This is a genomic window from Cohnella laeviribosi DSM 21336, assembly GCF_000378425.1.
Classification (GTDB): domain Bacteria; phylum Bacillota; class Bacilli; order Paenibacillales; family Paenibacillaceae; genus Cohnella; species Cohnella laeviribosi.
Window position 1 is genome coordinate 1 of sequence record NZ_KB899813.1, and the last position, 175,145, is coordinate 175,145.

At 57.1% G+C, this 175,145-nt stretch carries 143 protein-coding genes, 1 pseudogene and 3 riboswitches; of the genes and pseudogenes, 126 read left to right on the forward strand and 18 right to left on the reverse strand.

Annotated elements, in window-relative coordinates; genetic code table 11:
• Window positions 1-124: 124 nt before the first annotated feature.
• Window positions 125-2,044, reverse strand: a complete 1,920-nt coding sequence (locus tag F560_RS22600) for a glycoside hydrolase family 30 protein (RefSeq protein ID WP_019004723.1) — start codon at window positions 2,042-2,044, stop codon at window positions 125-127.
• 265 nt (window positions 2,045-2,309) lie between these two features.
• Here F560_RS22600 and F560_RS0105520 point away from each other — a divergent pair, with 265 nt between their 5' ends.
• From F560_RS0105520 to F560_RS0105540, 5 genes are all read left to right on the forward strand, one after another.
• Window positions 2,310-3,317 carry a LacI family DNA-binding transcriptional regulator gene (locus F560_RS0105520; protein WP_019004724.1) on the forward strand — a complete coding sequence of 336 codons (1,008 nt, stop codon included), beginning with the start codon at window positions 2,310-2,312 and terminating at the stop codon, window positions 3,315-3,317.
• A 76-nt stretch (window positions 3,318-3,393) separates the two neighbouring features.
• On the forward strand, window positions 3,394-4,308 hold the full coding sequence (locus F560_RS0105525; RefSeq protein WP_019004725.1) for an ABC transporter permease: 915 nt from the start codon (window positions 3,394-3,396) through the stop codon (window positions 4,306-4,308).
• A 14-nt stretch (window positions 4,309-4,322) separates the two neighbouring features.
• Window positions 4,323-5,210: a carbohydrate ABC transporter permease gene (locus F560_RS0105530; protein WP_019004726.1), complete on the forward strand. Its 888-nt coding sequence runs from the start codon at window positions 4,323-4,325 to the stop codon at window positions 5,208-5,210.
• 50 nt (window positions 5,211-5,260) lie between these two features.
• Complete coding sequence (locus F560_RS0105535; protein ID WP_019004727.1) at window positions 5,261-6,847, forward strand: extracellular solute-binding protein; 1,587 nt, start codon at window positions 5,261-5,263, stop codon at window positions 6,845-6,847.
• 30 nt (window positions 6,848-6,877) lie between these two features.
• A complete protein-coding gene (locus F560_RS0105540) occupies window positions 6,878-8,221 on the forward strand; it encodes a glycoside hydrolase family 30 protein (protein ID WP_019004728.1) in 1,344 nt (447 codons plus the stop codon).
• A gap of 120 nt (window positions 8,222-8,341) precedes the next feature.
• On the opposite strand, the gene F560_RS0105545 is transcribed toward F560_RS0105540, so the two are convergent.
• From F560_RS0105545 to F560_RS0105560, 4 genes are read right to left on the reverse strand one after another with little or no spacing between them, the layout of a single operon-like run.
• On the reverse strand, window positions 8,342-9,172 hold the full coding sequence (locus F560_RS0105545; protein ID WP_019004729.1) for a carbohydrate ABC transporter permease: 831 nt from the start codon (window positions 9,170-9,172) through the stop codon (window positions 8,342-8,344).
• The gene (locus F560_RS0105550) at window positions 9,147-10,118 is read right to left on the reverse strand and encodes a carbohydrate ABC transporter permease (protein WP_019004730.1); all 972 of its coding nucleotides are present in this window, start codon (window positions 10,116-10,118) and stop codon (window positions 9,147-9,149) included. Before F560_RS0105550 ends, F560_RS0105545 begins: the two co-directional genes overlap by 26 nt.
• A gap of 14 nt (window positions 10,119-10,132) precedes the next feature.
• On the reverse strand, window positions 10,133-11,467 hold the full coding sequence (locus F560_RS0105555; protein WP_019004731.1) for an ABC transporter substrate-binding protein: 1,335 nt from the start codon (window positions 11,465-11,467) through the stop codon (window positions 10,133-10,135).
• A 7-nt stretch (window positions 11,468-11,474) separates the two neighbouring features.
• A complete protein-coding gene (locus F560_RS0105560; protein ID WP_019004732.1) occupies window positions 11,475-13,463 on the reverse strand; it encodes a hypothetical protein in 1,989 nt (662 codons plus the stop codon).
• 231 nt (window positions 13,464-13,694) lie between these two features.
• Between F560_RS0105560 and F560_RS0105565 the strand changes: the two genes are divergently transcribed.
• From F560_RS0105565 to F560_RS0105645, 17 genes are all read left to right on the forward strand, one after another.
• On the forward strand, window positions 13,695-14,993 hold the full coding sequence (locus tag F560_RS0105565) for an AGE family epimerase/isomerase (protein ID WP_019004733.1): 1,299 nt from the start codon (window positions 13,695-13,697) through the stop codon (window positions 14,991-14,993).
• A 179-nt stretch (window positions 14,994-15,172) separates the two neighbouring features.
• Complete coding sequence (locus F560_RS22605; RefSeq protein WP_019004734.1) at window positions 15,173-16,696, forward strand: glycoside hydrolase family 3 protein; 1,524 nt, start codon at window positions 15,173-15,175, stop codon at window positions 16,694-16,696.
• Entirely contained in the window at window positions 16,693-17,613 is a 921-nt protein-coding gene (locus F560_RS0105575) for an ABC transporter permease (protein WP_019004735.1), read from the forward strand. Before F560_RS22605 ends, F560_RS0105575 begins: the two co-directional genes overlap by 4 nt.
• Complete coding sequence (locus tag F560_RS0105580; RefSeq protein WP_019004736.1) at window positions 17,613-18,485, forward strand: carbohydrate ABC transporter permease; 873 nt, start codon at window positions 17,613-17,615, stop codon at window positions 18,483-18,485. The genes F560_RS0105575 and F560_RS0105580 overlap by 1 nt, the downstream gene beginning before the upstream one ends.
• Window positions 18,486-18,566: 81 nt before the next feature.
• Window positions 18,567-20,099: an extracellular solute-binding protein gene (locus tag F560_RS0105585; RefSeq protein WP_019004737.1), complete on the forward strand. Its 1,533-nt coding sequence runs from the start codon at window positions 18,567-18,569 to the stop codon at window positions 20,097-20,099.
• A 40-nt stretch (window positions 20,100-20,139) separates the two neighbouring features.
• On the forward strand, window positions 20,140-21,960 hold the full coding sequence (locus F560_RS0105590) for a cache domain-containing sensor histidine kinase (RefSeq protein WP_019004738.1): 1,821 nt from the start codon (window positions 20,140-20,142) through the stop codon (window positions 21,958-21,960).
• On the forward strand, window positions 21,929-23,524 hold the full coding sequence (locus tag F560_RS0105595; RefSeq protein ID WP_156828906.1) for a response regulator: 1,596 nt from the start codon (window positions 21,929-21,931) through the stop codon (window positions 23,522-23,524). Before F560_RS0105590 ends, F560_RS0105595 begins: the two co-directional genes overlap by 32 nt.
• Window positions 23,525-23,539: 15 nt before the next feature.
• Entirely contained in the window at window positions 23,540-25,102 is a 1,563-nt protein-coding gene (locus F560_RS0105600; protein WP_019004740.1) for an FAD-dependent oxidoreductase, read from the forward strand.
• A 68-nt stretch (window positions 25,103-25,170) separates the two neighbouring features.
• The gene (locus F560_RS22610) at window positions 25,171-26,172 is read left to right on the forward strand and encodes a Gfo/Idh/MocA family protein (protein WP_020621269.1); all 1,002 of its coding nucleotides are present in this window, start codon (window positions 25,171-25,173) and stop codon (window positions 26,170-26,172) included.
• The gene (locus tag F560_RS0105610; protein ID WP_019004742.1) at window positions 26,169-27,179 is read left to right on the forward strand and encodes a Gfo/Idh/MocA family protein; all 1,011 of its coding nucleotides are present in this window, start codon (window positions 26,169-26,171) and stop codon (window positions 27,177-27,179) included. Before F560_RS22610 ends, F560_RS0105610 begins: the two co-directional genes overlap by 4 nt.
• A gap of 16 nt (window positions 27,180-27,195) precedes the next feature.
• A complete protein-coding gene (locus F560_RS0105615; protein ID WP_026298116.1) occupies window positions 27,196-27,975 on the forward strand; it encodes a glucosamine-6-phosphate deaminase in 780 nt (259 codons plus the stop codon).
• Complete coding sequence (locus F560_RS0105620) at window positions 27,972-29,126, forward strand: N-acetylglucosamine-6-phosphate deacetylase (protein ID WP_019004744.1); 1,155 nt, start codon at window positions 27,972-27,974, stop codon at window positions 29,124-29,126. The genes F560_RS0105615 and F560_RS0105620 overlap by 4 nt, the downstream gene beginning before the upstream one ends.
• A gap of 64 nt (window positions 29,127-29,190) precedes the next feature.
• Window positions 29,191-31,590: a DUF4855 domain-containing protein gene (locus tag F560_RS0105625; RefSeq protein ID WP_019004745.1), complete on the forward strand. Its 2,400-nt coding sequence runs from the start codon at window positions 29,191-29,193 to the stop codon at window positions 31,588-31,590.
• A gap of 17 nt (window positions 31,591-31,607) precedes the next feature.
• Window positions 31,608-32,309 (forward strand): N-acetylmannosamine-6-phosphate 2-epimerase, encoded by a 702-nt coding sequence (locus tag F560_RS0105630; RefSeq protein ID WP_019004746.1) that lies wholly within the window; start codon window positions 31,608-31,610, stop codon window positions 32,307-32,309.
• A 28-nt stretch (window positions 32,310-32,337) separates the two neighbouring features.
• On the forward strand, window positions 32,338-33,315 hold the full coding sequence (locus F560_RS22615) for an ROK family protein (RefSeq protein ID WP_019004747.1): 978 nt from the start codon (window positions 32,338-32,340) through the stop codon (window positions 33,313-33,315).
• A 187-nt stretch (window positions 33,316-33,502) separates the two neighbouring features.
• Window positions 33,503-33,583: riboswitch (cyclic di-GMP riboswitch) on the forward strand.
• An 82-nt stretch (window positions 33,584-33,665) separates the two neighbouring features.
• Entirely contained in the window at window positions 33,666-33,764 is a 99-nt protein-coding gene (locus tag F560_RS26600) for a putative holin-like toxin (RefSeq protein WP_019004748.1), read from the forward strand.
• A 157-nt stretch (window positions 33,765-33,921) separates the two neighbouring features.
• Window positions 33,922-34,431, forward strand: coding sequence for a type 1 glutamine amidotransferase domain-containing protein (locus F560_RS0105645; protein WP_019004749.1), 510 nt, complete (start codon window positions 33,922-33,924; stop codon window positions 34,429-34,431).
• A 169-nt stretch (window positions 34,432-34,600) separates the two neighbouring features.
• Here F560_RS0105645 and F560_RS0105650 read toward each other — a convergent pair whose 3' ends face one another.
• Window positions 34,601-35,194 carry a YdeI/OmpD-associated family protein gene (locus F560_RS0105650; protein WP_019004750.1) on the reverse strand — a complete coding sequence of 198 codons (594 nt, stop codon included), beginning with the start codon at window positions 35,192-35,194 and terminating at the stop codon, window positions 34,601-34,603.
• Between the two features lie 368 nt (window positions 35,195-35,562).
• On the opposite strand from F560_RS0105650, the gene F560_RS0105655 reads away from it, so the two are divergent.
• Window positions 35,563-35,982, forward strand: a complete 420-nt coding sequence (locus tag F560_RS0105655; RefSeq protein WP_019004751.1) for a hypothetical protein — start codon at window positions 35,563-35,565, stop codon at window positions 35,980-35,982.
• Window positions 35,983-36,159: 177 nt separating this feature from the next.
• On the opposite strand, the gene F560_RS0105660 is transcribed toward F560_RS0105655, so the two are convergent.
• Complete coding sequence (locus tag F560_RS0105660; protein WP_019004752.1) at window positions 36,160-37,020, reverse strand: AraC family transcriptional regulator; 861 nt, start codon at window positions 37,018-37,020, stop codon at window positions 36,160-36,162.
• 272 nt (window positions 37,021-37,292) lie between these two features.
• On the opposite strand from F560_RS0105660, the gene F560_RS0105665 reads away from it, so the two are divergent.
• From F560_RS0105665 to F560_RS0105680, 4 genes are all read left to right on the forward strand, one after another.
• The gene (locus F560_RS0105665; RefSeq protein ID WP_019004753.1) at window positions 37,293-38,570 is read left to right on the forward strand and encodes a right-handed parallel beta-helix repeat-containing protein; all 1,278 of its coding nucleotides are present in this window, start codon (window positions 37,293-37,295) and stop codon (window positions 38,568-38,570) included.
• Between the two features lie 75 nt (window positions 38,571-38,645).
• Window positions 38,646-40,016, forward strand: a complete 1,371-nt coding sequence (locus F560_RS0105670) for a pectate lyase family protein (protein ID WP_245554818.1) — start codon at window positions 38,646-38,648, stop codon at window positions 40,014-40,016.
• A gap of 270 nt (window positions 40,017-40,286) precedes the next feature.
• Complete coding sequence (locus F560_RS0105675; protein ID WP_026298118.1) at window positions 40,287-42,032, forward strand: methyl-accepting chemotaxis protein; 1,746 nt, start codon at window positions 40,287-40,289, stop codon at window positions 42,030-42,032.
• A 230-nt stretch (window positions 42,033-42,262) separates the two neighbouring features.
• A complete protein-coding gene (locus tag F560_RS0105680) occupies window positions 42,263-42,787 on the forward strand; it encodes an ankyrin repeat domain-containing protein (RefSeq protein ID WP_019004756.1) in 525 nt (174 codons plus the stop codon).
• Here the strand turns inward: F560_RS0105680 and F560_RS0105685 are convergent.
• The gene (locus F560_RS0105685) at window positions 42,784-43,800 is read right to left on the reverse strand and encodes a substrate-binding domain-containing protein (RefSeq protein WP_019004757.1); all 1,017 of its coding nucleotides are present in this window, start codon (window positions 43,798-43,800) and stop codon (window positions 42,784-42,786) included. The genes F560_RS0105680 and F560_RS0105685 overlap by 4 nt on opposite strands.
• A 284-nt stretch (window positions 43,801-44,084) precedes the next feature.
• On the opposite strand from F560_RS0105685, the gene F560_RS0105690 reads away from it, so the two are divergent.
• From F560_RS0105690 to F560_RS0105745, 12 genes are all read left to right on the forward strand, one after another.
• Window positions 44,085-45,050 carry an MTP-1 family protein gene (locus F560_RS0105690; RefSeq protein ID WP_019004758.1) on the forward strand — a complete coding sequence of 322 codons (966 nt, stop codon included), beginning with the start codon at window positions 44,085-44,087 and terminating at the stop codon, window positions 45,048-45,050.
• Window positions 45,047-46,102 carry a BtaManbiosPhlase gene (locus tag F560_RS0105695; protein WP_019004759.1) on the forward strand — a complete coding sequence of 352 codons (1,056 nt, stop codon included), beginning with the start codon at window positions 45,047-45,049 and terminating at the stop codon, window positions 46,100-46,102. Before F560_RS0105690 ends, F560_RS0105695 begins: the two co-directional genes overlap by 4 nt.
• Before the next feature lie 174 nt (window positions 46,103-46,276).
• Window positions 46,277-47,167 (forward strand): carbohydrate ABC transporter permease, encoded by an 891-nt coding sequence (locus F560_RS0105700; protein WP_019004760.1) that lies wholly within the window; start codon window positions 46,277-46,279, stop codon window positions 47,165-47,167.
• A gap of 4 nt (window positions 47,168-47,171) precedes the next feature.
• The gene (locus tag F560_RS0105705) at window positions 47,172-48,026 is read left to right on the forward strand and encodes a carbohydrate ABC transporter permease (protein WP_019004761.1); all 855 of its coding nucleotides are present in this window, start codon (window positions 47,172-47,174) and stop codon (window positions 48,024-48,026) included.
• 67 nt (window positions 48,027-48,093) lie between these two features.
• The gene (locus F560_RS22620; protein ID WP_156828908.1) at window positions 48,094-49,365 is read left to right on the forward strand and encodes an ABC transporter substrate-binding protein; all 1,272 of its coding nucleotides are present in this window, start codon (window positions 48,094-48,096) and stop codon (window positions 49,363-49,365) included.
• A 107-nt stretch (window positions 49,366-49,472) separates the two neighbouring features.
• Window positions 49,473-49,790 carry a hypothetical protein gene (locus F560_RS0105715; protein WP_019004763.1) on the forward strand — a complete coding sequence of 106 codons (318 nt, stop codon included), beginning with the start codon at window positions 49,473-49,475 and terminating at the stop codon, window positions 49,788-49,790.
• 7 nt (window positions 49,791-49,797) lie between these two features.
• Window positions 49,798-52,293 carry a sensor histidine kinase gene (locus F560_RS0105720; RefSeq protein WP_019004764.1) on the forward strand — a complete coding sequence of 832 codons (2,496 nt, stop codon included), beginning with the start codon at window positions 49,798-49,800 and terminating at the stop codon, window positions 52,291-52,293.
• Between the two features lies 1 nt (window position 52,294).
• Window positions 52,295-52,942, forward strand: a complete 648-nt coding sequence (locus tag F560_RS0105725) for a response regulator transcription factor (protein WP_019004765.1) — start codon at window positions 52,295-52,297, stop codon at window positions 52,940-52,942.
• 193 nt (window positions 52,943-53,135) lie between these two features.
• Window positions 53,136-53,828, forward strand: coding sequence for an ABC transporter ATP-binding protein (locus F560_RS0105730; protein ID WP_019004766.1), 693 nt, complete (start codon window positions 53,136-53,138; stop codon window positions 53,826-53,828).
• On the forward strand, window positions 53,825-56,314 hold the full coding sequence (locus tag F560_RS0105735; protein ID WP_019004767.1) for an FtsX-like permease family protein: 2,490 nt from the start codon (window positions 53,825-53,827) through the stop codon (window positions 56,312-56,314). The genes F560_RS0105730 and F560_RS0105735 overlap by 4 nt, the downstream gene beginning before the upstream one ends.
• Window positions 56,307-57,113 (forward strand): hypothetical protein, encoded by an 807-nt coding sequence (locus tag F560_RS0105740; RefSeq protein WP_020621270.1) that lies wholly within the window; start codon window positions 56,307-56,309, stop codon window positions 57,111-57,113. The genes F560_RS0105735 and F560_RS0105740 overlap by 8 nt, the downstream gene beginning before the upstream one ends.
• Window positions 57,114-57,219: 106 nt before the next feature.
• The gene (locus F560_RS0105745) at window positions 57,220-58,986 is read left to right on the forward strand and encodes an ABC transporter ATP-binding protein (protein WP_019004769.1); all 1,767 of its coding nucleotides are present in this window, start codon (window positions 57,220-57,222) and stop codon (window positions 58,984-58,986) included.
• Between the two features lie 429 nt (window positions 58,987-59,415).
• Here F560_RS0105745 and F560_RS0105755 read toward each other — a convergent pair whose 3' ends face one another.
• A complete protein-coding gene (locus F560_RS0105755) occupies window positions 59,416-60,339 on the reverse strand; it encodes a tyrosine-type recombinase/integrase (protein WP_019004771.1) in 924 nt (307 codons plus the stop codon).
• Between the two features lie 165 nt (window positions 60,340-60,504).
• On the opposite strand from F560_RS0105755, the gene F560_RS0105760 reads away from it, so the two are divergent.
• The 10 genes from F560_RS0105760 (at window position 60,505) to F560_RS0105805 (ending at window position 71,175) form a co-directional block, all read left to right on the forward strand.
• On the forward strand, window positions 60,505-60,930 hold the full coding sequence (locus tag F560_RS0105760; RefSeq protein WP_019004772.1) for a chemotaxis protein CheW: 426 nt from the start codon (window positions 60,505-60,507) through the stop codon (window positions 60,928-60,930).
• 13 nt (window positions 60,931-60,943) lie between these two features.
• Window positions 60,944-62,953: a chemotaxis protein CheA gene (locus F560_RS0105765; protein WP_019004773.1), complete on the forward strand. Its 2,010-nt coding sequence runs from the start codon at window positions 60,944-60,946 to the stop codon at window positions 62,951-62,953.
• Window positions 62,954-62,991: 38 nt separating this feature from the next.
• Window positions 62,992-63,477: a chemotaxis protein CheW gene (locus F560_RS22625; RefSeq protein WP_019004774.1), complete on the forward strand. Its 486-nt coding sequence runs from the start codon at window positions 62,992-62,994 to the stop codon at window positions 63,475-63,477.
• Window positions 63,474-65,552, forward strand: a complete 2,079-nt coding sequence (locus F560_RS24150; protein ID WP_019004775.1) for a methyl-accepting chemotaxis protein — start codon at window positions 63,474-63,476, stop codon at window positions 65,550-65,552. Before F560_RS22625 ends, F560_RS24150 begins: the two co-directional genes overlap by 4 nt.
• Window positions 65,553-65,607: 55 nt before the next feature.
• A complete protein-coding gene (locus F560_RS0105780) occupies window positions 65,608-66,375 on the forward strand; it encodes a CheR family methyltransferase (RefSeq protein WP_019004776.1) in 768 nt (255 codons plus the stop codon).
• A 58-nt stretch (window positions 66,376-66,433) separates the two neighbouring features.
• Window positions 66,434-67,471: a protein-glutamate methylesterase/protein-glutamine glutaminase gene (locus F560_RS0105785; RefSeq protein ID WP_019004777.1), complete on the forward strand. Its 1,038-nt coding sequence runs from the start codon at window positions 66,434-66,436 to the stop codon at window positions 67,469-67,471.
• Between the two features lie 145 nt (window positions 67,472-67,616).
• Window positions 67,617-68,567: an ABC transporter ATP-binding protein gene (locus tag F560_RS0105790; RefSeq protein WP_019004778.1), complete on the forward strand. Its 951-nt coding sequence runs from the start codon at window positions 67,617-67,619 to the stop codon at window positions 68,565-68,567.
• Entirely contained in the window at window positions 68,564-69,358 is a 795-nt protein-coding gene (locus F560_RS0105795; RefSeq protein WP_019004779.1) for an ABC transporter permease, read from the forward strand. Before F560_RS0105790 ends, F560_RS0105795 begins: the two co-directional genes overlap by 4 nt.
• Window positions 69,359-69,373: 15 nt before the next feature.
• On the forward strand, window positions 69,374-70,048 hold the full coding sequence (locus F560_RS0105800) for a response regulator transcription factor (RefSeq protein WP_019004780.1): 675 nt from the start codon (window positions 69,374-69,376) through the stop codon (window positions 70,046-70,048).
• Window positions 70,045-71,175 (forward strand): sensor histidine kinase, encoded by a 1,131-nt coding sequence (locus F560_RS0105805; protein WP_019004781.1) that lies wholly within the window; start codon window positions 70,045-70,047, stop codon window positions 71,173-71,175. The genes F560_RS0105800 and F560_RS0105805 overlap by 4 nt, the downstream gene beginning before the upstream one ends.
• A gap of 122 nt (window positions 71,176-71,297) precedes the next feature.
• Here the strand turns inward: F560_RS0105805 and F560_RS24925 are convergent, their stop codons facing one another.
• The gene (locus tag F560_RS24925; RefSeq protein ID WP_019004782.1) at window positions 71,298-72,866 is read right to left on the reverse strand and encodes an ATP-binding protein; all 1,569 of its coding nucleotides are present in this window, start codon (window positions 72,864-72,866) and stop codon (window positions 71,298-71,300) included.
• Between the two features lie 345 nt (window positions 72,867-73,211).
• On the opposite strand from F560_RS24925, the gene F560_RS0105815 reads away from it, so the two are divergent.
• The 9 genes from F560_RS0105815 to F560_RS0105855 all read left to right on the forward strand — a co-directional run bounded on the left by F560_RS0105815 (window position 73,212) and on the right by F560_RS0105855 (window position 84,351).
• Window positions 73,212-74,786: an extracellular solute-binding protein gene (locus F560_RS0105815; RefSeq protein WP_019004783.1), complete on the forward strand. Its 1,575-nt coding sequence runs from the start codon at window positions 73,212-73,214 to the stop codon at window positions 74,784-74,786.
• A 102-nt stretch (window positions 74,787-74,888) separates the two neighbouring features.
• Complete coding sequence (locus F560_RS0105820) at window positions 74,889-75,815, forward strand: carbohydrate ABC transporter permease (protein ID WP_019004784.1); 927 nt, start codon at window positions 74,889-74,891, stop codon at window positions 75,813-75,815.
• Window position 75,816: 1 nt separating this feature from the next.
• On the forward strand, window positions 75,817-76,644 hold the full coding sequence (locus F560_RS0105825) for a carbohydrate ABC transporter permease (RefSeq protein ID WP_019004785.1): 828 nt from the start codon (window positions 75,817-75,819) through the stop codon (window positions 76,642-76,644).
• Between the two features lie 19 nt (window positions 76,645-76,663).
• Complete coding sequence (locus F560_RS0105830; protein ID WP_019004786.1) at window positions 76,664-77,755, forward strand: NAD(P)-dependent alcohol dehydrogenase; 1,092 nt, start codon at window positions 76,664-76,666, stop codon at window positions 77,753-77,755.
• 59 nt (window positions 77,756-77,814) lie between these two features.
• Window positions 77,815-78,591, forward strand: coding sequence for an SDR family NAD(P)-dependent oxidoreductase (locus F560_RS0105835; RefSeq protein ID WP_019004787.1), 777 nt, complete (start codon window positions 77,815-77,817; stop codon window positions 78,589-78,591).
• Between the two features lie 66 nt (window positions 78,592-78,657).
• Window positions 78,658-80,679, forward strand: a complete 2,022-nt coding sequence (locus F560_RS0105840; protein WP_019004788.1) for a PTS transporter subunit EIIC — start codon at window positions 78,658-78,660, stop codon at window positions 80,677-80,679.
• Entirely contained in the window at window positions 80,676-81,617 is a 942-nt protein-coding gene (locus tag F560_RS0105845) for a sugar phosphate isomerase/epimerase family protein (protein ID WP_019004789.1), read from the forward strand. Before F560_RS0105840 ends, F560_RS0105845 begins: the two co-directional genes overlap by 4 nt.
• Before the next feature lie 2 nt (window positions 81,618-81,619).
• The gene (gene hxlB / locus F560_RS0105850; RefSeq protein ID WP_019004790.1) at window positions 81,620-82,189 is read left to right on the forward strand and encodes a 6-phospho-3-hexuloisomerase; all 570 of its coding nucleotides are present in this window, start codon (window positions 81,620-81,622) and stop codon (window positions 82,187-82,189) included.
• 50 nt (window positions 82,190-82,239) lie between these two features.
• The gene (locus tag F560_RS0105855; protein WP_019004791.1) at window positions 82,240-84,351 is read left to right on the forward strand and encodes a BglG family transcription antiterminator; all 2,112 of its coding nucleotides are present in this window, start codon (window positions 82,240-82,242) and stop codon (window positions 84,349-84,351) included.
• A gap of 37 nt (window positions 84,352-84,388) precedes the next feature.
• On the opposite strand, the gene fni is transcribed toward F560_RS0105855, so the two are convergent.
• On the reverse strand, window positions 84,389-85,468 hold the full coding sequence (fni, locus tag F560_RS0105860; protein ID WP_019004792.1) for a type 2 isopentenyl-diphosphate Delta-isomerase: 1,080 nt from the start codon (window positions 85,466-85,468) through the stop codon (window positions 84,389-84,391).
• Window positions 85,469-85,823: 355 nt separating this feature from the next.
• Here fni and F560_RS0105865 point away from each other — a divergent pair, with 355 nt between their 5' ends.
• Window positions 85,824-86,534, forward strand: coding sequence for a hypothetical protein (locus tag F560_RS0105865; protein ID WP_019004793.1), 711 nt, complete (start codon window positions 85,824-85,826; stop codon window positions 86,532-86,534).
• A gap of 1,246 nt (window positions 86,535-87,780) precedes the next feature.
• Here F560_RS0105865 and F560_RS0105870 read toward each other — a convergent pair.
• Complete coding sequence (locus tag F560_RS0105870) at window positions 87,781-88,332, reverse strand: MerR family transcriptional regulator (RefSeq protein ID WP_169449891.1); 552 nt, start codon at window positions 88,330-88,332, stop codon at window positions 87,781-87,783.
• A gap of 253 nt (window positions 88,333-88,585) precedes the next feature.
• On the opposite strand from F560_RS0105870, the gene F560_RS0105875 reads away from it, so the two are divergent.
• The 28 genes from F560_RS0105875 (at window position 88,586) to F560_RS0106020 (ending at window position 122,828) form a co-directional block, all read left to right on the forward strand.
• Window positions 88,586-89,560, forward strand: coding sequence for a LacI family DNA-binding transcriptional regulator (locus F560_RS0105875; protein ID WP_019004795.1), 975 nt, complete (start codon window positions 88,586-88,588; stop codon window positions 89,558-89,560).
• Window positions 89,561-89,760: 200 nt separating this feature from the next.
• Window positions 89,761-91,068 carry an ABC transporter substrate-binding protein gene (locus F560_RS0105880; protein ID WP_019004796.1) on the forward strand — a complete coding sequence of 436 codons (1,308 nt, stop codon included), beginning with the start codon at window positions 89,761-89,763 and terminating at the stop codon, window positions 91,066-91,068.
• A 116-nt stretch (window positions 91,069-91,184) separates the two neighbouring features.
• Entirely contained in the window at window positions 91,185-92,066 is an 882-nt protein-coding gene (locus tag F560_RS0105885) for a carbohydrate ABC transporter permease (protein ID WP_019004797.1), read from the forward strand.
• Window positions 92,066-92,893, forward strand: a complete 828-nt coding sequence (locus F560_RS0105890) for a carbohydrate ABC transporter permease (RefSeq protein ID WP_019004798.1) — start codon at window positions 92,066-92,068, stop codon at window positions 92,891-92,893. Before F560_RS0105885 ends, F560_RS0105890 begins: the two co-directional genes overlap by 1 nt.
• A gap of 17 nt (window positions 92,894-92,910) precedes the next feature.
• Window positions 92,911-94,371 carry a glycoside hydrolase family 32 protein gene (locus tag F560_RS0105895; RefSeq protein ID WP_019004799.1) on the forward strand — a complete coding sequence of 487 codons (1,461 nt, stop codon included), beginning with the start codon at window positions 92,911-92,913 and terminating at the stop codon, window positions 94,369-94,371.
• 181 nt (window positions 94,372-94,552) lie between these two features.
• A complete protein-coding gene (locus F560_RS0105900) occupies window positions 94,553-97,591 on the forward strand; it encodes an Ig-like domain-containing protein (RefSeq protein WP_019004800.1) in 3,039 nt (1,012 codons plus the stop codon).
• A 1,071-nt stretch (window positions 97,592-98,662) separates the two neighbouring features.
• Window positions 98,663-98,747: riboswitch (cyclic di-GMP riboswitch) on the forward strand.
• A gap of 223 nt (window positions 98,748-98,970) precedes the next feature.
• Window positions 98,971-100,242 (forward strand): methyl-accepting chemotaxis protein, encoded by a 1,272-nt coding sequence (locus F560_RS0105910; protein ID WP_019004801.1) that lies wholly within the window; start codon window positions 98,971-98,973, stop codon window positions 100,240-100,242.
• A 16-nt stretch (window positions 100,243-100,258) separates the two neighbouring features.
• Window positions 100,259-100,696 carry a GAF domain-containing protein gene (locus F560_RS0105915; protein ID WP_019004802.1) on the forward strand — a complete coding sequence of 146 codons (438 nt, stop codon included), beginning with the start codon at window positions 100,259-100,261 and terminating at the stop codon, window positions 100,694-100,696.
• Between the two features lie 18 nt (window positions 100,697-100,714).
• On the forward strand, window positions 100,715-102,340 hold the full coding sequence (locus tag F560_RS0105920; RefSeq protein WP_019004803.1) for a thiamine pyrophosphate-binding protein: 1,626 nt from the start codon (window positions 100,715-100,717) through the stop codon (window positions 102,338-102,340).
• A gap of 54 nt (window positions 102,341-102,394) precedes the next feature.
• The gene (locus tag F560_RS0105925; RefSeq protein WP_019004804.1) at window positions 102,395-102,736 is read left to right on the forward strand and encodes a hypothetical protein; all 342 of its coding nucleotides are present in this window, start codon (window positions 102,395-102,397) and stop codon (window positions 102,734-102,736) included.
• 54 nt (window positions 102,737-102,790) lie between these two features.
• On the forward strand, window positions 102,791-103,780 hold the full coding sequence (locus F560_RS0105930; protein ID WP_019004805.1) for a ketoacyl-ACP synthase III: 990 nt from the start codon (window positions 102,791-102,793) through the stop codon (window positions 103,778-103,780).
• A 188-nt stretch (window positions 103,781-103,968) separates the two neighbouring features.
• On the forward strand, window positions 103,969-104,466 hold the full coding sequence (locus F560_RS0105935) for a CYTH domain-containing protein (protein WP_019004806.1): 498 nt from the start codon (window positions 103,969-103,971) through the stop codon (window positions 104,464-104,466).
• A gap of 165 nt (window positions 104,467-104,631) precedes the next feature.
• Window positions 104,632-105,618, forward strand: coding sequence for a coiled-coil domain-containing protein (locus tag F560_RS26050; protein ID WP_019004807.1), 987 nt, complete (start codon window positions 104,632-104,634; stop codon window positions 105,616-105,618).
• 623 nt (window positions 105,619-106,241) lie between these two features.
• The gene (locus F560_RS0105950) at window positions 106,242-106,829 is read left to right on the forward strand and encodes a ribonuclease H-like YkuK family protein (RefSeq protein ID WP_019004809.1); all 588 of its coding nucleotides are present in this window, start codon (window positions 106,242-106,244) and stop codon (window positions 106,827-106,829) included.
• Window positions 106,830-107,039: 210 nt separating this feature from the next.
• Window positions 107,040-107,918 (forward strand): cation diffusion facilitator family transporter, encoded by an 879-nt coding sequence (locus tag F560_RS0105955; RefSeq protein ID WP_019004810.1) that lies wholly within the window; start codon window positions 107,040-107,042, stop codon window positions 107,916-107,918.
• Between the two features lie 518 nt (window positions 107,919-108,436).
• Window positions 108,437-109,153 carry a GntR family transcriptional regulator gene (locus F560_RS0105960; protein ID WP_019004811.1) on the forward strand — a complete coding sequence of 239 codons (717 nt, stop codon included), beginning with the start codon at window positions 108,437-108,439 and terminating at the stop codon, window positions 109,151-109,153.
• 205 nt (window positions 109,154-109,358) lie between these two features.
• Window positions 109,359-110,135, forward strand: a complete 777-nt coding sequence (locus tag F560_RS0105965) for an ABC transporter ATP-binding protein (RefSeq protein ID WP_019004812.1) — start codon at window positions 109,359-109,361, stop codon at window positions 110,133-110,135.
• A gap of 263 nt (window positions 110,136-110,398) precedes the next feature.
• Window positions 110,399-111,199 carry an ABC transporter permease gene (locus F560_RS0105970; RefSeq protein WP_019004813.1) on the forward strand — a complete coding sequence of 267 codons (801 nt, stop codon included), beginning with the start codon at window positions 110,399-110,401 and terminating at the stop codon, window positions 111,197-111,199.
• A gap of 110 nt (window positions 111,200-111,309) precedes the next feature.
• Window positions 111,310-112,605, forward strand: coding sequence for an IS110 family RNA-guided transposase (locus F560_RS0105975; RefSeq protein ID WP_019004814.1), 1,296 nt, complete (start codon window positions 111,310-111,312; stop codon window positions 112,603-112,605).
• A gap of 407 nt (window positions 112,606-113,012) precedes the next feature.
• Window positions 113,013-113,894 carry an ABC transporter permease gene (locus tag F560_RS0105980; protein ID WP_019004815.1) on the forward strand — a complete coding sequence of 294 codons (882 nt, stop codon included), beginning with the start codon at window positions 113,013-113,015 and terminating at the stop codon, window positions 113,892-113,894.
• A 40-nt stretch (window positions 113,895-113,934) separates the two neighbouring features.
• Window positions 113,935-115,563 (forward strand): FAD-dependent oxidoreductase, encoded by a 1,629-nt coding sequence (locus tag F560_RS0105985; RefSeq protein ID WP_019004816.1) that lies wholly within the window; start codon window positions 113,935-113,937, stop codon window positions 115,561-115,563.
• On the forward strand, window positions 115,560-115,892 hold the full coding sequence (locus F560_RS0105990) for a 4Fe-4S dicluster domain-containing protein (RefSeq protein ID WP_019004817.1): 333 nt from the start codon (window positions 115,560-115,562) through the stop codon (window positions 115,890-115,892). Before F560_RS0105985 ends, F560_RS0105990 begins: the two co-directional genes overlap by 4 nt.
• A gap of 31 nt (window positions 115,893-115,923) precedes the next feature.
• Window positions 115,924-117,009 carry an ABC transporter substrate-binding protein gene (locus tag F560_RS0105995; RefSeq protein ID WP_019004818.1) on the forward strand — a complete coding sequence of 362 codons (1,086 nt, stop codon included), beginning with the start codon at window positions 115,924-115,926 and terminating at the stop codon, window positions 117,007-117,009.
• A 21-nt stretch (window positions 117,010-117,030) separates the two neighbouring features.
• Window positions 117,031-117,822, forward strand: coding sequence for an alpha/beta hydrolase family protein (locus F560_RS0106000; protein WP_019004819.1), 792 nt, complete (start codon window positions 117,031-117,033; stop codon window positions 117,820-117,822).
• A gap of 110 nt (window positions 117,823-117,932) precedes the next feature.
• On the forward strand, window positions 117,933-118,199 hold the full coding sequence (locus tag F560_RS22640) for a YnfA family protein (RefSeq protein WP_051088300.1): 267 nt from the start codon (window positions 117,933-117,935) through the stop codon (window positions 118,197-118,199).
• A 73-nt stretch (window positions 118,200-118,272) separates the two neighbouring features.
• On the forward strand, window positions 118,273-119,325 hold the full coding sequence (locus F560_RS0106010; protein ID WP_019004821.1) for an autoinducer 2 ABC transporter substrate-binding protein: 1,053 nt from the start codon (window positions 118,273-118,275) through the stop codon (window positions 119,323-119,325).
• Window positions 119,326-119,374: 49 nt separating this feature from the next.
• Window positions 119,375-121,207: a sensor histidine kinase gene (locus tag F560_RS0106015; protein ID WP_245554816.1), complete on the forward strand. Its 1,833-nt coding sequence runs from the start codon at window positions 119,375-119,377 to the stop codon at window positions 121,205-121,207.
• A complete protein-coding gene (locus F560_RS0106020; protein WP_019004823.1) occupies window positions 121,176-122,828 on the forward strand; it encodes a response regulator transcription factor in 1,653 nt (550 codons plus the stop codon). The genes F560_RS0106015 and F560_RS0106020 overlap by 32 nt, the downstream gene beginning before the upstream one ends.
• 267 nt (window positions 122,829-123,095) lie before the next feature.
• On the opposite strand, the gene F560_RS22645 is transcribed toward F560_RS0106020, so the two are convergent.
• A complete protein-coding gene (locus F560_RS22645; RefSeq protein ID WP_019004824.1) occupies window positions 123,096-123,371 on the reverse strand; it encodes an HAD family hydrolase in 276 nt (91 codons plus the stop codon).
• Between the two features lie 627 nt (window positions 123,372-123,998).
• Here F560_RS22645 and F560_RS0106030 point away from each other — a divergent pair.
• The 8 genes from F560_RS0106030 to F560_RS0106065 all read left to right on the forward strand — a co-directional run bounded on the left by F560_RS0106030 (window position 123,999) and on the right by F560_RS0106065 (window position 132,641).
• Complete coding sequence (locus tag F560_RS0106030) at window positions 123,999-125,513, forward strand: sugar ABC transporter ATP-binding protein (protein ID WP_019004825.1); 1,515 nt, start codon at window positions 123,999-124,001, stop codon at window positions 125,511-125,513.
• A 15-nt stretch (window positions 125,514-125,528) separates the two neighbouring features.
• Window positions 125,529-126,578: an ABC transporter permease gene (locus F560_RS0106035; RefSeq protein WP_019004826.1), complete on the forward strand. Its 1,050-nt coding sequence runs from the start codon at window positions 125,529-125,531 to the stop codon at window positions 126,576-126,578.
• 3 nt (window positions 126,579-126,581) lie between these two features.
• Window positions 126,582-127,577: an ABC transporter permease gene (locus F560_RS0106040; protein WP_019004827.1), complete on the forward strand. Its 996-nt coding sequence runs from the start codon at window positions 126,582-126,584 to the stop codon at window positions 127,575-127,577.
• Between the two features lie 80 nt (window positions 127,578-127,657).
• A complete protein-coding gene (rhaS, locus tag F560_RS0106045) occupies window positions 127,658-128,731 on the forward strand; it encodes a rhamnose ABC transporter substrate-binding protein (protein WP_019004828.1) in 1,074 nt (357 codons plus the stop codon).
• A gap of 133 nt (window positions 128,732-128,864) precedes the next feature.
• Window positions 128,865-129,191, forward strand: coding sequence for an L-rhamnose mutarotase (locus tag F560_RS0106050; RefSeq protein ID WP_019004829.1), 327 nt, complete (start codon window positions 128,865-128,867; stop codon window positions 129,189-129,191).
• 114 nt (window positions 129,192-129,305) lie between these two features.
• Entirely contained in the window at window positions 129,306-130,004 is a 699-nt protein-coding gene (locus F560_RS0106055) for a response regulator transcription factor (RefSeq protein ID WP_019004830.1), read from the forward strand.
• On the forward strand, window positions 130,001-131,455 hold the full coding sequence (locus F560_RS0106060; RefSeq protein WP_019004831.1) for a sensor histidine kinase: 1,455 nt from the start codon (window positions 130,001-130,003) through the stop codon (window positions 131,453-131,455). Before F560_RS0106055 ends, F560_RS0106060 begins: the two co-directional genes overlap by 4 nt.
• Before the next feature lie 91 nt (window positions 131,456-131,546).
• Entirely contained in the window at window positions 131,547-132,641 is a 1,095-nt protein-coding gene (locus tag F560_RS0106065) for a hypothetical protein (RefSeq protein WP_019004832.1), read from the forward strand.
• Window positions 132,642-132,841: 200 nt separating this feature from the next.
• Here F560_RS0106065 and F560_RS0106075 read toward each other — a convergent pair whose 3' ends face one another.
• Window positions 132,842-133,132, reverse strand: coding sequence for a hypothetical protein (locus F560_RS0106075; protein WP_019004834.1), 291 nt, complete (start codon window positions 133,130-133,132; stop codon window positions 132,842-132,844).
• 199 nt (window positions 133,133-133,331) lie between these two features.
• On the opposite strand from F560_RS0106075, the gene F560_RS0106080 reads away from it, so the two are divergent.
• From F560_RS0106080 to F560_RS0106190, 21 genes and pseudogenes are all read left to right on the forward strand, one after another.
• Entirely contained in the window at window positions 133,332-134,225 is an 894-nt protein-coding gene (locus tag F560_RS0106080; protein WP_019004835.1) for a DUF72 domain-containing protein, read from the forward strand.
• A 1,437-nt stretch (window positions 134,226-135,662) separates the two neighbouring features.
• Window positions 135,663-137,729 (forward strand): alpha-glucuronidase family glycosyl hydrolase, encoded by a 2,067-nt coding sequence (locus F560_RS0106090; RefSeq protein WP_019004836.1) that lies wholly within the window; start codon window positions 135,663-135,665, stop codon window positions 137,727-137,729.
• A 177-nt stretch (window positions 137,730-137,906) separates the two neighbouring features.
• Window positions 137,907-138,884 carry a carbohydrate ABC transporter permease gene (locus F560_RS0106095; RefSeq protein WP_026298124.1) on the forward strand — a complete coding sequence of 326 codons (978 nt, stop codon included), beginning with the start codon at window positions 137,907-137,909 and terminating at the stop codon, window positions 138,882-138,884.
• Window positions 138,881-139,723, forward strand: a complete 843-nt coding sequence (locus tag F560_RS0106100) for a carbohydrate ABC transporter permease (RefSeq protein WP_019004838.1) — start codon at window positions 138,881-138,883, stop codon at window positions 139,721-139,723. Before F560_RS0106095 ends, F560_RS0106100 begins: the two co-directional genes overlap by 4 nt.
• A 110-nt stretch (window positions 139,724-139,833) precedes the next feature.
• Window positions 139,834-141,585, forward strand: coding sequence for a sensor histidine kinase (locus tag F560_RS0106105; protein ID WP_245554817.1), 1,752 nt, complete (start codon window positions 139,834-139,836; stop codon window positions 141,583-141,585).
• Window positions 141,586-141,721: 136 nt separating this feature from the next.
• Window positions 141,722-143,038 carry an ABC transporter substrate-binding protein gene (locus tag F560_RS0106110; protein ID WP_019004840.1) on the forward strand — a complete coding sequence of 439 codons (1,317 nt, stop codon included), beginning with the start codon at window positions 141,722-141,724 and terminating at the stop codon, window positions 143,036-143,038.
• 110 nt (window positions 143,039-143,148) lie between these two features.
• A complete protein-coding gene (locus F560_RS0106115; protein ID WP_026298125.1) occupies window positions 143,149-144,771 on the forward strand; it encodes a response regulator transcription factor in 1,623 nt (540 codons plus the stop codon).
• 27 nt (window positions 144,772-144,798) lie between these two features.
• A complete protein-coding gene (locus F560_RS0106120) occupies window positions 144,799-145,593 on the forward strand; it encodes a Nif3-like dinuclear metal center hexameric protein (protein WP_026298126.1) in 795 nt (264 codons plus the stop codon).
• A gap of 1,015 nt (window positions 145,594-146,608) precedes the next feature.
• Entirely contained in the window at window positions 146,609-148,015 is a 1,407-nt protein-coding gene (locus F560_RS0106125; RefSeq protein WP_019004843.1) for an NAD-dependent malic enzyme, read from the forward strand.
• A 67-nt stretch (window positions 148,016-148,082) separates the two neighbouring features.
• Window positions 148,083-148,281: riboswitch (cobalamin riboswitch) on the forward strand.
• 233 nt (window positions 148,282-148,514) lie between these two features.
• Entirely contained in the window at window positions 148,515-149,525 is a 1,011-nt protein-coding gene (locus tag F560_RS0106135) for an ABC transporter substrate-binding protein (protein WP_019004845.1), read from the forward strand.
• The gene (locus F560_RS0106140) at window positions 149,522-150,556 is read left to right on the forward strand and encodes a FecCD family ABC transporter permease (protein WP_026298127.1); all 1,035 of its coding nucleotides are present in this window, start codon (window positions 149,522-149,524) and stop codon (window positions 150,554-150,556) included. The genes F560_RS0106135 and F560_RS0106140 overlap by 4 nt, the downstream gene beginning before the upstream one ends.
• 15 nt (window positions 150,557-150,571) lie before the next feature.
• Window positions 150,572-151,420, forward strand: coding sequence for an ABC transporter ATP-binding protein (locus F560_RS0106145; RefSeq protein ID WP_019004847.1), 849 nt, complete (start codon window positions 150,572-150,574; stop codon window positions 151,418-151,420).
• On the forward strand, window positions 151,417-152,475 hold the full coding sequence (cobT, locus tag F560_RS0106150; RefSeq protein WP_019004848.1) for a nicotinate-nucleotide--dimethylbenzimidazole phosphoribosyltransferase: 1,059 nt from the start codon (window positions 151,417-151,419) through the stop codon (window positions 152,473-152,475). Before F560_RS0106145 ends, cobT begins: the two co-directional genes overlap by 4 nt.
• Before the next feature lie 16 nt (window positions 152,476-152,491).
• Window positions 152,492-153,067: a bifunctional adenosylcobinamide kinase/adenosylcobinamide-phosphate guanylyltransferase gene (gene cobU, locus F560_RS0106155; protein WP_019004849.1), complete on the forward strand. Its 576-nt coding sequence runs from the start codon at window positions 152,492-152,494 to the stop codon at window positions 153,065-153,067.
• A complete protein-coding gene (cbiB, locus tag F560_RS0106160) occupies window positions 153,064-154,041 on the forward strand; it encodes an adenosylcobinamide-phosphate synthase CbiB (protein ID WP_019004850.1) in 978 nt (325 codons plus the stop codon). The genes cobU and cbiB overlap by 4 nt, the downstream gene beginning before the upstream one ends.
• Window positions 154,038-154,826: an adenosylcobinamide-GDP ribazoletransferase gene (gene cobS / locus F560_RS0106165; RefSeq protein WP_019004851.1), complete on the forward strand. Its 789-nt coding sequence runs from the start codon at window positions 154,038-154,040 to the stop codon at window positions 154,824-154,826. The genes cbiB and cobS overlap by 4 nt, the downstream gene beginning before the upstream one ends.
• A gap of 857 nt (window positions 154,827-155,683) precedes the next feature.
• Window positions 155,684-156,778, forward strand: coding sequence for a threonine-phosphate decarboxylase CobD (gene cobD, locus F560_RS26500; protein WP_019004852.1), 1,095 nt, complete (start codon window positions 155,684-155,686; stop codon window positions 156,776-156,778).
• On the forward strand, window positions 156,775-158,433 hold the full coding sequence (locus F560_RS26505; protein WP_019004853.1) for a cobyric acid synthase: 1,659 nt from the start codon (window positions 156,775-156,777) through the stop codon (window positions 158,431-158,433). The genes cobD and F560_RS26505 overlap by 4 nt, the downstream gene beginning before the upstream one ends.
• 11 nt (window positions 158,434-158,444) lie before the next feature.
• Window positions 158,445-158,956, forward strand: a pseudogene (locus F560_RS24155) (cob(I)yrinic acid a,c-diamide adenosyltransferase); the annotation flags it as partial.
• 421 nt (window positions 158,957-159,377) lie between these two features.
• A complete protein-coding gene (locus F560_RS0106185; RefSeq protein ID WP_019004855.1) occupies window positions 159,378-159,809 on the forward strand; it encodes an Hsp20/alpha crystallin family protein in 432 nt (143 codons plus the stop codon).
• 316 nt (window positions 159,810-160,125) lie between these two features.
• Complete coding sequence (locus F560_RS0106190) at window positions 160,126-160,980, forward strand: AraC family transcriptional regulator (RefSeq protein WP_019004856.1); 855 nt, start codon at window positions 160,126-160,128, stop codon at window positions 160,978-160,980.
• A gap of 27 nt (window positions 160,981-161,007) precedes the next feature.
• On the opposite strand, the gene F560_RS0106195 is transcribed toward F560_RS0106190, so the two are convergent.
• Together F560_RS0106195 and F560_RS0106200 are read right to left on the reverse strand one after the other, a co-directional pair.
• The gene (locus F560_RS0106195; protein WP_019004857.1) at window positions 161,008-162,585 is read right to left on the reverse strand and encodes a response regulator transcription factor; all 1,578 of its coding nucleotides are present in this window, start codon (window positions 162,583-162,585) and stop codon (window positions 161,008-161,010) included.
• A gap of 13 nt (window positions 162,586-162,598) precedes the next feature.
• Complete coding sequence (locus F560_RS0106200; protein WP_019004858.1) at window positions 162,599-164,389, reverse strand: sensor histidine kinase; 1,791 nt, start codon at window positions 164,387-164,389, stop codon at window positions 162,599-162,601.
• Window positions 164,390-164,615: 226 nt separating this feature from the next.
• Between F560_RS0106200 and F560_RS0106205 the strand changes: the two genes are divergently transcribed.
• The 5 genes from F560_RS0106205 to F560_RS0106225 all read left to right on the forward strand — a co-directional run bounded on the left by F560_RS0106205 (window position 164,616) and on the right by F560_RS0106225 (window position 170,440).
• Window positions 164,616-165,956: an ABC transporter substrate-binding protein gene (locus tag F560_RS0106205; protein ID WP_019004859.1), complete on the forward strand. Its 1,341-nt coding sequence runs from the start codon at window positions 164,616-164,618 to the stop codon at window positions 165,954-165,956.
• A gap of 88 nt (window positions 165,957-166,044) precedes the next feature.
• Window positions 166,045-166,926, forward strand: a complete 882-nt coding sequence (locus tag F560_RS0106210) for a carbohydrate ABC transporter permease (RefSeq protein ID WP_019004860.1) — start codon at window positions 166,045-166,047, stop codon at window positions 166,924-166,926.
• Entirely contained in the window at window positions 166,923-167,759 is an 837-nt protein-coding gene (locus tag F560_RS0106215) for a carbohydrate ABC transporter permease (protein ID WP_019004861.1), read from the forward strand. Before F560_RS0106210 ends, F560_RS0106215 begins: the two co-directional genes overlap by 4 nt.
• 46 nt (window positions 167,760-167,805) lie before the next feature.
• Entirely contained in the window at window positions 167,806-168,873 is a 1,068-nt protein-coding gene (locus F560_RS0106220; protein WP_019004862.1) for an NAD(P)-dependent alcohol dehydrogenase, read from the forward strand.
• 13 nt (window positions 168,874-168,886) lie between these two features.
• Window positions 168,887-170,440, forward strand: a complete 1,554-nt coding sequence (locus F560_RS0106225) for an alpha-L-rhamnosidase-related protein (RefSeq protein WP_019004863.1) — start codon at window positions 168,887-168,889, stop codon at window positions 170,438-170,440.
• A 49-nt stretch (window positions 170,441-170,489) separates the two neighbouring features.
• Here the strand turns inward: F560_RS0106225 and yjcZ are convergent, their stop codons facing one another.
• Window positions 170,490-170,591: a sporulation protein YjcZ gene (gene yjcZ, locus F560_RS24930; protein WP_019004864.1), complete on the reverse strand. Its 102-nt coding sequence runs from the start codon at window positions 170,589-170,591 to the stop codon at window positions 170,490-170,492.
• A gap of 207 nt (window positions 170,592-170,798) precedes the next feature.
• Here yjcZ and F560_RS24935 point away from each other — a divergent pair, with 207 nt between their 5' ends.
• Window positions 170,799-171,365, forward strand: a complete 567-nt coding sequence (locus tag F560_RS24935) for a DUF1904 family protein (protein WP_019004865.1) — start codon at window positions 170,799-170,801, stop codon at window positions 171,363-171,365.
• A gap of 57 nt (window positions 171,366-171,422) precedes the next feature.
• Complete coding sequence (locus tag F560_RS0106240; protein WP_019004866.1) at window positions 171,423-171,707, forward strand: DUF1294 domain-containing protein; 285 nt, start codon at window positions 171,423-171,425, stop codon at window positions 171,705-171,707.
• 18 nt (window positions 171,708-171,725) lie between these two features.
• Here F560_RS0106240 and F560_RS0106245 read toward each other — a convergent pair whose 3' ends face one another.
• Entirely contained in the window at window positions 171,726-172,790 is a 1,065-nt protein-coding gene (locus F560_RS0106245; RefSeq protein WP_019004867.1) for an LCP family protein, read from the reverse strand.
• Between the two features lie 252 nt (window positions 172,791-173,042).
• Here F560_RS0106245 and F560_RS0106250 point away from each other — a divergent pair, with 252 nt between their 5' ends.
• The 3 genes from F560_RS0106250 to F560_RS0106260 all read left to right on the forward strand — a co-directional run.
• The gene (locus F560_RS0106250) at window positions 173,043-173,939 is read left to right on the forward strand and encodes an aldo/keto reductase (protein WP_019004868.1); all 897 of its coding nucleotides are present in this window, start codon (window positions 173,043-173,045) and stop codon (window positions 173,937-173,939) included.
• 452 nt (window positions 173,940-174,391) lie between these two features.
• Window positions 174,392-174,820 (forward strand): hypothetical protein, encoded by a 429-nt coding sequence (locus F560_RS0106255; RefSeq protein ID WP_019004869.1) that lies wholly within the window; start codon window positions 174,392-174,394, stop codon window positions 174,818-174,820.
• Between the two features lie 137 nt (window positions 174,821-174,957).
• Window positions 174,958-175,145, forward strand: a 188-nt coding sequence (locus F560_RS0106260) for a transposase (protein ID WP_019004870.1), incomplete at its 3' end; no start/stop codon positions are given.

A 175,145-nucleotide genomic window follows, 5' to 3' on the forward strand; every position in this document is an offset into this window, starting at 1 on the left:
TGTCCCTTTATAGCCATAAGAAATGCACCCCCTAGAATTTTCATCGGATTAACCAAGGGGTTTTTCCAATGTCTATTCTAAAGGGTGCACTCTATGATCCCCCGGCGGGATTTTCTTAAGGCGGTTATTTTCTCACCAGTTCGAAATCGTCGAATACGGCCCAGTTGCCGGCATTGGCGTTGGAATAGACGCCAATGGTAATCGTGCCCGTCGTCACGTTGATATTGTCGATCGTATACGGGGTCCAAGCGTCGACCGCAGCGGAACCGATATTGCCGTACAGCGTACCGCCGCCGTAATTGCTGGCTTCGAGCCGGAGCGTGTTTTGGCCTCCGCCGGAACGTACCCATACGGTTGCCTTGTAGGTTCCGTTCGGAACCGATACCGCCTGGTACGTCGTTTGCTGATAAGCGCCGGGGGCCCAATGAACAAGCTTATACGAGCCGGAACGGGGATTGTCGCTGTCGACCTTATGCGCGGCAGCCTGACCGTCCGGCGTCCAACTGGACCATGCGCTTAAGCTTCCCGTTTCGAATCCGGGGTTCTGAAGCAGGTTGCCGCCGCCGCTTCCGCTGCCGGACCACGTGAACGTTGCCGCCGCGCCGGCGGGGAGCGTATAGACGAACGCCTGGGAAGCCCAACGGACCTTAAAGGTGATGCTGGATGCGCTGTTGTTCAAGGCGATCAAGACTTTGGAGCCGTCGGGATTTTTGAAAGCCACGTTCTCGATCCCGCCGCTGTACGTGTTGGAATCGATGCGGACAGCGCCGGGCTTGACGAATTTGCTGGCGTGGCCCAGCACGTAATATTCCACGTTCTTCGTCACATTTCCATTGCTGGGATTAATCGTGACGACGCCCCGGCAATCCGTGCATCCGCCGTTGGTCGGACCGTGGTTGGGGTCCAGCGCCAAATTCCATAAGAGCACCGTTTGGGCCCAGTTGCGGGTCGCTCCGATAATCAGGTTGGACAAATTCCATTTCAGATTATCGCCGAAATTCGTGGCCCATTCTCCGCCGCTGCACTCGGTAAAATAAATATTTTTGGAGGGATACGCGTTGTGGACCGTGGTCATGGCCGACGGATTGCCCGCGTAACAGTGCCAGGCGGATCCGTCGATATATTGGCTTGCCGCCGCATCGGCGAAAATGTTGGTTGCGTAATAGGTTTGGTCCCAGTTGTGGTCGTATACGACGATTTTGGCGGGAATGTTGTTGCTGCGGAAGGCCGGGCCGAGGTAATTTTTGATAAAATCCCTCTGCTCCGTGTCCGACATGCTCATGCTCGGATAGCCGGAAGTCGTGTGAAGAGGCTCGTTCTGTACGGTGATGGCGTCGATCGGTACGCCTTCGGCTTTAAAAGCGTTGATGTATTTGACAAAGTAGTTGGCATAAGCGGTATAGTATCTTGAATCGTACCATTTCAAATAACTGCCGTTGAGCGTTTCGGTATCTTTCATCCACGCCGGCGCCGACCATGGAGATCCCAATATCTTGACGCCGCTGTTGACGCTGAGAATCGATTTGAGGGTCGGGATGACATCCGTCTTGTCCGGATTGATGGAGAAATAATTCAGGTCGAAATCGTCGATGTTGTTGGGCGTATCGTTATACGTATAGCTGGACAAGGAGAAGTCCGACGCGCCGATGGTATGGCGGATGTAGCTCAGCCCGATGCCGCCCGCGCCGAACAAGTCGTTTAACAGGGCGCTGCGCTGCGAAGCCGACATCTTCTGATTGATCAGATAAGCCGAGGAACCCGTGACGGCTGCGCCGAAGCCTTTGATTGTCTGGTACGTCGTATTTTCATTCACGTTGACGGTGGTGGCGTAGGTCCCGCTGTCCGCGCCAAAGGATACGTCCGATTGTTTTTGCAGCAGTTTGCTTTGGTCGCCCGTCGTCATCCAGACATTGACGGTTTCGCCGGCCGCGTCGACTTCCGTTAACCTGCCCAATAGAGGGAACAGGAACAGGGCAAGAACGAGTACGGAACAGCCCCAGAAATAAGCGGAGCGTTTGGACTTCGATTTCGCCTTCAAAAGCATCAACAAAACCTCCTTATTAAATGAAATCGATTACACCCAACCAAAAACCAAACTCTAAAGCACCCTAAAGCAAAACATACAGCAAAAAACAGCCAAACCATAACTGAAATCGCTTACAGGCCTGTGATTCATTATATGACGAAACATACAATTTTTGTCAACCCCCATTTTTGAAAGAAATCATTCGGAAATATCAAAGCACCATCTTGTAATCGATTTCAGATTTGATATAATACAATCAACTCCGAAGGAAGAAAGTGAGCCAATGAAGGACAGCAAAATTATCGACGTCGCCAGAAGGGCGAACGTCTCCGTGGCAACGGTATCGAGGGTGCTCAATGCGAGCCATTTGGTCAGTCCGAAAACGAAAGAAAAGGTGCTCAAGGCGATCGAAGAAATGAACTATACGCCGAACGCATTGGCCAAAAACCTCCGTTCGCGAAAAACGATGACCCTGGGTGTTGTGGTTTCGGACATTCTGGTGGCCTACTATGCAGAAATTATCAAGGGGATCGAAAATACGGCCAATTCGCTGCAGTACAAAATCCTTATTTGCGATGCGCAGAACCAGAAGGAAAAAGAACAGGAATACATGTCCTTGCTGATGAACCGTACGGTGGACGGCATGATCCTGGTGACGCCCAAGCTTTCCAACAAGGAAATCGCGGCCTATGCGGACAACGGGTATACGATCGGGCTGATCGGCCGGTTCATCGACCATCCGAACATTCCGTGCGCCTATACGGACAACGTCAAGATGGCGAAGGAGGTCGTGAACCATCTCATCGGGCAGGGCCACGAGAAAATCGCGTTTCTCAGCGGATATGCGGATGCGATCGACAGCTACGAACGGCTTGAAGGATATATGAAAGCGCTTCGCGATGCCGGAATGCCGTTCATCCCGGATTTGATCGAAAACGGCAACTTCAACGAAGAGGGAGGGTACGCCGCTTTTAAACGCCTGAAAGAGAAAAACATCGATTTTACCGCGGTATTCGCGGCTAACGACGAGATGGCGCTTGGCGTATACAAAGCCTGCCGCGAGTTGTCCATCGAGATTCCCCGGCAAATGGCCGTTGTGGGGGTGGATAACAACAGGATCACCAAATACGTGACGCCGAAGATGAGCACGGTGGAGCAGCCCAAATATACGATGGGGGCCCTGCTGGCGGAGAAGCTGATCGATCAAATGAACGACAACGCCTTTAGCGACAAGCGCGCCTTTAAAGTCGATTCCAAGCTGCTGATCCGGGAGTCGTCTCTTTCCTCCTGACAACCCAAATTTTTTTAACGCAAAAAGTAATCGATTACATCGGGATATGTACCCGATGGCCTGGAGGTGCTTTTGGATGCGCCATTTTTGGCTGGAACTGCGCAAAAACAAAGTCCTGTTTCTGATGATCTTGCCGACCTTGCTGTTTTTTGCGGTATTTGCGTACTTTCCGATGGTAGGCGTTTATTATGCATTTACTTCCTACAGCTTTGAAGGCGGATTATTTGGAAGCGAATTCATAGGGTTGAAAAACTTCGAGTTTCTGTTTGAGTCCGGCGTCCTGTGGAACCTGACCAAAAATACGATTCTATACAACCTGGCGTTTATTTTTATCGGCAACATCCTGCAATTGATCTGCGCCATCTTCCTCAGCGAGCTTCCCGGCAAATGGTTCAAAAAGACGACGCAATCCGTTATGTTCCTTCCGTTCTTTGTCTCTTTCGTCCTCGTGGGGGCGTTCGTGTTCAATTTGTTCAGCGTCAACAACGGCGTGGTCAACACGATGCTGGAGCAGCTCGGCCTTCCTCCTTACGACTTCTACCTGCATACGGCCCCATGGAAATACATCATCGTGTTTTTTCAGGTTTGGAAAGGCCTCGGGTATGGAACGGTCATTTATCTAGCGGCCATCATGAGCATCAGCGACGAGTATCATGAAGCGGCCAAAATCGACGGCGCGAACATTTTCCAGCGGGTCCGGTACATCGTTCTCCCGATGCTGGTGCCGACGTTCATTTTGCTGATTCTTCTGGCTCTCGGCGGCATTCTCAAAGGACAGTTCGATCTTTTCTACCAAATCATCGGCAACAACGGCATGCTTTTCGAATCGACGGACATTATCGACACCTATGTCTATCGCTCTCTGGCGGTAAACTTCGATATCGGGATGGGGACCGCGGCCGGCCTTTACCAATCCGTCTTCGGATTCATTCTTGTCGTCACGGTCAATGCGATCATCCGCAAAACCCGCGAAGATTACGCGCTGTTCTAGGAGGAGGAATCGGCTTGAAAATCAAGACGGAAAAATCGACGGTCGCATTCAATGCGATCGGCTACACGATCATTACGCTGCTGACGCTGGCTTGCTTGCTTCCGTTCCTGCTCATCGTATCCGGCTCTTTCACCGCGGAGACGGAAATCATCGCGGAAGGGTTCAAGCTGATCCCGGACCAGATCTCGCTCGACGCCTACAAGGCCGTGTTCAGCAATCCGGCCCAGATTGTCAATGCCTACAAAGTGACGATCGGACTGACGGTCGTCGGAACGCTGGCCGGCTTGTTCCTGACGTCGATGGCGGGGTACGTGCTGTCGCGCAAACATTTCAAATACCGGAACGGTCTCTCGTTCTTTATATACTTCACCACGCTTTTTAGCGGCGGCTTGATTCCCTGGTACATTCTGATCGTCAAGTATTTGGGATGGAAGGACAGCTACCTTGCGCTGCTCATTCCGTCCATGATCGGCGCCTGGAACATCATTCTCATGAAAAATTTCATGAAATCCATTCCGGACTCGATTACGGAGTCCGCGAAGATCGACGGGGCCGGGGATTTCACGATTTATTGGAAGCTCGTCCTGCCCTTGTCGACCCCGGGACTGGCGACCATCGGCTTGTTTTTGGCGCTTTCGTATTGGAACGATTGGTTTCTGGCCAACCTCTTCATCACGTCGGAAAACAAATACCCCTTGCAGTTTTTGCTGTACAGAATTCTGGCCAGCGCAGCCGTGCTGAAGACGAACGTCGCCGGCAATTTGTCTCCGGATTTCAAGCCGCCCGCCGAAACGCTGAAAATGGCGACCGCCGTCGTCGTCACCGGACCGATCGTCTTTCTGTACCCGTTTGTCCAGCGCTATTTTGTCAAAGGTCTGACGATCGGAGCGGTAAAAGGTTAGAACCGGGCAACCGGCTAACATAGCAAACTTACCTTCAAGGAGGAGTCTGCATGTACAACAAACGGACAAAAGTTTCTTACTTTTTGACAGCGCTTTTATTGCTGGCCGTCTTTTTGTCGGCCTGTACCAATAAAGCGAACGAAGGGAGCAACCCGAAGGGCGAAGCGTCCCCCTCTTCGGGAAATGCCGGCGGGCCGTCCGGCAAGCCGGATACGTCCAAAAAAGTGGAGCTGGTCTGGTATTTGCTCGGCGATCCCCATCCGGATACCGAGAAAGTCGTGGCGGAATGGAACAAAATGCTGGAGAAAGAATTGAACACCACGGTCAAATTGAATTTCACCTCCTGGAACGATTGGCAGACGAAATACAATTTGCTGCTGACGTCCGGCGAGAAGATCGACATGATCTTCGCATCCACCTGGGCCGATTACTACAAATTTGCAAGCCAAGGCGCCTTCATGCCGCTCGACGAGCTGCTGCCCGTGTACGCTCCGGAAACCTGGAGCAAAGTTCCGAAGCAGGATTGGGTTGAAGCGACGGTCAAAGGCAAAATCTACGCCGTGCCGGCCACATACCCGGAATATACGCCCGACGGACTCGTGTACCGGGAAGACTGGCGGAAAGAGCTGGGCCTTCCGGAAATCACCGATCTGGATTCGCTCGAAGCGTATCTCGACGGCGTAAAAAAAGCGAAGCCGGACGTAACGCCGATCAACGGCAAGGCGTGGAACGAAGCTTACACGCTTTTCAAAGCCTACCACGGCTACGAGCAGATCGGCGGCGACAGCGGCGTGGTCGTGGCCCGGTCGTACGATACGCCGAGAGATATCATCGCTTATCCGTTTACCGACGAGTTCGAAGCCTGGGTCAAACGAATGAAAACGTGGGCGGACAAAGGGTTCTGGACTTCCGATTCCCTCTCTTCCCAAAAGGAAGCCGGAGACGCCATCCGAACGGGCAACGGGGCCGTTTATTGGCGGAACGCGCCCGGCGCCGGAGGCTTTATCGTCGGGTTGAAGGAAACGAATCCGGAAATCGAGATGGGCTATTTCCCGTTCACCCGATTCCACCATTACGCCATGCCCACGCTTTCCGTGAACAACGCGATGGCGATTCCGAAAAGCGCGGCCAATCCGGAACGGTCGCTCATGGTGCTCGATAAGCTTCGCAACGATCCGAAGCATTACGATTTGATGACCTACGGCATCGAAGGCACGCATTATTCCATCGCCGAAGACGGCAAATCGATCGTTCCGCCTGCAAGCGCGAAGAACAACAAAGACTGGAAAAAGTACGATATCGCAAGCTGGGGCTGGCGGATCGAGAGCAATTCGAGGGAGAAGCAGGCCTCGGGTTGGGAAGGGTTCGACAAGCTGCTGGAAGAGTTCAAATCGATCAGCAAGCCGAACATCTTTGCGCCGGTTCTGCTGGATTACAAGCCGGTCAAATCGCAGCAAGCCGCAGTCAACCAGGTGTTCCAGCAATACGGCCAGCCGCTCATGATGGGGCTTGTTCCGGATGTGGACAAAGCGCTCGAAGTCTTCCGCAAGCAGTTGAAAGCCGCAGGCGTGGACGACATCGTGGAGTACGTCAAAACGGAAGCGAACAAGCATTTCGATGAAAAAGGCATAAACTGATCCGCCGGATCGTGGAGGGAGAGAACAAACATGACCAAACGCAATATCCGCATTTTTCTAACAGCCCGGAATACGGCAGACCGCCTGACGGAGCAGGCGCCGCTGTCGTTCGAACCGGATCTGCGCGGGGTGGAAAATGAGCTGATCAACGTATTTGAAGATGTCGAGTTTCAGACGGTTCAAGGTTTCGGCGGCGCGTTCACGGAAGCCGCGGCGGTCACGCTGCAGAAGATGAGCCCCGAAAAGCAGCGGGAAATCGTAAAGGCTTATTTTTCGCCGGAATCCGGACACGGCTACACGTTCTGCCGCACGCATATCCACAGCTGCGACTTTGCCTTGGGCAATTACACGTATGTGGAACCGGGGGACCGGGAGCTGAAGACGTTCAGCGTGGAACGCGACCGGAGCGCGCTCATTCCCTTCATCCGGGAGGCCATGAGAACGGCCGGCACGCCGCTGACGCTGTTCGCTTCCCCGTGGAGCCCGCCGGATTGGATGAAGTCGAACGGCCAAATGAACGGGGGAGGCAAGCTGCTTCCCGAATATCGGGAAAGCTGGGCCGACTATTTTGTGAAATATATCCGGGCCTATGAGGAAGAAGGCATCGCGATTTGGGGCGTAACGGCGCAGAACGAACCGAACGCCGCGCAAAGTTGGGATTCGTGCTTGTATACGGCGGAAGAAGAACGCGATTTCGTGCGGGATTGCCTCGGACCGGCCTTGGAGCGGGCGGGGCTCGGACACGTCCGGATCATCGTATGGGATCATAATAAGGAACGCATCTATGACCGGGCGAAGACCATCCTGAGCGATCCCGCCGCCAACCGCTATGTTTACGGCGTCGGCTTCCACTGGTATTCCGGCGATCACTTCGAAGGCCTTGCCGCCGTGCAGCGGAAATACCCGGACAAGGCGCTCATTTTTACGGAAGGCTGCGTGGCGTTCCATGAAAAGACGGGTCCTTGGGAAAGCGGCGAACAATACGGGCACGACATTCTCGGCAATTTGAACCACGGCATGTCCGCATGGACCGATTGGAATCTGCTGCTGGACGAACGGGGCGGGCCGAATCATGTGGCCAATTTCTGCAGCGCCCCGATCATGGCCGATACGCAGACGGACACGATCTATTACCAAAGCTCGTTCTATTATATCGGACATTTCAGCCGGTTCATCCGTCCCGGCGCGGTGCGCATCGGATTCAGCCGCTATACCGACCGCCTGGAAACGACGGCCTTCCGCAATCCGGACGGTTCGGTCGCCGTCGTGGTCATGAATCGGACCGACGAGGAGATTCCGTTCGTTCTCCGAACGGAGCACGGCATTGTCGAAACCGCAAGTCCGGCGCATTCCATTCAAACGATGGTTTATTGATCGTTGATCGCCGTACGAGATAGATAGGCTCCCCTTATCGTAGACAGGTCAATCCTAGAACCCGCTACTGTGAGGGGAGCTTTTCATGTCCGCTATAAGCCGGTTGGAGAGATGGAGAAATCATCCTTTGATTCCGGTAACCGTGGTGCCTTCGATGAAATAGCGCTGGAACAAGAAAAAGACGAGCAAGCAGGGAAGCATGAGCAAAATGGAAGCCGCCATGAGGTAATGCCACTGGCTGACGTATTCGCCTTGAAACGAATAAAGCCCCAGCGACAAGGTCCGGACATGGTCGGATTGCAAATAGATGAGCGGACCGAGAAAGTCGTTCCACGTATGCATAAACGTAAAAATCGTGACCGTCGCGAGCGCAGGCCGGATTAACGGAAGCATGACGTACAGCAGAAGGCGCAGCGGCCCGCATCCGTCGATGATGGCGGCTTCGTCCAGCTCCCGCGGAACGGTCATGAAAAATTGCCGAAGCAGAAAAATGTAAAACGCCGTACCGAAAAATGCCGGCACCGTGAGCGGCTTAAACGTATCGATCCACCCGAGCCATTTCATCAAAATATACAGAGGAATCATCGTAATCTGGCCGGGGATCAGCATCGTGGAAATGAGAATCAGAAACCAAAAGTTCCGCCCTTTGAAATCGAATCGGGCAAAGCCGAAAGCGACCAGCGTGCAGGACAGCAAGGTACCGACAATCGTGAGCCCCGTAATCGTCACCGTATTGCCCAGAAGCGTCCAGAACCTCATCATGCGCATGGCGTCGCCAAAGTTTTCCCAATGATAATCGGTCGGAAAGATTTTCGGCGGAATGGTCAGAACGGCGGCCGAGCTTTTGAGCGCTGTCGTCAGCATAAACAAAAAGGGAAGCATGAAGACGGCGGAGCATAGAACGAGCAGCAAGTAGATGACCGTTTTACCGAATATCCGTCTGCGGCGCATGCCCCTCACCTCCTCCCGTGCGGGCAAGCCGCGATCGGCGGCGCTTCGGCCGGCTTGCCGCCAACGCTTCGCCTTCGTAGTACACCCAGCGCCCCGACGTTTGGAACAACACGAGAATCAAGACCAAGATAATGACAAAGAGCACCCAGCCCAGCGCGGAAGCATATCCCATTTTGAAAAATTGAAAAGCGTTTTGATATAAGTATAGGACATAAAAGAGCGTGGCGTTGCCCGGGCCGCCTCCGGTCATCACCAGCGCCTGAGTGAACACCTGGAACGAACCGATCAGTCCCATGATCAGGTTAAAAAACACGGTCGGCGTCAGCAGCGGCACCGTAATGTGCCAGAATCGGCGGAGCGGGCCTGCGCCGTCCAATTCCGCAGCCTCATGCAGCGAGCGTGGCACGCCCTGAAGACCGGCGAGGTAGATGACCATGCTTCCGCCGACGCCCCATAAGCTCATGATGATGATCGACAGCAAGGCGGTTTTCGAATCCGTCAGCCATTGGGGGCCTTTCACTCCGAACCAGGACAGCACGGTGTTCAAAAGTCCGTAATTGCCTTCGAAGATCCAGATCCACAGCATGGACACCGCCACGCCGGACACGACGGAGGGAAGATAGAAGAGGGTGCGGAAAAACCGCATCCCCTTCACGTTTTGATTCAGCAGCAAGGCGAGAAGGATGCTCAGCGCCGTCCCGAGCGGCACGCTGCTGAGGACGTAGATGGCCGTCACCTTGAGGGAGTCGCGGACATTCGGGTCATGCGCAAGCTTATCGAAGTTGCGGAGCCCGACGAACTTCGCCGGTTCGAGGATATTCCAGTCGGTAAAGGCGAGTCCGAACGAATATCCGAGCGGAAATAGGGTGAAGCAGGCCAGCCCGATCAGCCACGGCGAAATGAACAGGTATCCGGTTATGTTTCGTTTTCGGGTCATGGCGCTCATGGGGCCGCCTCCTTTCACTTGCCGGCCAGAATTTCGTTGATTTTCTTATCGACGCTCGCCAGCGCGGGTTCGGCTTCCTGTTCCCCGTTCCAGTACAGTTGGAGCAGCTTCGTCATTTCGGTGTTGATTTGCGTCCAGTCGGCCGAGCTCGGAGCGACGCGGGCATATTGAGTTGCGTCAACGATTTCCTGAAGATGAATGTTCTTATAGGTCGGATGCTCGAAGCCTTTGGTGGCAAGCGGCGTGCCGATCAGCGATTTCAGCGTCGGCAGTCCGGCGAAGCCTCCGTTGAATTTGAGCTTCTGGCCTTCTTCTCCGGCGAGCCACGCCAAGAATTTCACCGCTTCTTCCGCATGCTTGGTCGATTTGGAAACGGCAAAGCCTCCGAGCGCGATAGAGGTGGCCTTCGTCTTGCCTGCAGGCGGAGCGACGACATCCCATTCGAACGCCGTATCGCGCAGGATGGTCGAAGCGACCCAGGCGCCGCCGAAATACATGGCGGCCTTGCCCTGCTGGAACAGCTGATAGCTCGGCGTCGTTTGCATCGAGCTGGCCGTCGGCGCCACTTTGTGCTCGTTCATCAGGCTGCGGATAAAGGTGAAGGCCTCCAGCGCTTCGGGCGAATGGATAACCGACTTCGTGCCGTCGGGGCTGAGGATATCGCCGTTATTTTGCCACACGAACGGTGCCCAGAAGTTCCAGCTCAGATCCTGGGCGTAACCGTACTGAACGATTTGATCCCCGTTTCGAACGGTGAGCGCTTTCGCCTTTTGCAGCAATTCGTCCCACGACATCCCCGCCTTCGGGTATTCGACCTTTGCCTGATCGAACATCTCCTTGTTGTAAAAAAGCACGATCGGAGCCGCGTCGCCGGGAAGCCCGTAGATCTTGTCCTTCCATTTGTATCCGGCCATAACGTTGTCGAGAAAGTCCCCGCTCTTAAAGTACTTGCCGTCGTACGGAGTCAAATCGAGCAGGGCGTTGCGGTCGGCGAACGAAGGCACGTCCTGGTTGCTCATCCAGAACACGTCCGGGGCGTTGCCGCCGGCGATCCGCGTCATGATGGTCGAGGTGAAGTCTTTGGCTATCGCTTGAGGCGTAATTTTGACGTTCGGATGCGTGTTTTCGTATTCCTTGAAAATCGATTTGTACAAATCGTAGGTAGGGCCGTCGCCGCCGTTAAAGCCGAACGTCAATTCAACGGTTTCAGCGGGGGCGGCTTCGCCTTTGGCGCTTGGCGAGCTCGCCGCGCCGGAAGACGCGGGGTTATCCGGCGTTTTGCCGGACGAGCAGGCGCTGGTCAAGGCGATCAATAAAGCGGCGGTGAGCGTAAGCCCGAATTTTTTCATGCGGTGTTCATCCTTTCTTTTGCAAATGTAGGTCTGCGGCATGCAGCGGCAGCAGTTCGTCTTCGAGCAATCCCATCAGCAGTCCGGCGGCGATTTCGGCTACCGACCAGCCGGATTCGATAGCCCAAGGCCCCCAGCCGGAATCGGCCGGCGAGCCGAACACTTCCATCCGTTCCACATCGAGCGCGCGGGCCCAGGCGCCGTCGATTTGCGGGTCGGAGCTGACGATTTGCGCGCCGAGCATAAAGCGGACGGTATCCAGCCACTTGCGCCGGAACCAGCGGTCTCCCGTCACGAAGTAGGCTTGAATCCAGGCCAGGGGGAGCCAATTGTTCGAATAGAGCAGATCCGCGACGGGGTCTCCGTTGCGGGCGAGCAGAGAGCTTTCGCCTTCGCCCGCTTTGTGGCGCATGGCGGCCAGGTATCCGTCGTCCCACTCCACATAGGCGCCGCTTTCGTGGGCAAAAGCCTGCAGGTCGTTTGCCGCCCGATACAGCCATTCGCGGTGTTCCTCCGAGCCCGTGACGGCATACAGCCAGGTGAGGGGCAGAATGAGCCGGCAGAGCTCCTGGGTCTGGCTTTGTTCCCGTTTGGTAACGGGGTATACGGCCATGATGGAAGACAGCCCCTTGACCGCCGTTTCCCGGAACAGCTCCCGTCCCGTCAAACGGTACGCCAGGCACAGCGCCGCATAATAGTAGGCGTTATAATGGGCGCTGGGCAAGTTTCCGGGGGTTGTGCGCAGCCGCTCAAGCTCCTCTTCCGTCAGGAGATTGTTGTCGGTGCGGGAGCGCCGCGTGCCGTCCGTCCCGGTCGTGCGAACCAGGAAGAGAAGAACGTCTTCGCAGTCCTTCAGCCGTTCCGACGTTCCCTCGTACAGGCAGCGAAACAGATGGGGGAGCAACGCGCGGGCCGCATCGTCCTGATAGCAGACGCCCCATGCTTCGTCCGTCCAGCGCATCATGCCGTACAACGGCCCCGGATCCCGGCAAACGTAATGATCCAGGACATAGCCGGTCAAGCGTCTGGAAATGCGGTCGCTGCGGGCATCCCCGCTTACCCGGGAATGGAGCCAGTAAGGAAACGCGAGCTCGCCGATACAGTCGGCCCGCCGGATGCGGCTGATTCTCTGGCGTCCCGTATAGTCGATCTCCGTCCCTAATCCTTCCAGGGCGCCGTCCTTTCCTTCGTTTTGCAGAATGCCGGCCCGTTCCACCCACGCCAGCGCGCGTTCGGCGGCTTTTCGGATCTCGTCCGCGCCGGGTTCCGAGCCGGGCGCCCGCAGTCCTTTGGACAGCGGTTCAACCGCTGCGGCCAAGCGATAGTGCCGGGGATATTCGAAGTCTGGCACTTCCTGCCCGCCGAGCCAGCCGAGAATATAACGGACCAGCTTGCGGACGCGGTCGTGCGGAGCATGGCGGGCGCGGGAGAACGTCGCCAGCCGGAACGCGCATACGAGCAGGCATCCGTTCTGTTCGAACCACAGGGCGCGTTCCCGGTCCTCGTCCTCGGGGCTCCATTCTTCGTCGTGCGCCTGAATCCGGTCGTGCGCCTGTACGTTGACATACGACAGAAGCGGCGCTGTCTTGGAACAGGCAAAAGCGTGAGGCCTCAGCCGTTCGCCGCACTGGTCGTCGATGAGCGCGCCCCGCGGCTCGCCTTCCAGCCATCCTTCGGCCGCTACGGCCAACCGGAGATAACGCGTCGAGGACGGCGGTTCAAAGTATACGTGGCCGATGCTTCCCGTAAATTCCGCAAACACGCGTTTGCCTGCCGCGATCTCGCGCTCGATAAACGTGCGGACCGGCGGCGGAAGAAGCAGCGGCTGCGGTTCGGTGCCCCCCAGAACGGCATACGCGTCCGCAGGATGGTCCGAGAGCAGAAGCGCGTCGTCCGGATGCACGACCGCAAGCTTAGGATCGAGCGTTTTCATGCAGGACAGCAGATCGCTGTCCGACGCAGCAATGACGGCCAATCGCCGCTTGGCAGACGGCAAGTCGATTCCCCCTTATCGTGCAGATAACATGCAGAGCTATCCCCAAGCTACCACCGCGGAAAATTCCGGAGTAGATGAAAAATGTATAAAAATCAGGACGATTGTGACCGCCGCTTGAAAAAGTCACGATTGTCCGCATTGCAGCACAAAATTCGCCTATCCCGTGCGGATTTCGCTTTTTATAATCGGATCCATCGGATGTGAAGCCGAACGAGAAAGGCGGGGGACGAAATGATACGGGAAGCGTCGGAACGAAGGAAGCTGCTGAACGTTTACCGCTCTGTCCTGCGGCAGGACCTGCTCCCCTTCTGGGAGCGGGCCGTCGATCCGGTTCGCGGAGGCGTCTATACCTGCTTCGATAACCGCGGGGAACGCAGGCTGAGCTCGGACAAATATACGTGGTCGCAAGGCCGATTTTTGTGGATATGGTCGCGGATGGCCGACTTGTGCGCACGGAAGCTGGCGGACGGCGATCCGAACCGCTATCTGGAGCAGGCGGCGCGGACGTACCGGTTTTTGCGCCGGCATGCCTGTCTTCCAAACGGCCATTGCGCGTTTCTGCTTGCGGAGAACGGGGAGCCGAAAGAGCCGGTCGCGGGTCTTGGGTACGATACGAGCTTTTATGCGGACTGCTTCGTGATTCTGGGGTACACCGAGTATGGCCGGGTTTCCGGCGACCGCGAAGCGCTTCGACAGGCGGCCCTGCTGTACGAATCGGTGGAAAGGCGCCTGCGCGCAAAGACGGTGCGGAGCGAGCCTTATCCCGTACCGGAAGGCATGGCGTCGCACGGTTACGCGATGATCATGCTCAATGCCGCTCAGGAGCTGGCGGATGCGTGGGCGTCCGTGGACAGGAGACAAGCCGATTGGTTCCGGCAAAGGAGCGCCGCGTATATGGCGGATATTATGAAACGATTTCGCGATTCGCAGGGACGCGTGCGCGAGGTGCTGCCCGACGGAGAGACGGCGGAGCGGCACGAGAGCGACCGGCTGCTTCTGCGCCATATCAATCCCGGGCATACGGTCGAAAGCATGTGGTTCGTGATGCGGGAAGCGGCCAAAACGGGAAACCGCGACTATGTCCGGCAGGCGGCCCTGTCCGTGAAGCGGGCGCTTGAGCTCGGTTGGGACAACGAATACGGCGGTCTGCTCCGGTATGTCGACAAGGATGGCGGCCCTCCCTCGGGACGGCGGACGATCGGGATCGAGGAGGCGGAACGGTTCGAAACCTTGATCGAAACGACGTGGAGCACGAAATTGTGGTGGCCGCATTCGGAATCGCTTTATGCGGCGCTGCTCGGTTACCGGTTGACCGGAGACGAGGAGCTGGCGGACTGGTACGAGCGCCTTCACCGCTATGCGTTCAGCGTCTTTCCGAATGACGACAAGGCCGTCGGCGAGTGGATTCAAATCCGCGAACGCGACGGCAGGCCGTCCGAACAGGTGGTCGCGCTGCCGGTCAAAGACCCGTATCACCTTTTGCGAAACGTCATGCTGATCATCGAGCTGCTTTGCGATTGGGAGCGCTGAAGACGAGGGAGCCGGCTTTCCGGACAAGCGCGAACAGGTCACAAGAGTACCGGAACAAGGCACGGATTTGCCTCACCCTTGCGCCGGGCGGCGTCTTACAATGAACGGGAACCGGCCGGACGAAGCGACAGGTTCTTCGTCATCGCCGGACGTCATGACAACAAGCGGGGGAGGGCATCATGCGGCTTTCGGATCTGAGTTTAGAAGAAAAAGTCGGACAAATGTTTGCGGTAAGCCACCGCGGCACCGAAATGACGGATATTTCGAAAAGGTTGATTGAAACCCGCGGCATCGGCGGCATCTTTCTCGGTACCGATTGTTTGGAGGAACCGCGGCAGGTCCACCGCTTGACGACGGAGCTGCAGCGGGCGGCGCTCGGCACGCGGCTTGGCATTCCGCTGTTCATATCCGCCGACTTCGTGGCCGGAGCCGGCTGCAAGCTGCGGCGGGGCGCCGTCCACTTTCCGAAAAACCGGGCCCTGGCGGTGTCCGGGGACGAAGCGCTGGCCTACGAGTCGGGACGCATCACGGCGGAAGAGTCGTTGGCGATGGGGGTCAATTTCAACTACAGCCCCGTCGTGGATATCAACAACAACCCGGACAATCCGGTGATCGGCACGCATTCGTTCGGGGAGGACAAGGAGCTCGTCTCCCTTCTCGGCTCGGCCGTCATCCGCGGCTACCAGGATCACGGGCTGATCGCGACGGCCAAGCATTTCCCCGGACACGGCGATACGCATGTGGATTCCCACGAGGATTTGCCGGTGCTTCCGTTCGGCAGGCAGCGGCTGGAAGCGTTCGAATTTGCGCCGTTCCGCCGGGCGATCGAGTCCGGCGTCGAGGCCGTCATGGTCGGGCATATCGCGGCGCCGGCCTTGGACCCCAGCGGCATGCCGGCTTCCTTGTCGCCTGCGATCATTACGGGAATCTTGCGTCGGCAGCTCGGCTTCGGCGGTCTCGTCGTCACGGACGGACTGTCGATGAAAGGGGTGACCAACCGCTTTTCCATGGAAGAGGCGTGCGTACGGGCGGTTGCGGCGGGCGCCGACATTCTTCTTGCGACGGTGCCGGACGGCGAGACGGCGCTGTCTTTGATCGACGCGGTTCTGAATGCGGTCCGCGGCGGCGACATCGAGGAGCGGCGGATCGACGAGTCGGCGGAACGCATCCTGGCGGTGAAGCGAAAGTACGGCCTTCTGCCGGAAACGTTCGCGCTGCGTCCGTTCGATCCGGCGGCGACGGGCCGCGAGTCCGACCGGGCGGTAAGCCTTGCGGCCGCCCGAAAGGCCGTCACGCCGGTTCACGGGATGAAGCCGCTGGCGGAAGACGGGCGTCTGCCTGGCGCCGTCACGCTCGTCCGCGATGCCCAGGCGGCGCGCTTTGCGGACCTTTTGCGCAGCAAAGGCGTCCTGGCCGGCGAAACGGTTGTCGACGCCGAGACCGGGCTGCCCGGCGCCATCGCCGGGACGGATGTTTCCGAGACGGTGCTTGTAGCCGCCGGCGGTTCGAAGCCGATGCGCAAGGACGTGCTGCGGGCATGCCGCGAGGCGCTGGCGCAACGACCGAAATCGGCGTGGGTCCATTTCGGCTCGCCATACGATGCGGATGCCCTGCAGGGAGTGCCGATGCTTCTGCTCTACGATACTGCGGCCGATTTGCAGCAGGCGGCGGCGGAATACATCCTGGGCCAGTCCGGAACATGAAGCGAGGGGTGCTTGTGAAAGGCCTTGAAAAAACGTTGCGAGCCGATTGGATGCTCTATTTGTTCCTCGTACCCGGCGTCGCTTATTTCATCATCTTCAAATATTTGCCGATGTACGGCGTTGTGATCGCCTTTCAGGATTACAGCCCGTTTCTCGGCATCAGCGGCAGCGAATTCGTCGGATGGAAGCATTTTGCCCGTTTTTTCACGGACGACGAATTCGCGACGGTGTTCCGCAATACGCTGCTGATCAGCTTGTATAAGCTTGTTTTCGGCTTTCCGGTTCCGATTCTGCTCGCGCTCATGCTGAACGAAGTTCGGATCGGCTGGTTCAAAAAGACGACGCAGACGCTGCTTTACATCCCGCACTTTTTCTCGTGGGTCATCTTCGGGGGCATCGTCATCCAGGTGCTGTCGTCGACCGGCATCGTCAATTCGGTTCTGCAGTTCTTCGGCATGGAGCCCGTGCTGTTCCTTGCGCAAAAGGAATATTTCCGCAGCATTATTGTGATCAGCGATATCGTCAAAGAATCGGGTTGGGCGTCGATCATTTATTTGGCGGCCATCGCGGGCGTCGATCCCGCTTTGTACGAAGCCGCCCGCATGGACGGAGCCAAGAAACGGCACGAAATCTGGCATATTACGCTCCCGTGCATCAGCAGCACGATTATGATCCTGTTGATTCTGCGCCTCGGTTCCATTCTGGAGCTCGGCGTCCAGCAGGTGTTCATGCTTTATAATCCGCTGGTGTACGAAGTCGGCGATATTATCGACACTTACGTGTACCGCGTCGGGTTGACCGAACAGAAATACAGCTTCGCCACCGCGGTCGGCCTGTTTCAATCGGTGGTCGGCCTCATCCTCATCTACTTGGCGAACGGGCTGGCGAAGCGGTTCGGCAAAGGAGGGCTTTGGTAATGCGTTCCGCTGCGCTTTCCGACCGGATCGGCCATGCCGCGAATCTGATTTTGCTTGCCATGATGGGGCTGGTCGCCCTGTTTCCGTTCCTGCACGTGCTTTCGCAGTCGCTTAGCAGCCATACGGCCATCGTGTCCGGACGCGTAACGGTTTACCCCGTCGGGCTGCAGCTGGAGGCTTATCATCAGCTGCTGCAGGACCGCGCGTTCTACCGCTCGTTCGGCGTTGCGATCGTCCGCACCGTGCTCGGCACGGCCATCAACATGACGCTTACCTGCCTGATGGCCTATTCCCTTTCGCGCAAGCATTTGAAAGGGCGGGGGCTGATCATGAATATGGTCATCTTCACCATGATCTTCAACGGCGGCATGATTCCGACCTTTTTGCTGCTCAAGCAGCTCCATTTGCTCGATACCCTCTGGTCGCTGATTCTGCCTTCCGCGGTCAGCGCCTTTAACCTGATCTTGCTGAAGAATTTTTTCCAGAGCATTCCCGAAAGTCTGGTGGAATCGGCTCGAATCGACGGCGCGGGCCACGGCGTCATTTTGTGGCGCCTGTTCATCCCGCTGTCCCTTCCCGCGATGGCGACGCTGACGCTGTTTTATGCGGTGATGCATTGGAATACGTACTTCGACGCGGTGATGTATATCAACAATCCGAAGCTGCTGCCGCTGCAGGTGTATCTTCGGAATGTCATCGTCCTTAACGATTCCAACATGAACGTGACCGATTTTTCGGGCGCGACGCTGATTTCCCGGGAAAGCCTGAAGGCGGCGACGATTATCGCCAGCGTCGTCCCGATGATTGCGGTTTATCCGTTCGTGCAGCATTATTTCGTCAAAGGAGTGATGCTTGGAGCCGTCAAGGAATAAGGTACGCCGCTTAGAGGTTATCGATGGAGAAAGCGAAAGCCGGTCTCGGCATGCGTTCAAAAACAAGGGAGGGTTAACGGTATGAAAAAACGAACATTGATTTCGATCCTGTTGACGGCGGTATTGGCCGTATCCGCGCTGGCCGGATGCTCGTCGAAGGGCGGGGACAAAGCGGAAAACGGAAAAAATGCGTCGCCCTCGTCTGATCAGACGACCGTGAAGGCGTTCATTATGGGAGGCGCGACGTTCCCTGACGGGGAGGATATCAACCACAATCCGTGGATAACGATGCTCCGCGAGGAAACGGGAGTCGACCTGCAGATCCAATACGGACCCGCGGCCGCCGACGAATATATGAACAAGCTGAATCTGATGCTTGCGTCAGGCGATATTCCCGACCTGTTCATCATTCCCAGCGCCAATCAAAGCTGGCTGATGGACAATGCGAAGCTTGGCGCCATCATGCGGCTTGACGGCAAGCTGGATGCGTACGCGAACTTAATGAATGCGGTTTATCCCGAAGCATGGGACGCGGTTACCTACAACGGCGGCATTTACGGCGTGCCCGTGCTGGCCGACGGGAATTCGGCGACGGATAACGTCTATATCCGCAAAGACTGGCTGGATAAGCTGAAGCTGGACGTGCCGAAAACGCTGGACGAGTTCGTAAAGGTAGCCAAAGCGTTTAAAGAGCAGGATCCGGACGGCAACGGAAAGGCCGATACGCTGGGCCTCATCGCTTACGACAACATGCTGGCCTGGTCGAGCCTGTTCGGCGCTTTCGGGGTCATTCCCGGCTACTGGGTGGAAAAGAACGGTACGCTCGTTCCGGCGGACATCCAGCCCGAAATGAAGGACGCCCTTGCCTACATTCATCAGCTCTTTGCCGACAAAGTGCTGGATAACGAATGGCCGATCACGAAGAAGGCGGCTTACGAGGAGAAAGTGGCCAACGGGAAGGCGGGCTTGTACGAGGGCAGCTGGGCGGCCGCGCGCAGCGAAATTCAAACCAGCCGGCAGAACGATCCGAAGGCCGATTGGATCGCCATCGCTCCGCCGGTCGGACCCGGAGGCAAACAGGGCGTCTTCGGCGGGCCCAAGTACAAATCGATTATCGCCATCTCCAGCAAGGCCAAAAACGTCGACGCGATTTTGAAACTGCTCGATTGGCAGGCCGTGCCGGAGAACCGCGACAAATTCGTTTTCGGCTTCGGTCAATACGGCGAAAATTTCATGTATACGAAGAAAAACGGCTCTATCGAGCTCAATTTCGACAACCACAACAAATACGGCTACCGCCAGCAGCTCATGTTTATGCAGCCTAAGGAACTGAACGAACAAAAAATGGAAGCGCTCGGACCGCAGTTCAAGCTGAACGACATGATCAAGCTGTCGATCCAGTACGGCATTCCGAACGCCTTCACCGGGGCGCCGACCCCTTCCATGGTGGAAAACCAGAGCGCTTTGGACAAATTGCGCCAGGAGACGTTCACGAAGATCATCATCGGCGAGCTGCCCGTCAGCGCGTTCGACGATTTCGTCGCGAGCTACAAGGCGAAAGGCGGAGACAAAATCATGAAAGAGGTGGCGGACTGGTACGCAGAGAAGAAATAATAGAATAGCAACAAAATGACAAAGCGAAGCGGTGAGCGGCATGAAGAATGGGGGATCCCGGCTCAAAACAACCACGATCAAGGGACGGTTTGTCCGCATCGTCCTCGGCAACCTGATTCTTTTTGCCGTCGTGACCTTCTCGCTGATGAGCTGGTTCCAATCGGTCCTGGAGAAGAAAATCGGAGATTCGGCGCTGCAATCCGTACGGACGGTGGCGGGGAATATCGACGTTTACCTGAAAAACGTCATCCGTCTCTCCGATTCGATCGTGGCCGATTCGGAACTGCAGAACTTGCTGAAGGAGAACCAGAGCTTCGACGCGACAAGACCGGTATGGACCATGATCGAGGCTTTGAAGCAGCTTAAAGGGTACTCCGTGGCCAACGAGTTTATTTACTCGATCGGCATTTACAGCCCGGACTCCCGGAAAATGCTGACGACCGCGGACGGCATCTATACGCTGCCGGAAGGAGCGCAGCCCGACTGGCTGGACACGGTGCGCCAATACAGGGATTCGCCTTATATCGGAAGCGGTCTGATGTATGCGGTTCCTTCGTTTTCGCAGGAAAACCGGGCGTCGACCTTCAGCGTCGCCAGAAGAATGCGGACCGGGAACAGGGCCGAGCATGTGCTGTTGTTGAACAGCGACAAAAGCGTGCTGGGCAAAATGATCGGCGATGTCGACGGCATTGAAGGCACCGGCATCGTCGTCACCGACGAACGCGGCGGCACGGTATATGCGGCGGGCAACCCCGATGTCGGGGCGGCCGACTTGACCCGCATCCCCTTTAAGGAAGAGGAGGAAGCGGGCAAACTGCGGGGCGTCGAACTGAACGGCAAAACCTTTTTCGTGATTCGCCAGCGGTCGGACGTTTCGGGCTGGACGGTATCCCTCGTCATGCCGAAGTCGGCCGTCTTCAGCGACGTAACGGTCATGAAGCATACCGTTCTGGCTCTGCTCGCCTTGTTGTCGGTATTTTCTCTGCTGCTGTTTGCCTTGCTGTACGTGCAGCTGTCGCAGCCGATCAAGCGGCTGATGAACGGAATGCTGCGGGTGGAAAAAGGGCTTCCCTTCGTTCCGATTCCGATCCGCCGCATGGATGAGCTCGGTTATTTGCAGCAACGTTTTAACCAAATGGTCGCCAACGAGCAGCAGATGCGAAAGCAGATTTATTCGGAGAAGCTGCACAAAAAAGAAATCGAGTTGAAATTTTTGCAGTCGCAGGTCAATCCGCATTTTCTCTACAATACGCTCGATTCGATTTATTGGGTGGCGCTGGGGAGCGGAGTGGACGAAATCGGTTCGCTCGTTCTGGATTTATCGCGATTTTTTCGAATCAGCTTAAGCAGAGGGAAGGACTTCATCACCGTTTCGGAAACGCTTGAGCATCTGCGATGCTATCTTCGCATTCAGCAGTTCCGCCATATGGATAAATTCGAAGTCGTCTGGGACGTCGATCCTTCCCTGCTGGATGTCAAAATCATGAAGCTGATGCTTCAGCCTGTCGTCGAGAATGCGATTGTGCACGGGTTGGAAGCGGTGGCCGGCACCTGCATGCTGCAAGTCGGCATCAAGCGGTCGGGCGAGTTTCTGCAGTGCTTCGTCTCCGATACGGGAGTCGGCATCGAAGCGGACAAACTGCGCGAGCTGTGGGCGGAAATTCGCGAGGAGGGGGAAAGCGGCAACAAGACCTACGGGCTAAAGAACTTGTACCAGCGTCTGCATATCGTGTACGGGGACGACATGCGCTTTTCGATCGAAAGCGAGGCCGGCAGGGGAACCAAAGTGACGATCATGATCCACTTGAACCGATTGGAGAGATCGACAGATGCTTATGAAAGCCATCATCGTGGAGGATGAACCGAGAGTGCGCAAAGGTCTTTCCGAGATGGTCGACTGGAAGGACATCGGCTTCGATCTGGTGGGGACGGCGGCAAACGGAAAGGAAGGGCTGGAGCTGTTCGATCGCACAAGCCCCGATCTGATTATTTGCGACATCCGAATGCCCGTTATGGACGGGTTGGCCATGGCCGAGGCGGTGCTGGAGCGGAAACCGGGCGTACGGATTGTGATCTTAAGCGGATATGACGAGTTCGAATATGCGCAGCGCTGCCTGTACCTTGGGGTCAAATCGTATTTGCTCAAGCCGGTCGGAAAAGCCCAACTGGAGGAGGAGCTCCTTAAGCTGCGCGGTGACTGGCTGAAGGACCTGGAGGAGCACAACGTCGCGGCCGCCTTTATGGATAAGCTCAGAACGCATCTGCCCGTGCTCCGCACGGCGTTTCTGGAGGAATGGCTGAACGGTCAGGATCGGATAGACCGGGTAGCGCTGCAGGAGAACTTCGCGTTTCTGGATATCCCCTTCAATCCGGATTGGAGGACGTCGGTGGCGATGTTCGAGCTGGATGTGGAAGAGGGCAAGTATTCCCCCAACGATATTCGCCTGCTGCAGTTCGGCATGCAGAACATCGCCGAGGAACTGCTTGACGGCAGAGGAATCGTCTATGCGAGAGGAAACGGCCAAACCGTAGCGCTGTATCAGACGGATCGGTCCGCGGATGCGGACCGGTTTATGACGTGGGTCGAGCAAACCAAGCGTGAAATCGCCCGCTACTTGAAGTCGACCGTTACCGTCGGGATCGGATCTGCGGCCGCGGAAGCGGAAGATGTGCCGAAGCAGTTCAAAGCCGCGCTGCATGCGCTGCGTTTGAAATGGACGGTCGGTCCGGGCGTCATTCTGCACGAAGGCTTGGTGCTGCCGCGCTCGGACCGGGGAATCTGCTTGAACGAAGCGGATCGCGAGCTTGTGATTCACTGCGTGGAAACGGGAGACCGGAAGCGGCTGGAGGAGCTGCTGCTGCGCTACTTCCATCCGGATCCGGCGTCCGAGCTGCCGAGACGGAATCTGCGGGAGGTCGCGTTCCAGTTCGCCGGGCTATACGCCTCGCTGGTGCAGCGCTTGGGAAAAACGCTGGACGAAACGCTGTCGGAAGACGAGATGATGCGTTATCGCGAGCCCGAACGGTTTCGCGGCGCGGAGGACATGCGGATTTGGTGGACCGACCGGTTCGTTGCGCTCTGTTCTTATTTTGAAGGCTTCCGCACCGACCAGAAGGCGAAGCTGGTGAAAAGCATCGAAGCGTTCGTGGAGGAACGCATCATGGACAATATCAGCCGCGAAGAAGCGGCGCGCCACGTGCATATCAATGTGTCGTATTTGAGCCGCATTTTTAAAGAGGCGACGGGAGAATCGTTCTCCGATTACGTGCTTCGCAAAAAAATCGAGAAGGCCATTCATCTGTTGAAGGACGACGACGCGATGGTTTACGAGGTGGCCGATCGGCTCGGCTATAAAGACCCAAGCTATTTTGCGAGAATATTCAAAAAATACACCGGAAAAACGCCTTCGGATTTTCAAAAGTAGGGAGGAACGCGGAGCGTGAGAGGGACCGAAGCGAAAGCCGACGTTGTGATCGTCGGCGCAAGCACGGGCGGATGCGCGGCGGCGCTGGCTGCGGCGGAAGCGGGAAAAACCGTGATATTAACGGAAGAGAGCGATTGGATCGGCGGCCAATTGACGAGTCAGGCCGTGCCGCCGGACGAACATCCGTGGATCGAGCAGTACGGCTGCACGCTGTCCTACCGCAAATTCAGGGAAGGCGTCCGCTCTTATTATAAGCGGCATTTCCCGTTGACGGAGTCAGCCGCCTTCAAGCCGCTGTTCAATCCCGGCAACGCCATTGTAAGCCGTATCAGCCACGAGCCCCGCGCCGCGCTGGCTGTACTGGAAGCGATGCTCGCTCCTTACGTGCACAGCGGAACCGTCACCGTCGTCAAGGGAGTCAGGCCTGTGGCCGCCGAAACGGACGGCGACCGGGTGCGGGCCGTTACCTTGGAGCATGTGGACGACGGTACGAGGCTGACCGTAACCGGCGCTTATTTTTTGGACGCGACGGATTGCGGCGACCTGCTTCCGCTGGCCGGCGCGGAATACGTCACCGGCGCCGAATCCGCCGCGGAGACGGGGGAGCCCCATGCGGTCGACGGACCCGCCATGCCGCATGACATGCAGGCTTTCACCTATTGCTTTGCCATGGACTATATAGAAGGCGAAGATCATACGATCGAACGTCCGGAGCAGTACGATTTCTGGCGCGCCTACCGCGCCGACTTCTGGCCGGCGCCTCAGCTCAGCTGGCATTCGCCGAGCCCCCGCACGCATGAGCCCGTGGAATATGTCTTGTTTCCGCACGGCGATACATTTTCATTATGGCGTTATCGCCGGATTCTCGACCGGTCGCATTTCCGGCCCGGCTTATTCGCAAGCGATATTACGGTGGTCAACTGGCCGCAGAACGATTACTGGCTGGGACCGATTATCGATGTGACGCCCGAGGAGCGGAAAGCTCATCTGGAGGCCGCGAAGCAGCTCAGCTTGTCGCTGCTCTATTGGATGCAGACGGAAGCTCCGCGGCCCGACGGAAAGCTCGGGTACCCGGGTTTGCGGCTCAGGAAGGATGTCGTCGGCACCCGGGACGGCCTTGCGAAAATGCCTTACATCCGCGAATCCCGGCGAATCCGCGCCGAATTTACGGTGCTTGAGCAGCATATCAGTCCCGAGATCCGCGGGGAATCCGGAGCGCAAACGTTCGACGACAGCGTCGGGATCGGTTTTTATCATATCGATTTGCATCCGAGCTCGGGGGGACGCAACTACATCGACATTCCGTCTCTGCCGTTTCAAATTCCGCTCGGCTCGCTCATCCCGGTGCGGCTGATCAATTTGCTGCCGGCCTGCAAAAATATCGGCACGACGCATATCACCAACGGCTGCTACAGGCTTCATCCCGTCGAGTGGAACGTCGGGGAGGCTGCGGGGGCGCTGGCGGCGTTCTGTCTGGATGAGGGCGTCATCCCGAAAGAAGTGCGTCTTGACAAGGAACGGCTGGAATCGTTCCAGCGCCGGCTTGTCAACCGCGGCGTCGAGCTGTCGTGGCCGTAAGGCCGTGCGGCGATTCGCCCGCCGGATGGGCGGGCCGTAAATCGCAGAATCGCGAGGAGGTATGTGCGTTGAGAGTATCCATTATCGGGTGCGGAACTATGGGAATCACCTACGCGAAAAACTTGGCCTCGATGGAAGAGGCCGATCTCGCGGGGGTATGCGACATCGATGCGGCGAGGGCGGAAGAGGCGGCGAAAGCCGGCGGAACCCGCGCTTATTCGGATTACAAGGCCATGCTGGAGATGGAAAATCCGGATGTCGTGTGCGTCTGCTTGCCGACGTATCTGCATAAGCGGACCGTCATCGAGCTGGCGCAGCTCGGCAAACACATCATCTGTGAAAAGCCGATCGGCCTGACGCTGGAGGAAGCGGACGCGATGATCGAGGCGTGCCGGGAAAACGGCGTGCGTCTGTTCGTCGGGCATGTCGTTCGCTTTTTCCCGAATTATGCGGATGCGGCCGGGCAAATCGCCCGCGGGGAAACCGGCGGCCCGGGCGTGGCGCATTTGAAACGGTACGGCAGCTATCCGCAGGGCAACGGGCAATGGTATCACGACCGCAACAAAAGCGGCGGCGTCATTATGGATTTGATGATCCACGATATCGATTTCGTCCGTTCCGTATACGGGGAAGCGGACGCCGTATATGCCGCAAAGGCGCAAGCCGGCGGCGAAGATCCGTTCGAATTCGCCATGGTCACCATCCGTTTCCGCAACGGGGCGATCGCCAATCTGACCGCGTATTGGGGGTATCCGGGGCCGTTTACGACGGAGGCGGAATTCGCCGGCAGCCAAGGGGTGCTTCGCCTCGGCAGCGAATCTTCCCGTTCCCTGATCGTGACGAGCAAGGAAAAGGGACCGGAAGGGAAGGCGGCGGTGCAGGTGCCGCAAAGTCCGATGAGGCACGATCCTTATTATCGCGAGCTAAAGCATTTCCTGGATTGCATCCGCGACGGTTCCGAACCGCTCGTTACCGCGGAGGACGCCAGAGCCGCGCTGGAAATCGCGCTTGCCGCGGAACGGTCGTGCCAAACCGGCCAACCTGTGGCCATAGGAGGAAAAAGGGCATGAAAGCCAAACTGAAAGTCGGAATGATCAGCTTTGCGCATATGCATGCGGCTTCCTATTTGCAAGCGCTGCTTGCGCGCAAGGACGTGGATCTCGTCGGCATTGCGGACGAGAACCGGGAGCGCGTCCGGCCTTTCCTGGAGCGCTACGGTCTGGCCTACTACGAAGATGCCGGCAAGCTGCTCGCCGCGGACGTCGATGCGGTCGTCATCTGCTCGGAGAACGTTCGCCACGCGCCGCTTACGGTGCAGGCGGCTCAGGCCGGCAAACATGTGCTGTGCGAAAAGCCGCTCGGCATTTCCGAAGCGCAGATGCGGGAAATGATTGAAGCCTGCCGCGCAAACGGCGTTCAACTGATGACCGCTTTTCCGTGCCGTTATCTGGCCTCCGTGATCGAAGCCAAGGCGGCCGTGGACCGCGGCGACATCGGGCGGATCGTCGCCGTCAAAGGCACTAACCGGGGGACGATGCCCGGAGGCTGGTTTGCCGACCGCAGCTTGTCCGGAGGAGGAGCGGTGCTCGATCATACGGTTCATGTGATGGATCTGATGAACTGGTTTCTGAACAGCGAACCGGAAGAAGTCTTTGCGTATGCGGCGACCTTGTTTCACCGCGAGCCGATTGACGATGCCGGTATGGTTCACGTCAAGTTCCGCAACGGGGTGATCGCGGTGCTCGACCCGAGCTGGTCCCGGCCTGCGGCGTTCCCGACCTGGGGCGATGTCACCATGGAGCTGATCGGCACGAAGGGCACCTTGTTCGTCGACGCGTTCGCCCAAAAGAACGAAATTTACAATAATGAGCGGATGAAGCCGAGCTGGAGCTATTGGGGCGATTCGATGGACGACCGTTTGATCGAGGCGTTCGTCCTGGCGCTGCGCGAAGGCAGGAGCGTCCCCATTACCGGGGAGGACGGCTTCCGCTCCGCCCGGGTGGCGCTGGCCGCTTACGCGTCGGCGCAGCAAGGAAAGCCGGTCAGGCTTGCGCCATGGGACCGGACAGACGGATGAGAAATGGGGAGACGGCATGGAACTCGAACCGGTACTAAAGCGGCGTAAAGACCGCCTGCATATTGAAGTTTACGATAACCGCCGGGCGATGGGGGAGGCGGCGGCCAAGCGGATCGCCGCCCTGATGCGGAAGCTTTTGGCCGAGCAGGACGAAGTGCGGATGGTGTTCGCGGCCGCCCCGTCCCAGAACGAAATGCTGGAAGCCCTGGTCCGGGAGCCGGATGTGGAATGGCCGCGGGTCACCGGCTTTCATATGGATGAATATATCGGCCTGGACGAACACGCTCCCGAGCGGTTTTCCGCCTTTTTGACAAACAAGCTGTTTTCGCGGGTGCCGTTCCGGGAAGTGCATCTCCTTCGCGGACACGCTCCCGACGAAGCGGCCGAAGCGGCCCGCTACGCCGGGCTGCTGAAGCAAGGCCCGATCGATATCGTCTGTCTGGGCGTCGGCGAGAACGGCCACATCGCCTTTAACGACCCTCCCGTTGCCGATTTTCAAGATCCGCTGCTGGTCAAGAAGGTGGAGCTGGATCTCCTTTGCCGGCAGCAGCAAGTCAACGACGGCTGTTTCCCGGATTTGGCTTCGGTGCCGACGCATGCCCTTACGTTAACGGTGCCGGCTTTGACAAGCGGCAAGCACCTGTTCTGCATCGTTCCCGGCAAGCGGAAGCGGGAGGCGGTCCGCCGCATGCTCTCCGGGACCGTGACGACGGCATGTCCCGCCTCCATATTGACGGTTCATCCGTCCTGCACGCTCTTTTGCGATCGGGACGCTTACGGAGGGGAGGAGGGATGAGCGCGGTGGAAGGCCTCGACCTGCTTACGGGCGAGGCGGTCCGATTGCACGTTTCTGACGGCCTTATCGCGGAAAGAGAACCGCTTCCGAAAGGGAAGTCCGAACGGTTGCCTTTCATAGCCCCCGGCCTTGTCGATTTGCAAATCAACGGTGCCGCGGGCGTGGATTTCAACCGGCCGCCGGTCACGGCGGAAGGATTCCGGCATGCCGTTTCGGCGCTTTGGGCTCACGGCGTGACCTCGTTCTGCCCTACGGTCATCACGAACGGAACGGAGCAAATGGAAAGGCTGCTGGAACAGATCCGGCACGCTTCCTCCGCCGACCCGGCGATCCGCGGCTCGGTTGCCGGGTTCCACCTGGAAGGGCCGTTTCTTTCGCCGGAGGACGGGCCGCGCGGGGCGCATCCGAGAGAGCATATCCGGCGGCCGGATATCCGTCTGCTGGAACGGTGGCAGGAGGCTGCGGGCGGCTTGATCCGCATCGTGACGCTTGCGCCGGAGTGGGATGAAGCCCCCGCTTTTATCCGTCACTGCGTCAAGCAAGGGATCATCGTCTCGATCGGCCATACCGCCGCCGATTCGGCCCAAATCCGGGAAGCCGTGCGCGCGGGCGCGAGCTTGTCGACGCATCTGGGCAACGGGGCCCATCCGGTGCTTCCCCGCCATCCCAACTATATTTGGGATCAGCTCGCCGCAGACGAACTGTACGCGGCGATGATTGCCGACGGATTCCATTTGCCCGCCTCGGTGCTGAAAGTGTTTTGCAGGGTCAAGGCCGGCAAGGCCGTCCTGGTCAGCGACGCGGTGTCCTTGGCCGGAATGCCGCCGGGCACGTATAAGGCGCACATCGGCGGCGACGTTGTGCTGACGGAAGAAGGGAAACTGCATTTGGCGGAAACGCCGGAGCTGCTTGCCGGTTCGGCGAAGCTGCTGCTGCACGGCGTCGAGCATCTGGCGCGGCTGGGCATCGCTGCGCTCGCGGAAGCGTGGCGCATGGCTTCGCTGCTTCCCGCATCGCTGCTGAAGCTTCCGGCCGCCTCCGGGCTATCGGCGGGTTCGCCTGCCGATATCGTGGTGCTGCGCCTTGACGGAGACCGGCTTCACGTTTGCCGGACGTATAAGAGCGGGCGTTTGGTCTATGAAAGAGCCTGAATCCGATTCAGAGAGTCGGTAACAGGCCATAATCTGCCATTCCCATTGACAAGGAGGTCTTGTTGTGAAAAGACGGATCGGCTTTTTGGCGGTTCTCCTCCTGCTGCTGGCCGCAAACGGGCAGGCTTCGGCGGCTTATATCCCCCCGGGCGACGCGAGGGCGGACGGAGCGGAAAACATTTTGCTGGTGTACGCAGGCTATTATAATCCCGACAATTATAACGGGCAGGAGGTCGGCGTTTGGGACACGGACAAGTTTCTGCCGTATGTAGGGCATTTGAACGAGCACGGGGACCCGGACGGCTTTTTTTTCGATACCTTTCTGTTTCTGGGACTCCGAACGCCGTTAGGCGGAGATCTCCATCGTTATTATAGTTGGGTAGCGGATTCGCATCCGGGCACGAAAGCGGATTGGCAGTGGATCATGGATCGGATGTTCGAAAAGAATCGGCAGTTTGACGCGCTGGATAAGGCGGTGGAAACCGTCGGCGCCCGGCTCCATGATCCGGACAAGAAGGTGAACGTTTATATGGTGCTTCCGTTCCCGGATTCCCAAAGCACCGCCTTCGGCGACCTCGACGGCGACGGCGCGGCCGACAGCTTGGCCAGCCTGGACAATCGCAATCTGGCCGTGAAGTGGTATGTGGACCAATTTGTCGAGCGTTTTCAAGCGGCGAATTATGCTCACCTCAAGCTAAGCGGCTTCTACTGGATGCAGGAGGATCTGGATACGTCGGTTCCCGGCGAGCTCGACAACGTTCGCTTTACGGTCCAGTACCTGCATCAGCTGGGGCTCAAGCTGGGGTGGATTCCGTGGTCCGGCGCGGGCATGAAAGGCCAGGGCAATTCGGCGGGATTCGATTTTACGATTATTCAACCGAACCATTATATGAATCAAAACACGACGATCGACCGGATCCGGGATACGGCGCAGTTGGCCGACAGCAGCGGAGAAGGGGTGGAGATCGAATTTACCTCGTCGGTCCTGGACGATCCGTGGCACGAGCAGGCGCTGCGGAATTACTTGGCCGGAGGCGTTATGTACGGCTATATGAACGGCTCTCTCAAAGCCTATTATCAAGACGTCTACGGGTTATACGATCTGTATCACAGCGCCAATCCGAAGGGCTGGGACCTTTACGACGACGTTTATCGTTTTGCCAAAGGGCAGTATCAGCCTCCGACGGGGACGTTGACGGGACGGGTCGTCGATCCGTCGGGGCAACCGATTCCGGGGGCGGAAATCAGCGTGGACGGCCGGACAACGGTAAGCGGCGCAGACGGAAGTTACCAATTTGCGGATTTGTATGCGGTCCAGCATACGTTCGCCGTCGGCAAGGAAGGCTACCGCGCGTTAACGGGGCAAGCTCAGATCGCCCCGGGACAGACGACGCTCAAGGATTGGGTGCTTGCTCCCGAGCCGGTTGAGCAGCCGGACGACCCGAAGCTTGAGATCGACGATTTCGAGGGTACGGCGCTGAAGGCGACGGCGGATAACCCGAACAGCGTATCGATCAACCGGGACCCGCAATTTGTTTCAAACGGCGCGCAATCGCTGAAAGCCAATTTTACGACGCAATTTTCAAACTTCCGGGTGTATTTGACGGCGGGTTCCTCTTACCAGCAGACCGATTGGAGCGGCTACGATTCGGTCGCGGCCAGCGTGTACAATCCTTCGGATGTTACGCAGTACGTGGATATGGAATTTTTAGACCAGGCGATGAAATGGTCGAGATCGTACAGCAAAACGTTCGAGCTCGCTCCCCATGCCTGGACTGTGCTATCCGTCCCTATCAAGGACATGGACCAGCCCAATTTCAATATTCACGACGTTCGCCGCATGTCGTTCAACCAAAAGCTGCAGGCTCCCTATCATCTGCCGAACACGCTGTATATCGATAACGTTCATTTGGTGAAGTACAGCCATCTTCAACAAGCGCCGAACTATAAGATCGTGCTGCCGAACAGCCTTATGGACGAAGGTCAAAGCTTCCGTCTGCAGGTGGTGGACGCGAATGACCAAAACCGGCCGGTTCCCGCTGAAAACGTTCATTATTCGGTCAGCGACGCGAACGTGCTGCGCGTGTCCGAAGACGGGACGGTAACCGCGCTTGCGCCGGGAGTTGCGATGGTTCAGGCTCAGGTGCAAGGGATTAACGCGGAGTCCGTGAAGATCGAGGTGTCGAAGTGGACGGCATTCGAGCTGAAGCCGAGGGACTCGCGGCTGCGGACAGGGCAAGTTTCCCAAATCACGGCCGAAGCCAGATTCAGCAACGGATTTACGGTCCCGTTTCCGCCGGAAGGCGTGACGTGGAAGGTAGAGGGCGACGGCATTCAAGTGACGGAGCAAAACGGAGCGAAGCTTTCGTTTCAGGCTGTCGCCAAAGGCGTGGTATGGGTGGAAGCGACCCTGCAATTTAACGGAAAAACGATGACGAGCCGAACGAAGCTGTGCATTCAATAACCGGGAGATGTATGAACATGAGACGCACCTTTCAAAAGCGCGGGCTGATCGTTTCGTGCCAGGCTCTTCCTCATGAGCCGCTGCATGGCGCGGAAATGATGAAGCGAATGGCTGTCGCCGCCCAGCAGGGGGGCGCGGTCGGCATTCGGGCGAACGGCGCGCAGGATATAAGGGCCATCAAAGAGGCCGTCGATATACCGGTCATCGGGATCATCAAGCGGGATATCCCCGGTTCGTCCATTTATATCACGCCCGAACTGCAAGATGTCCGGGCGATTCTGGAAGCGGGCGCGGATATCGTCGCTTTGGATATGACCAACCGCGAGGACCGGTTAAGCAAAGTCAAGGAAATGATCGATTTCATTCATGCCGCCGGAGCCCAGGTCATGGCCGATATTTCCGTATTGGAAGAAGGCTTGGCCGCGGAGCGTCTTGGCTCCGATATCATTTCGACCACTTTATCGGGTTATACCCCGTACAGTCCGCAGCAGGCCGGGCCCGATCTGGAGCTGGTGAAAAAGCTGAGCGAAGCGGTGTCCGTGCCCATTGCGGCCGAAGGGAGAATCCGGAGCGAGCGGGAGGCCGCGCAAGCCATGGAGCTGGGCGCTTCCTACGTGGTGGTTGGCGCGGCGATCACCCGCCCGCAGTGCATTGCGAAACGGTTCGCGGATTATATAGAAGAACGGCTGCATGCTTGCCCGTCGGCGGGAAACGGATGAACTCCGGCATGCTGCAGGAGGGCGGAAGATGACAACGACTTCGACGGAACAAGCCATTGGCGTTGATATTGGAGGCACCAAAATCCGCATCGGCCTTGTGGATCGTTACGGAAACGTAGCAGCCGAGCTTGCCGTGCCGTCGCTCGCCAAGGAACGGCGGGTCGTCGAGCAGGCGATTAACGGAATCCGGAACGTGTTGAAGATGGCCGAAGAACAAGGGAAAGCGCTCCATCTTCTAGGCATCGGCGTGGGAAGCGCCGGGCAAATCGATTTTGCTTCGGGCACGGTTCGTTATGCCAATGATTTGCTGCCGGGTTATACGGGAACACCCATTCGGGAGCTGCTGGAACGCGAGTTTTCATTGCCGGTATACGTGGATAACGATGTAAACGTGCTTGCGTTAGCCGAGAAGCGCTTCGGGTCCGGCAAGCATTCGCGGCACATGGTATGCATCGCTTTGGGAACCGGCGTGGGAGGGGCTCTGCTCTCCGAAGGCCAAATCGTCCGCGGCGCAACCGGAGGGGCAGGCGAAATCGGGCACATGACCGTCGACTTCAGGGGACCGCGGTGCATTTGCGGCAATAGGGGATGCCTGGAGATGTATGCGTCCGGAACCTCCATCGAAAGGAGGATGAACGAGCTTTTGAAGAGAGGGGAAGAAGCCGGCGCCGATGCGCCGGCGGTTCCCGATGCCAGAGCGGTTTTTGCGCGGTGGCGGGCAGGAGATCCGACGGCCGGGCAGGTCATGGACGAGGCGGCCGCTGCATTGGGCGCTGCGATCGCCAGCCTCATTCATATCGTAAATCCCGATACGATCGTCATCGGCGGAGGCGTCGCGGAATCCGGCGAAGATTTCCTCGCCAAAGTTCGGGAGGAAGCGGAGCGCAGAGCGATGCCTTCGATGTATCGCCACGTCCGGATCGAAGCGGCGAGCTCGGGAAACCGGAGCGGAATGCTCGGAGCCGCCCAGTTGGTATTCCAGGCTCCGGTAAGCCATCCGGCATAACCCGAAGCCCGCATTGGGAAACAGGAGTGCTGTTCGAGGCACTCTTGTTTTTTCTTCAAAATAAACGGGAGAATAAGCAATTCGACAAAATCATGAAATCGCTCACGCAGATTGTCCTGCATCTAACACCCTATTTATTTTTATCGCGTTAAGGCGTATAATAGATTTACATAAAATATCAGTCTATCCAAGGAAATGGCAAACCCGTCGAAAGGCGGGGACGCAAAGCTATAGGGGCTAAGGGATCCTATGCCAGCCAGCTGCCGAACAAGGGTGGGCTTTTTTTATCTCTAAATCCACCTTATACGCCACCCGGCTCTCCCCTTTTTGAAAGAAAGGAGGAAAATCAGGTGAAACCGTATGAATTGATTAAGACGCTATTGCAATTCGGAAGTTTCCTGCTGGCATTATTGACCTTTATCGCTTTGCTGGAGTCAAGTCTGCAGTAAGCAGACCGGCGTAGCCCAAAGCCCGTATATGGAAACAGGAGTGTTTGCAGCACTCTTGTTTTTTGCGGGCAAATCGGCCATCGTTTATCGGAATCCCCAAATGGGTAATGTAGAGGAAGGGCGCCCAATCCACATTTTCGCAAGGAGTGAAAAAGGGATGAAGAAAGTCGCTTTCCTGCTGGCCAACGATTTCGAGGATTCGGAAATGCAAAAACCGTACGAGGCCATCCGGGCGGCGGGCCACGAAACGGTCATCATCGGCTTGAAAAAAGGGGAAAAACTGACGGGGAAGAACAAGCAGGCAACGTATACGACCGACGCTTCCATTGACGAAGCGAAAGCCGATCAGTTTGACGCGGTCGTCATTCCGGGCGGTTCGTCGCCGGAAAATCTGCGTCTCAACAAGCAGATCCAGCAGTTCGTCAAAGACATGGACAGTCAAGGCAAACCGATTGCGGCGATTTGCCACGGACCGCAAATTCTGATCAGCGCGGGTCTTGCCAAAGGCAAGACGCTGACGTGCTATCCTCCTTTGCAGGATGACCTGATCAATGCGGGAGCCAATTACGTCGATCAAGAGGTCGTCGTCGACGGCCATTACATTACGTCGCGAACGCCGGCCGACGAACCGGCTTTTATCCGCGAAACGCTGAACAAGCTGAGCTAAATCGACAGCCGGACTTAACGCCAACCGCCCATATTTTCGAAAGCCTCGGATCGCCGGGGCTTTTATTTTTGGCTATGTTAACCTCAATGTTGATTTTCAGCTTAAAGAAAAACCGCTCTCACGGGTGATCGATTTGTTCAGCTAACGTGTCTCGCTAGCATCGAATCTACTAATCATTTAATCCCTTTCCATTGAGAATTCGCTGAATACATTTTTCAACCCTTGACTCTCGAGTTTTGGATTGTTTGGGTTCGGAAAAATAAAGAATGTATGCTCTTTGCCGTCCAGGCGTCAATGCTTCAAAAGCAGTTTTCAAGGCAGGAATTTCATCGAATTTATTTTGTAATTCTTCAGGAATGATGAATTCTGTATTCTTTTTAAAATTCACCTTCAAACCGGCTTTTTCAACTTCAATGGCTTCATGAATATAGGCTTTCAAGATGGTTTCCATTTCAACTATTTCTCGAACATTGGTGAACCGAATCTGGCGCCCCGCCTGTACATTCTCCGTTTGTTGGATTAGAATACCATGGGCATCATGCAACAAGGCACCTTTGAAAAACAGAAGCGCACAGTATTCTTTAAATCCATGTATTAAAACGATGTTTTTTTTCTCAAACGTGTAACAAGGATGCATCCACTTAAATTCTTCGGTCAGCTCACAGTCAAGAACGATATTTCTCAATTTCTCAAATTCTTCCTTCCACTTTTTGGCTTTACTCAAAAATTCATCAACCTTGGGATTCATTCTACTATTTGTCATCAAGGAACACTCCTCTTCAATTTTTCGATCGGCTGACAGTCAAGAATGATCATTCTCAATTTCTTCAATTCTTTCCTTTTTGGCTTTACTTAGTTCAACAGTAAGCCATTCTTCGAAGTGTTACCTTCGTATCCTTGACAGAAAACAGGCATGAAGAGACTAACATATTCTTTTTATTCGACGTTGTGTTTTCGTACTCCTTGCTATCAAGGTAGGGAAACCATGAGTTTAACTTAGCCTTATTTTTAAACGGAAAATGGACGGTCCTTGTTACGTTGAAATCGGTTCTTGCCATAGGTAAAATGTGGGCTTTTATAGTATCATATAAGGTAGAGTTAGAAGATTTTTAGATGAGGGAGGCACTCTCCATGTACAGGAAAACGGTTAAGGTTTTTTTGCTCATGATGTTTGCCTTCTTGGTGGCGGTACAGCCCTTATCTGCGGCAACAAAGACGGTAAAAGTAAAGGTTACGCTCGTTAGCGTAGAGCTGGTTGAAAATCATCATGTCGGCAACGAGTGGCTGACCAAAGGATATGTGAACGGCAAAGAAATCAAGGAAGGGTCGACTGTAACGTTGAATTTGAAACCCACGGATCGTATAAGGTTAAAGGCCTATGCCGAGGAGCAAGATAAAATACCCGAAAGCGGCACGGCAAATGCGACCCTAAAAGTGTCCTCGATTAAATCGACGATCAATAAATCGTTGAAGGTCACCGTTGTTGAAAATCGGGGCCGATATTCCGGGAATACAGCCGAGTGGAAATTTGTATATAAGATTGCAAAATAACATGGACGCAGACGCGGGGTGGAAACAAGAGGGGCGGGGAGCCCCTCTTTTGTATTTATCTCCACCGTTTCTTTCGCCTGGGAACGATTCGCCCTGATTGTCAGATTCATCCGATTCTCCTTTCGGTTTCCGATCTTTGTCCGCTCCGCTTCCCTGTCATCGGCAATAAGCGTCATCTTATATTTTGCTTCGCTTGCGGTATTGAAGGGGAGACAAGCCGATGATTTTCTTGAACGATTTGTTGAAGTGGGTCAGATTCTCGAATCCGCACGATTCCGCGATGGTTTGAACTTTATGATGGGTCTCCCGCAGCTGCTTTTGGGCTTCCCTGATCCGCAGCAGAAGCAGGTATTCGCGAAAGTAAAAGCCGGTGACGCTTTTGAAGACTCGGCTCAGGTGGGAGGGGCTGATGAAAAATTGTTTCGCGACTTGGTCGAGCGTAGGCTTCTCGTGAAAATGGACGGTTAAGTACGAAGCGATTTCGGATATTTTCCGATGCATCGGATTCGGAGAGCGCGACGGCTCCTCGAGCGCTTGCAATTGGAAACGATAGATACAAATCAAGAGTTTGACGAGCAGCGCCCGGACCACCGCGGCATGGCCGGCCTGCTTTTCCTTGCATTCGGCCATAAGCTCCCAAAGCATATTTTCGATGGACGCCTGTTCTTTCAAAGGGAAACGGATCAGGTGCGAATCGCCTTTGAAGGGAAGCAGCGGCAATTCGCCATCCAGATTGGGCGTGATGAAGTCGTGCGTAAAGTTGATCAGAATCCGTTCGAAGCCGTTCGAATCGGCGTTGGAATTGTCCGTGCGGTGCAGGTCGTGGGGATTGATCACGATCAAATCTCCTTTGTTGACCGTATACACGCTGCCGTTGATGAAATACACCCGTTCGCCTTTCAGCAAATAATAGATTTCGTAGAAGGGATGGAAGTGAGCCCGGTTCATGCTGTAGCTGCCGTTTTTGTGCAGATATTGAATGGTGAAGGATCGTTCGAGAATGTGATACTTGGGACTCGTTACGTCCGATCCCGGCATAATTTCGCCCCCTATTCTATCAGATGAAAATCTAAAAATAACAAATAAAGAAAAAAAAGGCGATAATGAGCAAGGGAGTATACAGTTCCGAAAAGGGCGATGTGTTATAGTACAACCGAGGAGGACAGGAATGCGCTTTCATTGTCGTCCGCCTCCAAAATCATAACCTGGCAGGCTGGAGAAAGGACGGTGATCGCACTCCATAAACCGCTGTTACTCTGTATTATATTTCCATTCTGAAAGGCATTCAATGTCAAAAATGGAGGGATTCCATGATGAAGAAGAGTTTGGCTGGCAAAAGGAGCACGATTGCCCTGGCGTCGCTGGCGCTCGGCTTCTCTTTGTTCGCCGGGTCGCTCCCGGCCGCAAGCGCCGCTCCTTCCGTCCTTTACGTCGCTCCCAACGGTTCGGCCGGCAATAGCGGCACCTTGAGCTCGCCGACGACGCTTGAGGCGGCCATTGCCCAGATCGCCCCGGGCGGCACGATTTATATGCGCGGAGGCACGTATGCGTATTCGTCGGCGGTGTCGATTCCGCGCAATAACAGCGGCGCGTCCGGCGCCTTGAAGCAGATCGTGCCTTACGGCTCGGAGAAGCCGGTCCTGGATTTCTCTTCGGAGCCTTACGATGCCGACGACGTCTCCGCCAATGAAAGAGGGCTGGAAGTGCACGGCAGCTACTGGCTTGTCAAAGGCTTGGAGATCAAAGGGGCTGCCGATAACGGCATCTTCATCTCGGGGAACTACAACCGGATCGAGAACCTCGATGTTCATCACAACCGGGACTCCGGCGTCCAGATCAGCCGCTATTCGTCGTCGGCCACGAAGGCGGAATGGCCCAGCTACAATCAGATCGTAAACGTATACTCGCATGACAACTACGATCCGGACAACGGAGAGGATGCCGACGGCTTCGCCATCAAGCTGACGGTCGGGCCGGGCAACGTCGTGGACGGATGCATTGCGGCTTACAATACGGACGACGGCTGGGATTTGTACACCAAGTCGGACACCGGTCCGATCTATCCCGTTACGATCAAGAACAGCGTGGCTCACCATAACGGCCAAACCTCCGACGGCAGCGGCACTTCCGACAGCGACGGCAACGGCTTCAAGCTCGGCGGGAGCGATATTCCGGTGAATCATATCGTCATCAACAACGTCGCCTACCTCAACAAAAAGCATGGCTTTACCTTTAACAGCAACCCCGGAAGCATTACCCTGACGAACAATACGTCCTATGCCAACGGAGAAAGCAACTTCAAGTTCGACGAAGGCGCGCATGTGTTCGCCAACAACCTTTCCTACCAAGGCAATACCAGCGATAAAACGAGCGGCACCGACGTGTCCGGTTCGAACGTATGGTGGAAAAACAAAAAGAGCACCAATGCCCGAGGGCTTGTCGCCAGCGACGAGGACTTTGTGAGCCTTACGCCGGCGTTGACCCGCAATGCGGACGGCTCCCCGAACCTCGGCAACTTCCTTAAGCTGGCCGCAGGCAGCGATTTGAAGGGCGCCGGAACGGACGGCAAGGATATCGGCCACAACTGACAAGGAGGCGAAATCGAATTGAACGGTAGAAAAAAGAAGACAGCCGCCGCGGCTCTGGCGCCGCTCTTGCTGATCGTGTCCTTGCTTGCGGGATCGATCACGGCAAGCGCGGCAGGCTCGCTATCCGACTATAACTTGACGGGTTTCTCTTCCGGCAATACCGGCGGCGGCATCGTGGCCGAGACGGATACGGCTCATTACAAAAAGGTCTACAACGCCGCCGATTTGGCCGCCGCGCTGAAGAAGGGCTCCGGAGTGAAAGTGATTGAAATCATGAACGACTTGAATCTGGGATGGAACGAAATCCCCGCGGAAGCCCAGAAGTCTCCGTTCTCCGAAGCCAATCCGCCGCTCACGCATCCGGTATTGCTCCATACCGGAGTCAGCAAAATCGCGATCGACAGCTTTAACGGCCTGACGATTTTCTCGGCGAACGGCGCGACAATCAAACATGCGGGATGGGTCGTCAAGCGCAGCTCCAATATCATCATCCGGAATCTGAACTTTGACGAGCTGTGGGAATGGGACGAATCGACCAAAGGAGACTACGACAAGAACGACTGGGACTACATCACCGTGGATGCCGCGAGCAGTAAAATATGGATCGACCACTGCACCTTCCATAAGGCGTATGACGGCCTCGTCGACGTCAAAAAAGGAAGCAGCGGCGTGACGATCTCCTGGTCCTTGTTTACGGGCGACGACCGCAGCGCGAACAGCTTCGTAACACAGCAGATCAATGCGATGGAAGCCAATAAGTCCGCCTATCCGATGTACAACTATCTTCGGACGCTGCTGAGCAAGGAGGATATTATCGCCATTGCGGCGGGCCAGAAGAAAGGGCATCTGGTCGGATCGACCGAATTCGCTTCGGACAATGCCGATTTGGAAATCACGCTGCACCACAATTATTACAAGGATATTCAGGACCGGATGCCGCGTCTGCGGGCCGGCAACGCTCACGCCTACAACATTGTCATGGATTCGGCCGGCGCTCATGCGGCAAGCAAGAAGATTACGCCTGCCATGGCCGACGCCATTTCCAAGAAAGGGTATCATTTCGGCGTGACGAGCAACGGAGCCATCTCGACGGAAGACGGCGCCGTCCTGGTCGAAAAATCGCAAATCATCGATGTCGTCTATCCGATTCGAAACAATCAAACCGATCCGAGCGATGCGAGCTATACGGGCAAGATCCGCGCGCTCGACACGATCTATTCCTTGGACGGCGCTTCCTTTCGGGGCGGCAGCGACACGTCCGGCAGCCCGCTCGCACCCGTGCCTGCTCCGGTCAAGGCGTTCTCCTGGAACGGATTCTCGACCTTGCCGTACAGCTATACGCCGGACGATCCGTCTACCTTGATCGCGAGGCTGACCGCTGCCGACGGCGCCGGCGCCGGCAAGCTGACGTGGTCTAAAGACAATTGGTTGAAAACAAGCTATTAAAATGTTCCTTCGGTTGAACGGAAACGGAGTCCGCGCAGATTAGCGGACTCCGTTCCTTAATGTAAGCGAGTAATTTGACATTATATTGGCATTTTTTTATGATATTTAGCGCTCGCCAAAAGTTTCCTGCATGCAAAAGACGAGGTGATCCCTTAGTTAAACCGCGAAAAGCCGATGATCGATCCATTCGAAATGTGGCGTTTTCTACCAAAGCTCATTCATCATGATTGTCAGCATTGATAGGGTGGAGGGATTGAAATGAAAAAAACCATGACGGCTAGAGAAAAAAAGAATCCGGCGCAAAGCGGAAAATATCGAAAAGTTTTAAAGAATGTGAAGATGACTTCCCTGCTCGTACTTATGCTGGTCCTTACGGTGGTCTCCTTCGGATATATCGCCATCTCGGCTTTAAACAACATGACCGCTTTCCGCAGCGACATGAAAGATCTTTACAAGAATAACATGCTGCAGTCTCTGGAACTTAAACACCTGGAAACCGAATTCTATATCGTAAGACTCCAAATGTCGAACCTGCTTCTTTCTGAACAATATAATGAAGATGCGGCAAAAACGGTCGAAACCCACACATCCGCCATCGTTAGCGTCTTAGATACATACCGGAAATATCATATGAGCGCAAACGAGAGGGCTCTATTCGATGAAGTCGACAAAAATTACCGGCTATATCTGGAACAAGCCGATCGATATATAGACAAGCTAAAATCCAAGGTTGCAATCGACCAAGAGGAAAGACAAAAGCTGCCCGGTTACGCTAACGCGGCTCAAGAAAATATCGATAAACTTGTGGCCTTGCAGGCGGAGACGGCCAAAAAAGTGATCGATCAGACGGAAGGCACGTATCGGAAGGCGAAAAGCCGATTTATCGGTTTTGCCTTGGGAGCCGGCATTTTATATATCCTGCTCATGATCGTGCTAACGAGGCTGATGAGAAGATCGATGGCGCAGATCAATCATGTTCTTTCCCGGCTTTCCGAATATGATTTTACAGTCGGCCTGGAGACGGAAGGGAAAAACGAGTTTGTTCAGATGAACAAGTCGTTGGCCGCGGTTATCGGCAATATGAAAAAGGCGCTCGCAGAGGTAAAAGGAAATTCCCATGAGATCACGGCTCAATCGCAGGGCTTGGCGGCCGTCTCGGAGGAAATGTCCGCATCCTATCAGGAACTTGCTACGACCATGCAGCACGTTGCGGAAGGAGCGACAAGCCAGGCTGAGGATCTCTCGCACATTGCGGATGCTTTGTCGCAGCTGACGAGCAGCATCGAACATGTGTACCATGAGCTTCAAAGCGTCAAGGATGAAACGGAAGAGGCCGAGCATAAAGCGCATATCGGAAAAGAAGAGATGGATCGTCTCGTGAAATCCATCGATGAGATCAAGCAGGCCTTTGAGATTGTCGTCGGAAAAGTGGAAATGCTGACCCATTCCGTGAAAGAAATCAGCGGCATCACCGATATCATCTCCGACATAGCGAATCAGACGAATTTGTTGGCGTTGAACGCGGCGATCGAGGCGGCCAGAGCGGGAGAAACGGGCAGAGGCTTTGCGGTTGTAGCGGACGAGGTACGCAAACTTGCGGAACAATCAAGGCGCAATGCCGATCAAATTCTGACCGTAGTCGAATCGATCCATAAGGATACGGACGAAGTCATCCGCACATCGAAGACCGTGGAAGCGTCCGTGATGGAACAGACGAAGTCCGTCGAGAATACGGTAAGATCCTTTGGCGATATCTTGGCGTCTATCGAAAACATCGCTCCTCTGATGAAGAAGACATACAGCGCCATGGATGAAATCGTGAAATCCAAGGATATTGTCATGGAGCGTGTCGAGCAGGTAAGCGCGGTTACGCAGGAGAACTCGGCGACTACGGAAGAAGTGGCCGCGTCCACCGAGCAGCTCACCGCCTCTTCGCAGGAAGTGGCGTCCACAGCGCAAAGTCTGAGCGAAATCGCGGCAGGCATGATGGATACGGTCAACCGGTTTAAATTGTAATCCCCTTTTCCACCCCTTTGCCCTGAGAGTCATTCGGGCAGAGGGGTCATTTTGGTATTGCTCCATCCATTTGTGCGATTCTTCAAACTTTAATTGTTATTACAGGAAGGAATTTCAACAGATTCGCCGAATGAAAATGGAAATAGAGGGGAGAAAATGGCAAGACGATTAAACCTTTGGTCATTCTTGCTGTGCTGCTAAGCTGACTTCGAACCAAGGAGGAGAAAGGAATGGAATCAGCCCGAATCATAGACGATATGTTTCAAGCGGCTCAATCCGGCGATGCTTCACGGCTCAAAGCGATTTTGCAATCGCATCCGCATCTGGCAAATGCGGAAAACGGCGATGGGCTTACCCCTTTGGGATATGCGGCGCATTTTGGAAACCGGGATGCCGTGCAGGTCTTGCTGGAGCATGGCGCAGAGATCAATGCGGTATCTCACTCCAACCTTTCGTATATTCCTTCCAATACGGCATTGCATGCCGCCATTGCGGGGGAGAGGAATATGGAGGTCATCCGGCTGCTGCTGGCGCACCAAGCGAAGACCACGATTTTCGACAGCAATGGCCATACTTGTCTCCATACGGCCGCATTTCACGACGACAATGTCGAGCTGATCCGCTTGTTGATCGAGCATGGAGCCGATGTCCATGCGAAGGCCGAAGGCGGAGAAACGGCATTGGCTCTGGCAATCAAGCAAGGAAACCATAATGTCGCGGAGCTTCTTCGCCAACATGGAGCGCGGCCGGATTAGCGGGACGGGCTCTTCGTCGACTCCCGTTCGATCAATGTGGTAGGGAGAAGAATCTCGACATAGGGCTCCGAACGGTGTTCCATTCTCCACAGCAGCTGTTCGATGGCTTTCTGGCCGAATTTGGCCAAATCCACGGCAATCGTGGTCGTGGTCGGCGTATTGATGCGGGACAGTTGCCCATTGTCGAAGCTGCACACGGAAACGTCCTCGGGGATTTTATATCCCATTTGCTGCAAAGACGAAATGATCAGAAATCCGAGCCCGTCATTGACGCAGAACCAGGCGGTCGGCTGCGAAGCCATGCGCGAAAGCTTGCCGCTTACGTCGGCCGCTTCCTCGATCGCATCCTTCACGATCCACTCCGGATTCACGTCCAGCCCGGCCTCGCTCATCGCCCAAAGGTACCCCTCCAGCCGTTCGTAGTAGCTTGGCGAAAAGGAGATGTTGCCCCAAAAGCCGATCTCGCGATGACCCAGCCCGATCAAGTAAGATACCGCATCGTAACCGCCGAAACGGTTGTTCGTCAGAATGCAGTCGGCATGAATGCGCGGATGGTGGTGATCGATGAGGACAGCCGGAATGCCGGTGGCCAAAACGGTATTGATATAATCCGTGCTAATGTGGGAGAGGATGAGCACGCCGTCGACGGTCTGGTTCTGAAGAAAAGACGGCAGCATGAGCTTGTCCCTAGCTTCCGGATTGATAGACTGAATTTGCAGGGCCATTCCGCGCTTGGTGCATTCCTGCTCGATGGACAAATAAATATCGCCGAAAAAGCTTCGCTGCGAGAAGGCGAAGTCCGAGGCGATCAATCCGATATTGCCGCTTCGATTCGATTGCTTCTTCTTCCGGGATTCGGAGTAGACATACCCGAGGCGTTTCGCCGTTTCGATGACAAGCCGCCTTGTTTCCTCGCTCACCCCGTCTTTCCCCGCCAAAGCCTGCGACACGGAGTTCTTTGATATGTTCAAAGCGTCCGCGATCGTCTGCATCGTAACTTTCCGCTGCTTCATGCCTTTCCGTTCCTTTCCGGTTGGACTGTCGGTTCCGATGGAAAAAAATTACCAGTCACGTTACAAATTATAGCGTATCGAGCGCGAAAAAGAAACTGTTTTCCAAGGCGAATTGAATTTTTTCCAAGTGCATTGACAATTGAAACGCTGTCATTAATAATGGACGTAAAATCCTGAAACAAAGCAATGTAATCTACATTGTAACGTTACAAAAAAAGGTTTGTAAATCTATTTTGTAATTATTTGTTTTGGGCAGACGATGAGCCGCAGAAGGAGAAACTGGAATGGCAAAACTGAATAAGAATGAAGTGAAGACGTGCAAAAGACTGCTGGCCGAATATTTGGACAAGAACGAGGTTGTTACCGATCCGGCGAAGCTGGAGTTTGCGGGAGTGGGGGACCGCGACGTCTACAACATTACCGCTCCGTTCGAAGACGAGGGCGAGCTTGTGATCGCCGGGCGCGTCGAATCCAGGGACAGCGAGCATTCGCACATCATGTTCTTCGTGGAGCGGGACGGCAAGTGGGTGCCGCGGGAAGGATGGCCGGTGCTGACGCTCCAGGACCCGTTCTATACCCGGGTAGCAGGCGAAATCGTGGTCGGCGGCGTGGAGGTGTATCCGCATCCTTCCAAATCCGGCGCGCTTGCCTGGAGAACGGTCATGTACAAAGGGGAGAAGCTTCGCGATCTTTCCCGGTTCTTCACCGGACCGGACGGAATGAAGGATCTTCGCATCATCGAGCTTCCCGACGGCAGCATCGCCATGTTCACGAGGCCGCAGGGAGAGAAGGGCGGACGGGGCAAGATCGGTTTTGCCCGGTTGGCGTCGCTCGCGGATTTGACGATCGAAGCGGTCGAAGCGGCTCCGCTTCTGGAAGGCCAGTTTATCGACGCCGAGTGGGGCGGCGCGAACGAGCCGCATTTGCTCGAAGGCGGACTGGTCGGCGTTCTCGGCCACATCGCTTGCTTCGACGAAGCCGGCGACCGCCATTATTATCCGATGGTGTTTGCGATCGATCCGTATACGGGGGAATTTTCGGATATCGAGCTGATCGCCGTCCGGAACAGGTTCCTGCCCGGCGAAGCCAAGCGGGACGATCTGATCGACGTTGTCTTCAGCGGAGGACTTGTGCGGCGCAAGGACGGAACGGCCGAGCTGTACGCCGGAATCAGCGATGCGGAAGCCCATCGCATTACGATACCGGATCCGTTCCTTAAATATGAGAAAAGCAAGGTGTTGCAAAGGTGAACGTTTATCGCTACGAGGAAAATCCGCTCATTACGCCTTCGGACGTGAAGCCGTATCATGAAGGCTTCAAGGTCATCGGGGCGTTCAACGCGGGCGTTGCCGAGTACAACGGGGAGACGCTTCTTCTTCTAAGAGTTGCCGAGCAGCCGGTCAGCGGCGACCCCGACATCGTGCTGGCTCCGGTGTTCAAGCCGGAGACGGGCTCGCTGGAGCTGGTGGAGCTGAACCGAAACGACGAGCGCTACGATTTCTCGGATCCCCGCGTCGTCCGGGATCGGACGCAGGGCGCAAGCTTTGCCTATTTGACGTCGATCTCCTATATTCGCATTGCCAGAAGCCGGGACGGACGCCGTTTTACCATCGACGACAAGCCGTTCATTTATCCTTCCAACGCGCAGGAGACGTTCGGCATCGAGGACCCGCGCGTCACGCGGATCGGCGACGTCTATTACATCTACTTCTCGGCCGTTTCGCCCGTCGGAATCGGCGAATCGATGATTTCCACCCGCGATTTCGTCACGTACGAGCACCATGGCATGATCTTCTGCCCGGACAACAAGGACGTGCTGATCTTCCCGGAGCGCATCGGCGGGAAATATTATGCCCTTCACCGTCCGACGACGAGGAGCGTCGGCAATCCGGAAATCTGGATCGCCGAAAGCGACAATCTGCTGCAATGGGGAAACCACCGGCACCTGCTCGGACTGCGCGAGGGAATGTGGGACAGCGGCCGAATCGGCGGAGGCGCGGTTCCGATCCGGACGGACAAAGGCTGGCTCGAGCTGTATCACGGCGCCACCAAGGAGCACCGGTACTGCATGGGAGCCGTGCTGCTCGACTTGAACGATCCTTCCAAGGTGATCGCCCGTTCGGCCAGCCCGCTGCTCGAGCCGGATGCGCCCTATGAGAAGAAGGGCTTTTTCGGGGATGTCGTCTTCTCCTGCGGCGCTCTCGTCAAGGGCGACACGGTCAGGATGTATTACGGCGTCGCGGATACGTCGATGGCCTGTGCGGAGCTGAGCTTGAAAGAAATATTGGATTCCTTGATTTAGAATTACAAAACAACATTACAATAAAGTTTTTTATCCAAAAATAACCTTAAAATAAAGTTGACAAAATATAAAAGTAACTTAAAATGATTGGTATAAAGCGGTTACAAACAAGTTTTGGATCGCTGTGCGATGCTCCAGGCGCTTCAAGGAATACATAGACGAGGGGGTGAGAACGTGCGGTTCAAAAAATATGAGGGTTATCTGTTTATTTCCCCTTGGATTATCGGCTTTTTCGTGTTTACGATCGCACCGCTCGTGTTTGCCTTCTACGTCGGCCTGACCGAATGGGATACGTTCAACAAGCCGAAATTCGTCGGCTTGGACAATTACGCGGCTCTCTTTAAGGACGAGGACTTCATCAAAGCCCTGTGGGTCACCGTCAAATTTGCCGCCATCTCGGTGCCGCTTGGAATCGCAACCTCGATGCTGATCGCGATCCTGGTCAACACCAAAGTGAAGGGCGTTTACTTTTTTCGAACTGCGCTGTATTTGCCTGCCGTCGTATCCGGCGTCTCCATCTCGCTGCTGTGGAAATGGATTCTCGACAAAGATTTCGGCCTGATCAACCTGCTGCTGTCCAAACTCGGCATTCCGCCGATCGGATGGCTGACCGATCCGGCCTTTGTCATGCCCTCCTACTTGATGATCGTCATTTGGGGAGCGGGCGGCGGAATGCTGACCTATCTGGCCGGCCTGCAGGACATTCCGAAACACCTGTACGAAGCGGCGGAAATCGACGGCGCGAACGGGTTCCGGAAATTCAGGCACATTACGCTCCCGATGCTGTCGCCGGTCATTTTCTACAATCTGATCATGGGGATCGTCGGCGCGATGCGCAAGTTTGGCGACGCCTACATCATCGGAGGAGCCGGGAACGAAGGCCGGTTTTACATGATTTATTTGTACGAAAACGCGTTCAAGTATTTCAAAATGGGCTATGCAACCGCCATGGCATGGATTCTGTTCGTCATCATTCTCATCCTAACGCTGTTGGCCTTTAAGTCGTCGTCCGCCTGGGTTTATTACGAAAGCGAAGTCAAACCGCGGGCGCGGAAAGGAAGGTGATCCGATGACCTCCTATGCGATGGGAAAAAAACAGAGAAGAATCGCGCGCACCGCGATGCTGTACGTCTTGCTGGGGCTCTTCTCCCTTAGCACCTTGTTTCCGCTGCTGTGGATGATTTCCACCTCGCTGAAGTCCGGGGATCTGATCTTCGAAATTCCTCCCCGTTTTTGGCCGGACGGCTTCCATTGGGAGAACTATTCGCGGGCCGTTACCGAGATCAACTTTTTTGTCCTGTTCAAGAATACGGCGGTCATTACGTTCTTTCACCTGCTATCCGACGTGTTCGTGTCCGCCTTCGTGGCGTACGGCTTCGCACGATTCCACTTTCCGGGGAAAAACATCTGGTTTCTTCTGGTGCTCTCCACCATTATGCTGCCGGGAGAAGTGACGATGATTCCCGTGTTTATCGGGTTCAGCGAGATCGGATGGGTGAATTCCATCCTGCCGCTGGTCGTGCCCGGCTTTTTCGGAGGCGCGCCCGTGTTTATTTTCCTGCTTCGGCAGTTTTTCCTCTCGATTCCGAAGGAGCTGGAAGAGTCCGCGACGATCGACGGAGCGAACAGCTTCACGATTTTCTGGCGGATTTTCCTGCCGCTGTCCGTTCCCGCGTTGATTACGATCGCGATCTTCTCCTTCCAGGGAAGCTGGAACGATCTGCTCGGACCGCTCATCTATTTGAACGATGAAGACAAATTCACGCTGACGCTGGGCTTGTCGATGTTCAAAGGCATCATGAAGGTCGAGTGGGGGCCGCTGATGGCGGGGTCGATTTTGGCGCTGCTGCCGGTTCTGATCGTCTTCTTTCTGGCGCAGAGACATTTCGTCGAAGGCGTCAAGCTGAGCGGAATCAAAGGATAAGGAATGAGACTGATTTCAGCTTCATGGCTGGAATCCATTTCAAAATAACAAAAAGGGGAACTCTGACGTGAAAACAAAAAGAAGTGGAAAAGCTGGATTGCTTCTCTCTTTGGTGCTGGCGTTCATGGTCGTGCTGTCCGCTTGCGGAGGCGGCGGGAACAACGGAAACGGGGCGTCCGGCAGCCCGGATAAGCCCGCGGAATCCTCGCAGCCGGCCGGGAAAGTGAAGCTGAAAGTCGCGACCTGGGCGGGCGCGGACGAACTGAGGGAATTCGAGGCGCTGGTCGCGAAGCTGAATGAGAAAGCGACCGACTATGAGCTCCAAGTGCAAAGCATCCCGGCGGACTATTATCAGAAGCTGCAAACGATGATCGCGGGCAAACAAGCTCCCGACTTCATGTGGCTGTCTCAGGAATACGTCCCGCAATATGCCAGCCTGGGCGCGCTCGCTCCGCTTGACGAGTATCTGTCCGGCATCAGCAGCTTCCATGCGGACGACTACTTCCCTGGCGCGCTTGACGTAGGCAAGTTCAACAACCAAACGTATGCGCTTCCCTGGATTTCCCAGCCTTACATGCTGTACTACAACCAAGACATGTTTGAAAAGGCGGGCGTGGAGCTTCCGACCAACGATTGGACTTGGGACGACTTCATTGCCGCGGGCCAGAAGCTGACGAAAGACGGAGAATGGGGCGCCCTGATCAACAACATTCCGACCGCGATGTACACTTGGTCGTACGGCGGAGACGTGTTCGACAAGGACGGCAACATCGTGCTGAATTCTCCCGAATCGATCCAGGGTCTGGAAATGTACCAGAAGATCGTCAAGTCCGGCATCGCGCCCGATCGCGCGCAAGCCGACTCCATGGGCAACGGCGACATGTTCAAAACCGGTAAAGTCGCCATGTTCATCGGCGGCGCAGGCGACGATTTCGAGAAAACGGTGAAGTTCAAAGTCGGCATGGTCGTTCCTCCGAAAGGCACGAAGCAAGTCACGTTCAGCTGGATCGGCGTTACCGCCATGTCCAGTACGACCAAAAACCCTGCCGTCGCGGCAAAAGCGCTTGTGGACATGACGAACGCAATCCATCAGTGGAAAGTCGTAGCGCCTACGAAATCCGGTTTCGACCTGATCAAGACGAGCCGACCGGAAAAAGAATATGCCGTCGAAACGATCCGCAAAGCGTCCGAAGTGGCTCGCGGCTTCAACAACCAGCCGAAGCAAGCCGAAATCGACGGCACCATCTGGGAGCATTTGACCCAGCCGATCGAAAATGGCGTAGACGTTAAGAAAGCGGTCGACAACACCATCAAAAAGTTCCAGGAAATTATCAAATAAACGAATAAGCCGAATGGTTTACCGTAAAAGCACCTGCCGCCATCGGAGGCTCTGCCGCCGGCAACGGCGGGTGCTTTTCATTTATCGGACCGGAGGAGAGAAGCATCGTGCCGAACCGGTTCGTATTCGACTTTACGAAGCAGGGAGAATACTTGCCGGTAGGCTGGTGGGACCGCACCCGCCATAACCTGGACGAGGATACGTTCGGTCTCATGTCTTATGTCGGCAAGTTCTCGCAAGGACCCGACGGCTCGCAGGAAACGATCAACCTGATGGCGGCCGTGCTGGGCGCAACGCTGCTGCGGGCAGGCCGCATCTTTGCGGTCGCCCGCAATTTTTTTGCGCGATTCTCCCCTTTGCATTCATTTATAATGGTCTTAGCGATTTTTGAACGTTCCCATTATTCTCATAGAAGGAGATCATGACGAACCGATGAACAATGGCGACCTGATCCGAAGCGCCGGGCAATTCCTTCAACACATGCCGGACCCCATCTATATTCTCGATCTCGATCGTCGCATCGTGTGGGTTAACGATGCATTTCAACGTCTTTTTGGCTATACCGCCGACGAACTGAATCAGGAGCCAACCAGGTTCACGTTACCCGGCGGAGAGGATACAGCGGTCTGCCTCTACCGCAAGGACGGCACACCGGTTTACGCGCGTTGTTGCCCCGTCCCTATTCCGAACGAAGACAAGGAAACGGCGGCTTATTCGGTCGTTTTGAAAGAATGCGCGGCGCAATATACAGAGGGTCCCCCGATTAGCAAGAGTGAAGAAAGATACAAAATTGCCGCGGAGAACACCTCGGATACGATTGTGCTGGTCGACAACGAGGCCATTGTTCGCTATGTCTCCCCATCCATCAAAACGATTTCGGGATACAACGTCGAAGACTATGAAGGCATGGATGCCTTCGACGTTATCCATCCGGACGATGCCGACCGCGTACGCTTCTTGCATGCGGAGGTCGTTCGGTCCAAGCTGCCGGTGGATTTGGAGTACCGGATCGTTCACGCTCGAGGCGATACCGTCCACATCGAGGCTCGGGTCATGCCCGTTCTGTACGGCAACGGGGCGGTGCAGTATGTAGTGGCGGTCGCAAGGGATGTCACCGAACGGAAGAAGACCGAGAAGCTGCTGCAAAATATTTTGGATAATGTGAACGCTGCCGTGTGGTCTTCGGACAAGGACTTTGCCCGTTTGACGCTCTGTTCGGAAAGCATCGAAAAAATGTTCGGCGTGCCTAAGCCTGTTGCAGAGGCCAATCCCTACCGCTTGCTGGATCGCGTTCGTCCGGACGACCGGGCCGCTCTGGCGGAGGAGATTGAACATAAGCTGAGGCGGGGGCTGCCGGCGGTCAAGTCGTTTCGGCTGATCGACGATCGCGAGGAAAGCAGATGGGTCCGGCTGATCGCCCAGCCCATTATGGACAATAAGGGCGCTATCGAGCGGATAGACGGCATTTTCTTGGATATAACCGAGAAGAAGCGTTCGGAGTTGGCCTTGGAGGAGAGCGAGCAAAGGTACAAGTCTCTGTTCGAGAACAATCTGGACGGCGTTTTTTCCATCGATCTGAACTTATATTTTGTCAATGCCAACCGGGCTTTCGAGACGATCACCGGCATTGAATTAAGCAAGCTGACCGATCGCTGCTTTATGGGATTGGTGTTTGACGAGGATCATGCGCCGGTTTATGAAGTTCTTTTCCAGGTGATGCAGCACCAGGAGCCCAGGGATATTGAATGCCGCATTCAAAAGGGAAAGCTTGGCGAGAAAATCGTCAACATCACCTTCGTTCCGATTCTTCTTTCCGGGAAGCTGATCGGCGTTCACGGTATCGTGAAAGATATTACCGACCGCAAAAGAGAAGAAAGGGAACTCATCCAAAGGGAAGAGAGGTACAAATTTCTCCAGCAAAGCTTAAACCGCTTCTCGAACGACCTTACGAACGTCATGAAGGTATCGGATTTGGAGCAGCGTTTGATTCGCGAGGTTAAGGAAGTCCTTCAAGTAACAAACGCATCCATCGAGGAAGTGCCGAGGGGACAGGAGCCTGCCGTGACGAGCCCCCAAGTAACGCGGGTCAAGATCGGCGAAAAGCAGCATCCGGTCTATTTGCGGATCAACATGGATCGCGCCATGCTGAAGATCGAGGAAGAATGGCTGGAAACGGCGGTTCATTACGTCACCATCCTCTATGACAATCTTCAATTGATTGAGGATCTCATGAAGCGGCTGGAGGACATGGTGAACCAAAATGAAACGCCGAAATGGATGCTCAGGCTGCTGTTCCAATTATCGGAGAAAGAAAGGTTCTCGCTTTCCAGCGACTTGCACGATTCCGTGCTGCAGGATCTGATCATCTGGTACCGCAAGCTGGAGTCGCTCAGATCGTCGAAGCCTTTTTCCGAGGAAATCCGCAAGGAATTGATCCGGATCGAAGAGGGGCTTCTGGATGCGATTCACCAGATTCGGATTACCTGCAACGAACTGCGCCCTCCTTTTCTTCTGAATATGGGGCTGGTCGAGTCGTTAAAGAGTCTTTTTACGTATACGAGAATGTTTGCCAACTATGAGATCGAATTTGCCGCGGAACCCTTCGACTGTCTCCTGAATGAGGAGGAAATTCTCGGGGTGTACCGCATCGTTCAGGAGCTGCTCAACAATGCGTCGAAACACTCGGCGGCGGCCAAAGTGCGCATGGCTTTGACAAGCGATAACCGCGGCGTCTATTTTTCCTATTCGGACGACGGGGTAGGGATCGATTTGGCATCCTTTGAAAGCTCGTTCCAGCATATGGGCATTACGGGCATTGAAAAGAGAGTGCTCAGTTTGGGCGGGGAAGTCCAGTTTAACTCGTCTCCGGGCCAAGGGTTTCACGTAAACCTCTCCATTCCTAAAAATATGGAACGCAAAGGGGATTGACATGGAAATACTGCTGGTTGACGATCATCGATCGGTCGTAGAAGGAACCAAAATGCTGATTGAATCCGAGCCGGACATGAACGTAACGATTGAGACGGATGTCTTTCTCGTGCCCGACTTGGTGCGTCTGAAGCATTTTGACGTCATGCTTTTTGATTTGTACATGCCGCATATCAACGGCGCCGATTTGTCGCGCAAGGTGCTCGAATATGTGCCGGACGCCGTCATCCTGATTTACTCCGGGTTTGAAATCGCGCCGCATTTTAATTTGCTGATGGAATCGGGCGTATCGGGCTTTATTGCCAAAACCTCCACCCGTGAGCAACTGATCCAAACCATTCGTTTCGCGGCGAGCAGAGCGGCCGTCATTCCGATGCAGCTGCTCAAACAGCTGCGGCGTCAGGAAATTGTCGTGACAGGGGCGACGGAAAACGAAAAGACGACGATCACGAGCGAAGAAGACAAACTGCTCCGCGAACTGGCGAAAGGCAAAAGCAACAAGGAAATATCCAAAACGCTCATGATCAGCCAGCGGTCCCTGGAATACAGCTTAACGGAGCTGTTCCAGAAGTTCCATGTCAGCTCGCGGGTGGAGGTCATACGAAAAGCGAAAGCGCTCGGAATCCTTCCTTCGGAAGAATTATACTGACCCCGTTTGAAAGATCGGCATAGGCCGGTCTTTTTTGTTTTTGCGCGAGGGCCGCAAATTTTTGCGGGAAATCGTTCATCGTTTGCGCGGAGAGGGCCATCGTTTGCGCGTTCGCGGATCTCCCTCTCCCTTATGATGGATTCATACCGAGCGAGTGTACGGTTAACAAAATCCAATTCGGAGGCTTAAAGACATGATTAAAATGGAACGAGTGTCCAAGGTTTTCTCTCTGGAAGCGGGTCACTTCACCGCCTTGAAAGAGAACGATATTCACATCCGAAAAGGCGAATTCGTCGCCATCATGGGACCCAGCGGTTCGGGCAAAAGCACGCTGCTGCAATTGATGGGGGGACTCGATCTTCCGACCTCGGGCAGCATTGTCGTGGACGGGGTCAAGCTCAACAAGCTCAGCGAGAATGAGAGAACGCTGTTCCGCCGCCGGAAAGTAGGCTTTGTGTTTCAAAACTATCAGTTGCTCCCGATGATGACCGTTGCCGAGAATGTCGGTCTGCCGCTGGCGGCGAACAAAGCTCCCAAAGCGGAGATCAAATCAAGAGTGCAGCGTTTGCTGAAGGAAGTGAATCTGGAGGACAAAGAAACGTACTTCCCTTCCCAGTTAAGCGGCGGGCAGCAACAGCGCGTGGCGATTGCGCGAGCTCTTGCGATGAAGCCGGGCCTGATTTTGGCGGATGAGCCGACGGGCAACCTGGACCGGAAAAACGGAGAGAGCGTCCTTAAGCTTCTGTCCCGATTAAACAAGGAGGAGCAAATCACCGTCGTGATGGTGACGCATGACCGGCAGGCTGCCGAAGCGGCAGACCGGATCATCGTGATCCGGGACGGCGAAGTGGTGCAACAAGGGCCGGAAGGAGAGGAAGGGAAATGAATCTCTGGCAAATCGCTTGGCGCAATTTAATGCGCCGGAAACTTCGCACCTTTCTGACGATCCTGTCGATTGTCATCGGGGTGGCCTCCACGTTTGCGGTCATCGCGTCCGTCGATACCGCCAAAACCGTGTTTCCGCTGTATCTGAAGGCGGCTTTCGGCAAAGCGGATTTTCAGGTTTACGGCACCGAGCCTTATTTCTCGGAAGACGTATATCGGGAAGTCGGAAGCTTGAAGCCGATCGAATCGGTCGCCATACTCAAGGAAAATACGAAGCTGCATCTGGAGAAGGAAGGGATCGCGGCCATCCAGAAGCGGGTCGATCTGATCGGCTACAGCCGGCTGGATTCGGCGCTGACCAACTTCAAGCTGATCAAGGGCAGCCTGACCGCGGACGGAACTGTCATTACGGACCGGACAGCCAAAGTCTGGAAAGCCGATGTGGGCGATACGATTTCCTTTGACACGGACGAAGGCATCCGGCACATTCAAATATCCGCGATCGTCCGTTATACGGTCGAACTGATGGGGCCTTCGAGCTGGATGATGGCCAAGTACCATCCCTGGTCGGTCGCCGTCCCCCTGTCCACCGTTCAGGACTGGTTCGATTTGGCGGATCAAATCGAAACCATTCACATCCGGGCGCTCCCCGGAACGGATCTGGACGCGGCCGGCCGGCAGGTAGACGAGATGGTCCAGCGCTTCGGCAATATTTATATGCAGCCGGTCGTGCTTGATTTCGAAACCCAGTTCAAGGAAGCCAATTCCTTCTTTCTCACGCTCTATATCGCCGGCTTGCTGGGCATTGCGCTTAGCGCGCTCATTATCTTCAATTCCCTGTACGTCAGCGTCAAAGAGCGCAAGAATGAGTTTGCCGCGCTCAAGACGATCGGATATACCCCCGAGCAAATGCGGACTTTCGTCCTGTTCGAAGTGATGCTGCTGTCGATCATCGGAACCGCCGTCGGCCTGCTGTTGGGATACGGGATGGGGATCGGGTTAAAGGCGCTGATCTTTTTGATGTTCAGCGTTTATGACGACAGCGGGATGAAGCTGGTCAACGGACTTGTCGTTTCGATTCTTGCCGGTTTGCTGGTGCCGATCGCGGCGGCGTTGTATCCGATCCGCCAGGCGGGCAAAGTCAGCGTCATCGAGTCGCTCAAGGAAAACCGCGCGAATGAAGCGGGGAAGTTGCGGAAATGGCAGCTCCTTGCCGGCCTCTTGTTGATCGCGTCCGGTTTTTTCATCAAGCATTTGCTGCTCGTATTGCCCATCATGATTGGCATCGTTCTGGTTTTTCCGTTCCTGTTCAACCTGTTCATGCTGCTGCTGAAACCCGTTTATCGGCTGATTTTCGGATTTAGCGGCGAATTGGCCGCGCGCAATCTGAAGCGGAATCTTGGCCGCACGTCGATGACCTCCGTCATTCTCTGCTTGGGCATTGCGATGATCGTGCTGGTCAGTTCCCTCAATTCCGCATTTCTGCAAACGTACGAAAAAGTCATTTTTTCCACCTACGGCGGGAATCTGGACATCCATTTTCATCATGTTGAAAAAACGGATGTGGAACGGTTGAAGCAGATCGAAGGCGTAGCCGATGCGCAAACCTATTCGCTGCAGTCCGTCGTTTGGTCGCTCAACGACCAAAAACGCAAACTTTCCGTTTACGGCGTCGGCGCGGACTGGATCGACCGCTTCCCGTTGTTCGCTTCTACAGGCCAGTCGCCGGGCGAATTGATCCGGTCGCTGAAGGACGACGAAATTGTGCTCGACAACATCGCGTTCGGCGTATGGGGCGGCAACATCGGCGAGAGCGTCTGGCTGTCGACGCTGCAAGGGGTGAAAGCGTTCAAGGTTGTGGCGGTTGTCGATACGATGAAAAACAACGGTTACGGCGCGTTCGTCAAAACCGAGACCTTTAAAGAAAGCTTCGGGCTCAAATACGAGCACAACGCGCTCGTGATTAAAGACGAGAGCGTTTCTGCGCTGCAATTGCGGGAGAGGATCTTCGACGCGTTCGGGGAACGGGCGGAAGAGATGTTCGGGCCCGAAGATTGGGTTACGGTCATTGGCGCGGTCTATACCGGTTCGTTCTCGGTCATCAACGCGCTGTTGATTCTGTCGATCGTGATTTCGGGCATCGGCATTGCGAATACGCTGCTCATGACGATTATGGAGCGGATTCGCGAGCTCGGCATGATGCGGGCCGTCGGCGTTACGCGCCGCCAGGTGCTGCGGATGGTGCTGCTTGAGGGCGCAGGCATCGGACTGGCCGCCGCCGTGGCCGGCTGCGCATTGGGCATATGGCTGATCTATCTCACTTCGACGTTTATGGAAATTCATTCGTTGACCTATGCGTTCGAAGTATCCTGGAAAATCGTGCTGCTGACCGGCGGCTTCGGCGTCGCGGTCAGTCTGGTTTCCAGTTTCGCGCCGGCCTCAAAGGCGGCAAAAACCCGGTTAAGCGAGGCGTTACGATATGAGTAAACGAATCTTGTTCCTTCTGCTCCTGACGATGCTGTTGTCGGCTTGCGGTTCCAATTCTTCATGGGAAGACGAGGCCGTATCGGAAGTGAGCGACCGCATTTTGGCGGACGATGTGGAAGCGGTCTGGACGCTTGAGCGCAATCAAGCGTCCGCAGCCGCAGCGGGAACGATGATCCGGCTGGAGATCAAGAAGAAGGACGGCGGACCGATCGACGCCTTCGACATCAATCACGAGAAGCTGCTGCATCTGATCGTGGTCAGCAAGGATTTGTCCTACTTCAATCACATCCATCCCGAATACAAAGGGAACGGCGTATTCGAAATCGTGAACGATTTCCCTGCGGGGGGCGAGTACCGGATGATTGCCGATTTTACGCCGACCGGCGGCGATCCGATGACGAAGATGGCATGGGTTCGGGTCGAGGGCGAGCAGGCGAAGCCGGTCCCCGTCGTCCCGGACGAAACGCTGGAAAAAACCGCAGACGGCAACCGGGTCAAGCTTGCGATCGATCCCCTCGCTTCGAAAAAAGAGCTGACGCTGAAGTTTACGATTGCCGATGAGAAGACCGGCAAACCGGTTACCGATCTAGAGCCTTATTTGGGCGCCATCGGACATGTGGTGATCTTGACGGAGGACGGCGAGCGATATTTGCACGTGCATGCCGATGAAGGGCAGGGTACGGGACCGGAGGCGGTCTTCGAAACGGCGTTTCCGAAGAGCGGGATTTATAAGATCTGGGGACAGTTCCAAAGAGAGAATAAAGTGTTTACGGCATCCTATGTCGTTCGTGTTCCATAAGGGAGGCGGCGGACCGTGATCATCATACGAATGTTATGAAACAGGCATTTTCGATTGACCGGTTTACGGGGAAGTAGTCAGAAATCGAGACGAGGATGGAGGTCCCATGAGACCGTTCTTGCCCTATGCGAGAAAAGAAATGACGCTCTACATTTGGGGATTCGCAGGAAGCCTGTTTCGTTTCCTGATCCCGCTGACGGTTCCGCTAATCCTGAAATATATTTTCGACGACTTGCTTCAGAACGAGGCTTTATCGAGTGCGGACAAATTGGCGAAGTTGCTCGTCATTGCCCTCATCGTGCTGGTTGTGTTCTTCGCCCTACGCGCGCCCATGGAATACGTCAGGCAATATTGTCTGCACAAAGCCAACAACAATGTGATCAAAGCCCTGCGCAAAGATGCATTTGCCAAAGTCCATTCTTTGGATGCGAAGTATTTTGCGGATCACAAGAGCGGAGAAATCGGAACGCGTTTCTTCGACGATATGGAGAAGGCAAGAGGCTACATGACCGCCGTATTCTCGAACATCTGGATGGAGATGATCGTCCTTATCTTTATCGTAGGCGTTCTGTTCACGATGAACCTGAGACTGACCTTGCTCGCGATGCTGATGGTCGGGTTCCAGTTTGTTCTCGCCCATTTTCTCTCGAAAACGTTTAAGAAATCGACCGCCAGCATGATGAATTATCGCTCGGTACTAAGCGGATTTATCTTCGAAAGCATTCAGGGCGCATTCATTTCCAAGCTGTTTGCTTCCGAGAACCGCGACAAGGAGGAACTGGATCGGCATTTGGACCGGTATGAGGGGTTGACGAACAAGCACGCGAAGCTGAACGCCGTCACGTTGGCTTCCGTGAATGTGCTGAGCGATGTGACGCCTTTTATGGTGGTCTTGGCCGGCAGCCTGTTCGTGATCGACGGCAGCTTGACACTCGGCAGTTTAATCGCGTTCTTCGCTTATGTCGACAAAATGAGAAGCCCGGTCGCCGCGCTCGTTCAAGCATTCCCGGCGATAACGGAAGGCAGCGTGGCGCTTAGGCGGATCTTCGATTTCCTTCGAATTCCTGCCGAAATCACCGAACAAGCGAACCCAAGAGAATTAAAAGCCTTTACGAATTCGATTACGTTCGAAAACGTGTCCTTTGCTTACAACAACCGCGATGCGGTCGTCCGAAATTTATCCTTCACCCTCGAAAAAGGCAAGACCTATGCGTTTGTGGGAGAGAGCGGCGGCGGCAAAAGCACCATTCTCCAGCTTTTGATGCGGATGTATGACGCAACGGAGGGCTCGATCCGGATCGACGGCGTGAATATCAAGGATTATTCCTTGTCCAGTCTGCGTGCGCATATGGGGGTTGTCACGCAAGACAACTTCTTGTACAGTTCGTCGATCAAGGATAACATCAAAATAGCCAAGCATGACGCTGCGGATGAAGAAGTGATCGCCGCCGCCCAAAAAGCGTTTGCGCACGGCTTTATCTCCTTGCTGCCGAACGGCTATGACACGGAAATCGGGGAAAGGGGAATCAAGCTCTCGGGCGGGCAGAAACAGCGGGTTGCGCTTGCGCGCGTATTTTTGAAAGATCCGCCGCTGATCCTTTTGGATGAGGCCACAAGCGCGCTCGATAACGAAAGCGAAAAGCTGGTACAGGAATCCATTCAACAGATCGGCAGGGATAAAACGGTCGTGATGATTGCTCACAGGCTTTCCATGGTGGTGCATGCGGACTTGATTTTTGTAGTCAGGAACGGGGAAATCATCGAAAGCGGAAGCCATCAGGAATTGCTGAAATTAAACGGATATTATCAGGAGCTATTTTCACGGCAGCGTGCAGGGGATCTGTCTTTACGGAAGAGACCTCTCGTATCCTGAGTAATCCAAAAAACCGCCAAATATGGCGGTTTTTATTTTGCCGCGATATGAAGCTGCAGCGGAAAAGAGTTGAATGTCCTTTACATAACTGTTATGATATGTCCTTAAATACAATTGTTACAAGATGATTTCGGCGTATGAGAACGATTGATCGTTGGGATAATGGGTAATAGGATAATGGAGGTCGCACAACTGAACTTGTTCGACAACAGGAGGGACGCAGATGAAACAGAGTATTGTGAAGCCAATCGAGAAAAACACACCTATGAATATAACATGCAAAAGATTGGTTTTCAACGATTTTCAATCATATTTCACCTAGAAGTGCCCCGCATCGCTACAAATTTCGTCGAAAATTCGACGAAATTCTTGTTTTGGCGACAATTTCTCCCTCTTGCCGTGCGCGAGCGCCGATCCCCGAAACGCGTTCTAGAGCACTTCCTTCAGGCAGTCTTCAACGAAATCCGGAGCCGCTTTTTTGATCTGTTCTACCGTGTGAATATACTGTTGGGTCGTATTGATGTGCGAATGTCCCAATGTCTGTTGAACCTGTTGAAGAGACGCTCCGTTTAGCAAAGCCAGAGTCGCATTGGTGTGCCGCAACCAGTGAGGCGTGACTTTCTTGGATAAATTGGCCTTTTTCCGGGCGTTTTCGATGATCCGTTCCACCTGACGGGTGCTCAGCGGAAACACTTTGCCGCTGCTCCCCTGTTCCTTGCGGTATAAAAGGAGCTGGTTCCAGAGCATGTCGGGCACTTTCACTTCCCGCGCTTTCCGGCCTTTTCCGTTCATCACGGTCAACCAAATGGAAGTTCCCATGGGATCGGTATGAAAATCGTCCCATTCCATCGAAACCAATTCGGAAACTCTCAATCCAAGCAAAACCAACGTCAGGCCGATCGTATAATCGCGAAGCGTCGATTGGTTTAATTGGTGCAATATTTTCGCGACTTCGTTCCGGGTTAGAAAATGACGGCTGCTGCTGTTCGACACCCTCGGCTTCTTGATGACCGCCGCCGGATTGTGGGGAAAACATTGAATGTTGGGACTGTTTCCCCACTTATAAAGGGAACGAAGAGGGGCCAGCAATACGGAGACCGTCGCCGCGGAATATTGGCGATTCTGTCGTTCATCCCTCTTGAGCAGACTCAGCTTATAAAGCTCGATATCCCTCCAAGTCACGTCTTTAAGTCTTTTTTCCCCGATAAAGCTTTGAAATCGTTCGATCGCATACTTGTAATTTCGCAAGGTGTAACGGGAATGGTGATGGGTGGCCAAAAACATGCTGACAATTTCTTCGTCCGTCAGTTCCTCCTGCGTTTTCTCGATTGGCTTCACAATACTCTGTTTCATCTGCGTCCCTCCTGTTGTCGAACAAGTTCAGTTGTGCGAAATGGCACGCTATGTAGACACGCTTAGTGCAGTACGTTACAAGGCAACGGGAGTCTTGTCAACCGGATCGCCTATCCGCATCGGCTTTTCTTGGTTGAGCGAATTCCTTGGGGGGGGGGGGAGACAGTGGACGTTTCACAGCAGGACCAGTACATCGTGATCGAGTTGGGCACCGAAAAATACGCCCTAAAGATTTCCGAAGTCTATGAAATTATCAAAATGCAAAAAATAACGGCAGTCCCGAACAGCAAAGCTTTTTTGGAGGGCGTTACGAACATTCGGGGGAAAATCGTGCCGATCGTCAGCCTGCGCAAAAGATTTCGGCTGGGCGAGACGTCCGTCGTTCACAAGACGAGAATCGTCGTGGTGAATCATCACGGGGAAATGATCGGCATCGTAGTAGACGGAGTGAATCGAGTGCTCAAATTTTCCGACATTCAGCCCTCGGCCGAAATCGTGTCCGGAGTGGACAGCAGTTATTTTCAAGGAATCGGCCAGTCGGAAGAAGGACTTATCGGCATCTTGAATCTAGAACACGTTCTTGCAGGGTGAGGGAGAGACCCAAATGAATCGCTCGGAAATGATGGGCGTCTTCCTGTCTGAAGCGGAAGAGCTGCTCCAACTGCTGGAGATCGAAATTCTGCATCTGGAACAGCAGGGCGAGTCTCCGCAGATCATCCAAAACATTTTTCGGATTGCGCATACGTTAAAGGGCTCGTCGGCTGCAATGGGTTTCGAGGACATGAAGCTGCTGACGCACGAAATGGAAAATATTTTTGACAAGATTCGAAATCAGCTTCTGCCGGTGACGCAGCAGGTGGTGGATGTCCTTTTTCAATGTCTGGATCACTTGAACGGGATGAAGAAGGAAATCGAACAGGAAGGCGCCACAAGAACCGATATCGATGCCATCGTTCATCGATTGCGGCAATTGGAAACAAGCGCGCAAGAGCAGCCCGAATGGGCGAACAAGCCGCTTGAAGATCAACAACGATTAAAAAAGTGGATATGCAAAATCCGTTTGTCCGAGCATTGCGAGATGAAGCTTCCGCGGGCCCATATCGTGTTCAACCATCTGAAGAAGTGGGGCGCCGTTCTCGCGACGGAACCGGAGTGGGACCGCGCGACCGAAGAAACGAACCTCCGTGAATTTTCCTATATCGTCGAGACGAACGCGGATTCCGATGCCCTCCGGCAGGCGCTCAGCCAGCTTATGGATATCGAGGAGGCCGAAGTGCTGCCTTTTGCCAATGACCGTTTGGATCATGTCCTCGTGCCCTTGACAGATGCGAATCGGGAAGCGGAGCCGGAGAAGCCGATCCCAAGCCAGGACAGAAAGGAAGAGAAGAAGACCGGACAAACGATTCGCGTCGATGTGGAGCAACTGGAGAGCCTGATGAACTTGGTCGGCGAACTGGTCATCGACCAGACCCGAATCGCCCAAATCGGCAATGTGCTGCGCGACCGGTACGCTTCGGATGAAAGGATCGACGATCTGGAGCGGATTTCCAACCATTTCAGCCGCATCATCGGGGAGCTTCAGGAATCCGTGATGAAGACGCGGATGCTTCCCGTCGAGCGCTTGTTCAACCGGTTTCCAAGAATGGTGCGGGATTTGGCCCGGACGCTGAACAAGGATGTCAACCTGCTGCTGGAAGGGAAAGAAACCGAACTGGACCGGACCGTCATTGAGGAAATTAGCGATCCGCTGATTCACCTGATCCGCAACGCCATAGACCACGGGCTGGAAGAAGCGGAGGTTAGAAGGAAACGGGGAAAACCGCTTAAAGGCACGATAAGGATTCGGGCTTCCCATCAAGAAAATCACGTGGTGATGACGGTAGAGGATGACGGGGCGGGCATTGACGCGGAGAAAGTAAAGGAATCCGCCATCCGCAAACAATTGATCGCGGCGAAAGACGCCGAGATGATGTCGGAGCAGGAATGGATTCAGCTTATTTTCCTTCCCGGTTTTTCAACGGCCCAAACGGTAAGCGACATATCGGGGCGCGGCGTCGGGATGGACATTGTCCGAAACCATATCGAAAAGTTGAACGGATTGATCGATGTCGAAACCCGTCTGGGCGAAGGAACGAAGTTCACGATCAAGTTGCCTTTGACTTTAGCCATTTTGCGGGGACTGCTGATCAAGTTCCAGGAAACCACGTATGCTTTGCCCATGAACAGCGTGATCGAAATCGTCCGGATTTCGAAACAGGACATCCACACCGTGAAGGGACAAGCCGTTGTCAAAATCCGAGAAAAAATGATTCCGCTCATCGGTCTTCACGAATTGTTCCGAATGCCGAGCGTCAGAAGAACAACGCAAAATGTATTTATCGTGGTTCTCGGACTGGCGGAAAAGCGGCTCGGTCTGGTGGTCGATGAATTGATCGGCAGCCAGGAAATTGTCGTCAAATCCATCGGTTCCTATATCGGACAGATCGAAGGCGTCTCGGGGGCCACCATTCTGGGTGACGGGAGCGTAGCGCTGATCTTGGACGTCACCGGAATCTTCAAATTGGCAAACAGCCTGAAATCGTTCGACTCCGAAGTCATGGGCGATGCCGGCTAACCCGATCCATTTTGCACGGCGTAAGGGGGAATGAATCGTTGACATCGGACCAGCCGATCAGGCAGTTGGTTACCTTTCGAATCGAAACGGAAGAGCTCGGACTTCCCATTTCGGATGTTTATGAAATTATTTTTGTTCCTCAAGTCACATCGATTGCGAAAGCGCCCAAATCCATCGTCGGCGTGATCAATCTTCGCGGGGAAATCATACCGGTCGTCGATCTGCGGATTCAATTTTGGAAAGAACCGATCAAGTCCAAAAAACAGCGCATCGTGATCACCCGCTCCCAAGGCCGAGTGATCGGGCTGTTGGTCGACGAAGTGAAAGAAGTGCTGCGAATCGAGGAAAACAGCCTGGAGCCGGTTCCCGACACGATCGCGACGGCGCAAACGGCTTATATGAGAGCCATCTGTAAAATGGACCACCGTCTCATTATCTTGCTTGATCTGGACCGCTTGTTAAGCAAGCTGGAAATGGATTTCATCATCAATGAAGTGCAAACGAGGGAGGCAAACATACGATGAGCGCTTTGAAAAAAAACATGCTTCGAAATGCGATGAAGTTTGCAGGAGTTTCCCAATCCATTGAAGCGGCCATCACCGATTCCAAAAGCATGGAACAAAACTTGAAGGATCTTGCCGTCATTACGGAACAGATTTCTCACGGGACCAGAGAGCAGTCGTCGGCCCTTGAATCCGCATCCGGCATTGTTGTGGAGATATCGAAATCCATTGAAGGGGTAAGCCAAAACTCGGATCGTCTGACGGCTTCCGCAAGTGAGATCGCGGAAGCCGTCCAGGAGATGGCCGCTTCCGTTCAGCAGGTTGCCGGCAACAGCCAAAACACGGCAGGCTCCGTGGAGCAGATTTCCGCTTTCATTGAAGAAATGGGACAATCGATCAAAGGCGTAGCCGACAATGCGGCGAGCATGACCGCCTCGGCGGAAGAAGCGTCGAGCGCCATCCAGGAGATGGTGGTTTCCATTCAGCAGGTTGCCGGCAACAGCGAAAGTACGGCAAGTTCCGTGGAGCAAATTTCCGCTTCCATCGAAGAAATGGGGCATTCGATCAAGGGCGTAGCCGACAATGCGGAGAGTCTGACCGCCTCGGCGGAAGAAGCGTCGAGCGCCATCCAAGAGATGGTGGTTTCCATTCAGCAAGTGGCCGGAAATGCCGAAAGCACGGCCAGTTCCGTCGAACAGATCTCCGTGTCCATCGAGCAGATGGGCAAATCGATTCGCGGCATTGCCGTCAATGCGGACCAATTGCAGCAGATCGCCAGCGATACCTCGGCCTCGATTCAGCAAATCGCGGCTTCGATCGAACAGGTGGCCAAAAATACGCAAAATGTGAACTCGCTTACGGACCAGGTTCTGGCGGACGCCAAGGACGGCCAAAAGGCGGTCGGCCAGTCCCTGGCGGGAATGAAAGAAATTGCGGATGTCGTCAAACAGGCATCCGACGTCATGACCAATCTGGGAAAAAGCTCGGAAGAAATCGGAAGCATTATTGAAGTCATCGACGACATTGCCGAGCAAACCAACCTTTTGGCGCTGAACGCCGCGATTGAAGCCGCAAGGGCGGGCGAACACGGCAAAGGGTTCGCCGTCGTGGCCGACGAAGTGAGAAAGCTCGCCGAAAGAAGCGCCAAAGCGACCAAAGAAATCGCCCAATTAATCAAAGGCATTCAAAGCGAAACCACCGATGCGATCAAAGCGATCGAGACCGGAATGGAAAAAGTCGAGCAAGGAAACAAACTGGCCGATGAAACCGGGGTTGCCATCGAGAAAATCGTCACCGGAGTCGAAAACATTACGAGTGAAATCAGGCAGATCACTTCCGCGACCGTTGAACAGGCGAAGGGAAGCGAACAGATCGTCAAAGCCGTCGGCACCTTGTCCAATCAAGCCGAGATGGTGACGCAGGCGACGAAGGAACAGGCGCTTGCCGTCGAGGAAGTCGTGAGGGGCGTCGTGAATGCCCGCGAACAGGTGCGCCAGATTACCGTTGCAACGGTCGAACAAGCGACACAAGGCGAAAATATCGTAAGAGCGGTCGAGAATGTAACGAAGCAAGCCGCTATGGTGACGCAGGCGACTAAGGAACAGGCGCTTGCCGTCGAGGAAGTCGTAAAGGGCGTCGTAAATGCCCGCGAACAGGTGCTTCAGATTACCCTTGCAACCGGTGAACAAGCGAAGCAAGGCGAAAATATCGTAAGAGCGGTCGAAAATGTAACGAAGCAGACCGCCATGGTGGCCCAGGCGACGAAGGAGCAGGCCGCCGGCGTCGAAGAAGTCGTCAAGGGAGTAGCCAATACCCGCGAGCAGGTGCGTCAGATTTCGGCAGCTACGGAGGAGCAGGCCAAACACGGAAAAAATATTGCCAAAGCCATCGAAAATGTGGCCCAACAAGCAGCCGAAGTCACGGAAGCGGCCAAATGGCAAGTGAATGAAGTGGACAAACTCGAAAAGGCGATATTCGATACGGAACGGGTTGTTCGGCAGAACATGCAAGACGTGGAAAGGATGGTTGTGGTTGCACGAGCGTTGGCAGACCGATCCGCGACAATTCAAAGTTCGATTCGAGTATTGCAAGTCTAACATCCTGCCGCCGGCAAGCGCCGGTTCCGATCCGGGCTTAAAAGAATTGGGCCAAATGATTTACGATTACTGCGGACTCCATTACTTGGACAATCTTTCCTCGCTTGCGTCCAAAGTGCTGAAGCGGCTATCCGTGCTGGATATGACATACCGGGAGTACAACGAATTTTTAAAACGCAATCCGCAGGAATGGGATCATCTTGTCGAACTTGTAACCAACAACGAGACCTATTTTTTTCGGGAAGAGAATCAGCTTAACGAATTATGCCATGCGGTTCTTCCCCAGTTTCGGAACCAGCCGTGCATCCGGATCTGGAGCGCCGCTTGCTCCACGGGCGAAGAACCGTACAGCCTGGCGATGACCATTGCGGAATCAGGGGTTGTGCCGTTGGAATCCGTACATATCCTGGCCACCGACATCAATAAAAAAGTTCTGCAAATCGCAAGCCGCGGGTGGTACCACGAACATTCCTTATGCTTCCGCAGGACGCCGAAGGAGATGCTGGACAAGTACTTTTTCCGGCAAGATGAAGGCTTTCAAATCAAGCGTTTCATCAAAGACAGGATCGAATTCCGGAATTTGAATCTGTTGAATAATGAGGATGTGGCGGAGGTCGGAAAAGTCGATATCATTTTTTGCCGAAATGTGCTGATTTATTTCGACGCCGCTGCAACCCGCCGGGTTATCGCGAAATTTTACAATCGTCTGAACGCCGGCGGATTTTTATTTCTGGGACATGCCGAAACGCTAACGGGAATGAACACGCATTTCGAAACCATAAACGCCCGCACGACATTTTATTACCGCAAAGGAGGACGTTGAGCGTTCGCCATTAGACGAAGACGGCTTTCTGAACGTTGCAAGAAGGAGGCAAAGCCAATTGAGCCGGTACGGTGTACTGATCGTCGATGATTCTGCATTCATGAGAAGGGCTGTCAGCCTCTTGTTTGAGAAGGACCCGGATTTTTTTATCGTGGGGATGGCCCGCACCGGCGCGGAGGCCATTGAAAAGATCAAGCGTTTCAAGCCGGATGTCGTGACGATGGATGTAGAAATGCCGGAGATGGACGGAATTGCCGCCTTGGAACACATCATGAAGGATCATCCGGTACCCGTCGTCATGCTGAGCACGGTAACAAGCGAAGGAGCGGAAGCTACCCTAACGGCCTTGCAATTGGGGGCCGTCGATTTCTTTCCCAAAAGCTCCTTGATCAAGGATCCTGCGGAACCGAAAACCATCGGCGATTTCCTAATGAGGGTGAAGTCCGCCGCCCAAGCAAGATTACCCTTAAGGAACAAGGCTGCGTCTGCGAGCGAAACGGCGGAAGCCAAAACGAAATCAAGCCCGGCTTCCGTCGATCTGCTCATTATCGGATGCTCCACAGGCGGCCCTTCCGCCATACAATCCATTCTTCCCCGATTTACGCCGGACTTTCCGGCCGGCATTGTCGTTGTGCAGCATATGCCGCCCGGCTTTACCAAGCCTTTGGCCGACCGTTTCGATACCCTTTGCCAACTGAAAGTGAAAGAAGCGGAAGAGGGCGATATCGTGATGCCGGGGATCATTTATATTGCGCCGGCGGGGTATCAAACGTTATTCCGGAAAACAAGCGACGGAAAGACCAGACTAAACATCGTGGCGGACGAAAGCAAATGGTACAAGCCATCCGTTGATGTGACGATTCATTCCGCATCTTCGATTTACCGCGACCGATTATTGGCCGTTATTCTGACGGGAATGGGGACGGACGGGGTCTTGGGCTGCCAAGAAGTCAAGCGGCATCGCGGACATGTGATCGTCGAAGCCGAAGAATCGTGCATCGTATACGGCATGCCTAAAGCGGTCTATGAGGCGGGATATGCCGATCGGCAAGTCGCTTTGCCCCATATCTATCGGGAGATCCTATCCTACGTATGAAGATCAGCCGGGAACATCCGGCTGATTTTTTTTGTTTTCGCTGCGTCGGCTTCCAGGATTCCCGTTCAAATTCAGTTCATATTTCCCCGTTATTTTAGGTTCCGTGGCTCGAACATACCAAGATAACGGGACGGAGGGCAAACGTATGGATTCGATCATTCGGGTCAATGATTTGGTCAAACGGTACAAAAAATCGGAACGGCCGGCCGTTGACGGCATCAGCTTCGATGTAAAGGAAGGGGAGTTCTTCGCTTTCCTCGGACCCAACGGAGCGGGGAAAACGACAACGATCTCCATCTTGACGACAACGCTGGCGATGACGGGCGGATCGGTCGAGATCGCCGGTTACGATTTGGAGAAGGAGGCCAAGCAGGTCCGCCGCCAGGTGGGCATCATTTTCCAAAACCCGAGCCTGGACCTGGAACTTACGGCCGAAGAGAATATCCGGCTTCATGTCAGCATTTACGGGCTGTACGGCTATCGCCCGTTCTACCGGATGATGCCGGCGGCTTACAAACGAAGAATCGAAGAACTGGCGGAGATCGTCGGCATTCACGACAATCTGTTCAAGCGGGTCAAGACCTTCTCCGGCGGCATGAAGCGCAAGCTCGAAATTATCCGCAGCCTGATGCACAAGCCCAAGATTCTGTTTCTGGACGAACCGACGCAAGGGCTGGACGCTTCGGCGCGGCGCTCACTGTGGGATTATCTGCAAAAGGTTCGAAAGGAAGAGAACATTACCATTTTCCTTACGACGCACTATCTGGACGAAGCGGAGGGCGCGGATCGGGTATGCATGATTCATCGCGGCAAAGTCGCCCTGCTCGGCACGCCGGAAGAGATTAAAACCCGCCTGCTCGGCGAGAAATTCATGCTGCTCGACGCCGAAGACCGTCAAGGGCTGAAAGCGGAACTTTCCGCGCTTCAGGTCCCGTATACGGAAACCGACGAACATCTGAAAGTCATCTACCGGGAACGGACGCCGCAGAGACTGCTGTCCGGGCTGACGGTTCCGCTGAAGAAGCTGGACGTCCATCAGCCGACGCTGGAAGAAGCGTATTTGAACCTGGTGGAAAAAGGGGAGGACGCAAGATGAATTCGGTTGCGGCAAAAGAAATCAATGCGGTATTGGCCATTACGGCCAGAGAAATTACGAAAGCGGTCAAAAGTCCGGTTCTTCTCATCGTGAGCATTATTTTTCCGGTGATCTTTATCGGGCTCATGGGCGGTAGCCTGTCGCAAAACATGGCGGGCAATCTTGGCTTCAACTATTTGCAGTTCGTCATGATCGGCATGATCGTCAACAACATGTTTACGGGCACGGTTGCGGGAATGAGCGCGTTAATCGAAGAGAGGGACAAAAATCTGACGCAGGAGCTGTACGTGTCCCCGATTTCGCGATATTCGATTATACTGGGCAAAATGATCGGCTCCAGCTTTACCAGCCTCGTCGGTCTTCTGGGCATCTTGCTCGTGTCGCTTGCGATGCGGATTCCGCTCGGAGGCATGCATATCGTCTGGCTGTTTCTGACGACCCCGCTCTACTGTCTGGTTGGCGCCTCGCTCGGCATTTTCTTTATCGGCTTCGTTCAGGACAGCAAAGCGGCGGATGTGGGCTCCATGCTGATCGTCATGCCCCAAATGTTTCTGTCGGGCGCGATCATTCCGATCTTCCACTCGACCGGCATTCTCGGGTTTCTGGCCCATCTCATGCCGATGACCTACGCCATCGATCTGGCCCGGGCGGTTTTCTATAAGGGCACTCCGGTCTACAATCAGGTCGTCTTATACAATCCTTGGCTGGATCTGCTGGTCATGGCGGGATTTTTCCTTGTATTCTCTATTATAGGGACCATCATGTTTACGCGGTCGGAACGGAACAGGTAAAGAGGGTGCGTGGGATTGACGCAAATCTTGATCGTCGACGACGATCCGCATATTCGCGAGCTGATGGAGCATCTGCTGAAGCAGGAAGGCTACCAGGTTTGCGCCGCGGAGAACGGCCTGCAGGCGCTCGAAGCGCTGCGCAGCGTCAAAGCGGATCTTGTGATTCTGGATATTATGATGCCGGGCATGGACGGCTGGGAGCTGTGCAAGGAACTTCGCGAGCAATACGATATCCCGCTGCTCATGCTGACGGCCAAAGGCGAGACTGCCCAGAAGGTCAAGGGATTCGAGCTCGGCACGGACGATTATATGGTCAAGCCGTTCGATCCGCCGGAGCTGCTCGCCCGGGTCAAGGCGCTGCTCAAGCGATACCGGATCGCCGCTTCGCAGCAGGTGCACGTGGGGGAGCTTTTTCTGGACCGCAAAACCTATGAATGCCGGGTTGGCCGGGAATCGCTGACGCTGCCGCTCAAAGAGTTCGAACTGCTGTTCATGCTGGCCAGCTATCCGGGCAGGACGCTTCTGCGCGATCAGATCATCGAACAAATCTGGGGCTACGATTACGAGGGGGACGAGCGGACGGTGGACGTGCATATCAAAAGACTGAGGGAACGGTTCCCGGAAGATCGGCATGCCTTCCGCATCCGCACCATTCGCGGATTGGGCTACCGGCTTGAGGTGACGGAATGAGCGAGGAGAGCAAGCGGTCTTTCGGCCGGAACCGAAAGCCGGGCAATCCCAAGCCTGCCGGCGGCAGGCTCCCGGCGGACAGGTTCGCGGCGCTCAGAGTCGTTCTGTCCATACTGCTGGTCCTCATCGTGCTCTTTCTTTGCTGGTGCGTCGCCTTCTGGGCGGCGGAAGCCGTCTATCGCCGATTCGGCTGGCAGCCCGGCCTGCTGGCCCGGCAGCTCATCGTTTCCGTGGCGGGGTTTCTGCTGTTCGGCACCGGGATGTCCATCGTATCGAGATTGGTGCAAAGAAAGCAGATGGATTATTTTCAAATTCTGATCGACGCCTTCAGGCGCATTTCCAGCGGGGATTTTCACATTCGGCTCAATCCGCCCGGAAGAATCGGGCATCCCTTCAACCAGCTTGTCCGGAGCATCAACGAAATGGCCGAAAATTTGAAGAACATGGAAGAAATGCGCCAGGAGTTCATCTCGAACGTATCCCACGAGATTCAGTCGCCGCTGACTTCGATCGGCGGATTCGCCAAAGTGCTGAAAAATGACGCGATCAGCCGGGAGCAGGCGCTCCATTATCTGGACATTATCGAACGGGAGAGCGAGCGGCTGTCCAAACTGAGCGACAACATGCTGCGGCTGGCTTCGCTCGATTCGGACCGCCACCCTTTCCGCCCCGAAGCCTTCCGCCTCGACAAGCAGATCCGATTGCTCATTCTGGCTTGCGAGCCGCAATGGACGGAGAAGGAGCTCGAGTTGAACGCGGACCTTGAGCCGGTCGTCATCGAAGCCGATCAGGATCTGCTCAGCCAGGTTTGGGTCAACCTGCTCCATAACGCGATCAAGTTTACGCCGGCCGGAGGATCGATCGATGTCGGCATTCGCAGGGAGGGCGACGCCGTCGAGGTCACTGTGTCCGATACCGGCATCGGGATTACGGAGGAAGACAAGCTTCATATGTTCGAACGCTTCTACAAAGCGGACAAATCGCGGACGGCGGCCGCCGGCGGCAGCGGGCTGGGGCTTACGATCGCCAGCAAAATCGTCGGCATGCACCGGGGAAGCATCGAGGCGTCGGGCAAGCCGGGAGAAGGCACGGTCATGCGCGTGAAATTGCCGCTTAAGCAAGCGTAGAAGCGGGAACGCGCCGCTTGACGCCGTCACCGCTTTTGGCGAAGGCGCCCGGTTCGGCCCTATGGGAATCAGCCTGTCAGAAGGCTGTCCCATAGGCATTGCGGTCGCAACGGACGGCCGGTTCAGAGAACGGCGGGACGCTGCAATTGCAGGTGATCCGCCAGCGCCTGCTGGAGCGTTCTTTTCGTGATGGCCTTGTTTTCGAAGGACAGGCCCGACCGGATCATCCATTTGACGATCTCCGGCCTCAGCCCCGTAATCACGGTTTGGCATCCCATCATTTTGATCCCGTCGATAATGTTGAACAGCTGGACGATGACCTCGGATTCCATCTCCACCACGCCGGAAAGGTCGATGATCAGCATTTCGATGCGGTTGTTGCCGATTTGCGAGACGACTTTGTCTACGATGGTGTTCGAGCGAAACAGATCGACGTTGCCGATCAAGGGCAGGATGGACGCTGTCGCCGTTAGCGGAATGATCGGGACGGAGAGATTTTCCACCATCTCCCGCTGCGCGCGGATCAGATCGTCCTTGAACTGGGAGTAGCTCGTAAAGAGATGGCTGATAAACAGGTCCATCAGTTCGTTAATGCGTTTTTCCAGGATGTAAAATTGCTCCTTGCTGGTGAGATAGTCGTTCATCTGGTCGTAGTTGTACAGAAAATCCCACAGCACGCGCCGAACGGCCTGAACCCATTCCAGCTTGACGGCCAAAGTCAGGGAGTGCCTTGCCCAGTTGACCCCTTCCGTCCTGGCGAAGGAAATGACTTCATGCTCCCGGCCTTCGACGACATAAAGCACCAGCCTGTGAGCGTTTTCCAACAAATTGATATTGCAAACCTCCAAAATCTCGTCGATCTTCTCCTGCACGTTCACCGCTTCCGTCAGCAGACGTTCTTCGAACGCATTCCGGTTGTGGAGAAAGAAATCGATCAGGTTGTCCGTTGCGGACTTTTCGAGATTCAACCGGTTCACCTCTGTTCTCTTGCTGTTGCTTAAATCTTTCGGAAACGTGATCGTGAAGGTCGTTCCAACCCGTTCTTCGCTCTCCACCTTGATGACCCCGTTGTGCTGGTAAATGACCGAAAAGACGAAGGCCAGTCCCATGCCGGTTCCGTTTTCTTTGGTCGTGAAAAAAGGAGTGCCCAGCATATTCAGCTTCTCCTTCGGAATGCCGCAACCGCTGTCCTGTATGTATATGGTCACTTCGTTCTCCGTAGCCGATTGCCCGATGATAATCGTGCCTTCTTCCGGAATGGCTTCGAAGGCGTTTTTGAGCAGGTTGAACAGCGCTTTCTTTAACTGGTTTCGTTTGCCGACGATGAAGCTGCCCGGGTCCCGGTAGTTTTTGATGACCGCCACCCGGTAGAACTGATCCTGAAACAACTGCATCAGCGATTCCAATTCCACCGTCAGATCGATGGACACAAGCGGCTCGTTTTCCAGATCCGGCTTGGACATCTGAAGCAGATTTTGCAAAACGGCGATCGCATTTTCCAATTCCGACTGGGCGATTTCGATATATTTTTTTTCGTTTCGTTCCTTCAACAATTGCAAAAAGCCTTTGACGGCCGTCAGCGGATTTTTGACCTCATGGGCAATTCCCGCCGCGATCTGGCCGACCGAAGCCAACTGGCTCAGGTGGACATCGCTTTTGATTTCTTGTTGCGCAATTTCGCTTTTGACCATCATACGCTCCTCCGATCCGTTCCGAATTTCCAATCAAACGGCGTAATGACAACGAAACAGCTTGTTTAAAAAATTCAAAACAATTCTAATTATACATGAACTCAAAAAGAAATTTGTGCCAATTATTGTCTATAATATGGATATTTTACCGCTCTAACGGACCTGATTTCCGCCCCGCTATTCGGTTTTGTCGGGAACGCCTTGCGCCAAAATTGTCTTATGTTTAAATAGCGATCCCGATGGAGGCCGACTATAATGGAAACTGCAAATGAAAGAATCTCCGGCCGGAATCCTTCTTTCATTTTTACAAGCGTTTTCATCGATTGCCGAAGAGGGGGATCTGGAGTGAAAAGGAAGTTTTCGCCGTTATCGGCCGTATCGATCGTCATGGTCTGCGTCATGCTCGCGCTCAGCGCTTGCTCCTCGTCTTCGAATTCGCCGGGTCAAGCTTCAGCGCCGTCTGCAAGCGCTGCCACGACACCCGCGGGCGGAACCGCCTCGGGGGCGACGTCCGAAGCGCCGTTCGAAGGATGGGTCGAAGGGCTGCCGAAGATCGAAGCGCCCGCAGGATTTAACTGGCGGCAGTTCGAAGGAACGAAGCTGAACTTCATCTCCGAGAATACGCCGCCATCCTCCGCCCTTGCCGCCAACATTCGTATTTTTGAAGACGCGACGGGCATCGAGGTGAACATCGAGCAGAGCAACCTCGATCTGGTAGCCGAGAAGGTCGGGCTCGACTTCAATGCGAAAAACGCCAACTATCAGATCATCTACGCCGACCCGTACCAGATTTTGACCAAGCATTCCCGCAACCTGGTGGACCTGAACACGTTCAACAACGATCCGTCGCTGCCCCATATTCCCGGCGGAACGGAGGACTTCATCGAAAGCCAGCTTCAGGCCGACGGCTACATGGGCGACACCGAGCATCTCTATACGCTGCCCTACGACAGCCCGACGATGGTTCTGGCCTACCGCAAGGACGTATTCGACAAGTACAAAGATCAATTCATGAAGGAAAAAGGCTACGACTGGACGCCTTCCGCCAACCTGACCTGGGAGCAGTATTATGAAATCGCTTCGTGGATCAACGAAAAAGTCAAAGCCGGCGTCATCACCGAAGTGAAGTACGGTTCCGGCCACGAAGCGAAGCAGCACGACGCGCTGCAATGCGATTTCAGCAACGTGCTGGGGGCATACGGCGCCGATTATTTCGAAGGGGAGAATCTCGGCAGCGTAGGCGCGGCCAAACCGGGCAAATCGCTGCTCACGTCCCCCGAAGCGATCGAAGCGGCCAAAATGTATAAGAAACTGCTGGAAGTCGCGGCTCCGGGCAGCACGACGTGGGACTGGACGGGCGTCGCGGAAGCGTTCGCGGCGGGCGAGCTGGCGATGGCGCCGATCTTCCACGAGAACAACGCCATGTTCGAAGACGAGACGAAATCGAAAGTCGCGGGCAAGGTGGCATGGTCCGTTTTGCCGAAGGGACCGAAGCGCAGCGCCAACCTGTTCGGCGGAACGGGAATCGGCATCAGCAAATACGCGAGCGAAAAGGAACAAAAAGCGGCTTGGCTGTTCCTCGTCTGGGCGACTTCTCCGCAAGCGCAATATATGATTTTGAAATCGAAAGAAGCCGGTTCGACGCCGACCCGCCATTCGGTCTACAACCTGCCCGACGTGCAAAAAGGGATGGAGCCGGGAACGGAAGAGTCGAAAGCGATGCCGAACCTGCTGCCGATGAAGGCGGTTCTGGAAGCGTGGAAGCTGGAGAACGTGTACATGCGTCCGAAAGTTCCGCAATGGCCGCAAGTGGACACGATCATCTACACCGAGCTGTCCAAGATGCTGTTTAACAAGCAATCGCCGGAAGACACGATGAAGACGATCGCCAAGAAGAGCGACGAAATTACGGGAGCTTAAACCGAGAGGTTGACAGGCTTCGGGCACAGGGCTTGCTGCAACAGGATGAAGAAACGGGGAGCGCTGTGCCCGAACGCCCGATGGGGAAAGGAGGCTGCCGATATGCCGCAATGGACGCGAACGATCGACCGGGCAAGCGCTGCGGCTGCGGCTGTTCGTCCGCACAAGCGGGCGAAATGGAACCGTACGGAGTTTTGGATGTTGCTGCCTTCCATGATCGTGCTGGCGCTCATCAGCATTTTTCCGTTTTTCTTTATGATTTACGCCAGCCTGATGGATTACAGTCTGTCCCTGGATGAGCCGGTGTTTGCCGGTTTGGACAATTGGCGCCGGATCTTGACGTCGGAAACCTTTTGGCATTCGTGGGGAAGAACGGCCGTCTTCGGCGTGTCCGGACTTGTGCTTCAACTTGCCGTCGGCGTGCTGGTGGCTTTGCTGATGTACTATATTCCGAAGGGACGCAACCTGATTTTGACGCTGTGGATGCTGCCGCTGTTCGTCGCGCCGGTGGTGGCGGGACTGCTGTGGAAGTATTTGCTGGACCCGACGTACGGACTGTACGACTGGGTGCTCAAGCAATTCGGCTTGAATACGCAAATTCTCGGGGATGTGTCTACGGCCATGCCCGCGATCATCCTCATGGATATATGGGAATGGACGCCGCTGATTACGCTGATCGTGTTGGCCGGACTGCAATCCGTGCCGACGGAGCCGCTGGAAGCCGCCGAAGTCGACGGGGCCAGCGGGTTGCAAAAAATCCGCTATATTTTGCTGCCGATGGTGCGGCGCATGATCGTGGTCAGCCTGCTGATCCGTTCCATGGACATTTTGCGCTATGTCGATACCATTACGATTACGACCGAGGGCGGCCCGGCCGATTCGACGAAGACGATCGGCTACTATCTGATGCAGGTGGCGTTCCGCTTCCAGGACATGGGAACCGCTGCCGCGCTCGGACTGACGATGCTGGTCGTCACCATCATCATGGGCAATTTCTTCGTGAAAATCATGAAGAAAGGAGAGGACTAACGTGGCGCTCAAGCGAAAAACACTGTATACCGCTCTCTACATTCTCATGCTTGCGGCCATGGTTTGGGCCCTCATGCCGATCGTGTGGATGGTGCTGTCATCGGTCAAAACGCAGGTCAACATGTTCTCGATGCCGCCCAAATTTTTCTTTACGCCGACCTTTATTACGTACCGGGAGATGTTCGGGGAAGGCGGCAACTTCGGGGAGTTTCTCAGCAACAGCGTCATCGTGTCGCTGGCGACGACTGTATTGTCCGTCGTGCTGGGGCTGATGGGAGGCTTTGCGCTGGCCCGCGGCAATTTCAAACGCGAGAACAACATCTCGTCGTGGATTATCAGCACCCGGATGGCGCCGATTCCGGCCGTTATTTTGCCGCTGTATCTGATGTTTGCCAAGGCGGGGCTGATCGGCACGACGGTCGGGTTGATTTTCGCCTATACGACGTTCAACTTGCCGTTTGCGCTCTGGATGATGGCGACCTTCTTCAAGGATGTGCCGGTCGATCTGGAGGAAGCCGCCATGATCGACGGCTGCAGCAAATTCGAAGCGTTCCGCCGCATTGCCGTTCCCACCGCGGCGCCCGGCATTGTCGCGACGGCGATTCTGTGCCTGATGTTCTCGTGGAACGACTTCGCGTTTGCGTCGGTGTTCTCCGGACGGGGCACGCAAACGGTTCCCGTGGCGGCCTCGCTGCTCATTTCGCAGCACGGCATCCAATGGGGCCAGGCCATGGCGACGGGGACGATCATCATTATGCCGATGGTCATCTGCGGCTTGGCGGTGCGGAAGTATCTGGTCCGCGGTTTGTCGATGGGAGCGGTCAAATAATTCGCAAGGAGGAATTGGCATGTCCAGCAATACTTATGCGCAAGCGTTGCCCGATTTGCCGGACGTCATCCGGGCGGCCGTGCTGACGCGGCCGATGCAGGTGGAGATTCGGGAGGTTCCGATGCCCAAGCTGCGTCCCGACGAAGTGCTGGTCAAGGTGATGGCGGTCGGCGTTTGCGGCTCCGATGTGCATTATTACGAGCACGGCCGGATCGGGCCTTACGTGGTGAAGAAGCCGCTCATCCTCGGACACGAATGCTCGGGCATCGTCGCCGCCGTCGGTTCGGAAGCGACGCGGTTCAAGCTCGGCGACCGCGTGGCGATCGAACCGGGCGTCACGTGCGGCAAGTGCGACGCCTGCAAGGCGGGACGCTACAACCTGTGCCCGCACGTGCAGTTTTTGGCGACGCCGCCGGTGGACGGCGCATTCGTCCAATATATCGCGATGCGGGAGGACTTCCTGTTCCCGATTCCGGATTCGCTTTCCTTCGAGGAAGCGGCGATGAACGAGCCGTTCTCGGTCGGCATTCACGCGGCGAAGCGGGCCGGTCTGCAGCCCGGTTCCACCGTGGCGATCATGGGCATGGGCCCGGTCGGCCTGATGGCGGTCGTGGCGGCCAAAGCGTTCGGCGCCGCCAACATCATCGTCACCGACCTGGAGCCGATCCGGCTGGAAGCGGCGCTTCGCCTGGGCGCGGCGCATGCGATCAACATCCGAGAGGAAGATCCGCTGGAAGCGATCAAGCGGCTGACCGGCGGCGTCGGCGTGGATTACGCGTTTGAAACGGCGGGCAATCCGAAGGCGCTGCAGACCGCGCTCTTGTCGCTCCGGCGCGGCGGCAAGCTGACCATCGTCGGACTGCCGCAGCAGGACGGCATCGAGCTGAACGTGCCGTTTATCGCGGACAACGAGGTGGATATTTACGGCGTGTTCCGTTACGCCAACACGTATCCGCAGGGCATCGCCTTTCTGTCTTCGGGCATTGCCGACGTGCCCTCGCTGATTACCGACCGCTACCCGCTGGAGCAGGCGGGCGAAGCGCTGGAGAGGGCCAGAACGAACAAGAGCGGCAGCCTGAAAGTGATGGTGTACCCGAACGGGCAGCCCTGATATCGTAAGCGATCCGGCTTTTTCCCGGTCGATCCCTACTGGTGAAGGAGGAATGCAAGATGAACGTAATGGAGCAGTTTCGGCTGGACGGCCGCGTGACCATCGTGACCGGCGCCGGCATGGGGCTTGGCCGGGCGATGGCGCTTGCGCTGGCGCAGGCGGGATCGCATATCGTCATCGCCGACATTCGGGCGGATGAGGCGCAGGAAGCGGCGAACGAAATCCGCTCCTGCGGCGTCGAAGCGATCGTCGTGCAGACGGACGTGACGGACGAAGCGCAGGTCGAGGCGCTGATCCGGCAAGTCGAGGAACAATACGGCCGCCTGGACGTGCTGGTCAACAATGCGGGGATCGTGCACAAGGATCGTGCGGAGGAATTGCCGTACGAAACGTGGAACCGCGTGATGAACGTCAATCTGAACAGCGTGTTTCTGATGTCGAAGGCGGCGGGGAAGGTCATGATCCGGCAAGGCAAAGGCTCGATCATCAACATCTCGTCCATGTCGGGCCTGATCGTCAATACGCCGCAGCCGCAGGCGGCCTACAATGTCTCCAAGGCGGGGGTCATTATGCTGACCAAGAGCCTGGCATCCGAATGGGCGCCGCACGGCGTGCGCGTCAACACGATTGCGCCCGGCTACATGAAGACGAAGCTGACGGAACCGTATTTCGCCGCCGGAGGCGAGATGATCGACAAGTGGCTGGCTATGACCCCGATGGGCCGGCCGGGCGTTCCGCACGAGCTGGGCGGCATTGCGGTCTACCTTGCTTCGGACGCTTCCTCCTTCGCCACGGGCGGCGTGTTCACGATTGACGGGGGCTATACGATTTGGTAGCGCAATGCCTGGCGGGAACGCCAGCAATCCGCAATTTTGCCAACTATTTTGAAGTCGGGTGACACCATGTACAAGCTCGGCCGATTGCTTAGTGCGATTGTCTCCCAGAATATTTCCGTATTGATCGTCGTGGGCATCTTCCGCGCCTTGTTTGGCGTGTACGGATGGTTCCCCGACGATCGTCTTCATCTTCTGGTCTGGCCGCTGCTCAATTGGTTTGTGCCGGTTTTGTTCGCGTATACCGGCGGACAGCTGATCGGCGGCAAACGGGGCGGCGTGGTGGCCGCGACGGTCATCTTCGGCATGTCGCTGGCCAGTTCGGTGACGATGATTTTCGTCGCGCTCGTGCTGGGACCGGCCATCGGCTGGCTGGTGAACCGGATCGACCGGGCGATGGAAAACCGGCTGCCGGCGGGGTTTGAGCTGTTGATGTCCAATTTCGTTCATGCCGCGATCGCCACGGCATTGGCGGCCGTTTCGTTTATTTATGTCGGCCAGAGCCTGTCGAGCCTGATCCGGGACCTCAACGAATGGCTCATTCATGCGGCCAACTCCGGCTGGCTTCCGGTGTCCGCGTTCGTGATCGAAACGGCCAAGGTGATGTTTCTGAACAATGTGGTCAATTACGGCATTATGGGACCGCTCGGCATTTCGCAAATCCACGATTTGAGCAAGTCGATTTTTTTCTTGCTGGAAGCCAATCCCGGACCGGCGATCGGCATGCTGCTGGCGTACTGGCTGAAATCGACCGGCGAGCGGCAAAAAAGCGCCCGGACCGCTTTGACCATCCATGCGTTGGGCGGCATTCAGGAGGTTTATTTCCCGTATGTGCTGATGAGGCCCGTTCTGATTGTTCCGCTCATTGTCGGAAGCATGGCCGGCATCGCCGTCTTTCAATATATGGATGCGGGGCTTGCCGCTATCGCTTCGCCGTCCAGCCTGTTTTTGATTGCCGCGCTTTCGCCGCGGGACGATCTGATTCCGATTATGGTCGGCATTGCGGTTTCGGCGGCGGCTTCGTTTGCGGCGGCGTACATGCTGGTGAATGCGAAATCGGAAATGCCCCACGAGGTGATGGACAACCGTGAAGCCAACGTCATTCAGCGTCTGCAGCACGTTCGGCAGTGGGACGATCTCAAGGCCGCGCCCCGTCCCGTATGGCGTCTCCGGTTAAGGCCGGGCCGGGACCGGCCAAGCCCGATCTCCGGCGGCGATGCGGCGAAAGCGGCGGCTAAAAGCGAGGATCGGCCGCCATCCGGTGAGACCGATGCCGGGAAGCCGCAATCGCCGGCCGTCGTCCAAGCCTCCCGCCCGATCCGCATGATTTGCTTTGCCTGCGATGGGGGGCTGGGCTCGAGCGCGATGGGGGCGGCGATGCTGCGCAAGAAGCTGAAGGCCGAAGGCATGGACGAGACGGTCAAGGTCGTTCACGCCTCGCTGGACCATATCCCGAAGGCGGCCGATCTGGTGATCACGCATCGCTACTTGCTCGGCCGTGCCGTTGCCGCGGCGCCCGGCCGCGAGTATTTGGCGATGGATTCGTTTACGGATTCGTCGTTCCACGAGTCCATTCTCGACCGTCTGCATCAGCAGCAGACGTACGCCGTCCCGGAGGAGCGCGTCTATCTGGTCTGCGAAGCCGTTTCGTTGGCCGATGCGGCAAGACAAGCCGTCGCGCGGCTGGTCCGGCAAGGTCTCGCGTCCGAGGCCGCGCTGGACCGTTCGTCCGCCGGACGAATCCGGACGGAGCGGCTTCAGCAGGGAATCGCGCTGGCGATTGTAAGCGATTGCGGAACGGGAGCCGGAGCGAAGGGAGAAGCCGTTGTGCTGCAATTTCCGGAAGGCGTATCCGGCCCCGAAGGCAGGCTGTATGTGATGGTCGGCATCGCCGGCTCCGATCTGCCTTTCCGCAAATGGTTGGCTTCGAGAACCGAGACGGCGGGGCTGCGCGGCTTGGGCGCCATCCAGGCGCTGCGGACGGCCCGCAGCCCGAAGGAGCTGCTGGATGCGGTCCGAAGCGCCGGCGCCGCTGCCGCCGCCGGTCAGGGCGGACATTTTGCAATTCCCAATATAGGAGGCCCGGAATGAACATTCGACTCGGCATCAGCACCAACTTTGCCATCAAGCGATGGGCCGATCCCGAAGATTGGGTTCGGATGGTCGCGAAAGACCTGGGTCTTGAACAGATACAATTTTCGTTCGACCAGTTCGATCCCCGGAGCCGGCAGGACATTATGGCCGCCTATGCTTACCGGGTGCGCAACGCTTGCGAAAAGTACGGCGCCCGAATTCACTCCACCTTTACGGGACTGTCGATTTATCCGCACAATCTGCTGTATCATCCGTTAGCCGAAGGGCGGGAGGATGCCGTAGACTGGTTCGTCAAGGCGTTCGCCATGACCCGGGAGCTGGGCGCGGACGCGATCGGCGGACCGTACGGCGGAATGGACCTGGCGACGTTTCGGGACCCGGAACGGAGAGAGGAGATTGAGGCGTTGGCCGAGGAAGTGCTGGTGCGCTTGCTTTGGCTGGCGGAGGACTACGGCATCAAGACGTTTTATTGGGAGCAGACGCCGATTTTGCGGGAAGGTCCTGTCGGAATCGATTCGACACGCCGTCATCTGGAGCGCATCAACCGGTTGAGAGGCGGGAAGGGAGCGGAGTTTGCGCTTTGCCTGGACGTCGGTCACGCCATTAGCCCGGACGCCGGAGCGGAAGACCGCGATCCTTACCGCTGGCTGGAGTCGCTTGCTCCACAAGCGCCGATCATTCATTTGCAGCAAACCGACGGGCGGTACGACCGGCATTGGCCCTTCACGGCCGGGAGCAAAAGCCGCGGCATCATCGATGCGGACAAGGTGCTGCGCGCGATCCGAACATCCGGAGCGGCGGACACGCTGCTGCTGATCGAGGTCGGCCATCCGTTCGAGGAGCAGGACGATCGCGTATGGCAGGACGTAGCGGAGAGCGTCGAATACTGGCGCGAGGCGCTGAAGAACATCACATCGAACGAAGGAGCGCGATAAGGTTGGACCGAAAGTTCGATTGGCACGGTACAAGCCGAATCATGCTGGAGGAATTGTCCCGAAGCCTGACGGCGGTCAGGGAGCATGAGCTGGATGCGCTGACAAGCGAAATCGTCGGGGCGAAGCGGATATTTGTCTACGGCCTGGGACGGGAGCGGGCGATGCTGCTTGCTTTTGCCATGCGGCTGATGCATCTTGGGCTGCAGGTTCATATCGTGGGAGACGTCACCACCCCGGCGATCGGACCGGGAGACTTGTGGATCACCAGCTCCGGAACGGGCAGGCTCGCCACGGTGGAAGCGCTGATGGGCATCGTCAAGCCGGCCGGCGCGCGCGTCGTCTTTTTCACCGCTTTTCCCGAAGCGCCATTGCCCCGCCAGGCGGACGTCGTCGTCCGCATTCCGGCGCAGACGATGCGGGAAGGAGCGGAGCACGTCCGTTCCGTGCAGCCGATGGGATCGCTTTTCGAACAGACGCAGCTTCTGCTTTTCGATTTGTGCGTGATCCGCCTTATCGACCTGCTTCAACCGGCGGCCGATGAAATGGAGAAGCGGCATACCAACCTGGAATAAGGTCCGAACTTCTTGATTCCAAGCCAACTTTGGGGACGTGATGCATAAGCGTGGAAAAGAAAACGGGAATCAAACTGAATTCCAGGCAACGGGATATTCTTCGCTTTTTTCTTGAAAGCGACGAGTACAGAACATTGGCTGAGCTGGCAAGGCATCTGAACGTCAGCGTGCGGACGCTGCAGCGCGAATTGAACGAACTGGAGCCGGTGGCGGAGCAATGGGGGGTGCGTTTTCTCAAAAAATCCGGCGTCGGACTGATGCTGGAGGGCGAACCGGAGCGGAAGGACGAGCTTGCGGCGGAGCTGGCCCGGTACCCGGCATACAAAATCTACAGTCCCGAAGAGCGCCAATTGATCATGAAGCAAATGATTTTGTCGTGCAAAGAGCCGACCAAGCTGTATGCGTTCAGCCGCAGGCTGAACGTAACCGAATCGACGGTCAGCTGCGACCTGAACCGGATCGAGCCCTGGCTCGGCAAGTACGGCATTCGCCTTGAGCGCAAGCCCGGCTTGGGCATCTATATCGAAGGGAACGAGAAGCAGATACGCGCGGCGATGGCGGATTTGCTTTACGAAACGGTCACGCACGAGCAGCTGATGGAACTGCTGCACCTGCAGTCCGGCAACAGGAGGGAGAATCTGGAGCTTTCGATCCGCAATCGGCTGCTGAACTTCATCGATCCGCAATGGCTGTTTCAAATCGAGCAGGTGATCCAGGTTTCCCAACGGAAATGGGAATACAACATGGCCGGCAGCGCGTATGTCGGCTTTGTCGTTCATCTGGCGCTGGCGCTGCAGCGGATTCAGAAAAACGAGGAAATCGTCATCGAGCGCGACATTTTGCAGCGGCTGCGCGGGACGCCCGAATTCGAGCTGGCCGCGGAGCTGGCTGCCGACCTTTCCGATAAGCTGAACGTGACCATTCCGGAAAGCGAAATCGGCTATATTACGATGCATCTGCTTGGCGCCCGCTCGATCCATATGTTCCCGGAGAAAAGATCCCACTCCAACGTCGCGGCGTACGTCAGCCGCATGATTGCGATCGTGGAGCGGGAACTGAAGCTGAATCTGGAAAGCGATCTGTCGCTCATTGAAAACTTGACCGCCCATCTCGCTTCCGCCGTTCAGCGGATCGAACTGGGAATGGCGATCCGCAATCCGCTGCTCGAGCACGTCAAACAGGAGTATCCCGACATTTTCGAAGCGACGCGCGCCGCGTCGCGTTATCTTGAACAGCAGCTGGGCGTTCCCGTGCCGGAAGAGGAAATCGGGTACTTGGCCATGCATTTTGGCACCGCGGTATTGCGCAAGCGCGAGAAAGGGATCGAACGCCGGAGAGTGCTTTTGGTCTGCGCAAGCGGAATCGGCGCTTCTCGTCTGCTGTCGACGCAATTGGAGCGGAAATTGCCGCAAATCCACATTATGGACACGATCTCGCTGTTCCATCTGGAAGAATGGCTGCGCACCCATCCGCCGGTCGATTTGATTATCTCCACGCTGTCCGTTCAGGTGGACGATGTCCGCGTCGCCGTCGTCAATCCGTTCCTGTCGGACGAGGACATCGAGCTGATCAAGCGGCAGCTCGATTTGATTCCTTCGCAGGACCATTTGCTCGCGGAGGAGCAGATCGACATCGACGGGACGGTTTCCAAAGTCGAGAACTTCGGCAAAGCGCTCCGCTGCCTGCTGCATGCCGTTTCGGTCACGGAAGAGCCGGCTCCCCGAAACAAGCGCGAGCTGATCGCCCGCGTGATCGAATACGTCAGCGAGCATTACGCGGTGGGCGATGCCGACAAGCTGCTGCGGGATTTGAACCAGCGCGAGGAATACGGGCCGGTCATGGTGGAAAAGGACAAAGTGGCCCTGCTGCATTGCCGCAGCGAAGGCATCGAAGAAATGTGCGTTTGCGTGGTCAGGCTCGGCGCGGACGTGAACTGGGCGACGGGCGGACAGCAGGTGCCGATTCGCACGGTCGTGACCGTGATGGGGCCGCTGCGCGTACCCGAAGAATACTACGAACTGGTCAGCGAAATTACGTTTGCCCTGATCGAAGAGGAATTTATCGCGCTACTGAACGAAGGAACGCCTGAACAGATTAAGGAGGGCATCCGGCTGATTTTCAAAAAAGGCTATTTGAAGCTGGCCGGCGACATTTTGCGGTGACGCGGTTGCAACGAGGTCAACGGGGGAGGGTCCGCCATTACGCTTGAATCCGGATCAAGCGGTCCGTTCCGCGCAGCTCGCCGAGCGAGGCGGAGCCGATGCCGAACATGGCGGCGCGCAGCTCGCGCTCAAGGCGCTCGGCCAGAGCGAGCAGCGCTTCCTCTGAAATGACGGCGGATCGGAGCAGCGACCGGCCGAACCCGGCGAGATGGGCGCCCAATGCCAGGCATTTCGCGGCATCGACGCCGCCCGTCAGGCCGCCGCTGGCGATCAGAACGGCGTCGGGACGGCGTTCCTTGACTTCCCGCAGGCAATCGGCCGTCGGAATGCCCCAATCGGCGAAAGCTTCCGCGGCGGCGCGCCCGACCGGGTCGGAAGACCGGAGCTTCTCCACCTGGCTCCAGGAGGTGCCGCCGGCGCCCGCGACATCGACGAAGGCGACCCCGGCTTCCAGAAGGCGGTCGGCGGTGTCGGCCCCGATTCCCCAGCCGACTTCCTTGACGCCGACCGGGACGGGCATGCGCGCGCAAAGTTCGCGAATCCGTTTCAGCAGCCCCCGGAAGTTCGTATTTCCCTCCGGCTGAAACACCTCCTGCAGGCTGTTCAGATGAAGCACCAGCGCATCCGCCCCGATCCGTTCGACCGCCCGCATGCACGCTTCGGCGCCGAAGCCGTAATTCAATTGAACCGCGCCCAGATTCGCCAGAATGGGAATATCCGGCGCGTATGCGCGGACCTGAAAGCTCCCGATCAGCTCGGGATGTTCGATCGCGGCGCGCATGGAGCCTACCCCCAACGCCCAGCCGCGCTGCTGCGCCATCACCGCCAGATTGCGGTTGATGTCAAGCGCCGCTCCCGAGCCGCCGGTCATCGAGCTGACGAGAAAAGGGACCTTGAGCTTGCGCCCCAGAAAGACCGTGTCCGTGCGGATCTCGGCATAATCGATCTCCGGCAGCGCCTGGTGGCGGAAGCGGTAACGTTCCAGTCCGGTCGTAAGCCGGCTTTCGACCCGCTCGTTCAGGCAAATGTCGAGATGCTGGCTTTTCCTGCGTTCGGTCAGGCGCTTGGCGTCCGCTTCGCTATGGTCTTTGCGCGGCAATTCCTGCATATCGCTCATGGCTGGGCACCTCGCTGTTGCCGGAATGGAAGAAGTCGTGTATCATTTTCGCAGCTTTGTATACCAGCATTTCAACCTGGTTCCCATTCTAAACGTATGCGGATATCGTTCCGCCCGCCGAGCTTGCGGGAGAGCGCGGGGGTCCCGTCCGTCAGTTTTGCCGGAGATCGGGCGTTACGTCCGCCGAGTTTGCCGGAGAGCGAAGTAGCGTCCGCCGCGCTTGTGGAGGTGCGAGCGTTTCGTTCGCCAAGCTTGGCTAAAGTGCGCGCGTTCCACATGCAAAGTAAGACGCAGACCGGGCGGGCGGATAAGCCGTACGCGGACCGGGTTGCGCTATTGCCGAGGGGATGGACTCATGCCGGCCGATGTGATAACCATAAGCGATCTGTGTCGCAACGTTTTGAAATTGAAGGATGCGCGGCTGCCGCCGGAGTATTATTACCGCAGCTTGCCCCTCTGCGCGATCGACGCCGTGTTTTCGATCGGGGTGAAGTACGAAGGCGTGCGCAATGCCGTCAGGCGGTATGCGGAAGCATTCGGACTGGACATTTATAGACCAACCGAGGCTTACCCCGAACGCGGCGACCAGCAGTCCGTCGAAGATTTTCTGCGGAAGGCGGACGCGCTCGGCACCGGGTATTTGGCGGAATCCGTATTCAGGAACAGGCAGCGCACTTCCACGAGGAACGGCATTTTGAAGGCGGAAGCGGTGTATCGTTTTTGCCAGGTTCTCCGGCGGCACGGCGTGAATGTCTTCCAGGACCTGCCGCCGGCGCTGTCGAATTCCGCGTTGGAGGAAGCCATCCGGGAAATTCCCGGCCAACGCAGCGGCATTTCCTTTATTTACTTCTGCATGCTGGCCGGCGAGGAACAAGGGATCAAGCCCGATCGCATGGTGATCCGGTTTCTCGAACAGGCGCTCGGCCGCACCGTCAAAACCGGCGAAGCCCAACAACTGTTGACCGCCGTTTCCGAAACGCTGCGGGCCGGATATCCGCATTTGACGCCGAGACTGTTGGATTATGAGATCTGGAGCTATACGCGAAGCCAAGGGAAGAAAAGGTAATCCGGGCATTGGCATACGAACATTGGCGGTTATCGGAACGCCTCCTGTACTCGCCGCAGACCAGGGAGATGGCGGAGCCGGCAAATCTTTTATTTGCGTGCGCGGGAAAACGAAGAGGGCTCTTCTCACGAAAGCCCTCTTTTTTGTATGGCTGACCCATTCGCATCCCTTATCTGTGTTCCGTTAGTTTGATGGGTTATGCCCGGGATGGCTTCTGAACCGTCTTCGTTGGGCCCCTTCCGGAAACAGACGGGAACTCCGCACGTTGAAGCCGGTTTGCAACGGGAGTTCTGTTCGGAGGGGGCCGCCCCAGGCGCTTGGGTTACGTGCGGCGGTGTACACCTGCCAAAAAGTCCGTCCAGTACGCTACATTGCCACCGTCCGCGGCGCTCAGTCGCCATGTAGTCCGTCCAGTACGCTACATTGCCACCGTCCGCGGCGCTCCGCCGCCATGTAGTCCGTCCAGTACGCTACATTGCCTCCGTCTGCGGCGCTCCTCCGCCATGTAGTCCGTCCAGTACGCTACATCGCCCCCAGCCGCGGTGCTCCTCCGCCATGTAGTCCGTCCAGTACGCTACATTGCCTCCGTCTGCGGTGCTCCTCCGCCATGTAGTCCGTCCAGTACCTCTAATGGCCTGAGCGGCTACATTGGATTTTGTGCAGGATACGAGCTCCTTTTGCCCCTTTCCGGAACGTATGTTGGATTTTCTACAATGAAACGGCCCGAGAGCCTTGCGGATTCGGCTTCTGCGGGCCAAAAGACTGGATCTATCCAACATAGACCGGCTTCCGGCGCGTGAATGGTGAATTGGGTTGGATTTTTCCAATATAGACGCATAGCCGCGGTTGCTCATAGACTGCTGCAACTCATCGGCTATGGTTACTCTTCAGCTACGAATGCTCATCAGCTACGGATGCTCATCAGCTACGGATGCTCATCGGCTACGGTGGCTGTATGGTTACGGTTGCGATAAATGGCCGAAGTTGCGGTATGGCCACAGTTGAGATTATAGCCGGAGTTTCGTTTATAGCCACGGTGACTATAGCAGCCGCGGTTGCGATTCACGAACGAACAGCCGCTGCGTCATCCTGGGCAACTTCGGTCACTGCCGGCTTGCCGTTTTCGATTTTCTTTTCGGGTACAACGCGATGCTTGGGCAAGTGCATCATTAGGGCTCATCACAAGCGCGAAAGAGCGTTTGGAAATCCTTGTTCGTTAATGGTCAGTCGTCATATTATTTCGTATTCAAAACAACCAAAAAACTCTCCGCTTGGGCGCTCGGGCCGGACGCTTCTCATGGGCGCGGGGAGCGGGAGGCGCTTGCCGGGGGACCGGTTCCGCATCCAGGCCGGCAGCGGTCTGCCGCATCGATTCGACCGCAGCGGCGACCTGTCGGATCATCTGGCGCAACTCTTCAAGCTCCAGCCGGTGCTGATAGATTTGGGCGGTCACGACTTCGTCGGCCTTCTGGTCCACTTTCCGTTCCAATTGCTGCAGGCGCAGCAGAAGCGATTCCGGCGAGCCATCGGAGTCGCGGTTCTCGCCGGACCAGAGGCTCTCGCCGGGCGGAACCGGCGCGGGCTCAACGTGCCGGCCGGGCAGTTTGACGCTCTCGATCGGCAAGCCGCTCCGGACATCTTCTTTGATTTTTTCAAGCCACTCCATCTCTTTCTCGGTAAACATATAGTGTCCCAGCCGATCCTTCGGAAACGCATCCGGAAAATGCGAGACCCAGCGCTTGAGCGTCGTTTGGCTTACGCCCAGCCTTTCGGCAGCTTCTCTGGTTCCCAAACTCACGATCATCACTCCTCGACCGGATTTTTTTATACGTATTCGCTATCCATTTTGCTATCCCTGTAAGGGCGACAAAGGTACTTAGCGTTCGGCAAAAGAAGTGTTCCTTCGTTGCGGAGCGGCCAGACTGGCGAACGGCCCCGAAATCCGCCCGAAGCTCCGGGGGTGCGATCGGCTTTAGGGAAAAGTTGATCGGGCGGTTGCTTTTGCACTATCATACGTTATATGAACGATGTCTGGGGAGTTAAGGGAATCTATGGCAACCATAAACGATGTAGCCGAGCGGGCGGGCGTTTCGGTCACGACAGTATCGAGGGTTTTGAACAATCGAGGCTATATTAGCGAGAAAATGAGACAACGGGTTTACCGGGCGATGGAAGAGCTGAACTATCAGCCGAACGAAATCGCCCGGTCTTTGCTGCGCAAGCAGTCCAATCTCATCGGTCTGATCATCCCGAACGTCGCGCATCCGTTTTTCGGCGAATTTGCCAGTTCGGTCGAGTATTACGCTTACCAGAACGGCTGCAAGCTCCTCCTTTGCAATTCGCAGCTCGATCCGGTCAAGGAACGGGATTATATCGAAATGATGCGGCGACACCGGGTGGACGGCATCATTATGGGCAGCCACACGCTGGAAGTCGAAGAATACCGCAACCTGAACTATCCGATAGTGACCTTGGACCGGAAAATCGACGATTTGCCGTATGTTGCCTCAGACAACGAGCGCGGAGGCGAACTGGCCGCGCAGCTTCTGATTAGCAAGGGCTGTCGCAAGATCGCGCATATTTGCGGCAATCTGAAGCTGGAGATGCTGTCCAATCGGCGAACGATCGGATTCGAGCGCGTTGCGCGCCAGCATAACGTTGAGTTTATGACCATACAGACCAACATGGATGTGTTCGATCAACAGGAGTATGACCGCATCATATCCCGACTGATGGCCGAGTTTCCCGATATAGACGGCGTATTTGCCACAAGCGACATTATCGCCGCCTTCGTGATCAAATGGTGCCGCAAGTTCGGAAAACAAGTGCCGGGGCAAATCCGAATCGTCGGTTACGACGATGTAAACGCCGCTACGTGGATCAACCCGGGCATTACAACGATCCGTCAGCCGATTCGGGAGATGGGACGGCTGGCCGTGGAACTGATTCGCAGGCAAATGGACGGAGAAACGATTGAAAAAGAACATCTTCTTCCGGTTGAGCTGGTTGAGCGGGAGACGACATAACGAAAGTGAACGATAAAAGCAAAATGGGGCTCTTTTAAGGTCAAGCCAATGACCGAAGAGCCCCTGTTTCATTTGCGACGCAATTCTTTAACGCCTCCTTTTCGATATGTCAAACCATTGACATGTCAAACGTTTGACATATATAATAAAAGTCGCTGAAAGCGATTTCTTATATTTTCACAAATGGGGGATTGTCATCCATGCAGAAGAAAGCAAGTTTGTTGTGTCTCCTGATGGCCTTTAGTTTGCTTATCGCCGCTTGCGGCAGCGGAAATCGGACCGAATCGACCGATGCATCGTCTTCCGGAAGCGAGCAGACGGTGAAAATAACGCTGCTCAATTCGAAATCCGAAGTGCAGGAGCAGTTGGAGGAAGCGGTCAACGTTTTCCACCATGATCACCCGAATATCGAGATCGAAATTTTGACGACGGGCAACGGCCAGTCGCCTTTCGAGAAGGCTTCCCAGCTTTACGCGGCAGGCAATCCGGCTACCATCTCAATGCTGGACCCGGCCGACGTCGAGCAGTTCAAGGACCGCATTCTCGATCTTTCCGGCGAGAAATGGGTAGCCGATGCGATCGACAACAGCACGACCGTCGTTGACGGCAAGGTGCTCGATTTCCCGTTTGCGGTGGAAGGATTCGGATTCATTTATAACAAGCGAGTGCTAGACGAAGCCGTAGGCGGCAGCTTCGACCCCGCTTCGATCCAAACAAGAGACGGCCTGAAAAATCTGTTTATGCAAATTGAAGCCGCAGGCAAACAAGCATTGCATATATCGCCGCTTGATTGGTCGCTCGGCGCGCATTTTCTGAACTTCCTGTACGCGGACCAGTCGCAAGATTATGCCCAGGTCGAAACCTTTATCGAGAAGTTAAGAACAGGGAACGCGGATGTTGCGGGCAATGCGGTGTTTAACGGACTTATGGATACGTTCGATCTGATGAAAGAGCATAACAGCGACAAAAAGTCGCCGCTGACCGCGACATACGACAAAGGGCCGGAGCTGATCGGCAACGGCGAGGTCGGATTGTGGTTTATGGGCAACTGGGCTTGGCCGAATATTCAGGCGTTCGATCCGGAAGGCGAATACGGCTTCCTCCCGGTACCGATCAGCAACAATGCAAGCGATTACGGCAATACCCAAATCGCAACGGCCGTCACCAAGCGTCTTGTCGTCGACAAAGAGCGAAGCACGCCGGATCAACAGGCAGCCGCGAAGCAATTTCTCGAATGGCTCGTTTATGAGAGCAACGGCCAGGATTTTCTCGTAAACAAGGCAAGCATCATCCCTGCGTTCAAAAACATTGCGCTGGAGCCGCGGGATCCGCTGTCGAAGTCGATTAAGGATTACATGAACCGGGGCAAAACGGTGGTCGGCATGACGTCGCTGCCTTCCGATCACTGGAGCGTGCTGGGGGCCAGCATGCAGAAGTACTTGGCCAATGTGATCGACCGCGCGGGTCTGGCCAAAGAAATCGAAGATTACTGGAAAAACGTGAAGTAAAACGCCATCCAAGCGCCGGCAAAGACAAATCCGAAAGAGCAGTGCGGATCAGCCGCGAAGCGGGTGTTGTCCGTTGCTGCTCTCGTTATATTTAAGAGGAGGAGAGAAATTTTCCAATGATAGCGGAAAAAGGAAAGCTGGCGAGGCTTCGTTCCCGTCTGATTTTTACCGGGCCTACGCTGTTTATTTTTTTCACCGTCATGATCGTCCCGTTTTTTTACGGCATTTACTTGACGTTTACAGACTGGGACGGGATTTCGACCCGCTATTCGTTCGTCCGGTTCGACAACTACGCGACCGTCATGCGGGACGGCGTCTTCTGGAAATCGTTTATTCTCACGTTGAAATACGTTGCCGTTTCGGTTGTTCTGATCAATGTCGTCGCTTTTTTTCTGGCTTACGCGCTGACAAGGAGAAAAAGAAGCAATCTGTACCGGACGGGTTTTTTTCTTCCTAACCTGGTCGGAGGCATTATTCTCGGGCTTATTTGGCAATTCGTTTTCAATTATGTCGTCGTGAACATCGGTCGTGAGCTGGGAATTCCGCTTCTTGCGCATTCGTGGCTCGCCGATCCGGCCCAGGCGATGTGGGCCCTCGTTGCCGTGACGGTCTGGCAATATGCCGGTTACATGATGGTCATCTATATTGCGGGGCTGATGAATGTGCCAAGCGATGTGCTGGAAGCCGCATCAATCGACGGAGCGACCGGGTGGAGACAACTGCGCAGCATTGTGCTGCCGCTGATGATCCCGTCGTTTAGCGTCTGCGTTTTTTTGTCCCTGCAACGAGGATTTTTGGCCTACGATCTGAACCTCTCGTTGACACAAGGCGGACCGTTCAAAAGCACCGAACTCGTTTCGATGGTCATTTACAATAAAGCCTTTTTGTCCCGCGAATACGGCGTCGGACAGGCGGAAGCCTTCGTGCTGTTCCTGATCGTCGCCGCGATTACGCTGCTTCAGGTTTATTTTAGTAAAAAAATGGAGGTGGAAGCGTAATGGCAATGGCCAAAACCGCACTGCAACGGCTTAAAACGGCGGCGCTCATCGTCTTGTTGCTGTTTTTCGTCGCCCCGTTTTTTGTCGTTTTGCTCAACGCCTTCAAGGAGAACAAAGCGATCACCTCCGCGCCTTTTTCGCTGCCTACGGTTTGGAGCCTGACGAACTTTGAAACAGCCTTTACCAAAATGAACTATTTCCACGCTTTTTCGAATTCGCTGACCGTGACCGCAGGAAGCGTGCTGCTCATTGCGCTGCTTGCTTCCATGACCGCCCATTATTTTGTCCGCAACAATTCGCGCATGAACCGAATCCTGTTTTATACGATGGTCGCCGCGATGATCATTCCGTTTCAGGCGATCATGATTCCATTGGTCAAAATCTACGGTTCCCTCGGTATGATGAACAGCAAGGCGGCGCTGATTTATCTTTATATCGGCTTTGGCAGCCCGCTGGCGGTATTCATCTATCACGGATTCGTCAAAAGCATTCCAGCCGAGCTGGAGGAAGCCGCGCTGATCGACGGCTGCACGCGGATACAGACGTTCTTCAGAATCGTTTTTCCGGTTCTGGCGCCGACTACGGTAACGATCGGGATTCTGAACGTATTGTGGATTTGGAACGACTTTCTGCTGCCTTCCCTCGTGCTGATTGAAAGCGTGGAGAGAACGCTGCCGCTTTCGACCTTCTATTTCTACGGCACATATTCGGCCGATTACGGACCGCTGATGGCAGCCTTGCTGCTGACCATCACGCCGGTGATCATCGTGTATCTGTTTGCGCAGAAATTTATCATTCAAGGCGTCATGCAAGGTTCAATAAAATAACGGACAAGGTGGAGACGATGACTTATACGCCAGCCAAAGCGGATCAATTTATTCGGGAAAACAAGCATCTTCTTCGGTCGGAATACCGGCTGAACTATCACCTTATGAGCGAGTTCGGCTGGATGAACGATCCGAACGGATTCATCCAATATAAAGGCGAGTATCATTTGTTTTACCAGCACTACCCTTATCGACCGGAGTGGGGCCCGATGCACTGGGGACACGCGGTCAGCCGGGATTTGATCAAGTGGAATTATCTTCCGGTCGCCCTGGCTCCCGATAAGCCGTTCGATCGCGACGGATGCTTCTCGGGCAGCGCAATCGAGAAGGACGGCACGCTATATCTGATGTACACCGGACATATCGTGACCGGGCCGGACCCCAAAAACGACTACTACCAAATTCAGAATCTCGCGGTGTCCGAGGATGGCGTTCGTTTCCGTAAAGTGGACGACAATCCCGTAATCGGCTTGTCGCATATTCCGCCGGGAGCAAGCCGGAAAGATTTTCGCGATCCGAAAGTGTTTCGGCGGGACGGCCGGTATTATGCCGTTCTCGGATCGAACGACGGTCAGGGCAACGGCCAAATTCTGCTGTACCGCTCCGAGGATCTGATCCGATGGGCATTCGTGTGCGTCATGGCCAAAAGCGATGGAAACATGGGCGACAATTGGGAATGTCCTGATTTCTTCGAACTGGACGGTCTTGATGTGCTGATGTTTTCTCCGCAGCGGATGCCTCCGCAGGGACGCGATTATCGGAATTTGCATTCCACGGTCTACATGTGGGGACGATGGAATGCGGTTGACGAGACGTTCCAGGCCGAAGGGTACGCACCTATGGATCAGGGCTTTGATTTCTATGCGCCGCAGACCACGCTGGACGATCAGGGGCGCCGCATCGTCGTTGCCTGGATGGACACCTGGGAAACGGAGATCCCGACCCAGAACGGCCATTACTGGGCTGGGGCGTTAACTCTGCCTCGCGAGATGGTGCGGAAAGAGGGCAAAGTGCTGTTCAAACCGGTGCAGGAAATCGAGCGCTACCGCGGGGAGCTCTTTCAAATTCGCGACTTAATCCTCGACGGGGAGACGGAGCTTGCCGCCGGAGGAGACAGCTACGAGCTGGAGGCGGTGTTCGAGGCGAGGGATGCCGAACGCTTCGGACTCAAGCTGCGGGTCGGCGAAAACGAACAGACCGTGCTGTCCTATTCGACCGGCGACGGGGTGTTCTGCCTTGACCGGAATCTCTCGGGAATCGGGCCGAAGGGCGTCCGGGAAACGGAAGTTCCGCTATGCGACGGGAAGCTGCTTCTGCGGGCCTTCGTCGATCGGTCTTCGGTGGAAGTGTTCCTGCAGGACGGTGAAAAAGTGATGACCGCGCGCATTTATCCGGGGGAACGGTCGCTCGGAATAAGAGCGTTCGCCGAAGGCCGTTGCTCGTTGGCGAGTTTGAAAAAATGGGATCTTCGAATCTAGTCGGTCTCCGGTTTTCGTCTATCGCTCTGTATAGTACGGTTTAACCTGCATAAGATGGCTTTCGCTTCATGAAAGTCATCTTTTTTAACATTTATTTTACAAAAACCTATCACTTCGTTGGTTAATCAATGATAGAATAGGGATGAAATGGAAAATCTATCAAAGGATGAGGAGGAAGATGATGAACACGTTTGGGAGATGGATAGACCGCTGGTTAAAAGTCGCGATCGCGCTGACCATCTTGTTGCCGGCATACGTTGGATTTACCGGCGATCTTCAATCGGCGCAGGCGGAAGGCCCCGAAGATCCGGCTCCTTACATCGAGGCGCGGGTCGTCAACGAAAATGCGGGCAAAAAGGTGCTGTTCGACAATACGCACGCGCAGACGGCCGGAGCGGCCGACTGGGTGATCGACGGCGGGTTTTCGGATTTTGCGAATGCGCTGGCGGACAACGGCTATTATGTGAAGGAACTGCGTAAATCTACTTCTCTGACATATGACGATTTGAAAGATTACGACGTGTTTGTCGTGGCGGAACCGAACATTCCGTTCAAGCAAAGCGAGCAGGCTGCGATGCTGCAGTACGTCGAGGCGGGCGGCAGCATCTTCTTCATCGGCGACCATTACAACGCGGACCGCAACAAGAACCGGTGGGACGGTTCGGAAGCGATCAACGGCTACCGGCGCGGAGCCTGGAACGATCCGGCGAAGGGCATGAGTGCGGAAGAGGCGGCATCGGGAGCGATGCAGGGCGTCGTCAGCTCCGACTGGCTTGCGGACCACTTCGGCGTACGCTTCCGGTACAACGCGCTGGGCGATATAACGGCGAACGGCATCGTCGAGCCGAGCCAGGCGTTCGGCATTACCGAGGGCGTATCCGCGGTGGCGATGCATGCCGGTTCGACCCTGGCGATCATCGATCCGGCCAAAGCCAAAGGCATCGTCTATTTGCCCGAGACCGACGAAGCCTGGCCGAACGCCGTCGACCAGGGCGTGTACAACGGCGGAGGCGAGGACGAGGGACCGTATGTGGCGATATCCAAAGTCGGCGCCGGCAAGGCGGCGTTTATCGGCGATTCGTCGCCGGTCGAAGATGCCACGCCGAAGTATTTGCGCGAAGAGACGGGCGCGACCAAGACGACATACGACGGATTCAAAGAGCAGGACGACGGGAAGCTGCTCGTCAATTTGATCGATTGGCTGGCCGAACAGGAAAACTATACCCGTCTCGATCAGGTGCCGGGGCTTGCGCTTGACGAACCGACGGGGCTGCTTGCGTTCGAGGAGCCGGAGCTGTCGACCGAGCCGCAGCCCGAACCGTGGTCGGCGCCGGCGGCCGGCTACAAATGGTGGGACCGGACGACGTTCAAGCCGGGGTCCTATGGCGGCCCTGCGGTCGGTGCCCAGCCGACGTACGGCTTTGTGCACCAGGCGCAGCTGCCGAACGCGGAGGAGTTCCAAATCCGCGTTGTATTCGGTAACCTGCCGCCGAATACGACGGTTTCCGGCTTCAGCACGGGCATTTACCTGACGGGCGGAACCCAGGTGGCGCAGTTCCGGAATGCGGACGGAAGCTGGCCGGCCGCCTACGGCTACAGTGCGGCGTACAGCGTGACGTCCGACAGCAGCGGTTTTGCATACAAGGATTTGACCGTCCGCATCAAACCGGGCACAAGCGGCTCGGCCAACCTCCGCTTAAGACAGAACGGCACCAACCTGCTGACGCAAACCGTTCAAATCGCGAACGTCCCCGCCGAGCCGCTGCCGGAACCGGAGAGCCCGGAGCCCGAGCTCGTTTCCATTGCAGAGGCCCGGGTCAAGCCGGAAGGAACGGAAGTGACGGTCGAAGGCGTCATTACGACGGAACCCGGGGCGTTCGGCGGACAAGCCTTTTACCTCCAGGACGGTACGGCCGGCATTTACGTGTTTCAAAGCCAACCCGGTTTTCATCCGGGCGACAAGGTGAAAATTACGGCCTCGCTTGCTCTTTACAACACGGAGCTTGAACTGGCCAACCCGTCCGCCATCGAGAAAACGGGCACCGCGCCGCTGCCGGACGCCGTGCCGGTCGAGGCCGTCAGCGACGCGAATCAGGGGCGACTGGTCGAATTGCCAAACGCGACGATTCAAAACATCGTCAGCGCAAGCCCGTCCGGCTCCTTCGAATTCGATGCGGTCGCAGGTTCCGTGGCGAATCATGTCCGCGTGGACGTGCGGACGGGGCTAAGCCTGAGCGCGTTTCCTTATAAAGAAGGCGACGTTGTGACGGTGAAGGGCGTGTCCGCCATTTACCGGGGGATCTATCAGCTCAAGCCGAGAGGGCTGAGCGATTTCACTTTGATTCCGCCCGGCCCTTCGCTCGATCAAGTCTCGCTGACCGCCGACTCTACCTTGCTCCGGGTCGGTGAAACGACTTCCTCCGTAATCGAGGGAGTGCTTAGCGACGGTTCGCCGGCCGATTTGAGACATTCGGCGGTTGCCTATGAGAGCGATGGCGGCGCGGTGACGGTCGATGCGCAAGGACGGATTACGGCTATGCAGGAGGGGGACGCCCGGGTCACCGCCGTCGTCACGCTGAACGGCCGTTCGGTCGCCTCCAATGCCGTTGCGATTACGGTAGCCGCTCCGCTCGCGAGCGGTACGCCCGGCAAACCGGCGCTGTCCGACGACAACGGAGACGACACGGGCCTGAAGGACGGCGATTACACGATTGCGATGAACATGTGGTGGGGCAACAACGCCACCGTCTACCAATTGTACGAGAACGGCGCGTTGGTCGACGAACAAAGGCTGACGGACGCCTCTCCCGCCGCACAAACCGTCAGGACGCGGATATCCGGCAAGCCGAACGGCACGTACACGTACACTTGCGAGCTGATCAACGCGTTCGGAAAAACGCCCTGCGGACCGCATGTCGTGACCGTAACGGACGCCGCGCCCGGCAAGCCCGTTTTGTCGCAGGACAACTGGGACGGCGACGGCGCTTATAACGTGCAGATGAATCTGTGGTGGGGAACGAACGGCTCCGAGTACCGGCTGTACGAGAACGGGCGGCTGGTGGATGTCAAGCCGCTGAGCGCGGCGACGCCAGGCGCGCAAAGCGCCGTAACCCCGCTGGCGGGCCGCGCGCCCGGGTCGTACGAATACCGGGGGGAACTGATCAACGCCGCCGGCGCAACGTCGAGCGAGACCATTACCGTTACGGTAACGAAGCTTTGAACCAACGCTCGCGGCAGTCCTGACCGCCCCCGCATGGGCGGCCAGGACGCCCGAGTGATCTGTACGTCTGACGGTTCTGGACACCGACTGCTCCGAACACCCGATTGTTCCGGATGCCCGACGGTTCCGCCGACTGGTCTCGGTAGGTTTATTGGCCTCATCACTCGATTGGCCTTATCACTCGATTGGCCTTATCACTCGACTGGTCTCCGTCTATTGGTTTCAGACGTCCCGATTGGTCTCGAATGCCCGATCTGCTTCTACCGGCCGGTTTTCCCCGGCCAACCGCAAGCGCTGCTTCGCGCCTTTTTTTGCGCTTGATGGCCCTTGAATGAGAGCGAGAAGTGCATCCGGTGCGTTTCGGTGCGTCCGAAGGAATTGTAAGCGATGCCGGACAACCGGCAAACGCGATGCATGCGGAGCCTTGTGCGGGCCTGACGGCTAAGGGAGAACCTGCTTTGGACCGTAGTTCCTTTATTATTCGAAAAAACGGCCAAAATCCGGACGACGCGGACACAGGAGCCGCTATTCCGTCTCAAAGGGCGTCATTTGGCATGTTTTGACCGAATTAACGGATCTGCTGTCCTAAAGGAAGGCGAGATCAAGCGACAAAGGGCAAATAGCGGATATCCTGTCCGATCCCGTTGCAAGTCCCGTTGCAAGTCCCGTTGCAAGTCCCGTTGGAAGCTCAGTCGTAAGTCATGGTAAGGTCCCGCCTGGTGATTTTGTCAAAGGTTTTGGCGATCAAAATGGTTTCCAAAACAAACTCGCCAAGTCGAGAATCGCCAAAAGTTCTCACCAAGGACGAGAATCGCCAAAGGTGCACCGCCAAGTGCGAGAATTGCCAAAGGCGCCGCCGACAGCAAAGTCTCGAAATAAGAAAATTAAACATAATATAGCATTTAATGCAATCCCAATTTTTCAATTAACTGCGCTTACATAGAATTCCTCAAAAAATAATTCGATAAAATACAAAAAAACTTTGTGAAATCGTCCAAATTTATATCAAAATTCTGGGCAATTATCCGATATAATGAGTGAACAGGAAGTTAAAGAAATCATAAATTCAATAAGATGAAAAGGCAAACCTGTCGAAAGACAGGGACGCAAAGCCACGGGTCTAAGGTATATCTACTATGATCGCCGGGCTGCCAAACTTATGATTTTTGTGTCTTCATCCATGGCAGCAGGGGCTTTCTTAGGTAGAAAGTCCCTTTTTTGTTTGTCCTTGTGAAGACGATTCCTGCAACCTGGGCAAAGCCGCGGAAAGAAGGTGATGGATGTTCGCGTGAGTGCGGCCGGATCGAGCGAACGCGTTACGCGTGCCCGGGCGGAAAGTCGTTGGTGAGCTGAATACGTATTGCTGGAGGAGAAAGGCTTTGAATTTGCGGCAATTGAAGAACAGCGTAGTCGGAAAATGGACACTGGCGATGACGGGAATCCTAGCGGTTTTTTTCGTCGCGTTTGGCATCGTGCTGTATTTTACGGCCTCGTCGGTCATCAAGGTCGATATGGACGCATCGTACATAAAAGATCTTAAGGCCAGAGTGGCCTGGCTGAGCGCAGGATTCACCGTATTGTTCTTGCTGCTGGGGGCGGCCGGCTCTTACGTTGCCGTACGCCGGGCGCTGGGCTCGTCCGGAAGGCTTGCTGCACTGCAGCCGGAGGCCGGCGGCGACGGGGCTTCGAGTTCTTCGCTCGAGGCGAATGGACAGCTGCGCGAGGTGCTGGGCCGGATTGGGGAGCTGTCGGACAACGTGGCGTCCACCTCGCAATCCCTGGCCGGCAATACGGAGTTTTGCACGGACATGGTCGTCGGCATCTCGGAATCGATTCAGCAGATCGCCGCGGGCAACGAGTCGATCGCCGACAGCGCGCGGTCGAACATGTTCATGCTGGAAGAGGTCAGCAAAGGGATGGAGCATATCGCGGAATCGTCCCAGGCGCTGGCGAACGAGACCGCGGAAGTGGCCCAGAAGGCGAATGACGGCTTTGGGCTGATCGAGCAGGCTGTCGCGCAGATGAAAAACATCACCGACGCGGCGCATGCCTCGTCGGCCGCAGTCGAACAGACGGACCAACGCACCGAGGAGATCGACCGGGTCACGGTCATCATGGGGGAAATCGCAAGCCAGATCAATCTCCTGTCGCTCAACGCGGCGATCGAAGCGGCTCGCGCCGGCGAATACGGACGGGGGTTCGCCGTCGTGGCGGACGAAATCCGCAAGCTGGCCGACCAGTCTTCGAACTCGGCCAAGGAAATCGCGCGGATGGTCGAGCATATTCGCGCCGGTTCGCGGGAATCGCGCAAAGCCATGAGCCAGGTTCTGGTCGAGGTGCAATCGGGCGCCGAAATCGTCGCCGTCGCCGGACAATCGTTCCGCGAAATCGTGCAATTGACGGAAAACGTGTCTTACAAAGTGCAGGAAGTATCCGGCGTGACGCAGGAGGTCAGCGCCAGCGCCGAGCAAATTCTCGGCTCCATGCGGGAGACGGTGAGCATTACGGAAATGGCGCTCGCCGGAGCGAAGGAGATCGCGGCTTGCTCGGAGGAGCAGCTGACGGCGATGGAAGAATCGCTCCAGTCCGCGCGGCAGTTGCAGGAGCAGGCGAAGCAGTTGAAGCGCGAAATCGATTCGTGCGCCGATTGACGAAGGAGGGACCGCGATGGATTTGGAACAGCTTCGCGAACTGTTCGGGCGGCTTGAGAAGTTGACCGGCGTGCGGGATATTGCCTACCACCGGATCGAGGGGGGCCGTCTGAATCCCGTGCTCAAGACCCACACCGACATCCTGGGCGTCGAAAAGTGGAAAAGCGTCCATGCGCAAAATCCGGTCTATATCGAGCGCGACCGGTTGCTTCGCGAGCTCGTCCGCGACCCGCGGCCGATCACCGTGCAGGATGTGAAAAACGATCCCCGGTCGGCGGAGGAGTTTTTTCTGTTCGGCATTGACAGCATCCTGATCCTGCCGGTGACGGAGAACGCGGCGGTTAAGGGAATTGTGGTTGTGGCTTCCATTGGGCAGCTTCATGAATTTACCGATGAGGAAGTGCGCGAAGCGCAGCGGCTGGTTGAAGGATACAGAGAAATATTCCGGGCTTAACGGAGAGGAGAGAGAGCTGTGAACATAGCGGAAGCCATACTGCGTTATCTGAAGGCCAATCAAGTCGAGTATCTGTTCGGCATTCCGGCGGGAATTATCGGTCCGGTATACGATTCCCTGATCGACGTCGGCATCAAGCCGATCATTACCAAGAACGAAGCCGGGGCCGCTTATATGGCTGCCCGTTATGCGAGCACCTCCGGCAAGCTCGCGGTGTGCGCCGGCGCGGGAGCGGTCGGCGTGAGCAACATGATGAACGGAATTGCCGACGCGATGCGGGCGAAGGCCCCGATGCTCGTCATCGCCGGCTATATCAATCGCTGGCAAATGGGCAAGGGCGCCATTCAGGAACTGGACGGCGAGCAAATGGTCAAGCCGGTCACCAAGTACAGCGCGACGGTTCTGAACGAGGCCGATGTCTTGGCCGAGCTCGACAAGGCGGTGCGCATTGCGCTGACTCCGCCGTGCGGGCCGGTCTATATTTCCGTGCCGATCGATGTGCAGCGCGCGGAGTTCGAAGGGCCGCTGCCGGAGCCGGCGGACCTCTCCGAACTGCAGTCGGTCCGGCCGGACCGGGCCGCGCTGGAGCAGGCCGCCGAGCTGATCAATCGCGCCGGCCAAGGCCTCATTATGGTGGGACGCGGGGGCCGCGGCTTCGGCGAGCAGATCATGCGGCTCAGCGAGCGCCTGCAGTGGCCGATCGTTACGACGCCCGCGGGCAAAGGCGTCATTCCCGGCGATTTTGCCCTGAACCTCGGCAACTACGGGTTCTCCAGCACGGACGCCGCGTTCGAGTACGTGAATTCGGACAAGCCTTCCTGCGTGCTGATTTTGGGAACGAGCCTGGGAGAAGCCTCTACCTGCAATTTCAACGAGGCGCTCGTTGCGGGAAGAACCGTCATTCACGTCGATCGCGATCCGAAAGAGCTCGGCAAGGTGTTCAAGACCGATCTCGCGATTCACGGCGATTTAAAGGAGGTGCTGCCCTACTTCATCGACAACAGCCGCAGCGCTCCGGCACGCTTCCGCAAGCCGGACCCGATCAACGAACCGTATGTGAACAACCATACCGGGTTGTCGCTCCGGTTGTTTCTCGAAGCGCTGCGCGGCTCAATGCCGGCCGATACGCGTTACGTTTGCGATATCGGAGAGTTCACCAACTTTGTGCTGAAATACCTTGAAATTCCTCGGGGCGGAGATTTCGAAATCAACCTGGACTACGGCGCCATGGGTTCGGCCATCGCCGGCGCAGCCGGTCTGGTGGCCGCCGATCCGACCCGTCCCGTAGCCGTGCTGGCGGGCGACGGCTGCTTCTTCATGAACGGCATGGAGATTCTCACCGCCAAGGAATACCGGCTGCCGGTCATCTATTTCATTATCAACAACGCCATGCTGTCCTATGTCGAGAGAGGCCAGAAGTTCCTGTACAACCGGTCGATTCCCGACTACAAGCAGGAGCGGATTTCGATCGCCGACATGATGCGCACGGCGGGCGTCCGTTCGATGACGGTCGAGAAGCTGGAAGACGTCCGGAACATTCGGCCGTTTGTCGAAGCGCTCGACGGGCCTTGCGTCATTGAAGTGGTGACCGACGGCAGCGAACCGGCCCCGATTCTGGACAGGCTGAAGGCGCTCGTGAAATAGCGGCGGCCATCTTTTGTACCCAAAGAACAAACATTCATTCGGAGGTATTGCGAAATGGGAAGCTTTAATATCGAACTGGACCAAACGAACAAAGTGTTGAAGGCGCAGGTGGAAGGGACCTTTTCGCCCGAGGACGGCATGAGATCCGTGGAGGCTTATCAAAAAAGCATCGCCTCGATCTCCGTACCGGAATACGAAATCGATATCGACTGCACGAAGCTCAACGTGTCCGCGCCCGATACGCTGCCGATTCTGGAAGGCTGCTTCCAAATGTACAAAAAAGACGGCTTCAAGAAGGTTACGCTTCGTCTGGCCAAAAACCCGATTTTGAAAATGCAGCTTTCCCGGATCGCCCGCTCGGTCCAATTGAACAATCTCGAAATCGTTGAGGTTTGAGGCAAGTTTCGGTTTTGCAAGCTCCATAATTCGTAGAGACAGGGGAGTGGAACGATGGGAGCCGTCCGCATTCGCGATATACAAGTCTATCATCCGTCCAATGAAGTCGACAACGAGTACTTTATCGAGCGGTTCAGACAAAAAGGGACCGAGGTTTCGGGACTGCTTCGGGCATTGGGCCGGAACAAGCGCTTCATGATCGACAATCCGGCTGAAAACACGCTGACGATGGCCATCGAAGCGTCCAAAAGCGCGCTGCAAAGCGCGGGACTTTCGGCCCGCGATTTGGATCTCATTATTTTCACTTCCCAGACGCCCGAATATTTGCTGCCCAGCAACGCTTTGAAGCTGCACAACGCGCTGGGCGGAGACCTAAATACGATTTGCTACGACCTCAACGCGAACTGCGCGGGCATGCTGGTCGCCGTGGACCAGGCGAGCCGCTACATGATGGGCAATCCCCGCATCGAACGCGCGCTTGTCGTCGGCGCCGACTACTTGACCGTGCACAGCCCGGACCAGCCGGTCTACTATTCCAATTTCGCGGATTCGGCCTGCGCGGTCATTTTGGAAGCCGCTTCGGATACGCGCGGTTTGATCGACTCCATCTACCAGACGGACACTTCCGTCATCGACAATTCGCTGTTCCCCGCGCACGGGCTTTCCAACCTGTACCGCGAGGAATTTACGGCGAAGGACGCGCAGGTCCAGTTCACTCCGTTCGACGATTCCGTATGCGTCGATTCCGCGGTCGATTCGCTGCGGATTCTGCTGGAGCGCAACGGCATCGCCAAAGAGGACGTGGGAGGCTATCTGTTCTCGCAGTTCTCGCTCGGCAATGTGAAGCTGGTGGCGGAACGATTGGGCATCGACGAGCAAAAAGTGACCTACATTGGCGACAAATACGGCTATACGGCGACCAACAGCCCGTTCGTTGCGCTGTACGAAGCGCTCAAGGCAGGCAAGATCAGCCGGGGCGACTACCTCGTCTTCTGGACGGTCGGCGCGGGCTGGCAGAACGTGTCGCTGTTGATGCAGTATTGATCCATGTGCCGCAGGCAGTCCGGGGGCGCGTCCCTTGGACTGCCTGTTTCGTTTGGCATCCGGAATGTCCCGGCGCGCCCGCCTTCGGCCTAAGCTTTCGCTTTTCTCCGCTCCCGCGTGAAACTATAATAGAAAGAGCCGGCGAATCATGCGCCGTTGGATTCTGTTTTTTAAGGAGACATGGAAAAATGCCGCTGGAGATCGAGCGGAAGTTTCTGCTGGCGGAATCGCCGGAAAGGCTGGCGGAGCAGGGAATATTGCGGATCCGTTCCGAGCGGCGGATCGAGCAAACCTATCTGGCGCTGGACGAAGCGCAGGAAATCAGAGTGCGCCGGATCACCGATCCGGCGGCGGGCTCGGTGGAATACACGCATACGTTCAAACGGGGCAACGGCCTTTCCCGGGAAGAAGTGGAGGTTTCGATCTCCGAAGCGATCTATACGCAGTTGGTAAACGCCTTCGGCCGGGTGCCGCTGACCAAGACGAGACTGACGGCCGACTGGGACGGACGTACCATCGAGATCGACATTTACGACCAACTGGAGCTGACCGTGCTGGAAATCGAGTTCGCTTCCGAAGAAGAAGCGATCGGGTTCTCCCCGCCGGATTGGTTCGGCCGGGACATCAGCTCGGATAGGCGATACAGCAACAAAACGGTGTGGAAGAAGCTCCAGGAGCGGGCCTAGCCGGACAGGCGCGAACGCGGGCGCGGGGGCAGGCGGCCCTAGCTTGGCGAGATTTTTGGCGAGTGCCGAGCCGGAAGCGGGCCGCTTTACGCGCCGGACCGGCGCAAGCCGGCAATCCATCCGCCTTTCCGCAGCGGGAAAGCGGGAGCGAACGGGGGACGGGACATGGATAAAACTGGGGCCGCACGATGGGGCGGCGATCCGGATTCGATCGCCGCAATCGCCATCGATTCGGCCGTTGCGGAGCCGGTGCCCATCGGCGCCGTCGCGCTGGGGCTGGCCGTACTGGCGGTTCTGCTTGCGCTCGCCGCGTTGCTGTTCAAACGGCGGTTAACCCGGCGCATACTTACCAAGGCCGCGTTAAGGCAAGAGGAGGCCTTCGCCAAGCTGAACGCGATGATTTTGTCGGAACCGTTCAAGGAGCTGAACGACGGGTTCGTTCAAGGGGACACCCGGCAGTCGCTCGAGCGGCTGGAGCGGGCGATTCTGGCTTCCCGGTCGCAGGCGGAGCTGCTGCAGCAGAAGATCGCGGCGCAGAGGGCGCCTCTCCTGTCGCTGATCGAACCGCTTGATCGGGCGGGCAAGCTGCTTTACGAGGCGAACGCTCTCGCCGGGGAGGCGGATCGGTACGAACGGGAACTGGCGGAAGCGGACCGATTGGCGAAAGACGTAAGGCAGTCCGTGCGGCAGGTGCGGAAGAAGACGGAGGAGCTCGCCGCGCTTCTGGAGACAACGGCGCTCCAGACAGGCTACCCGCTGGACGAATTAAAGGCGGGCCTGGGGCAGGCGCAGGCTAGCGTCCGACAAGCGGAGCTGGCCGGAACCTTCGACGCGCTGAAGGCGCAGGCGGAACTTCAGTCGGCGGCCCGCGCTGCCGATGCCTTGGAGCGAAGGATCGCCGAGTTTCAGAAAAGCGCGGCCTTCTTCCGGGAGATGAAATCCCGTTTCGAGCAGCGGATCGAACGGATCAAAAGAGAGAGCGGGCAGGAGGAAGAGCGGCAGGCGCTGGAGGCGATCGCGGAGCAGGCGGCCGAAGCGCTTCGGACGCTGGAGGAAGCGATGCGCGCGGGCAAAGCCGTCAATCTCCGGGCCGCCGCGGTCGGGATCGAGAAGCTGCTCGGGCAGGCTTCGGGCGCCGGGCGGTTCGAATAGCCAAGCAGCAAGCGGCCTGACGGGCGTTCGAGATGGAAGTTTATAGAAGTTGACAGACTTTTTTAAATAGTTGTAAGATAACAACATGAATTTCCGGTCCGGAATCGGGCCTGCGGCAAGGAAGGAGGCATTGGCCATGAGAAAGCTATGGAACGGCTTGGCGCAAACCGGCGCGAATCGCCGGCGGTCCATACGCAGCATGCATCGGCCGAAGCGATGTCTCCGGGCGGAGAATTAATCGTGCAAGCTCGCGACATGCTGCGTTCTGCGCTGCCTGACTGTTTACGCCTGCCGGCGTAACGGGCGCGCGTGCGCGGCATTTATTTTTCGATTCGGAAAGGAGGCGCGAATATGCAGACTCGTTTGTTTCGTCATAATCTATCCCATAAACGGTCATCCGCAACGCGCCGCCCCTCGTCGTGTGCGTTCCCCGATGCATGCCTTCCGTTTTCGGCAGGGCGGAAGTCGGCCGTCCCTTGTCGGCCGGAAGGATTTCAATCAGGGCTGCTTGTTGCGGACGCTTCATTTCGTACCGTTCAGGACGAATGAACACCGCGGCCAAGCAGCCCTTTTTTGATTAGAAGAAGGCACGCCAAGCGTCATTTCTAGAGAGGTGATCAGCCATGAGCAAGAGCAAGAACAAGATCTTCGCAGAAACCTCGTCCGACGAGATGGTTTTTCAGAATTTGTCGGAAAGCCGTCTTTCCGTGGACGATGTCATGGTCCGGATTACCCGTTTTATCGCCCAAGATCCCAAGAGCGCGTACCATTTCGTGATCGGAACGGACAGCCAGGTGCACCGCGGCTATACGAAGTTCGTGACCGGCATTGTCATTCATCGGTTGGGCAAAGGCGCCTGGGCCTGTTACCGCCAGCTGGCGTTGCCGCGGGAGCTGACCTCCGTCAAGGAGAAGCTGTCGCTGGAAACCTCTTTCTCGCAAAGCGTCGCCAGCTGCTTCGACGAGGCCGCGCTCGCCCGGATGGAAGAACTGCTGCTGCCTTATGTGTATCAGGGGGCCATGCTCGAGACGTTCATCGACATCGACGCGGGGACAGAGCCGATCGTGAACAAGACGTCGCTGTACGTTCAGGAGATGGTGGAGCGGGTGGAAGCGATGGGCAGCTACGCTCCGCGGGTCAAGCCGGACGCGTTCGTCGCGTCGGCCTATGCGAACCGTTATACCAAAAAACCGATCCGCCAGGTGATGTAGAACCAGGCGGCGCGTTGGCCGCGCGGCCGGTTTCGTCTGCGGACCGAACCGGCCGGGAGCGGCTTTTGGCTGCGTCCCGAATTGCCCTCGCTCAACACTGTTTGCCCGGACTGATTATTGGGGATTGCGGCAATACTGTTTCTCTAGACCCACACGTATTTTGTCATTTACGATAGAAAGGAAGTACGGCATCGAACGGGTGGAGGAGAAATGGACAACACTTACAACGACATCAAACAAGGCGAACGCGGGGCGTGGCTCAGCATTTTGGCATACATATGCCTGGCCGGGGTGAAGCTTGCGATCGGGTACTTCGCTTTATCCGAAGCGCTGTCGGCGGACGGGCTCAATAACGCCACGGACATCATCGCTTCGGTTGCCGTGCTGATCGGTTTGCGGATTTCCCGCAAGCCGCCGGATGCGGATCACCGCTACGGGCATTTCCGGGCGGAGACGGTGGCTTCGCTGATCGCGTCCTTTATCATGGCCGTCGTCGGCCTTCAGGTTTTGTATCAGGCGGTGACGAAATTTCGGGCCGATTCCTATGCCTCTCCCGACATGATCGCGGCATGGACCGCTCTGTTGTGCGCGGGCGTCATGTATTTGGTTTATTTGTACAACATTCGTCTGGCGCAAAAAATCGGCAGCAACGCCCTTGCCGCGGCGGCACAGGACAACCGGTCCGACGCCCTGGTCAGCGTGGGGACGTTCGTCGGCATCATGGGCTCGCAGTTCGGCCTGCCGTGGCTCGACCCGCTTACGGCGTTTCTGGTCGGCCTGATCATCTGCAAGACGGCATGGGATATTTTCCGCGACAGCACGCACGCGCTTACGGACGGCTTCGACGCGGCCGAACTGCAGGCTATCAAACAGACCGTCAGGGAGATCTCGGGCGTCAAAAAAATCGTCGACGTCAAAGCGCGCGTTCACGGCAACAACACCTTCGTCGACATGACGATCGCCGTCGAGCCGCATTTGAACGTCAGCGAAAGCCACGAGATCACGGAGCGGATCGAGCGGCGAATCCAGGAAGCGCACGGCATCTCGCATGCGCACATTCATATCGAGCCGTTCGAAGCCGCAAAGTAAGCGCAGCCCCGCTCGGCAAGCCCGGGCAACGGCCGGGACGGATGACGAGAAAAGCAGCCTGAAATCTCGCAAAGCACGGTCTTAGGCTGCTTTTATATGAAATAGATCCTGGTGGTACACGAATTAAGTCGCCTTAACCATATGCGTCGCCGGCAGCCTGAAGGCATGAATCGCTCGACGGACACAGCATCCGCTATTGGCTCCAAACCTCCCGATTTTCGTCAGCTTGCGGACAGAGGAGCCGTTAAGGGTTGAAATTCCGCAGAATTACGCCCATAAACGATGGAATAACGGAACCTCGATCCGTCAGATCTTCCAATGGGCCATCCGGGCCGGAAATAACGGACCGACGGTCCGAACATCGGGTCGGACGCGAGTTCATCCGGACGGAAGCGCCCCGGAGAAGGACGGAGCAGCCGTTTTGCTCGGCGCATAAACAACATAACGTTATATTTACCAAACGGATCTCTTCTGTTATTCTTAACAAGGAGTTGAGGTGGAAAGGTAGGAGGACGCGAATGCCGATTACGCGCAAAAAAGGACCGTTGTACTTGCAGATCAAAAACATTATCAAGGATCGGATTTTGCACGGGGAATATCCGCTCGGCTCGCTCATTCCGTCCGAACCGCAGCTCGAAAAGGAATTTCAGGTCAGCAAAATGACGATTCGCAACGCGATCGGAGAGCTGGCGCAAGAAGGATATGTGGAAAAACGGAGCGGGGTGGGGACGACCGTTATCCGCAACACCTCGTTCTCCAAGCTGTCCAAGGGCAAGAGATTTACGGAGATTCTGGTCGAGGAAGGGCATATCATCCAAAAGAAACTGCTCGGCTCCGGCATCGTGGTCAACGAAGCGGGAACGCTGCTGCACCGGCTGTTCGGGGAACGCTGTTTCCGGGTCGAACGCCTGTATATGCTGAACGGGCAGCCTTATATCCACTATGAGCATTACTTGCCGTCCGCCATCGCCCCGAATGCGGAGGCGGAGGGATTTGAAATCCGGTCGCTGTACGATTTTCTGGAGGAGAATCAAATCGATCTGGAGAACTTTCACGACCGGTTTTCGGTAGGGGCCGCGTCCGCGGACACCGGGCGGCTGCTCGGAGTCGCCGAAGGAACCCCGCTGCTCAGGCGGATTCGCCGTTCCCGCGATGCGGAAGGCCGGGTCGTGGAATACAGCATCGGGCATTACAATACCGAATTGCAGGATTATATCGTCAACTACGATGCGTAGTGTTGGCATTCAACCTCGATGCCTCGCAACCGCAAAAACAAAGATCGTCCGCTTTGACGACCCGGCAGGTGCCGCCGCGGCCGCAGAAAAGCGGGCGATTTTTTTGTCCGGCCGGTTCGCCTCTCGGGTTGACAGTTTTGGGGATCGGTGGTAACGTTATCTAAACTAACCCTATTGATATAGTAAGCTTTAAGGAGGGGGAGAAATGGGGAGCGCGCTGCTGGAGATCACCAACCTGGACAAACGGTTCGAAACCGCCAAAGATACGGTCCAGGCGCTTCGGGGCATCGATCTTCAAGTCCGGGAAGGCGAATTCGTGACGGTCATCGGCCCCAGCGGCTGCGGCAAGAGCACGCTTTTGCGCATTATCGCGGGTCTGGACACGGATTATTCCGGAACGGTGCGGCTGGGCGGAGCCGAGATCAAGGGGCCGGGGATCGACAAAGGATTCGTTTTTCAGGAGCACCGCCTGTTTCCCTGGCTGACGGTCGAGAAGAATATCGCGTCCGATTTGTCGCTTCGGGATAAGGAAGTCCGGCGCAAAGTGGATGAGCTCATCGAGCTGGTGAAGCTGAAGGGATTCGAAAAGGCGTATCCCCGCGAGCTGTCCGGCGGGATGGCGCAGCGGGTTTCGATCGCACGGGCGCTGCTGCGCAATCCGAAAATTCTGTTGCTGGACGAACCCTTCGGCGCTTTGGACGCGTTCACGAGAGCCCATATGCAGGATGCGCTGCTGGAGATTTGGCGCACGAACAAGACGACGATGATCCTGGTGACGCACGATATCGACGAGGCGGTCTTTCTCGCGAACCGGGTCGTCATTCTGAAACCGCGGCCGGGCGAAATCCGCGCCGTCGTCAACGTGGACCTGCCTTATCCCCGGAAGAAAGCGACGTCCTCGTTTCAGGAGCTTCGCCTTAACGTATTAAACCAGTTTGAAAAAGTCGAGGAGCTGGCGCTTACGGACGGCGCGGGAATCTGACCCGGAAGAAACGGCGTCCGGACGGGTTCGGATTTCCGGGACGAACGGAGTATTGACAGCGTTTGGTAGGTGTGTTATTTTTAGCATAGTTAGCCGATGGGAATTATATGATCTTTCATTCGGACGTCGTTTTTCCAAGCGTCAGTCCAATTGCATACTAGGGCCTACCGTTCGGACAGAGGCATTCTCTCAAGCAGAGGATGCCTTCTTGTTTTTTTTGCCGGATTCCTCGGACTACATCCGCACGCAAAGGGGAGATCGTCATGAGTCAACGGACCGCCGCCGCAGCGGGCAGGCAGCCGGGCAAAGGATCGCTCGCCGCTCTGGCCGCCATTCTGCCTGTTGCGGCGCTGCTGCTATGGGAGGCGCTGGGCCATTACGGCATGATCTCCGAGCTGCTGTTTCCGACGCCTTCCACGATTGCGCGGGCGTTCGTCTCGCTTGCCCAGTCGGGCGACCTGTGGATTCATCTCCGCATCAGCTCGGTTCGCGCGCTGTCGGGATATGCGCTCGGAGGAGGTCTCGGCCTGCTGCTCGGCCTTCTGGTCGGCCTGTTTCCCCGCACCGAGAAACTGCTGGACCCTTCCATTCAAATGATCCGCATGATTCCCAGCTTGGCCGTCGTGCCTTTGTTTATCCTGTGGTTCGGCATCGGCGAACAGTCGAAGGTGCTGATTATCGCCAAAAGCGCGTTTTTTCCGCTTTATATTCAGACTTTTCTGGGTATTCGCAACGTCGACAACAAGCTGTTCGAAGTCGCCAAGGTGCTCGGTTTCAGCCGGTTTAAGCAGATCTTCCGGCTGGTGCTGCCGGCGGCGCTGCCCCATGTCGTGCTCGGAGCGCGCCTTTCCTTCGGGCTGTCCTGGCTGGGACTGGTCGTAGCCGAGCTGATCGCATCCTCTTCCGGCATCGGCTATATGATGTCCGACGCCCGGCAGTTTGCGGATACGCCGGTTGTGTTCGTGGGCATTTTCCTTTTCGCCGCATTGGGGCTGCTGACGGATTCGCTTTTGCGCTTGCTCGAATGGCGGCTGCTTCGATGGAAGGACAGCTATAAGGGATAGGAGCCATTCCTGTAATGAATGAATTCGAGGTTTGAATGAAAAAAGTACCTTCTGTATACTGGGGAACGTTCCGACCAAAGAACAAATCCCAGCGCAGGAGGCACTCTACAATGAAGTATAAACACGCCAGGAAACAGAATCAACGAATTCAACAAATTACCGAATCAACTCTTGTTGTCGGGGCCGACATTGCCAAGAAAACACATGTCGCCAGAGCCGTCGATTTCCGCGGAATCGAGCTCGGTAAAGACTGCGTGTTCGGCAATGATCATCAAGGCTTAACGAAACTTGTAACGTGGATGAAGGAGCTTCAGCGGCGACATCACAAGACGGAAATCGTCTTGGGGATCGAGCCCACCGGACACTACTGGTTTCCACTGGCTGAATATCTGCAGCGTGAAGGCGTAAGAGTCGTCGTTGTTAACCCACATCACGTAAACAAGAGCAAAGAGCTTGAGGACAACTCACCGACCAAGAACGATTACAAAGACGCCAAGGTTATCGCCGATCTGGTGCGGGGTGGGAAATACAGCGAGCCTAAATTGCCGATGAACGTCTACGCAGATCTTCGGATCCTGATGAATCTTCGGGAGAAGGTCATGGTTAACTTCGGCCAAGTCCAGCGCCGCATTCAGAATTGGTTAGACCGCTTCTTTCCGGAGTATGGCCAGGTGTTTAAGGACTGGGAGGGCAAGGCTTCGCTGATTACGCTGAGTGAATTCCCGACTCCGAGCGAGATTGTGGCGCTAGGTGTGGGCGCAATCGTGCGTCGTTGGAAAGAAGACGTAAAGCGCGCCGTCGGTCCCAAACGAGCGTCGCAGTTGCTTGAAACGGCGAGAACCTCCATCGGCCTTAAACAAGGACTGGCAGCAGCGAAAATCGAGCTGAAGACTCTTCTGGAGCAATACGAGATGTTCGCCAAGCAGCTTGAGGACATCATGATGGAAGTGGAGCGTTTGTTAGCTCAAATTCCGGGAACGAAAGAAATGCTGACCATCCCTGGTGTTGCCATCGTGACGCTCGCCGGCTTCCTGGCTGAAGTCGGGGACCTTAGTGGTTACGACCACGGCCAGCAGATTATTCGGCTCGCTGGCTTAAATCTAAAAGAAAACAGCTCTGGCAAGAAGAAAGGCAAATCGACGATTACAAAGCGTGGCAGATCCAGGCTTCGGGCTTTGTTGTTCCGAGCGGTGATGCCGATGGTGACGAAGAACGCCGAGTTTAAGGCGTTGCACCAGTACTTCACGAAGCGAAGTCACAACCCGCTGAAAAAGAAGCAATCCATTGTGGCGCTCTGTGGTAAATTAATCCGAGTATTGTACACGCTAGGCACCAAACGCATTCCGTACCAGCCATCCGATGTTCTGGGGCCGGTACGTCAGGCCCAGTTACAGATGGCAGCTTAATTCAAACCATTTTCACGTTTCTCACACAGAACTTGAAATAAACCAACGACAATTGAAGCACGGAGCAGCCGTAGGATCTATTTCCATAAGGGCAACGACCCAGTAAAGGAGCAAGGAAACGGCGTCCACACCTCGAGAGGCAGAACGAAGGAATGTAAGGGCTAAGACCCAGCGTGACATGGGAGGGTAAGCCGTCGGGGGAATAGAGTGGATATCCAGAGTGCGGTCATACGACTCATCCATAGATTGGGAACAGCGTCCCAACCTCTATTCCCGCCTCCGGCTCCTCCAGAAAATTATGTCATAGCTACATGACTTATCCATCTTTCAGGATGGTCGATGGTTGAAAATCTAAGAACGAGTGAGAAAACGCGAGAAAACATTAAATAATAGTGGGAGGAAGTAAAATGACAAATTCGGCGGAAGCCGCTCTTCAGCCGAACGGCGGCGTTCGTCAAGAAGCCGCCCCGGCGGCTGCAGGCAGCGGCCCCAAACGAACCGCCCGCCGGCGGGTTCGGGGCTTTAAGGCGGCGGCCAAAGATTTCGTCCTGGGCGCCGCCCTCCCGGCGGCCGCGCTGATTGCATGGCAGTCCGCGTCAAGCGCGGGGCTGATCTCGCCCGTATTTCTGCCGTCGCCGTTTGCGATTCTGCAATCGTTCATAAGGCTTGCGGTATCGGACCAACTGCTGCATCACCTGCTGGTCAGCATGGGAAGGGCGGGATTGGGGTTTCTCCTCGGCGCCGCGGCCGGCCTGCTGTTCGGCCTGGCGACCGGCTTGTTCCGCAAGGCGCAGTATTTGCTGGATCCCAGCATTCAGGCGCTGCGGCTCGTTCCGCATCTGGCCCTTGCGCCGCTCATCATCCTGTGGTTCGGATTCGGCGAGGCGTCCAAGGTGGCCATCATTTCGAGCGGCGCGTTTTTTCCGCTTTATGTCAATACCTTTCTCGGCATCCGCAACGCGGACAACAAGCTGTTCGAAGTGGCCCGGGTGCTCGGGTTCAGCCCCGGCAAAACCGTAACGAGGCTGGTGCTGCCCGCGGCGCTCCCGGATGTGCTGATCGGCATCCGGCTGTCGATGGCGGTGGCCTGGATCGGCCTGGTTGTGGCCGAGCTGATCGGCTCGCAGTCCGGCATCGGGTTTCTGATCAACGAAGCCAAACAGAATATGGAGACGGAGGTTATCTTTGCGGGCATTGCGGTTTTCGCGATGGTCGGCAAGCTGATCGACTCGCTCATGCGGGCGGTCGAGCGCAAATATCTGCACTGGCGCGACGGCTACCAGGGTTGAACGCTGTCCGGCCTGCAGCAACCAATAGGAGGTAGGAACAATGGGACAAAAAGCGGTAAACGGTGCATTGAACCTGACGGCGGACGTGCTGGTCATCGGCGGCGGGCCCGCGGGAACGTGGGCGGCCGTTTCGGCCGCCGCCAAGGGCGCGAAGGTCGTCCTTGCCGATAAAGGCTACTGCGGTTCGAGCGGAGCGACGGCGCCTTCCGGCACGGGGGTATGGTACGTCAAGCCGGAGCGCGAGCTGCGGGAAGCGGCCAAAGCGAGCCGCTACACCATAGGAGGGCAGTTGGCCGAACACGGCTGGATGGACCGGGTGCTCGACCGCACCTACGAGAACATGAACAAGCTCGGCGAATTCGGTTATCCGTTCCCGCTCGACCCCGAAGGCAAGCCGCACCGGAGAAGCCTGCAGGGACCGGAATACATGCGTCTGATGCGCAGGCTGGTGCAGAAGGCCGGCGTCCAGATTCTCGACCACTCGCCGGCATTGGAATTGCTGGCGGACGCATACGGCGTCGGCGGCGCGTCGGGCGTCCGGACCCAGACGGGCGACGTCTGGACCGTAAGGGCGGGCGCGGTCGTCATCGCGACGGGGGGCTGCGCGTTTCTGAGCAAGGCGCTCGGCTGCAACGTGCTGACGGGCGACGGCTATTTGCTGGCCGCCGAGGCGGGCGCGGATTTGTCCGGCATGGAGTTTTCGAACGCCTATGCCATTTGCCCCACCTTCTCTTCCGTCACCAAAACGGCCTATTACACGTATGCGACGTTCTATTACGAGGACGGCACGCCGATCGAGGGAGCCGGCTCCAAGCGGGGGCGCTCGGTCATCGCGCGCAAGCTGCTGGAGGGCCACCGGGTGTACGTCTCGCTCGATCAGGCGCCGGAAGAACTGAAGCCGCTGCTGCGCGTCGGGCAAACGAACTTCTTTCTGCCGTTTGACCGCAGGGGCATCGATCCGTTTAAGGACCGGTTCCCGGTTACGCTCCGTCTGGAAGGCACCGTGCGGGGAACCGGCGGCATCCGGATCACGGACGAAAGCTGCGCGACGGTCGTTCCCGGCTTGTATGCAGCGGGCGACGCCGCCACCCGCGAGCTGATTTGCGGCGGATTTACCGGCGGAGGCAGCCATAACGCGGCCTGGGCCATGTCGTCGGGCTCGTTCGCCGGCGAAGGGGCGGCCGCGTACGCCAAGCGGCTCGGCGAACGAGCCGCCAGCCGCGACCTGAGGAGCGCGTCTTCCTCCTCGTTCGCAAGCGGCAAGGAGGCGGGCTTCGGAAACGCGAGCCGCCGCACGGAGGAAATCGTGCGCGCCGTGCAGGAGGAGGTCATGCCGTACGACCGCAATCTGTTCCGCACCGGGCCGAAGCTCGAAAGCTCGCTGAAGCGCTTGGACCAGATTTGGAACGAGCAGCGCGAGCGGGCGATCGAACGTTCGGCCGAAGGGGTCAAAGCCCGCGAAGCCGCCGCCATGACGGCGACCGCACGCTGGATGTACCATTCCGCCCTTGCGCGTAAGGAAACGCGCGGCATGCACAAGCGGGAGGATTACCCGGAGATCGACCCGCGGCAGCATTACCGCCTGGCCAGCGGCGGCCTGGATCGCGTGTGGGTAAGGCCGGAGCCGGTGAAGCAAGAAGCCGCGGAGAAGGAGGGCGTTCCGCTTTGATCGAGGTCATCAGCGAGTCCCGGTGCGTGGCGTGCGATCGGTGCGTATCCGTCTGCCCGACCAACGTGTTCGACCGTGCCGAAGGCGGCATTCCCGTCATCGCCAGGCAAAGCGACTGCCAGACCTGCTTTATGTGCGAGCTTTATTGTCCGGCGGACGCGCTTTACGTCGACCCCGATTCGGAGAAGGCCGTCGGCGTGACCGAAGCGCTTCTCGAGGAACGGGGCCTTTGGGGCGGATACCGGGAAAAGGTGGGTTGGGGCAAGGGCCGCAAGCCGGTCGCCGCTCATGAATACATGTATCAGTTATCGGTCAAAACCGGATTTTAAACCAAACGTCGACCGGAAGGAGCAGCAGAGAATGAACAGAGGAAACAGAGAAAAAAGGGGGGCCGCGAGCCCGTTCAAACAAGCGCTGATCGCGGCCTTTGCGGCATCGATCCTCTTGATCCAGGCTTGCGGAGCTTCAGGGGGCAATGCGAGCCCGAGCGGCTCGGAAACGGGAGGAACGGGAGGAACCGCGGGAACGTCCCAAACGGCGGAAGCTTCGGCTCCCGCCGGCAACGTGCCGCCGGTTTTGAACTACGGCTATATCGGCAGCAACGACAAGAATTTGCCCGGCGGAGCGGAAGGCTGGGGATTCTACAAAGGCATTATTCAGGAAGAGCTCAAAAAATACGGCATTCGGGAAGTGAAGCTGACCGGCTTTCCGAACGGTCCCGACCAGACGGAGTCGCTCATCAGCGGACGGCTGGATTTCGGCACCCTCGGGGATACGCCGGCGATCATCGCCTACGCTTCCGGAGCCAAGACACGCCTGATCAATCAGCCGAGCATTACCACCGTCGGCTATTTGATTTCCCGCAGCGACGGACCGAAGACGCTTGAGGAGCTGAAGGGCAAAACGATCGCCATCCAGAAAGGCTCGTACATGCACCGCTATGTGGTCGGCTTGCTCAAGGACGCCGGGATTACGGACTATAAGCTGGTCCACATGCTGATTCCCGACGCCCAGGCGGCTTTGGCCGGCAACGATGTGGACGCCATGACGAATACGGGGTACACGGCTCAGAAATTGCTGGCCGACGGCTATACGCTGATCGACGATTCGACCCGGCATCCCGAGCTGCACGGCACGAGCGTGACGGTCGTATCGGAGCGCTATCTCGCCAAATTCCCCGATTTTCCGAAAGTGTGGAGGGAAGCCCGCCTGAAGGCGCTGGAGGATCTGAAGCAGCACGAGGAGGAGTATTACCAATTCATTGCCGACCTGAACAAGTCGACGGTCGAAACGGCCAAAAAGGTCAACCCGATCAGCGAACTCGAGGAAGAGCCGTTTACGCAAGAAGGGCTTGAGCGCCTTGCCGGCACCAAAAACTTCCTGGTCGAAGAAGGGCTGGCCAAAAAAGATTTCAACATCGACGATTGGATACTGAAGACGGAATAAGCGGAAGGAGGCTGGGCAAAGATGGGGAAACTCGCCATTGCGGTTGAAACGTTTGCGTTTCCGCTGGACAACGGCCTCACGATCAGGGGCGAAGTGAAAGCCGTTCCGGACGGGAGACCGAAAGCGGCGGTTGTGGCCGGTCACGGGTTCAGAGGGCACAAGGATTGGGCGTTCTGGCCGGATGTGACGCGACAGTTGGCGGAGAGCGGGTTTTACGCGGTCGGCTTTGATTTCTCCCGCATCTCGGCCCGAAGCGAAGGCGCGGACGAGAAGCGCGTAGCCGAAGCCAGTACGTTAACCCAAGAGCTGGCCGATCTGGAGGCGGTCGTCACCCGTCTGCGGCACGGCGAGCTTCCGCTGGCCGAACAGGCGGATGCGGAGCGGATTACGCTGCTGGGGCACAGCCGCGCCGGAGGAAGCGGCATTTTGCTCGCTTCGGAGCGCCCGGAGCTGCTTAAGGCGCTGGTCGTTTGGAACGGTGGGGTGCTTCCGGCTCCTAGCGACGGTCCCGGGCTTACCCTTCAGGAGCGCGTGATCGGCGAGGACTTGCGGGCGAACGCGAACCGTTTTCGGATCGCCGAAGCGTTTGTCGGCCTAACCGTCCCCGCGCTCGTTGTGCAGGGAGACCGGGATCGGGAGGAACTGATCGCGCAGATCAAGGCGTTCCGGGAAAAAGCGCCGCAACAGCAGTACCTGTTCATCGAAGGAGCGGACCATGTCTTCAATACGATCCATCCTTACGCAGGGGCGACCGGCCAGCTCCGCAAGGCGCTGGAAGGGACGATCCGCTTTCTCAAGGAAAAACTGGATTAAAAACGGCTTGTGGCACCGGAGGGCGCTTCCCTCCCGGTGCCATTTTTCTTCGGGACGAGCAGGAGCGTTTTTCCTTTTTGTGATAAAATGAACGCAGCAGCGGCGGGTATCTGATTTGGCTTTGGTTGAGAGAATCGAAGCCGGCAGGGTACGGGATCGCCGGCGGGCTTATTCTGGTTTTGTACGGGATCATCCCCACGCTTCAGAAATTTCCTTCGTTCGGGCGAGTGTACGCCGCTTACGGAGGCGTTTTTATTGTGGCGGCCGTCCTTTGGGGCTGGCTGGTCGACAGGCGGACTCCCGACATGTACGACTGGCTGGGCGCGGCCATTTGCCTCGCCGGCGTCGCGGTCATGCTGTGGGCGCCGAGACATTAGCGAGGCTTCGCCGCTTGAATGTCGCCCCGTTGTCGTGATATTTTGAAGCTGGAGAACAACGGGAGGGGTTGGCATGTTTCGAGTGACGGCGGTCTTATTATTGCTCGCCGCTTTTGTAAGCGCTTGCCAAATAGGGGGCCATCCGGCGCGGTACGAGGTCATCTATTCCATGGAAAAGGGAACGGCTTCCGCCCAGCAGACCGCGCCGCCGGCGGAAACGCCCCGGAAATATACGATCGGCATCGTGCCGAAGCTTGTCGAAATTCCGTATTTTAATCTTGTCGAGGACGGGGCGGCGGAGGCGGCCGAGCGGCTGGGCGTCGACATCGTGTACAAAGGGCCGACCGTCGCCGATTCCGCCCAGCAGATCAAGATCGTTCAGGAGCTTCTGGATCAAGGCGTTGACGCCATCGCCGTCTCGGCCAACGATCCGGAAAAGCTGCTGCCCGCGCTTGTCAAAGCCAGACAGCAGGGCATCAAAGTCATCACCTGGGATTCGGATACGTACCGCGAGGGAAGAGATTTTTTCGTCAACATGGTGGATGCGGAGACGCTGGGACGGCATTTGATGGATACGCTTGCATGGAATACGCAGGAAAAGGGAGAATTTGCGATCTTGACCGGCCAGGAGAAGGCGGCGACGCTGAACGAATGGATCAAATGGATCAAGGTGCAGCAGGAGGAGTTCTATCCGAAAATGAAGCTGGTCAAAATCGCCGCGACCGACGACGATCCGCAGAAGGCCTATGAGCTCGCCAAGGGGCTTTTGGCGGAATACCCGAATTTGGCCGGCATCATCGGCAATTCGTCCGTCGGTCCTCCGGCCGCGGCGAAGGCGGTCAAGGAAGCGGGGCTGAGCGGCCGGGTCAAGGTGGTGGGGCTGTCGACGCCGAACATGATGGCCGATTATTTGCGGGACGGCTCGGCGCAGATCGCCACGCTCTGGAGCCCGAAGAAGCTCGGGTATTTGACGGTCGTCCTCGCGGTCGACGCGCTGGAGGGCAAGCGGCCGTACGACGGCCAGAATATCCGCAACGTCGGCATTATCCGCGTGAACGGCGATGTCGTCATTATGGGAGAGCCGGTCGATTTTACGAAGGAAAACGTGAGCCAATATGATTTCTAAGCTAAAACATCGAATACGGTTGCGCGGATTCCGTCTGAGCGCCAAGCTCATGATCACCTACGTGTTGCTGACGGTCATCCCCATGTGGCTGCTCGGCTACGTCTCCTACAGGCAATATACGAAATCGATCGAAGAGCAGATCGGCGAGTACATGCCGCGTTTTCTCGTGCAGGCGAACGCGAACATCAAAAAGCATATGGACGAACTGTCGTCGCTGCCGGAACTGTTATTCAACTCGGACGATATGATCGCCATCCTCCGCAGGGATTCGTATCGAAGCCGGGCGGACCTGAACCGCGATCAGTTCGAAATGAACAGCTATCTCGCCCGCACGTATTTGAACGGCAACAATCCCGACGTCATCGGCGTCTTTTTGCTGTCCAAAAACCGTTTGTTCCAGAGCACCAAACTCAGCTATTCCGGCCTGGACTGGCATCAGGCGTTTACGTCGTACGGCCAGGATCTGAAGCTGAGAACCAACGTCAAGGTGATTCTCCCCCGCGAGATCGGGCTGCGCTTTATCGACAACGTTCCGTACGTGCTCATCATGAAGCAGATCGAAGACGTGGACAACCGCAAAAATCTCGGCACCATGTTTATTGCGGTACGGCTTTCGTTCATCAGCACGGTTCTGCGCGATTTCGAGAAGAGCGACAAAGCCGATCTGTGGCTTATGAACCGAAGCGGGGAGATCATCTATCATACGGATCCGAAAAAAATCGGCACGTTCGACGACAAGATCGGCGAATACCCGATTTTAAACGGCAGCTTCCGCGAACGGGGGGAAGACGGGCCGAGGCTGGTGAGCGTCAACGAGTCCGAAGATCTCGGATGGGTGCTCGTGCACAGCGTCCCGCTCGAGGAGCTGACGGAGCGCGCCGATTTCGTCCGCCGGGTTACCGTCATGGTGTTCGTGGGCGTGGTCGTCGCCAGCATTCTGATTTTCGCGCTGTTCTCGTTGAGGGTGACCCGGCCGCTCAAGAGGCTGAGCCGGCTGATGAAGCATGTGGAGATGGGGCAGTTCAACGTCGATCTTCAGGTTCAGAGCAAGGACGAAATCGGCGCGCTGGCGAACAGCTTCAATTCGATGGTGGCGACGATCCGCGAGCTGATCCAGCGGAACTATCACATCGAAATCCGGCAGAAGGAAGCCGAGCTGTACGCGCTGCAATCGCAGATCAATCCCCATTTTATGTACAATACGCTGGAGACGATTTCGATGGCGGTCGAGGAAGGCGAAAAGGAAGCGGTCGTGGAAATGGTGACGCTGCTCGGCCGGATGCTTCGCTTCTCGGTCGGCAACAAATCGAAATTCGTGACGATCGCCCAGGAAGTGCAGCATGTGCGCGATTATTTGACCATCCAGAAGTTCCGGTTCGAGGACCGTCTCGCCTTTGACATCGCCTATGCGCTCGAGGCGGACGGCGAGTCGTTGTATACGCCCAAATTCGTGCTGCAGCCGATTGTCGAAAATGCGATCAAATACGGTCTGGAGGCCCGCAAAGGGCTCGAGCTTCACATTGCCGTCGGCGAGGAATTCGGCGCAAGAAGCGGCAAGCGGGACTTGGTGTTCCGCGTGCGCGACAACGGCCCGGGCATCCCCGCGGAGCGGCTGGAGGAGCTTGAGCGGACGATTCGCGAGGACGCTCTGGCCGGCAGGGATTCCGGCTTCGGCCTCAGCAACGTGAACGCGCGGATCGTCATGCTGCACGGGCCGGATTACGGCGTTCAACTGCACAGCATCCACGGCATCGGGACGGAAGTCGCAATCCGCATCCCGGTGACGACCGCAAGCGAGATCGAACGAAGCGGGCACGGGGAAGAACGAAATGCGCGGGAGGAAACACGAAATGGAAACGATTCGCACCTTGATAGTGGATGACGAGCCGCGGATTCGCAGGGGCATTGAACGGCTGGTCCAGTCCTGCGGGGAAGGCTGGGAGATCGCGGGCGTTCTCTCCGACGGCAGGGAAGCGCTGGAGTTTCTGCACGAGACCGGAGGGGCGGTCGATCTGGTCATCAGCGACGTGAAAATGCCGGAAATGGACGGCCTGACGTTCGTCAAGGAAGCCAGAAAGCATTATTCGTTTTTTCCGCTGTTTATTAGCGGCTACGACGATTTCGAATATCTCCGGACCGCGCTGCGCGAAGGGGCGGTGGATTATCTGCTGAAGCCGGTGGATCGGGAGCAGTTTCATCAGCGGATGGCGGAGATCCGGGACAAAATCGTCAGCGACCGTTCCCGCAGCCGCAAATTCGGCGAGCTGGAGCAGCGGGCCGAGAAGCTGCAGCGCACCCGGCAGACGCAGACGCTCAGCTATACGACATCTCCCGGCGTCGATCTGTCGCGGCTTGGATACTGGGCCCAGGATTTTCCCAAAGGGCGTTATCGGCTGATGTACGTCAGCCTGGACGCCCTGCCGGTCAAAAGCCGCAGCTACACGGTCAAGGATTGGGAAGCCTATTTCTACGCGTTGGAAAATATTTTGGAGGAACTGATCGATTCGCACCATGCGGGGACGGGAGGCCAAGGCTGGTGCTGGCGGGGCGGCCAATCCGACTTCTGGGCGCTGCTGCTGCCGGAGGAAGGCGGCGATGCGGAGGCATCCGTCCGGGAGCTGGCGGACCGGATCCGTTCGGCGATCCGGATGTATACGCCGTTCTCCGCCTCGATCGCCTGCAGCGACGCGATCGAGGATCTGTACCTGCTGCCGAGCGCAAAGCGCCAGTGCCTGTCTCTCATCCAATACCGGCTCGTAAGCGGCGGCAACCGGCTGTTCATGCCGGAGGAAGCGGGACGATCCCGGCAGTCGGAGGAGCCGGCCGAAGAGGAGCTGCCGGCCTCCGCGGAACGGCTGCGGCAAGCGGTGGAGCAGGGACGCCTTTCGGATGCGCTTCAGTGTTCCAGACAATTTTTCGAAGAGCTGAAGAAAAAGGAATCCCCCGCATCCATTCAGCGGGCGGTGCAGAATCTGCTGATTCTGATTCATTCGGCCGCTCTCGCAAGCTGCGGCCATTCCGGCTTTTCCGTTCCGCTGGAGGATGCGCTCGGGAAGCTGCAGAAGGCGGCCCATCTGCAGGAACTGCGGCGGGAAATCGACGGTTTGATTGAGGAAGCGGTCCGGGAGATCGAACGGACAAGGCGAAGCAGCAACAGCAGCACGCCGGTGGAGCAGGCCAAAGCCTGGATTCGCGAGCATTTGGCCGGCGACCTGACGATCAAGCGGATTGCCGATCACGTCCATATGAATCCGACGTATTTCTGCGAATGCTTCAAAATGCAAACCGGGGAAACGGTGCTGGACTACGTCACCCGCCAGCGAATGGAGCGGGCGAAGGAGCTGCTGCGCGAGCCGGGGCTGAAGCTGCAGGAGGTTTGCGAGCGGATCGGGTACGCGGACGTCAAGTATTTCAGCCGGCTGTTCAAAGGGTGGACGGGGCTGACGCCGTCGCAGTACCGCGAGCAGGCGGCCCCTGCGCGGCCGGGCGCGGGCGCGGATTGAATGGCGTTGCACCGGGCATGGGCTTGCGGCGTCCTGCGGGCATAATTGGCGGCTTTTTGCCGGGCTTTTATTGGGTATCCCTTCCGCTCAGGGGGCGGGAATTGAAGAACTGTCTTTCTTAACGGAGATTGGCGCGTGGGCGTAAGGGACGAGATTCGGGCACGGTCCGTCCAAATCACGGTCGAAAGGAGTGCAGGCCTGTTTTTCAAACAAAACAAAATTCGCGCGATCAAGCCCCGAAAAGCAGATGAGCCGCTCGCCGGGGCTTCATCCAATCCCGTCCAGCAGCAAGCGCGGATTCGTTAATTCTTTTATCGTATAGTTCGGTGAGACATGGAGTTCCTCTTGAACATCGGAAAATGGAGCAAGCCGGAAATAGCCCTCCAAAATGCCGGTCAACTCATCCTCTTCAAGATGCATACGATAATACTTGGCAGCATAACGAAGCGCATCGCGGGCGATATCCCAAAAGTCGATATACCGTCCCGTCAGGGCGCGGATCATATTGTATTCGTGATACTTGGTCCGCCATAAGGCTCTCACTTGATCGCTTTTCCCGGGAAGGCGGCATCGAATCGCGTTTTCATGGAAATGCCCAGCATCGGACTGTAATTGAGGTTATGGAACGGGAAGCGGCAAGCGCGAACCCGCGATGGGTTACGTGCCGCAGTGTGCATCCGCGAAGTAGTCCGTCCAGTACGCTACATCGCCTCCGTTCGTGGTGCTGAGCCGCCAAGTAGTCCGTCCAGTACGCTACATGGCCTCCGTCCGTGATGCTCAGCCGCCAGGTAGTCCGTCCAGTACGCTACATGGCCTCCGTCCGTGATGCTCAGCCGCCAAGTAGTCCGTCCAGTACGCTACATCGCCTCCGTTCGTGGTGCTGAGCCGCCAAGTAGTCCGTCCAATACCTCTCCGGCCTCCATCCATTCAGTAGAGAGGCCTGCTTGCTGCACGCACGGAAAAAAAGTCCCCTAAGACGGCACCGCCCGTTTGCTTGCGGCGTCCCCGAAGCAAAAAACCGAAAACGTTCCCCCCTACCCGAAAAATGTCTCCTCCGTGAAACCGAAAGAAAGCGTTATCTTAAACATACGGAATTTCGATTCGAGCGTTGCGTGCCGTTGGGGCCGTAGCGGCCAATCGAAATGCGCGGGTACGGAGGGAGAGAAAGAAATGGCCGAATACGTGCTGGAGCTGAAGGGCATCACCAAGACGTTCCCCGGCGTCAAAGCGTTGGACAATGTCTACTTCAAGCTGAGGCCGGGCGAAATCCATGCGCTGATGGGCGAGAACGGCGCGGGCAAATCGACTTTTATCAAGGTGATTACCGGGGTTCATGCGCCCGACGAAGGCGAAATCTACCTGAACGGCGAGAAGGTGGAGTTCAAAAGTCCGAACGACGCGAAAAAAGCCGGCATCGCCGCGATCTATCAGCACGTTACGTGCTATCCGGATTTGAGCGTTACCGAGAATATTTTCATGGGCCACGAAAAGGTGTCGAAGCTGACCAAGCGCATCTTGTGGAACGACATGCATGCGGAGGCCGAACGGCTGCTGAGAGAGCTGGGCGCGACGTTCAGCCCGAAGACGCAGATGGGCGCGCTGAGCGTTGCCGAACAGCAGATCGTCGAAATCGCGAAAGCGCTGTCCATGGACGCCAAGATCATCATTATGGACGAGCCGACCGCCGCGCTGTCGCGGAACGAAAGCGAGGAGCTGTACCGCATCGCCGAACGGCTTAGAGATAGAGGCGCGTCGATCATTTTCATATCGCACCGGTTCGAGGACATGTACCGGCTGGCCAGCATGGTCACGGTGTTTCGGGATTCGAAGTACATCGGCACATGGCGGGTGGACGAAATCTCGAACCCCGACCTGATCGTGGCGATGGTCGGACGCGAGATCACCCAACTGTTCCCGAAGAAGGAGGCGAAGATCGGCGAGGAGCTGCTGCGGGTCGAAGGGTTGGGACGGACGGGGTATTTCGCGGATGTGTCGTTCAGCCTGCGGCGCGGCGAAATTCTCGGCTTGACCGGACTTGTCGGCGCGGGGCGGACCGAAGTGTGCCAGGCGTTGTTCGGCGTGACGGGCTACGACAAGGGCAAGATTTACTTCAAAGGCCGGGAATGGAAGGTAAAAAGCCCGCTTGAGGCGATGAAGCGCGGCATCGGATATTTGCCCGAGGACCGGCAGAAGCAGGGGCTTGTGCTGCAGTGGAGCATCGGGCGCAACATTACGCTGCCTTCTCTTGAGAAATACGCAAGGCGCGGCCTGCTCCGCACGGCCAGCGAGGCGCAAACCGCCAAACATCTGGCGGAGAAGGTCAGCGTGAAGGCGGGAAGCATTTTCGACCTGGTCAGCTCCCTGTCCGGGGGCAACCAGCAGAAGGTGGTCTTCGCCAAGCTGCTGACCGCCGATCTGGACGTTCTCATTCTCGACGAGCCGACCAAGGGCGTCGATGTCGGGGCGAAGTCGGCGATTTACGAAATCATCAGCGAGCTGGCGTGCAGCGGTTACGGCATCATCATGGTTTCGTCCGAAATGCCCGAAATTATCGGAATGTGCGACCGGGTCGCCGTCATGAGAGAAGGGCGGATCACGGCCATGCTGGACCGCAAGGACATTACGCAGGAAGCGATTTTGCAGGCGTCGATGGCGGGCGAGCCGGCGCCGGCCGAAATCCGATAAGAGGTGAACACCGGGATGAAACAAAAAATGTTTGCGGACGCGGCGCTGGCGGTCGGGACCGGCCAGGGGGCGGCGACGAAAACTACAATCAGCGCGAAATTCGCGAAGTTCAGGGAGCTGGGCCTGCTCGCCGTCATCGTTTTGATCTGCATCGGCGTGCAGATTCGCAACCCGAGCTTTCTGACCTGGGAAAATATCAACGACATCGCCGCGAACACGGCGATTCTTTCGATTTTGTCCGTCGGCATGATGCTGGTCATTATTACCCGGGGAATAGACCTGTCGATCGGCGCGACGCTGGCGCTTTCCGGCATGATCGCCGCGTTGACGGTGAAGGCGCATCCGGGTCTGCATCCGCTGGCCGCGCTGCTGCTCGGCTTTGCCGTCGGGCTCGCGTGCGGGATAGTGATCGGCTTTCTGGTGGCCAAAGTCGGGATATTGCCGATCATCGCCACGCTCGGCATGATGAACGTCTTCCGCGGGCTCACGTATGAAGCGAGCGGCGGCAAGTGGGTCAGCGCGCATCAGATGCCGGACAGCTTCAAGCAGATCGCGACCGGGTCGCTGCTCGGCATCAACAATCTGATTGTCATCGCGGTCGTGATTTACGCGGTCGCTTACTACTTCGTAAGCCATACCCGCACCGGCAGACAGGTGTACGCGGTCGGCAGCAATCCGGAATCGGCGGAAATCAGCGGGATCAAAACGAAGCGCATCCTGTGGCTCGTGTATACCATTATGGGCGGGCTGACGGGCCTTGCCGGCGTTCTGTGGGTGTCCAAATTCGCGTCCGCGCAAGGGGATACGGCTTCCGGATACGAGCTGAGCGTCATCGCCGCGTGCGTGCTCGGCGGCGTCAGCATCGCCGGCGGCTCCGGCAAAATTTCCGGCATTATTCTCGGGGCCGTGCTGCTCGGCATTTTGAACAACGCCCTTCCGATGATCAACGTTTCGCCGTTCTGGCAGAACTGGATCCAGGGCATGATCATTCTGGCCGCCGTCGTTTTCAACGCGCTGGTGAAGCGCGGCATCGACCGCAACAACCTGATGAGGAGGAAAATCTAGGCCATGGAACCGAGAGTTTTGACAAGCAAGAAGCCGTTGACGCTCAAAGGCTTTTTCCTCCAATGGGAATGGATGCTGGTCCTTCTGTTTATCGCCGTCATCGTTATGAACGTGAACCTGTCCGACTATTTCTGGGATTACAACAATCTGCGGGACGCCACGATGAGCTTTCTCGACAAGGCGTTTATCGTGCTCCCGATGGTCTTTATCATCATTCTCGCGGACATCGACATTTCCGTCGGTTCCATCGTCGCCTTGTCCTCGGTCATCATGGCGGACTTGTACGCCCATGGGGTTCCGATGGAGCTTGCGCTGATCGTCTGCCTGGCGGTCGGCACCTTGTGCGGCTACATCAACGGGCTGCTCATCGTCAAGTTCAAGGAACTGTCCTCGGTGATCGTCACGCTGTCGACGATGATCATTTACCGGGGCATCGCCTATATCCTGCTCAAGGACCAATCGGTGGGGAAATTCCCGAAATGGTTCAACTATTTGGGCTGGGGTTATGTCGGAAGCATTCCGTTTATCCTGATCGCTTTCGCCGTATTCGCCGTTCTGTTCGGCATTTTGCTGCACAAAACGACGTTCGGCCGCAAAGTGTACGCCATCGGCAGCAACCCGACCGCAAGCCGCTATTCCGGCGTGCAGGTCGACCGGATCAAAATTATCGTCTTCACGCTGGCCGGGCTGATGTCGGCGGTGACGGCGCTGTTCCTGACTTCGAGAATGGGCAGCACCCGCCCGAATATCGCGACGGGCTACGAGCTGGACGTCATCGCGATGGTCGTGCTCGGCGGCATCAGCACCGCAGGCGGCAAAGGCCGGATGATCGGCGCCATTCTCGCGGTGTTTCTGATCGGGTACCTGCGTTACGGCCTGGGGCTGATCAACATCTCCGCCCAAACGCTGCTGATCGTGATCGGCCTGCTGCTCATCTTCGCCGTTTCGGTGCCGAAGCTGAAATGGAAAGGGACGGGCGCCAAGGGCAAAGCGGTTTAAGCAGGGGCGACGACGGTACGACCCGGTCCAAGCGGCCGGATTGTATAAACAGGTTGAGGACAAAAAAGGGAGGACCAAACATGAAAAAAGTTCTGACGTTGGGACTTGCGGCCGTAATGGCCGTGACGCTGCTGGCCGGCTGCGGCGGCAACAACAAGGAAGCGGGCGCAAGCGGCGGCGGCAGCCCGTCGGCAAGCGCCGGCCAGCCGTCCGACGCGGGCGGCAAAAAACGATTGGCCATCATCTTCAAAAACACGGGCAACCCGTACGGCGAAAAACAAATGGAAGGCTTCAAAAAAGCGGTCGAAGAAAACGGCGACGAAGCGATTCTGAAGGCGCCGGACCAACCGACCGCGGAAGCGCAAATCCAAATGATCGAAGAGCTGATCTCCCAGAAGGTCGACGCGATCGCGATCGCCGCCAACGATCCGGACGCGCTTCAGCCCGCGCTGCAAAAAGCGATGAACGCCGGCATCAAGGTGATTTCGCTCGACTCCGCCGTCAATGCGCAAAGCCGCATCACGCACGTAAACCAGGCGGACCCCGAACGGATCGGCCGCACGCTGATCCAGGGCGTATCCGAAATGATCGGCGGCGAAGGCGAAATCGCGATTTTGAGCGCGACCAGCCAAGCGACCAACCAGAACACCTGGATCGAATGGATGAAAAAAGAGCTTGAAGATCCGAAATACGCGAACATCAAGCTGGTGAAAGTGGCGTACGGGGACGACCTGCGCGACAAGAGCGTTTCCGAAACCGAGGCGCTGCTCAAATCGTACCCGAACCTCAAAGCGATCATCGCGCCGACGACGGTCGGGATCGCCGCGGCGGGCAAAGTGCTGACGGACAAAGGGCTGAAGGACAAGGTGAAGCTGACCGGACTCGGCCTGCCGAGCGAAATGGCCGAATACATCGAAAGCGGCGTCTGCCCGTGGATGTACCTGTGGAATCCGATCGACGTCGGTTACCTGGCCGGCTATACGGCAGAGGCGCTGGTCAAAGGCGAAATTACCGGCGCCGTCGGCGAGAAATTCACGGCCGGCACGCTCGGCGAGAAGGAAATCGTCGCCGACGGCGACGGCACGCAAGTGATGCTGGGCGATCCGTTCAAATTCGACTCGGGCAACATTGCGGAGTGGAAAGAAGTGTATTGATCCGACTGGGGACTTGAATTTGGCATAACGCAGAAAAAGCCGGGCACATCGCGGCGGCAAGGGCGCGGACCTTTGCTCCGGGAGGCCCCCGGCTTTTTCGTTTATCCCGAATCCGGAAAGGAGCCGAGAACGAATGAACAAAAGCAATAAATTCGCCTGGACCTGGCTCGTCAAGGAAGATAAAGTGGAGGAATACGTAAAGCTTCATCAGGAGGCATGGCCGGAAGTGCTGGAGGAGCACAGCCGGGCGGGCATCCGCAACTACTCGATTTTTCAGGAGGGGAACCGCTTTTTCTACTGCTTCGAATGCGACGACGTGGACGCCGCCTTCGCCTACATCGCCAGGAGCGAGGCGTGCGCCCGCTGGAACGCCATAACCTCCGCCATGATGGAGACGGCTTTCGATATGGGCGAACCGGAGCCGATCCGGCCGATGCGGGAGATTTTTTATTTGAAGTAAGAGCGAGGCAACCCGGTTCCGCCCGCCGCCCCTTGGACTTTCCCGCGTTTCGCGGGTATGATACTTACAATAAGGTATGCAGGAAGCCAGGCGGCAAGGAAAGCGGGGATCGCCATGGAGAAAAAGGTGCTGGTCGTCGACGATGAGCGGAGCATCGTGAATGCGCTGGCTTACGCGCTGCGCAGGGAAGGGTATGCGGTCGAGACGGCCCATGACGGGGAAGAGGCGCTGGCGAAAGCGGCGGCGTTTCGGCCTCACGTGATCATTCTCGACGTCATGATGCCGAAGCTCAGCGGCTACGAGGTCTGCCGGAAGCTGCAAAACCGGAAAGGCACGGGCATTATTTTGGCGACCGTCAAAAACGATATTGTCGACAAGGTTCTCGGGCTTGAGCTGGGCGCGGACGACTATGTGACCAAACCGTTCGACATGCGGGAGCTGCTGGCCAGAGTGAAAGCGCTGGCGAGGCGCATGGAGTACGGCGCCGGCGAGGACGCGGAAGAAATCGTCATCGGGGAGGTGCGGCTGAGTAAAGCCGAGCGGACGCTGACCGTAGCGGGACGTCCGGTCGAACTGACGCCGAAGGAATTCGATCTGCTGGCGCACCTTCTGTCCCATCCCGAGCGGGTCTATTCCAGAGAGCAGCTGCTCGATCTCGTTTGGGGCATGGATTATGCCGGCGGAACCCGGACGGTCGACATTCATATCCAGCGGCTGCGCAAAAAACTCGGAGCGCCGGGCCAGCATCTGCTTCAGACCGTCTATGGCGTCGGGTACAAAGGCACCGGCCAGGGCGGCGGAGAGCGGCCATGAAGTCCGGCGGACAACGTGGCGCATCGGCCGACGGCCGGCGCCGCGCCTTCAAGCTCAGCATCAAGCTGAAGCTGAGCGCCGTGCTCGCCCTGCTGCTGCTGCTCACCGTGCTCGTCATGAGCGAGCTTGTGCTCAGGGGCATCGAACGCAATCAGCAGCAGCGCACCGAAGCCGAGCTGGCGCGGCACAGCCGGACGGCGGAGCAGTACGTGCGGCAGAATTACTACAGCGCGGACGTTCCGCCGGAAGACGAGGCGTTTATGGCGCAGCGGGGACAGCGGCTTGCCCTTTATATTTCGACGCTGATCGGCTTGCCGACGGCGCTGTACGACGCTTCGGGCCGGGAGGTCGGCAATTCGCTTCAGCCTCAAGGTTCCGGCGCGGCGGCGGATACGCTTGCCTATGCGCTGAAAGGCTATATCGCGTACGAGACGTCCGGCGATTCGCTCGTTTACTTCTCCCCGCTGCGGGTCGACGGCCGGATCGTCGGCGTCGTCCGCCTGCAGTATTCGTTAAAGAGCGCCCAGGATTTTCTGAAGGCGATCCGGGGACTGTTCCGGACGGCGGGCGTGGTCGTATTTGCCGCCGGCTTCGCGATCGGCTATTTGTATTTTCACCGCTTTGCGTCCCAGATCGGGAGGCTGCGCCAGGCTTCCCAGCAAATCCGCTCCGGCCGCTTCCTGCGCGAGATTCCGGTGCGGCGGCGGGACGAGCTGGGGGATCTGGGCGAGGATATCTATTTCATGAGCGGGGCGATCGAAGCGCATATCGAGCGGCAGAAACAATTTATCGGCAATGTAAGCCACGAATTTAAGACGCCGTTGACTTCGATCAAGGCTTACGTCGACCTGCTCGATCTGTACCGCGACGATCCCCGGCTTGCGGCCGAAGCGGCCGAAAGCATCGGCAGGGAGACGGATCGGCTGTACGAGATGGTCGAAAAAGTGCTCCGCTTGTCCGCTATGGAAAAGTACGATTTCGAGCAGCATGCCGAGCGGATCGATCTGAAGGAACTGCTTGCCGAGCTGTGCGGGCGGATGAGAGGAAAAGCGGAGCGCTACGGCCTCGTTTTGTCGACCGATCTGGAGGCGGCGGAATGTTGGGCGGATCGGGAAAGCCTTGCGCATATTTTCATCAATTTGATCGACAACGCCATCAAGTATAACGTGCCGCAGGGGTCGGTGACGGTAAGCTGCCGCATGGAACGGAAAGAGGCGGTTGTCCGGGTGACGGATACGGGAATCGGCATTCCGGAGGAAGCGCGCGAGAAAATCTTCGAACCGTTCTATACGGTAAGCAAGGATCGCGCCCGCAGCTACGGCGGCACCGGTCTCGGCCTGTCGCTCGTTCGCGGGCTTGTGGAGAAGCAGGGCGGGACGATCGCGGTGTCGGATGCCGGAGCCGGCGGAACGCGATTCACGGTTCGGCTTCCCGCCCAGCCGAAGCGGTAAAAAGATTTTACAAGTTGGAAACAATTCGAGACGGCGCCGATACAACCTTCCGCTATGATGGTCTCATCGACAAGGAAAGGGGAATGTCATCATGACGACAAAAAGGAACAAGGCCGCCATCGGCGCCGTATTCTGTTTGGCGTTTGCCGTTACGGCGTGCACGGGAGAAAACGGAGCGGAGAGCGAGGGTTCCCGCCAGACGATCCAAAAGCCGGACAAAACGATCACGGTGGTGGAAACGCCGGAGCCGAAGGCGGGACCGATCGAGGTCGCGAACATTAAAAACGTCGAAGGAATGGGACAGGGCTTCCTGAACGAGGATGCCGTTATCGTGATGAGGCAAAATCCCGACGTCAAGCCGATTCAGGTCGAAGGCACGACCCAGCCGCCCAACAATCTGTACGCCTACGACCTCCAATCGAACACCGCCGAGGCGCTCAAGCCGGACAGCGAAAACCAGAACTTCGCCGTGCTGTCGCCCGACGGCAAGCATCTTTTTTACAAGGTCAACTACGAGGAGGACGCGCACGGATTCATTCTGAATCTGGAGACGAAGCGGGCGGTGCCGACGGGAGACAGCCTGATCGACTACGCGGACGCGCAGTGGCTGGACAACTCGACGGTCATGTTCCGGACGATGGAAGGGAAGCTGGTGACATCGGACCTCGAAGGCAAGACGAAGGTGCTGTTTGAAGGGCCGAAGGAAGGCCGGATCGTGTCGGCGGCCAAGACGGCGGAAGGCCTTTATTACGTAGCGAACGAAAAGCTGTACTTTTTGGCCGACGGCGCCGCGGAGCCGAGCCTTGTGGCCGAATCGGCCGAGTCGGTGGTTCCTTCTCCGGACGGCAAACAGCTTGCCGTCGTCAAGAAGGCGACGGAGACGACCCGCACTTTGTTTATTACGGATACGAAGGGCAACGAGCTGCTTAAGCTCGGAACCGCCACTCAGGTATTCGGCGTCTCCTGGTCGCCCGACAGCGCCAAAATCGTGTACAACCTGATGTCCGAGGACGGGGGCGACGGCGGGATCATCGTGGCCGATGCCGTGACCGGCGAGACGACCGGGCTGTCGGTCGACGTCCAGAACGCGGCCAGCACGCTGCGCTGGAGCCCGTCCGGCAAGAAGATCCTGGTGACGACGTTTAAAGAACAGGGCTTCGTCAGCTATGTCATCACGTTGAAATAAGCGCAAACGAAAGCCGCCGGCATCCGGCGGCTTATTTGATGTTCAACCAAATAACGGTAACGAACAAGAAAATCAGCAAGCAAAAACCGAGTACCCAAAACACCGCTTTACGGCCTTCCATGCGGTCACCACCCTGTTTGATGTCTTGCGATTATATCCATAGAACGGAAGCGGCTCGTCCCGAAGGGAACGGAGCCCCGTTAATGCCAGCGCGCCAGCGAGAAGGCCAGCTTGCCGGTCAGAATCGGAAACAGCTCGGAAACCGACCCGACGAACGGCGTCGGCTGGATTTTGCCTTTGGGGCCTGCGAGATTCAGCCAGAAGCAATCGGCGCCAAGCTGCAGCAGCAACACGCGCAAAGCTTCTTCCCCTTTCTCCCGGGAATAGACGGTAAGGTAGGTGTCATGCGCCCGGACGTTCAGGTGATCGAACTTTCGGGTGTGAAGAGCGTGCTGCAACAACTTCTGCGCCTGTTGAAGCGACATGGGCATGACGAAGCGGCCTCCCGAAAACAAGGAATCGCCGATTCTCGAACCAGGAAGAGAAAGCACGAAAGACGCGTGAGGATCGGGGTTCGCAGACCATCTTTATCTTTTCTTTATAATATTATCAAAAACCGGCTTGGGGAAAAAGCGGGAACAGGCGCGTGTTATAATAGCGCTTAGCATCATCGTGCGGCAGGAGGCATCCATGATTCATATCGGTTTGAGCGGATGGGGCGATCACGATTTGCTGTACGGTCCCTCCGTCAAGGCAAAAGACAAATTAAAGGTTTACGCCCGGCATTTTCCCGTTGTCGAGGTGGACAGCTCCTTTTACGCGATTCAACCGAAGGAGCGCTTCGCGCGCTGGGTGGAGGAGACGCCGGCTTCGCTCCGTTTCGTCGTGAAAGCGTATCAGGGCATGACGGGACATCAGCGGGGCCAACCCCGAACGGAGGCGGGCGGGACGCAGGCGATGTACGACGCCTTTTGCGATTCGCTCGAGCCCGCACTCGAGACCGGCCGGCTTGCGGCCGTGCTGTTTCAATATCCGCCGTGGTTCGATTGCACCCGGGAAAACGTGCAGGTGCTGCGGGAGACGAGGCGGCGGATGGACGGGTTCCCCTGCGCGCTGGAGTTTCGGCACCAGAGCTGGTTCGCGCCCGCCTTCCGGGAGAAGACGCTCGAATTTATGAGGGACGAGCGCTGGATTCACAGCGTGTGCGATGAACCGCAGGCGGGAATGGGCTCCGTTCCGACCGTGCTCGAGGCGACCGACCCGCACGTTACCCTTGTCCGGATGCACGGCCGCAATGCCGCGGGATGGCAATCGGCCGGCGCGCCGAACTGGCGGGAGGTGCGTTATCTGTACCGGTACAGCCTGGAGGAGCTGGAAGCGTGGCGCCTTCATTTGCAGCGGCTGCAACAGATGAGCCGGGATATCTATGTCATTTTCAACAATAACTCGGGCGGGGATGCGGCGGCAAACGCAAAGCAAATGATGGAACTGCTTGATCAGTTGTCACCCGACGGCATGCGGCCGAGCGATCCGCGGGATACGCAGCCGGAGGAGGAACCGCCCGAGCAGCTGAGCCTGTTCTGATGCTGCGCCGAAGCAGACACGCCAAAATAGATGCAACGACGCAGACGCGCCGAAGTGTCGAAATCGGATTCGCCTTCGCAGGTCGGCGAATTGCGTCAGGTTGAATCGGCTGGTTGAGTCGGACGGCTGAATCGGGCGGTTGAATTGCCGAGTGCGGACGCCGCCGTAAAAGGCAACAGCGTTCTTTTTTTGCCGCTTCTCCCATTCCTCCTCTCTCTGCACTCCTCTTTCTCTGTTTGTTTCCCGTTATTTGTCCCTCATGATCGGGAGGGTTGCCGAATCCTCTTCGTTCGGCCCCTTACCGCAAACGGGCTAATTGGCGTTCCGACGTGCAAACCTCTTCCAAATAGGCTAACCGTGCTCCACTGTGCCAATCCGTCTCCAAACGGGCAAACCCGCGTTGCCGTTCGGCTTGGAAACGGGCACAGCCGAGGACTTCGCTTCTTAAAGCCGGGCTCGCAGCGAAGTCCGCCCAGTACGCTACATTGTCCACTGCCGCAGTTCTCAGCCGCCATGTAGTCCGCCCAGTACGCTACATTGCCCACTGCCGCAGTGCTCAGCCGCCATGTAGTCCACCCAGTACGCTACATTGTCCACTGCCGCAGTTCTCAGCCGCCATGTAGTCCGTCCAGTACGCTACATTGTCCACTGCCGCAGTTCTCAGCCGCCATGTAGTCCGCCCAGTACCTCTCATGGTCTCGAGCGGCTATATTGGAGTTTGTGCAGGATACCGGCTCCTTTTGCCCATTTTCGGAACGTATGTTGGATTTTCTCCACTGAAATGCCCCGTGAGCGTTGCGGATTCTGCTTAAGTAGGCAAAATGAATGGATATATCCAACATAGACCGGCTTACGGCCTCCTGAACGGATTGTAGATTGGATTTTTCCAAGATAGATGTGGAATCCAGTGAATTTTAATATAGTCGTGCTGGTTCGCGCTGGGGATATAGGAGCGATGTATGGATTACGATGAAATAGCCGCGGCTAATGGCCGAGGTTGGCTGTGTAACGGTGATTGTGAAGATGGACGAGGAGGCGTATCACGAACGAGCCGCCCGTCGTTGGCCCGAAACGGAAGCAGAGGGATTTCCGACATCTTCTCCTGGCATCTTCTCCTGGTATCTTCTCCTGGCATCTTCTCCTGGTATCTTCTCCTGGTATCTTTTCCTGCCATCTTTCACCGACATCTACCATACTACCATACAAGTGTGGTAGTATTATTGAGCAGGTATTTCTTCGGCGCGAACAAACCATGAAATGCACATAGGGCTGATGAAGAATCTGCGATCCATGAATCGCATGGAGGCATCGCCACCGAAGGCATCGCCATCGGGGCATCCGCGATCAAAGAATTGCCACGAGGCGTCCGCGATCAAGGCATCGCGCCATCGAGGCGTCTGCAATCGAAGCATCCGCAATCAAGGAGGAATCCCGATCATGAACGACAGTTCGATCCGGACCAAGCCCGGATACGAAGCATGGCTCGGTTCGCCGTTCATTTCCGATGCCGAGCGGCTTTCGCATGTCGCGAATTGGACAAAAGCGATTTCCGTTCGGGAAGAAGACGAATGCATTTCGACCGCTCTGGCGGAACTGGAAACCGCATTGGAGAAGCTGACCGGACAGCGTCCTGCAAGGGACATCCCTCAGGATCAAGGGGGATACTTGGTTATCGGCACGTTCAATGGCAGCCCGGAAGTCAGGGAGGCGTTTGATGAAGCCGAACAGGCGGCCGTTTCCCCGGAAGGATTCCGGATTCGCACGCGCGGCCGCGCCGTCGTCATCGCCGGGGTTTCGCCCAAAGGCGTTCTGTACGGGGCTTTTCATTTCCTGCGGCTGATCCGGACCGGAGCAAATCTGGGCGAATTGGATGTCCTGGAAAATCCGGCGAACGGGCTGCGCATGATCAACCATTGGGACAACGCCGACGGCAGCATTGAAAGGGGATACGCGGGCAGATCCATTTTTTACTCGGACAACGAGATCGTCGAAGACTTGACCCGCGTCCGCGATTACGCCCGAATGCTGGCTTCCGTCGGTCTGAACGCCGTGTCGATCAACAACGTCAACGTACATAAGGTCGAGACGACGTTTCTGACCGAGCGGTACTTGCCCCGGATCGCCGAGATCGCGGACGTGTTTCGCGCTTACGGCATCCGGACGTTCCTGAGCATCAACTTCGCCAGCCCGATCGAGATCGGGGGTCTTTCGACCGCAGACCCGCTGGACCCGGACGTGCAGGCGTGGTGGAAGGAGAAAACGGAGGAGATTTACCGTTACATCCCCGACTTCGGCGGCTATCTGGTCAAAGCGGACTCGGAATTCCGTCCGGGCCCGTTTACTTACGGCCGGGATCATGCCGACGGGGCCAACATGCTGGCGAGCGCCTTGCAGCCGTTCGGCGGCATCGTGATTTGGCGCTGCTTTGTCTACAACTGCAAACAGGATTGGCGGGACCGGAAGACGGATCGCGCCCGCGCCGCCTACGACCATTTTACTCCGCTGGACGGGCGGTTTTTGGAAAATGTCGTGCTCCAGGTCAAGAACGGCCCGATGGACTTCCAGGTGCGCGAGCCGGTTTCGCCGCTGTTCGGAGCCATGCCGAAGACGAACATGATCATTGAATTCCAGATTACGCAGGAATACACGGGTCAGCAGCGCCATCTGTGCTATCTTGTCCCGCAGTGGAAAGAGGTGCTGGATTTCGATACCTATGCGAAAGGCGCCGGATCGACGGTGAAGCGCGTCGTGGACGGCTCCCTTTTCGGCAGCAAATACAGCGGCTTCGCGGCGGTTTCCAACATCGGCGACGATGCGAACTGGACCGGCCATCTGCTGGCTCAAGCCAACTTGTACGGATACGGCCGTTTGGCCTGGAACCCGGAGCTTTCGGCGGAAGAGATCGCGAAGGAATGGATCGAGCTGGCGCTCGGCCATGACGAACGCGTCGTCCGCGTCGTGTCCGAAATGCTGCTGGACTCGTGGAGCATCTACGAATCCTACACCGCTCCGCTTGGCGTCGGCTGGATGGTCAAGCCGAATCACCATTACGGCCCGGATGTCGACGGATACGAGTATTCGATGTGGGGCACGTACCATTACGCGGATTGCCGCGGCATCGGCGTCGACCGGACCCGGAAAACCGGCACGGGCTACGCGGGACAGTACAGGGAGCCTCACTCCAGCAACTACGAGGACCCCTCCACGACGCCGGACGAGCTGCTGCTTTTCTTCCATCATGTTCCTTATACCCATGTGCTGCACTCGGGCAAAACGGTGATCCAGCATATTTACGATTCCCATTTCGAAGGGGCCGAACGCGCGGAAGCGCTGGTCGCCAAGTGGGATACGCTGAAGGGCCTCGTCCGCGAGGAGATCTTCACGCAGGTCAAAAGCCGTTTGGAAGAGCAGGCGGAGCACGCCAAGGAATGGCGGGACGTCATCAACACTTATTTTTACCGCAAAAGCGGCATTCCGGATGCGCACGGCCGCACGATTTATTGACCGGGCCCGCCCCGGAATCGCCGGTTCATAGAGAAGCGGGGAATGCCCGCACGCGTCAAGAGATGCTTCGGCATCTCTTTTCGTATTTTTTATAAGATTTCGTGCATCTCTCTTCTACTGCCCGATTCGGGGCGCTTTTATAATTTGGATGAGGAAAGATGACGCGAGGTGACCAGCATGAGCCGTATTGCAGCAGAACACGACATCCATGCAAGCTACGCTGCCGGTAAGGTTAAACGGAAACGCAACCGTTTCCTGAGCAGATGGGAGACGCCGGGACTCGGCTACCTGTTCATTTCTCCCTGGCTTGTCGGCTTTCTATTGCTGACGCTGTATCCGATGCTATTGTCGCTGTATTACTCCTTTACGGATTATACGCTGATGAAGCCCATCAAATGGGTTGGTTTGCGGAATTATGAAAGGATTTTCACAGCCGACGACAAATTTCTCCAGTCGGTGAAAGTGACGTTCCTGTACGTTCTGGGATCGGTTCCGCTAAAGCTGATTTTCGCGCTATTTATCGCGGTTGTGCTCAATAAAGCTGTGAAAGGCATCTCGGCGTACCGCGTCGCCATTTATTTCCCCTCGCTGATCGGGGGAAGCATCGCCGTGTCGATGCTGTGGCGCAACATCTTCGGGGTCGACGGGTTCATCAACAGCGTGCTGGACAAGTTCGGCATCGAAGGAAGCGGATGGATCAGCAACCCGAAGACGGCGCTTTGGTCGCTTATTTTGCTGTCCGTGTGGCAGTTCGGTTCGGCCATGGTGATTTTCCTTGCCGGGTTAAAGCAAATTCCGAAGGATTTGTACGAAGCTTCCAGCGTCGACGGAGCGAACCGCTTTGTGCAATTTTTCCGGATTACGCTGCCGATGCTATCGCCCACCCTTTACTTTAACCTGATCATGGGGATCATCGGCGCCTTCCAAATGTTCACTTCCGCTTACGTGATCACGAACGGCGGACCGATGAACTCGACCTTGGTTTACGCGGTCTACTTGTACGAGCGCGCCTTCAACCGCTATCAGCTCGGCTACGCTTCTTCACTCGCCTGGATCATGCTTGTCATGATCGCGATTGTCGCCGCGGCTATCGCGCTGACCTCGAAATACTGGGTGTTCTACGAGACCGACACGGGAAGGGGGAAACGCAAATGAGCGCCAAAGCGAAAAGCGGCTTCCGGCATCTGTTCATGATTTTGTTGAGTTTGGTGATGGTGTATCCGGTTTTCTGGTGGATCGGAGCCTCGCTCAAAAGCAACGAGGAACTGAGTTCCCCGAACCTCTTCCCGTCCGTCCCGCAGTGGCGGAATTTCACGGACGGATGGAAGGCGATACCGGGCCATACGTTCACCGAATTTTACTTGAATACGTTGGGACTGGAACTGGCCGTTCTGGTCACGACGCTCGTATCCTGCACGTTGGTGGCGTTCGGATTCGCGAGGCTGGATTTTCCGCTCAAGAAATTCTGGTTCTCCGTGCTCATGCTTACCCTGATGCTTCCCGGGCAGGTGCTGATCATTCCGCAGTACGCCATGTTCCATCAATTCGGCTGGGTCAATACGTACTGGCCGTTTATCGTTCCCCATCTGCTCGCTTCCGGAGCGGGCGGCACGTTCTTCGTCTTCCTGCTCGTCCAGTTCATCCGCGGCGTTCCCCGCGAGCTGGACGAATCGGCGAAGATCGACGGCTGCTCCTGGTTCGGCATCTACTTGCGCATCGTCATGCCGCTCACGAAGCCGGCCATCGTCACCGTCGTCATCTTCTGCTTCCTGTGGAACTGGGATGACTTCCTCGGCCATTTGCTGTATATTAATTCAGTCAGCAAATATACCGTAGGCTTGGCGCTGAAAATGATCAACGACACCCAGTCCGGCATGCAGTGGGGACAAGTGCTGGCGATGTCTCTGGTGTCGATCGTGCCGGCGACCGTGGTGTTCGCCATCGCCCAGAAACAACTGGTGGAAGGCGTGGCGACGACGGGAATAAAAGGGTAAGGCGGAACCCGGAAACCGGAAACCGGACCGCCGGGATGCCACTATATCCAGACGACCAAAAAAGCGACGATTTTCGTTGCTTTTTTGTCGTCTGACAGACGGGACGGGGAATGATGGGAAATCCTTTCAAAAAATACCGGATCGATTATTTGTTCTTCGGCTGCTTCGCCCTGTTGATTCTGGTCATGCTCGGATGCACCGTCTGGACGAGCTACAGCCTGTCTTCCAAGGAACTGGCGAAAGCGACGTCCGTCCACCAGCAGAAGCTGCTGGACCAGCTCAACAACGAGATCGCCTCCCGCCTGACGATGATCGAGCAGATTTCGCTGTCGACCTCGCGCGACAACAAGCTGATTTATTTTCTGAGCAAGAGCGGCTCGGAGGACGAGTTCACCCGGTTCCAGACCTTCAAGGAAGTGCAGCAATCGCTCGCGAATCTCACGTATTCCATTCCGTTAATCCAGGGAATCGATCTTTACATGAAGCATCCGTTCCAAGCGGACTCGTACAGCTATATTCAATTCCGGGATCTTGACAAAGCTTCGGAGCAGAGCTGGTACCCGGACATGCGGAAGAACGACTTCGTGTGGACGGGAAAGCAAGTGATCAAGGCGTTTCAAGGCGATATTGCCGTCATCAGTTTCGTCCGTTCGATTGAATACAACAACCGCCATCTCGGTTATCTCGTCGTGCACGCCAAAGCGGATTCGCTGGAAGAGATGCTGGCTGGCTCCTCGGCGGATGCCAACCGGATGATGCTGGATGCAACCGGCCAGCCGATTCTGACGATCGGGAAGGTGCCGGACGAGGCGCAGTGGTCCGAATGGAAAAACAAGCTTACCGACCGGTCGGGCCTTTTCCGCGTAGCCTTGCAGGGAGAGCGGGGAGGCGGACTTTTGGTCTACTCCAAAATGAACCAGTCGAACTGGACGATGGTGGAAGTTACGCCCTGGTCGTCCATCGCCAAGGGCAGCGTCCGTTTGGCCGAGACGATCGGCGTGATCGGCGCCGTCTCCATCGTTCTGGCGCTGCTGCTCGCGCTCTGGCTCAGCAGGCAATTGACGTCCCCGATCCGGACGCTGGTGTCGGCGATGAACCTCTATACCCTCTCCGGGCGAAAGGTGGACCTGCCCGAAGATTACCGGAACGAATTCGGCTACTTGTTTGCGGGCTACCGCAAGCAGATGGATCGGATCGAGGAGCTGTACAACTCGCTTGAAGCCCGCCATGAGCAGCTTCGCAGGGCGGAGATCGAAACGCTGCAGGCCAACATCAATCCCCACTTTCTTTACAATACGTTGGACCAGTTGAACTGGATGGCCATTTCGGCCGGCCAGCCGGAAATGAGCCGGATTCTCGAACTGATGGGCCGGATGTTCCGCATCGGCCTGTCCAACGGCGAGAGCTTTATTACGGTTGCGGATGAACTGGAGCATGTCCAATGCTACCTGGAAATTCAGCGGCTCAGGTTGGGCAACGGCTTGAACTACAAGATCGAGGTTACGGAAGAGGCGCGCAAGCTCTACATTCTCAAGATGGTGCTTCAGCCTTTCGTCGAGAACGCCGTGATCCACGGCTTTCATCTCCAAAGCGGCGGAACCGTCGTCATCCGCATTCGTCCCGAGGAAGGCTTCCTCCGGATTGCGGTCGAGGATAACGGCGTCGGCCTGCGGTCCGATCCGGACCGGCAAGCGAAACGCAAGACCGGAGGCTACGGGATACGCAATGTCCGGGAACGGATCAAAGCCTATTTCGGACATCCGTACGGCGTCGTTCTATCGAACCGCGAGGAAGGCGGGACGAGAGTCCTCATTACGCTGCCGCTCATGCGCGAACGTCCCGGGCCGGCGAATCCGAACTAGGACCGGATCGGGAGATGAGGATCAGATCGGATAATTTTGAAATATATTGTGCATCTCTCTTCTACAAACGGGCATGGAGAGTTGTTACGATAGTTCATGAAAAGCGGTTGTCATACAAAAGGGGAGATGATTGTACATGAAGGTTTGGAAGCGCTTATCGGGCATTTCGGCATCGCTGGTTCTGGCTTTGTCTCTCGCCGCTTGCGGAAGCGGCGGCGGCAACAGCGCAAGCCCGTCGTCCGATTCCGCCTCGGGAAGCGGCGGCGCGGCCGGCGGAGAAAAGGTCAAGCTTCGCATCATGTGGTGGGGTTCGCAGCAACGGCACCAGGCGACGTTGAATGCGCTGGATTTCTATACCAAGCAAAATCCCAACGTGACGTTCGAACCCGAGTACTCCGGCATGGAGGGCTACCTGGACAAGCTGTCGACCCAAGCCGCGGCCAATAACGCGCCCGACATTTTTCAGATCGACCCGAGCTGGGTAGCGGACTGGGCTTCCCGGGGCCAACTGGCGGACTTGTCGGAAGGCGTCGATTTGTCGAATGTGGACGAGAAGCTGGTCAACGGCGGAAAAGTCGACGGCAAGCAAGTGGCGATTCCGCTCGGTTCGGCCGCATACGGCATGATCTACGACAAAGCGGCGATGGAAAAACTCGGTCTGCAGCCGCCGAAAAACGGCTGGACCTGGGACGACTTCTTCAAGCTGGCGAAGGAGTCCAAATCCAAGTTGGCGGAAGGCCAATATTTCACGAAGGACTATGCGGGCGATTACTTCGCCTTTAGCGCCTTCCACTATGCGGAAGGAAAAGGCTTGCTGGTCACGGAGGACGGCAAGTTCAACATCGACAGGGACACGTTCCTGAAATGGACGAAGCAGTTCGAGGAGCTGCGCAATCTGGGCGTCGTTCCGCCGGCCGACGTCAACGCGTCGGACAAGGAAATGGACCCGACCGGCGACCTGATGGTGAAAGGCAAAATCTTGATTCGCCTGTCGTTCTCGAACAACTTCGTTTCCTGGGACAGCCTGAAGCCCGGCGCGTACGATTTGGTCACGATGCCGCGCTCGAAAGAAGCGGGCGGCTGGCTGAAGCCCTCCCTGTTCTTCGGCGTCTCCGCTCATTCCGCGCATCAGGAAGAAGCCAAAAAGTTCCTCGATTGGTTCACGAACAGCCCGGACGCCGTCAAAATTCTCGGCACGACGCGGGGCAACCCGGTCAACAACAAAGTCGCGGCCGAAGTGGCTTCCAGCTTCAGCGCGGCCGACAAGGTCGGCATGGAGATGTACAACGCGACTGCGGTCGACGGCCAGCAATGGACGGCCGGCGCAAGCGGCTGGACCAACTGGGTCGACAAAGACTGGGCGCTCATTCGGGATGAATTGAGCTTCAAGAAGACAACGCCCGAGCAAGCGTATGAAGAGCTGAAGAGCATGGCTCAGGAGTACGAAAATTAATAGAATGGAGTAAAATAAGAAACATGCCCGGTACGCTCTCGTGCGCCGGGCATGTTCCGATGTAGCGGATAGGATGAAGTTCCCGCTTGGCCAAAGGAGTGAAGAACGAAATGTGGAAGATTGCCATCATCGACGACGACCGCCAAGTGCTGCAAGGAATGAAGCATGCCATTCCCTGGGAGGAGCTTCATGCGGAATGGGCCGGAGAGGCGCTTAACGGCAGAGACGGCCTTGACCTGATCCGTTCCGTTTGCCCGGATATTTTGATCACCGACATTTATATGCCTGTCATGAACGGATTGGATATGATCGAATGCCTTCGCGAGGAGCAATTCAACGGCAAGATCATCATCTTAAGCGGTTATTCGGATTTCGAGTACGCGAGGCAGGCGCTGCGCCTGAATGTGAGCGATTACTTGTCGAAGCCGATCAGCATTCCGACGTTGAAAGAGGTGCTGGGCAGAGTCATCGCGAGCCTTGCCGAAGAGGAAGAGAACCGCATGAAGCAGGACGAGCTGCAGCGCCGTCTGATGCTGTACGCGCCGTTCGTCGAGAAGGAATGGATCAAGTCCGCTATTTCGGGAACGCTTACGGGAACCTATTTGCAGAGCGAATCGATGCCGGCGCCTTACCGGTTCTGGCAAACGGCCCGGCATGTCGTGGTAGGCATCAACATTGTCCGGGATATTCGGGTCGGCGCTTTCTCGTTGTCCGATCTGAACCTTTTCCGATTTGCGGTGCGCAATATCGCCTGCGAAGTGACGGCGGAACGATTCTCCGCGTTCGAATATACCGAGCTTCACGGCACGCATTCGGCCCTTTTGATCCATCCCCCGGCGGAGATGGACGAGCGGCAAACGGAATCGCTGCTCAAAGAGCTCGGCGTGAAGCTGATCGAAGCGGCGGCAAGCTATTTGAAGTTAACCCTTTATGTCGGCCTGGGCGGAATCAAGACGGATTGGCGGGATATTCCCGATTCCACGGAGGAAGCCTTCCGGGCGATTGAACAAAGGGGACCGGCGCTGGTTGCCGGCTACGCTTTGTACGGGAGCCGGGAGGGGGGCCAAGGCCATGCGCGTTCCTCGCTCATCCGGCCGGTCAAGTTCTACCAGGAGCTGGCGGGCGCGATCAAAATGGGGCAGGAGACGCTGGCGAACGGCATCATCGATCAATTTGTCGCCCAATTGTCCGACCGCAAGGAAGCCGGTCCCGAATATTTGAAGATGCTCGCCAGGGAGATCTGGGCGATTCTGGCTTACAGCATGTACGAGGTCGGCATCGTCTTGGACGAAATTTTCCCCGATTCGAAGGTCCATCAGGAATGGCTCGGGATCACCCGCGCCGACCAATTGGCGGAATGGCTCAAAGGCAAGGTGTCCGACATTTGCAATAGCCGCCAGTGGCGCGGGAACGGCAAGCACCGGCAGGCGGTCGATTTCATGATTCAATACATTCACGAGAACTACAACGAGGATATTACGCTGTCCGACCTGGCCGATAAAGTGTATATCTCGCGGAATTATTTGTCGTATATTTTCAAAAACATCACCGGCGAGTCCTTCAACTCGTACCTGACGCGCGTCCGCATGGAGAAGGCCAAAGAATTGCTTATGGAACACAAAATGCTGGTCTACGAAGTGGCGGAAAAAGTCGGGTATCAAAACGTTCCGTATTTCAGCACATTGTTCAAAAAATATACCGGCTTGAAACCGACGGAAATCGTCCGGTCTTAAAGGCGGGAGAACAAAGGGGCGGAAAAAGTGAGTGTAACCGTTGGGCAAGTCATCCAGCGCTTGGTGGAGCCGTGCGAACGGTTGGACGATTCGGTCGACCGGTTGATCGCGGGAACGCCGGAGACCCGGGTGACGGGAATCGCGACCGTTTTTTCGGCCACGCATGAAGCGGTGGAGCGGGCGGCCGCTTTGGGGGCCAATCTTCTGATCACGCACGAAGGAACCTTCTACAACCATCAAGAACGGACCGATTGGCTGCAGGACAGTCCCGTTTATCAGAACAAACGCAGGCTCATTGAAGAATCCGGCATGGCCATTTACCGTTTTCACGATCATTGGCACCGGTACCGTCCCGACGGCATTATGGCCGGTCTGATCCAAGCTTTGGATTGGGAACCCTTCGTCGAAGAGCATTTGCCGGCGGCTTCCGTCGTATCCCTTCCCGTCAGGACGGTAAGGGAAATTGCCGGGTACGTGAAGGAAAAGCTCGGCATTCCCCATGTTCGCGTTGCCGGCGATCCGTCCTTGCCCTGTTCGCGGGTCGGGCTGCTGGTGGGCTATAGGGGAAGCGGGGCGAACGCGATTCCGCTTTTTGAACAGAAGCGGCTGGATCTCGTCATTGCCGGCGAAGGCCCCGAATGGGAGACGCCGGAATACGTGCGGGACGCCGCCAGCCAGGGAAACGGAAAGGCCGTCCTGTTCCTTGGCCACGAAGCCAGCGAAGAGCCGGGCATGCGTTATTTGGCCGAACGGTTGAAAGAGGCCTTTCCCGAGGTTCCCGTACATTTCATCGCTTCGAAACCTGTCTTTACCATCGTCTGAGCGCCTTCCCGCGGAACGGAATGCGGGTCCGTAGGGATCGGGCGTTTTTTTCTTCGACGACTGACTCCTTAACATCCCCTGTTTGTTTTTTCCGTTTTTGAAGGTCATGTTCGGGCGTGCGTCGGAACCGTCTTTGTTAGGCTCTTTCCGGCAAACGGACGAACCGCTTTCAAACGGATGAACCCGTCTTAAAGCCGGCGAGGCCCGCGCTGCGTTCCGGTTAGAAGACGGGAATGGACCGGAACGCCCGCGCTAAAGCCGGTTTCGCAACGGGAGTTCCGCTCGCAGGGGGCCGGTCGGGCGATGGGGTCATAGACGGGTGACAACGCTCAGCGGTCATGTAGTCCGTCCAGTACGCTTCTTTGCCGCTAACCTCGTCGCTGCCCCGTCATGTAGTCCGTCCAGTACGCTTCTTTGCTGCCAGTTTCGCTGCTCATCCGCCAAGTAGTCCGCCCAGTACGCTTCTTTGCTGCCAACCTTGTCGCTGCCCCGTCAAGTAGTCCGTCCAGTGCGCTTCTTTGCTGCTAACCTCGTCGCTAACCCGTCATGTAGTCCGTCCAGTACGCTTCTTTGCTGCTAACCTCGTCGCTGCCCCGTCAAGTAGTCCGCCCAGTACGCTTCTTTGCTGCTAACCTCGTCGCTGCCTCGTCAAGTAGTCCGTCCAGTACGCTTCTTTGCTGCTAACCTCGTCGCTGCCCCGTCATGTAGTCCGTCCAGTACGCTTCTTTGCCGACAGTTTCGCTGCTGACCCTCCATGTAGTCCGCCCAGTACGCTACATTTCCTCCGTCTGTGGTGTTCACCCGCCAAGTAGTCCGTCCAGTACGCTACATTGCCGCTGCGTCAGCCTGGCAGCGACCGCATGCCAATGCCGGCGCTTCTTTTCGTCACCGGGATTTTTATCCGGGGCAAGCCGCCTTCGGGAGGTTGAAAAAGGCAAAAAAAGGTATAATGAAATCAATACCGGTTGCGGCTCATGCTGTCCGGCATGTCCGGAGCGAAAGGAGAGGGACGTTAGTGGCCTACAACAGCATTATCGTTCGCGTCGAACTGAACCATGCGCTGATTCATTTTGGGGATGTGGCTTCAGCCATCGGCAAGGCGGGCGGAGATATCACCTCGATCGACGTGATTCGGCCGGGGCAGGACATTTCCGTTCGCGACATTACGGTTCATATTCCGGAAGAAGGGGAGGCGCGGGTCGTCGAGGCGCTCAAAGAGCTGAACGGTCTTCAGCTCGTCAACGTGTCGGACCGCACTTTTCTCGCGCATCTGGGCGGCAAAATCGCCATTCAGCCCAGTCTGCCGATCCGCAACCGCGACGATCTGTCCAGAGTGTATACGCCCGGCGTCGCCAGGGTGTCCGCCGCGATTCACGAGAACCGGGACAAGGCTTACTCGCTTACGATCAAGCGGAATACGGTGGCCGTCGTGACGGACGGCACGGCCGTGCTGGGGCTCGGCGACATCGGACCGTACGCCGCGGCTCCGGTCATGGAAGGGAAAGCGATGCTGTTCAAGCAGCTTGCGGGCGTCGACGCTTTTCCGATCTGCCTCGATACGAAAGATACGGAGGAAATCATCCGGACGATCAAGGCGATCGCGCCCATCTTCGGCGGCATCAACCTGGAGGACATCGCCTCGCCGCGCTGCTTCGAGATCGAGACGCGGCTTTCGGAGCAGCTGGACATTCCGATTTTCCACGACGACCAGCACGGCACGGCGATCGTCGTGATCGCCGGGCTGCTGAACGCGCTGAAGGTTGTGGGCAAACGCATCGATCAGGTGCGCGTGGTCGTCAACGGGATCGGCGCGGCGGGCGTCTCGATATGCAAAATGCTGCTGGCCGCCGGCGTGCGCCGGCTCGTGCCGGTTGACCGCGAAGGCGCCATCGTCCGCGGAAATGCGTATCCGCACCATCCGATGTGGCAGTGGCTGGCCGAACAGCCGCAGGTCGAGGCGCAGCCCGGGACGCTTAAGGAAGTGATCCGGGACGCGGATGTGTTTATCGGGGTATCCCGCGGAGGCGTGCTGAGCGCGGAGGATGTAAGCCAAATGGCGCCGGACCGCATCGTCTTCGCCATGGCGAATCCCCAACCGGAAATCGATCCCGAGGCGGCGCTTCCGATCGTGCGGGTGTTCGCCACCGGCCGCAGCGATTACCCGAACCAAATCAACAATGTGCTCGTTTTTCCGGGCATTTTCCGCGGCGCGCTCGATTGCAGAGCCCGCACCATCAACGAGCCGATGAAGCTGGCCGCCGCCCGCGCCATCGCCTCGGTCGTGTCGCCGGACGAGCTGAACGCCCAGTACATCATTCCGAGCATCTTCAACGAGCAGGTGGTCGCCAAAGTCAGGCACGCCGTGATCGAGACGGCGATCCTGACCGGCGTCGCCCGGCGCACGCCGCCGGATTTCCGTTAACGCTACTACCCATTCACGATAGAGTACGGTATAATGCGGAGGAAGCGGCCAACGCTTGAAAAATAGAATGAGATTTCGGCCAGTTGGTGCCTTGCCCGGTTTTCGGACCGGACAAGGGTAAAAGGGAAGCCGGTGAAAGTCCGGCGCGGTCCCGCCACTGTTATCCGGATGCGTCCCCCACAATGCCACTGCTTTGCGGAAGCGGGAAGGCGGGGGACGCGGCATCGCCGGTAAGCCAGGAAACCTGCCAGCTGCGCTTAGCCAACGGAATCCTTCGCGGAAAGGATCGGCTAGATCAGGAGTTTGACCATGCTTGGGACCCTTTGTGCCTGCCGACGGGGTTCTTGGCGTTGGTTCTTGGCGTTCTGTTTCCCTGATTTGCTGACCCTGCTTGCCGGCGACGGAAGCGGGGTTTTGTCGTTTTACGATCGGTTGGAGTCTTTCATTCGAATCTCAAGCGGTGTCCGTCAAACCAGACAGAAAGGAATGTTGGGTGGACATGAAACGCTACTTAACGGGGTTGATCTCGCTTGTGCTGCTGGTTGCGGCGCTGGCCGGATGCGGCGGCTCGAACCGGGAAGGGGGAGCGTCGCCCACCGCTTCGGTCAGTTCGCCGGCATCCGCATCGCCCGCCGCGTCGCCTTCGGCAAGCGAACCATCGAAGGAGACGCAGTATCCGCTGACGGTTAAGGATGCAACCGGCGAGTCGTTCACGTTCGACCGGGCGCCGGAACGCATCGTCTCCACCTCTCCGGCCGAAACGGAAATCCTGTTCGCGCTCGGGCTCGGCGATCAGGTGGTCGGGGTCTCCGATTTCGATAACTACCCGGAAGAGGCGACGCAAAAACAGAAGGTCGGCAGCATCATGAAGCCGAACGAGGAAACGCTTGTCAGCCTGAAGCCCGATTTGGTCATTACGGGCATCTCGATGCCGGAAGACGTCGTGACCAAGCTTCGCTCGCTTGGCCTGAAGCTGTACAAAACGGATCCGAAATCGATCGACGACGTCATGAACAACATTTTGCAGATCGGCAAAATCACGAACCGGCAGCAGGAAGCCGAAGCGCTCGTCGATTCGATGAAGAAGGACGTCGCGCGGGTAACCGAAGCGGTGGCGGGCGTGAAGGAAGAAGACAAGAAGAAAGTTTACGTCGAATTCGCTCCGGGCTGGACGGTCGGCAAAGGCGAATTCATGGACGAGCTGATTACGCTGGCCGGAGGCATTAACGTGGCGGGCGACACCGAAGGCTGGAATCAGATCAACGAAGAAACGATCGTGCAAAAGGATCCGGACGTCATTTTGTTCACGCTGGGCGTCACGGACAGCGAATCGGGCAAAACGCTGGAGGAAATTATCCGCGGCCGCAGCGGATGGGACCAAATCAAGGCGATCAAGGATAACCGCGTTATCGGCCTCGATCAGGACGTGCTGTCGCGTCCCGGTCCGCGCATTACGCAAGGACTCATAGACGTGGCCAAAGCGATTTATCCCGACCTGGTGAAAGAATGAGACGAAAAGTGGTGATAGGGGGAGGAGCCGCGCTTGCGCTCCTTCTTCTTACCGTGACGTTCAGCCTTTCGACGGGATCGGCGAACTTGCCGCCGGCGGACGTATGGGGCATTTTGCTGCACAGCCTGCCCGGAGCGGACGCTTGGCTGACGCCCCATTGGGAGGTGTCGAGCGAGCAGATCGTTCTGAAAATCCGCTTGCCCCGCATCGCGCTCGCCATTCTGATCGGCGCCATGCTGTCGGTCGCGGGGGCGGGTTTTCAGGGCGTACTGCGCAATCCGCTCGCCGATCCTTACACGCTCGGCGTCGCGTCCGGCTCGGCGGTCGGCGCCGCGTTTCTCATGCTGACGGGCCTCAGCTACGGCCTGTTTGCGCAGTGGACCGTTCCGGTCGTCGCCTTTGCGACCGGACTGCTCAGCCTGGCGCTGGTGCTGAGGCTCGCCCGCGTGCAGGGGCGCCTCCGCATGGAGACGCTGCTGCTGTCGGGCGTCGTGCTGCAGGCTTTTTTCGGCTCGCTCGTGTCGTTTATGGTTTCGAGATCGGACAAGGTCATTAACGAGATCGTATTCTGGATGCTCGGCAGCCTGGCGCTCAGGGGATGGTCGTATTCGGCCGTGCTGCTGCCTTATTTGGCGGCCGGTCTTATCGTCATGATGGGCTACGCGCGCACGCTGAATTTGTTTGCGCTCGGGGAAAGGCAGGCCGCGCATCTGGGCGTGCGCGTCGAGCGGACAAAGGTCGCCATTCTCGTCGTCTGCACGCTGATGACGGCGGCGGCCGTGTCGGTCGTCGGCATTATCGGTTTTGTCGGCATGGTGGTGCCCCATCTGATCCGGCTGCTGACCGGACCGGACTACCGCTTGCTCATTCCGCTGTCCGCGATCGGCGGCGCCGTTTACTTGCTGCTGGCGGATACGGCGGCCCGCACGCTGCTTGCGCCGACGGAAATCCCGATCGGCGTCGTGACCGCCTTTCTCGGCGCGCCGTTTTTCGCTTACCTGCTCCGGCGCAAAAGCCGGTCCAGAGGGTAGAAGAGGGGGAGAAGCATGATTGCGGCAGACCGTCTGGGCAAGTCGTACGGGGGAAGCCGGGTGCTGTCGGACGTCAGCTTTACCGTGTACGAAGGGGAGTTTTTCGGCATTATCGGACCGAACGGCAGCGGCAAATCGACGCTGCTCAAGCTGCTGTCCGGCGTGGAGAAGGCGGATGAAGGCTCGGTTGCGCTCGGCGGCAAAACGGTCGTCGCGCCGGACGGGACGCGTTCGGTAAGCGGAGGCCGCCCGGTCGCGGAGTACGCGCGCAAGGAGTTGGCGCGGTTTGTCGCCGTGCTGGAACAGGAGGCGCTGCCGCAAATCGGGTTTACGGTGCGGGAGGTGGCCGAAATGGGGCGGTTCCCGTACCAGAATTGGCTCGGCGAGGAACCGGAAGGCGCGGACGGGACGATCGATTCGATCCTGGACCGGCTCGGGCTCGCCCCGCTTGCCGACCGGACGCTCGAGCATCTGAGCGGCGGGGAACGGCAGCGCGTCGCGCTGGCGAAAGTGATGGCGCAGGAGCCGCGGCTGCTTTTGCTGGACGAGCCGACGACCTATCTTGATATCGGCAGGCAAATCCAGCTGATGGACAGCATCTGCGATTGGCAAAAACGGACGGAGGGCCTTACGGTCGTCGCCGTGCTGCACGATTTGAATTTGGCGGCGCTGTACTGCGACCGGCTGCTGCTGCTGAACCGGGGGGAAGCCGTCGGGATCGGCACGCCGGAGGAGATTCTGACGGCCGAACGGATCAAGGCCGTATACGGCATATCGCCGGTTGTGACGGCGCATCCGGCAACCGGGGCGCCGCAAATTTTGCTGCAGCCGGAATCGGGAGTCAAGGGAGAACAACGAGGATGACGACATGGATTCAATCGGTAATCGACGGCATCGGTCCGCTTGACGAGCGGGCGATGCGGGAAGCGGAAGAGAGGCTCGGCCAATTGACGAAGCCGCCGGGGAGTCTCGGCAGGCTGGAGGCGCTCGCGGTTCGGCTGGCGGGCATAACCGGAGTCGCCGTGCCGCCGGCGCCGCTCAAGAAGGCGGTCGTCGTCATGGCGGCCGACCATGGCGTTTGCGAGGAAGGCGTGAGCGCCTTCCCGCAGGAGGTGACGCCGCAGATGGTTCTGAACTTTCTGAACGGCGGCGCGGCGATCAACGTGCTGTCGCGGCAGACCGGCGCGGATGTCGTCTGCGTCGATATCGGCGTGAAGGGCGAACTGAAGCACGAAAAGCTGCTGTCGCGCAAAGTGCGGCCCCAGGGCACGGCGAATATCGCGAGGGGGCCGGCGATGTCGCGCGGCGAAGCCGAACGGGCGATTTCCGTCGGCATGGAGCTGGCGGTCGAGCTGTACGGGCAGGGCTACCGCCTGCTGGCCACGGGCGAGATGGGCATCGGCAATACGACGCCGAGCGCGGCGCTGCTTGCCGTTCTGGCCGGGCTCGACGTCAAGGAAGCCGTCGGAAGAGGTACCGGCGTGAACGAGGAGGGACTGCTGCGCAAACAGGATGCCGTGCTGCGGGCGATTGAAACGAACCGTCCCGATCCCGGGGACGCGATGGATGCGCTGGCCAAGGTCGGGGGGCTGGAAATCGCCGGGCTGGCCGGTCTGATTCTCGGCGCGGCCGCCAAGCGCTGTCCGGTCGTCGTCGACGGTTTTATTTCCTCCGTGGCGGCCTTGGTTGCCTGCCGGATGGCGCCGTCCGCCCGGGATTATTTGATTCCGTCCCACCTGTCCGGAGAACGGGGACACCGGCTCGTGCTGCAGGAACTGGGCCTGGAGCCGATGCTTCACCTGGAGATGCGGCTCGGCGAAGGCACAGGCGCGGCGCTCTGCTTTCCGCTGATCGACGCGGCGGGCGGCGTGCTGAGGGAAATGGCGACGTTCGACAGCGCCGGAGTGTCCAGAGGCTGAGAGGAGGCGGGCGGTCATGGTCGTGCTGGTGACCGGCGGAGCGAGAAGCGGCAAAAGCTCGTTTGCCGAAAAATACGCCGCGCTGTCGGCCGAACGCGGCGTCTATGTGGCGACCTCGCAGATAGGAGACGAGGAGATGGAGCGGCGCGTCGCGCTGCATCGCGGGCGGCGCGAGCGCGGCGGTTTTCCGTGGGAAACGGTCGAGGAGCCGTACGAGCTGTGCCGGGTGCTGCGGGAGCAAGAAGAGGCGCCGGTCGTGCTGGTCGATTGCCTGACGCTGTGGCTGTCGAACTGGCTGCTGCGGGAAGAAGCGGCAGCCGATGCCGAAGCCCGCGTCATCCGGCGGATCGATGAGCTGGCCGGGCTGCTCGGCGGATACGCGGGCCATGCCGTGCTCGTCACGAACGAGGTTGGCGACGGTATCGTTCCCGAAACCCGGCTCGGACGCGTATACCGCGATTTGGCGGGCGTGATGAATCAGCGGGTGGCGGCGGTTAGCGACCGCGTTTTTCTCGTGACGGCGGGCATTCCGGTCGAATTGAAAAGCCTGGCGTTCCGCTGGCCGGAGGAAGGGACGGACGCGCGGGCATGATGTTTTGGTCCGTCCGGGAAACGTTGCTGCTCCTGGCCGCCGCCATCGTTATCGACTGGTGCGTCGGCGATCCGCCCCGTCTGCCGCATCCGGTCGTCGGGATCGGGAAGCTGATCGGCCTGCTCGAACGGCTGCTGCTTCGCGGCAGCGGGTCCCGAACCGTCACCCGCCTGAAGGGCGCCGTCCTGGCGCTGACGGTCGTGGCGGCGACGGCGCTGCTGATGTGGGGGCTGTGTCTGCTGGCGTACCGGATTCACCCTTGGGCCGGCTTTGCCGTGAACGCGTGGTTTATTTCGACGACGATTGCGGTCAAGGGGTTAAAGGACGCGGCCATGCTCGTCTACGAGCCTTTGCGGCAAGGGGATTTGGCGCTGGCCCGGAAGATGGTCGGCCGGATCGTCGGCCGCGACACGGACGGTCTGGAGGAACGGGAGGTCGCCCGCGCGGCGGTCGAGACGGTGGCGGAAAACACGGTGGACGCCTTCGTGGCGCCGCTGTTTTTCGCGCTGATCGGGGCGGCCCCGCTGGCCATGCTGTACCGGGCGGCGAACACGCTCGATTCGATGGTCGGCTACAAAAACGAAAAATACCGCGATTTCGGCTGGGCTTCCGCCCGGCTTGACGATGCGCTGAACTGGATTCCCGCGAGGGTGACGGGCGCGCTGCTCAGCTTGACGGCGGCCTGTTCGCGCAACGCTTCGGGAAAAAGGGCGTGGCGCGCGATCCGGACGTTCGCGCATCTGCATCCGAGCCCGAACAGCGGCATTCCCGAAGCGGCCGTGGCGGGAGCGCTCGGCGTCGAGCTCGGGGGAACGAACCGGTACGGCGGCGTCGTCAGCGAACGCGCCCGGCTCGGCTGGCCTTTGCGCCCGCTCGAGGCGGACGATATCGTCCGGACGGTTCGCTTGATGTACGGGGTGAGTTGCTGGCTGGCGGGGGGATTGCTGTGCGTATGGTTAAGTCTGGAGTTATGAGCGCTGTCGAACCGCTGGTCGTCGCGCTGCAGTTTTTGACGCGGATTCCGGTGCCCGTGAAGGCGGAATTTACGGAGCGGAACTGCCGGCGGAGCGTTGTTTTCTATCCGGCTGCAGGGCTTGCCATCGGCGGCCTGCTCGCCGCGGCCGCCTGGGCGCTCGGGCGCGCGTTGCCGCCGCTGCCGGCGGCGGCTTTGCTGACGGCGCTTTGGATCGCGCTGTCCGGCGCCCTGCATCTGGACGGCCTGATGGACACGGCCGACGGCTTGCTCAGCCACCGCTCGCGGGAGCGGATGCTGGAGATTATGAAGGACAGCCGGGTCGGGGCGATGGGCGTTGCCGCCGGCTCGCTGTCCGTGTTGCTGCGGGCGGCGCTGCTGTCTTCGCTGCTCGAAGGCGGCGGCGCGTTCGCGCTGACGGTTCTTGCGCTGGTTCCGGTCTGGAGCCGCGCCTTCATGCCGGCCGCCATCGCCGGCTGGCCCTACGCCCGCCTGCCGGGCGAAGGGCTCGGCGGCCTGTTTCGCGGCGTCAAGGCCCGGCACGCGGTTTGCGCTTTTCTGGCCGCCGCCGCGATCGGCGCTGCCGTTGCCGCCGTAGCGGGGCTGTGGAGCCTGCGGGAGGCGGCCGTCCTGCTGGCAGCCGCGGCGGCGTTTGCCTATGCCGCCGGGGCGCTGCTTGCCTCCGCCGCGGCGCGCAAGCTGGGCGGGCTGACCGGGGACGTCTACGGCGCGCTGAACGAATGCATCGAGATCGGCCTGCTGCTGCTTGCGGTTGCCTATATTTGATGATTCGGGGAGTGCGCCGCCGATCCTGGCGTGCCGCTTGGCTGTTTGGCCGCCAGACCGCCAAGCGTGTGGCCGCGTCGTCGTTTGTCTGTCGCTGATCGCGCGGTCGCTTACTGCGGGGCCATGACCGCGTCCTCGCTTGTTGCCTGGCCGCTTGACCGTGCCGTCGTTGACTGCGCTTATTGCGCGGCCTTGCGTGCGTCTTCGCTTGACCGTCGCTTGATTGCGCGGTTGCACGGTCGCTCGCGTCGGCTGTGCGAATGCGTGTATTTTTCCGGCAGTAAAGCCGGACACAGCATCCGCTATTTTCTCCGAGCGCTCCGATATTCGTCCGGATCCGGACATACGATCCGCTAAAGGCGCTAAAACCGCCGAAATCGGCTCAATTATGAGCGCATAACGGAACCTCTGTCCGGCAGTCCGCCGAATGGGCCTTCCCGAGCGGAAATAAGGGAACGACGGTCCGGACACGACAACTGCTTGTTCGCCCCTGCCGTTTGCGCCAACCGTTAACCAGTTACGGCAACCGTTCGCACAACCGGTTACACCAACCGTTCGCCCCAACCGTTTGCGCCAACCGGTTACACCAACCAGTTCCGCCAACCATCTGTGAACCGTTTTCGCCAACGAACCTGAACAAACGGGATACGAGCCGATGAAAAGCCGGGGGAAAGGCGGAAAAGGGAAAATGGCCGTCATCTTCTAACTAGATCGCGCCAACAAATACGCCAATCAAACATGAACATAGAACGCTAGAATGCTAAAACGCTAGAACGCTAGAACGCGCCTTGCCATACCTTTTGACTTGCCATACATAGCAATTTACTTTTCATACGTTGAAAAAGGAGGAAGCGGCCATGCTGGAACGTTACGGGCACGGGGGCGACTGGGATACGGCGGAAGAGCGGTACGGCAAGCCGGAGGCCGGTTGGCTGGATTACAGCGCCAATATGAATCCGGCGGGTCCGCCGCCTTGCGTCGAGCGGATCTTTCGGGAGCGGTGGCGAGACATCGCGCGCTATCCCGATCCGGCCGTCCGCGGTTTGCGGCGGAAGCTGGCCGCGGCGTACGGGATTCCGGAGGACAGCATCCTCGCCGGCAACGGAGCGGCGGAACTGATCGATCTCGCCGTCAGGGGGCTCGCGCCGCGCGAAGCGGTTCTTGTGCAGCCTTCGTTTTCGGAATACGGGGAGGCGCTGCGCAAGGCGGGCGTGAAGACGCGGGAGCTCGTGCTGAGAGCGGAAAACGGCTTCGAGCTGACCGCTGCGGAAGCAGCCGGCCTTTCCCTGGCGGAAGGCAGCTGCGTCTTCCTCGGGCATCCGAACAATCCGACGGGAAGGCTCGTTCCGGCTAAAACGATGGCGCTGCTCAAGCAATCGCCTGCAACGCTGCTGATTGACGAAGCCTTTATGGACTTTGTCCCGCACGCCGAGGACGTCTCGCTGCTTCGGGAAGCCGCCGCGTCCGAGCGCATCGCCGTTTTCCGCTCCATGACGAAGTTTTACGCCATCCCCGGCATCCGTCTCGGCTTCATGGTCGCCCATCCGCGGATCATCGCCCGTCTTCGGGAATTGCAGCCGCCCTGGAGCGTCAATTTTCTCGCTCAACGCATCGGGGAAGCGCTGCCGGACGAACGGGAATACGCGGAAAAAACGCTGGCATGGCTTGCCGAGGAGCGGCCCTGGCTGATCCGGCGGCTTGAACGCCTCGGTCTGGACGTCGTGCCGAGCGAGACGAACTACTTGCTCGCCGCGCTGCCCGGGGATGGCGCATGGGATGCGCCGAAGCTGCAGGAGCGCCTTGCGAGACGCGGCATTCTGATTCGCGACGCCTCGCGGTTTACGGGTCTTGACGCGCGTTATTTCCGCATCGCCGTCCGGCTGCGGCGGGAGAACGAGCGGCTGCTTGCCGAGCTGGAACAGGCGCTGCGGGAAGGAGCGGATCGGCCGTGACGAAGGCGAAAGCGCGAACGCTCATGCTGCAGGGCACCGCCTCCGACGTCGGCAAAAGCGTGCTGACCGCCGCCTTGTGCCGGATTTTCAAGCAGGACGGCTACCGGGTCGCCCCGTTCAAATCGCAAAACATGTCCAACAATTCGTACGTAACGCCGGACGGCAAGGAAATCGGCCGGGCGCAAGGGATGCAGGCCGATGCGTGCGGCATCCCGGCGACGACGGACATGAATCCGATTTTGCTCAAGCCGAGCCGGGAGATGTCCGCGCAAGTCGTCGTGCACGGCAAGCCTTACCGCGATCTGGACGCCAGAACGTACCGGGAATCGTATTTGCCGCAGGCCGAGGCGATTGTAAAGGAATCGTTGGAACGGCTTAGAGCCGCATACGATATCGTCGTGATCGAAGGCGCGGGAAGCCCGGCGGAGATCAACCTGAAGGATCGGGATATCGTCAACATGCGGCTGGCGAAGTGGGCGGACGCTCCGGTGCTGCTGGTCGCCGACATCGACCGGGGCGGGGTGTTCGCTTCCGTCGTCGGCACGCTGGAGCTGCTGGAACCGGAAGAGCGCGAGAGGGTAAAAGGCATCGTCATCAACAAGTTCCGGGGCGACCTCTCGCTGCTGCAGCCCGGGCTCGACTGGTTGGAGCGGCGAATCGGCAAGCCCGTCGTGGGGGTCGTTCCGTACTTGCCGGGTCTTGCGCTGGAGGACGAGGATTCGGCCTCGCTTGATGGCAAGCGCAATCGCGCGCCGAAGCAGGAGCCGTTGACGGACCGCGAACGAAAGCGCGAAGGCTCCGGGGGCATTTCCCCGGACGTCCGCTCCAGCGGCAGCGCCCAAGGCGTTGTCCCGCCCGGCCGCCCGCTCGACATTGCGATTATCCGGCTGCCGCGCATCTCGAACTTTACCGACGCCGACCCGCTGCTGGCGGAGCCGGATACGACCGTCCGCTACGTTTCGTCGGTAGACGACTGGGGAGAGCCGGACGCGGTCATTCTGCCCGGCAGCAAAAACACGGCCGAAGACCTGCGCCACCTGCGCGCCAGCGGCCTGGAAGCGAAGCTGCTCGCGTTCGCCGAGCGCGGCGGCCGGGTCGTCGGCATTTGCGGCGGGTATCAAATGATGGGCCGGCGGCTGGCGGACCCGGAAGGAGTGGAGTCCGCTTCGGCCGTGACCGAAGGCATCGGGCTGCTGCCGCTGGAGACGGTGTTCGCGTCCGACAAGCGGACCGAGCGGGTGACAGGGACGGCCGACTTGAACGTTCCCGGCGGCCCGGCGCTAAAGGTCGAAGGCTACGAAATCCATATGGGCCGCACCCGCGCGCTGGAGCCGGTCCATGCGCCGTTTTGCCTCCGTTCCGAGCGGTCGCCCGATGTGCCGGACGCTTATCACCCGGACGGAGCGATGTCCGCGGACGGGAAGCTGTGGGGAACGTATTTGCACGGCGTGTTCCACAACGACGCTTTGCGCCGGGCTTGGCTGAACCAGCTTCGCGCGGACAAGGGGCTGCCGCCGCTTGACGAGCCAACCGATTTCGGAAAAATCCGGGAGCGAGCGTTCGATCTTCTGGCGGATCACGTCCGGAGGCACCTGGATATGGCGCGAATCTATCGAATGATCGGGGCGGAGATCGGACATGGACAAGCCGAGTAAAGAACGCGGCCCTGGTGCTGGTATTTACGGGCGACGGTAAAGGCAAAACGACCGCCGCGATGGGCTGGCGGCAAGGGCGGCGGGCCGGGGGCACCGCGTGCTGGCGATTCAGTTTATCAAGTCGCCGCAGCGAAGCTACGGAGAGCAGATTGCGCTGCAAAAGCTGGGTGTCGAAATCGTGCAGACCGGCGCCGGCTTCACCTGGACGAAAACGCCTGAGGAACATAGGGAGGCGCTGCGCCAAGGCTGGGCGCTGGCCAGGGAACGGATTTTGCGCGGCAAGGAGAAGCTCATCATTCTCGACGAGATCAATAACGCGCTCGCGATTGACCGCTTCCCGATCGACGACGTGCTCCCGCTGCAGGAAGTGCTGGAGACGATTAGCCGCCGGCCGCAGGGGATGCACCTGGTGCTGACCGGACGGGACGCGCACCCGGACATCATCGCTGCTGCCGACCTTGTGACGGAAATGAAGGCGGTCAAGCACTATTACGACGAAGGCGCAACGGCCGTCATGGGATTGAATTGTAGCCGCCTATGTTGGATTTTGTACAGGATATCGGCCCCTTTTTGCTGCATACCGCTTCTATCCCGCATTTCATCCAATAGAACTTCGTAGGTAGACAGCTTTACCCGCTTGAGCGGGCCAAAAGACGGGATATTTCCAACATAGGTACGCTGCCACCGCCTAAACGACTCATTTTACTGGACAATTTCCAAGATAGACAGCCCCTTCCATCCCTATGCCGGCCAAGACGGGGACGTCAACCAGAAGGCCTTGATCGGCGAACTGAAAAGCGGCCTGCACAAAGGACGCAAAGGCGAGTGTTCACCCGGGCGGCTCGGACCTTCCGGTCGGATTTCCGGCGCAACGCGAACTTGCATAAAACATGCGGAGATGTCAAAAATTAAACACCGAATCTATCCAAGAGGAGGTTTATCGCGTGTCGCTTACGCCATACGAACCGTTCGGCGCTTTGGAGCATTGGAGAAGGGATTTGGACCGTTTCTTTAACGATTTTCCGGCAAGTCTCAGGCCGGGAAGCGGCTTCCCCCGCATGGATGTCTATGAGACCGACAAAGAAGTCGTAGTGCATTGCGAAATTCCCGGCGTCGAGAAAAAAGAGGACATCCATATCGATGTGAACGGAGACCGGCTGACCGTCGGAGGCGTATACCATAGCTCCAGGGAATTGAAGGAGGCGCAAATGCACCGGCGGGAACGGTTCGAAGGACGCTTTCAGCGCTCGGTGACGCTGCCTGCGCAGGTCAAGAACGAAGGCATTACCGCCAGCTATAAGAATGGGCTGCTCGAAATCCATTTGCCCAAGCAGGAACCGGGATCGAACAACCGTATCGACATCGAGTTTCATTGAAGCCAAGACGAAGACAACGTGAACAGTAATAAATCAGCCGCTTGTTTTCCGGACCGGACGGGATGCGAGCGGTTTTTTTGCCGGGAAAAACGAGGACTCGGGGGTTTCCGGAATTGAGTTTTTGCCGGGAAAAACGAGGACTCGGGGGTTTCCGGAATTGAGTTTTTGCCGGGAAAAACGAGGACTCGGGCGTTTCCGGAATTGAGCTTTTGCCGGGCAAAACGGGGACTCGAGGCATTCCCGGATTTGAGCTTGCCGGACAAAATCGGCTATGATGGCGAAGAGACATCGAGGATGTTCCGGAGGCGTCATACGTATGAAAATCGTCGAGGATCTGGATTCCCGTTCCGTCGGTATGGAGACGGCTCCGACCGCATCGGCGAACGGGAGCCCGCTGTATGTTCAGTATATCGGTCATTATTACGCCAATCCGAAATACAGCATTGAGCGGGAGCGGCTCGACTCGTTCCTGCTTGCGTATTCGCTGCGGGGCAAAGGGGAATTGACGTATCGGGACAAGGTGTATCCGCTAGACAAAGGAACCGCCTTCATGATCGATTGCCGGGAATACCACCGGTACCGGAATATCGCGGATGACATTTGGGAATTCGCCTGGGTTCATTTTCACGGGCGAATGGCGGAGGATTACGTGCAGCCGTTCATGAAGTACGGCGGTCCGGTTACGGATGCGGAAGCCGCGCAAGGCGCCGATCAAATCCGCGCGATCATGCAGGCGATGAAGCAGGTGGACGAGCGCTCCGGCCTGCTGGGCTCGCTGCAGCTGATCGGGCTCGTCAACGGCCTGCTGCTTCAGGCCATGCGCGGCAAGCTGCAAGAGGAACGCGTTCCGGCTTACATCGCCCAAGCGAAGATGAGCCTGGAAAAGCGTCTTCGGGAAAGCTTCCGGCTGGACGATTGGGCGCGGGAATTTTCGCTCAGCAAGTACCACCTGTCCCGAGAATTCAAGCGTTATACCGGCTACAGCCCTTACGAGTATCTGCTCAATGTCCGGCTCAGGGCGGCCAAAGACTTGCTGCGGACGACCGATCTTACCGTCGAGGAGATTGCGCGGCAGGCGGGCTTTTCGAACGCCACCCAGTTCATACACATGTTCAAGCAGAAGGAAAGCATGACCCCGCTGCAGTTCCGCAAGGCTTGGCGGGGCCTTTAGCGCCGGGCAGCCGGCGTGTTCGGAGCTTCAGGAACGATTGCTGCGGTACTGCTCCGGGGTGAAGCCGGTCAATTTCTTGAACAGGCGGAAAAAATATTTGTCGTTGTCGAAGCCGAGCGTCTTGGCGATTTTGTACACCTTCTCGTCCGTCTCCGCAAGCAGCCGCTTCGCATGCTCGATGCGCAGCCGGTTTGTGTAGTCCGTAAAGTTTTCGCCGGTTTTCTCCTTGAACAGATAGCTCAAATAGCTCGGATTGAGATAAAACAGCGAGGCGACGCGGTCGAGCGTCAAATCCTTGCCGTAATTTTTTTGAATATACGTTTTGACGTTGTCGATCAGGCTGTCCGAGGAGTAGGGCGAGTTCTCCTTGAACAATCCTGTGATATCCGACAGCAGGCCGGACATATATTGGCGGATCTCTTCCGGTTCGAAGGACACGCTCATGACGGCTTCGAAGCTGGAGGACGGCGAGTTGCGGACGGGCGTCTGAAAGTAGCCGGCCAGCGCGTGCTTGACTTCCTGCACGATCTGGCGGCACTGTTCCTTCAGCGCGGCTAGCGGAAGATCCGGCCTCCGGGCGTAGCTGTCGAACAGATCCGCGATCAGCTCTTCGACGCGGGCGGCGTTGCCGGACTCCACGTAAAACAGCAGATCGTCCGCGCGATCCCAGACGGCGGGAAGGGGAGCGGGAGCTTCCTGCCGGTAGACGGCGAATCTCTTGCCTTCGCCGATCGGCCTTGCGTCAAGCACGGCCAGCGTCTCCTCGTAGGCGCGGCGCAATTCGGCCGCCGAGCCGTGAATGCCGCTGATGCCGACGACGGCCCGGCCTTGCCCGCTTGACTCGCAGCGCGCGATCCACGCTTGGGCCGCGCCGATCGCCGCCGCCGTCATGTCCGCGTCGTCCGCCATAGCCTGCGCCTGGCTCTGGCCCGCAAAGCGCAGCAGAACCATGCCCATCTGCTCGCTCTGCGGATGTGCGATATAAAGCTCGTTTTCGCCCGCAAATCCCGGGACTGCCGTTTCCGGCCCTTGCTTGCCGTATATCGTCAGAACGATGAACGAGGCGGGTGCATCCAGAAAATCGCGGAGGCGTCCGGAACGGAATTCCGGCAGCTTGTCCTTGGGATGAAGCCCGACCATCAGGTGGGCGAGCGCCTGCAAATCCGCCTGCAGGCTGATCTGCTCCTTCTCGGCGTTGCTCGTCTCCGCTTCCCGCCTCGAAGCGTTGTCTTTGTCCAGCGCGGCGACCGCTTTGCGGAGCGCCTCGTGGATTTCCTCCCGGCTGAACGGCTTGAGCAGATAGCCGACCACTTTGGCCGAAATCGCCTCCCGCATGTATTCGAAGTCGGAGTATCCGCTGATGATGATGATTTTTTTGTCCGGATAGTCCTGCTGAAGCGTGCGGAGCAGCAGCTTGCCGTCCATGACGGGCATCCGCATGTCGGTGAGGATGATGTCCGGATCGGCGGAACGGATGAGCGCCAGGGCGTCTTCTCCGTTGTCCGCTTCTCCGCAGAAGCTTAGTTCGCCGGGAAACGAATCGATTTTTTTGCGCATGCCTCTTCGGATGGAAGGCTCGTCGTCGACGATGATGTATTTGTACATGGCGCTAAACCTCCTATGCCATCGCGGGAATCTCGATTCGGACGGTCGTTCCGGCTCCTTGCGCGCTTTCGAAGGAGAGCCCGTATTCGGGACCGTAATACAGCGCGATTCGCGAATGCACGTTTTTCAGTCCGATGCTTTGCCGGCTGCGTTCGCCGATCCGGGCGAACTCGGGCTGTTCGGCCAGCCGTTTGCGGAGCTCCATCGCCTGCTCGGGGGTCATGCCGACGCCGTCGTCGGTCACTTCGAACACAATCCGGTCGCCGCGCGCAAAGCCCTTTATCGTGACGCATCCTTTGCCCCGCTTCGTTTCCAGCCCGTGATAGATCGCGTTTTCCACCAGCGGCTGCAGCAGCAGTTTCAGCATTTTGGCGTTTTCGATGCCGGCTTCGATCTGCTTGTCGAAACGAATCCGGTCCTCGTAACGGATACGCTGAATAGCGATATAATTGTCCACGTGCTTCAGTTCGTCCGAAATCGGCACCAGCTCGCTGTCCGTCTTGATGCTGTACCGGAACATATCCCCGAGCGCCTTGGTCATGACGGCGATGCTTTCGACTTCCTCCACTTCGGCTATGCTGTTGATCGATTCGAGCGTGTTGTACAGGAAGTGCGAGTTAATCTGCGCCTCCAGCGCCTTCATTTGCGCGTCCAACGTCAAAATCCGGTTCTGGTAGCGCTCCCGGATAAACGCGTCCATATCCTTCATCATCTTGTCGTATTCGTTGTACAAAATGCCGATTTCGTCCATCCGCCGCAGCTGCTTGTCGGCCGTCACGAACTTTTGCGATTTGTTTTTGCGCATGATCCGGCTCAGCTCGACGATCGGCTTCGTGATCAGGTTGGAGAGAACGATAGACAATAGGATAAAGATGGCGGCGCAGCTGACCGAGACGTAAAGAATGATTTTTTTGGAGATGCCGTACTCCTTGTAGAGCTCCGCCAGGGAAATGCTGGCGATAATCTTCCAGTCGTTGCTCGGGAACGACTGAATCAGCGTCAGCTTGCCGCCTTCGTGAAATTCCGCCTGGTCGGATCGCATCGCCTTTACTTGGCGGAAAATAGCGTCCGGCAGCTGCTGGCCGATCAGCTTGCGGGAAGCGTCGAACAAGATTTTGCCTTCCCCGTTGGCCAAATAAAGACTGGAAATATTCGGGATAATATCACGATCCAGCCCTTTGAAAATATCCAGGCTGCAGTCCAGCATGAACACGCCGAGAAATTGCTGCGAATCCAGGTCGTAGATGGCGCGGGAGAACATGATCGACGGCTTTGCGTTGATGATGAAGGGCTTGACGTCGACATTGCCGATGTACAGGCCGCCGCTCTTGGCGATGGTCTGTTCGTACCAATCGTCGCCAAGCGGATTGTAGCCCACCTTCAGGTCCGTGCCGATGCCGTAGCTGATCGATTTGCCGTCGGGGGAGAATAAATACAGGCCGTTGATATAATCGTAGCTCAAAATCAGGTTTTCAAAAATTTGCTTGAGCCGATTGCGGATCAGGAACGGGCTGTACGGGTCGTTTGCGGCAAGCAGCTTTTTGAGTTCGTCCCGGATCGTAATGGACGAGGCCGGGTCGGACGTCTGCTGCTGCAGCGTGATCGAAATCCGGTCGATATTTTGCAGAATCGTGTCGATCCGCTCCATCGTGTTGTTGATCGTATTGGAGGCGACAAGCGACGTTTGCTTGCTTACAAGGTTCGTGTAGCTCCGGTAGGAACTGAACGTGACGACGGTGATCGGGATGATGGAAATGGCGATGAATACGAGAAACAGCTTGTTGCGGATGCTGAAAAACGCCATGCCGGCCTCGCCCCTCCTGAACCTTGTCCAATCTAAAAATAGTGCACCAAAAAATCAAAAGCAATTATACTGCAAGCGCAGGTAAAATGAAAGCGTGCACAAGCATGACCTCATACTCCACTTGCGCAACTGGAGAACGCTGGACGTCGAGCGGGCCGATGATTAGCCCTGCCCGCAGGGACGATCGTCCGGACGCACAACGAGAACATACGGGGGGAATACGCACATGAAATCTTGGAAAAAGGGATTTGCCGGCGCGATGGTTTTCGTTCTGTGCCTGGTTTTGCTCAGCGCCTGCGGCAGCTCAAGCGACAATGCCGCTTCAAGCGGCTCCTCGGAAGGCGGCTCGTCGGATCCGTCGTCGAAGCCGGTCACGATTACGCTGATGGCCTCGGGCACGAAGGCGGCAAACGGCGAAGACTTCCTACTGGACATCATGCCGAAGCTCGTCAAGGAGAAATTCCCGAACGTCACGCTGGAAACGTCTAAGCTCCCGGACGATCAGTACGAAACGTCGGTCCGGACGAAGCTGGCAGCGGGACAAGGCCCCGACATCTTCTGGATATGGCCGCGCATGTCGTCGATGGGCGCCGTCGATATGGCCAAGGCGGGCTACGCCGCCGATCTGTCGGATCTGTCCTTCATGAACAACATCAGCGAAAGCGCCCGCAAAGACATGTCCTATGAAGGCAAAGTGTACGGCATTGCGAACGGCATCGATTTTCTCGGCGTGTATTACAACAAGGAGCTGTTCGAGAAAGCCGGCATCACGTCCGTCCCGACGGATTGGGAATCCTTCCTCGCGGCGTGCCAGAAGCTGAAGGACGCGGGCATTACGCCGATCGTCATGGGCGACAAGGATTCGTGGTACATCCAGTTCGGCATGTACCAAATCGCCGCCAACGTCGTCTATCCGGGCGAAATGGACTTCGACACGAAGCTGCAGGCCGGCGAGCGTTCGCTGACCGATCCGAAATGGGTCAAAACGATTTCGATGTATAAAGAGCTGTACGACAAAGGCTATATCGTCAAAAATTCGCTCGGCATCGGCGGAACCCAAGCCGCGCAATTGTTCGTGGACGGCAAAGCGGCCATGGCGTTCGACGGCACGTGGAACTATCAGGCCCTCACGGCCAAAGGCGCAGCCGACTTCACCCGCGGGTTCTTCCCGCTGCCGGCCAACCCGGCCGGCCAGCCGACCTATATCTCGGCGGCCACTTCCGCTGGCTTTGCGGTCAACGCAAAGTCGAAGAACGTCGAGCTGGCCAAACAAATTCTCGAATATCTGTTCGACGGCCAGTCTCCGCTGTTCAAGGCGTGGGTCGAAACGAATCCGTCGATCAGCGTGTACAAGGACGTTCCGCTGAACCACGACCTGTACAAGGACGCATACGAGGTATACAAAACCGGCAACGCGGTCTACTTCTGCAACCAAATGTGGCCGAGCGGCGTCGCCGACGAAATGCAGGCCAAGTTCTCCGAAATTATCGGCGGCAAGAAAACGACGCCGGAAGACGTGGCGAAAGCGATGGACGCCAAGTTCAAGCAATTGTGGAAAAACCATTAACCCGCTGGCTGTTGGAAGCGGCAATTGATCCGGTTGACGGTCTCCCCGTCTTCCGGATACGGCCGCGAGCGGAAAGGAATGAAGCAGCATGAATTCGACGGTCATGAAAAAGTCGCTGTACTTTTTTGCCGTGCCGGCCCTTCTTTTTTACCTGTTGTTTTGGATCTTCCCCATCTTGAAGCTGTTTCAATACAGCTTTACGGACTTTAACGGCTTCGCGACCCAATACAGCTATATCGGCTTCAGCAATTACAAGGAATTGTTCCGCGAAGGAACGCTGGGAGAGTCGGTCAAAAATACGCTGATCTACACGTTCATTTCCGTTGTCCTCGGCAACCTCATCGCGTTGGGGCTCGCCCTGATCCTGAATTTGAAAATCCGAGCCAAAGGGCTGTACCGTTCTTTGGCCTATATTCCGACCTTGTTCAGCGCGATTGTCGTCGGGTTCATCTGGAGCTACGTGTACATGCCGGAGTCCGGCCTGCTGGCGACCCTGCTCGGCAAGCTCGGCATCGACAGCGGCGACATGAATTTGCTCGGCAGCTATTCTTCCGCGCTGTACGCGATTATTTTCGTCGAAATCTGGAAAAACATCGGCACGAGCACGATCATTTTCCTGGCCGGACTGCAGACGGTGCCGAACGACCTGATCGAAGCGGGCAAAATCGACGGCGCGAGTGCCTGGAATCTGTTCCGCCATATCAAAGTTCCGCTGCTCGCGACCGCGATCACCATCAACGTCACCTTAAGCCTCATCAACGGGCTGAAGGCGTTCGACTATCCGTTCATCATGACGAACGGGGGTCCTGGAACGTCGACGAACACGCTGATTTTCTCGATTTACAAGATGGCCTTTACGGAACAGATTTTCGGCAAGGCTTCCGCGCTCGGAATCATTTCGTTTGCGCTCATCATCGCCATTACCGCCGTCGTTGTGGTCCGGCTGAACAAGCGGGAGGTGTCGGCATGAAGCTCGCCGAGATATCCAGAAAAACGTTGATTCATCTGTGCATCACCGTTCTGCTCGTCGTCAACCTGTACCCGCTCGTCATCGCTTTTTCCAGTTCGCTGCGTTCGGCGGACAATATGACGAATCCGATCGTCCTGTTTAACGAAATTACGTTATCCAGCTATAAAGACGCTTTCGCTCGCATGCACTTTCCGACCGCCTTGCTGAACAGCGCCATTTTGACCGGCATTTCCGTCATCGCGGTCGTCCTTCTGGCGGCCATGGCCGCTTATCCGATGGCAAGGCTGAAGACCGGGCTGAGCAAGTTTTTGTATTTGTTTTTCCTCGGCGGGCTTGTCGTCCCGGGCCAAATGGTGCTGATTCCGATCGTGCAGATGATGAATTCGATGCATATTCCCAGCACGCAGTTTACGCCGATTTTGTTGTTTATTACGTGCAGCCTTCCGTTCTCGACCTTTTTGTATACCGGATTTATCAAGAGCAGCGTTCCCGAAGAAGTGGAAGAGTCCGCGCATCTGGACGGAGCGGGCCTGTTCCGCCGCTTTTGGCTGATCGTCTTTCCGCTGCTGGTTCCGGTTACGGTATCGGTCGTCATTACGCAGGGCGTCTGGATCTGGAACGATTATTTCTTCAATATGATCTTTATTACCAAAGCGGATCAGTCCCCGCTGCCGCTCGCGATGCTCGGCTTCCTCGGCGACCAGCAAAATCCGACGCAGTGGAACGTTCTGTTCGCGGCCTGCTTCCTTTGCGCGCTGCCGCTGCTCGTCTTGTTTGCGTTCCTACAAAAATATTTCGTCGGCGGCCTGACGGTCGGCTCCGTTAAAGGATAATGTTCCGGCACGAACCATCCATACAAACAGAAGGAGAGCGAAGAAAATGAGCGAAGCGATGGTGCCCGCTACGATGAAAGCCGCCGTCATGACGAAGCCCGGCCATATCGTCGTGGAAGAGCTCCCGGTTCCGCAGCCCAAGGCGGACGAGGTGCTGGTCAAAGTGATGGCCGTCGGCGTCTGCGGGTCCGACGTGCATTATTTCGAGCATGGAAGAATCGGTGACGCGGTCGTGCGGTATCCGATGATTCTCGGCCACGAATGCGCGGGCGAGGTGGCCGCGGTCGGGTCCGCCGTTACCCGCCATCGGGTCGGGGACCGCGTCGCCATCGAGCCGGGCGTGACTTGCGGCCGCTGCGAGGCATGCAAGGCGGGGCGCTACAACCTGTGCCCCGACGTGGTCTTTTACGCGACGCCGCCCGTCGACGGCGCGTTCGCCCAATATGTGACGATCCGCGAGGATTTCGCGTTCGGTATTCCCGATCATCTGTCGTACGAGGAAGCTGCGCTGATCGAGCCGTTTTCCGTCGGCATTCATGCCGCGAAGCGTACGCGGCTGCAGCCGGGATCGACGGTCGCTATCATGGGAATGGGGCCGGTCGGGCTGATGGCCGTCGTCGCCGCCAAGGCGTTCGGCGCGGGCCGGATTATCGTGGCGGACCTGGAGCCGGCTCGCCTCGAAGCCGCGCTGAAGCTGGGGGCGACGCATGCCATTAACGTGCGCGAGGAGGATGCGGTCAACAAGGTGTTCGAACTGACCGGAGGCCGCGGCGCCGATGTCGCCTGGGAAACGGCCGGCTATCCCCGCGCGCTCCAGTCCGCGCTGCTGTCGCTTCGCCGCGGCGGCAAGCTGGCGGTCGTCGGGCTTCCCGCCCAGGCGGAAATTCCGCTTAACGTGCATGCGATGACGGACCGCGAAATCGACATTTACGGCGTCTTCCGCTATGCGAACACCTATCCGAGCGCCATCGAAATGCTGGCCTCCGGCATCGCCGACGCCGCGGCGCTCGTGACGGACCGCTATCCGCTGGCGCAAACGCAAGAGGCGATGGTGCGCGCGATGACGAACAAAAGCGGCAGCCTGAAAGTGATGGTATACCCGAACGCGGAATAAAGAGGTGTGAACATTGAGCATAAACGAAGCGCTGCTGGCGAAAGCGGAGCAGCTGATACCGAGCATGATCGAAACCAGGGTGGAGCCAGTCCGCCTTGTCGACGTCCATGAGGACGCCCAAGCCGTTCAGGGCTGGAGCGCCAGAGCCGCCGGCGACGCCGGCGCGATCAAGACCGGGGCTTACGGCAAGGGAGACAGCTTTGTTCTCGACTTCGGCGACCACCTGGTCGGGTATTTGCGTTTGTCCGTTCGCCCCGTCGGCAGTCCGCCCGACGCGCCGCTGCGCCTGAAGCTGATCTTCGGGGAGACGCCGTGCGAGATCGGCGAGCCGTTCGAGAGCTACAACGGCTGGCTCAGCAGCTCCTGGCTGCAGGAAGAAATCCTGACCGTGGACGTCCTGCCGGCCGAGCTTCGGCTGCCGCGCCGCTACTGCTTCCGGTACGTGAAGGTCGCGGTCGTCGATACGTCGCCGAAATACAAGGTTTCGTTTCCCGACGTTCACTGCATCGCGGTGACCTCGGGCGATCCTTCCAACATCAGGCCTTTGCCGGAGCATTATCCCGAAGATATCGCGGCGATGGACCGGATCGGCATCAAGACGCTGCAGGATTGCATGCAGACCGTCTTCGAGGACGGACCGAAGCGGGACCGCCGGCTGTGGATCGGCGATTTGCGGCTGCAGGCGCTCGCCAATTACGAGACGTTCCGCAACGACGATCTGGTCAAGCGCTGCCTGTATCTGTTCGGCAGTTTGCTGCTGGAGGACGGAGCGGTCGGCGCCTGCATCTTCGAGAAGCCGGCGCCGCATGTGGACGATACGCGCCTGTACGACTATTCGCTGTTTTTCGTGCCGACGCTGCTCGATTACGTCGAGGCGACGAATGACCGGCAGACGCTCGAAGAGCTGTGGCCGGTCGCCCGCAGTCAGCTTGAAATCGGGCTGCGCCGCCTGGATGAGCGGGGCGTCGTCCGGGACGACGCGACGTGGTGGTGCTTCATCGATTGGCATGAGGAGCTAAATAAGCAGGCGCCCGCCCAAGCGGTGCTGCTGTACTGCCTGAAGCGCGGACTGAAGCTGGCCCGGAAGATGCGGGACGGAGCCGCCGAAGCTTGGATCGCCGCCGGCATCGACGAGGTGACCCGGGCGACGCTTGCGCATTTGTGGGACGAGGAGCGGGGCTTCTTCGTCAGCGGGGAGCGGCGCCAGGTGTCCTGGGCGTCGCAAATCTGGATGGTTCTGGCCGAAGTGTTCGGCCCGGAGGACAACGCCAAGCTGCTGAGACGGCTGGCGGAGGAGCCGGAGGCGGTCCCGATGACGACGCCGTATATGTACCATCATTATATCGAGGCGCTCATCGCCAGCGGCGAGCCCGAAGTGGCGCTAAAGCAGATGCGCCGCTACTGGGGCGGGATGGTCGAGGACGGCGCCGACACCTTCTGGGAGCTGTACAACCCCGACGACAAGCGGATGTCGCCTTACGGCAGCTTCCTCATCAACAGCTATTGCCATGCTTGGAGCTGCACGCCCACGTACTTTATCCGGAAGCATTTCAAGGATATGTTCTGACGAAAAAATCCCGCCAAGCTCGGCTGGGCCTGGCGGGATGAAGAAGAACTTAGAAACCGATGCCGGCGCGCAGAATGATGATAAGAAGAATGAACAGAACAAGGACGAATGCAAACGCGCTTCCGCCGCCGTATCCACCAACATAACCCATCGAAATCACCACCGGATGTTTTATTGTGATGTTGAATCGCATCGTCAGTTTATGCGCCGGCGGTCTCCGTGGCTTGTACGCTTACCTAGCCCTATCTTTGTCGAACGATTTACGGTCCCGTCCGCCTTGCGGCCGGGACGTTTGCTTTTAAGGCGGGATGCAAGGATAATAGAAAGCAAAATCGTTGTTCAACGGAGGAATGACGCCTTGCCTCATTTGTTGATCAGGGGAATCGCTCCCGAACGGGTTCGCGCCGTCAGCCGGCCGCTGATTGCGGAGCTGGCCGCCATTTACGAATGTCCGCCGGACCATATTATGCTGGAATGCCTGCATACCACCGCATTTTTCGACGGAGAAGAGGCGCCCTCGTATCCTTTTATCGAAGTGGCCTGGTTCGACCGGGGACCGGAAGCTCGCGACCGGTTTGCGGAGGCGGTGGATCGCCATGTGCGGGGGCTTGGCGTTCCGGAGCTGGAAATCGCGTTTCGGGTTTATCGTCAAGAAGACTACTATATAAATGGAAAAAGCGTGCGGGCCGAAAACGAGGAACGGAAGCGGGAGAAAGAGTGGAAGCAGGAGCGGGACCAGGAGCGGAAGCGGGAAAAGGACTCCGCAAGTTCGCATCCGTCCATGGAGGCGCTGCAGTCCGCCCTGCGGGAAGCGGAGTCGGAAAACCGCAAGCTGAAGGAGGAACTGGCGAAAGCAAGAAGAGCGCTGCTGTCGGCGACGGGAGGGCGCATGTCGAGCAAGCTGAGAGATGCGCTTCGGGAATAAGCGTCTCGCTGGAACGGTTGGCGGTCGGCACCATCGAGGCAGGCAGGAGGCACTGGGATGGATCAAGATCTGATTTTTCTTTTTGTCGCGTATCTGGTTTTCATCAATCTGCTTGCGTACGGCATGATGGGAGCCGACAAACGGCGGGCCAAACGGAAGCAAAGACGCATCCCGGAGGCCCGCCTGTTTCTGGCGGCCGCCGCCTTCGGAGCGCTGGGGGCGTGGCTCGGCATGCGGGTATGGCGGCACAAGACGAAGCACGCTTCCTTCGTCGTCGGCATTCCCGTTTTGCTCGCGGTCAATGTGCTGGTTCTCGTCTGGTTGTTTCAAAGCATGCGATAAACGGGCCGGCCCGTTCCGCTACCGGGCGGAGTCCGACGAAGGATCGACGCTGACGACGTCGGCCAGCTCCAAATCGGCGGCCGGAGGGAGACCGGCCTGCGTCCTTAGCGAATCGATCGCTTCGGTCAAATCGTTTTCGTCCACGTAAATGTAGGGGCTTTCCCAACGGGTTTCCAGCGGGATGACCCGGATGCTGTCGGGCTTCATGTCCCGGAAATGCAAAATCCAGTCGCGCAGTTCGGACTTCGGAATGTCGGTGCGCACGTTGTCGCCCACGATGTCGATGACATCGTCCCATTGGGCCATGCCTTTGAAAGAGGCCAGCTTGTCGAGAAGCTTGGTGAGCACCTGCTGCTGGCGGCCGTTGCGCTCGATGTCGGAAGACGGCCCCGTCCCGCCGTTGGACTTGCGGTAGCGGACAAAGTCGAGCACTTGCTTGCCGTTCAGTTCTTGCAGGCCTTTTTTGAGATCGATGTTGGTTCCGTCCGCGTTGTCGCGGTATTTCATGTCCATATCGACGTCGATCGTCAGCCCGCCGACGGCATCGACAAGCTGCCTCAGCCCGTCGAAGTTGATGACCGCCATGTAGTCGATCGGAAGCTGGAACAGCTCGCTGAAAAACGCTTTGGTGTTGGCGATGGCCGTCTCCTTGTCCTTGCCGTAGAAATAGGCGTAATAATAGTTTGCCTTGTGGGGGCTGAGCGTCTTCGGCTTTAATTGCATGTCGCGGGGAAGCGACACGATGCTGGCGGTCCGGGTGTTCAAATTGAGGCTTACGAGCATAATCACATCCGTATTGAGCGTGCCGCCGCTTCCTTCTCGTTGATCCACGCCCGCCAGCAGGAAGGTCAGCGCTTCGGTTCTCTCTTCCTGCGGTTTCGGTTCCGTCGTGCTCTCCGGCTCATTCGGGGACGAAGCGGACGGGGAAGGGGAATTCGGCGCCGCTATGCGGCCCAGAGCGGAATCCGTCTTGTACATCAGATAACCGGCATAGGCGGCAACCGCGACGACAATCGAACAGAAAACGAGGCTAACGGCTAGGGCCGTTCTACGAAGCTTGCTTTTGGGCAGTTTCAGTTTCATAGGTTCCTCCGGATCGTTCTTGGGACTGTATGCGCAATCATGCTTTTATTGTAAACCGATCCGAGCTGCGCCGGAAACAAAAAAATTCCACAGATTAGACGATTCGGCTCGTTTTTGGTTGCACGGCTTGCGGAAAAAAATCGTGGTGCCGGGTCCGGCCGTCTTTTGCAAAATGATTCCAGAATCCGATGGAAGCCGGGCGAGGTCTGTTCTATAATGAAGGCAAACAACAGAAAGTGAGGGAAACCGGATATGGAAAAGCGGATTTACGGGAAAACAGGCCTGAATGTAAGCGTTCTCGGGTTCGGCGGGGCCGAAATCGGATTCGAAGGGGCGTCGCCCGGCCAAGTCGAGCGGCTGCTGAACGACGCCCTCGATTCGGGGCTGAACGTCATCGATACCGCCGAATGCTACGCGAACAGCGAGGAGCTGATCGGCCAGACGGTGGCGCATCGGCGCAGCGACTATTATTTGTTTACCAAGTGCGGCCATGCCAGCGGCTTCGATCTGCCGGACTGGGATCCGAAGCTGCTGGAGCAAAGCATCGACCGCAGCCTGCGGCGCTTGCGGACGGATTACGTGGACGTCATTCACCTGCACAGCTGCAGCGAAGAGGTGCTGAGGCGCGGCGAGGTCATCGAGGTGCTGCAGCGGGCCAAGGAGAAAGGAAAAACACGGTTTATCGGCTACAGCGGCGATCATACCGATGCGCTGTATGCGGTGCGGACGGGAGCGTTCGATTCGCTGATGATTTCCGTCAACATCGCCGACCAGGAGGCCATCGACCTGGTGTTGCCGGAAGCGGCCGCGCGCGGGCTGGGCGTCGTCGTCAAGCGTCCGATCGCCAACTTTGCCTGGCGGTACGACGCCAAGCCGGACGTGGAGTATCATCAGACGTATTGGGAACGGCTGCAGCAGCTCGACTATCCGCAGTTCCGCTCCAAAGACGAGCAGACGGTCGGAATGGCGCTCAGGTTCGCGCTTGCCGTGCCGGGCGTACATACGGCGATCGTCGGCACCAAAAATCCCGAGCGCTGGCGGACGAACGCCCGGCTGCTGGAAGCCGGCCCGCTGCCCGAAGAGACGTACCGGGCGATTCGCGAGCGCTGGAAGGAAGCAGCGCGTCCCGATTGGATCGGGCAGGAATAAGCGTCCGATCGTTTGACCGTTTTATAAAGGGGCTGTCCCAAAAGGTCAAAAAATGCCTCGAGACTGCCCCGTGCATATTCTGTCAAACCCAAAGAAGCCATTCCTTGGTAAAATGGAAGTGTCCAGCAACCATTTCAAGGAGGGCTTCTTTTGTACATTCTAACTCTGTTTACCAATGGATTTAGAAGAGGATATCCCGCAAAATCATCTCGTGCGCGTCGTCAATGATGCCGTCAACCGACTGGAGCCAAGTCGATGAGGATTCAAAGTTTTTAATTTCTATTGACAATTAAGAAATGTTAGAAAACGGGGCGTTATAGGCATAATATGAGACGACATGCAGTCCGTCATTCGCTTGCTGAAGATTAAAAACCTAAAAGTGGGCTTGAAAAAACTGGGGAAATACGGTTGTAGGGCTCAAGCTACTGACTTGGCCTGGTAGGAGATAATGTATGCATATACGTTTATTAATCATTTTTATAGCTTTCGTTTTTTGCTGCACAGCTTGCTCTGAAAAAAATCAAATTACTGTGGAAAAACAAAGTTATGTAAGATGGTACAAAAAAAAGAATGAACTAGAATTATATATTGTGGTGTCAAATTCCACAAAGCATGATGTTTCATTTCAAGCATCGATAATTTTCCTTAATAAAAAATTAAAGGAATCTGTTGGTGTAGAAGCTGAACAATTGAAAACAGATGATAGAAATAATAACTCACCATTTCGCCTAAGTGCTAATAACGAAACCGTTTTTCAACGTAAATTCAAAACACACAGTATACTGACACAAGAAATGTTATCAAAAGGAGTCGGAATAAAAATTTCGGATCAACATAAAACCTATATCATTGCTATTAAGTATGGCGATATCGTTAATTAAAAAACTACTAACTATTAGTACGAGGGAGGGAAATTATGAGATCTAGAAGTCCGGTGAAAAAGTCCGTATAAGCAGGCCTTTCCCATGGTTTTATCGAATTTATTTTAGTAACAAAACGATCGAAAGAGTGAATGAGCATGAAAGCCCATAAGTCGTCGGCCATCCAGCCGCAATTGTTCCAATTCGTGAATATGGATGATCTCGTGCCGAAAAAACACATCCTGCGCCAACTGAACGAAGCGCTTGATTTTTCCATCATCCATGATTGGGTGGCGCCGCTGTATACGGAACGTACCGGCCGCCCGGCGGCTGACCCGGAACGGAT

What these genes read in the sequence shown, in the direction of transcription:
- F560_RS0105755 (WP_019004771.1), bottom strand. Translation starts at nt 60,339, where the DNA reads ATGAAACAGAGTATTGTGAAGCCAATCGAGAAAACGCAGGAGGAACTG.
- F560_RS0105765 (WP_019004773.1), top strand. Translation starts at nt 60,944, where the DNA reads ATGAATCGCTCGGAAATGATGGGCGTCTTCCTGTCTGAAGCGGAAGAG.
- F560_RS0105965 (WP_019004812.1), top strand. Translation starts at nt 109,359, where the DNA reads ATGGGGAGCGCGCTGCTGGAGATCACCAACCTGGACAAACGGTTCGAA.
- cobD (WP_019004852.1), top strand. Translation starts at nt 155,684, where the DNA reads ATGCTGGAACGTTACGGGCACGGGGGCGACTGGGATACGGCGGAAGAG.
- cobS (WP_019004851.1), top strand. Translation starts at nt 154,038, where the DNA reads ATGAGCGCTGTCGAACCGCTGGTCGTCGCGCTGCAGTTTTTGACGCGG.
- F560_RS0105885 (WP_019004797.1), top strand. Translation starts at nt 91,185, where the DNA reads ATGATAGCGGAAAAAGGAAAGCTGGCGAGGCTTCGTTCCCGTCTGATT.
- F560_RS0105535 (WP_019004727.1), top strand. Translation starts at nt 5,261, where the DNA reads ATGTACAACAAACGGACAAAAGTTTCTTACTTTTTGACAGCGCTTTTA.
- F560_RS0105550 (WP_019004730.1), bottom strand. Translation starts at nt 10,118, where the DNA reads ATGAGCGCCATGACCCGAAAACGAAACATAACCGGATACCTGTTCATT.
- F560_RS0106075 (WP_019004834.1), bottom strand. Translation starts at nt 133,132, where the DNA reads ATGCCCATGTCGCTTCAACAGGCGCAGAAGTTGTTGCAGCACGCTCTT.
- F560_RS0106255 (WP_019004869.1), top strand. Translation starts at nt 174,392, where the DNA reads ATGCATATACGTTTATTAATCATTTTTATAGCTTTCGTTTTTTGCTGC.
- F560_RS0105540 (WP_019004728.1), top strand. Translation starts at nt 6,878, where the DNA reads ATGACCAAACGCAATATCCGCATTTTTCTAACAGCCCGGAATACGGCA.
- F560_RS0105720 (WP_019004764.1), top strand. Translation starts at nt 49,798, where the DNA reads ATGAACAATGGCGACCTGATCCGAAGCGCCGGGCAATTCCTTCAACAC.
- F560_RS0105680 (WP_019004756.1), top strand. Translation starts at nt 42,263, where the DNA reads ATGGAATCAGCCCGAATCATAGACGATATGTTTCAAGCGGCTCAATCC.
- F560_RS24150 (WP_019004775.1), top strand. Translation starts at nt 63,474, where the DNA reads ATGAGCGCTTTGAAAAAAAACATGCTTCGAAATGCGATGAAGTTTGCA.
- F560_RS0106210 (WP_019004860.1), top strand. Translation starts at nt 166,045, where the DNA reads ATGAATTCGACGGTCATGAAAAAGTCGCTGTACTTTTTTGCCGTGCCG.
- F560_RS0105960 (WP_019004811.1), top strand. Translation starts at nt 108,437, where the DNA reads ATGCCGATTACGCGCAAAAAAGGACCGTTGTACTTGCAGATCAAAAAC.
- F560_RS0105650 (WP_019004750.1), bottom strand. Translation starts at nt 35,194, where the DNA reads ATGACAAATAGTAGAATGAATCCCAAGGTTGATGAATTTTTGAGTAAA.
- F560_RS0105615 (WP_026298116.1), top strand. Translation starts at nt 27,196, where the DNA reads ATGGAACTCGAACCGGTACTAAAGCGGCGTAAAGACCGCCTGCATATT.
- F560_RS0106105 (WP_245554817.1), top strand. Translation starts at nt 139,834, where the DNA reads ATGATGGGAAATCCTTTCAAAAAATACCGGATCGATTATTTGTTCTTC.
- F560_RS0105655 (WP_019004751.1), top strand. Translation starts at nt 35,563, where the DNA reads ATGTACAGGAAAACGGTTAAGGTTTTTTTGCTCATGATGTTTGCCTTC.
- F560_RS0106195 (WP_019004857.1), bottom strand. Translation starts at nt 162,585, where the DNA reads ATGTACAAATACATCATCGTCGACGACGAGCCTTCCATCCGAAGAGGC.
- F560_RS0105725 (WP_019004765.1), top strand. Translation starts at nt 52,295, where the DNA reads ATGGAAATACTGCTGGTTGACGATCATCGATCGGTCGTAGAAGGAACC.
- F560_RS0106015 (WP_245554816.1), top strand. Translation starts at nt 119,375, where the DNA reads ATGATCACCTACGTGTTGCTGACGGTCATCCCCATGTGGCTGCTCGGC.
- F560_RS0106110 (WP_019004840.1), top strand. Translation starts at nt 141,722, where the DNA reads ATGAAGGTTTGGAAGCGCTTATCGGGCATTTCGGCATCGCTGGTTCTG.
- F560_RS0105520 (WP_019004724.1), top strand. Translation starts at nt 2,310, where the DNA reads ATGAAGGACAGCAAAATTATCGACGTCGCCAGAAGGGCGAACGTCTCC.
- F560_RS0106240 (WP_019004866.1), top strand. Translation starts at nt 171,423, where the DNA reads ATGGATCAAGATCTGATTTTTCTTTTTGTCGCGTATCTGGTTTTCATC.
- F560_RS22600 (WP_019004723.1), bottom strand. Translation starts at nt 2,044, where the DNA reads ATGCTTTTGAAGGCGAAATCGAAGTCCAAACGCTCCGCTTATTTCTGG.
- F560_RS0106215 (WP_019004861.1), top strand. Translation starts at nt 166,923, where the DNA reads ATGAAGCTCGCCGAGATATCCAGAAAAACGTTGATTCATCTGTGCATC.
- F560_RS0105845 (WP_019004789.1), top strand. Translation starts at nt 80,676, where the DNA reads ATGAACATTCGACTCGGCATCAGCACCAACTTTGCCATCAAGCGATGG.
- F560_RS0106065 (WP_019004832.1), top strand. Translation starts at nt 131,547, where the DNA reads ATGACGACAAAAAGGAACAAGGCCGCCATCGGCGCCGTATTCTGTTTG.
- F560_RS0105890 (WP_019004798.1), top strand. Translation starts at nt 92,066, where the DNA reads ATGGCAATGGCCAAAACCGCACTGCAACGGCTTAAAACGGCGGCGCTC.
- F560_RS0105565 (WP_019004733.1), top strand. Translation starts at nt 13,695, where the DNA reads ATGATACGGGAAGCGTCGGAACGAAGGAAGCTGCTGAACGTTTACCGC.
- F560_RS0105955 (WP_019004810.1), top strand. Translation starts at nt 107,040, where the DNA reads ATGGACAACACTTACAACGACATCAAACAAGGCGAACGCGGGGCGTGG.
- F560_RS0106250 (WP_019004868.1), top strand. Translation starts at nt 173,043, where the DNA reads ATGGAAAAGCGGATTTACGGGAAAACAGGCCTGAATGTAAGCGTTCTC.
- F560_RS0106030 (WP_019004825.1), top strand. Translation starts at nt 123,999, where the DNA reads ATGGCCGAATACGTGCTGGAGCTGAAGGGCATCACCAAGACGTTCCCC.
- F560_RS0105880 (WP_019004796.1), top strand. Translation starts at nt 89,761, where the DNA reads ATGCAGAAGAAAGCAAGTTTGTTGTGTCTCCTGATGGCCTTTAGTTTG.
- F560_RS0105900 (WP_019004800.1), top strand. Translation starts at nt 94,553, where the DNA reads ATGAACACGTTTGGGAGATGGATAGACCGCTGGTTAAAAGTCGCGATC.
- F560_RS0105575 (WP_019004735.1), top strand. Translation starts at nt 16,693, where the DNA reads ATGAAGCGAGGGGTGCTTGTGAAAGGCCTTGAAAAAACGTTGCGAGCC.
- F560_RS0105875 (WP_019004795.1), top strand. Translation starts at nt 88,586, where the DNA reads ATGGCAACCATAAACGATGTAGCCGAGCGGGCGGGCGTTTCGGTCACG.
- F560_RS0106010 (WP_019004821.1), top strand. Translation starts at nt 118,273, where the DNA reads ATGTTTCGAGTGACGGCGGTCTTATTATTGCTCGCCGCTTTTGTAAGC.
- F560_RS0105590 (WP_019004738.1), top strand. Translation starts at nt 20,140, where the DNA reads ATGAAGAATGGGGGATCCCGGCTCAAAACAACCACGATCAAGGGACGG.
- F560_RS0106135 (WP_019004845.1), top strand. Translation starts at nt 148,515, where the DNA reads ATGAAACGCTACTTAACGGGGTTGATCTCGCTTGTGCTGCTGGTTGCG.
- F560_RS0105665 (WP_019004753.1), top strand. Translation starts at nt 37,293, where the DNA reads ATGATGAAGAAGAGTTTGGCTGGCAAAAGGAGCACGATTGCCCTGGCG.
- F560_RS0105970 (WP_019004813.1), top strand. Translation starts at nt 110,399, where the DNA reads ATGAGTCAACGGACCGCCGCCGCAGCGGGCAGGCAGCCGGGCAAAGGA.
- F560_RS0105790 (WP_019004778.1), top strand. Translation starts at nt 67,617, where the DNA reads ATGGATTCGATCATTCGGGTCAATGATTTGGTCAAACGGTACAAAAAA.
- F560_RS0105840 (WP_019004788.1), top strand. Translation starts at nt 78,658, where the DNA reads ATGTACAAGCTCGGCCGATTGCTTAGTGCGATTGTCTCCCAGAATATT.
- cobT (WP_019004848.1), top strand. Translation starts at nt 151,417, where the DNA reads ATGACGACATGGATTCAATCGGTAATCGACGGCATCGGTCCGCTTGAC.
- F560_RS0105585 (WP_019004737.1), top strand. Translation starts at nt 18,567, where the DNA reads ATGAAAAAACGAACATTGATTTCGATCCTGTTGACGGCGGTATTGGCC.
- F560_RS0105685 (WP_019004757.1), bottom strand. Translation starts at nt 43,800, where the DNA reads ATGAAGCAGCGGAAAGTTACGATGCAGACGATCGCGGACGCTTTGAAC.
- F560_RS0105735 (WP_019004767.1), top strand. Translation starts at nt 53,825, where the DNA reads ATGAATCTCTGGCAAATCGCTTGGCGCAATTTAATGCGCCGGAAACTT.
- F560_RS0106090 (WP_019004836.1), top strand. Translation starts at nt 135,663, where the DNA reads ATGAACGACAGTTCGATCCGGACCAAGCCCGGATACGAAGCATGGCTC.
- F560_RS0106060 (WP_019004831.1), top strand. Translation starts at nt 130,001, where the DNA reads ATGAAGTCCGGCGGACAACGTGGCGCATCGGCCGACGGCCGGCGCCGC.
- F560_RS0105835 (WP_019004787.1), top strand. Translation starts at nt 77,815, where the DNA reads ATGAACGTAATGGAGCAGTTTCGGCTGGACGGCCGCGTGACCATCGTG.
- F560_RS0105995 (WP_019004818.1), top strand. Translation starts at nt 115,924, where the DNA reads ATGAACAGAGGAAACAGAGAAAAAAGGGGGGCCGCGAGCCCGTTCAAA.
- F560_RS0105660 (WP_019004752.1), bottom strand. Translation starts at nt 37,020, where the DNA reads ATGCCGGGATCGGACGTAACGAGTCCCAAGTATCACATTCTCGAACGA.
- F560_RS0106100 (WP_019004838.1), top strand. Translation starts at nt 138,881, where the DNA reads ATGAGCGCCAAAGCGAAAAGCGGCTTCCGGCATCTGTTCATGATTTTG.
- F560_RS0105545 (WP_019004729.1), bottom strand. Translation starts at nt 9,172, where the DNA reads ATGCGCCGCAGACGGATATTCGGTAAAACGGTCATCTACTTGCTGCTC.
- cbiB (WP_019004850.1), top strand. Translation starts at nt 153,064, where the DNA reads ATGATGTTTTGGTCCGTCCGGGAAACGTTGCTGCTCCTGGCCGCCGCC.
- rhaS (WP_019004828.1), top strand. Translation starts at nt 127,658, where the DNA reads ATGAAAAAAGTTCTGACGTTGGGACTTGCGGCCGTAATGGCCGTGACG.
- F560_RS0105745 (WP_019004769.1), top strand. Translation starts at nt 57,220, where the DNA reads ATGAGACCGTTCTTGCCCTATGCGAGAAAAGAAATGACGCTCTACATT.
- F560_RS0105630 (WP_019004746.1), top strand. Translation starts at nt 31,608, where the DNA reads ATGAGACGCACCTTTCAAAAGCGCGGGCTGATCGTTTCGTGCCAGGCT.
- F560_RS0105830 (WP_019004786.1), top strand. Translation starts at nt 76,664, where the DNA reads ATGTCCAGCAATACTTATGCGCAAGCGTTGCCCGATTTGCCGGACGTC.
- F560_RS0105780 (WP_019004776.1), top strand. Translation starts at nt 65,608, where the DNA reads ATGATTTACGATTACTGCGGACTCCATTACTTGGACAATCTTTCCTCG.
- F560_RS0105865 (WP_019004793.1), top strand. Translation starts at nt 85,824, where the DNA reads ATGCCGGCCGATGTGATAACCATAAGCGATCTGTGTCGCAACGTTTTG.
- F560_RS0106205 (WP_019004859.1), top strand. Translation starts at nt 164,616, where the DNA reads ATGAAATCTTGGAAAAAGGGATTTGCCGGCGCGATGGTTTTCGTTCTG.
- F560_RS0106050 (WP_019004829.1), top strand. Translation starts at nt 128,865, where the DNA reads ATGAACAAAAGCAATAAATTCGCCTGGACCTGGCTCGTCAAGGAAGAT.
- F560_RS0105525 (WP_019004725.1), top strand. Translation starts at nt 3,394, where the DNA reads ATGCGCCATTTTTGGCTGGAACTGCGCAAAAACAAAGTCCTGTTTCTG.
- F560_RS24925 (WP_019004782.1), bottom strand. Translation starts at nt 72,866, where the DNA reads ATGGTCAAAAGCGAAATTGCGCAACAAGAAATCAAAAGCGATGTCCAC.
- F560_RS0105925 (WP_019004804.1), top strand. Translation starts at nt 102,395, where the DNA reads ATGGGAAGCTTTAATATCGAACTGGACCAAACGAACAAAGTGTTGAAG.
- F560_RS0106000 (WP_019004819.1), top strand. Translation starts at nt 117,031, where the DNA reads ATGGGGAAACTCGCCATTGCGGTTGAAACGTTTGCGTTTCCGCTGGAC.
- F560_RS0105730 (WP_019004766.1), top strand. Translation starts at nt 53,136, where the DNA reads ATGATTAAAATGGAACGAGTGTCCAAGGTTTTCTCTCTGGAAGCGGGT.
- F560_RS0106080 (WP_019004835.1), top strand. Translation starts at nt 133,332, where the DNA reads ATGATTCATATCGGTTTGAGCGGATGGGGCGATCACGATTTGCTGTAC.
- F560_RS0105740 (WP_020621270.1), top strand. Translation starts at nt 56,307, where the DNA reads ATGAGTAAACGAATCTTGTTCCTTCTGCTCCTGACGATGCTGTTGTCG.
- F560_RS0105895 (WP_019004799.1), top strand. Translation starts at nt 92,911, where the DNA reads ATGACTTATACGCCAGCCAAAGCGGATCAATTTATTCGGGAAAACAAG.
- F560_RS0106220 (WP_019004862.1), top strand. Translation starts at nt 167,806, where the DNA reads ATGAGCGAAGCGATGGTGCCCGCTACGATGAAAGCCGCCGTCATGACG.
- F560_RS0105820 (WP_019004784.1), top strand. Translation starts at nt 74,889, where the DNA reads ATGCCGCAATGGACGCGAACGATCGACCGGGCAAGCGCTGCGGCTGCG.
- F560_RS0105705 (WP_019004761.1), top strand. Translation starts at nt 47,172, where the DNA reads ATGACCTCCTATGCGATGGGAAAAAAACAGAGAAGAATCGCGCGCACC.
- F560_RS0105610 (WP_019004742.1), top strand. Translation starts at nt 26,169, where the DNA reads ATGAAAGCCAAACTGAAAGTCGGAATGATCAGCTTTGCGCATATGCAT.
- F560_RS0105620 (WP_019004744.1), top strand. Translation starts at nt 27,972, where the DNA reads ATGAGCGCGGTGGAAGGCCTCGACCTGCTTACGGGCGAGGCGGTCCGA.
- F560_RS0105975 (WP_019004814.1), top strand. Translation starts at nt 111,310, where the DNA reads ATGAAGTATAAACACGCCAGGAAACAGAATCAACGAATTCAACAAATT.
- F560_RS0105795 (WP_019004779.1), top strand. Translation starts at nt 68,564, where the DNA reads ATGAATTCGGTTGCGGCAAAAGAAATCAATGCGGTATTGGCCATTACG.
- cobU (WP_019004849.1), top strand. Translation starts at nt 152,492, where the DNA reads ATGGTCGTGCTGGTGACCGGCGGAGCGAGAAGCGGCAAAAGCTCGTTT.
- F560_RS0106095 (WP_026298124.1), top strand. Translation starts at nt 137,907, where the DNA reads ATGAGCCGTATTGCAGCAGAACACGACATCCATGCAAGCTACGCTGCC.
- F560_RS0105935 (WP_019004806.1), top strand. Translation starts at nt 103,969, where the DNA reads ATGCCGCTGGAGATCGAGCGGAAGTTTCTGCTGGCGGAATCGCCGGAA.
- F560_RS0105675 (WP_026298118.1), top strand. Translation starts at nt 40,287, where the DNA reads ATGACGGCTAGAGAAAAAAAGAATCCGGCGCAAAGCGGAAAATATCGA.
- F560_RS0105555 (WP_019004731.1), bottom strand. Translation starts at nt 11,467, where the DNA reads ATGAAAAAATTCGGGCTTACGCTCACCGCCGCTTTATTGATCGCCTTG.
- F560_RS0105950 (WP_019004809.1), top strand. Translation starts at nt 106,242, where the DNA reads ATGAGCAAGAGCAAGAACAAGATCTTCGCAGAAACCTCGTCCGACGAG.
- F560_RS0106140 (WP_026298127.1), top strand. Translation starts at nt 149,522, where the DNA reads ATGAGACGAAAAGTGGTGATAGGGGGAGGAGCCGCGCTTGCGCTCCTT.
- F560_RS0106055 (WP_019004830.1), top strand. Translation starts at nt 129,306, where the DNA reads ATGGAGAAAAAGGTGCTGGTCGTCGACGATGAGCGGAGCATCGTGAAT.
- F560_RS26050 (WP_019004807.1), top strand. Translation starts at nt 104,632, where the DNA reads ATGGATAAAACTGGGGCCGCACGATGGGGCGGCGATCCGGATTCGATC.
- F560_RS22605 (WP_019004734.1), top strand. Translation starts at nt 15,173, where the DNA reads ATGCGGCTTTCGGATCTGAGTTTAGAAGAAAAAGTCGGACAAATGTTT.
- F560_RS0105980 (WP_019004815.1), top strand. Translation starts at nt 113,013, where the DNA reads ATGACAAATTCGGCGGAAGCCGCTCTTCAGCCGAACGGCGGCGTTCGT.
- F560_RS22615 (WP_019004747.1), top strand. Translation starts at nt 32,338, where the DNA reads ATGACAACGACTTCGACGGAACAAGCCATTGGCGTTGATATTGGAGGC.
- F560_RS0106035 (WP_019004826.1), top strand. Translation starts at nt 125,529, where the DNA reads ATGAAACAAAAAATGTTTGCGGACGCGGCGCTGGCGGTCGGGACCGGC.
- F560_RS0106020 (WP_019004823.1), top strand. Translation starts at nt 121,176, where the DNA reads ATGGAAACGATTCGCACCTTGATAGTGGATGACGAGCCGCGGATTCGC.
- yjcZ (WP_019004864.1), bottom strand. Translation starts at nt 170,591, where the DNA reads ATGGGTTATGTTGGTGGATACGGCGGCGGAAGCGCGTTTGCATTCGTC.
- F560_RS0106245 (WP_019004867.1), bottom strand. Translation starts at nt 172,790, where the DNA reads ATGAAACTGAAACTGCCCAAAAGCAAGCTTCGTAGAACGGCCCTAGCC.
- F560_RS0105985 (WP_019004816.1), top strand. Translation starts at nt 113,935, where the DNA reads ATGGGACAAAAAGCGGTAAACGGTGCATTGAACCTGACGGCGGACGTG.
- F560_RS0105595 (WP_156828906.1), top strand. Translation starts at nt 21,929, where the DNA reads ATGCTTATGAAAGCCATCATCGTGGAGGATGAACCGAGAGTGCGCAAA.
- F560_RS0105645 (WP_019004749.1), top strand. Translation starts at nt 33,922, where the DNA reads ATGAAGAAAGTCGCTTTCCTGCTGGCCAACGATTTCGAGGATTCGGAA.
- F560_RS0105915 (WP_019004802.1), top strand. Translation starts at nt 100,259, where the DNA reads ATGGATTTGGAACAGCTTCGCGAACTGTTCGGGCGGCTTGAGAAGTTG.
- F560_RS0106200 (WP_019004858.1), bottom strand. Translation starts at nt 164,389, where the DNA reads ATGGCGTTTTTCAGCATCCGCAACAAGCTGTTTCTCGTATTCATCGCC.
- F560_RS0105805 (WP_019004781.1), top strand. Translation starts at nt 70,045, where the DNA reads ATGAGCGAGGAGAGCAAGCGGTCTTTCGGCCGGAACCGAAAGCCGGGC.
- F560_RS0106040 (WP_019004827.1), top strand. Translation starts at nt 126,582, where the DNA reads ATGGAACCGAGAGTTTTGACAAGCAAGAAGCCGTTGACGCTCAAAGGC.
- F560_RS0105580 (WP_019004736.1), top strand. Translation starts at nt 17,613, where the DNA reads ATGCGTTCCGCTGCGCTTTCCGACCGGATCGGCCATGCCGCGAATCTG.
- F560_RS0106115 (WP_026298125.1), top strand. Translation starts at nt 143,149, where the DNA reads ATGTGGAAGATTGCCATCATCGACGACGACCGCCAAGTGCTGCAAGGA.
- fni (WP_019004792.1), bottom strand. Translation starts at nt 85,468, where the DNA reads ATGAGCGATATGCAGGAATTGCCGCGCAAAGACCATAGCGAAGCGGAC.
- F560_RS0105930 (WP_019004805.1), top strand. Translation starts at nt 102,791, where the DNA reads ATGGGAGCCGTCCGCATTCGCGATATACAAGTCTATCATCCGTCCAAT.
- F560_RS0106190 (WP_019004856.1), top strand. Translation starts at nt 160,126, where the DNA reads ATGAAAATCGTCGAGGATCTGGATTCCCGTTCCGTCGGTATGGAGACG.
- F560_RS0105690 (WP_019004758.1), top strand. Translation starts at nt 44,085, where the DNA reads ATGGCAAAACTGAATAAGAATGAAGTGAAGACGTGCAAAAGACTGCTG.
- F560_RS0106145 (WP_019004847.1), top strand. Translation starts at nt 150,572, where the DNA reads ATGATTGCGGCAGACCGTCTGGGCAAGTCGTACGGGGGAAGCCGGGTG.